Consider the following 229,045-nt stretch of genomic DNA (forward strand, 5'->3'; position numbering starts at 1 on the left):
GTAACGTTGGCGTTCTTGCAGCCTTGTCCGTCCAGCGGATTAAATCGAATCCACGCGCCCGCTTCCGTGTTGTACGTTCCGATGGTGTCCGTGATGTCGTCCGGACTTCGGCGTAACGATTCAATCAGTTGTCCGGCCGTTCTGTCCCAAAATCCCATGCTCGGCAAATATCGGCCGTTTTTCGCATGGTAGCTTTCCGACACATAGCCGACATGTTCGTCCGCCTCAAATAGCGTTTCAAGATAGGTGATTAATTGTTGCGCCGGATCCCATGTGGAAGGCTCAACCAATTCCCGCCCTTCCAGCCATTCTGTTTGAATGATTTTGTAATCTTGCGTTATTTCGGCGTCCCACGCTAGCTCGTGTACGTCTTTAGCCGCCGGTTTCCAGCCGTGTTGTTTGGCAAGCATAAACACAGTCCCCGCCGTGACGGGTGTCGCGTTACCGTTAAATCCCGCCCACTTGCGGGTGCATTCTCCTTCATGGAAACGCGCCGTATCCGCCCGGCTCCAATCTTCCCAAATATGCACGGGGTAACCTTCCAGCTTCAACGCCATGCCGACATTCAGCCAGTCTTGATAATCAAGCGCGGCGGGGTCGATGCAATCAAGCGCCTTTAATATGTCGCGATTCATGACCGAATCCCCCTAATTCTTTCCCTCACTGTGGCGCTCATCTTCCATTTGTTTTGGGCAATGAAACCAATCGCCTTTGTTGCTTGGTCTTTTGTCCAGTCGCCGACGTCTTCCATGCCGTATCGCTCCAGCGTCCGGATCTGTAACGGCGTTGCCAGTCCGGCGTCCATACGCTTAAATAAGCGATTAAGAACAACGGAGGCCGCGCCTTTACATGAAATGCCCTCCGGATCAACGCCCAATTTTCGTAATGTTTGCGCCTGTTTTTCCGTAACCGGCTCGCGTTCCCATGCAAAGTCGGGTTCATAATCAAGCAGCATGCCGCCGCCGATAGAAAATTCAAATTGCATAACATTGACGGTCTTACTCTTTTTCGTGCTGTTTTTTTCTAGCAGGTCTTTCATTGCCTGCTCGCGCTCTTTGACAATGTCGCGATCGACTTCATCGGCAAGTTCCAACAGGTCCAGCTGTTCTCCGTCCGCATCGGTAAGTTTTTGCGTGATTCGCGTCAGTTTTTCTTCTTTATCGGCGACAATGTCAGCCGGTCGGCATAGTTCCATTCGCCCTGACTGCCACAAAAAGTCCAGCAATAATAAATCTTTTTTGTTCGGCGCCGGACGCGTTCCCCGTCCCACCATTTGCACGTAAAGGCTTCGGATCTTAGTTGGCCGCAAAATGACAATGCAATCCACGGCCGGACAGTCCCAACCTTCCGTCAATAACATAGCGTTACAAAGTACGGAATATTTACCGCGTTCAAAATCACGGATAATCTCCGCACGGTCAGCCGATTCGCCGTTCACTTCCGCCGCGGCTATGCCGATATCCTGCAACGCTTTTACCATCTTTCGACTTGTTTCAATGAGTGGCAAAAACATGACTATTTTGCGGTCAGAAGAAAGCGGTTTGACTTCTCGCGCAATCTCCGACAAATACGGTTCAATCGCGTGCCCGCTATCGCCGGCCGCATAATCGCCGCCGGATCTGCCAACTTGACTGATGTCAATTTTTAGCGGTATCTGTTTCGCGATAATCGGCACGAGATAACCTTGATTAATCGCCGTAATGGTCGAATATTCAAAGGCTAACGAATCAAATATTTCACCCAGTTTCTTTTTGTCGCCGCGATCCGGTGTCGCCGTTACGCCTAAATATTTCGCTTGGAAATAGTCAATAATACGTCGATATGTGGGACTTAGCGCATGATGCGCTTCATCAATAATAACCGTGTCGAAATGGTCATGCTCAAAGGCTTGTAAACGGCTTTCTCTTGATAGAGTCTGCACGCTTGCAATAGTGATCGGCGCCATACTGTGAAGGCTCGTTTGCGTGCCTTTTTCAAGCGCCGTCATGCACCCTGTCAGCGTTTCAATCTTTTCCGCCGCTTGGTTCAATAATTCTTCACGATGCGCAAGTACCAGCACCCGCTTGCCGGCTGCTACAATGCGCCGTACAATTTCGGAAAAGATGACGGTTTTGCCCGTTCCGGTCGGGCAAACGAGCAACGTTTTCGGTCGCCCGTTCGCCCACTCCGCGAACACCGCTTTCACCGCTTGTTCTTGGTAGTCGCGTAGTTGCATAATCAGAACGGCGGGTTCGTGTTATCGGCGGCCGCCTTAACGAACGCCAATAATTCCTTGTCGTTCGGCGCGAGATAGCGGGTAATCTCATTGCGCCACCGTGTTTGTCCGTCACGGTTTGTGTATGCTTTTTTCTCTACCTTCACATAGCCGCTTTTACCAATCGCGCCGTCAAAGTCAATGCGCGCCCGTTCGTTTTCTTTCTTCATGCCGAGTGATAAAAAGAATTGCCCGATTTTCCACTCTAAATCGTTACGTAATACGAGATTATCGAAGGCGCGCACGTTGCGTTGCCCGTCGGATAATTCGAGCGTTAATTTCGCCATGTTACATGGCGGAAATTTCTCATTGCCGCGCGTCCGCGTCTTTTCGTATTCTTTGACGGTAAACATGTAAATGCCGTTTTCAAACGGATCAAAATTATTACTGTCTTGGGTGATTTCATCTCCCCAACCTAATTCACGCACTTGTTGTTCTCCGTTCGGTGTGTTGGCGAATTGTTTCCAGTTGGCTGCTTGTTCCATTTGTTATTCTCCTTTAGTTTCTTTAATGACGGACACAACGCTGTCCCAATTTTTAATCAAGTTGTTTTCTATAAATTCGGTCGGGTACATTTCCAACCGTTTTGATGCCGGATAATATCCTGCTTTTTCAACGGCCGCACGTACCTGTTTATCAGTTACATCTGCGTCGATCATCAGCTTTACCAGCCGCGGGTCGATTTCCCGCTTAAATCGGTTCGGAATAATGTTCTCCAGCGGTTCATACGAAAGCGGGAAAGACGGCGGTAAATCGTGCCGATTTTTCGCGTCATAGGCAGGTGTGTGCGTGGTATACACGGTTCGTTTCCCGCCGGTCGCTCTGTACTTTTCCGTACCGTTCACGTTGTACACTTTTGTTTCATAGTTGATGAATAAAAGCATGTCCGCCCACTCTTTGATGATCGGCGCCGTTTGTGATGCCGTCCGTTTACCTAATTTCAATTCGTAACGGTCATACGCGCCCGCTTCTCCCGGCTGCTCGAATTTACGAATTTGCGCGTGTGCCGTCAGAACTACATTCAAGCCGGCCGCGATAATCTCGTTTAACGACTTAATAAATTGCTCAAATTCTTCCCGGACATAGGTGTAGCCGGTACCGTAGCCAAACGATTCAATGTTGGTCTTATCGTGCTTTTTGCAGACGTATTCGATGCATAGCATTTCCGCCCAGTCGACGGTATCAATAACGATGGTGCCAAAGTCATCAACGGCCGGATCTTTCGGAATACGCGCAATCATTTCTTTCAGCTCTTCCCATGTTTGCGGTACGGGCAAGCGCGCGACGTCCATGTGCGCCGTGCCGCCTTCCGTGTCAATGAATAAAGGCGCGGGAAATTGCGATGCTAATGTGGATTTGCCGATGCCCTCAATACCGTAAATCACAATGCGCTGCGCCCGTTCTTGTTTGCCGCGTGTAATTTGAAATGACAAGTTGTTTTCTCCTTTCTTAAATACCTAACGCGTCTCTCATTTTTTAGTTACTCAAACACCACGCTTTTTCCCCATTTCCATAACTACATCAGTTAATACGACTATTGCCCGTTCAAGCCCGTTTATTTCTTCTACTGAGCACGATCTTCGTGCGGTTAGAAGGCTGTTATAAATTTCTGTTGCGAATGATAACCGCTCTTTTATTTTTGCTTCCGTCATTCAAACACGACCCCCTGTCGCTGCTCAAGGCTTGCGCCCGTGACCTCATCGCCGTTTTGCAAGGCTTTTTTGATCGCAATTTTGTCAATGCTCATCGTTATCTTTTCTTTGATGTATTCTTTAGGCAATAGCCGCTCATCAGTGACCACCACGCGCGGCAGAAATTTCCGACGCTTGAATGTAAATTGATCGCCTTTTGCCTTGTCTTTACCCATTGCCGTTAAAAAGTTAGCGGCTATGTTAGTTACCCGTTCTTTTGTCCGTCCTGCTCGTGCTTTCAATTTTTTAAGCCGTTCTATTTCTGTGTCGATCTTGACCTCATCGCCCTGTGCCTCAAGGAAAATCGCCGATAACGCGTCAATTTTTACGGTTATAGCGTCATTTATTGCGTCGAACGTGTCGGCGACTTCTTCCGGCGTGACCTCCTCATTTTCCAGCGCGGCTTGTAATTCTTTGTACATTTCCGTCAATTCATACATGCGCATTGTTGTCCGCCTCGCTTTCACGTTTCGCCCGCCATTGTTCGTCCTCAATCAGTCGGGAGATCATTTTTTCCATACCCTCCACGACTTTCAAGATTCCTTCGCCCTGTCCGCGAATGTATTCCAGCGACTTTTCGTCAAAGACGTCCATGTTGCCTTCGAATTCCATTAAGTGCAGACCGATCGCGCTCCACGCGGCCAATTCGCCGGCTATTGACCGACCGACCGCCTTTTGATTGATTAGTTTTTCTATGCTATAATTTTGGTGAATGCTGTTGTTTGCGTCCGTTCCCGCGGACGCATTTTTTATTTCAGTCATAATATTCTTCCTCCGCATCTTCAGAAAAAATAACGTCCCAGCTGTCAATTTCGAAGTTATCGATGTTGCCCATAATGCTATCCTCGTAGTAGTCGATTTTTCCGTCAATTTCTTCTTCATCGTCAGCCGTTACCTTAATAGTCGCCGTGACTATTGCTTTTACTTGCACCGTGTAAACCTGTGTTGTAGGTATTACGTGCCGCTCCAGCACCATCGGATTTTCGATCATCTCGTCACCTCCTCAAGATCAACGCATAGGCTCACCAGCGCGCCGCCGCCGATAATCGCGCCCCAGCTTTTCGCTAAATACTTAAGCGCCACCGAATAATCGACGTATAGCTCCACGTCAGCCGTGATTAAGTTTGCCGCACCTATTAACATAAGCGCTCCGCCGATAGCCGCCCCGATAGTCCGCCAATGCTCATGAATGAAAATCAGCGCTAATACCAGCCTTTGAACGGCGGTCAATTTTCTACGCCTTTTCATTTCTTTTCACCTCTTTCATCGCTTTTATACGCTATCCCCCGGCGCTCGCATTCGCTCTTTATTACCAGCATTACCGAAGTCACCGCGGCGATAAAAAATGCGCCGAATAGAAGCAGAATAAAAATCAGATCCAATAGCGATAATGTCATTTTTCCAACCTCTTTTTCGCCTTGAGGCTTTGCGTCGTCACAAGATAATCAATGAATGCGCCCGCATTGATAAGACGCATGCCCGGATAGCTGATGATTTTATCGTCGTATTTCCCACTTGCCTCCATCATCGCCGCATGTTCGCGGATCTTTGTGTCGCCGAGGCCTACGAATTTTTTCAGCCCGCTTGTTTTGCACCAAGTATCGCCGGCGGCAATAAGCACCGGACCATCTATCAGTTGAACATCTGCCATTTTTTTACGCCTCCTTTTTGTCGCGAATGTACCCGCCGATCTCCTCCGAAAAGTAATCAGAAAGACGGATTGTAAATCCATACAAACCGTGCTTATCATATAATCTCACTCCGTCGAACAGGGTTTGGGTGATACAATCGTTCGGGGCACTAATATCAATAATTCCCAATTCGAGCAAAAAAAGCTGATTTGCGGTCGGCGAATAGTATCGACCACGCAAAGCGTTCACACGGTCATTAAAAACATCAACGAGCGTAACCCCAGGTTCCGTACGCGCCATGTAAAACTCAATTTCTGATAACACGTTTTGTTGATCCGGTTCGAGCGACGTTTTCGCGGTTTGATATGCTTCCCATTGTTCGGCTGTTGCCGTCATTTTTTAGGCCTCCTTAACTCTTTTTCTTAAACACAATCTCAATTCCCAGCGCTGAACATATCCGCTCTACCGTGCTGATCATCGGAGAATGCATTTCCAATTCCAACTTTGAAATCATTTCTCTTGACAGCCCGCATTCTTTCGCTAACCTGTACTGCGTCCACCCTTTTTCATTTCGTGCGTTTTTCATCACATCTACAAAATGTTGACCCATATACAACCATCACCCCCTATATCTTGTGAAATATGTTTGACTATTAAACTATTTGGCGATATAATCGTCTCGGATAGGTTTACAAACAATTTTTCCAGAAAGGAGGTGTGTTTGCATGGTATATCTCATTTCCTACGACCTGAATAAATCCGGACAAAATTATGACAAACTGTACGACGCGATCAAGAAATGTAGCGCATCATGGTGGCATTACCTTGATTCCACTTGGCTCATAGACACTTCTTATTCAGCATTAGAAATACGGGAAATTATCCGAAAATGTGTTGATGCAAATGATTCTTTCATTGTTATTGAAGTAACACGCAACTATGGCGGATTGTTGCCCGAAAAAGCCTGGGACTGGATTTATAAGCACTTAGGATTTTCCGCCGCTTAACTCAAAACATTGATCTGTGTTTACGAAAAGAGTACAGTCGCATCTGTGCTCTTTTTGTATGTCAGCCGCCATTTGCACGATCTCCTTAACTTGCGATGCGCGATAAGCTGTCGCCTTGATGTGAACATTAAGCCCTTGCTTACGTTGCCTTTTGAATGGCTTTCTCTTTGGCATCTTTTCTCACTTCTTTCTTCGTCTTATATGTCTTGCGGCAAACTCTTTAACGGTTAACTCGTTCATGCTTCACCTCCTCATCTATAGAATTAAATTCTAGTTTTTGGGCAAAAAATTAATATTGTCAATCGGTATCTTATAGGCTTGCGAAATTCGTTGCTGGAACAATGCGCTTACACGCCACGGCTCTTTTTCCCACCGAATTAAAGTGTCCTTACCGATACCGATTTTTGGCGCCGCTTGCTTAATAGTAAGGCTAGCATTTACGCGCGCCGCTCGTAATGAAATTTGCACTTTTTCACCTCCGTTCCTTTATCTTGGTTATAGTATAATCTAGAATTTTGCGCTAGTCAAGACTTTTTTTCTACTTTTTTCAAAAAAATATTGACCGTTCAAGAATTTTAATCTATACTATTCATAAAAGGAGCGGATCTAGATATGTTAGAGACTGAAATTCGCGCTATTTTTAGCCGCAACTTAAAAATGTATATGGAAGTCCACGGCCTTAACAACGTAGAATTAAGCCGCATTGTTGGCGTATCTGAAAGCACCGTCGGCAAGTGGCTGCTTCAAAAGTCTTTGCCGCGCATGGGTGTTGTTGAACAACTTGCCAACTATTTCAAAATTAATAAATCGGACTTGTTGGAAGATAAGGGCAAGATGGTTTCAATACCAGACGACCCGAATGTTTTCGCGCCTAAATTAAAAAAAGTCCCCTTATTGGGAACTACTGCGGCCGGTGAACCGATATTGTCGGAAGAACATTTTGAAGGTTATGTCGGAACAACGGCAAACGCCGATTTTTGCTTACGTGTTACCGGCGACAGCATGACTGGCATCGGCATTTACGACGGCGACACGGTTTTCGTCAAGTCACAAAATGAGGCGGAATCCGGTCAAGTGGTAGTCGTGCGCATCAACGGCGACGCCGTTACTCTTAAACGTTTCTATCGTCACGCCGGAAGCGTTATTTTGCAGTCAGAAAACCCCGCCTATCCGCCTATGATATTCAACGCCAACAACTGTGACGATTTCCGTATATTGGGCCGCGCTATCATCAAGCAGAGTATTATTAAATAATTATTTTTGTGCGCATGTAAAGGGGGGCACGTAAAAATGGATACTATTTTGGAGTGGGCTGTTATTATTGGCGCGTCTTATGCGATATACAGTCAGTATCAAAAGCAAGCGCTTGCGAATAAACCACTTTATTCAAAACGCACTTACGCCTTAATAGAAACCGCCGTGGCTATTATTTTCTTTGTGTTGTTAGCCATTGCGGGGAGCTATTGGTCGTCAGCGTATGGACACCGATTCAACGCAACCGCCTTTGAGTATAGCGCGTTTTACAGGTGGCTAGCGCTAGATCTAGTAATAATTAACGCTGTTTTTACTTACTTTTATAGCCGCTCGCTTAAATGGTCAACGATCAAATCAACAATAATGGCACTGTTGACATTGTTTATATTTGGCGCACCAATATCATTTTTGATGATTATATTTTCAAAGCCGAAACAAGCACTAAATAATTAAATAAATTAAAAGCGGGACGCTACCAACGCCCCGCGGAGAGATGCGCCAACCGTGGCATTAGGAGATGCAGAAACGGCGACGCGGACAGAAACACGCCCGAAATGGGCTGTTTTCTGTATGTTTAATTATATCATAATAAGGAGGAAAAGCCATGTATGTCGAGGAGAGAAGATCTAAAAGCGGCCGGATCTCTTACCGTGCCATTGAAACGTACATTGACCGCCTAACCGGGACGCGTCGGCGCGTGTCGGTTACGATGGATAAAAAGACGAATGCGACCATGAAATGGGCAACCGCCGAATTACAAAAGAAAATCGACGAGGCTCAGGAAACAAAAGCGGCAAAGAATATCACGCTCGCGGAACTGTTAAAAGAGTATGCGGAATACCGTGCGCCTGATGTTAGACCGACAACACGGCGCGCGCATGCGGATTATATCAAGCGGCTAATTAAGATATTTCCCGATAACGTTTTAATATCGGCGCTTACTTTGCCGATTATACAAAAGGCATTTATTAAAATACGCGACTTGTCCGGCATTACTGTCGGCATGACCGCCTCATTTTTTAAGCAATCCATGAAGTACGCTAAACGAATGAAGTATATAACAGATATAAGTTTTATCCACGAGATGACCGTTTCCGGACGCGCAAAAACAGTTGACGATGTAAAACGCGCGCGGGAAAAGTTTTTGACGCGTGAAGAGTTGGCGGAAGTACTGCAGAAAGTACATGAAATAAAACCGCGTTACGCCCTTATGCTTGAATTTATCGCGCTTACCGGCTTACGCGTCGGCGAATGTTCCGCGCTCCGGTATCAAGATTTTGACGGCGAAAACATTGATATAAACGGCACGATTTCACAGGCCGTTAGGCTTTCCGCTAAAGAAATAAAAACGCCGCCGAAAACGCTATCATCATTCCGAACTGTGGCGCTCAATAGCCGCGCCATTGAAATTCTAAAACAGATCCGCATTGAAAACATGAAAGCGGCCGCATGGAATAAAGGTAAATACACAGAAAAAGGCTACTTTTTTACAACGTCGACGGGCAACCCTATCCGCTTTGCCAACATAAACCGCACGCTCCGCTCGCTTAAATTGCCGCGTCATATTTCAACGCATGTATTCCGCCATACTCATATATTTTTATTGGCGGAGTTAGGCGTTCCGCTTAAGACGATCATGGAGCGCGTCGGGCACATTAACCCAAAAACGACGCTTGCCGTTTATTCGCATGCAAGTGAAAAAATGCATCGTGAAGCCGCCGACAAGCTCGACGAAATATCAATGTAGCTGTGGGGGAACAATGGGGGAAAATTTAACGATGAAAACGAAAATGCTACGATGAAAGCGAAAACACAAAAGCCTATAACGGCGGTCTTTGCGACGGTTATAGATATTGCACGATGACAACAAAAACGGTAATAATTATATGATCTCGATCGCGGTCAAAAACGCCGACGCACGTTACCCGGTCTGCCACCGCTCGCGCCGCGCGAACCTGAAAAAACGCAGTAACTTTATCCGACCGTCGGCCGGCATGTACCGACAAAACAAAAAGCGCTTACCCAAGGGTAAGCGCTTTTTCTCAACCCGGAAAAAATTTTTTGGCCTTCATCACATGTTCCGGCTGGATATATTTATCGGCAATTTTCATTGCCCCGGCGACAACCGCCGCATCATCCAACCAGCCGATGCCGGTAATAAAATCCGGTAAGAGGTCGCCCGGCGTAATCATATACCCCAGCGCCCCCAAAATGGCAAGCCGTACAAAATTCGGTGTCCGCGAGTCACGCAGACAATAAAACAAGACAACTGCCTGACGCAAGAATCCCGCTCGTCTGCCTAACGTTCCGAAATAGCCTAAAAACTTTTTGGCCGAATACATACGGAATAAGAGTTTGAACAATCCTCCCATAGAAATGTCCCCCCTTACTTCGTTGCTTCGTGAATTTCCTGTTTTACCTTTTCCGCAGCGTCTTCGACAGTTTGTTTGGCGTCGGCATAAGCGCCTTTTGCTTTCGCGCCGTATTCGTCCGCTTTCGCTTTGGCTTTATCGGCCAATTCGCCGCCGTCCGGCTCCGCTTTTTCCGCTTCGTATCTGGCTTTGGCCGCCAGTTCTTCCGCTTTTGCTTCGGCTTTCATTTTCATGTTATCCAAGTCGCTCATCAGAGTTCCTCCCCCCGGGCCGTGCCCGTTTCAAAATAGATTCCGATTATTTCTTTGCTTTGCCTTCTGCACGCGATCTGCCGCGGCAATTATTTTTGATCTTTCTGTTCTTTTTTGATTTCTTCCGTACGAGCCTCGACTTTGTCCTTGAATGTCTCCGCCTTGTCGGCTGCTTCTTCTTTCGCTTCTGCGGCCTTCTCTTTCGCTTCCTCCGCTTTTTCCTGCACGCGGTCCTTTAATTCTTCCGCTTTATCGGCCGCATCTTCTTTCGCTTCCGCGGCTTTCTCTTTGGATTCGGCCGCTTTTTCCTGCACGCGGTCCTTTAATTCCGCCGCCTTATCGGCCGCTCCTTCTTTTACTTCGGCGGCTTTCTCTTTCGCTTTGGCCGCTTTTTCCTGAACGCGGTCTTTTAATTCCGCCACTTTATCTTCGGCTTTAGCCTGCCAATCCACGGATTTTTCTTTCACTTCATCCGCTTTTTGTTGGGCTTGATCTTTCAGTAATTCCGCACGCAATTTGGCATCGGCACTAGCTTCATTAACGCGTTCTTTAAGTTCGACCGCCAATTCTCCCGCCGTGTCTTTAGTCACTTCAAAGATGCCTTTTGCCAACGCTTTTTTATCGTCAATCTGCGCCTGCGATACACCGAAAGTCAACAGTAATTCCGTCAACGCTTTGTCGGCCGTGCCCAAGAATTTGTGTACTTTGGCCTGACCGGCATAGTCTTCCATAAAGTCTTGCGTTTCGTCGCCCAACGGCTCGTCTTTTTTGACATCGTTGGCGATTTCTTCCACTTTTTCCCGACCTTCCTGTTTCAGGTCTTCAAATTTTTCCACATACGGTTTGATATCGAGCGGCAAGCCGTCTTTAATCCACGACTGCGCCACACGACCAACACCGTAGGTGACGGAAACGGCGACCGGCAAACCGACTCCCGGAATCGGAATCATCATCGCGGCGATAGAGCCGACGACACGCGCGCCGAACGCGCCGAGAAAACTCATAATGGTACGATCCGAAAGATTGACATCGTACACTTTCGCCAGTCGGCTGATCATATATACTTCATTGGCCATCAAAGCGATTCCGCCCAAAAACGGCGTCATCGAAATGACACCCGCGCGCGCGGCGCCCCAGCGGATTAAATTTTCCGCTTCCAGGTCGCGTTCATCATGAACGACCGGCGCTTCCGGCGCCACCGGTTTCGTTTCCACTTGCGGTGCCGGGACATGCGCCCCTAATTTTTCCACGTCTTCCTGCGCTTGCGCCGTCGGACGAATGTCTTCATGCTCCGGATTCTTAATTTTTCGTTTGTCTTTTGACATATGATTCACCCCTTCGCAAAAATAATTCTTCTGTCTTTATTGTACCACAATTGCCGCTAAGTGACCCCAAAGGCCACTAAAAAAACACAGTTTAATACGATACTAATGAATGTATACCGCGTTTTTTCAAAGACCGTTTTTATGCCTGTTACTCATCCGCAAGCAACGCTCGTTCGCTGCCTTACCATGCAGTGAGACCACCGTCCACCGGAATGCCCGCGCCGGTGATGAAGGATGCGCTCGGCGACAGTAAAAAAGCAATCACTTCCGCGACTTCGTCTGCCGTCGCGATCCGTTGCAAAGGATACTGCGCCGCCATCTCCGCGCGATCCGTCGGCGTTTGCCATTGCGCTTGGGTTAACGGCGTCTCGGTATCACCGGGTAAAACCGCATTCACCCGTACCCCGTAAACCGCCATTTCGAGACTCCAAGAACGCGTAAAAGCAAGCACTGCTCCCTTAGTGGCCGCATAAAGCGAAGCGGCGATATTCCCGTTGACCGCAGCGTCGGAGGCTACCGTAACGACCGCGCCGCATGTCTCACGTAAGTAGGGAGTCGCCGCGCGGCAGCAACGAATCGTGCCGTAAACGTTCGTGGCGAAAAGTTCCTCCAGTGTGGCTTCCGTTTCCTCACTTAAAAGTGCTTCATGATAAATACCGGCGCTGGTGACCAATCCGCCGATCGGACCGTACTGCGCCGCTTGCGCAAAAATGGTTTCCGCCGCGCTCGGCTCGGCCACATCTCCCTGCAAAAATCGGGCGGCCGGAACTTGCGCCAAGGCGGCCGCGCCGCGTTCGGGATCACGTCCTACTAAAAGAGGAAGAAAGCCTGATGCAGCCAAAATTTTCGCCGTAGCAAGCCCGATGCCCGACGTCCCGCCGGTGATTACAATACTTTGCTTCATGCGCCCCAGTACCCCCATGCAAGCTTGATGATCAACGCACCGACAATCAGCAGAAACAGCAATCGCACAAAGCCGCTGCCGCGCACCATTGCCGTGCGCGCGCCGGCATATCCGCCGGCCACCATGCCCAACGCCATCGCCAAACCGTAACCGAAATGCACCTGTCCCCACAACAGGAAGAATACTAAACTGCCGCAATTGCTGGCCGCATTCAGGCAACGACTGTTACCCGCCGCCTGGACAAAATCAAAACCCATGGCGACAAACGCCATCATCATAAACGATCCGGTCCCCGGACCGATAAAGCCGTCATAAAAAGCGCAGCCCGCCGCTGTCAGCATCGCCGCCAGCCAAACATTACGACTCCGACCGCGATACGTAGATTGGCCGCCCCAGTCCTTTTTAAAAAGAACGACCAGCGCGACGATCACCAAGGCGCCGATAATCACCGGTTCAAAGGCGAACGAGGCGATTTGCATAATGACATACGAACCGAGCATCGAGCTGAGAAAAGCCAGCGGTAACAAATATACCACCAGCTTTTTTTCGACCATGCCCCGCCGCCAGAACGTGGTGCTTGAGGTCAAAACTCCCGCGATCGCGGCCAGTTTGTTCGTTCCGAGCGCCACCGTCGGCGGAAGTCCCGTCAGCAACATGACCGGCAGCGAGATCAAACCGCCGCCGCCGACCACACTGTCAATAAAGGCAGAAATAAATCCCGCTGCGATTAATGCCAGTAAAAGCAAAATATCTGTAGAAAACAGTTCCATCCGTCATCCTACCAATTGCGAAACATAGACTAGTTCAATGCCTTGCGCTTCCAGCTCCGGTACCATTTGACGCACCGCTTCCGCCGTATTCGGGCGGCAGTGTCCGATTACCAGCGCCGATCCGTCGAGTTGCGCCATGGCGGCCGCTTGCCGCAAACGTTCACAAATGGCCGCGACGCTGCTGTCATTATCGATAAATAATTCGTTTCTGCGCGTCGCGATCCCCATTTCACCCGCCAACGAACTGCCGATCGAATCGGCTGAGGTGGCGCTGTCGACATAAAAGAGGCCGCGATCTCTGAGAATTTGCAATACGGGCAACATAGCACCGCGGTCGGCGGTAAATTTTGAACCTTGGTGGTTGTTGACACCGACCGCTCCCGGTACTTGTGCCAGCGCCGCTTTGGTACGACCGGCAATATCCGTTACCGACATCGTGGTCAACAGAGTGCCCGCTTCCATACCGCTGCCGGAAACAGGCTCCATCGGCAGATGCAACATGATTTCAAAGCCCTGCTCTGCCGCTTGCGCTGCCGCCGCACTCGTATTCGCCATGTTCGGCATGATGGCCAGCGAAAACGGCCGGCCGATGGATGCGTATACCGCCTGCGCGTCCAGATTGGTACCCGCATCGTCAATCAGGATCGCCAGTTTCGCCGTCTTGCCGGCGACCGGTGTCGCCTTTGGTGTTTCCGGCGGCGCGGTGGCCTGCGGTGCTTCCGTACCGGCGGCCTGCGTTGCTTTGACCGGATACACATATAGATGCGCGATAATCATCGTAATTTCATCCTGTTTCGGACGATCTTTCAGCGTCACTTCATACCGTTCGACGGCATCTTCGTGCCAGGTATCTTCATGCGCTTCGCTGAGTGTTACTTTTCCCGCCGTATCGGGCAAGGCATCGATGAGTTTCGGTAAATCCAGCGGTCGGCTCGGTGTGACGACCAAGTTGCGCGCCGACCAGTGAATACGGCCGCCGGTTTCTTCCCATTTCACTTCTTTTTTGACCGGCGTTTCCCCTTCCACTTTCGCGCCTTCGGCTTCCAATTTCGCCACCAGACGTGTCGCCAAATTGTCGATGGCCGGACGATAATCGGCAGTGCTTTGCGTGACTTGCGGTTTCTGCGGCAACGGTTTGGCCTTTTCCTCCGCTGCCCGATTCGAGTCATGCATGCCGAAATACCACCACGCCCCGCAAGCGACGGCGATAAACAGCAATACCACCCACAGGGAAAAACCGCGGCGGCGTTGCGTAAGCGATCCCTTCGGATGACTTCGTCCCGCGGGACGCCGTCCTTTTCTTTGTTGCGCCATAGTCAGCTCCATTTCCTTGCACTAACCCTCTTTTATCTCTTCTTAGCCCTATTGTAACTGCGAAAACAAAACGCTGCAATAAAAAAAGCCCTTGCGATCGCAAAGGCTTTCCGCAAAGCGGATTTTTCCGGTTATGCTTTTAAATGTTTGCTGCCGCGTTCCGTCAACGGTGTTCCTTCTTGGCAAAGTGGGCAATCTTCCGGCGCGTACGTCTGCACGTCCAGTTTTAAAAGCGCCTGAACCTTTTCATTCGGCACGCCGAAATCTGCGCGACCGCCCGACCGATCGACCAATAAGCCTACGCCGACTATCTCCGCGCCCGCCGCCTTGACCACGTCGACGACTTCACGCACCGAGCCTCCGGTCGTCACGATATCTTCGACAATCAGCACGCGTTCCCCCGGCGCGAGCTTGAAACCGCGACGCAACGTCATCTTGCCGTTTTCGCGTTCCGTAAAAATCGCCCGCGTGCCGAGCGCCTTGCCGACTTCATGCGCGAGGAGAATACCGCCCGTCATCGGTCCCAAAACCGTATCCACTTTTTGATCCGCGAACCGCGCCGCGAGTTCTTTACACAACGCTTCCGTATACCGAGGCTGTTGCAGCACGTTAAACTTTTCGACATATAGCGGGCTGTGCAATCCCGATGTCAGTAAAAAATGTCCTTCCAAAATGGCTTTTGTTTCCACTAATAATTGACGTACTTCCTGTTCGTTCATTTGCTTTCCTCCATCTCGGCAATAATCGTTTGCGCCGCCGCTTTGGGATCATCCGCTTTCGTAATCGGTCGGCCGATGACCAGGTACGAAGAACCGGCCGCCAGGGCATCTTTCGGTGTCATAATGCGTTCCTGATCATCCAGCGACGCAAACGCGGGACGAATGCCCGGTGTCACCAACAGAAAATCCGGTCCGAGTAAAGCGCGCAAACGGGCCGCTTCCTGCGGCGAGCAGACCACCCCATCAAGCCCCGCTGCCTGCGCCAATAACGCGAGCTTTTCCACATGCGTGACGATCGGCACCGTACCGCCGATTTCCTCCCACCCGGTTTCGGAAAAACTCGTCAGGGCCGTAATGCCCACCAGACGCGGGCGTTCGATACCGAGTTCCGCCGCCGTTATTGCGGCAGAACGAGCCGCCGCCTGCATCATTTCCCGGCCGCCCTGCGTATGCACGCTTATTAAATCCGCTCCTAAGCGTGTTAACGCCGCCACCGCCTGCGCGACAGTATTCGGTATATCATGCAGTTTTAAATCCAAAAATACATGTTTTTTATGCGTTTTTAAGTAATCCAGAGGCAAGGTTCCCGCACTGTAGAAAAGTTCCATCCCGACTTTGTAAAAAGATACCGACTCGCCCAACGTATCGACAAGTGTCTTCATCTCCGCCGGTGACTTCACGTCTAAAGCGGTAATCAAACGCGATCTGCTCATCCTGCCTCCATCATATCCTAAAATAAAAAACTTCTCCCGCCGGGAGAAGTCATCCAAAACAATTTATTCTTACATTGCCGCCGCTGTCCTTTCCGGTCTCCCGTACCGGATTAAAAGACAAGTTTGGGCAAAAAAAGAGGTCGCGGTAGCGACCTGCTCGGATCAGAACTGAATACCGAAGTAATTCAGAGCCATCATAACTAAAGTTCCCATTGCGCATGTCCTTTCTTTGCTAACCATGGTACCTATCACTAGGCTCCGTTACCACTGTAAATCATTGTTGTGCAATGGCCTTTAGGATCTCTTCTAAAGGTTAGCTAAAGTATAAAACACGCAATGCGGAATTGCAAGTCTTTTTTACAAAAAACAGAGCTTTTTTTTACGCCTTTTATAAACAGTCCCTCACCATATGCCACAAGGCTCGGCAGTATTTTTCAAAAAAGGCTACCAATGGGCGCTTCAGCCCATTATAAAAAAGTTAAACACAAAGTTTTTCATAACTTCCAGTAAATTTTTTCAGGTTCGATTTTGATGTTTTTTCGGCTCGGTGACGAGCACAATATTGCGTCCGTCACGACGCGCTTCGATCGAAAAATCGACGATTTCGTCTTTGTAGTAGTCAAGCTTGACTTCCAGCAACAATTTGCCCAGACGCTCTTCGAGTTCGGGTGTCAAAAAGCCGCGGTGAAACGAGTCGGTGGTTGTCGATTGCCTTGTCGTCGCGCGAGTGTTTGCCTGTGTTTGGGACGATCTTGTCGCCGTCGTCCGTTTAGCATTGACACCCGCGGCACGCAGCATGTCCGCATCGGTTCTGTCCTTCGGAATTTTATATTTCGCCATATTACTCCTTCTTCTTCGTTGGTTGATCGTTGGCGGTCATGCCTTCGCCTTCCCGCTGCTGAGCGTAGTTGATCGTGACCTGCGAAAACGGTACCGGTTCGGTGAGTTTGGCGATGGTCGTGAAGCCGACGCCCAAGTACCCGCGCGCCAATTCAATGGCGTTTCCTTTGGAATCCACTTTCGCCGCATAAATGGCTTTACTTTGGTCGACGCCGATCAAACGATAAAAGCCCGGCGGAGAAATCGTGCGCCAGGAGCTGTCGCTGCCGTTAAATGCGTACATGATACCTTCATCGGCATCATCATAAAAGAATACGTCTTCGTCATAAAACACGCCGATCCGACCGATATTTTCCGCTTGGACATAAATGCGGCGCGTATCGTAGTTCGCGTCGGTACGGTAAATGCGGTAGCGTTCATCGGCAACCTGCATCTTCATATAAACGGCATTGGTCGCCGTCGAATACGCCATCGACGTGACTTTCGATCCGGCCGGTACATTTTCAATCGGCGTGTCCAGTTCATGATCGGGCGTTTCCGGATTGTACTGCGCGATGATAATGTCATCGGTCCCTCTCGCGTCGGGATCAAAGAGCGCCATTAAGATCAGGTTCCGATCCGGCAACCATTCAAAGAATGATACTTCGCGCTTTTTCAGATCGATCACCTGAGTATTTTGTTTATCCTGTGCATCATAGACGGTCACGGATGTCGGCGTGACCATCGCCATGTAACGACGATCATGCGAATAGTACCGGGAACCGCTGCCTTCCACTTGTCCGAACCGATCCGAATCCGGCTGCTGTTTCTCTTCGGACATGCCGCTGACGTAAAAACCGGAGTCCGGCGCGAACAGGTATTGGTCCAAATAAAGATAGACTGCTCCCTGCAGCAAAATTCCGGCGGCAAACGCCACAAGCCATGTAGTACGAAGCGATTTCACAACATTCCTCATTTCACAATAAACGCGGTCGGAATCATCCGTTCGCCCAAAAGATCGGCCGGCTTATTCACGACTTTGCCATTTAAATACAGTGTGGAGCTCGAGCCGCCGTCCAAGTTGGCGGCAATGTAGGCGCCCTGTTCATACATGATATTTTGCACGTCCGCCAGCGACGCGCCGACGGAGTAGCCGACCTGGCGACCGTCAATGACGAGAAATAAAACGGTGCCGTCGCGACGTTGACCGATAGCGGTTCGCGGACCGATGCCCCAGCCGCCGTCACCGTGCGTAATCGTTTTCTGTCCGTTAACGACCAAGGGCGGTCCGAAAGTAATACCCTCGATCACGCCGAGCCGACGAAGCTCCGCTTTATTGTACGTGCCGGCAATCAGGTTGCCGCTATCGCTAAAGCCGATAAAATCGACTTCTTCTTCATCATCGACCTTCTCGCCCAAAAGGTATTTGCCGTCATGCAAAATAAAACCGTAAGGCAAGCGTCCCGTGCCCGTGCCGTTGGGATCGTAAAAACCGCCGCCGTTGATCGCGGCCACCGCGTCATTATTGCGGGCGATATTACTGGTCGTATCGCCTTTTTCATTGATATCCGCGGCGGTAGCGACTTGGATTCGTTTCGGATTCGGGATCTCCAAAAGATACCCGACGAAACGATCCGATTCAATTTTTTGCAATTTCAGCGTTTTATCTTCACGCACTTTGAAATTGAAAATATCCTGTTCCGGCACCGCCTGGACACGTCCCAAAATGCGGTCCAGTTCCTGCTGATCAAACAGCCAGGTGATGTAGTGCGGATGGCGCGAGCGCACAATCGCGCCAACGACCGCCTGCTTCAAATTCGCAAACGGGCCGAACAAAACGACAATCGGGCTTGTGATGACGAAAAACAGCAGCGTCACCAGCAGCCACCGTATGCCGATATGATTCCACCAATGTTTCATAGAGCTCCTTATAACGAACGGTACTGATCCGTGGTCAACCGTTCTTCAAAATGTTCCAAATCCACGCGATTACCGATCCAAATCCGGCGGACGGTAAGCGGATCATCACCGACATGCACACGGCCCGGATCCATCGTCACCGCCAACGTAATGCCGTTCTCCTGTAAAATGCCAAGCAGCGTATTATTGTACAAACCGTACGGATAACAGAAGTACGTATTTTCAATGCCCAAATGCTCCGCCAACGCCTGTTGTGACAACGTGACCTCTTCCCGCTGCGTCTTGGCCGGAAGGTAAGTCGTCTGCGGATGCGAAAAAGTATGGTTCGCCACCGTCACGCCCGCAGCGTGCATTTCTTTGAGCTGTTCCCAAGTGACGCGACCGGATTTGCCGACATCATTGGTAACGACAAAAATCGTCCACGGAAAACCGAATTCTTTCATGAGCGGATACACGATTTCATAGTTATCGAGATAGCCGTCATCAAACGTAATGCAAACGGGTTTTTCCGGCAACGGCGTACCGTGACTGATATACTCATCCAATTGTTGCAATGAGATCGGATGGTAGCCGTTATCTTTTAAAAATTGCATTTGCGCTCGAAAATGATCCGGAGCCAGCACCGCGTCATTATTCGCAAGATCGGCAATCATATGGTACATCAAAACAGATACGCCGTTTTTCACCGGCTCCTCGGCCGGCGGAGCCGTTGCGGCCTTGACCGGCTCGGCGTCATGCGCCGTCGTGTTCGTAACAGGATCATGTTGGCAACCGGCCAGCAACATCATCGCCATCAGCATGGTAACGACCAGACCCCAGCGCCAAATCTTTTTTTGCATCGTATTCTCTCCCACTGCCCGCCGTGTCTATGTGCAGATAAAAGTTTACTTTTTACGGGCGAATGTAATTACTCCTTATTTTACTATACAGAGCGCCGCATTTCAAACCGCAGCGCGACAGTCTTCCTATATAACGGCACAAAAAAAGAGCGTCTTTCAAGACGCTCTTTTTTGATCAACTTTTGAGTTTGGTCGCACCGGCGACTTGCAAACGAATCAATGCACGTTGCAAAGCCAGTTCGGCACGCTCATAATCGATATTCTTATCCTTGGATTCCAAACGAGACAGCGCACGATCGCGCGCTTTGATCGCTCGTTCGATATCGATATAGTCCGCCGTTTCCGCCACTCGGGAAGTAATCGTAACCACGTTGTCTTTGACTTCCATGAAGCCGCCGAATACGGCGATTACAATTTCTTTACCGTCTTTTTTAATGCGGATCGGCCAAACCTTCAATGCCGCTACTAATGGGGCATGATCGCGCATGATCCCGAACTCACCGTCAAGTGCGCGTGCGACCACCAAATCGACGCCGTCTTCACTGAAAACAGTGCCGTCCGGCGTGATGATGTTGACGCGCATTCCCGCATCATTCGTGGCCATGGGTTATTCCCCTCTCAGCGTTTTTGCTTTTTCAATGGCTTCTTCGATGGTCCCTACCATGTAGAATGCGTTTTCCGGCAGATCGTCGTGACGACCTTCGAGAATTTCTTTGAAGCCGCGAATCGTATCCGCGAGCGCAACGTATTTACCCGGCGAGCCGGTGAATACTTCCGCTACGTGGAACGGTTGACTCAGGAAACGTTGAATTTTACGTGCCCGAGCAACGATCAGGCGGTCTTCGTCGGAAAGTTCTTCCATACCGAGAATGGCGATAATATCCTGCAATTCTTTGTAGCGCTGCAGAATTTCCTGGACGCCGCGAGCGACTTCGTAATGTTCCTGACCGATAATCAACGGATCCAAAATACGGCTGGTAGAATCCAACGGATCCACGGCCGGATAAATACCGAGCTCGGAAATCGCACGGGACAGAACCGTCGTCGCATCCAAGTGCGTAAATACGCCCGCCGGCGCCGGGTCAGTCAAGTCGTCGGCCGGTACATATACGGCCTGAACGGACGTGATCGAACCTTCTTTGGTTGACGTAATACGTTCCTGAAGTTCACCGATATCCGTTGCCAACGTCGGTTGGTAACCAACGGCGGAAGGCATACGGCCCAAGAGTGCGGATACTTCGGAACCGGCCTGAACGAAGCGGAAAATATTATCAATGAATAAGAGTACGTCCTGGTGTTCTTTATCACGGAAATACTCCGCCATTGTCAAACCGGTTAAACCGACACGCATACGTGCTCCCGGCGGTTCGTTCATCTGGCCGTAAACGAGTGCGGCCTTGCTGATAACACCGGATTCTTTCATTTCGTTCCACAAGTCGTTGCCTTCACGTGTACGTTCGCCGACGCCCGAGAAAATCGAGTAGCCGCCGTGTTCGGTCGCAACGTTGTGGATCAATTCCATGATCAATACCGTCTTGCCGACGCCTGCGCCGCCGAACAAACCGATCTTACCGCCTTTTACGTACGGCGCGATCAAGTCGACGACTTTAATGCCGGTTTCCAAAATATCGGTCGACGGGGACTGATCTTCAAATTCCGGAGCCGGTCGATGAATCGGCCAATATTCTTTAGCCTGTACTTCTTCGTCTACTTTGTCGACAGTGCGACCCAAGACGTTAAAAATACGTCCCAAGACACCCTGGCCTACCGGTACCGAAATCGGTGCACCTGTGTCCACCGCTTTCGTGCCGCGGGTCAGACCGTCAGTCGAACTCATCGCAACGCAGCGGACGACGCCGTCGCCCAAGTGTTGCATAACTTCCGCCACAATATCAACGGGCACCTGACCGTTTTCATCTTTGATTTCAATCGCGTTGTAAACGGCCGGCAACTCTTGATCAGCACGGAAGGCAATGTCGACCACGGCACCAATGACCTGGATGACTTTTCCTTCTTGTAAATTGCTCATGAAGAGGGCTCTCCTCCTTAATTCGTTGTCTATTATTCGAGTGCATTCGCGCCACCGACGATTTCCGTAATTTCATTGGTAATCGCCGCTTGCCGCGCCTTGTTGTAGTGCAATGTCAAATCATCGATGAGATCGGACGCGTTGTCCGTCGCGCTCGTCATCGCTGCCATCCGCGCGCCCAATTCACTGGCGGCGGCTTGCAGAAGCGCATTGTAGATGATTACTTCCAAATATTGCGGCAACAGTACGGAAAACACTTCTTTTGCATCCGGCAGGAATTCGTAATCAAACTCGTCTGCCGGTAAATTCTCGTCCACTTCCGGACGGGCAATCGGAAGTACCGTTTGTGCCGTCGGTTTTTGGCGCAATGCGGAGTAGAAATGCGTGTAGACGACAATCACTTCATCGACTTCGCCGTCAATAAAACGTTGCGCCATACGATGCGCCAATTCGCGTGCATGATTGTACGTCGGCCGATCCGAGAAACCTTCATACATATCGAGCAGTTCATAGCCGCGATGTGCCAGGTATGTTTTCGGGCGGCGACCTACGGTAACAATCTCATACGTTTCCGCAGCCTTGTCATGCACAATACCGGTAAATTCTTTCATCAGGTTCGAGGTGTAACCACCGGCCAGGCCTTTATCCGCACCGATTACAAGGTAAGCGGTACGTTGGACCTCACGTTCTTCCAAAAGCGGACTTTCCAAGCCTTCTTCGGTATTGGCTACAATATGTTGCAGCAGTTCCCGAATTTTATCCGCGTACGGACGGGTCCCTAACGCCTTTTCTTCGGCACGACGCAAGCGGGCGGCGGCAACCATCTTCATGGCTTTGGTGATCTGCTGAATGTTGGTTACGCTACGAATCCTACGTTTGATTTCGCGTGTGCTGGCCATTCAATCACCCCGCAACCGTATTACTGTTCCGCGCCGCCTTGAACCGTTCTTTATACTCTGCAATGGCTTGTTTCAGAGCTTCTTCTGTAGATTCTTCCAGTTTTTTCTTCGCGACGATGTCACGGCCGATATCCGCATACGTGGTACGCAGGTAGTTAACCAGACCGTGCTCGAACGGAACGACTTCATCCACTTCGAGATCATCCAGGAAGCCGTTAACCGCGGCGAAGATCACCATGACCTGTTCTTCAACCGGGTACGGTGTGTACTGCGGCTGTTTGAGAACTTCCGTCATGCGCTGACCGCGATCAATCTGCGCTTTGGTAGCAGCATCCAAGTCCGAACCGAACTGCGCGAAAGCGGCGAGTTCGCGGAACTGTGCCAAGTCCAAACGCAAGGTACCGGCGACCTGTTTCATCGCCTTAATCTGCGCGGAACCGCCGACACGAGATACCGAAAGGCCGACGTTGACCGCCGGACGAACGCCCGAGTAGAAAAGTTCCGTTTCCAGGAAAATCTGACCGTCGGTAATGGAAATGACGTTGGTCGGAATGTACGCACCGACGTCGCCTGCGAGCGTTTCAATGATCGGCAACGCGGTAATCGAACCGCCGCCCATATCATCGGAAAGCTTCGCCGCGCGTTCCAAGAGACGGGAGTGTAAGTAGAATACGTCGCCCGGATACGCTTCACGTCCCGGCGGACGACGCAGCAAGAGCGACATCGCACGGTACGCAACCGCGTGTTTGGACAAGTCATCATATACGCACAGTACGGCTTTGCCCTGGTACATGAAGTGTTCCGCCATGGCAACACCCGCGTACGGAGCAATATACTGCATCGGCGAACCTTCCGATGCGCCGGCGTGAACGATGATCGTGTAATCCATCGCACCCGCTTCCGTCAGTTTATCGACAAGACGAGCGACCGTCGAGTTCTTCTGACCGATGGAAACGTAAATACAAATAACATCCTGTCCCTTTTGGTTCAAGATGGTATCAATCGCTACCGCGGTTTTACCGGTACTGCGGTCGCCGATGATCAACTCACGCTGACCACGTCCGATCGGAACCATCGAGTCGATGGATTTAATACCGGTCTGTAACGGTTCATTAACCGACTGCCGATCAGCAATACCCGGCGCAGGAAATTCCACACGACGGTGGTCAGCAGCGGGAATCTCCCCTTTGCCGTCCAACGGTTGACCGAGCGCGTTGACAACGCGACCGATCATCGCTTCGCCTACCGGCACCTGCATAACACGACCGGTGCGTTTGACCGTGTCGCCTTCTTTAATCGTTTCGTAGTTGCCCAGCAATACGGCGCCGACGTTCGACTCTTCCAAGTTGAGCGCCATCCCGTATACGCCGTTCGGCAACTCGAGCAGCTCACCGGCCATACACTTGTCAATACCATAGATATGTGCGATACCGTCGCCCACTTCCAATACCGAGCCTACTTCATCGACATTGAGGTCTGCTGTGTAATTTTCGATTTGCTGTTTAATCACCGATGTTATTTCATCCGGTTTAATTTTCATATTGCGTTAGTCACCTCAATCCCATGTTTTTCCGATAGTAGGGTCGTCTTCATTTCGTGTAACTGTCGTTTCAAGGACCCGTCAATGCGCCGGTCGCCGATCGTCACGATCATGCCGCCCAAAATCGACGGATCGATCGTTTTTTCCAGATAAATTTCTTTTCCGGTCAATTCGGTCAACTCGCGAATCAAACGAGTTTCTTCTTCGTCAGTCAAGTCCACCGCCAAGCGCACCTGCGCTTCGGCAATGTTGCGTTCGACATGCGACAACTCCAGATAGACATCAATAATATCCGGCAGGAGCGCAATTCGGCCGCGGTCAATGACAACACCCAGAAATCGCATGACCATCGGATTCAGATGTTGCATGAAAATCCGTTCTACGACTTCTTTTTTTGCCTCGCGGGAGATCAACTGATTGCGCAAAAAGTCCGTCAATTCCGGATTTTGCTGCACAATCTCGCCGATTTGTGCGAGTTCCTGCTCAACTTCTTCCAATGTGCCGGTTTCCTTGGCTAAGGCCAAGAGCGCCGCCGCATATTTTTTGGCAAGTTCTCGGTTATTTTTCATCTTACCGACCTACTTGCTTTGTAGCCAACTTTTCGATGCAGTCATTAATCAGTTTACGATTCATATCCGCATCAAGGTTTTTGGCAATCAGCCGCTCAGCGATCGCTGTAGCGAGCTCTACCACCTCGGCACGCAAATTCTTCACAAGTTCCTCGCGTTCTTCCGCCAATTGACGGGTAGCGAGCGTTTTTTCCTGTTCGATTTGAGTGCGTACCGTATCCAGTTGCGCTTGGGCTTGTTGTTCCGCTTCCGCAACGGCTTTATTAACGATTTCCTGCGCTTGCGCGCGTGCCGATTCCAGTTGCGCCTGGTATTCCGCATGCAGTGCTTCCGCCTGTTTCCGGGCTTGTTCCGCGCCGCTTAAATCTGCAGCAATCCGAGCTTTACGTGCATCGAGAGTCCGCATCAGCGGACCGAAACCGAATTTTCCTATGATGGCAACGAGAACGAAAAAGTTGAGGATTTGGATAATCAAAGTAAGGTTAAATTCGACCAATGAAATTCCCTCCTCAAAACACTAGATGCCAAATTAGAGCAAGTCAACGAGCGGGTTGGCAAATACCAAAACGAGCGCAATAACCGACGAAATAATCGGAATCGATTCGATCAAGCCGATCGAGATCAGCAAGTTAACCATCAAACGTTGCGCCATTTCCGGCTGACGAGCCATGGCGTCCAATGCAGTCGTAGCCGCTTTCGCGTCAGAGAATGCCGCCGCAATCGAAGCGACGCAAGCGATCAAAGCTGCGCAAATCGCAGAAACAACAAGTACTAAAGCAGTAGATTCCATTATAGTTTCCTCCTAAAATAAAATTCCATTATGTACGTTTCGTACATGCTGAATTAATGGCCGCCCTCACCAATTGCACCGCCCAGGTATGCGGTCACGAGGATCGTAAAAATAAACGCCTGGATCAAACCAATGACTAACGAAACACCGATCCATAAGATAGGTACACCGACTGGCGCCAGATAGTTTAAAACTTCCAGCAAAATTTCCCCCGCCAAAATGTTGCCGAATAGACGCATTGCCAACGTAATCGGTTTTGCGATTTCTTCGATCAGGTTAATAAAAACGAACGGAGCGAAGGGTTTGAAGAAGTGTGCAAAATACTCTTTGAACCCTTTGTTTTTCACGTACAGTGCGTGCGTCGCCAGGGATGCTGCAATCGCCAGGCCCAATGTCGTATTCACGTCATTTGTGGGCGAGGTAATGAGGTGCGGCGTCGGTAACAACCCGATCTCGTTTCCGATAAAGATAAAGAAAAAGAGCGTTAACAGCATGTATACCGCTTTACGATAATCGGGCCCGAGAATGGAATGAAACTGATCGCTTAAATTCTCTACGATCATTTCCACTGCGTTTTGCACACCGGACGGTACCATTTCACGACTCCGCGTCGCCAACAATACCAAAATAAAAACCAGTGCGCCGGTCAGCCAGGTCATGTAAATCGTGTCCATGTTAACGGCCATTCCCCAAAGATATTGCACATCATGTGTACCTGTGTGTAGATGCATAGCTTCACCCCCTTCCGCCAGGACATACTCACCTTTTTTTTATATGCTTGAAGTCGCCCAAAAACGTGACAAAGTAGTACACGAGTTTCAGCGACAGTAAGCCGCAAACCGTAGCCCCGAAATGGGCTAAATGGGTTTTTAAGACCACCAGCAAAAAGATGATGGCCACAAAGAAACGCCCTGCCGCGACATTGGTTAAGCTTTTCGCCATATCCAGATCATCGCGATCGCGTCGCTTAAACGCGATCAATGCAAGGTACGAAAAATACGCTATATTAAAGGCGCCGCCTATGATCCAACCGACGGCCCAATCCCCTTTACCGAACAGGAGAACGAGGACCGCCCCCGCGGCCATCAACGCTCCTTGCCAATGCATGCAGGCAAGCAGCCAACGAAAAAGTTCCCGACCGTCTGTCATTTGCGAATCATGTCACGAACTAACGTCAACAGACCTGCCAGCGCACCCGCCACGCCTCCGGCCAGTAAACCGAATGGAGCCGTGCCGATATATTTATCGAGAAGATACCCTAAATACAGGCCGAATAAAATCGTACAAAGCAGTGTCATACCGGCACCGGTAGCGATGGCTAACGCCCGCCGCCAATTAAATTCCTGTTCTTTCACCGGAGACCTCCTTGCCGTGCACATGAGGTTATAAGGGCCTGCACATGCAGTTATTATTCTATCATAATTCATTAGCGTTGGCTATAAATTCAGGCGGTTTTTTCGCCGTTTTACCATAAGCATACAAAAGCGCCTGCACAATTCGACCGGCCGCTTTACCGTCGCCGTACGGGTTGACAGAATTCGCCATCCGACGGTACAAATCATCATCGGTTAAAAGACGTTTCGCTTCCCGGTAGACATCTTCTTCCGCCGTGCCGACCAGGCTTACCGTACCGGCCGCTACCGCCTCGGGTCGTTCCGTGGTATCGCGCAACACGAGTACCGGTTTGCCTAAGCCCGGCGCTTCTTCCTGAATACCGCCGGAATCGGTCAAAATCAGATCGCTTTGCGCCATCAATTGCGCAAACGGTTCGTAATCCAACGGTTCGATCAAATGCACGTGCGGCACATCGCCAAGTTCCGCTCGGACGACTTCGCGCACCGCCGGATTTTTATGAACAGGAAATACCAGTTCCAAGTTCGGTACATCTTCCAGTATCCTCCGTAACGCGCGATATACGTCGCGCATCGGGGCGCCCAAATTTTCGCGCCGATGGGTGGTTACCAGAAGCGTACGCCGTGACGGGTCAAGCTTCACCGGCAGCGTATTCGGATCAAAAGGACGGCCGACTGTCTGCAAAAGCGCATCGATGACCGTGTTACCTGTCACGAAAATCGATTCTTCCTCGACATTTTCTCGCAGCAGATTCGCTTTTGTTTCCGGTGTCGGCGCAAAATGGTAACGCGCCAGCCGTCCGGTCAGGCGGCGGTTCATTTCTTCGGGAAACGGCGAGTAAATATCGCCCGTCCGTAAACCCGCTTCCACGTGCCCGACAGGAATCTGCTCATAAAATGCGGCGAGCGCGCCGGCAAAAGTTGTCGTCGTGTCGCCGTGAACCAAGACTACATCAGGACGTTCCTGTTGCAGACATGTCCGCAAGCCGAGCAACGCCCGGCTGGTGACGTCATATAAAGTTTGTCCCGGCGCCATGATATCCAAATCGTAATCCGGTGTAATCGCAAACAACCGCAACACCTGGTCGAGCATTTCGCGATGCTGCGCGGTCACGGTAACGCATACGGAAAACTCCGGATGCCGTGCGAGTTCGGAAACGACGGGAGCCATTTTGATGGCTTCCGGACGGGTACCGAAAATTGTCATTACTTTAATGGTCATAAAACGTTCCTCAGTGTTTTTCCGACGCGCACTTGCCGCCTGCAATCATGCCCAAGTAGCGTGCCCACCAAAGTCCCGCCGCCGTTACCACACCGACTACGACGACACCGAAAACAACATTTAAATGTACTACCAATAGTGCGATCATCCCCAGAAAAGCGGTAATCGCATACATCAATAAAACCACCTGCTTTTGCGATAAGCCGCTATCGAGCAGACGGTGATGCAAATGCCCGCGGTCCGGCGCGAAAATCGGCATGCCCGAAAGCTTGCGCCGCACGATCGCCAGCGCCGTATCCATAATCGGCAAGCCCAGCGCTATGACCGGCACAACCAAAGCGACGGTAGCCGCTGTTTTCATCACACCCATGATCGATACCGCGGCGAGCGTGTAGCCTAAGAACATGCTGCCCGTATCGCCCATAAAAATCTTCGCGGGGTTGAAATTATACTGCAGAAAACCGATCGCCGCGCCCGCCATCGCGACCGTAATCGCCACGCTGTTCCATTGCCCCATTTGGTACGCAATCAGCGCCACGGAAACGGCGGCGATCGAACTTACGCCGGCCGCCAAGCCGTCTAAACCGTCGATCAAATTCACCATATTGGTGAATCCCACCACCCACAAAATCGTGAGCGGTACGGAAATAAATGCGCTTAAATAAATATAATCGCCAAGCGGATTTAAAATCCAGTCGACACGTACACCACACGCTACCAGCACAACCGCCGCCAAAATCTGACCGAGCAATTTTACCTTAGCGGGAATCTGACAAATATCATCCCATACGCCGACCGCAATAATCACGGCCGAGCCCATCAGTAAACCGATCACTTCGGTCGATAACGGCAAACTGTACAGCACCGATGCCAAAAATCCGATATAAATTCCCAAACCGCCCAAACGCGGTACGACTCCATGATGAACCTTGCGCGCATTGGGATTATCCATCGCTCCGACCCGACAGGCCAAACGCTTCACGGCAGGGGTAATGACATAGGTCACGATGAGCGCAATCCCGAACGCAATTACATACGCCAAGCTCTTCCGCCTCCTCTATTCTCATTCATCGTTATTGTATCATAACGCGCGTCTTAATAACATTAATTTTGTCAAGCGCGATTTTACCGTTCATTTTTGCGCTTAGAAAATATTTTTTACATTACGCTATTGACCTTATTTTTATTAGCTTATTCATTCTGTATTTGTGTCTATTTTATTCTTGATCGGAATGGAAAATCAATTGACAACTATTCCCACTATCCCCTACAATAAATCTCATCATTTTCGTCTGTCAAAATGTGCAGATAAAGTCGAGCGTTACGCGTCATTATCCTGTTTGCTGCAGGGGATGCGTCAGCGCTCCATGTAAATTAATCCTAAAGGAGTTTACCCAATGAAAAAAATTACCACTACCCTCTTGGCGGCCCTCATGCTTCTCTCCGCCACCCCCTCCGCGTACGCGCTGGAGACGCCCGCCAACGAAACCACACGTGTACAACGGGTTATGACCAAAGAAACGCGCACCGAAACAGTGACGCACACCGAAGAACGCACCAAAGAAACCCGACACGGTCACTCCGTTCGCGTGCAACCGCCGGCCGGTAAAGTGCAACTGGGTTTTGACGGTGTAGCCGAAACCGGCTTTGAAAAATGGACCAACGCCGCGATGTCGGTGTTCTCGATTTTCAAAAAATCACCGGTTAAGAAGGCTAAGCAACCGCTTTTACCCGCACTGAAAGAACAGGACCTGCCCTATTTTGAAATCTCCAAAATGCACGGACACAAGCGCACCACCGGCATCACGACGACGGTAACCAAGGAGCAGACAACTATCTATCCGGGTCTGCCCATGGATACGAAACCGCAGTCGGAAGATCCGTTCGAACGAATGATCAGAGACTTCGGTCCGGAATCCGTCAAACGCTAAACGACGGATTCTCTCCGTCGCGCCATGATGCCGTTTGATCGTATGATTATGCGATAAATAGCAAGCGGAAATACAACTTTTTTAGATGTTGTATTCGCGCAATAAAAAAAGACTCGCCGAGCGAGTCTTTTTTATGTTTAGAATTAGAAGCGGTAGTTCAAGCCGACGCCGACACCTTTACGGTTCAAGTCTTCGTCGCGATCCTGGTACGTGTAATTAACGTCCAAGTCGAAGTTCGGGTTCAGATCATACAAAGCACCGACTTTGTATTCTTTTTCTTCACTCGAAACTTTGACGCTGGCATAGCCGTCAAATTTGTCGGTCAGGTAGGTCATGCCTTCCACGCCCGCGTAGAGTTTGTTGCCGGCCACGTCGTAGTTGCGATTGCCGAGGGTCACATATACGTTATCGTTCAAACGATATTTACCGTACACATCAAATTCATTGCCCATGTTGACAAGGTCACGATATTCCGCGCCGATCACGACTTTATCGGCGATACCGTGTTCCACGTAGACCGCATGCGAACCGTCCTGCGCTCCGTTGTAACCGTAACCTACATTCGTGCCGCCTTCCGGAATATACGTCACCGGCGCTGCCATGGCGGCGCCCGCCACAAAGCATGCACACGCTGTTAAAATAGCTAATTTACGCATTTCTTTTCCCTCCTTCAAGTATCCTATCGATTAGTTTCATTATAGAGGATACGTTCGTTAATGTACAGTCAAAATTGCCGGTTAAAAAAATTTAATCCGCCGGCGACGCTTGACGTAACATTATGTAAAAGTGCATTATAGATATACTCAAATGAAAGGATCGGATATGTCATTTTTAAAAATTGAAACGCTGCGCAGTCGCTCTTTACGGACCGACTCTACCTTGCTTTTGGAAGGTGTTTTGGTCGGGTTGCTGGCGGGCGGCGCGGGTGTCATTTATCGTTTGCTGATCAGTTGGTGCGAGGACAGTGTCAGCTATTTGGCGCAACTGGCCGCCTTGGACTGGTCCCGGTTGCCGCTGATCCTGATCGCTTTTTGCATCGGCGCCATTGCACTGGGCGCGATCGTTCGTCACGAACCGTATGCGGGCGGCAGCGGTATCCCGCAGGTGACCGCAGAAATTACCGGTCGGATTCAAACGTCCCCGCTTTCGGTTTTGCTGCATAAATATTTGGGCGGAACCATCGCCGCGCTTTGCGGCTTATCCCTCGGTCGCGAAGGCCCGTCCATTCAGCTCGGCGCGATGTGCGGTAAACTCGTCGCCCGGGGTTTGAAACATAATTATATTCGGGCGCAAAATTTGATGTCATGCGGCGCGGCGGCCGGTCTTTCGGTCGCGTTTAACGCCCCGGTATCCGGCGTACTGTTTTCGCTGGAAGAAATTCATAAAACGATTACGAAGCGCTTGATCATCAGCTGCTTCGCCGCCGCCTTGACGGCGGATGTCGTCAGTCAATACGTATTCGGTCTCGCGCCGATTTTCCATTTTCCCGAGATCGGCAAGATGCCGGTCAGCATGTACCCATGGGTCGTTCTGCTCGGCATTGTTTCGGGCTGCATGGGCGCTGTATATTTTTGGGGTCTGCGCGGCTGCTACTATGTGTACGGCAAATTGAATTTATATATTTTATTGCGACCGCTGCCGGCGATTCTCTGCTCGTTCGTGCTGATGCTCTTCTTCCCGATCGTCTTGGGTGGCGGGCATCCGATCTTGGGCCAGCTGTTAAATGCGCCGCATGCGCTTTGGTGGTTATTGCTGCTGCTCGTGGTCAAAACCGCTTTTTCCTTGATTTCATTTGCCTCCGGCGTACCGGGCGGCATCTTCCTGCCGATTTTGATTCAAGGCGCGATTCTCGGCTGTCTGTTCGGTCAAATCGTCGCGCCGGAGTACGTCGTGCTTTTCATCGTGCTCGCGATGGCGGGCTATCTGACGGCGGTCGTGCGCAGCCCGCTCACGTCGCTCTTACTTTTATTTGAAATGACGCAGCGCATCTCCTACTTTTTACCGCTCGCTATTTGCTGTCTGTTGGCGTATTACACGGCGAACGCGCTCGGCACGCCGCCGATTTACGAATATTTATTGCAAAACATTTTGCGTAAAGAAAAACCGCGTCCCGATTTCGATACGACGATGATGCAGGTGACCGCGGTTGTTTCCGATCACAGCCCGCTTGCCGGCACGGCCTTGCGTGACATCGCGTTACCGCCGCACGCGTTAGTGATCGCCATTGATCGCCAGGGCGTCGCGGTGGTGCCACGCGGCGAAACGGAAATCCAGGCCCACGATCAGCTGGTCTTTGTCTTGCCGCGCAATCAGATCGGCGCGCTCGAAGCGCTGCTCGATGAAACCACCGAATACGAACAACCGTAGCTTGCTGCGGTTGTTTTTTTATTCTGACACGGCAAGCTGCCGAGCGCGGTATTTACGGGTATAATAAAAGCAAAGGAAACAGAGGAGGAATGAACATGCCAAAACTGGTAGTACTCAACCATCTGACACCGGAACGCTTGGAACGTTTGCAACGGGTCCGCCCCGATGCCACTGTCGAAGCGTACGCTAAAATGAGCGAGGCGCTGCCGCACCTGGAAGATGCCGATGCGGTGGCCTTGTGGGGTTCCATGGATCCGCTTCCCGTGCTGGAAGCCGCGCCGAAACTGCGCTGGCTGCACAGCATGAGCGCCGGGATTGAAAAACTGTTGCCGCCTCCCATGCAACAAAACGATATCGTCTTGACGCACACCGCCGCGATTCACGATGCGCCGGTCGCGGAGCGGGCGCTGGCGTTGCTGCTCGCGTTGCGTCACAAATTAAAACGCGCCGTGACGGCGCAAGCGGAAAAAAATTGGGATCCGCAGTCATTTACGTCGCTGGAAAATACGAAAGTGTTGATCGCCGGTTTCGGTGGCATCGGTAAAGAAATCGCCAAACGCTGCGCGGCCTTCGGCGCGGAAATCATCGCGGTAAAAAATCACCTTACGGAAGAGGCTTTGGCCGATCGCGTCATCACCAACGATGAATTGATGAGCGTCTTGCCGGAAGTCGACGTCGTCATGTGCGCGCTGCCCGGCACACCGGAAACGGAAGGATATTTCGGCGCCAAAGAAATCGCCGCGATGAAAAAAGGCGTTTACTTCATCAATATCGCGCGCGGCACCATCGTTGACGAAGCCGCCTTGATCGAGGCGCTGCAGTCGGGTCGCGTCGCGGGCGCGGGTCTTGACGTCACCGCGCGGGAACCGTTACCGGAGGATTCGCCGCTGTGGACGCTCGACAATGTCATTTTGACTCCGCATACCGCGGCGCGCGTCTACGGCTACATGGACAAAGTTTTAGATGTGCTGGCGGATAATTGGCAACGCTTTTTACGCGATCAGAAGTTGAAGAATGTCATTGATAAAAAACGCGGGTATTGAAAAATAAAAAAAGAACGCGATCGCGTTCTTTTTTTATTGCGAATTATTCTACCGTCGTTTCAATCAGCGCCAACACTTCGTCCCGCTTGGTTTGCATCAACTCCCGATCGCCGCGCGTTTCCAAATTGAAACGTACCAGCGGTTCGGTATTCGACTGCCGCAAATTGAATCTCCATGTGCCGAAATCCATGCTCAAGCCGTCCAAATATTTTACTTCCCGCGCCTGATCACGATACGCCGCTTCGACGACGGCTAAGGTTTCCTCCGTTGATTTTACGACGCGATTGATCTCGCCGCTGCAAGGGGACTGTGCTTCCATATCAGCAATCAGTTGCGAGAGCGGTTTGCCTGTTTCGCAAATGATTTGCGCGACTAAAAGCCAGGGGATCATGCCGCTGTCGCAATAGGAAAAGTCGCGGAAGAAATGGTGCGCGCTCATTTCCGCTCCGTACAGGCCATCCACACGCCGCATCGTTTCTTTCATAAAAGCGTGGCCGCCTTTGGATTCCACCGCGGTGGCACCGTAGCGTTCACAAATCGCCTGCGTGTTCCAGTACAGACGCGGATCGTGCACGATGGTCGCGTGCGGATCCTGCTCTAAAAAGTGTTCCGCGAGCAATCCCAAGACATAGTATCCTTCGACAAAATTACCTTTTTCATCCACTAAAAAGCAACGATCGAAATCGCCGTCCCAGGCCACGCCCAATTGCGCTTTTTCCGCTACGACCGCCCGACTCGTCACCAGCCGGTTTTCTTCGATCATCGGGTTCGGTACACCGTGAGGAAAGGTCGCGTCCGCGTCCATGTACAACTCATGCCAGGTGAACGGCAAATGCGTTTTCAAATCGTTAAACGCCAAACCCGCGCCGCCGTTGCCGGCATTGACCACGATGTGCATGGGCTTTAAATGACTCAGATCCACGTACTGCAATAAAGTTTCGATATACTCTTTCTGTACGTCGAGCGTTCGGTAAACGCCTTTTGTTGCCGGCGTGGCAAAATGGCCGGCGAAAACGCGCTCTTCGATTTCTTTTAAACCGGTATCCGCGCTAATGGGAATGCCTTCTTCACGCACCAGTTTCAGGCCGTTGTAATTGACCGGATTGTGGCTGGCCGTCACCATGACGCCGCCGTCCAAACCGTAATGAAACGTCGCGAAATACACCATCTCGGTGCCACAGACGCCGATATCATACACATCCGCGCCGCCGTCTGTCAAACCGCGCGCCAACGCCTCAGAAAGGCGCGGCGAGCTTTCGCGGATATCCCGTCCGATCGCTACTTTGCGCGCCTTGTATTGGTCCGCATACGCGCGTCCGACACGGTAACTTACTTCTTCATCCACTTCCGTCGGCACGATGCCGCGAATGTCATACGCCTTAAAGCCGTTGCGACTCTTCTCCAGTGCTTCCATTTACGTATCCTTTCCCTCTAACCGCTCCAGCATCGTTTGGTAACCGTCCGCGCCGTAACGCAACGCGCGTTTGACGCGGCTGATCGTTGCGGAACTCGCTCCCGTAAGCGATTCGATATCTTCATATTTTTGACCGCTGTGCAGCAACTGCGCCACCTGCCAGCGCATACTCAAGTCTCGCAGCTCGGAAACGGTACACAAATCTTCCAAAAGCGCATACCCTTCCTCGCGCGTTTCAAGTGCCAGCAACGCATCCAGCAGGCTGTCCATTGCCGGGCTGACCAATCTCGGATTTACGCTCATCATTTCCCCTCCTATTATTCTTTATTATAGCACATAGTAAAACAAATACGCTCGTATTACAGCGGCAAAAACAAGCTGTTCATACCGGCATAGGCGAACGTTATGGCGACTTACCAAAACGAATTCCCGCACGCAAAAAGAGATCCTGTACGGGATCTCTTTCGTCATATACGTTAAAAAATAAATTCCGGCTCGTCTTTTGTGATCAGACCGATTTTCACTTGCGCATGAAATACTTCGGTCAGGTATTTTGCCAAAAGGTCACGCCCGCGTTCCAGATCTTCACGGCGATCGGAAAATCCGTCCAAAAGGTAAAGAATATCTTTCGTTTGGGGCGTGATTTTACCGAGTTCGCTTTGCCTCCATAAAAACCGGCGCGTACGCACGGTCGTACCGGATGCGTACACAATCTCTCCGAGGTCCGGCGCTTCCGCAACCGTCTCGCCGAACGGCACGAAGGTATCGTTTTCTCGCGCGCGACGTACGCCGAGCGTGCCCTCCGCCAAAGAGTCGACGGCATGCGCGCCGATCGGCACGGACTCAAGCAATGATGCGGCATTTCCCAAATCGACCAGCGGTGTAATCGAGGTCAGCATTTTTCCTTTGGAAATACGCGTCAAGAGTGCTTCAATGGAACTCGGATATTTATTCGGATTGATACCGACCGCGCGAAACGCTTCGCGGTACGCGGCCAGTTCCGATTATTCCTTTACTTTCACGCCGCGGTATTTTTCCGCCGCTTGCGCCTGCGCTTTCGCAAACAGTTCCGCCACCGCTTGGCTTTTCCGTAACGGCTCGATGCCGGTGGCGACTACCACTCCCACCATATAGTGAGGTAATACGTCAAATACTTCTTCGCTGACAAAATATTTCATACTGCTTCTTTTACTTTACTCACGTATGCGCGCAAATGCGGATAGCAAAAAAGCAGCCTGAAAGCTGCTTTTCAGATTAAAACAAGGCACGACAAATCGCAATCACGATCGTTCCCGGGATACCGAATAAAGCGACGATAATGGCATCCCAAAAGGTCCAGGGAAGTTTCATGAGCATCGCATCGATCAGCCAATACAAGAGTCCGCCGGCAATGATATTACCGATAAACGGAGCTAATGCCCAGCCCAAGACGCGGAAAATTAAAATCGCGATGATCGCAACCACAACAAAAGTAATCAGGGTATTCAATGCTACCATTTTACTCTCCTCCTTACATACTTTGACGGTGGGCGACTGCGCCGGCTAAGGTGACGCCGTCCACAAAACCGATATCTCCACCGGCCGGTAAGCCTCGCGCGATGCGCGTGATCGTAATGCCGATGGGCTTGACCAAACCCGCGATGTAGAGAGCCGTCGCTTCCCCCTCCGCGTCCGGGTCGGTAGCCATAATAATCTCTTTCACCGTATCGTCTCGCAAACGTTCCAAAAGTTCGCGAATATGAAGCTGCTCCGGCTGAATACCGTCCAAAGGCGAAAGCGCGCCATGCAACACATGGTACACACCGTGATATTCATGGCAACGTTCCATGGCTTGCACATCCGTGGGAGATTCAACCACGCAAATCACACTGTGATCACGCCGCGAATCGGCGCAAAATTCACAGGGATCCCGGGTGGACAGATTGCCGCACACAGAGCAGTACTTGGTCTGCGCTTTCGCGGTCTTGATGGCCTCAACAAACGCGTCCACCGACTCCTGCGGCTCTTCCAAAATAAAGTACGCCAAGCGGCGGGCGGTTTTCACGCCGACGCCGGGCAGGCGACGAAATTGTTCCGTCAGCCGCTCTAACGGTTCGTTCATTAAAACATTCCCGGAGGAAGACCCATCCCGCCGGTAATGCGGTTAACTTCCTGCGAAGCCATGTCGTCAATTTTGCGTCCCGCTTCATTGACGGCCGCCGTTACCAAGTCTTCCAGCATTTCGGCGTCCTGCGCTTCCAAGACCGCCGGATCAATTTTTAATTCCGTAATTTGCTTTTCACCGTTCATCACGAGGCGGATCGCACCGCCACCCGCTGTTACTTCGGTTGTTTTTCGTTTCAGTTCCTCTTGCATTTTGGCCATGTCGTCTTGCATTTTTTTGACCTTTTTCATCATGCCGGCCATTTGCGCTTTATTACCAAACATTGATTGCCCCTCTTTCACGGTAGATAAATAGTCCAATACTGTTTTATTCTTCCCATACATATATATCACAGTCACCGGCAAACTGCAAGGCGTTCGCGAGCACCGGATCATTTTGATCCGCGGGGTCAATATCCTCCCGGCGGATCTTGCGGTACTCCCCCGGCGATGTCACCGAAGATGCGGAAACCGCTGTTTTTTCCGATGACGGTGCCGCCGCTTCGTCTCGTTGCAATGCTTCAGCACGAGCGCGCGCTTCATCCGCCTGAGTGCTTTGGGCGGCTACGGCTAAGAGCGTCAGCTCGACGCCGGTGAGTTCCTGCAAAATACCGGCCACTTCCTGTCGGTATTCCGGCCGATTCGCCGCATCGACCAGAAACGCATGCTCAATCGCGATGATGACATGAGTGCCGGCGATTAAAAGAAGTTTCGCATTGCGGTAGCAGGCCGCCTGCGCCATTTTTTTGCGGGCGAAAAGCGCCTCGACAACTTTTTGCCAAATCCCGTCATATTGCGCGGGAAGCACAAAAAAGTCAACGTTCTCCGCCGCTTTTTCCTGCTTCTTCACCGAAGATCTCGTTACCTTTGTTTGAAGTGGCGTTGCGGAAGGAGTCCGCTGCGGCGCAACAGGTTCCGTCGGTAACGGTTGCGCCGACGTTTTGGGCGACACGGCCGTTTTTTTTCGCGCTGACGGCGACGGCACACGTGCCGGTTCTGTCGGCGCAACATGCTCCTCTTCGTCAACGGGAGAAAACGGTGCCACGTTCATTTCCCATTCCGCGGCGCTGACGGCCGCGTCCTCATCATCCGGCGGAGTCGGTTCCGTGCGCCGCGCTTTTGCCGTGACGCCGCGTTGCACGGCTTCTTCCAGTGCGCTTACACGTTGCAGCAAGGCCGGCGAAACAGCCGCCTCTTTATTTTCCAACGCCGTGATGCGCTCTTCCCACTCGGCGGCATTCACTTCCCCGCCGCTGCGGCAAAGCGCCAACAAAGTAAGTTCCGTCGCCATGCGCACGGAGCCGGCAAATCGCGCTTCCCGCAAACCGTCCGCCGTGCGCGTGGCGAGCGTGGCCAAGCGGCCGGCAGGTAGCGTTTGTGCTATGTTTTGTAAGCGCGGAAACGCCTCGCCGTAGATGGCAAGTTCCGGAAAGTCGGGGTCGATTTGACACAAAAGAGCGTCGCGCAGCCATTGCAACAGCTGCTGCAATACGACGGCCGGTTCTTTGCCGGAGCCCAAAATATCCTGAAAAATTTGCAACGTGCGCGCGCTGTCACGCGCCAAAACGGCTTCCGCCAAACCCGTGATTTCTTCCTGGTCCGGCAGTCCTAAAACTGTAGTGACCACGGCTTCCGTGATGGCGCCTCCGGTGCCGGCGCATTGATCCAACAGACTTAGAGCGTCGCGCAAACCGCCTTCCGCACGTACGGCGATCAACCGCGCCGCGCCTTCGCTCAGTTCGATACCCGAACCCTGCGCGACTTTCAACAGTTGCGCGGTGATAGCGGCCACGGAAATACGCCGAAATTCATACCGCTGGCAACGCGAAATAATGGTGGCCGGCAAGCGTTCCGGTTCGGTCGTCGCCAAAATAAACACGACATGTTCCGGCGGCTCTTCCAGTGTTTTCAACAACGCGTTCGCCGCTTCCTTGGTAAGCATGTGCGCTTCATCGATGATATATACTTTGGTCCGCGCAACGGTCGGCAACTGCGCGACGGTATCCCGCAACGCGCGCATCTCGTCAATGCCGCGATTGGACGCCGCGTCAATTTCACTCACATCAAAGGCGGTGCCTTGCGTAATTTCCCGACAACGTTCGCATGCATTGCACGGTTCCGCCGTGGGTCCGTGGATGCAGTTGAGCGCTTTGGCTAAAATTTTCGCCATACTCGTCTTGCCCGTGCCGCGCGGACCGGAAAACAAATACGCATGCGCCACTTTACCGCGGGCTACCGCTTGCGCAAGCGTATGCGCGATCGGATCCTGGCCGACGACGTCGGCGAACGTCTGCGGCCGCCATTTACGATACAATGCCAAGTACGCCATGCCTTGCCCCTTTTCTTTATGAAATAAAAAACGCAGCGGAACGCTGCGATATCCGGTTACCGGCAGAAACCGTTTATGACAACCTCCCGAGTTACCTCGTGGCACATGAAAGGATTCGCTTACTGCTGCTTCCTCTCGGACCTGACAGGGTTCACGAACTTCCATTGCACAAGCCCCGAAAGGTTGCCATAAACGACCTCTGCACAGTCGCCGGTTATTTCATTATACAAAAAACGGTACGAAAGCGCAATACTTCCGTACCGTCATTTCTTACGGATGATGCCGCAACGCCGCGGTCACCGCCGCGTCCAACATAAGCGCGGTCGTTACCGAACCGATACCGCCCGGAACCGGTGTCGCCGCCTGCGCTTTCGCGAGCGCCTCCGGCGCGACATCACCGACGGTTTTGCCGTCCACGCGATGAATGCCGACATCGACGACAACCGCATCTTCACTCACCATATCCGGCGTCACCATCATCGCTTTGCCGACCGCCGCGACCAAAATATCCGCCGCGCGAGTGAAGTGTGGCAAGTCCTGCGTTTTGGAGTGGCAAATGGTAACCGTCGCATTCGCCGCCAGCAATAATTGCACAACGGGTTTACCGATGACATCGCTGCGACCGATCACGACCGCGTGTTTACCGGCGAGCGGAATGTCATAATGCCGCAATGTAGCGAGCACCGCCCGCGCGGTCGCCGGCACAAATGCGGTGCGCCCCGTCACAAGCCGGCCTACCTGCGTCGGTGTCAAACCGTCGATATCCTTGCCCGGCGCAATCGCTTCGACCAGCGAACTGCGATCCAGTCCCGGCGGCAACGGCATTAAAAGTAAAATGCCGTCAATCTGCGAATTCTGATTCAGCGCGTGAATCGTCGCCAAAGCGTCCTCTTGCGTCAGATTTTCCTCGGGCTCGACCCGTTCGACATATAATCCCGCTTGCGTTGCAGACTTCGCTAAAAAGTCGCCGTACATCTGCGCCGCCCGATCCGCGCTGAAACGCACAATGGCCAGCCCCGGAGTAACGCCCTTCGCCGCCAGCATGCGAATTTTTTTCGCCGTGGTTTCCTGCTGCGCGGCCGCTACCGGCGCCCCCTTAAGTTCTCGCATGAATCCTCCTCAAAAAAGACCGACAATGTTTCCGTCCGCCGTCACGTCGATTTTTTCCGCGGCCGGCTTTTTCGGTAATCCCGGCATCGTCATGATGTTGCCGGTAAGAGCGACGATGAAGCCTGCGCCGGCACTGATTTTAAGTTCGCGTACGTGCAGCGTAAAGCCGCTGGGACGGCCCAGTTTGTTCGGATCATCGGAGAACGAATACTGCGTCTTGGCGATGCAGACCGGCAACGCCGCATACCCGCCCGCTTCAATATCGGCCAACGTTTTTTGCGCCGCCGCTTCTAAAACAATATCGTCCGCGCCGTAAATCTCCTGCGCAATCGTACGAATTTTATCGGGAACACTCAATTCGCTCTCATACAGCGGCTGAAAATCAGCGGCGCCCTTGGCAATTTCCTCCAGCACGGCTTGCGCAAGTTCCTTACCGCCTTCTCCGCCTTTGGCAAAAACATCGGACAGCGCGACGGGTACGCCGCGTTCTTCGCAGTATGTACGAATCGCCGCCATTTCTTCCGCCGTGTCGCTGGCGAACGCATTGATCGCCACAACAGCGGGAACATTATATTTGGCAATATTTTCTAAATGTTTGCCGAGGTTTTCTAAGCCCCGCTTAAGCGCGTCGACATCCGGTTCGGTGAGTTCGTTTTTCGCGCGACCGCCGTGCATTTTGAGCGCGCGCACCGTCGCGACCAATACCGCCACTTCCGGTTTTAACTTGCCGTAGCGGCATTTAATATCAAAGAATTTTTCCGCACCCAGATCCGCGCCGAAACCGGCTTCCGTAACGACATAGTCCGCCAGGTGCAACGCGGTTTGGGTGGCCACCAGCGAGTTGCAACCGTGCGCGATATTCGCAAACGGACCGCCGTGCACCAGCGCCGGCACATGCTCAATCGTCTGCACCAGGTTGGGCGAGATCGCGTCTTTCATAAGCGCCGTCATCGCGCCCTGCGCATGCAGGTCGCCGGCCGTTACCGCCTTACCGTCGTAATCGTAGGCGACGATAATGCGGCTGAACCGTTCTTTCATATCTTTGAGATCCTGCGCGAGACACAAAATCGCCATGACTTCGGACGCAACCGTAATATCAAAACCGTCTTCACGCGGCACGCCGTTCACTTTGCCGCCCAAACCGACCACGATGTGGCGCAATGCCCGATCATTCATATCGACCACGCGTTTCCACACGATCCGACGCGGATCAATGCGCAACGTATTGCCCTGTTGCAGATGGTTATCGAGCATGGCCGCCAATAAATTGTGCGCCGCGGTAATGGCGTGCATGTCGCCGGTAAAATGCAAGTTGATATCTTCCATCGGCACCACTTGCGAATAACCGCCGCCGGCGGCACCGCCCTTGATTCCCATGCACGGCCCGAGCGACGGTTCACGCAACGCCACCATCACTTTTTTGCCGAGTTTGGCAAGTCCCTGCGCCAAACCGACCGTGGTGGTCGACTTGCCTTCACCGGCAGGCGTCGGAGAAATCGCCGTAACCAAAATCAAATGTCCGTTTTTTTCGCCGTCCAGCTTACGAATTAAATCATAGCCGATTTTGGCCTTATAGCGTCCGTACGGTGCTAAATATTGTTCTTCAATACCTGCCGCCGCGGCAATTTCCGTAATCGGTTGCAGCTTCGCTGCCTGGGCGATTTCAATATCGCTTCGCATGGGATTGCCTCCTTTATTCCGCCAATTGCACCCGGATCTGTCGGGTATCTTCCAAAGTGAGTCCGGCGAGCGGAGTTTGCGTGATAACTACGCCCTCGCCCTCCGGCACTACGCCAACCTGAGCCTGATTGGCCCATTCCAACACATCGCGCAAACGTCGTCCCGTGAAGTCCGGCACAATAATGTTGCCCTCCTCCGTTCGCGTTAACGTCAGCGGCTCGAGAGCCGCTTTTTCCGCCGTACCGGTATCCGCCACGTCCGTCACATTGGGATGAATGCCTCGATAGCGCATAATTTCTCCCATGACCTCGGCAAATACAGGCGCGGCGATCTGTCCTCCATAGTATACGCCTTCCGGATCATCGAGAACAACGAGGCAGACCGCTTCCGGCTGTTCAATCGGACCGAAACCGATAAAGGACGCGATGTAACGTCCCTCCAAGTAGCCGCCGCGTTCCGTATCCAACTTCTGCGCCGTACCGGTTTTGCCGGCGAGACGATAACCGTTGACCTGCGCTTTGACCCCGCCGCCGCCGGAAACCACCTGCTCGAGCATGGGGACCAACGTGTGATCCACTTCGGGAGTAATCGGTTGTCCGACTTCTTCCGCCTGGCTCGCCTGATACGTTGTGCCGTCGGGATTGACAATGGACGCAATGACATGCGGCTTCATCATTTTACCGCTGTTGGCCAGCGCTCCGTACGCCTGCAACATTTGTAACGGCGTGACGGCGATACTTTGCCCGATCGACATGGTCGCTATATCGCTGTCGCGCATGTCGTCCGGGTTGAACAAAATACCCTCGCCTTCGCCCGGCAGTTCGATGCCCGTCGGTTGACCGAAACCGAACCGTTTCGCATAATCTGTCAATACCGCTCCGCCGGTGCGCAGACCGACCATCGCAAAACCCGTATTGATCGAATATTTGATAATATCGACAAGGCGTACGTCACCGTAGCCTTCGCTGTTCCAGTTTTGAATGGTGTGTCCCGACGCATACACCGAGCCGGTATCATGCAATACCGTTTCCGGTGTAATCGAACCCGATGCCAGCGCCGCCGCCGCGATGATCGGTTTAAACGTGGACCCCGGTTCATACAGATCCGTCACCGCGCGATTACGAAAATCTTCTTCCGTACCTTCCGCGAACCGGTTCGGATTATATGTCGGACGATTGGCCATCGCCAAAATTTCGCCGGTACGCGGATCCATCACAATAATGGAACCGCCGGCCGCGCGTGTCGTACCCATGGCGCGATCAAGAGCGCGCTCCGCAAAAAATTGAATTTGCGCGTCAATCGTCAAGTAGACACTGCGCTCCTCATCGGGGAAAAGTTGGGAAAGCGTCGATTTCAAAATCGGCGTTCCGTAACGCGACGTGATAATGGTCTGCTGCTTGCTGTCTCCTTTAATTTCCTGATCAAGCACCATCTCGATACCGTCAAGACCTTTGTCATCGATACCGACAAAGCCCAGTACCTGTGCCAGCAAATTGCCGTTCGGGTAGTAGCGTTTACTTTCTTCCACAAAATGCAAGCCGGTAATCTTTTGCTGCCCGATCAGCGCTTTCACCTGATCGGAAACTTCTTTGTCCAACATGCGTTCCAACCACACAAAACGGTTGGTTTGGGCGAGTTTTTCCGCGAGCTTATCTTCCGGCACAGACAATAGCGGCGCCAGTATCTGCGCCAAAGCCTGCGGGTCCCGGTTCAATTCTTGCGGATCCGCGTACAGCGAAAGCGTGACGGCGCTCACCGCAAGCACTTTGCCGTTGCGGTCATAAATCGTGCCGCGCGGCGACTGTAGCGGCCGCACTTCTTCGGCTTGTCCCAAATCAAGTTCCGCATAGTACGCGCCGCGTACCACCTGTAAATAAAAGAGCCTGCCGCAGATCAGGATGCCGAACACAGCCAATGCCATAAAGAGAAACGCGACGCGCGTCCTCCCCCGCTTTTTCTGCGGTACGGTTTTACTCCTTACTCGTTCCTTCGTCATGCGCATTCCTTTCCTGCCTCAGTTGGTATCGTTCAGCAGCCAGTGTTAACGCTTCCGGCTCGTTGGCCAAAGTTCCGTCCTGCACCCGTTGGCGCAAAACTTTTAACACGGTCGCCGTGTCTTTCCCGTAACGTTGCGGTAATGATGGATCGTACCGCAGATCCCGCGTATGCACCGGCATTGTGGCAAGTTCGGCACGTACCGCGCCGCCGAATGCGCGATGACCGTCGGTAGCGCTGAGCGGCCGTCCGCAGCCGATCACATCCGCCACGCACAAGTCATTTAATTCGTCCAGCGCCTCGGTCAGTTCGCTCGTGGTGCGAAATTCTCCCGAACGCGCCAATTGGCGCAACCAACGTCGCACATTCGCATCCGCCGTATTGGCGTATTGATGGTATTTCATATGATTGGCGACTAAAAATTCGACACGGCTCACCATCGTCGCCGGATATTGCAGACGGGTCAACGCCGCTTTGGCCATTTCGGCGCTGCGCACATCGTGACCGTAATCGGTAATATCGCCTTTATGAAAGCCGCGGATACCGGGCAGGCCTTTCGCCGCGTCATGGAAAAGCGCCGCATAGCGCGCCACCAATGTAGCCGGACTGTGTTCCACAACGACCAGCGTATGCAACCACGCGTCGTAGGCGTGGAAGCGTCCTTGCGGCGTTTCGGGTAAATGGCTCAATTCCGGTAAAATCGCAACCGTTTTATCGATTCCCTGTTCGCGTACCCGGCACGTTTGCTCCGCCAATCCCGAACGAACGAAAAGATCCAAACCGCGGCCGGCATACGGCGCGACCAGCAGCCGATCGAGTTCGGCGCGCACGCGTTCCAGCGAAAGTCCCTCTACCCGAGCAAACGCCTGCGGCATCGCCGCGCACAATTCACGCGTCGGTCGAAAACCGAGCTGCGCAATAAAACGGCAGGCGCGAAACAAGCGCAAAGCGTCTTCCCGAAAGCGTTCATCGGGAGCGCCGACAGTCTGTAAACGTTTTTTCCTCAAATCTTTGCGGCCGTCGTAAGGATCGATCAATGTGCCGTCGGAACGAAACGCCATGGCGTTGACGGTAAAATCACGCCGCGCCAGGTCGTCCGCAAAATGCTTGGCGTAATACACTTTTTCCGGGCGGTGACTGTCCGCTCCATATTCTTCCCCGCGGAAAGTGGCGACCTCATAGGTTGCGCCCGCCCATTCCACCAGGGACACGCCGAACGCGCGTCCGACAGTACCGACCACTTTAAACGGCGACGCGGCAAACACCCGCTCCACTTCGTCCGGCGTGGCGGCCGTCGTGATATCCCAGTCGTGCGGCGTGCGTCCCAGCAATGTATCGCGCACGCACCCGCCCACGGCGTAAGCCTCAAAGCCCGCCTGCTCCAATGTCTGCAGTAATGTCCGAACTGCGTCCGGTAATGGATAACGGCGGGTAAAAAACGGTATCATTGCTCGCGAATCTTGCGCGCCCACACTTTGCCCGTGGGCGTTGTCGCAAGCCCTGCTTCGCTGCGTTCGCGTAATGATTTGGGCATCATGTGACCGATTTCCGCCATCGCACTGATCACTTCGTCTGCGGGGATCGCGCTTTTTACGCCGGCCAGCGCCAATTCGATCGCTACCAACGCGTGCACCGCATGAAACGCATTGCGCTTCACACACGGTACTTCAACCAAACCGCCGACCGGATCGCAAACCAGTCCCAAGACATTTTTAAGTCCCAACGCGACCGCGTGATCCATCTGCTCGGTCGTGCCGTTGCACAATTCGATACCGGCCGCGCCGGCCATGGCGATCGCCGTTCCGCATTCCGCCTGACAACCGCCGACGGCACCGGCAATCATCGCATTTTTCGCAATGACATCACCGACGCCCGCGGCCGTAAACAAGGCGCGCAAAATATCATCATCACTGCTGCCCAAACGTTCCGCCAGCGTCAGCAAGACCGCCGGCAAAATGCCGCACGAACCCGCGGTCGGACACGCCACAATGCGGCGCATTTTCGCGTTAGCTTCCGCGATGCCCATACCGAGCGTGGCCGCGCGCCAGGCGTAACCGTTTAAAAAATGCGGGGCCGCATCGCGCATGCGCAAAGCATCCCCGCCTGTCAAACCACTCGGTGAACTGCCACCGTCACTGATCCCCGTCTGCGCCGACTCACGAAACGCAGCCAGCATATCCTGCATTTTGCGCCGCACTGCCACCAAGGGCTGTTCATTGGCCGCCGCTTCCTGCGCCGCGACAAAATCACCGACACGTTGGTCGGCTGCTGTCGCTTGATCCCATAATTCCCGTAGCGAACTCATGTCGAATCCTTTCCTTACACCGGCGGAAACGTCCGCACGACTTCAATCGCCGGATGCGCCGCGATCTCCGCCAACGTCGCATTGGCGACCGGCGTATCCGTTTCAATAAACATCATTGCCAAGCGCTTGCGTTCCTGTCGAAACAGACGCATCGCCGAAATATTAATATCCTGTGCCGCTAAAATTTGGGACACAAAGGCCACGATCCCCGGACGATCATTATGCCGCGTCAAAAGCGTATGATTGGACCCGTCCAAATCGACCGAATAACCGTCAAACTCGCGCATGCGAATCCGTCCTCCGCCGGTGGATACGCCCATCAGCTCACGTGCTTTGCCGCTGCTGCCGGTCAAATGAAAACGCACCGTATTCGGATGTTCCGTTTCCGCAGCAGACGCGGTAATCGTCACTTGCAGTCCCAGCTCGGGGGCCATCGTCAACGCATCGCGCAAGCGCGGATCATCCGGCGCCCAGTTCAAGAGTCCGGCCACACAGGCGCGGTCGGTCCCGTGCCCCCGATACGTTTGCGCAAACGAACCGTAAAAAGTAATATCCGCCTTGATCGGTGATTCGCCCAGCAAGTATCGCGCCAAACGTCCCAAACGCGCCGCTCCCGCCGTATGTGAACTCGACGGACCGATCATCACCGGACCGATGATATCAAAAACTCCCACCCTGCCGCCTCCATTTTCTTATAGCCAGCGTGATAAGTCAAAATCTTCCTGGATTTCTTCTTTCAAATAAAGCTTACCGATATACATGCCCAAGAGCGTCGGCGCGGAACGGCGCAGCATACTGCTGTCCCACGCGTCGGCGAGCCGCGCCAGAACCGGTGCCACCGTCCGCAACACTTTGGTCGACGCGCGCCGTTCATACACGACAGGCCGCGATTGCATCAGTTCCGTCAATTGGTTGCGCGTGGTTTCGTCGGTAATATTAGCCGAACGGAAAAAGTCGGGCAGTTCGCCGGCATCGGTAACCGCCAATTTATAGTAGTCACCGTACGCCGAGCGCACGAGGTATTGCGCCGGTAAACGTTCGCCGGCAAGCGCGGCCGCCAATTCCTCTTTGGTGAATCCCATGTAGCTGAAAAAGTACGGGTACGATTCACGCAGCACCTGACCGAGCGGCAAATCCTTGCGCGCCATGCTGGTGCAACGCAAATATTCGAGCTGCTGATAGTAACTGTACTCCGTCGGCAAATCCTGCAGTAACGGCTGCACATATTTTTTCGCGTAACGGCGAAACGCCGCCGCGCTGATGTTATCCGCGTGACGCGAGTAATGGAATAAAAGCAGCAGCGCCAAGATGCGGTAATGTCCCTGTTCCAGATGCGTCATCGCCGCCAAGGCATCATACGCCAATAAGGTCTGCGTTTCGGTGCGTTCCCCTAAAGCGACTTCGGCAAAAGCATCCGTGACCATTTCCAAAACGGTATCATCCGGCGTCATAACATAGACGCGCTGCGCATTTTGCAATGCTTCCTGCACCATAATGTGAGCGATCATATCTTGGATCTCGCTGTCGTCCACATCGCCCAACTTGGCAAACGCCAACGCCGTCACCCGTTCCACATCGTCCGCCATATCCGGGCTGATAGTCGCATACCGCACCAGAAAATGACGTACCTGCCGGCGCAGTAACGACTGCGTGTCTTCCAATGTGTCAATAATTTCAGGCTCCGGCGCGAGTTGCCGCACCGGCTCTTTTTCACGAACCGCATTCGCCGTCGCCAGTGCCGGTTCCGGTTCCGTCGAACTTTCTACGAGTTCCTTTAAATTTTCGCGATTGACAATCTGCGTTTGCGCCAATTCGTCCCGCTCCGGTTCACTGACAGCGGTCGGAGAAAGGCGCGGCAATTCACGTGTTTCCTGCCCCGCTTTGGCGACCGCCGGCGCGGCGGCGGATTGAACCACTGTGGTATCGACCGTACTCGACGACCAGGCCGGTTCCGAATGCACCTGCAAACGCTCCGGCACCACTTTTTCGTGCGCGTGGCGGCGACGGGACGCTTGCGGCACATACGGAGCACGCCGGCGCGGCGCGGGTTTATAAAAGAAAAGACGACATACCAATAAAAAGGCCAAAGCGACCAAAAGAATTACCAAATATGAAACCATGTTGCCACTCCCTCGGGATATTCCCTGTTTTCGTTATTTTTATTATTTCATTATAGCATATATCCACCGCGCGGCCGCCTTTGCCGGCGGGATTTTCTGCATGCTTTTCCGCACCTTTTTGTAAACCGTAATCCGCTAAACGCCTGACCCCTCATTTGGGCCATTTTATAATGCGACAAATGCGCATGAACACAACGACCGATATTCACGGTCTCCCATTGCCGGGAAACGTTTCCGTCACCTGAACTCGGTACATGACTCGCATGATCCTTGCGGATATCTATAAATTACGATATAATAATCATAGGACAAGAAAAGGACACAAAAGGGTGGCCTGATTAGTATTAAGGAGGAGTTATATAATGAAAAATGCAAAATCTGTAAACCAGTATTTGGCTGACTTGGCTCTTTGGAACATTAAACTTCACAACCTGCATTTCAACGTCGAAGGAGTTCCGTTCAAAGCCATCCACGAATTCCTGGAAGAGATTTACGAGGAAGTATTTGAATACTATGATGCGGTTGCCGAACTCATGAAGCAACAGGGAGAATTCCCGGTTGTTACCGCCAAAGAATATCTGAAGATCGCCAGCCTCAAAGAAATCGAATCGAAACCGTATGCGGTGAAAGACGCTCTCGAAATCCTTTTGGGCGACTTGGAACTCATGCGCGATGAAGCATTGAAGATTCGTGAAGAAGCGGACAAAGAAGACAACTTCCTCTTGGCTAACATGATGGAAGATCATGTCGAATTCTACGCGCTGAAGATTTGGTTCACGCGCGCTTTCATGGCAAAATAATATACACCCGCATAGCGGACCCTTGCGGGTCCGCTATTTTTTTGGAAAGGAGCATGCGGCATGGCTAAACCGCTGATTGTTTATTTTTCAAAAACCGGTCATTCCAAACAACTCGCCCGTCTCGCCCAAACGTTAGTCGGCGGTGATCTTTGCGAGTTGAACTTGGTCGCCCGCTATCCGGAAAACTATATTCTGAGCGTTATGCGCTCCGGCGCGAGCCTCATCGCGGGCGAATTGCCGAAACTGCGTCAGATTCCGGATATCAGCGCCTACCGTGAAATTCTTCTTTGCTATCCGCTCTGGTGGTGGGAACTGCCCACACCGGTCATGCGCTTTCTGCACGATGTCGACACGACCGGCAAAACGATCTATCCGATTTGCTCGTGCGGCGGCGGCGGTCTCGGTAAGTCGGTGAAGCGCATTCGTAAATTAGCGCCGTATGCGGCCGTGCAAAAAGGAATTTTCATTCGCGAAGCGGATACGAACAACAAAACCGCAGCAGAGTCCCTCGCCGCGTACCTTGCGCCGCTGGGAAAATAAGATATAAAAAGAACCTCGTCTTGACGAGGTTCTTTTTTATTTTACAAGCTTGCATTTTAAAATAAATATCCCTAAAATAGAAATAAATTTATATTAAATGAGGCGATGTGATTTTGTCTATTTTCCGTACCAAAAATCTGCGCGGTTTACTCGCGGAAATTGCCGCGCAAGGCGAAGATCGTAAATTACGGCGATCGCTGACGGCGCTGGATATTACCCTGTTGGGCTTAGGTGTCATGATCGGGACGGGGATCTTCGTTTTGACGGGCATTGTTGCCGCCGAATACGCGGGCCCCGGTTTGATGCTTTCCTTTGTGCTTGCAGCCGTTGTCTGTACGTTCGTCTGTCTCGCCTACTCGGAGCTTGCGTCATTCATTCCGGTCGCTGGTTCATCGTATACGTACGCGTATGTCTCACTCGGTGAAATTTTCGGCTGGCTCGTGGGCTGGTCGCTTATCCTGGAATACACCGTCGGCGCGAGCGCCGTGGCCGGCGGCTGGTCGGCGTATTTTACAAGTATTTTGGCGGACATCGGTATCCATTTGCCGAAAGTGCTCACGACCGTTCCCGCCGAAGGCGGCCTGATGAATTTGCCCGCCATGTTGATTGTCGGCGTCGTTTTGTTTTTCCTGCTGCGCGGCATTCGTGAAAGCGCCGGCGCCAATCGCATGCTGGTCTTTGTCAAATTAGGCACGATTTTCCTTTTCCTGCTCTTGGCGGGGCCGCATATTAACCCGCAAAACTGGACGCCGTTCTTACCGTACGGTTGGTCGGGCGTATCCGCGGGTACGGCTGTGCTGTTTTTCTCGTACCTGGGATTTGATTCGCTTTCCACCGCGGCGGAAGAAGCACGCAATCCGGGACGCGACATGCCGATCGGCATTATCGCCGCACTGACGCTGACCACGCTTTTGTACATCGCCGTCAGCGCCGTCATGACCGGTGTCGTTCCGTATCCGGAACTCGACACCGCCGCTCCCGCATCCTTTGTCTTACAAAAAATCGGTCTGCGTCTCGGCTCGGCCATCATCGGTACCGGTGCGATTTGCGGCCTGTCAACCGTATTGTTGGTTATGATCTACGCGCAAACCCGCGCCTTTTACGCGATGAGCCGCGACGGTTTGATTCCCGAATCATTGTGCCGTGTTCACCCCGTGTACCGTACACCGTACCGGATTACATTGATCGTCGGGTTGGCTGTGGCATTCATCACCGGCTTCACACCGATTCATATCGTTGCCGAAATGTGCAGCGCCGGTACCATTTTCGCCTTCCTCTGCTCATGCAGCGGGCTGTTGATTTTGCGCAAACGCTATCCCGATGTAAAACGGCGTTTCGTCTGTCCCGCCGTGTGGCTGATCGCGCCGCTCGGTTTTCTCTCCTGTCTCTACATATTTTCGCAGCTCTCCGCCCACACGCTGGAACTTTTCACCGCGTGGTTTATCCTGGGCGTGATTATTTACTTCGTTTACGGTCGCAAGCACAGTCATTTAAATGCGGTTGAAAATGAATCCGCGCAATAAAAAAAGAGCTTTCAAAGCTCTTTTTTATTGCCTGTATTTTTATAATTTACGTATAAAAAATCCGGGCAATGCCCGGTTCTTGTTAAGTGGTGCGGTTGGAGAGACTCGAACTCTCACGGATTGCTCCACTGCCGCCTGAAGACAGCGCGTCTGCCAGTTCCGCCACAACCGCGTGGGTAATATGTAGTTGGTGCGGCTGGTGAGACTTGAACTCACACGGAGTTACCTCCACTACCCCCTCAAGATAGCGCGTCTGCCTGTTCCGCCACAGCCGCAAGCTGTGAAAAAATGGTGCCTCAGGGCAGAATCGAACTGCCGACACGAGGATTTTCAGTCCTCTGCTCTACCGACTGAGCTACCGAGGCAAAAAAGAAAAAATGGCGACCCGGATCGGATTTGAACCGACGATCTCCGCCGTGACAGGGCGGCATGTTAACCACTACACCACCGGGCCATAGATGGTGGGCGATGACAGGATCGAACTGCCGACATCCTGCTTGTAAGGCAGGCGCTCTCCCAGCTGAGCTAATCGCCCATATAAAATGGTGACCCGTGGGGGATTCGAACCCCCGATACCGCCGTGAAAGGGCGGTGTCTTAACCACTTGACCAACGGGCCGTGTATAAAATTGTTCCCCAAGGTTAAAATGAATATGGTGACCCGTGGGGGATTTGAACCCACCGATCCCGCCTTGAGAGGGCGGTGTCTTAACCACTTGACCAACGGGCCAGAAAAAAGTGGTGATCCATCCGCGACTCGAACGCGGGACACCCTGATTAAAAGTCAGGTGCTCTACCAACTGAGCTAATGGATCACGTGGCAGGGGTGGAAGGATTCGAACCTGCGCATGGCGGAGTCAGAGTCCGCTGCCTTACCACTTGGCTACACCCCTATGGCTCCCTGAGTAGGACTCGAACCTACGACCGATCGGTTAACAGCCGATTGCTCTACCAACTGAGCTATCAGGGAATAATGGAGCGGGAAACGAGATTCGAACTCGCGACCCTCGCCTTGGCAAGGCGATGCTCTACCACTGAGCTATTCCCGCATATCAACAGATGCCATTGTAACATACCGTTTTTTTTATGTCAATGACCAGTTAAGTTACTATATAAGAATAGCAAACGAGGATTTTTTTGTCAAGAAGGTTTTCACTTTACCGAAAATTTGTTTTACAAAAAAGTGACATAGCAGAACGTTGCTATGTCACAAAATTTCAAGGGTTTTGGCCGAAAATGTAGGGCGCCGGTACCTGCCAGCGCTGCACAGGCAACAACTGGCCGTAGTAGCCTCCCAATGTATTGGACGCAGCGAGATCATACGTCCCTGCGCCGTAGCCGACACGATCAATCACCAATTCAGACGGACGTTTTTCTACCGGTACGGCAAATGTCGCAAGCGCCGCCGCACCGGTCGGTGTAGTGAGTTCATAGTCGGGCGTTCCGGTGATCGTCGGGAAACCCTGCAACAAAAACTGTGTCGCGGGCGCGGGGACCGAAAGTTCGCCGTGTGCCGCGCGAATCGTACCCGATCCGGTGGCCACCGGGCCTGTTAATACAATATCGATGTCCAAATATTCCAAACCGAGCGCAATCGACGCGCAATCGATGATGCAATCGACCGCGCCGACTTCATGAAAATGCACGTCTTCTGGCGCAATCCCATGGGCCCTGCTTTCCGCCAGCGCCAGTGACCAGAAAATGGATACCGCGCGTTGTTTCGCGCTGCCTGACCAATCGGCGCGCGCCAAAATGGTTAAAATATCCGGTAAATGACGATGCGTGGTTGTTTCCTTCACATCAACGTTAAAATACGTCGCCGTGATGCCTCGCTTGTTGACCTTTTCAAAAATCAACTCGTAGTCGTCAAGTCCGAGTTTTTGTAACTCATTGATCAGCCAAATCTGTGGCACTCCTAAATCAAGCAACACCCCGACAAACATGTTGCCGCTGATCCCGCTCACGGGATCCAAGTACAATGCCCGTTCCATCAGAGCACTTCCTTTCGCTGCCTTCCTTTACCCGGACCGTCCTCGGCCACCGTCACACCGGCGGCGCCGAACGTCCGCATTTCATTCAACATATCGAGTGATGCGTCGAGCAGGGACAGCCCCAATGTCGAGCCGAGTCCTTGCGCCAACGTGAAATTATAATGCAACGCTTCCTGTAATCCCAACTTTTGTAATTGCAATTTGTGCAGGGGATCAGGATACGCCGCCGAGGCGAATACGTAGTCGTTTAGCCGCGGCGCGATCGCTACCGCCGCTACTGCCGCCTGTCTCCCCGCGATACCGCCTACCGCATCGGATCTTCCCGGGTGCCGAAAAATGCCGCCGCAATATCGGCCACGGCCGCGGGGTGTGCCGCATACCGGTCCGCACCGATGTCGGCCGCGTAGCGTTCATTGAGTACGGCACCGCCGACCACCACTTGCACGTCGGGAATCTCCCGTTTGAGCAAGGCGATGGTTTCCTGCATGGAGACAACCGTCGTCGTCATCAGCGCACTCAAGCCGACCAGTCGTGCATGATAGGTGCGACAGGCATCGAGGATCGCTTGGGGCGGCACGTCTTTGCCGAGGTCGATGATCCGATAGCCGTAGTTTTCCAGTACGACTTTGACAATATTTTTGCCGATATCATGCACATCGTGCCGCACCGTCGCAAGAATAATCGTGCCGCGATCGGCGGCCGTTTCTCCCTTAGCCTCCAGTACCCGTTTGACTTCGGCAAACGCAACTTGTGCGGTTTGCGAGGCCCGGATCAGTTGCGGTAAAAACAGTTCCTGCGTTTCAAAACGTCGTCCCACCTCGTTCAATGCGCCGATAAGATCCTCATTGACCACGTCAAGCGGCGCTTTACGGGCGAGCAGTTCTTTTGTCAGTCGCAGCGTTTCCGCTTCCAGTCCGTCGACAATCGCCGCCAAAATCGTCGAGACGGGCGACGGTGCCTTGGCCTCGTCTTGTACTTTACGAGCCCGGGCGATCCATTCCCGCGCCCCGTCATCGTATCCCGCCAGCACACGGTAGGCGGCCAATGTATCCGTCATACCCCGATCGCCGGGATTGGCAATCGGGGCGTCCAGTCCGTGGGCCAGTGCCATCTGTAAAAATGTCCGATTAATGATCGAGCGTTCCGGCATGCCGAAGGAAATATTGCTCACGCCGAGTGCGGTCGCCACGCCGAGTTCCCGTTTCACGAGAGCAACGGCCTCGGCGGTAATCCGTGCATTTTCCGCACCGGTGCCGAGTGTCAATGTCAGACAGTCAATGAGGATATTTTCTCGCGGGATACCCCATTCCAATGCGCGAGTAACGATTTTTTCTGCCAGTGCGAGTCGTCCTTTTGCCGTATCGGGAATCCCGTTTTCATCCAGCGTCAGTCCCAGTACGCAGGCCCCGTAGCGGCGAGCGATCGGCAATACTTGTGCCAGACTGTCCTCCCCCGCATTGACCGAGTTGAGCAGCGGTTTGCCCGCCACCGCTCGTGCCGCCGCCGCCAACGCGGTCGGTGAGGCCGTGTCAATCACGAGCGGCGTACCCGTCACCGTTTGTACGGCACGTACCGCCCGCGGCAAGAGTGTCGGTTCATCGACACCCGAGGTACCGACATTGATGTCAAGAAGCGCCGCGCCTTCCCGACGTTGGACAACAGCTTCCCGAACGACACGATCAAGTACGCCGCGACGCAGTTCTTCCTGCAACTCCCGTTTGCCCGTAGGATTGATTCGTTCTCCGATCATCAGCGGGCCTTGTCCCAAAACGACGGTTTCCGCATAAGAGGACACCCGTGTTACGGGAGTGACGGAAGGTCTCGTGCCGTGCACTTCCCCACGCAACGCATGCAAGCGTGCCATCAGTGCGGGATCGGTACCGCAGCAGCCGCCGATGATCTCCACGCCGCGCGACAGGAAATAGCGCATATGATCAAGATGCGCCTGTACATCGAATCGACTATGACCGTCGGCATCGGGAATCCCGCCGTTCGGCTGCACGATCAACGGCAGTTTCGTTGCCGCCAACAAAGCGTCCACCAGCGGTCGTGTCTCCGCCGCCCCGAAGGAGCAGTTGATCCCGACGGCTGTCACGCCGAGTCCTTCCAGTGTTGTCGCCATACTGACGACATCGGTCCCCGTAAAGGTCCGTCCCGTATGTTCAAAACTCATCGATGCCAAGACGGGAAGATCGCTGTGTTCGCGGGCCGCAAGAACGGCATATTTGAGTTCCGCCAAATCGGTTTGCGTTTCGATGATGATCAGATCGACACCGGCCGCCACCCCCGCTTCGACTTGTTCCCGATACAAATCATACGCCCGCTCGGGAGACATATCCCCCGCCGGTGCAAGCAACGCGCCGATTGGCCCAATATCCAAGGCCACGTAAATCGGTCGTGTGCCGTGATCGGCGATATAGCGTTCCCGTGCCCGCCGCGCACATCCGACGGCGGCATGAATCAAGGCGCTCGGTGTCGCATCCGTATCCGCACATTTGTAGCCGTTGGCACCAAACGTGTTTGTCGTCAGCACGTCCACGCCGCTCACGAGATAGTCATAGTGTATCGACTCGATAAGTGCAGGCTCATGCAGTACGCACATATCGGGCGCAATCCGCAGATCCGGTCGCCGCCGTTGGACTTCCGTACCCATCGCTCCGTCAATGAGTACGGTCTGCCCGGCAAGAAATGTACTAAATGGTATCATGGGGTTCCTCCTTTCGTGTGCAGCCGGTGAGAAAAATAATCGATTTTTCCGGCACCATCAGATGACCGTCCGTCACATGCACACCGATTCGCTTCGACAGTTGCAGGCATGTTGCCAATTCCTGATTGAGCGCCAGCGGTACGTCACCGTAGCCGGGACTGAAACGCATCGTCGTTGCACCGAACGTGTGCTGCAAGTACGCCGCATAGGCATCGACTAATACCGACGCCGTCGCGTCGACGACAACCCCCAGTGCAGGATCGGTCGCCATCCATTCACGAATAGTACGATACACGTCCTGACCGATGGTACAGCCGCAAACGATGACCTCGTCGCAATCGGCAAAGAGCCGTCCGAGCGAACGATACGGCAACACGGTATCTCCCCAGCAGCCGCCGGTATCCGTACTCCGCCACGGGCGTCGCTGATGCGTTTCCCGATATACGGCGGCCGCATCGACAATCTCCCGCGCCCGATCGAGCCAACGGCGATCGGACTCACTGATCCGGCGCCGTTTGTGTCGCAAAAAACGCAACACGTCGTCTTCATCATAAAAATCAGCCGGCGTTCGTTCCACGATGTTCCTCCTTGACCGTTTGCAAGGTGCGGCCGATCCCCCTTGTGACCGCCTGTACCACTTCCGGCCGATTCATCACATACAGGTGAATACCGTCCACTCCCGATGACAATAAATCAATAATCTGCTCGCACGCATACGCAATGCCCGCATCATACATCGCCTCCGGCGCATGCTCGTAGCGGTCGAGCATCCGGCGAAACTTCGGCGGCAAACTCGCCCCCGACAACGCGGTCATTCGCACAATCTGCGCCTTGTTCAGACAGGGCATGATGCCGGCGGAAATCGGCACATTGATGTCGATACTGCGGGCCGTTTCCAAAAAGCGGAAAAACGCGTCATTGTCAAAAAACAGCTGCGTCACCAAAAAGTCCGCCCCCGCATTCACCTTATCTCGCAAGCGGATCAAATCCGCCGTCAGGCTGCGAGCCTCCGTATGGCCTTCAGGATACGTCGCCGCACCGATACAAAATGCGTGCTTGGAGCGCACGTAAGCCACCAGCTCATTGGCATAACGGAATCCGTCCGCGGGCATTTCGCCGTCTTCTCTGCGATCGCCGCGAAGTAACAGCGTATTTTCAATTCCCGCCGCTTCGATCCGTGCCAAAATCTCCGCCAGTTCCGCTTGCGAATATCCCACGCAAGTCAAATGCATCAACGGCTCGATGTCCAGCTCCTTGCGGATATACTCCGCCAATTTCAACGTCAACATACCGCGTGCCGCCCCCGCCGCACCGTACGTCACCGACATATAGTCGGGATGCCATTGGGCCAACTCATGCAATGTCGCCACCATATTGCCCAAATCGCCTTCCCGTTTCGGCGGGAACACCTCAAACGAATATAACGGCCCTTCTTTTTCATACTTGTCTTTGATTTTCATACGGACCTCTTTTCCCTATAAAAAAAGCCCTCGCCCTGATTGCTCAGGGACGAGGACACTCGTGGTACCACCCTACTTCATCTGCGCTGCAGACCTCATTCATGTACGGCTCAAAGAGCGATACACCAGTGCAGTGACGGGCACACCCGGCACGACCTTGCCTTGCGGCTCAGCCGGCAGCTCCGAGGCCATTTTCCGCAACGGTTATGATCGCCCGTTTTCACCGACTCGGGCTCTCTGTCGATCGTCTGCGTTGCGTACTCTTCTCTTCATCGCTTTTCACATATGTAAATTAGAAGCATGATACCAAATCCGTCGACCGATTGTCAAACACTTCAGAAAATTATCACGTAATTCTCACCAACCACTAATCGTACCGCGTGCACGAGCGGTATCGCCGAATACGTAAGGACGCTCCTGTGTCCACGGCACCGGCTGTCGATAGCCGAGTGTCGCCTCCGTTACCGCATCACCGCAGATGCCGTAGCCGACCCGATCGGCAATCCGCTCACCCGGCATTTGTGTCGTCACCCATGTCTGCGTTAATACGGCGATCGCTCCCGTGCCGACGGATTCCGCCGCGACAACCGTCACGTCAAGATAATCCAATCCCAACGCAATGCCCGCCGCCAGCAGCCATTCGTCCGCTGTCAGCACCGCGCCGACCGTTTCCGCCTGAACGGCCAACGCGGCCAAGCGTTGCCACCCGCCCGCCGCTTCACCGTCCGTCGGCAAGGACGCACGTACCGCCGCGGCAGCGGGAGAAACGGGCAGCGTCGCCGTCACCGCGACATCACGCCCGACGATCCCGCGACAGGTGACGTCATGAACCGTCACCGTTGCGCGATCGTGGCACCACCGCCGGTATTCGGCTTGCCAATATGCCGCCGGCACGCCGCAACCGGCAAGCGCACCGAGCCAGCCCGCCGGCGAAGAAAGCACCGGCAGATACAATATCCGTTCCATCACCGCACCTCTTCTCTCTGTCGCCCCTTGCCCGGGCCGTCTTCCGCCACCGCCACACCGGCGGCGCCGAACGTCCGCATTTCATTCAACATATCGAGTGATGCATCGAGCAGGGACAGTCCCAACGTCGAGCCGAGCCCTTGCGCCAACGTGAAATCATAATGCAACGCAGCCTGTAATCCCAATTTTTGCAATTGTAATTGGTGCAGGGGATCAGGATACGCCGCCGAGGCGAATACGTAGTCTTTTACCCGCGGCGCGATCGCAGCCGCCGCTACTGCCGCCGCGCCGGTGACGCTGTTGTCAAAAACGATCGCCATATGGCGCGCGGCCGCGCCTAAAACCAGCCCCGTCAACATCGCAATCGATGCGTTTCCGTAGCGCGTGAGTACCGTTTCCGGTTCCGTTTGCGCCAACGTCCACGCCTCACTTTGCGCGGTAAAGCCCTGCGCCCGCATCGCTTCGGAGAGTTCCGGTCCTAAAAAGGCCGTCGTCACGGCAAGCGCCGCAAGCGCGCCGCGAGCGCCGATTTCACCGAGCGCCAATGCTTCGACGCCGCTATGCGCCAATTCACCGGCCAGCGCGCCGCCGAAGGCAATCGCTTCCGCGCATGCTTCCTGCGTCAGCGCGTCCCCTTTTTGCAATGACTGACTGCCGTTTTGCATTTTATGCAGCATCACGCCCGCGACATGTTCGGTGTTTTGTTCCAAGCCGACATCCGCCACATATACCGGCGCCTGCAGTTCGCGCGCCAACGCCGAAACGGGCGCCGCGCCGCCGGCAATAAGCATCAGTTCCGCCAGGCTCTTTTTTCCGTGATCCTGATTGTCCGGACTGTCGATCGACGTATCCGCGGCGGCAATGACAATGGCTTTTTGCAGGCGAGCCGGTTTTTTACGGCAGGTAATGCCGGCGATGCGAATCGCCATTTCTTCCAATTGCGCCAATGAGCCCAACGGTTTGGTAAGGTTATCGACGTACTCGCGGCATTGCTCCATCACCGAGGTGTCGAGCGGCGCGATTTGATCATTCCATGCTTCCAACATCGGCGTTACCTCCCTGCATCATTTCTTGTTTCGTCAGGCAATCATTGTAAATCGCCAACGCATGTTCAAGCATGCGCATCTGCACCGACGCACCGGACGCTTCTCCGAGCCGTAGCCCTAAATCAACGTAGGCTTCCGTCTGCAAGGCCTCAAGCGCCATGCAATGCGCCTTTTCCGCCGACAGATGCGACGCCATCACATAGTGACGACTGGCAGGAGCGATCGCTTTGGCGATATGCGCGCAGGCGGTCGTATTGAAGCCGTCGATGATGACCAGCGCATGATGCGCGGCCGCCGCTAAAATAACGCCTGAAATCACACCGAATTCGAAGCCGCCGACTTTCGCCAAGACATCGATGCCGTCCGTTTTATCCGGACGGTTCACCGTCAACGCTTTCGCAACGATTTTCTGTTTGCGCGCCAAACGTTCATCGGAAATATTCGTGCCTCGTCCCGTCACCTGCAATGCATCCCAGCCGCCGAATGCACCGATGATCGCTGCCGCCGATGTTGTATTGGAAATCCCCATTTCCCCGACGGAAAGCAATCGGTAACCGCGCGCGATGACATCACCGGCCACTTCGATCCCCGCTTCGATCGCTTGAATCGCCTGCGCCCTCGTCATCGCCGGGCCTTCACTGAAATCCTGCGTGCCGTAGGCGATTTTTCTGTCCAAGAGCCCCGGAACTCCACTCATATCCGCATTGATGCCCGCATCAATCACCGTCATGTCCGCTCCGGCGTAATGCGCCAGCGCGTTGGCTCCGGCGCCTTTACTGATGAGATAATTTTTCGTCATCTCTACCGTCGTTTCCACCGGATACGCGGACAATTGATGACGCGCCACGCCGTGATCCGCCGCGGCTAAAATCATCATTTTCTTAGGCGGCGTCGGCATGACTTCACCCACTACCGCCGCATATTGCACAACGATATCGCGCAGTTTTCCCAAGTTTCCGTTACCGAGCACCAAATCATCGGCGCGCGACGCGGCCGCTTCCGCAATGCTCGGCGATGGCACTTCAATCTGCGCCACCGTCTTTTCCCACAGACTCATAGGATCCCTCCCATCATAATGACTTCATTATAACACGGACATTTTGTCTTCTATTTCGCACAATAAAAAAGCGGTATGTCCGCTTTTTTGATTTTAAATTTGCAGGCCCAGGGCCCCGAATGTATCGCCGTGACCGAAATCATGGTACTGCATGCCGCGTCGGAACCACTCCGCGCGCTGCGCGCTGGTGCCGTGCGTAAATTCCTCCGGACGGATCTGCCCTTGCGTGATCTTCTGCAAATGGTCATCGCCGACCGTCTTGGCGGCATTGATCGCCTCTTCGATATCGCCCGCGTCAAGGTAGCCTTTTTGCTGTACATAGTACGCGAACACTCCGGCCAAATAATCCGCATGCAGTTCCAGCGCGACCGAGTATTTTTTCGCGTCCGCCTCACTCATTTGTTGCTGCAGCTTATGAACATGCATCAGCAGCCCCGATTGGTTTTGCACGTGGTGACCGACTTCGTGCGCCAACACGTAGGCCATCGCAAAATCGCCGCCCTGACCGCCGAATTTGCGTTGTAAATCGTTGGCGAACGTCACGTCCATGTAAATGGTTTTATCGACCGGACAATAAAACGGACCGGTCGATTTGCCCGCCACGCCGCAACCGGAACGTACCTGTTCTTCAAAAAACATCAGTTTCGGTTCTTCGTATCTTTCTCCGACTTCCGCGAACTTTTGGTGCCAAACATCTTCCGTGTCCGCCAAGACGACGCTCAACATATCTTCCATGTTGCGGCGCGCCGGATCGCTCGCCTGCTGTTCCACCTGTTGCGTCTGTCCGGCGCCCGCCATATTAATTACGTCGGAAACGTTACCGCCGAAAAACGAATAGATCAAGGCGAAAATAATCAAACCCAAACCGCCGATTTTCGCCGGTCCGCCACCGCGCCCCGTGTTACTGCTCATCCGTCTGCCCCGCCATTGCATTGCCGAAACCTCCTCTGCATTACGTCCGTTTTATTTTCATTTTAGCATACAAAGCGGCTAAACACACCGCTGCGGACGATAAAACTTCGCCATCGCACCTTGTTTCCTATTTTAGATGCAAGTACAATGAAACCAAACAAATCCATTGTTACGAAAGGAGTCGCCTATGAATTTTGAACGTTTATATATCAACGGGGAATGGGTATCGCCCCAAAGCACGGAACGAATTAAAGTGGAAAATCCCGCGAGCATGTATCGGTTTGCCGCCGTTCCCGTCGCCACCGATACGGAAGTCGACGCGGCCTGTCGGGCCGCCGCCGATGCCGCCTGGCGTTGGCAGGAATCGCCGCTCGCCGCGCGGCTGACGATTTGCGAAAAAATGTTGGCGCAGCTGCTGACCCGCAAAGCGGAAATCGTCGATATTGAAATCCAAGAACTCGGCGCGCCGAGTCAAATGGCCGAAACGGTTCATTTCGATTTCCAGGTGGAACGCATGCGTACCTTCATGCGCCTTGCGCAAGAAATCGAATTTCGAGAAGAGTTGGAGCATTCGACATTGTACCGTGAGCCGGTCGGTGTAGTCGCGGCCATTACGCCGTGGAACTATCCGCTCGGTCAGGTCGTGCAGAAAATTATGCCGGCCATTTTGATGGGCAATACCGTCGTGTTGAAACCGAGTCAGCACACGCCGCTTTCCGTATACTACTTGGTGGACGCGTTCCATCAGGCGGGACTGCCTAAAGGCGTTTTGAATCTCGTCACGGGTCGCGGCGGCGACGTCGGCAACGTCTTGGCTTCGCATCCGCTGGTCGACATGGTTTCCTTCACCGGTTCCACTACCGGCGGCATTGAAGTCGGTAAGCACGGTTTGGATTCGGTGAAAAAAATCCACTTGGAACTCGGCGGCAAATCGCCTTGCGTGATCCTGCCGGGCGCCGATATCGATCAGGCGATTCGGGCCTGCTTCAATTCGCTCCTCTTGAATTGCGGTCAAACGTGCTCGGCGCTGTCTCGCTTGTTGATCCTGGAAGATCAAAAAGAAGCCATTGAAGCGCGCTTGGTGGAAATTCTGCAAGAATATCCGGTCGGCGATCCTCGTGCAGAAGGCACGAAGATCGGGCCGCTGGCCAGTGAAAAACAGTTCACTAAAGTAAAAAAATATATTGAAACGGGTCTTGCCGAAGGCGCGCGCATGCTCACCGGTAGTGTGCCCACCGAACCGATCGGCGGCTACTACGTCCAACCCGTGATTTTCACCGATGTCACCAACGATATGCAAATCGCGCAGGAAGAAATTTTCGGTCCCGTGCTGTGCGTCATTACGTACAAGGACCTGCCGGATGCGTTGCACATCGCCAACGATACGATTTACGGTCTGAATGCCGCGGTGCACGGACCGTTTGATGAGGCCGTCGCGTTCGCGCGCCGCATTAAATCGGGCAATGTGTATATCAACGACAGCGCGCGCGATGTAACCGCGCCGTTCGGCGGTTACAAAATGAGCGGCATCGGCCGCGAAGGAGGAATCGAGGGTATCTTGGAATTTACCCAGAGTAAAGTCCTCTTTGATCATGACGCGTAATTTACGCCAATAAAAAAAGAACCGCAGTTGCGGTTCTTTTTTTATGTCATTTTTTATCTTTCGCCGGGCGCTTGTCAGCTTGCGGCTCTTTGTTCGCGTCTTTATTTTCCTGGTCATTGTCCGCTTCGGCATCGTTTTCCGTCACTTTTTCCCGCAGCTGCGCCATGATTTCTTTCACCGCATCGCGACGGCGGCGATCGTTGGGCGCTACCACTTCAAACTCGAATTGGCCGTCGCCTTTGATAATGTACGGCATCGTGACGCGCGTTTTGGCTTTTTCGTCCTCATCACCACCCGCCAACGTATCCGCGTCGGTCTTTTTACCCTTGTGCAAATAGTCCGGCAGCGTTTCTTTCGCCGGTTCCTGCAACTGCGCATGATGCCCCGCGGACTTTTCATCCGGTACCATGCTGACATTATCTTCCAGAATTTCCACGATCAGCTCGTTATTTTTGTCTTCCTTCTGCAGCTTGTTCAGAAAATCGCGGAAATCTTTATACTTTCGCAACCGATCAATAATTTCATCCGTCAAATTGAGTTGCTGCTTTTGGATCAGGTACGGCAACGGTACGACACCGCCGCCGCGCACTTCCAGCGTCATCGGCCCAAGCGGCTGATCGGCGGGCACCGTAAAGGCGAGCGTCTTGGAAACGACTTCGCCGCGGTACGGACGCAGTTTCACATTGACATAGATGATGTCGCCCGGGCTCACAATCCCCGGCCGCGCTTTCGCGTCGATGATTTCCGCGACTTCTTTATCTTCCGTCAGCGAAAGCGACAAGTTAATGCCGCGCAACGCGTATTTTTGAAACGGATTTTTCGCCAGCGCCTCGAGCACGTTGTACAGTTCATCCACAGAACGTTCGCTGACGCTTTTAGACGAGTAGTACATATTATCGCGCTTAAATGTCGGCAGGGACGTATCCTGCGGCAAAAATTCATAGCTGAGTTTGACCGTGCCGCGACCGCCGCGATCAATCGTTTTTTTGACAAGATCGTACGCGGTCGTCGCCGCCAAAATCGGCGTCAAATCATGATCTTCGACCATGCGCACATTCGCCGCGCGATCCGTTTGCGTATCGCGATCCGTCACGTTGACCTGCATCGCCACGGCTTTCGGCGCGCGCCCCTCGATACCGGCAATCCCCGCGCCGCGATCCTGATAAATCTTACCGATCTCGCTGCCGATGGAACCGATCTTAAACGCAGAATTCACTGACGGTACCACCGTGAAAATGTACGAATTGTGCATGAAATAATCCAATTCGCCGCGCTTTAAAAACGGATGCCCGAACGCCACGATGCGATTTTCATCGGCGTACGTAACCGTACCGATCGCGCCCAATTTCAAATCGCCGGTGACGAGCGTCACCGCGACCGCGCTGCCCGGTTGCAACGCATGCGGCGCGGCGTCATAATTTCCCGCGCCGGCTGTCGCTTGCGGCTGCAAGCCGAACGGCGCCAATTTTTGCGTCAGATATTGCAACGACTCGGGCGTAAATCCCGCCGCCATCAACGGCGTGCCCATCGGAATCAGCGGCGGCTCTACCGACGGCGCTTCATCGTGCGCCGCTTTATCCGGCAGCGCCCACAGTTTCAGCATGTCGCCGATCGGCGTCACCATGCCCACCGTGCCGTCCGCAAACCCCCAGCCGTACCCGATCGCGCCGACAAGTTTACCGTCAATATACACGGGACTGCCGCTCATGCCCTGCGCGATGCCGCCGGTTTTTTCAATCACCGGGCCGCTGACTTTGACCAAAATTAAGTCCCCTGAAGGACCGCGCTGTTGGAGTACTCCAAGCACATTGACGTCAAATTCTTCAATTGTGTCGCCCTGCACCACCGTCTTGGCCACACCGCGCATGCCTTCCCGCACATCCGACGGCGGCATGATATCGACCGCGTTGGCGAAGCCGGTTACTAATGTAAAGAGAAGCGTCAGCAACCATACCGATCGCCGACGCTTTTTGAATACGTTCATATCGCTCCTATTTGGTTTCCACGATCGCGACTTCGTCGCCTTTATTGATCGTTGCACCGACTTGCGTTTCCACTTTTGTTACTTTACCGTCTACCGTAGCCCGCGCTGCCGGCATCGAACCGGCCAACGATTCGACGGAGACAAGCGGCGTGCCTTCTTTGACGTCCGTACCTACCGGCACGACATCGGTTACTTTACCCGTTAATACGGTTGTATGAACCACAGCCTGCGCCATGACGCCGACCACGCCCAAAACAGCTAAGGCCGCGGTCAATAATAAGGACGCGCGCATGCGTTTTTTGCTTTTTTTCATAGTATCACCTCACACGCATATTATACCATATTGCCATCTGCGCTTACGCGGAGTGCGGATTTTCAAAGCCCAAAGAGTCACGCAACAAGGGCATTTCCCACAGCGCTTTGCCCGCGCCGATGGCCACCGCATAGAGCGGATCTTCGCCGAGATACACCGGCACGCCGAGAAATTGTGTTAAGTAACGATCTAACCCGCGCAAAAGCGCGCCGCCACCGACCAGCATGATGCCGTGCGACGAAATCCATTGACTGAGTTCGGGGCGTGTTTGATGTAACACTTCATGCAACGCCTGTGCGATCTGATGCGCGTAGGGAATCAGCGCCGGTCGCAACATGGCTGCCGTGATTTCCGTTTGCCGCGGTAAACCGGTTTGACTGTCTTTACCCGCGCATAGCGATGTGGCCATCGCGTTTTCATCGACATCGCAGAAACGCTGTTTCAAACGTTCACAGGTGAGGGGACCGAGCAACAATCCCGTTTCCTGTAAAACGATTTTCGCAATCGCCCGATCAATATCCATGCTGCCGAGCGGCAGCACTTCCGTATCCACCAAACCGTTCGCGTCCACCACGGCCAGATCCGTTTTGCCCGCGCCCAAATCGGCGACCAACAGTCCCGCTGTTTTGGCTTTATCCAAATCGGCGCCGTACGCCGCGGCAAGCGTTCCCGACAAGCGTACCGCTTTCCGCGCTCCGAGAGCCGCCGCCGTGCCCAACAAGGCCGCCGCAGCGACATCGCTTTGCCGTCCCGCCATCGTCATCACCAGGCGCGGACGTTTCCATAAACCCGAAACTTGTCGTCCGACAAGTTCACGCACCAAGTGCGCCGCCGCGGAAAAATCGGTGATGACACCGCGTTCCACCGGTCGCACCAAGGCAAGTTCCTGCGGTACGCGGCCGGCCAAGGCCGCCGCTTTCGTACCGAGCGCCACGACTTCACGCGTTTCCCGGTCGACTGCCAGCACCGAAGGCTCCCGTACCACGACACCCTCGCCGCGTACATACACTACCGTGTTGGCGGAGCCCAAATCGACAGCGATATCCGTCGCGCCGACACCGGCCAGCCAATCGAGCAGGGAGTGCGAGCGATGTTGCCGCGTCGCGGGCGGTGTCCGTCGCGCGCTTTTGCTCCGTACCGATTTACGTTTATTTCCGAACAATGTCTGCTCCCAAACCGCTTAATTTTTCCACAAAACGGTCATAACCGCGATCGATGTGATGCAGATGTCCGACCGACGTCATTCCGTCCGCCACCAGACCGGCCAGCACCAAGGCGGCGCCGGCGCGCAAATCGGTCGCTTCAACCGGACAACCTTCCAAACGTTCCACGCCTTCGATCACCGCGCTGCCGCCTTCAATTTTAATTTTGGCGCCCATGCGAGTCAACGCATCCACATGCATGAACCGATTTTCAAATACGGTTTCTTTGACCACGCTCGTGCCCTCGGCAATTGTCGTGAGCGCCATAAACTGCGCCTGCATATCGGTCGGAAAACCCGGATACGGCAATGTTTTCACGTCGACCGCCTGCAAGCGATCCGGACCGACTACGCGAATGCCGTTGATGTCTTCCACCACGGCCGCGCCCGCTTCTTTTAACTTCGCGACCAGCGGTTTGACGTGCTCCGCCAACGCGTTTTCCACATACACATCCCCGCCCGTCATGGCCGCCGCCACCATGAAAGTACCGGCTTCGATACGATCGGGAATGACACTATGCACGACACCATGCAGTTCTTTCACGCCTTCGATGCGGATCACATTCGTGCCCGCGCCGCGAATGTTCGCGCCCATGCTGTTCAAAAACATCACGAGATCGACAATTTCAGGCTCTTCCGCTGCATTTTCAATGACCGTGCGACCGTCGGCAAGGCATGCCGCCATCAACGCGTTTTCGGTCGCGCCGACACTCGGAAAATCGAGGTAAATCTGCGCGCCTTTTAAGCCGTTCGGTACGACGGCTTCCACGTAGCCGTGCCCCAAATTAATTTCCGCACCGAGCGCGGCGAACGCTTTCAAATGCAGATCAATCGGTCGGGTGCCGATCGCGCAACCGCCCGGCAGCGAAATTTTCGCCCGCCCCAAGCGTGCCAAAAGCGGCCCCATCACAAGGAACGAAGCCCGCATTTTGCTGACCCATTCGTACGGCGCCTCATAAGATGTCAACTGCGCCGCATCAAAGCGTAATTCATTGTCCGTTTGGGAAACGACGACGCCGAGTTGCTCCAACACCTTGCAAATGGTCGTGACATCTTCCAAATGCGGAATCTCCGGCAAAGTGCTCGGAGTAATCGGCAGCATCGTCGCCGCAATAATCGGCAATACGGCGTTTTTGGCGCTCGACACGCGCACTTTGCCGGAAAGTCGGCGACCGCCTTTGATGAATAATTGTTCCAACTGGTTCCTCCACTATCGGGGTTATATTGTATAGTAATTGGCAAAAATAAAATCGATATTTTTATCTGTATTCGAGATATTTATATAATAACAAGTATACCATGCGATTTCAATCGGCTTGAAAATGTAAAAAGAACACGGTTAACCGTGTTCTTTTTCTGTTTCCCAGTCGGAGCGCACCACATGTTCTCCGTTATCACTGAGAAAATCACCGATCATGATATACAGTCGCTGCGTGTCTATTTCCAAAGGTTGTGTCAAATCATCCGCGCCTAACGGCTGGATCAATGTAATATCCCGATACACGGAAAACAGGTACGTTTCTCCGCTGTAAAAAGACGAGTCGTACTCGTAATCCAGCACCTCACTGATCGCCGTGCGAATCGCGTCTCCCTGCGTGCGCACATCAACGGCAAACACATCGCTTAAAAGCCCCAAAGGCGAAGCAAATATATACATCGTTTCCCGCCGTCCGTCCAGCATGACCCGGCGCTTTTTATAATCCATAATCAGCACTCCAATTTGCATTCATTGTAAAATACTTTTCATAAAATTACAATCTGAATCCATGTAAATGCCTGTTTCTGAAGATCGAAAAGTAAATTTTATAGGATCAAACAAGGCCGTCGTTATCACGGTTGCCAAATTCGTATACTTTGTCGTCGAATGTTTTAACATTTTGATTGCTTTCCCGTAACACAAGCGTTTAGCATGTTGCGTTCAGCGCATGAAAGCGCTGTTGGGCGCGCGCTAAGGCCGCACGACGTAAGTTTTCTATTGCGATTTATGTCGCATAATCTTATACTAATGGACAATTGTGTTTTTATTATTTCTTTTTTAAGGATGGTGGATTATGAAAACTGCTGTAGCGTCGGAAAGACCCAAAGGAATTTTGGGCTGGATCGAGAGGGTGGGCAACCGCGTTCCCGATATCACGATTTTGTTTATCGGCGCCTTTTTGATTGTCTGCGTCATCTCCGCTCTGATGTCGCCGATCAACTTCTCGTATATTAATCCGGTCACCAAAGAACCGATTCGTATTATCAGCATGCTGGCGCCGAGTCAACTCGTCAAATTGATGACGAAGATGGTCACGAATTACTCCGGCTTCCCGCCGCTCGGCATGGTCATCGTAGCGACATTGGGCATCGCCATCGCCGACGGCTCCGGCTATATCCGCGCGGGCCTGCGCAAGTTGCTCGCCGTCACGCCGAAAGCAGCGCTCTCGCCGATTATTATTTTGGCGGGTATGTTGAGCCATATCGGTCCGGATACCGGTTACGTAATCATTATCCCGATTGCCGCCTACATGTTTTACGCGGTAGGCAAGCATCCGCTCGCCGGTATCGCCGCATCGTTCGCCGGCATCGCCGGCGCGTTTGCCGCCAACTACACGCCAAGCGCGATCGACCCCGTTATCCAGGGGTTCACGCAAAGCGCGGCGCAGATTATCGACCCTTCGTATCAAGTCAACATTTTGTGTAACTATTTCTACATGTTCGGCGCGACGTTCGTCGTCATCCCTTCCTGCTGGTACATCACCGAAAAAATCGTCGAACCGTGGCTGTGGAAAATGTATCCGCTTTCTACCGATGCTGATATTGAAGCGGAAACGAATACGCCGCTCACCGCGAAAGAAAATCGCGCGTTCTATGCCGCCAGCGCATTCCTCATTTTGTTCATGGTCGGTTTGTTCTGGGCGCTGTCCACGCCGGATTCCGTATGGCGCGCGCCGAACGGCACGATCGCAAGCTTTAAAGCGCCGGTCATGCAGTCCCTGGTTTCGTTGATCTTCGTCATCGCCGGCGGTACCGGTTTGATCTACGGCATTATGTCGGGTAAATTCAAAAGTCCGAAAGATGTCACCCGCGCGATGGAAGATATGACGCATACTCTCGTGCAATTAATCGTATTCTACTTTTTCGCGGCGCAGTTCCTGTACGCGTTCAACGCGTCGCAGATCGGCGTTCTGCTCGCCGTTTCCGGCGCGGACTTCCTGCGTTCACTGGCGATGCCGCCGCAGCTTACGATCGGCGGAATCATTATCTTCGTCGGCCTCTTGAATTTAATCATTACTTCGGCTTCGGCGAAATGGGCCATCTTGGCGCCGATCTTCGTCCCGATGCTGATGGGCGTCGGTATCGCTCCGGAACTTACGCAGGTAGCGTTCCGCGTCAGCGACTCGGCGGTCAACGTCGTCACGCCGATGTTCGCGTTTTATCCTTTGATCATTACGTACTGCCAAAAATACGTCAAAGAAGCCGGCATCGGCACGTTGAGTTCCATGATGCTTCCCTATACGATCGGCTTGCTGGTGACATTGTCCATAGTCCTCTACGTGTTCTGGGGTCTCGACCTGCCGCTCGGTCTGCAAGCTTCGTACTTATATCCGCGCCCGTAAGCGCTTAATCAAAGAGAGGAGTCCTGAAATTGGAATACATGAGTCGTGAATCTTTACTGGAACGTTTCTTGCGTTATATCTCGATCCCCAGCCAAAGCGATCCGACCGTCAGCGAAATCCCCAGCACGAAAATGCAGTGGGACATGGTACGCGAGTTGGAAACGGAATTAAAAGAACTGGGCTTGGAAGATATTCATGTGAGCGAACACGCGGTTTTGACCGCGCGTTTGGCCGCCACCTCCGACGCTCCGGAAGGCACGCCGGTCATCGGTTTTTGCACCCACGTCGATACGGTAGACGTGCAGCTTGCTCCGGAAATTTCGCCGCAAGTCGTGGAAAATTATGACGGCGGCGTCATTACGCTCAACAAAGAAAAAAATCTCGTGCTTGATCCGGAAACGGAAACCGCGTTGAAAAATTACGTCGGCGACACGATTGTGACGACGACCGGCAACTCCGTGCTCGGTTCCGATGACAAAGCGGGCGTCGCCGCGGTCATGGGCGCGATCACCGAACTGGTGAAAAGCGGCGCGCCGCACGGTGAAATTTACCTGGCATTCGTGCCGGATGAAGAAACCGGTTTGCGCGGCAGTAAAAAAATGGAGCTCGATCGTTTCCCCGTCGACTTCGCGTACACGCTTGATTGCTGCGAAATCGGCGAAGTCGTTTACGAAACGTTTAACGCCGGCAGCGCCGTGATCAACATCCAAGGTATCGCCGCGCACCCGATGTCCGCGAAAGGCAACATGGTCAATCCGGTACTGATCGCCTGCGATTTCGTGCAGTATTTTGATCGCCTGAAAACGCCGGAAAACACCGACGGTACCGACGGTTACATCTGGGTGCAGGGCATTTCGGGCAACCAGTCGAACGCGAGCGTCGAGCTCAACATCCGCGATCATCATCGTGATCGTTACCTCGGCTATAAAGATTACATCGAAAAAGCGGTCGCCTTCTTAAAAGAACGGTATCCGCGCGCGACAATCGAACTTTCGATGGAAGATGTCTACGCCAATATTAAAGACGCGAAAACACCGGCAAACGAATTCGCCGTTGATCATATTTACACCGCGATGGAACGCCTCGGCATCACGCCGAAAACGCTTTCGATGCGCGGCGGCACCGACGGTTCGTACCTGTCCTCGCAAGGCATCTTCACGCCGAACTTCTTCACCGGCGGTCACAATTTCCACTCGGTCTACGAATATTTACCGCTTAATTCCTTAGTGAAATCGTCGGAAATGGTTCGCACCATTATCGATCTCGTTCAGGAAGACGCGAAAAAATAACACAATTAAAAAGCATCGCCGCAAGGCGATGCTTTTTTATGTCGTATATTACTCTTGCCGACGAGTCGGTTTGCGCATGAGCAAATTCAACACGATCGGCGTGACAATCACGGCCGCGCCGATGGCTTCCGGAATGCCGTTGGCAATGCAAATGCCAATGATAATATTAACTACCTGATCGAGCGGAACATGACGCATTTCCGCGAATTCTTTAGCGTACAAAATATACGTCAGGCCCATGACCATGATCGTATTCATCATCGATGTCACCAATGCGGACACCGCGATTTTAACGACCTGCGCTCCCGGCATAGCGCGGTACACGAGGTACGCGATCAAACCGAGCAGCACACGCGGCAAGACCGAAATGAGCGGGTTCAAAAACACAATACTCATCAGCGTCGGCGCCACAATATTTTGGAATAAGCTGAAGCAACCGAAAATCAAACCGGTCATCATGCCGACGCGCGGTCCTTCCACAATGCCGCCGATAATCGTCGGAATATGCAGAATGGTCGCTTTCATATAAATGAGGTGAATAAAACCGTAGCCCGTCAAACCGAGCAACGCGGTAATACCGCCTAAAAGGCCGGTGATCACAAGCTGCCGCACCGTCATAAATGAACGCTTCGTCGGCGGCGCTACGCTCGGACGTTCGTCCGCGGGCCGCTCCGTTACTTGCGAATCCGCCTGCAAATCATTCACCGGTGATGTTGCTTCCGTCGCACGCGGCTTGTCCGCCGCCGGATCTTTTTGCCAATTTTCCATTTTGTTCCTCCGTTCTTATTCCTTTAGGGATATAAGTCGTTACCAGAACCGTACTATTGCGCTTGCCCATGCAAGCCGCCGCAAATCAAAAGCATTATAGAGATAATCGCCTGCCTTGTCAAGACGGAGACCTGCCGTTATAATCAAATTTATACGATACGCGTCTTTCGGCATGACAGACGTTCCTATATAGTTTACGCGCAATGCGCATGCAAATAAATGAATCACGGAAGGAGTCCGTATGGATTGGCTTTATCTTTTCATGGAAGATTACGGCTACTGGGCGCTGTTTTTAACCATGGTTGCGGAAAATATGAATATCCCGATTCCGAGCGAAGTCGTTTTAGGCTTCGCCGGTTATCTCGTACACCGCGGTATTTTCACCTACACGCTCGCCTGCGTGGTCGGCGTCGCGGCGGGGCTGGTGGGATCGCTGCTGTCGTACGCTATCGGTTACTACGGCGGCCGTCCTTTCTTACAAAAACATAAACATCTCTTTTTTCTCTCGCAAACGAAACTTTCTTCGGCGGATGATTGGTTTGCCCGCTACGGCGGCATTGCCGTTTTGACCGGCCGTCTGTTACCGGGCATACGCACATTTATTTCGCTGCCCGCCGGAATGGCTCGCTATCCGCTCAAACCGTTCATCTGGTATACCATCATAGGCACCATTCCCTGGACGATGCTGCTCGTTTGGCTCGGGTTCCAGCTGGGCGAGCATTGGGAAGATCTTCTGACCTACGATATGGAACTGTTTATCGGTTCCGTCGTCGTGGCCGCCCTCGCCTACGCCTATTACCACTACCTGCGCAAACGTCGCTCCCGAAATTCGGAAAACGCAAACCGCTCCCATGACGACAAATAAAGATTAAATTCGTCGCGCATGTTGCCGTTTGCCGCATTTTCATGCATTGACTTTGCACAAGCATAACAATCCGCGAGATTTGCGAGAAAAATAATTGCCGACCGCCCGAAACACGGTCAACTTGACGTCTCGCGCCATTCTTTTATAAAAACAGCCGTCTCTTCGGAGACGGTTTTATGATGCCGGCATCATAGATTTTTTCCCTTATAAATGATAGAATTATATAGTTAATATTACGGAGGTGCGTGATGAAGGCGGTCATTATTACCGTGAACACGCTGCAACGCGATGAGAACGGCCAGGAAGAGAGTATTGAACTGACCACAAAGGGCACGTACGAAAAACAAGGCGACGTGCAAATTTTGTGTTACGACGAATCTTCTCTGACCGGACTTACGGGAACGCGGACAACGTTACAATTGTTTCCGCATTCGCTCGTGCTGATGCGCGACGGTAAGATCACCCAGCAACAGGAATTTTTGCCGGGAACCTCGCAAAAATCACTGTATGAGACCCCCTTTGGCAACGTCACGCTGACGATGTACACGCATGAGCTGACGCATACGCTCACGAACGGCGAGGGAGAAATTGCACTCCGTTACGACGTCGCGCTGGAAGGCGTCCATGCGAATTATAACGAACTGATCATACGCTCACGAGAGGACGGAACGAACTGATGGATTTACGGACGGAAATTGGTGCGGCGCTTACCGACGCGGTCAAAGCGGCCGTCACCAAGGGAACACTTCCCGCCGGCGACTACCCCGAACCTTTTCTGGAACAGCCGCCACAAAAAGAATTCGGTGATTTCGCCACTAATATCGCCATGCAATCGGCGAAAATCGCCCGTCGCGCGCCGCGGCAAATTGCGGACGCGATTCTGGCGGAGCTCGACTCCCCGCTGATTGAACGCGCGGAAATCGCCGGCGCCGGTTTTATCAATTTATTTTTGAAAAACGACGCAGTCTACGATATTTTAAAAGAAATTTTGCGTAAGGGTAACGACTACGGCAACCTGCCGGAAAAAAGCGACGAATATATTCAAGTCGAATACGTCAGCGCCAATCCCACCGGACCGCTCCATATCGGCCACGGCCGCGGCGCGGCGTTCGGCAGCGCGCTGGTCAACCTGCTGCGCGCCGCCGGCTACCCGACACAGGCGGAATACTACATCAACGACGCGGGCAACCAAATCGACAATCTCGCGAAATCGGTCGATGCGCGTTACCGTGAACTCTTGGGTGAAACGGTTGAATTTCCGGAAGACGGTTACCACGGCCGCGACATCATCACGACCGCACAGACGATCATTGATGAGGACGGCGACAAATATTTAGCCATGCCCGCCGCCGAACGCCTCGCGATTTTCAAAGAGCGGGCGTTGAACGCAAAACTCGAACGTTTACGCAAAGATTTGGCGGATTTCCATGTGGAATTCGATCAATGGTTCAGTGAACGCACGTTGCATCCGGAAGCGATCGAGACGGCTTGCGCCGAACTGAAAGCGCGCGGCAAGCTGTATGAAAAAGAAGGCGCGCTGTGGCTGAACACCACTGCATACGGCGATGACAAAGACCGCGTCGTCATTCGCGCCAACGGCGTCGGCACGTATTTCGCCGCCGATATCGCGTACCACCGCAACAAGTACGAACGCGGTTTCACGCAGATGATCAACATCTGGGGCGCCGACCATCACGGTTACGTCGCTCGCGTTAAAGCGGCGCTCACGGCGCTCGGCTATGACGCGGATAAACTCGAAATTTTACTTTTGCAAATGGTCAATCTCTTGCGCGGCGGCGAAGTCGTCAAGATGAGCAAACGTACCGGCAAATCGATTACGCTTGCCGAACTGATCGAAGAAGTCGGCGCCGACGCGGCGCGGTATTTCTTCATCATGCGTTCGCTCGACAGTCAGCTCGACTTTGACATCGACTTGGCAAAATCGCACAGCAATGAAAATCCGGTGTACTATATCCAATACGCCTACGCGCGCATTCACAGCATTTACCGCCAGGCGGAGGAAAATCAGATCGCGTACGGCGCTTGGGAAGATACCGATTTCAGTTTGCTGACGGAACCCGCCGAACTGGATCTGATTAAACAGATGAGCGAGTATCGCGAGATGATCGCGAACGCGGCCGCCGCGCATGCGCCGCATCGTCTGGCTCGTTATCTTTATGAACTCGCCGGCCTGTTCCATTCGTTTTATAAACAGTGCCGCATTTTGGGCATTGATCAGGAACGCCAACAGGCGCGTTTGGGACTGATCACAGCGACCAAGTATATTTTATGGCACGGCTTAACCATTCTCGGTGTCAGCGCGCCGGAAAAAATGTAAAGGGGGACGCATGACTAAGTACATATTTGTCACGGGCGGTGTCGTTTCTTCGCTCGGTAAAGGTATCACCGCCGCATCGCTCGGCCGTTTACTGAAAAACCGCGGCTATCGGGTCACGATCCAAAAATTCGATCCGTATTTAAATATTGACCCGGGCACGATGAGCCCGTACCAACACGGTGAAGTTTTCGTAACCGATGACGGCGCGGAAACGGACCTCGACCTCGGTCATTACGAACGCTTTATCGATATCAACTTAAGTCAGCGTTCCAATGTGACGAGCGGTCGCATTTATCAAACCGTCATTTCGCGGGAACGTAAAGGCGATTACCTGGGCGGTACCGTGCAAGTCATTCCGCATGTAACGAACGCGATCAAAGAACAGGTGTTCCGCGTCGGCCAGGAAGTCAATGCCGATGTGGTCATCACCGAAATCGGCGGCACGGTCGGCGATATCGAAAGCCAACCGTTTTTGGAAGCGATTCGCCAGGTGAAAAAAGATATCGGCAAAGAAAACGTTCTGTATATTCACGTGACGCTCCTGCCGTACATCTCCGCTTCCGGCGAATTGAAAACGAAACCGACGCAACACAGCGTGAAAGAAATGCGCAGCATCGGTATCCAGCCGGACATCATCGTCTGCCGCAGCGAATACCCGATCTCGCAGGAGATGAAAGAAAAAATCGCGTTATTCTGCGACGTCGATGTCGACGCGATCATTGAAAACCGTACCGCGCAAAGTATTTACGAAGTACCTTTAATGATGCAGCATGAAGGTTTGGATAAAATCGTTCTGCGCAAATTACAGCTGGAAGACAAGCCCCTCGACATGAGCGATTGGGAACATATGGTCGATCGCATGCTCCACCCGCAAGGCGAACTGGAAGTGGCGCTCGTCGGCAAATACGTTTCGCTCCACGACGCGTATCTTTCCGTCGTCGAATCGCTCGATCATGCCGGCTATGCGTTTAACCGCAAAGTCAACATTCGCTGGATCGATTCGGAAGAGATTGAATCAGCCGATGATCTCGCACCGCTTTTTGCGGGTGTGGACGGTATCGTCGTCCCCGGCGGTTTCGGTTCTCGCGGCGTGGAAGGCAAGATCCGCACGATCCGTTTCGCGCGCGAACATAAAATTCCCTACCTCGGTTTATGCCTCGGCATGCAATGCGCCGTGATGGAATTCGCCCGCAATGTCTGCGGCATTCAAGATGCGATTTCGAGCGAATTTGATGCCGACGCCGAACATCCGGTCATCGACTTAATGCCCGACCAGGTCGATATCGAAGATAAAGGCGGCACCATGCGCTTGGGTCTGTATCCCTGCAAGTTGGTCGATGGCACGCATTCGCGCGAGCTTTACGGGGAAGAATTGGTGTATGAACGTCATCGTCACCGTTACGAATTCAACAACGCGTATCGTAAGCAACTGACCGACGCCGGTTTGATTCTCGCCGGTACCAGTCCCGATGAACGTCTGGTGGAAATTGTCGAAGTCAAAGACCATCCCTTCTTTGTCGCCGTGCAGTTCCATCCGGAATTCAAATCGCGTCCGAATAATCCGCATCCTCTGTTTTACGGATTCATTCAGGCGATGGAGCAAGAAGCAAAATAAAATCAAAAAACACCGGAAATCTCCGGTGTTTTTTTGCACAAAAAAAAAGAGCTGCCGCGGCAGCTCTTTTTCTTTTTTCGTTTACTCTTTCATTAACTCTGCTTTTCGTGCGCCCGCGCGCAGGAATACCACCGGAATCATAATAAGTCCGACTTGTCCCATCAGCGGATACAGAATGCCGATCAATTTACCGAAACCGATCTGCGCGCCGAAGTACGCCACAATCCCCAAGACCACCGTCACCGCAAGCATCGGCGTACGGCCAAGGCCAAAGCCCTGAATGCGGTTCAGCACGAGCCAAAACATCGGCGCCGCCGTGGAGTAAATCCCCAACAAAAGCACCACGGAGAAAATCATCGCGAGAATCGGCAGATGTTGTTCCGCCAGGAACAAGTTCGGCACTTCGTAGGTCACGATCTGATCCGGATAGCAAAGCATCGCAAAGACGATCATGATGACCGACAGCATCAGGAAAACGCCGCCCATCACGCCGCCCCAAATCGCTTCCCGGCGATTGCGCGCGCGCGTGCCGAGTCCGGCGAGAAAAGGAATTCCGCCCAAAACCATGCAAGCGGCATACAACACGCCGCTGAACCAAGCGGTATCCAACCATTCATACGCCCCGAACCACCAGCCGGCGGTCGCGCGCAAATCGAAGAGCGCCTGCACTTGCGCCCCCGTCAAATCATTGCCGTAGTACGTGCTGGTCACCGCGGTCACGATACCGATTAAAATCGTAAACACGGTGATGACCGGTCCGATCGCACCGATAATATCGACCAAACCGTTCAAACCGAGCAACACGGTCATGACGCAAAGAATCGCCATGCCGAGTTTGCCGATTTCCGCACCGACGCCGAAGTATTCGCCGGCTACGGCGCCGGATCCGGCGAACATAATGGAAACGACGCAAAAAAGGCAAATGATCGTGAAAATTTCCAAAATATAACCGATATATTTACCGCAATAGTAGCGGAAAATTTCCGTCTGTACGGTCAATTTCAATTCATGTCCTTTGACCATCAGGGCCGCGCCCATCGCGGCGAAAAGAAACATGCTGACGAGCGCGCCGATGTAACCCGCCGGTCCGTACGATGTGAAAAATTGCAACACTTCCTGGCCGGTCGCAAATCCCGAACCGATCGTAAACGCGATGTAAGCTCCCGCCAGTTTCACGACATTCCAAATGCTTACCTGCTGCTGCATGGCGCTCCCTCCACTTCTTTTTCCACGGCCGCCAAACGCGGCAGAAGTTCCGTCAAATCGCGCGGCACACGCAAACGGATATGGCGTTTACCGATCCCGTCAAAATCTTCGCCGCGTTCGGTGATAATGCCGTGCCGCAGCATCACGTCAAATAAATTAAGATCGCGTTCCGTATACAAAAGCACGATCGGCACCGTATCGCCAGTAACGGATGCCTGCAATACGGAAAGTGCCTCCAGCACGCGTGCTTTATTCGCCGCGATCTGCGTTTTGGAGCGCGTGATATGTTCGCGATCACGTAAGGCGATCGGCGTCAAACGGGCGGCGGTTTCGGTGACGACCATTTCCGCCGGCAACTTCTGCATGATCGGCATAAATGCTTGCGGCAATACCGCGTAACCAGTCCGCAGGCCGGCCAATCCGAACCCTTTCGAAAGCGTTTTGACGACGATCACATTCGGATACTTATTAACCAAGGCGACCGCCGAATTTTCCAGCGGCATAAAATCGCCGTACGCTTCATCGACGATCACCATCGTGTCCTGCGCCGCCGCTTTTTGCGCCAGCTGCTCGATGTCCGCCAGCGGAATCATTTGACCGGTCGGGTTATTCGGATTATCCAAATACACGAGCGTATGCTCCGGACGCAGCGCTTCGATAAAACGCGCGACGGAAAAACGGAACTGCTCTTCTTCCCGCAACGCGACGACGGTGAGTTGCGCGCCCATCGCGCGCATATCGGTAGTCGCGGAAGAAAACGTCGGTTCACCGACGAGAACATGCGTTCCCTCATCGATAAAGAGTCGGTTCAGATCGATCAGCATGCCCATCGATCCCGTGTGAATCGCAAGTTGTTCCGGCGCAATTTTCGCCGCCGGCGCGAGGTATTCGCAAATCGCCGCGCGCAGTTCACGGTACGGATAGCTCGGATACGGCGAGATGCCGCTGAATGTCTCCCGATACAACTCCTCCGTCAGTTGCGGCGTGTAGCCGAACGGATTAATCCCGAGCGAACAATCGATCGCGTCATCGGTAATTGTGTCACCGTGCACGTAACTTTGCACCTTATAATCTGCCAAACTGTGTCGAATTCTGTATTTCATACTGCCCCTCCTACCATGCTGCGACTTTGTCGATTAATTCTTATTATTATAATATGATCCCCGCTGTTACGCAATGCGCGATGTTTTCAGTAACTGTACGTCAAGCGCAGATACAGGCTGACCGCAACGCCCGCCGTCAGCAGCGCCATTACCAAGTAATCGCGCTGTTGTGGCGTCACGGCGCGGGTAAAGCGCGTGGTGCCGGCACCGAAGCCGCGAAGCTCCAGCGAAAGCGCCATCGTTTCCGAACGCGCGAGCGATTTCAAAACGAGGGGCTGTACCACGCCGAGATACGCTTTGCTGCGGCGCAGATAGTGTCCGTTCTGCGGCACGCCGCGGCAAGCCTGCGCCTCGAGTACCGCTTTATTTTCCGCCAGAAAATCCGGCACGAAACGCAGCGCCGCCGTGAACATGAACGCGTATTCATACGGGATGTGCAACTGCGTCACGACCGCGGCCGTCAGATCCTGCAAGCGCGTCGTCGTCAACACCAAGAGGAAAACGCCCGCCAACGCCAACATCCGTAAACTCGCGACATACGCGGACTGCAACGTACCGCCGCCAAGGTATTGAATGACGCCCAAAAGGATCGCGAAGAAAATAAATGCCAATAACGCTTTGCGATTTTGTTGCAACACGCCGGCGGCGATAAAAATGACGATTTCCGCGAGAAACAGCGCAAAGAGCGCCGGCGGACTTTGCAAAAACAAAACGGCGAGCGACACCGCGACAATCATGAAAATTTTTGTTAAAGGAACCAAGCGCGTCATTTTGCACCTCCGTCATCGGTATAATGGGAAACGTCCCGCCCACCGCGATACATGCTTGCTAAAAATTTTTGCGGCTCGCCGTTATAAACGACGCGACCGTCGGCGAGCATCACGACGTGTTGCGCGTACCGTCTTACCACATCGGGCGCGTGCGTGACCAAAATAATTCCCAATCCCGCGGCCGTCAATTTTGTTAAAATCTGCATCAGCTGTCGGATATCCGCCGGCGAAATACCGCTCGTCGGTTCATCAAGGATGAGAAATTCCGCTCCGAGCGCTACCGCCGAAGCCAATGCGACGCGTTGCTTTTTCGCCCGCGGAAGAAGCGGCGGGTACGCGTCCCGTTCTTCTTCCAGTCCGCATAACTTCAGCGCCGCCTCCGCTTTCTCGCGAGTCTCTACCTTGTCGCGTCCCTGCTCGAGCGGGCCGAATGCGATTTCATCGTACACCGTGGTACAAAAAAGTTGTCGATCCGCCTGTTGAAATACGTAGCCCAAAACACGACTGCGTTCACTCGCGGATAATCTCGTCAGTTCCCGACCGTTCAGCTCGATGCGTCCGGAGGTCGGCCGTTCCAGTCCCATCAAAAGTCGTGTCAATGTCGTTTTACCGCTGCCGTTTTTGCCGACTAAAGCGGTGATTTCACCGGCCGCAAACGCCAGCGAAAGATCATGAATCACTTCGTGACCGTCGGCGTACGCAAAACACAGATGCGCCGTTTTCAGCATGTCACCCTCCCCGCGACGACTGCCGATGCCGTCGCTTCCTGATACCGATCGGGCAACAAATCACGGAACGTGGCGTCCGCCTGCATGCGGCCGACCACTTCATCGAATGCACCCACCATGACCAAACGTCCTTCATCCAACAGCGCGGCGCGCTTGGCGTACGGCGCGACTTCCGCCAACTGCGACTCGGTAACGACAACGGTCAGACCGTCTCGCCGATTCAACATGCCGAGCAATTCGTAAAACGCTTGCGTGCCTTCCGGATCGAGCGCCGAGGTCGGCTCATCGATGACCAATATTTGCGGTTCCGTCGCGAGCACCGACGCGATGACCAAGCGCTGACGCTGACCGCCGGAAAGCGTCGCCACATTGCGTTCCTCCAAGCCGCTCAACTCGACTTTCGCCAACGCCTCCGCGCTGCGGCGCGTAATTTCCGCGGCAGCGTAACCGCGATTTTCCAACGCGAATTCCATTTCTTCAGCGACGGTTAACGTCACCAGCTGCGCATCGTAATCCGGTAAAATCGTGCCGACTTTGGTCGCGATCTCCGCGATGCTGTGCTGCGTGATCGCCAGATCTTCCACAAAAACCATGCCGCGCATGACGCCGCCGTAGTAATGCGGAACCGCTCCGCAGAGCGCGGACATCAGCGTCGTTTTACCGGCTCCCGCCGCGCCCGCCAACACCAGAAAGTCGCCGTGTTCGACCGTCAGATTGATATCCTGCAACGCGTCCGCTGTCGTCTGCGGATAGCGATAACTCAAATGCTCGATAGAAAACGCCGCATCCTGTTGCGGCCGTAAAGCAAGTCCCGCGTGCGACACGGTGGCGACTTCCGCTTGCGTCGCCAGCGAAGCATGCAGCAGCCGTTGCGCCGGCGCGTACAGGACCGGCGTGATAATACCGTTAATGACCGCGACCAAGCCGACCGCCGGGAGCATCGCATACAAATATACATTGGTCGCAATCCCGAGCATGTATGTCATCAGCGATACAAAAACGAAACCGCTGATCAATGTGGCGACGCCGCCGCAGATCGCGCTCAGGATGCTTTTTTGCCGAACGTGCGGCAAAATCATGTGCGCGAAACACGCAGCCGTCATCGCGCCCAACGGTTCGCTGATCAGATTGCCGTAGGGAAAGCCCGATTTCGAAGTCAGAATTTCGATGCAGGCCGCCACCATGCCGATGCCGAAACATTGACGATACGTCGGTTTCGTCAGTAAAATCGCCACGCAATACGTCGCGATCATCCAATTCGGCGTGAACCCCGCGATGGAGGGGGACGCGATATGTAAAATCGTCCCGATGGAAAGTAACAAAGTCGAAACGGTCAACCAGCGAAATTGCCCGCCGCGTGTTTTTTGAAATACCAATGTTTGTGTTTGCATGTTATCTCCTTTCCGATGCGGACAATAAAAAAGCCTCCCGTCCACATCCATATCCAAATGATATGGGGACGAAAGGTATCCTTCCGCGGTGCCACCCCGCTTGACTGGTATCAGTCCGGCTTACTACGTACGGCGATTTGCGATACGCGCTTCGGGATAGCGGCCGAAGATGCCGTCGACGCCTACCCCGCGCAGCGGATCGGGTCGTATCTCCCGGGCCCATTCGCGTCGTCCTCCCGCGCCGATCTTCCACTGTCATCGGCTCGCTTTAGCGTTTGTTACGACGGTACTCTTCCCGTTCATCGATGATTTCATTTAATTACAGGTAGAATAGCACAAAAAAATAACACTGTCAATTTTTCTCCAAAATATTTTTAACTTGCATCATGACTGTCACAACGAATCCGCGTGAGCACGGTTTCCCGATGTTATAATAAAAAAAGAATGGATTGTCTGTAGTATATAGGAGGCAATGTGAGCTCATTTACCGTGTGGCATTGGGGCGGAATTTTTCTCGCCTTCGCCGCCGTCTTTATCGCGATTTTTGCGACAGCGCAAAAATCATCCTTAGAAAACTTCAGTGTCGGCGGTCGCGCGTCCGGTCCGTGGCTTGTCGCCGGCGCGCTTGTCGGCACGATCGTCGGCGGCTCGGCCACCGTCGGTACCGCCCAAGGCGCCGTGAGCGCCGGTTTTTCCGCCTGGTGGTTTACTTTCGGCTCAACGCTCGGCTTTATTCTGTTGGGTAAAGTATACGCCGGACCGTTGCGCGCAAGCGGCTTAAAAACCATCGCCGAGTATATGGCGGCGCGCTACGGCAAAATGGCAGGCGTAGCGACTTCCATCGTGTCCGTTTTGGGAATTTTCTTTTCGCTCGTCGCGAGCGGCTTGGCCGGCATTCATTTCATGCAAATTTTATTTCCCGTCTCGGAACTGACGGGCACTGTATTGCTGCTCGTCATTGTCGTGTTGTACGTTTTGGCCGGCGGCATTCGCGGCACGGCGGTATCCGGCATCGTCAAAACGGTGTTGCTCTACAGCACGTTGATTATCGCGGGCGTTTACGCCTGGCGCGGCTTGGCGCAACTTCCCGCGACCACGGTGTGGCACGCCGACTGGCTTTGGCCGCAGGGCGGCAACAGCTGGCGCATGTTCGCCACGAACTGTCTTTCCGTCATTATCGGTGTCGCCGTGACGCAATCGTATGCGCAGGCGCTGTACAGCGCGCGTGACGCCGAAACCGCGGCGCGCGGCAGTTACTTGGCGGCCGCGCTTTGCATGCCGGTCGGTTTGCCGCTGATTTTAATCGGCATCCATACGCATTTTATGACGCCGTCGATCGACGCCGTCACCGCATTGCCGATGTTTATGCAGATGCACTTGCCGGCGCTTTTGGCGGGGTTGGGAGTCGGCGCGATTTTACTTTCCATCATCGGATCGATCGCCGGACTGTCGTTGGGCGCCGCCACCTCGATCGCCGTCGACATCTTCGAGTCGGGCTTCGGCGTAAAGGGACAAAAGCGGCTGCTCTTCATTTTGCAGGCGGCGCTGATTATGCTTGTGCTCGCCGCTTTTTCGGTTTCGTTATACCGCTACCACTCCCAGATTCTCTACTGGAATTTCCTTTCCTTTTCGCTGCGCGGCGCGGGCGTTTTCTTACCCTTTTTACTCGCCATTTACGCCAAAGGACCGACCTCGGAAAAAAGCACGACGGCGAATATTCTTTTCTCCACTCTGATCGCCGTGCTTTCCATCGGTAACGATACCTTCACGCTCAATCCTCTCTACGTGGGCATCGGCACCTCCGCCTGCTGGCTGCTCGTGGAAACGATTTGGCGGCGCATTGATCGTCACTAAGTTGCCGGATTTCATCATCGCAATGCTATAATAAAATCAATTCGAATTCGGTTATATGTTCAGAAACGGTTATTCATTATGAAAAAACACAATCTTCGTTGGTTCGCGCGCGTCAGTCTGCTCGCGGCCATTGCCGCCGTATTGATGCTGTGGCAATTTCCGCTGCCGCTGATGCCCGCTTTTTTAACGCTGGATATCAGCGATGTGCCTGTCGTCGTCGGCGCGCTTTTATTCGGCTGGCCCGCCGGCGCCGCCATCGCCATCTTAAAAAATCTATTGCATCTGCCCGTGTCATCCACTTTCGGTATCGGTGAAATCGCCAACGCGACGTTGGCGCTCACTTATATTACCGTTGCAACGCTGCTGCGCCGTTGGGGATGGCTCGCATATGTGGCGGCCACCTGCGCCATTGCCGGTGTCGCCGTATTTCTCAACTTTACGTTGCTGCTGCCGCTCTATCAATCCGCATTCGGCATCTCGACCGCGCAACTTTTGGCCATGTCCGCGCGCGCCGGTTCCCAACTCATCACCGTCTGGGATTTCATGTGGTGGGTGATCGTGCCTTTCAATCTCATCAAAGGCGGCTTGATCACACTCCTTGCCCTGCCGATTTACCGCCGTCTGCGTACGATGCCGCGGCAATAAAAAAGTCCTCGCCAAGCGAGGACTTTTTTATTGACTTTCGTAAATTTATAATTACAAAAATCTTTTGTTTAGCTACATTATATTCCTTATATATATTTTTGCAATGTTTTTTCTCACATCTTTTTTGTCTATTCTTTTTACAGTTTTCAACAAAAAACTTCCAAGATTATTACAATCCCAGAAGTTATCCCCTATATTTTTACTTATTCTAATTATTTAACGTCGTAGTCAAATTCATTGATCGATCTTTTGCTGTCTATGTTTTGTTCTTTAAGAAATTCCATTTCTTTCAATCCTTTAGATTTTGCGACAACTGATTTAGGAAACGACACGATTTCTTGATTTATTATGCTGATATTGTTATTGACGATTCTTTTCGCAGCTGCTAATTGTTCATTTTCGTCGCTGATTTCATCTTGTAAATTGATGAATTCTTGTGATGATTTAAGGTCCGGGTAGCTTTCAGCAAGTGCAAATATTTTGCTGATTTCTTTGTCTTGGTTTTGTATTGTGGCGTTGAATTCTTTGATATTTGCATTTTGGCGAAGTTGAATTACATCTGAAAAAGTTGAGGCTTCATGTTTTGCGTATGATTTGGCTACTTTTATCATTTCACAAATTGTGTCGTATCTTTTAGCTAGTGCAATGTCCACGTTTTTCTTGGATTCGTCTATTACGACTTTGTATCGGTTAAATCTATTCGATGTTTTTACCCACCAAATTAATACTATTAAAATGATTAATGCAATTATTCCAATTGCTGTGAATTCCGAATTTAAAAATCTGTCCATAATTTCTCCTTATAATTTTTCACCTATTATATCTATTAGAGAGTAAAATCCAGATAATTTTTCTCTAACTTTTTCGTATTCTGTTGAAAGCGACAATTCATCAACTTGTTTTTTCGTTTGTGGTAAAGCAAATAAAAATGCATTTGATTCAAATGATACGGAGATGTATTGTTCATTCATGTATAAGCACACTCTCATTTTTTCTTTCCAATCGTTCAATAACTCTATAATTTTAGGATCTAAAATTAGTCTTGTGTAGAAATCATCTGTTGAATATATTGCGTATGAGTTGTTAAATTCAATGGATTCCGTCTCAATTTCTTTTTCTATTTTGGTTTTCTTTCCGTAGCTTCCATGATTTCTTACCCCAAGTACTTTACCTTTTTTTATGGGAACTACTCTTATGTGTCCATTTATTTTAGTGTCAAATTTCGCCATCAAAACCTGTCCACAAAAATCAATAGTTTGTCGTGTGTGTCCTTCACTATCTTCAGTTTCTGTGTATGCTTGCATATTAGAAAACTCTGTTTTGTAATCATCACCAAATACTATGTGGCAGTTTCCAAAATAATACTGAGAATCAGGAACCAACCTTTTCATTGCTTTCAAATCAATTTTCTTAGAATAATCAATTGTTGTATCAGGCAAGATTTCATTCAACACTGGTAATAGGAAATTATCAATGTAGGATTTTGCAAGATCATTTCTTCGTTGTTTTCTTCGTTGTTCTGAATATTTTTCCCCAAAATACACTATAGCAGCCATTACAAGAAGCGAATAAATATCTAGCATCGCGCGCATCGCGCTTAATGCAATAAATCCGAACATGGCACCTATAACTAATACAAATGGATTAATAATGTTGTTCTTCATTCCATTTTTTACTAAAAGTAGTTTTGATTGCATTTGTGGAGAATTTTCTATTTGTTCAATTCGTTTTACGATTTCGGGATTGGTAAATTTATCCCTGTATTTTTTCCTCACTTTTTTTCCTTTCAATCACTTTAATTGCACTTCTTTCATTTATAATTATACCCGTATAATTATACCCGATTATTCGCGAAAAATAAGCTATTTATACGAATTTTCGATATTTTTACAAATATTTTACATGTATTTATTTACGAAAAAAATCGTGATGACAGAAGTATCATTTACTTCTACCAACACGATTTATTATAGACCCTTTTTTTATTTGTGTAAACCGTAGCGAATAATCAATCGGCTGATTTCGTATAAAAGCAAAATGGGAATGGCCAGCAGCGTTTGCGAAACCAGGTCGGTCGTCGGTGTAATAAGCGCCGCCGCGATAAACGCCAGCAAGATGACAAAGCGGCGTTGCGCTTTGAGCCATGCGGACGACACCACATCCATTTCAGCAAGCGCCAAAAGAACCAGCGGCAAATTAAACACGAACCCGAACGGCAGGATCAGCATCAACGCGAAATCCAAATAACTTTCCATGGAGATCAGCGGTTGCACCGTGCTGTCGCCGAAGGAAAGAAAAAAATGCAGCCCCTGCGGCAAGACAACGAAAAAGCCGAACGCCGTTCCCGCTAAAAAAAGCAGTAGCGAACCGGGAACCAACAGCGCCAGAATCGCGTGTTCTTTTTGCGTAAACGCCGGCACCAAAAACGCCCAGAATTCATAAAACAACACCGGCGCGGCAAAGACAATACCCGCCACCATCGCCACTTTAACATAAATAAAAAATGCTTCCGCCGGTCGCAGATAATACAGTTGGCCCGCAGGCGCCGTGATGAACGCCACAATGAAATCGATGAAACAGCCGCTCACCGCCATGCCGACCACGGCCGCCAGAATGGCGCGGATCAGCCGCCGTCGCAACTCCCCGAGATGATCGATCAGCGTCATCTCCTGCGGATCGGCGAAGCAGGCCGCGGAGGTCGCGCTTTTCATTCTTTCGGCGGTAACGACGAAGCGACGGTAACGTCTTTATGCGCTTCTGCGGTCGTTTCATTGCCGTTGATCGCGTCTTTAAATTCGTGCATGCTTTTGCCCATCGCTTTACCGATTTCCGGCAGTTTACCCGGTCCGAACAACACCAGGCCGATCACCAAAATTAAGATAAGTTCAGGAATGCCCAAGCCGAACATAGTAAACCCTCCTTTGATTTATGGTACTTGGTTTCCTTCTGAGGATACAGAGTCAATATCGTTTTACGGTGAAAAAATCTTTTAAAATTTGTAAAATTCAGTTTCAAAGAGCGATTTCCGTAATTTTGCGTATTTTTACCGAAACCCAAACAAATTATAAATAAACCTCCTTTATAGTTACGTTTATCTATGGACGAATCCATACAGGGTAACAAAGGAGGAATTACTATGTCTACCGAAGAAATGCACGCAACGCCCGCGACAATGTCGCGCCGCGGCTTTTTGAAATTGGCCGCCGGCTCCGCATTGGGCGCGGCCATGCTCTCCATGCCGTCCTTTGCATTGGCGCGCGAGCTGGAAGTGAAATCGCGTCAGCTGAAACCGGTCATGTACGACGCGATTCCGCAAAACGCCATCGCATGCGGCCAACAGGCGCCGCTGATCGAAGGTTGCTACCGTTCGATCCTGGGTTACGCGGAAAAAATTCGTGATGCGGGACTGCGGCGCGAAGTCACCGACCTCATCCAAAATCCGGCGCTGCGTTTCTTGCAGGAATACAGTTCACCGGCGGCGCGTCATCGCATCTACACGCAGCTGGCCAACCAAGGCTTGGTCGATACCGCAAAAACCGACGAGGCGCATTTCTTCCCCGTCTCCGACGGCAAAATTCAGGAATTCCGCACGGCGCCGGGCAGCGGTTACGGCAGTCACCATCCGTACCCTGGCGGCTTGGCTACGCACGTCAACGCCAACATGCACATCACGGAAGCCGTCTGCAATACATACCGGGATGTTTTCATGTATAACGTCAATCGCGACATCGCATTCGGCGCGGAACTTCTGCACGATATCGCGAAGCCGTTCGTTTTCGCCTGGCAGAAAAACGGCCGTTCGCTGCAGGAATATACGATTGCGGGCACCGGCGCTCACCATATTTTCTCCATCGCGGAAATTATTTACCGCGGTTTCCCTGCGGATTTCGTCGTCGCCCAGGCTTGCGCACATGAAGCGCCGAACTCGGCGAAAGGTAATGAAACCGTCGCCGGCTGGCTGAAAGCCGGCGCAATGATCGCCGGTAAAGATCCCTTCGCGTACGGTTTGTTGAACAAAACCGGTGACGGCATTCGTGACCCGCACCGTCAGGAAGGCTACATCGTTCACTTGGGCGACCATGACTGGGTGCTCTCTTCGCCGGCCGCGCAAAAGAGCGTGGCGATTCTGAAAGAAATCGCCAAACGCGATTACGGCATGAGCGCTGCCGATCTCGAAGGCGCGCGTTTCAACCACTTCCGCAACTATATCGGCTCGCAACTTTCCTACATGTTCCTCAACATGCTCGCCGCGGAACCGAACGGTGAAAAACTTATCGCGGCCCAGGTCCACAAAGTCATTTTGAAATAATGGAAAAGCGTCGCGACGCTTACCTTCACTTGGTAGAGGACGGTAAATATGCTATAATATGTACCGTCAAGCGGGTGTAGTTCATCGGTAGAACGTCAGCTTCCCAAGCTGAATGTAGAGGGTTCGATTCCCTTCACCCGCTCCAATTTTATATTGATTCCGATGACGTTCAAAGCTCCCGATTCCGGGAGCTTTTTTGTTGCGCAAACGTGCCATGTTTCTTTTGCGGCGCCAGGAAAGGCTTCCTTCCCGATACATTCGCGCCGTTCATCCGGCAGAACGCGCCGTCAGTGGTATAATAACGGTAAGAATTATTTGTTTTAATTGGCGCGTAAAGGATTCGGCAAAGGCGGTACCATATTGACTACATTAAAATTTTTCAGTTGGCTGAGGCAACCGCGCAATACCATTTGGTGGCAACCCGCCAAAGGCGCACTGTTTGTTATCGTATATGTCATCGCGGTGCTCGTCAGCACACGGTATCTGCCGACCAACTTGTTTCCCGATATTCCGTCGCGCACGATCGATGGCCTGTTGACCATTTTGGCGTCAAGCATGCTGGCGGTCACCACGTTTTCTCTTTCCATTATGGAGAATGCGTTTTCTTCCGCGTCACGCGGTGCGACCCCGCGTTCCGTCGAACTCGTCATGGCGGACGACAGCACCCGACTCGCCATCGCCAGTTTCATTTCGACATTTATTTATGCCATTATCACAAAGATCGCCTTAGGAAGCGGTTCCTTCGCGCAAAACGGCCGCTTCCTCTTTTTCCTCAGCACGATTGTCGTCATCGCCTACCTGATTGTTGTACTGATCCGCTGGGTGCAGGTACTATCAACACTCGGACACTTGGGCGACACGATGGGTAAGGTATATGCCAAAGCGGCAGAGACCATGCGCCGTTATCGCAGTCTGCCTAACCTCGGCGCCACATGGGTGCCGGCTAAAGACGCGCTGCCGGACGCGCATTTTATTTGCGCCGAGACCGGTCAGTTCGCGCAGCTTCATTTGGACCTTTTACAGGAGTGGGCGAAAAAACATGACGCGCATGTTTTCATTCGCTTGAATCCGGGTGACTTTCTGTATCGAGGCGAACCGCTGGCGGATATTTACCTGAATGACGGTTCGAACTCGTTGACGGAAGAAGATCTGTCGCTTTTACGCAGTTTCTTTATCGTTAAGCCGACGCGCAGTTATGAACAGGATCCTCGTTTCGGTTTTATCGTCTTAAAAGAAATCGCGCAACGCTCAATTTCCCCCTCGATGAACGATCCCGGTTCGGTGATAGCGGTGATGAATCTGATGGCGAAATTGCTGCTGGACGCTACCGCGCCGCGCGACAACATGACCGTATACGATCGCATCGGCATACAACCTCTGCAGGAAGCGGATTTCATCTATCGTTCCTTTGACGGCATCATTCGCGACAGCGACCAAAATGCTGGTATATCCATGCAGGCGTTGCACATTATGTATGCGGTTTCGCGCCATGCTCCCGAGGAAACGATTCGCAAAGCGGCGCGTATTCAGGCGCGCTTGATTTTAGAACACGCACGCCGAACATTCAGCGCCCGTCAGGATTTGTTTCGCGTGGAAAGCGCCTATGTCCGATATTTTCCGGATGATACGCCGATCGAAGCCTCCTCGTATTTTCCCGATGACGAAGCGGCGGAACGTCAAAAATCATTAGCGGATGCCGACCTGACGGCTCTTTTTGAAGAGCCGCGTGACGAAAACGATCGGACGAAAACGATCGACAGTAAAGTAAAACAAAGGAAATAATATGAACCGAACTTCTTCTCACTTATCTTGGTGGCGTCGCTACGGCGGCTGGTTGCTGCTTGGCGCTGCGTTTATCTACATGTTCGCTCTGAACAACTGGACGCCTTGGCACCGCGATGATTATGAGTACGCGCTGATTTGGCAAACGCTGGTGCCGATCGAAAGTTTTCATGACGTCATGACATCCCTCGCGCGTCACTACCAAATGCACGGCGGACGCATGGTCGCTTTTTTTGTGTTGGATAATTTTTTGCGCTGGCCCAAGATTTGGTTCAATATTGCCAACGCGCTTTGCTTCATTTTGATGGCGCTCGGTCTCAGCTGGCATAGCGCGGGACGTATTGAAAAATCACCCGCGCCGGTGCGCATAGCCGCCGTACTGCTCGCGCTTTGGTATACGCTGCCGCACTTTGGTGAGGTGGCAGTGTGGATGTGCGGTTCGACCGTATATTTGTGGACGATGACTATCATGGTCTGGTTTCTTTTGCCGTACCATTTTTCTCTGCGTCCGACACGAACGCTTGCCAACAGTTATTGGGCGGCAGGCGCTATGTTTTTACTCGGCATTCTCGCCGGTTGGGGCGAAGAAAACGCTTCGCTTGCGACCATCGTCGCGGCGACCGCGGTGACGCTGTACAGTTGGCGTAAAGGTCAGCGGTATCGCTGGCAGATCGCCGGCGTCGTCGGCAGCGTACTCGGTTTTATCGCGCTGGTCGTCGCGCCCGGTAATTTTGTCCGCGTGGCGGAGGTGTCCGCTTCCATCGGCCGAAGGATCGGCAATCAGTTCGCGGGAAACGGCGAGATGATGCTCTATATTTTGCCGCTGATTTTCATGTGGATGTTAGCCTATCGACAAATCGCGATATCGCGTTACGGGCGCAACGCGACAACGCCATCCGGCTCGAAGCGTCCGCTGTATATCGCCGGCGCTCTCGCGGCGGTACTCGCGGTGTCATATGCTACCGACGGTTTTGTCGGGCGTTGGTTTGGCGACGGCTTAATCGCAATCGTTCACGCGCTCGGTTTGCTCAAGCCGAAAACGGTGCACCTTCTGCAAAATCTCGGTTCCGGCGTCGAGGAGATGGGGCTTTACCTCTTACTTATTTGGCTCGTGTATCGTCTTTTGCGCCGCCGCCTCATGCTCACACCGGCGGTAACGAAAACCGCCGGCTGGCGGCTGACATTCCGCACGCTTTGGAATCAATATCCCCCCGTGCGCTTTTTATTGATTACCGCAGCGCTTGCCGCCGTCAGCAATCTCGCGATGCTCGGCGCGCCGACTTTTCCCGCTCGTGCATCGATGTTCGCCGTGCTGTGCCTGATCGCCGGCACGGTCGGTTTGTATGACGTGCCCGTGGTTCGCCGCGCATTCGCGCGGGAACAACGTTTCGTTGTCGGTATCGTTTTGTTGATTACGCTGCCGTTTTTGCTCGGCACATTGTATTTCACCGTGAGAATTTACGAAATCGATCAGGCGCGCATGGCCTATATCCGCGACGCGCGAGCGCAAGGCTATACCTCCGTCGAGCTCGAGGCGCTTCCCTTTACGCAGCGCATGCTGCGACATATCTTCTATGTGGAACTCGATAACGGCGTTTCCCAATACGGTTTGAAACGCTACTACGGTTTGGAGGAGTTAACGATCCGCAAATAAAAAGAAAAACAGCATGCTATAATGGAAAAAAATGATTCTTTATTTCGAAAGGAGTGGACTCATGTTTCCTGCATTTCGTAAATATACCGCGGCGTTCCTCGCCGCGTGTTTCTTAACGATGCCGCTGGCGGCGCCGGTGGAGGCTTCGTGGGGCGGTATCGGCGCCTCCGTACTCAAAGGCGCGGTAGAAATGGGCATGATTCGCGAGCAATTGCGCGAACTTGACGAAAACGGCCAGGAAGAAGTTCTCGCCAACGCCAAAGAGCAAAGCGGTTACTATGATAATGCCGCCTATCAGGAGCGCGCCCAACGCATTTTGGATTCCCTTGTGAAAAGCGGCGTGCCCAAGCGGAAGTATGTCATTTTTGTGAACCCCTCCGATGATATCAATGCGTACTGCACGCTCGCTGCCGTGCTTTCCGTCAACAAAGGCACGCTGGACGTGCTGGACGATCAACAGCTGGCGTTTGTCCTCGCCCATGAAGTCAGCCACGGCGAAAATCGCGACATCGTCAACGGCGTAACCAAAAAGCTCAGTCTTGCCGTCGCCGGTTCCACCGTTCTTTCCGGCGGTGATTCATCTGCCGTCCAAACGCTGCTGATGAATTTAGGTCTGAACTATATCAACAACGAAGTATTCACGATGGGTCAGGAAAAAGCTGCGGATGACCTTGGTTTTACCATTCTGGAAAAAACGGATTACAATCTCGGCGGCGCTCCCGCCGCGATGCGCGCGTTATTGAAAAAATACGGTCCCGGTTTCAATGACGGTATCACTCGCGTTATTGCGCCGAACTCGCATCCGCGCAACGAATCGCGCGTTACGGAAGCGGTCAACCGCATGCAGGCGTATTCCGGTAACCGCGTCACCGTCAAAGGCGCCGATGTGATCGTCAACGACAAGACCGTATTGACACCGATCAAAGTCGGAAATTATGATGCCGAAACACGCGCGTACTACGTTGCGGGTCGCCTGGCGCGTCTTTTCCATGATCATAAAATGCAACCGGCGCGATTGGACGGCGGCTCGATTTACGTGGGCAACCAATCGCTGTACACCCTTTCCTCCGGTGAAGACGGCAACGCAATCGTCAATCGTTTGAACGCGGCCGTTACCCCCGAAGCGAAAACCAAAGAAGAAAAAATTGACAAAACATCCGAGAAAATGAAAAAGCCAGACGCAACCAAACCGGCGCAAGACGTTAAAAAGGCCGCGCCGAAAAAAGCTTCGGAAGGCAACATTAAAGATCGCGTCAACGCGATTCTCGGCCGCAAAAATTAAATACCAAAAAAGCGCTTACCGCGGTAAGCGCTTTTTGTTTGCTCTCATTCGTCTGCCGTCCATTTTTTTACCGTCGCTTGCAACGCGCCGCGAAGTACCAAGCCGTTGCCTGCGTTGCTTTTCTGCGCTTGCGTTTCACGCAGTGCGAATTCAATGAATCGCGCCGACGTCTTCACCGCCTGCGCGAGCGACTCACCGCGCAGCAACACCGCGAGCAGTACCGCATTGAAATAATCGCCGCTGCCGCTGAAATTCGGTGCCAGGCGCGCAAAATCGACAGCGCCCGTGTGACCGTCCGCCGACCGATAATAAGCGGTTCCGACGTTCGCGTCAAGATTTCCCACGCCCGTGATGACGCAGGCTCTTGCTCCCAACGCGCATAAACGTTTGAGCCATTGCGGCGCGACGCGTTGCTCACACGCGGGATCTTCCCCCAAAAGCAACGCCGCTTCCGTCCAGTTCGGCGTAATGATATCCGCCACCGGCAAAAGCGTGCGCATTTCCGTGACGAGTTCCCGCGGCAATGTGGGATACAAGGCGCCGTTATCCCCCATCACGGGATCCACCAGAATAAACGAACCTTGCGCGCGCCATTTCGGTAACGCTTGTCGCAGCAACGCAAATTGTTCCAAACTGCCGAGGCTGTCGATAAAACCGGTCGCCACCGCGGCAAACGTGAAACCCTGTTTCTCCCAAAGCGGCAAGGTCCGCCGCAGATGTTCCGTCAGCGGAAAATAGTCATAGTCTCCGTACTCGAAACTGTGGCTCATTACCGCCGTCAGCAATCCCGACACGGGATAACCGAGAGCGCGCAAAATCGGCTCCAGCACATTCATATTCGACGTACCATGCTCGATATAGTCATTGATTAAAAGAACGGGCCATGGCGTCATTTTTCTTCCTTCGCATTCGCATTGAGCGCGTCCAAGGTCAGCATGAAGCTCGGCGCAAAGATCGCGAGAAAATCATGCACTTCCGGTACGGGCGACTGTTCCAATTTTTTACGAATCGTCGCGTACGCTTCATCAAACTCCGGATTGCCCGCGGTGCGTTCCTCAACGCATTTTAAATAGGCGCTGAGCGTATCCGCCGCCTTCGCCAATTCCCACAGGGGATCTTCTTCCGGCGTCAAAATACACGCCCGATACGCGTCGCGCAGGTCAGCGGGCAACGTGGCGAACAATTTTTCCACGGCCGCCTGCTCGATCGTGCCGTACATCGCACGAATATCTTCATTAAAATATTTGACCGGCGTCGGCATATCGCCGGTGAACACTTCGCTGACATCATGGTACATACCGAGAACGGCCGCCCGTTCCGGATCGACATGACCGCCGTAACGGACATTGCGAAGTACCGCCAGCATATGCGCGATCATCGCCGTCTGCAAACTGTGTTCCTGAATATTTTCCGGCATCGTGTTTTTCATCAGGCCCCAGCGCTTGATGAATTTCATCCGTGCCAAATAGGCAAAAAAGTGACTGTGCAATTTATTTCTCCCACAATGACGGCGTCAAATACGCCACCAACTTTGATTTTTTGCCGCGGCGCAAATCGATGACCGCGACGCTGCTTTGTTTGAAGGAAAGGCTGACCCCGGTCAGTCCGTACAACCACGCTTCCAAAAACGGTTGATGACTAACGAAGAAGACATGCTCGGGACCGCCGGAGGCCGTCAGATTGATCAGATGATTATCAAGCGGCTCCCAATTGTCACGCGCCAACGCATACAACGTCCCGCTCGTCACATCGGCAGCCGCGCGACCGTCGCGCAAAGTCCGCGCCAAAATCTCGCCGGTCTGTTGCGTGCGCACCAGCGGACTCAAATAAATTCCGACCGCCTGATCCGGCAGCATTTCCTTCAGGTGGCGTCCCATTTTTTCCGTTTCCGCGATGCCGGTATCCGTCAGCGGACGATGAAAATTGTCCAACGCCGCCCGTTCTTTGACGGCATGACCATGGCGCATCAAATACAGCCGCATGGCTACTCCTCTCCCCGATGCGCGGCATGGTTGAGGCCCTGCTCAAGCAAGTGCACCACGTGCGCGTCATCCAAAAAATAGCAGGCATTTTTACCGATTTTACGAAAATCCACCAAGTGCGCCTGGCGAAGAATGCGCAGCTGGTGACTGACCGCGGACGCTTCCATATCAATTGCTTCCGCCAGCTCGTTCACGCAACACTCGCCTTGCCAAAGCACACGCAAAATTTTCAGCCGCGTCGGCTCGCCGAGCACTTTAAAAATATCCGCCAACCGTAGTAACAGCCGGCGTTTTTCTTCCGTATCCAACGTGCCCGCCAACCAAGCCGCGGCTTCATGCGACAATGCGTCCGTACTTGTATTCACTTTCACGCTTTCTTTGCTCCTTCTGTTGTAGGGATAATTTCAACGGTCGCCGGCGCCGCGCTCGTCTGATACCAACCGGAAAGCGGATGTCCGTCCACATACACTTCCGTGATCACGCCGTGACCGTCCGCCAATTTAAATTCCGCGATGATTTGATGCCGCGGCACGGAAATCGGTTCAGCGACGGCTTTATGTCGGGCAATTTCCGCGCGCATATCCGCCGCTTCCGGTGATGCTTCCGCGCGCGCCAGCTCCGCTTCTTTTTGCTCCACCTGTTCCGGTGTCAACGGATCAAACGCCATGAATTCATCCCATGGCAGGTCCTGTAATTGGTAACCGGGTAAATAGAAACGCATGAACGGAATGGGGAAGGATACCACGCCATTATCGACGCCCCAAGCGATTGTTTTAATATAATCGCCTTGCGCCGGTTTTTTCAGATCCGCGCCCTTCACCATCAGCATACCGTTTTTATCGTGCGCCACGGCGACGTAAATCGTTTCTCGATTCTCCGGTAAGTTTTCACCGAGCCATTTGGCTCTGCTTAAAGGTTCCGCCACAAAGGGGTCGATATTTTCCCGTAAACGGATACGGACATAATCATCGCGCGTACCGGCGATCATCGCGGGCGATTGGTACGTGATCCCGTTGTTCAATACTTCTTCAAATTGACTGCGCTCGCTGAAGATGACCCCCAACTGCACCAGCGCGAGGACGAGAAACGCGAGCAGGTATTTCCATTTGGTCGCCATTTATTTATCCTCCTCTTGCGTATCGCTGTGCCAAGTCGGTCGCGGCGGTAATGACGGCATTTGCGGCGGGCGACGCGGCGGCAACTCCGCGCGCGAAGTCCGCTCTTTCGTTGTCGTCTGTTCGTTAACTGTCGGCGACGTCATCGAGCCGCGCACGCGCGGCGGCCGCACCGATGCTGCCGAATGATCCTGCGCAGGCGCGCTGCGTCGAGCCGCTTCCTGCCGACGAGCGCGACGTACGCGTTGGTTCGTGTGTTCCCGTTGCTTGCGTTGCCATGTGGCCATCGCCAAATGCCCCGCCAAAATCAACACGCCCATCACGATGAATGCCGTGCCGCGCTGCAGCAAGGTGAACGACTCATCACTGAGCCGCACCACAATAAAGAGCGCTAGCAAAAGCAGCGCGCCGTCCGTCAGCCAAAGCGAACTGCGGCGCAAACCGTTGATCAGTAACGCGATAACCCCGCCCAAGTAGTAAATCATAAAGACAATGGCCAAAAATGTGTAGCCGTAACCGAGTGCCGCAATAAAGGTCGCCAGCGTCACGCACAAAGGCACGGCCGCGACCGTCACCAGCATATACTCGCGACGTAACATCAGGCGCCAGCAAAGCACGCCGGTGGCAAATAGCAGCAATACCAACACAACGATGGGCAACACCTGCGGTATCGCGCGGGATATGCCCACCCACAGCGAGCGTTGCGTAGCCAACAGCACGCATACCGCCAGCGCGCCGCCGCCCAATATGCGAAACGGCATGCCCCAGCGGATTTGTTTGCCGACCATCGCCCCGACGAGAAACGTAAACGCGGCAATGATCGTGGCGAGCGCCAAACTGACAACCGCGACATCCGCCAACGCCACCAGCGCGGCGTAGAAAATCGTCAACGCATAAATCCAGCTGAAAATCAGCAGCGAAAGTTCCCGGAAACCGTCACGATACAAAATGTAAAAATACGGTGCGGCGAGCGCCAGCCAAATCCATACCTGCTGCGCGCCGAGCCACGCGTTCCTGACGCCGAAAGAGCTCACAAACATGCCCGTCAAAATCAGATAGATCGACGCCAATGCCGTCGAGCGCACAATGTACACCGCGGGCAAGAGCAGCGCAAGCGACCAAATCGTCCACGCGATCTGATTCCACTCCGATAGTTGATAAATATCGCCCGCGAGCTGTAGCGCTCCGGGAATCGCAATCCCCAAAAACGCGCCGGCCGCCTCACGCCAAGCGATCGACTTCGGCTCGAGTAGCAACACGGCCGCCACCGCCAACTGCGCCGCCACCGCCAGCGCGACTACCCAGTTAAAGCGCACGCCGTGCGCCAGCGAGTACCATTGATTGGATAAAATCAACAGCGCGCCGAACGCGACCAATACCGCCGCGAGCACCAGCCAAATAATCCGGCCCCAGCGCAGACCCGGCGCCGCCACTTCACCGTAGCGGGCGCGCAAACGGTCGGCCGCCTCCGGCGTCAAAATCCCTTCGCTTACCCATTTGGGAAGCTCTTCATATAGCCAGCGAATACGTTGCTCCATAGGATCCCCCAAGTATTCTTTCTACTAAAAAAACGGACGGTTGCCCGTCCGCTTTCTTATTTTACAATCAAAACCGGGCATTTCGCGTGGCTGACGATGTAACTCGAAACCGAGCCCATGAAAATGCCTTTCAGCGGCCCTAAGCCGCGGCTTCCCATGACGATCAAGTCCACGTTGTATTTTTCGGCGATCGCGGACAAAGTCGGTCCGGGAGAACCTACTTCAAAAATGGTCTTGACCGGAATATCCGCCGGCACCATACGAACCAATTTTTCCAGAATCTCTTTCCCTTTTTCTTCCAGATCCTCGGCCATCTGCTCGCTGACATAGCCGGAGCCGCTGGGAATTTGATCAAACCCCGAAATCACCGATACCACATTCGCCACATGGCAAATCAAGAGTGTTCCGCCGGACAATTTCACCAGCTCGATGGCATGCTGTAACGCGCGCACGCCGTTTTCCGAGCCGTCGGCCGGTAACAGCACTTCATTAAAATGGATCACAGTCCGCACCCCTTCCACCGTTTCATGTGTTGATTAGTTTTACTCATTATAACACAGCTCACGGTGGCCGGCGTTTATTTTACTACCAAAACGGGACGCGTGGCATGCTGCAATACGTATTGCGATGCCGCTCCCAAAACCAAACCTTTGACAGAACCCAAACCGCGACTGCCGATCACGATCAAATCCGCATTCAGTTCATCCGCCACCGTTAGAATCGTTTCCCGTACATCGCCGACGGCGAAAAACATGCGCAGCGGAACATCTTGCGGGAGCGTTGCCGCTTCGCGGCGTAGCCCCTCACGAACCTGCGCCATTTGATGCTCCGGCAAACCCGAGTCGACGCGTTCTTCCGCATCCGGCGTACGGCTTACTTCGACCACGCCCGAATACAAACGCTCCCCGGCGCCCCGGCCGATCAGATTTCCCGCATACAACCGATCTTCCAACACGGTCAACAATTGCAGCTCCGCGCCGAATTTCATCGCCAGCTGCGCAGCTTCATGAAGTGCCCGACGGGCGTTTTCAGAACCGTCCGTTGGCACAAGAATACGTTGCCAAGAACTTTTCATTGTCATCCCTCCGTCACTGTTTGATAACCAATACCGGCACTTCCGCGTGTTGCACCACGTAGGACGAAACCGAGCCGACCAACATGCTCGCTAATGTTCCCATGCCGCGACTGCCCATAACGATCAGATCCGCCTTATATGTGTCCGCCATTTTGAGAAGATCTTCCCGCGGCGAGCCGACCGTATACGCGATTTCATAATCGATTCCCGCCGGTACATGATCTTTCGCCGTCGCCAAAATCCGGCGACCGAATTCTCTCTGGTAATCCGTCGTTTCTTTCAATTTGGCTTCCGTATCCGGCTTGTAGTCAACACGATCATCCGCTTCGCTCCGCGTGCGCGGCGGTTCAAACCAAGCCGTTGTGAAGTACTGGATATCCATAATATGAGTAAGAATCAACCGGCTGCCGAATTTCTCCGCCAAGGTCACTGCGGCCTCCAATGCAAGCTGGGCATGATCCGAACCGTCCAGTGCCACCAGAATCGTCTGATATCTCATTGCTATCCCTCCTTCATATAAATTTAATAACCTTTCTCTTTTCATCATATAGCGGTCCGGGTGGAACGTCAAGCCGAGCCAACGCGGGCAGGCATCGGCTCGTTGTGCAAAAAGTATCGTTTTTATTTTATCTGCATGTAAAATTTTTCTTTACTTTGACACAAATCCGTTTGGAAATTGACAACATCGCTCTATGCTTAGAGCGTGAAACAAAAGGAGGAATATCAGAAACATGATGAAACGTACTTTTTTGTGGAGCGCGGTTGCGCTCAGCCTGCTTGCCGGAAGCGTTGCGTTTGCCGCGCCGACGCCCGCCATTGATCGTTATACCGTAGAACTGCCCGCTCACGAATATCTCACCGCGCCGGGTCAAACGAAACATGCCATCCCCCTCGGCTATGGTTCGGCCTTGACCTACAAAGGAACGACTCCTGACGGCGCGATTGAATTTTACGGCGTCACGGATCGCGGCCCGAATTTAGACAGCGTCCAATATCATGACGGCGATCAAAAGCTCAGCAGTAAAATTTTCCCCGTTCCCGATTACGCGCCGCGCATCGGCGTCATTCGCGTCAAAGACGGGAAAGCGACGGTCGTTTCATCATTTTCTTTGAAAAATAAAGCAGGCCAAGATATCAGCGGTCGTCCGATACCGCAAGGCGCTCTTGGTAATACCGGCGAAATCGGCTTGGATCTGCAGTTCCGGCCGCTCGCCTATGACAAAAACGGTTTGGATCCGGAAGGACTTGCCGTCGATGCGCAAGGTCACTTCTGGCTGACCGATGAATACGGCCCGTTCCTTATCGAATACGACAGACAAGGTCGCGAACTTCGCCGCTTTGCTCCGGGCCAAGGCTTACCGAAAATTTTACAGGAACGTCAACCCAACCGCGGCGCGGAAGGTTTGGCGATCACTCCCGCCGGCAAATTAATGGTGATGGTACAAAGCACGCTCAACGTCGGCGGCAAAACGAAAAACGTCGCCAACTTTACCCGTCTCGTTCTCGTCGATCCGAAATCGGGCGACGTCAAAACATACGCTTACCCGATCACGCCAGGCTCTTATAAAAAGAACTCCGCGATGAAACTCGGCGACATCGCCGCCATCAATGATCACCAATTCCTGGTCATTGAGCAGGGTAAAGACGCGCAGGGAACGATGCAAAACCGCATCTACAAAATCGATATCGCGAAAGCGACCGATATTACCGACATGACGTCCGGTCAGAACGCGCTGGAAGCGGATCAAGACGCGCTCGGCAAACTTTTCCAACCGGTGCAAAAAGATCTTTTCCTCGATCTCCGTCAGCATGGCTGGACGGTGGAAAAAGCGGAAGGTATCGTGCTTTTACCGGATAAAAAGACGCTCGCCATTGCAAATGACAATGACTTCGGCATCGCTCTCAAAATCGAAGGCGCCGCTGCCGGTCAAGATGATATTACGGAATATACTTACGATGCCAACCAACAAATCCTCCGCGGCGCCGACGGCACGCCGACCCGTATTCGGGCGACGATGTCCGAAGGCCCCGACCCCTCGGTGTTGTGGCTGATCCACCTGCCGCAACCGCTTTGATAACCAGGTACCCCCTTGTAGGCCCGGCCGTGCAGAATCGACACCGCGCGGCCGGATTGCTATGTACGCGCATTCCCCTTTCTTTCTCCTTTTCTAAAGAAAATACATCGCAAATGCGGTGTATTTTCTTTTAGGGAATATTCGTGTGCGTTCACTCCGCAATTTCGTCCGATGACGCTTGATTTTCACATTTGACATATTGCAGCATTTCCTCTACACGACAACAAGGAGCTGATTTTGGCGTTTTGGTCTCGTCTCCGTGGCAACTCAGATTGCAGGAACGAGTTATCCACGTTAAATATCGGCTCTGTTTTTATTGTCTGTGAATCTTTTCAAATCATACATCTTCACATTTGACACTTTGCAGCATTTCCTCTACACTACGAGCATAAGAAGCTGCTATCGATGAGGTATCAGTTACGGCGGAGCGATCCTCCCCGGCTGGTTTAAGCCCGGTAGCGGCTTCTATTTTTGTTACCTGCCAATTTTTTCAAACTATATTTCCCGTAAGTTCCTACCGCCTTGCATCGTCATTGTATACGCCCGAAAACGCGCAAATGCTCCGCGCACTTTCTTTCCATATCGTTTTTACGCAAGCAAAAAGCCCCGTTATAACGGGGTTTTTTATTTTTATCGGTTGCCGATCATGGACGCGAGAAACGCCTGCGTGCGTTCACTCCGCGGGGCAGTGAAAATTTGCTCGGGCGTACCTTCTTCTTCCACTACGCCGTCAACCATAAATAAAATCTGGTCGGCGACCGAACGGGCAAAAGCCATCTCGTGCGTCACGAGAATCATCGTGAGTTTTTCTTCCGCGAGCCGCTGAATAGTTTTTAAGACTTCACCGGTAAGTTCCGGATCCAGCGCGGACGTCGGTTCATCAAAGAGCATGATTTGCGGCTCCATCGCCAAGGCGCGGGCAATGGCGACACGCTGCTTCTGCCCGCCGGAGAGTTGGCTCGGATACACATCTTTTTTCGTGTAAAGACCGACGCGTTCGAGTTGCGCTTCCGCCATCGGCAAAATGTCCTGTTTTTTCATGCCCTTGACAATTTGCGGCGCGATCATAATGTTATCCAATACCGTCATGTGCGGGAAAAGATTAAACTGCTGAAAGACCATGCCCATTTTACGGCAAATCTTTTGAATTTCTTCCGGTTTGGCATATACGCTGCCGGCTTCGCTGTCGGTCGCGAGCGCTTTACCGTCGACCAAAATCGTGCCTCGGTCAATGGTTTCCAAGTGGCACAGACAACGCAGAAATGTGCTTTTGCCGCTGCCGGACGGACCGATGACCGAGGTCACGCCGCCGCGCTCGCGCAGCAACGTGCAGCCGCGCAAGACTTCTGTCGTACCGAATTTTTTGTGGATATTTTCCATTTCAATAAAAGCCATACGTGCCTCCTAATCTTCGTACACAGCGAAGTGTTTTTCCAGTCGCGTTAAAATTTTCGTCAGGAAGAACGTACAGATGAGGTAAATCACGCCCGCCACGAAAAACGCGGTCGTATCGAAATCGCGCTGCACGACGCTGCGTGTCAGTCGCATCAAATCGTCCATCGCGAGTACATAGACCAAGGACGTATCTTTCAAGAGAGTAATGGTTTCGTTACCGACCGGAGCGAGAACCCGTTTGACGACCTGCGGCAAAATGATGTAACGCATCGTTTGCGGGTACGTGAAGCCGAGCACCTTGGCCCCTTCATACTGACCGCGGCTGATGTTTTGGATGCCGCCGCGGAAAATTTCCGCAAAGTACGCCGCATAGTTGGCGACGAACGCGATCAGGGCCGCCGTAAAGTCCCCGAACTGGATGGAAACGCCGGGAATGAGCGGCAATCCGTAATAGATGAACAGGATCTGCAGCATCAGCGGCGTACCGCGCATAACGTAAATATAGGCCGCCACGAGTTCGCGGATCGGTTTCCAGCTGCGCACGCGGAAAATCGCCAGCAAAACGCCAAGCGGTAACGATAAGACGATCGTCAGGAAAAAAATTTCCGCCGTCACCTTTAAGCCCGACAACAACGTCGGTAAAATTGAAACAATGTAATCCATTTTCTATCCTCTCTCAGCAAACAGGCCGGTCATCCCGGCCTGTTTTTACTTGGTTATGCGCTTTCCTTCGCTCAGTTCATGACATCTTTGCCGAACCATTTTTTGGAGATCTTCTCTCCCGTTCCATCGGCTTTGATTTCACCGATCGCCCGATCAATCGCCTTTTTGAGTTCGGCGGAATCTTTACGCATGCCCACGCCGTATACTTCGGTCGCCAAGACCTTCGGCAATTCATAGAAAGTATCCGGTTTCTTCGTCATGTAGTAACGTCCGACAACGCCGTCCACCAACACCGCATCAATACGGCCGATTTCCAAGTCCATCAACGCATCCGTATAGACCGCATACAGGCGTAATTCTTTAAAGGAATTTTTCAAATCCGGCAATTTCGCCAGCGCGTCAATTCCCGTGCCGCCTTCCTGCGTGCCGACAATTTTACCAGCCAGCGAATCTATATCCTTCAAATCCGCGCGGGATTTCAATGTAACGATAATCTGATCATTGTGCATGTAAGGTTCGGAGAAATCGATTTTTTCTTTACGTTGATCCGTAATCGTCAGCCCGTTCCAAAGAAGGTCAACGCGTTTGGCGGTAAGTTCCGCTTCCTTGCTCGCCCAATCAATCGGTTTGAATTCCATTTGTATGCCGGTACGTTTACCGACTTCTTTCGCCAGCTCGATATCAAAGCCTGTCAATTCGCCTTTTTCATCGCGGAAGCCCATCGGCGGGAAATTATCGTCTAAGCCGACAACGACTTTCGTCGGTAATTTTGTGTCCGCTGCGGCCGGTTTCGCATCGTTACCGCAACCTGCCAACACGCCGACTACACCGAGACCGATTAATGCTGTGACTGTCATTTTTTTCCAGTTCATGAGAATACCTCCTATACGTGACTTTTCTGTCATAAATAATTTTGCATTTTATTTTTATATCATTTCGCGGGTCGCATGATGTCGCGCACCACCCGCCGTTTCCAACGCTCGCTCGAGCGCTACTACCGTGCCTGAAAAACGATTCAAGGCAATCCGCCATCGCATGTGACCACACTCCTTTATCTGATGATATGACTATAATACTTTACTTTGATAAAAAAGTAAAGAGATAAATTAATTTTTCTAAAAATTTTTTTGTATTTAAATTTTTTGCACAAAAAAAGAATGCCCTACGGCATTCTTTTAATGGATCGTCGCGCCTGTCTGCGCAACAATGGCGATGAAAACCACCGTCGTTAAAACAAAAAGTGAAATCACCACTTTGAGTCCCGTCCCGATCAGTTGCGCTATCGCGGCGCTGATCGCTACCGATTTCGCGGCCTGCTGATCTTTATGCTCATAATAAACGGCCGCATAGGTGGCGACAAACACGCCGATGACGACGCCGATCAGCGAGCCGACAATCGGCAAGATGCCGCTGCCTATGATGCCGCCCAAAATACCGCCGCCCACGGCGATCATTTGCGTTTTCCAGCCGCGCCGCTTACGCCGCACACCGATCATGCCCGCAAGGAATTCGATGACTTCCCCCAAGACGAGCGCGCCGACCAGCAACGCGACCGCCGTCACGGAAAATAAACGAAAACCGTCCAGCAGACCGAAGCCCACCAGCACCAGCATCATAGCGTAGTTGCCCGGCAACCCCGCCGCCGTCGCCGCGATGCAGCAAATCAGGAGAAAGACGAGGATAAATACCAAGATTGTGTTCACAGTTCGTCCCTCCCGTCACGCGCACTTATTTTTGCGTACGCAATAATTCTTTATCGGCAATATCCGTACGAAATTGCATGCCGTCAAATTCAATTTTCGAAAGAGCCTGATAGGCGGCTTCTTTCGCTTCCGCCAACCCGGGGCGTACGGCGACAACGTCCAAGACTCGACCGCCGTCGGTAAAATACGAGTCATCGATATGACGCGTTCCCGCGTGAAAGACGAGCGCATCCTGCGCGGCCGCCTCGGCAAGCCCCGTGATGCGATCACCGCGGTACGTTTTGCGCGGATAGCCGAACGATGCCGCCACTACGCACACCGCATGCGCGTTCAGCCAACGCAAACGCACCTGATCAATATGTCCCGTGCAAATTTTTTCCATGATATCCGCAAGATCACTGTCCAAAAGCGGCAACAATACCTGCGTTTCCGGATCGCCGAAACGGCAGTTAAATTCCACCACTTTCGGCCCGTCCGCCGTGATCATCAACCCCGCGTATAATACGCCGCGGAACGGTGATCCTTCCGCCACGAGAGCGGCCGCCGTCGGTTTCAAAATTTGTTCCACCGCGGCTTCGTACACCGCGTCCGTCACCACCGCGGCCGGCGCGAACGCGCCCATGCCGCCGGTATTCGGACCGCGATCATCGGTCAACAAACGTTTATGATCCTGCGCGGGAATCATGGGGATGACCGTTTCCCCGTCGACGAATGCCAACAGGCTCGCTTCTTCGCCGACCATGAATTCTTCAATAATAATTTTTTCACCGGCGCTGCCGAACGCGTCACCGGTCAACATGGAGTGAATCGCCTCCACCGCGTCTTCATACGTCTCCGCAATGACAACGCCCTTACCGGCCGCCAGACCGTCCGCTTTGATTACATACGGCGCCTGCATTTCATCCAAAAAGGCAATGGCTTTATCGGCATCGGTAAAACTGCCGTACGCCGCCGTCGGAATGTGGTAACGAGCGAAAAGATCTTTGGCGAACACCTTGGAACTTTCAATGCGCGCCGCCGCCTGCGTCGGGCCGAAAACGAGAATTTCCCGTTTTGTGAGCACATCGACGATACCGTCGGCCAACGGTCCTTCACTGCCGACCACGACGAGATCCGGCGCCTGCATCGTAATAATATCCGCCAGTTCCGCCGTGCTGTTCCAATCCAACGGCAAATATTCCGCCACTTCATGCATGCCGTAACGACCGGGAACGGCCACGATTTCGCTGACGCGTTCACTCTGCGCAAGCTTCCAGGCGAGTGCGTGTTCACGACCGCCGTTACCTACCAAGACGATTTTCATACCATTGCTCCTTATATTTGTGTTCGTATCAGCCGTGTCGGAAATGCCGCGTACCCGTGCAAACCATTGCGATACCAGCAGCATCCGCCGCCGCAATAGATTCCTGATCGCGAATGGATCCGCCCGGTTGAATGATCGCCGTGATGCCGGCTTGCGCCGCCGTTTCCACGGTATCACCGAACGGGAAAAACGCATCGGAAGCAAGCACCGCGCCTTTTGCCTTCGCGCCTGCCTGTTCCAAGGCGATCTTCGCCGCGCCGACACGATTCATCTGTCCCGCGCCAATCCCGAGCGTCGCTTTCGCGTCGGTCACGACAATCGCATTCGATTTGACATGACGCACGACCGCCCAAGCGAGACGCAGGGCTTGCATTTCTTCCGCCGTCGGTTGCCGCTTGGTAACGACCTGCCATGTCGCTTCGTCGTCCTGACGGTCATCGGCGTCTTGCAACAAAAGGCCGCCGGAAATGTGTTTCAGCTGCCAATCGCCTTCCTGCGGAGCATCGGCTTCCAATAAGCGAATATTTTTCTTTTCCGATAACAATGCCAACGCGTCGGGGCTGAACTTCGGCGCGATGACGACTTCAAAAAAGATCGGACGCATTTTTTCCGCGGCCGCCAGATCCACTTCACGATTGCAAGCGACAATGCCGCCGTACGCGGAAACATCATCCGCGGCAAACGCCCGCGTAAAGGCTTCGGCCATATCTTCGCCGACGGCAAAACCGCACGGATTCGTATGTTTTATAATAGCACAACTCGGCGTTGTAAGGGAACACGCAAGCTGCCAAGCCGCTTCCGTATCGACCAAGTTATTATAGGAAAGTTCTTTGCCGTGAAGCTGCTTGGCGTTGGCTACGCCGCCTTTGCTGCCGGGCGTCCGGTAAAACGCCGCCTGCTGATGCGGATTTTCACCGTAACGCAGATCCATGACCTTTTCCATATGCAGCTCAAATTGCTGCGGAAATGCCGATTCTGACGTTTTTGCCGGCGTCTCGGTCGATTCTTCGTCCGGTGACTGCGCCGCCAAATATTGCGCGATTTTCGCATCGTACGCCGCGGTATGCGCAAACGCGGCCTGCGCCAATCCGAACCGATAGTGATCACTGACCGTACCTTCACTGACATGTTCCGCCAGATCCTCGTACTGCGCGGGGCTGGTGACGACAAGCACATCGCGCCAGTTTTTGGCCGCCGCGCGAATCATCGACGGCCCGCCGATATCGATCTGTTCGATCGCGTCCGCCAATGTCACGCCGGGCTTGGCGATCGTTTCCGCAAACGGATACAAATTGACGACGACAATATCGATCGGCGTAATGCCGTGCTGCGCCAGCGCCTCCATATGATCCGGATGATCGCGCCGCGCCAGGATCCCGGCATGCACCATGGGGTGCAGCGTTTTGACGCGACCGTCGAGCATTTCGGGAAATTGCGTGACCGTTTCGACCGGAGTCACTTCCACTCCCGCCTTTTGCAACGCGGCCAATGTTCCTCCCGTGGAAATTAATTCATACCCCGCCCCTGAAAGTTGCTGCGCAAGTTTCACAATCCCCGTTTTATCGGAGACACTCAGTAAAGCCCGTCTGGCCATAGTCACTCCTCCCCCGACGCCATACGCCGTACCACTTTCCGTTTCACTATGCAAAGTTCATCACGGCATAACGCCGCCATCGCCTCTACATAGGTCGGATGTTCTACTGTTAAAATACGTTCGGCAAGCGATGTTTCGTCATCACTTGCAAATACCGGTACCACCGTCTGCATAATAATCGGACCGCTGTCCATGCCCGCGTCGACAAAATGCACGGTGCAACCGCTCACTTTAACGCCGGCATCAATCGCCTGACGTTGCGCATGCAATCCGGGGAATGACGGTAAAAGCGCCGGATGAATATTGACGATCCGCCCCTCGTACACCGCTAAAATCGGCGCGCCGACAATCCGCATATAGCCCGCCAGGCAAATATAATCGGGCGCATACGGGCGCAGCATTTCCACGACCGCGTTTTCGTAAGCGGCTTTATCCGCAAATTCCCGCGGCGCAAACGCGTGGCAATCGACGCCCGCCGCCCGCGCCATCGCAAGCGCGGGGGCGTCGGGGTGATCGCTGAACAAAACGACCGGCCGCGCCTCGATCAAACCGCTGCGGCACGCGTCGATCAGCGCCCGGGCATTCGAGCCGCGCCCGGACGCGAAGATAGCTAACTTTTTCATACTACACACCGCTGACGACGACTTCGCCGTCCGTTGTGACTTCCCCTACGCGATACGCGGTTTCGCCGCGATCCGCCAAGTTTTGCAAGGTTTTTTCCGCGTCTTCGGGCGCGACGATGACGAGCATGCCGAGGCCCATGTTAAACGTGCGGTACATCTCATGCTGCGAGACATTGCCCCAGGACGCAAGCGAGCTGAAAACCGGCGGCACCGGATAACTCGTGCCGTCAATATGCGCGCCCAAACCTTTCGGCAACACGCGCGGAATATTATCGTAAAATCCGCCGCCGGTAATATGCACCATGCCTTTGACATCGACCGCGTCCAAAAGCGGCAAAATCGCTTTCGGATACAAGCGCGTCGGCGTGAGCAATTCCTCACCGAGCGAACGTTCCAAACCCGGATAGACTTGGTCCAATTGGAGCTCTTCACGTGAAATAATGCGCCGCACGAGCGAATAACCGTTCGAATGCACGCCGCTCGACGGCAAACCGATAATAACATCGCCCGCCGCAATGCGTTCACCGGTGATGATTTTTTCACGATCGACGAGACCGACGGCGAATCCCGCCAGGTCATAATCGCCCGGCGCGTAGAAGCCGGCCATTTCTGCCGTTTCCCCACCCAAAAGCGCGCAGCCGGATTCCTGACAGGCCGCCGCGACACCTTTCACAATGGTTGCGATCTGTTCGGGAACGAGTTCACCGGTCGCAATATAGTCGAGGAAGAAAAGCGGACGCGCGCCCTGCACGAGCACGTCATTCACGCACATCGCCACGCAGTCCTGCCCGATCGTGGTATGTTCGCCGCGATCAATGGCTAACCGCAACTTGGTGCCGACACCATCCGTACCGGCCACCAGCACCGGTTCTTTCATGGCAATCGCCCCCAGCGAAAAAAGTCCGCCGAAACCGCCGACATCACCCAACACTCCATCGGTATAGGTCGCCTTCACGGCATCTTTCATCAGTTCCACCGCCCGATTTCCGGCGTCAATATTGACGCCGGCGGCGGCATACGTCAGTGCTTCCCGTTCGTTTACGGACATACTTCCTCCTGTTCCGGGATCGGTCCCCGATAATCGCCGTCAAAGCAGGCAAAGCAAAGATCCTCTTTACGCAAACCCGCAATCGCTTTGGCCAAACCTTCCTGCGACAGGAAATGCAATCGGTCGGCGCCGATATGTTCGCGAATTTCTTCCACCGTATGCGTGACCGCGATCAGCTGGTTCCGCTCCGAAGTATCGATGCCGAAATAGCAAGGATATTCCACCGTCGGTGAAGAAACGCAAAGCGCGATTTCTTTGGCGCCCGCGTTGCGCAGTAAATTAATAATAATCCCGCTCGTCGTGCCGCGCACAATCGAGTCGTCGATTAAAACGACGCGTTTGCCGGCGACGTTATTGATGACCGGGTTAAGTTTCATTTTGACGGAACGTTCCCGCATGGCCTGCGTCGGCTGAATAAAGGTGCGTCCCATGTAGCGGTTTTTAATCAGGCCTTCCGCGTAGGGAATGCCTGACGCGCGCGCATAGCCGATCGCCGCGACGTTGCCGGAGTCCGGCACGCTCATGACGATATCGCCCGTGAAGCCGCATTCTTCCCATAACCGGGCCCCCATGTTGAGGCGCGCATCGTACACGCTTTCCCCGTCCAAAACCGAATCGGGGCGCGCGAAATACACGTATTCAAACGAGCAGCGCGCTTGCCGGCGCTTGCTTTGCGGCGTGACAAGAGAGCTGAAATGCGGACCGTCGGCGGCGATACGCACGATTTGTCCCGGCGCGATGTCGCGGACGAATTTCGCGCCGACCGAATCCAGCGCGCAAGTTTCGGACGCCAAGACCCAGCCGGTATCCGTAGCCCCGAGGCACAACGGACGATAGCCTTGCGGATCGCGTACGCCGTACAGTTCCGTCGCCGTCGCGACCACTAAGCAGTACGCGCCGTCGATTTGCTGACACACATCTTGCAAACGTTCCGTGACATCTTTGCCCACGGAGCGCGCGAGTAAATTGACAATGACTTCCGTGTCCATCGTCGTGCGAAATGTCGTGCCGAGTTTAATTTGTTTTTCCCGCAACAAGCGCGCGTTCACAAGGTTGCCGTTATGCGCGATCGCAACCGGACCGAGGTCCGTTTCCACCTGCAACGGCTGCACGTTTTCTTTAATGCTGGCGCCGGTCGTGGAGTAACGCACATGACCGATCGCGATTTTGCCGTTATCCGCCGGCAAATCCCGGAACACTTCCGTGACCAGACCCATGCCCGCCTGCGTCGTCATCGTTTGGCCGTCGGCGACCGTGATCCCGGCACTTTCCTGACCGCGATGCTGCAACGCAAACAAACCGTAGTAGGCGGACAGGGGCACCGAGGTGTCGGGGTCATAGATCCCGAACACCCCGCACTCTTCCTCAATGCGGTCCCAGATAGAGTCGTACGCCATCAGTTTTCTTTTCCTGTCAAGCGGCGCAGCATTTCATGATACGCCTCTTCCACATTACCGAGATCGCGACGGAAACGATCTTTGTCGAGTTTTTCCAAGGTGTTGGCATCCCAGAAACGGCAGGTGTCCGGAGAGATTTCATCGCCGAGCAGAATGTTGCCTTTCGTGTCTTTGCCGAATTCCAATTTGAAGTCGACCAAAATAACTTCCTTTTCCGCCAGGAATTTTTTCAGAACATCATTGACTTTGAACGCGAGTTTCGTGATGGTGTCCAAGTCTTCCTGCGACGCGATGTTGAGCGCGCGAATGTGGTACGTGTTGATCAGCGGATCGTCGAGATCATCATCTTTCAGGCAGAATTCAATCGTCGGGAAAGCGAGTTCTTCGCCTTCTTCGCGGCCGTAACGTTTCGCCATCGAGCCGGCGCAGCGGTTGCGGATAATGACTTCCAACGGAACGATCGAAAGTTTTTTGACGCGCTGTTCACGATCATCCAAGCGTTCGATAAAATGCGTCGGCACACCGTTTTTCGCCAAAAGATCAAAGAAAAAAGTCGTAATCTTATTATTTAATACGCCTTTGTCGGTAATGGTGCCTTTTTTCGCGCCGTTGAATGCCGTCGCGTCGTCTTTATAACGAACGATAACTTCGTCGTCGCGATCCGTTTTGAATACCTGTTTCGCTTTGCCTTCGTACATCATTTCCAATTTTTCCATCATGACCCTCTTTCTCCGTCGTTCGGCGGAATCAATAAATGACCGTTCTGATTATAATTCAGCTTGCAGTTTCTGATCTTTCTTTTCCACTTTTTCGGCCTGTTCTTTGCGATAATCGGCAAATTGCCGCGCGAGTTTTTCATCGCTTGCCGCGCCGATTTGGATCGCGAGCAGCGCCGCGTTTTTCGCGCCGCCGATGGCCACCGTCGCTACCGGCATGCCGCTCGGCATCTGCACAATGGCCAGCAACGCATCAAGCCCGCCTAAGCTGGCCGCCAACGGTACGCCGATCACGGGGCGGCAGGTCAAGCTTGCCACTACCCCCGGTAAATGCGCGGCCGCGCCCGCGCCCGCGATAAAGCAGGTCGCACCGGCCGCTTCTTCATCATGCACAAATTGCGCCAATTTTTCCGGCGTGCGATGCGCCGACGCAATCGCTACACGATGTTCGACACCGAATTCTTTCAGGATGTTGACAGCGCCCTGCATAACTTTCCAATCGGAGTCGCTGCCCATAACTACCGCTACTCTCATAGATCCTCCTTATTCGCTTAAAAAGACATAGCGAGCTACAATGAGCACCGCCAAGACATAGACGATCGGATGAACTTCCCGCGCTTTGCCCGTCACTATTTTCATCAACGGATAGGCGACCAGACCGGCCGAAATACCGTTGGCAATGCTGTACGTAAACGGCATCATGACAATGGTCAAAAACGCCGGGAATACTTCCGTAAAATCGGAAAAATCAATTTGCTGCACGCCTTCGAGCATCAATGCGCCGACCAAAATCAGCGCCGGACTCGTCGCTACATCCGGAATCAAAAGCATGACCGGTGTTAAGAATAAACTGATAATAAATAAAATGCCGCAAGTGACCGCGGTCAGACCAGTGCGTCCGCCCGCGCCGACGCCGGCCGCGCTTTCGACGAACGCCGTGACCGTGCTCGCGCCCAAAAGCGAACCGAGCGATACGCCGCACGCATCGACAAATAACGCCTTGCCCATGCCGGGGAAGCGTCCCGTTTTCGGATCGACGAGACCCGCTTTCGTCGCCGTGCCGATCATCGTGCCCATCGAGTCAAACAGTTCCACAAAGGTAAACGTAAAGATGATCGTAATCAGACCCATGTGAACCGCGCCTAAAATATCCAACTGGAAGACCGCGTTATTGCTGAAATCCGGCAACATGAACGGCGTGAAGTTCGGCGGCAACTGCGCCACTCCCGTCGCGTACGCGACTACCGTCGTCGTCAAAATGCCGATCAAAATCGAACCGTTAATCCCGCGGCCCATTAAAAGCGCGGTAAACAAAAGTCCGAACACCGTCACCAAGTGGCGCGGATTATCCAGCGCGCCCAGTGTAAATAATGTATCATTCGTCGTCGCGACCGTATGTCCGGCGCCGGCCACCGCCGCCGCCAGCGTATCCGGTGAAAGCGATAAGACGACTGTCATCAGGCCGCTCATTTTCAAACCGATAATCGTGATGAAAAGACCGATCCCGACGGTAATCGCCGCTTTCAAACCGTTGGGGATGCCTTCAATAATCATTTGCCGCACATGCGTGAGCGTCAATACCAAGAAGACGAGTCCGGAAATAAAAACGGCGCCCAATGCGGTTTGCCAAGGCACGCCCATGCCCAGCACCACGGTAAACGCATAAAAGGCGATCAAGCCGACGCCCGGCGCCAAACAAATCGGGTAATTTACGAACAATCCCATCGCGATCGTAATGATGCCCGACGCGAGACAAGTCGCGATCAGCACCGCGTTTTTATCCATCCCCGCCGCACCCATGACGCTCGGTGCCACAAAGAGGATGTACGCCATAGTGATGAACGTCGTAATCCCCGCCATGATCTCCGTCTTGACATCCGTATTGCGCTCTGTCAGCGCAAACAATTTCTCCAGCATAATTCCCTGCTTTCCGCCGCATTCACAGCTATAATTTCGAGGCTAAATCCTTACTTTATTGTACAAAGCCGAGCGAATAATGTCAACGAAAAATCAGAATGTGAACTTAGATTTTCTATTTATCGTTCTCTATGTTCCGAACATTTTTATTATTTTTCCATTGTGCCGCGATCGTTTCCAAATCATCGCTGATGGTTAAAATAGATTGTTCATCCGCCGGCAAAAAGCCCGACTGCAGCACGCGCTCGAAAAGTTGCGCCGCGCCGTCGTAAAAACCGCCGACATTGTACATGGAAACGCTGCCGTCAACCAGCGCCAAATGTCGCCACGAAAGCACTTCATAAATTTCTTCCAGCGTGCCGACACCGCCGGGCAGCGCCACAAAATGATCCCCGAGCTCGATCATGCGCGCTTTGCGCTCGTGCATCGTGGAAACGATTTCAAGCCGATCCAAGCCGCGATGCGCCTGCTCTTTATCGACCAGAAAACGCGGCATGATGCCCCAGGTTTTGCCGCCCGCCGCCATGACGCTGTCGGCGACAACGCCCATCAGGCCGATTTTGCCGCCGCCAAAAACGAGCGTCGCGCCGAGCTCGCCGATGCGCGTTCCCAAAGCGACCGCCGCGTCACGGTACATGGCCTCATTACCGAAGCGCGAACCGCAATACACAACAATTTTCAAAGTGTTTTTCAGATCTGCCGCGGTCATTGGGCGCCCTCATCATACGCGATGACATCGACAACGACGGCGCCGCCTTTCGGCAGTGCGGAAACTTCCACGCAAGTGCGCGCCGGCTTGGTCGCTCCGAAAAATTCCGCGTACGCTTCGTTGAGCGTTTGAAACCCGCCCATGTCGGTAATATAAAGCGTTACTTTGACAATATCTTCTTTTGAAAGTCCGGCCGCCTCCAAAATCGCCGCCGCATTGGTAAGCGCCTGCACGAGTTGCGCGACCGCATCGTTTGGCAGTTCGCCCGTGGCGGGATCCAATCCCAACTGACCCGACACATAGCACCAGCCGTTCGCCGTTTTCCCCTGTACATACGGGCCGACTGCCGCCGGCGCCTGATCGGTAATAATATTCGCCATATTGATTTCCTCCTTAATGTTCATCTGAGTATGTTTCTATTCGTATCATAGCGGAAACGCCGACGAGCTGCAAACGCGCTTGACAGCCTTCCGACCGTCGGCTATAATTTTTTTGCTTTATCCGTCGAAAGTTGCAGTAAGATTAACGCTTTGCTAAAATACATGTAAACAAATGATCGTTATAAACGCTGATTTTTCACTGCATTTCATTTTCTCATTTCGTTGTTCATGAGTTACGGCCAGTTGATTTTTTACGGACAGCCGTGTGAGGAGACGTATTATGAATCGCAAATTAACAGGCAAAGGCTTACGAGTTCGCGACCGTATGATCCAGGAGACCGCGCGCATTATCCGCGAACAGGGCTTTAAGCAAGCGACCGTCCGCGCCATTTCCGAACGCGCCGGCGTGAATATCGCTTCGATCCGCTACTATTTCGGTTCGAAAGATGAATTAATCGGCGCGGCCATTGACTATTTGATGGACAATTTCGAAAATATTGTTCACTACTTGGAAAAAGGGGACGTCGCTCCGGAAGATCGATTATTTTCGTTTATGCGCAATTACTTCCGCTTAGCGAATATTCACCCGGCGCTGTACCGCTCGATTTCGTATTCGCCGACCGAAGACCATCAGAATACGTATTTCATCTACACCAACTTACTGCATGACCGTTGCTGGGATCCGATTCTGCGGACGATTTCCGAATACACCGGCGTGCGTGATCAAGCGCTTTTGCAAATCAAAACGCTCCAGCTTTTCGCGTCCCTCGAGTATCCGCTGATCCTCCATTCCAATCGATCCGAAGGACCGGGCCTCGCCTACATTTACCCGAACCATTTGGATGATTACATTCGCGTACTGATCGCCTCTCTGAAAACGGTTCAAAACATTTCGGCGGGCAAAAAATAAAACACAATCAACCGGCAAAAAACACCTCGCTTGGCGAGGTGTTTTTTATTTATTCCTGAACGGATTCTTCGGCAAGCACGCGAGCGCAACGCGCGCATACGGTCGGATGCTCCGCCGAGTCCCCGACGGTTTCGCTGTGGATCCAGCAACGTTCACATTTCGGGGCCGTTGATTTTTGAATTTCACAAATAAGATCCGGCGTCGTTTCGGCTTTCATGCCGGCAGCGCCTGCCGTGCCTTCAACGACTTCGACTTCCGAAACGATGGCGAGTGCCGCGAGGTCGTCGACGATCCGCATCAGTTCGTCATACGTTTCGCCGGCGGCGTGCAGGACGACTTTGGCATCGAGCGGATGACCGATGACTTTATCTTGGCGCGCCGCTTCCAGCGCTTTTAAGATATCCGTGCGCAAGGTGAGACGTTTTTCCCAGCGTTGACCGAGTTCGGCATCGCGATGTTCCGCCGCCGCTTCCGGCCAATCGGTCAGGTGCACGCTTTCCGCTTTAGCGTCGACCGCCGGCATCGCCTGCCAAATTTCTTCGGCGGTGAAGCTCAGTACCGGCGCGATCAGGCGCACGAGCGTTTGCAGGATTTGATAAAGCACTGTCTGCGCGGCGCGACGCGTCACGGAGGTCGCCGTTTCCGCGTACAGACGATCTTTGACGATGTCGAGATACATCGCGGAGAGATCGACCGTGCAATAGTTATGAATGACGTGGTACATCACATGGAATTCATAGTTCTCATACGCCTGCGTCACTTTTTCACGCACTTCTTCCAAACGCAAAAGCGCCCAGCGATCGATTTCTTCCAGTTGTTCATACGCCACGTCGTCGACACCCGGTCGGAAATCGCTCAGGTTACCGAGCAGGAAACGGAACGTGTTACGGATTTTGCGATACACATCGCTCATCTGCTTGACGATTTTCGGCGACAAGCGCACATCGCTCTGGTAGTCCGCGCTGGATACCCAAAGACGCATCACGTCCGCGCCGAATTGGTTGATGATTTCCTGCGGCGCCACCGTATTGCCGAGCGACTTACTCATCTTGCGGCCTTCGCCGTCCATCGTAAAGCCGTGCGTCAAGACTGTTTTATACGGCGCGTGTCCGTTGACGGCGACCGACGTCAGCAAAGACGACTGGAACCAGCCGCGATGCTGGTCACTGCCTTCAAGGTACATCGAGGCCGGGTACAACTCCGAATCCTCCTGTTCGAGCACGCCGCTCCAAGTCGATCCGGAATCGAACCACACGTCCATGATGTTCGATTCTTTGGTAAACTCATGACCGCCGCAATGCGGACAGGCAAAATTTTCCGGCAACAGATCTTTCGCCTCGTATTTCCACCAGGCGTCTGTGCCTTCTTCCCGCACTTTGGCGCGAACGGTCGCCATCGTTTCATCGGTGATGACGGCTTCATGGCAATCGTTGCAATAGAAAATCGGAATCGGCACGCCCCAAACGCGTTGGCGCGAGATGCACCAGTCCTGGCGATCGGCGACCATGTTGTAGAGGCGTTCCCGGCCCCAGCTCGGGATAAATTCCGTATCGTTGACGGCTTTTAACGCGTCGTCGCGGAAATCATCGACAGAGGCGAACCATTGTTCCGTCGCCCGATAGATCACCGGATTTTTACTGCGCCAGCAGTGGGCGAATTGGTGATGCAACGTGCTCTTGCCGAGAAGCTTGCCGGCATGCGCGAGTTTTTTGATGACCGCCACATCGGCGCCGTCCAAAACATTTAAGCCGGCGAGATCTTCGCCCGCCTCGGCGGTAAGGTTGCCCTTGTCGTCAACCGGCGAGAGAATGTCCAAGCCGTACTTTTTGCCGACTTCAAAGTCTTCGACACCGTGGCCCGGCGCGGTGTGGACGCAACCCGTGCCGGCGTCAAGCGTGACGTGCTCACCCAAGATCACGGACGACGTGCGTTCGAGGAACGGATGATGGAAGACCATGCCTTCCAGTTCCTGTCCCTTCTTCGGTTCGCTGACCACTTCGTAGTCGGCGATTTTGCACGCACCCAGCGCGGATTCCACCAGATCCTGCGCCATCAGGTAGTACTCTTCTCCCGCCTTGATCCAGACGTAGTCAATTTCCGGATGCATGGCGATCGCCATATTGGCCGGCAAGGTCCACGGCGTCGTCGTCCAAATGACGCAGAACGCATTGTCTTCGTTCGCGCCTTCCGGCAGGAATCCGCGCGCGTCGATCAGCGGGAATTTGACGAAGATCGAAAACGATTTTTTATCCGCGTATTCGATTTCCGCTTCCGCCAGCGCCGTTTCACACACCGGACACCAGTACACGGTTTTGCGGCCTTTATAAATGTAACCTTTTTTCGCCATCTCACCGAATACGGCGAGTTCACGATCTTCCAATTTCGGATCGAACGTCAAATACGGACGATCCCAATCGCCCATGACGCCGAAACGAATGAAGTCTTTCTTTTGAATTTCGATAAATTCTTTCGCGTAGGCGAGACATTTAGCGCGCAATTCCAACGGCGACATTTCCGCGCGATTGAGACCCGTGTTTTTGATGACGGCGTGTTCAATCGGCAAGCCGTGCGTATCCCAGCCCGGACGATACGGCGTGTAGTAGCCGCGCATCGTTTTGTATTTCATGATGATATCTTTCAGCGTTTTATTCATCGCGTGACCGATGTGCAGGTAGCCGTTGGCGTACGGCGGGCCGTCATGCAACACGAATGACTCCGCGCCTTCCCGTTGCGCTAACCGTTTTTTATAAATATCATGTTCCTGCCAAAAATCCAGCCATTGCGGTTCCCGTTTCGGCAAGTTGCCACGCATCGGAAATTCCGTTTGCGGCAAATGTAATGTTTTCCCGTAATCCATAGCGTCCTCCCTGTAATAAAAAAACGCCTCATCCCTAAGGGACGAGAACGTTGTTTCCCGCGGTACCACCCTACTGGTCATTGCTGACCGCTCAAGCGCGATAACGGTGCGACCGGCGAACACTTGCGGCATTCGCGACTCCCGAGTGATCCGCACCTATCGCATCCGCTCGGCTTCCACCGCCCCGAGCTCTCTATGGTCTGCTGATATATGCCGTCTCGTTCATTGTCTTCTGTCAAAAATAGGTTTAAACCATTATACGCAAAAAAAAGAACAGCGTCAAGAAATTCCCCAGCCGCGCAAAATAAAAAGCGACCTCACAAGAGGCCGCTTTTTTCATTCCTTATTTACCGTAATTTTTATCGGCTTTGACTTCGATGCGGAATGCGTTTTCTCCCAGGGATACGCGATCGACATCATATACATCTTCGCCGTATTTCTGATCGAGGTAGTATTCCACCGCGTTTTCCGCCTGATCGGAAAGCGAATCGGGGGTCGCGCCATACGTGTATTTACCGAGAATTTCCGTGATCGCCGCGCGGTCTTCCGCCGGCAACGCTTTCGTGTAATCCATCAGTTCCAGGACCGTATGATCTTTGACGGCGGCCGGTTGTTCCGCCGCTACCTGCCGTTCGATAAAACTCGAACCCATGCGAATTTCCATCCGATACGCATTCGTTTCCAAACGATTAACGGCGGCTTTGTACGTTTCCTCACCGTACGTTTGGTTCAAATAGTGTTGCACTTCATTGCGAGCTTTTTCCACAAGGTTAGCCGCCGTGTCGCCGGCGACATACTGATTCAGGATATGCGTAATGTTATTACGGTCAGTGTCGGTCATTTGGCTCGTGAAGTCCGTCAATTCATATACGAATGCGGCGGCCGGCGCGGTCGGTTGCGCCGGAGCGACTGCCGCGCCCGGCGATTTATAATGATCGTCAGCTTTGATCTGTACATCATATGCGCCGTTTTCCAGTTTCTTCACGTCGACATCATAGAAGTCGTTGCCGTATTTCTGATCCAGGTAATGCTCAACGGCATCTTCCGCACGTTTCGCCAAATTAGCGGCGCTGTCACCGTACGTATAGTTGCCGAGAATCGCCGTGATCTGTTCACGATCAGCCGCGGCCATTTCCTTCGTGAAGTCCGTCAGCTGCAAAACGATGCTCGCCGTGGCCGGTGCTACGTTCGATTGCGCCGGAGCGACTGCCGCGCCCGGCGATTTATAATGATCGTCAGCTTTGATCTGAACGTCGTAAGCGCCGTCTTCCAGTTTCTTCACGTCGACATCATAGAAGTCTTCGCCGTATTTCTGACCCAAGTAATGTTCAACGGCGTCTTCCGCACGTTCCGCCAAGTTAGCGGCGCTGTCACCGTACGTATAGTTGCCGAGAATCGCCGTGATCTGTTCACGATCGGCCGCGGCCATTTCCTTCGTGAAGTCCGTCAACTGCAAGACGATACCGCCGTCAGCCAATACGGTCGACGCGGGCACTGCAGCCGGTTCCGTCGGAGCGGGCGCTACGGTCGGTTGTGCCGGAGCCGGTTGAGCCGGAACCTGGTTAGCATCTTTGGTAACGTAAATATTCATGTGGTGGTCACTCACATCTTTATCCGTATAAACAAAGTATTGACCTTCCCCATATTTTTGGTTCAAGAAATTCTGAATATCAGCTACCGCCTGATCCACCGCGCCTTCACTGACGCCGCGTCCCAAGTAGGGTACCGCAAGATCACCGGTGTGTTGCTTATCTTCTACGGTCAGCGTCTTGCTCTGGTCACGGAGATAATACATATCAACATCGTAATAGTTCGTCGCCATGGCGCTTGCGCCTATGGCCGCCAATACGGTTAATGCTAACGCTGTTTTTCTCATCTTCCAGCCTCCTTTGGCAATGTCTGTCACTGTAATATAAAACTTTCAGCTGATCGCAGGGACGATCAATTGCAAACAACGGACAGACTTCTGCTGCTCACATTAATACATTGTATACTTTTATTATACATTTTTGTACAAAAATCGTCAAATATTCACTCTTGTTGAGCTATTTTTGACTCAAAAATAAATTAAAGAAAATTTGCGCAGACGAGTTTTCCGATATCCGACGCGCCAGTCGGAACACTCCCGGAATATCATTTTGACCGGAAGCATTGGCGTAAAAATGTTTTACTTTTAGCCGAGGACCTGATCTATTTTTACAGATAAACAAGTCGCAAAATGCGGCACAAAAAAACAGCTCCTTGCGGAGCCGTTTTTTATTTGTTATTGCTGTTCTTTCGCAGCCTTTGTATTCAGACGATGCTTCAAGTAGTTACGCCCGACCATCACCCGATACTGAGCCTTGCCGTTATCCGACGTGACGAATACGACTTCAAATACATGCTCGCCGTATTTCTGCGCCAAATATTTCGCCGCCGCTTCACAAGCCTCTTGCGGCCGGTAGCCTTCAAAATAGCCACGCAACTCTTTCTGATCCTGCGCGCTCAGACGTTTCGTGCAGTCCACGAACACGCCGCGCGAATCGGGTTGCGGCGGTACAATTTGCGCGTCGTAAGCGCCGTTAAAATAGTTGGCATCGGCTTGCATGTACTGGCCCATGCGCACGCCGTACTCATTGTAGTAGGCGCGACCGTCGGTGTAACCGTTCGGCGTTTCACCGGCTTGGCGCGGCGGTACGCCTTTCGCCGCCGGAATTACTTGTTTTTTTCGGAGTTCTCCTGCTTTTTTTCCGGCGCTACCTGCGGCGGCATGTTCGGATACATATCTTTGTTTTCCGCCATCTTGTCCGTCATCGGGCGGGCGTCCGGATCGAAGTAACGAGCGTCCGCCTGCATGTATTGGCCCATGCGTACGCCGTGTTCATTGTAATACGCCTGACCGTCGGTATAACCGTTCATGGTTTGACCGGGGGCATACGGCTGTACGCCTTTTGCCATCGGTTTTACTTCCGGTTTTACTTCCTCTTTAACGTTCTTGTCTTGTTTTTCTTGCGGCGCTACCTGCGGCGGCACGTTCGGATAAAGATCTTTGTTTTCCGCCATCTTGTCCGTCATCGGTCTGGCATCCGGATCAAAGTAACGAGCGTCCGCCTGCATGTACTGGCCCATGCGTACGCCGTGTTCATTGTAATACGCCTGACCGTCGGTATAACCGTTCATGGTTTGCCCTGCGGCATACGGTTGTACGCCTTGCGCCGCCGGCGTAACCTGTGCCGGAGCGTTGTCCGCGGCCAATACGCTGCCGCTGATTGCTGCCAATGCAGCCATTGCGAGTAATGTCTTTTTCATCTTGCTGCCTCCTTTGTTCGTCTGTCGCTGGAATAAAATTCTTTCGACTGATCGCCAATGCGATCCATTTTCCAAGAACCGGACAGACCTTCTACTTCTTTCATTAATCGAACTAACGAGCGTTCGCCTGCATGTATTGGCCCATGCGCACGCAGTGTTCATTGTAATACGCCTGACCGTCGGTGTAACCGTGCATGTATTTACCCATGCGCACGCAGTGTTCATTGTAATACGCCTGACCGTCGGTATAACCGTTGATGGTCTGACCCGCGGCACACGGGTGTACCCCTTGCGCGACCGGCGTAGCCGGTACCTGAGCGTTGGCCGCGGCCAATACGCTGCCGCTGATTGCTGCCAATGCAGCCATTGCGAGTAATGTCTTTTTCATCTTGCTGCCTCCTTTGTACGTCTGTCAGTGGAATAAAATTTCGTTTCGGCGGACCGCCAACGCGATCCATTTTCCAACAACTGGACAGACCTCCTGCTACTTTCATTATACGTTTCGTACCAAAAAGCGTCAAATATTCCTTCCGTTAAAAGCAAACATATCGTTTTCAAGCGACCGCTTAGCACCGGCCTTTTTCCGTTCAGTCGTCCGCGCGACCGCGTCCCGGCCATCCGTCGACGCCTTCCAGGATATCCCAAATGATTCGACCGACACCGTCTTCCAACCATTCCGGGCGACGGTCGTCCGCACGATCACTTGCGATTTCGATGCGATAGACATGCGCATTCACGCGTTCGTAACTGACGTCGTAGGCCCGATAGCCGTACGCACGTTCCAAGTAACGTTCCACATCGGCCGCCGCGTGCTGCGCCAGCCGCTCCGCATCCCGACCTGTCGCGTAGCTGTCCAAGATGCGACGAATTTCACTGCGATCGCGATTTGTCAAATCCGACGTGCGATCGCGCAATTCAAAAATGACATCGACTTTCTGCCGATCGCCTTGTTTGGCTTTCACATCAATACGGAATTCGAAGCGATTTTTATGCCCGGTCTGCACGCGCACCACATCGACATCGAAACGATCGCGGCCGTACGTTTGGTCCAGGTATTCTGCGACGGCCTGTTTAGCCGCTGCGGCATAACGGCGCGCGAAGCGGTCTTCATTGGCGCCCGTCCTCAGACCGTCGGTCGCGTCCTGAATACGTTCCGCGATGAGCCATTGATCGCGGTGCGTCAATTGGCCGGAGAAATCACGCAAATTATAGTTGGCAGAGAAGTAATATTCCCGCTGCGTGTCTTGGTAGTTTTTGTCGCCCCGCACGATGACCCGATACGCATTGCTCGAGAGCCACTTCGTTTCCACGCGGTAGTGGCGGCTGCCATAAGCGCGATCCAAATAATGCTGGACGGATTGACGCGCCTGTTCCGCAAGTTTTGCGGTCGTGTCGCCGGCCGTGTAGCGACCGAGCAAACCGCGAATGTCGGAACGCTGCGTTTCCGTCAGCGAATTCGTTTCATCTTCAAATTCAAGAATCATGTACGCGGGCGCGTTCTGATCTTTCGCATGCGCACGCCGGTTATCATCGTAACGTACATACAGATCCAATCGACCCGAGCGCGTCCGATCCGCCGCAGCGACGTCATACACATCGCGACCGTAAGCGGAATCCAGATACCTTTCGAGCTCGTCTTCCAAACGATTCATATCGCGTTCGGAAATGCGACCGCCCGCATACGGACGCGCCGCGCGGTTCAAGTGCACGCGGTCACGGACCGACAGGCTGCCCGTCTGATCGACTACGGAAAACGCACGGACATCATAGTAATCCGCGGCAAACGCGCTGCCCGCGACGCAAAGAAGCGTCAACATCGATACTAATGTTTTTTTCGTTCGTTTCATCAAAGTCCCTCCTCACCGGGAATACGGTCTCACAGGATCGTCACCATTGGGAAACGTACTTGTACTTGTCTTTGTCTATATTTTAGCACTCTTTGGTAAAAACCTCGCAAAGACGCGCCATTTTTGAGCCTTTTCTAATGTTTAAAACGCACTTCATCCTTTTGTTTCCAGACTTCTTTGTCATGTCAGGCGCCGACAACTTGACGGACTTTTTTTATTTTGTGATAATTTAAATTAATATCCTGTCACGTGTAGTCAGCACGCGTCACCAACGTAGCGAAAAGAGGTCAGCATGAACCAGTTAGAAACAAAAATTCAAACCGAAGGGCGCATCATTGATAACCGCATTTTGAAGGTCGACAGCTTCATCAATCAGCAACTCGATCCCGATATCTATCGGGAAATCGGCGTGCGCATGGCGGCGCAGTTCGCGCAAAGCAATATCACGCGCATTTTGACGATCGAAGCCAGCGGCATCGCGGTGGCGCTCGCGACCGCGTACGAATTGCATTGTCCCGTCGTCTTCGCCAGAAAGCAAAAGCAAAGCGCGTTCAGCGATGAACTCTATGTGACGAAAATTCATTCGTACACGAAAAACACCGATTACCATGTGACCGTCTCCAAAGAATTTTTACCCGCCGGAGAATCGGTGCTGATTGTCGATGATTTTCTCGCGCGCGGGGAAGCGAGCTTCGGCCTGGCGCGCCTGGTCGAGTCCTCCGGCTCCAAGGTCGCCGGCATCGGCATCGTAATCGAAAAAAGCTTTCAGCCGGGCGGCCGACTGCTGCGCGAGGCCGGTTACGATTTACATTCGCTCGTAAAAATTAAAGCCTTTACGAATAACCAAGTCGTTTTTGACGAGTAACGATGGTGCCGACAGCGCCTCGCTGGCGGCAGCATATACCTTCGGAAGGCACAGTTTTTGGCGGAGGTTTCCATGACACGTGAACTTCGCGCGGAAATCGGTAATATTGTCACTCATGCGCTCGGCATCATCATAAGTATTATCGCGCTCGGACTCGGCGTTTGGTCGCTTTGGCAGTTCCACGCCGCACCGCTTGCGCACGCCGCACTTTGGGTGTACGGTCTGTGCGCGATCCTGTTGTACACCGCCAGCACCGTGTATCACAGTTTATTCGCCGCGCCGTTGGCTCGCAAAGTGGCACGACGCTTTGACCATGCCGCGATTTATCTGATGATCGCCGGCTCGTACACGCCGTTTTTGTGGATCGCGCTGCATAACCGCGGCGGTTTTACCTGGAGTATTGTCATTTGGGGGATCGCCATCGTCGGGATCGTTTTCAAAGTCTTTTACGCGGGGCGTTTCAAAACGATCTCCACGCTTTTATACCTGGCGATGGGCTGGCTCGCCGTCGTCATGTGGCCGGATCTGACCGCGACCCTGCCGCCCGCCGCGATTCATTTATTGCTCGCCGGCGGCGTCGTCTATACATTGGGAAGTATTTTTTATCTCTGGCAAAAGCTTCCTTACCAGCACGTTATCTGGCACGTCTGCGTGTTGGCGGGAAGCATCCTGCAGTGGCTTGCCATTCAGTTGTATGTACTGCCTTTGGGAGGACTGCTTTGAGCGACGAACAGTTTATGCGTCAAGCGCTGGCGCTCGCGGATCGCGCCGCCGCCGTCGGAGAAATCCCCATCGGCGCGATTGTCGTGTGTGACGGCAAGGTGGTCGGCAGCGGTTACAACTTGCGCGAATCCATTCCCGACGCCACCGCGCACGCGGAAATGATCGCGCTGCGGGAAGCTTGCAAAAACTTGCAACGCTGGCGGCTTTCCGACTGCACGCTCTACGTCACGATTGAACCGTGTCCGATGTGCGCCGGCGCGATCGTCAACAGCCGCATCAAGCGGCTTGTCTACGGCGCCGCCGACAGCAAAGCGGGCGGTGTTGAAAGCATCTTTCGCATTGCGGATCATGACGCGCTTAACCACCAAGTCGAAATTCGCGCCGGCGTGTTGGAAGATGAATGCCGGCAAAAAATGAAAGATTTCTTCCGCGCCCGCCGCGCCGCCAAAAGCGCTGACGCCAAATGAAAGCGCGGCCGTATTACGCTGCCATGAAACAAAAATTGACTTGATTCTTACCGTTATGGTAAAATATTTTTATCGTTTGGTGCAGATGTGCCGAACGATAGGGAGAGGTGTCCGAGCTGGCCGAAGGAGCCTGACTCGAAATCAGGTAGGCGGCAACCCCGTCTCGTGGGTTCAAATCCCACCCTCTCCGCCATGAAGATACGCGCGACGATGTCGCGCTTTTTTCATTTATAAAAATGAGCACACAAAAACGCACGGCCGCGGCCGTGCGTTTTTCAGGGGGGGTACTGCTGAGCAAATTATAAGCCCTTTCCTTTAGGGCAAAAAGTCTTTTAACTTGTTCAAAGTCTCGTTGTTACCGAGTGCGGCGCCAAGTTGCTGTCCCGATGTGATAACCATTTGCGTCATTTCCTGCGTCTGTTCTTCCGTGAGCGGCGCGCCGGTTACTTTCGCGCCGACCGTTTCAACCAGGGAACGAACTTGCGCTTCGTAATCCGCCTGATTGATTTCGCCGGCTTTAAAACGGCGATACAGGTCCTGTACCTTTTCCATATCGATTTGCTCGGTCAGTTGACGCAACATTTCCATTTTCTCCATACGTTTCACTCCTTTGTGTGAACCGCCGCCACCGGCGCCGCGTCCGGGCGACAAATAATACAGATCACGCGGCTTCACTTGTATTATACCACCGGCAGACAGCTCGCACCGGAACTTGCCGTTTCATACGGGTAAGGTTACAATAAAGAAAAAGCAAATTTTCATAGCCAAAAAGGAGATATTATGCGTCATTTTTCAAAATGGACGGGCGTAGTGCTGGCGGCGCTGCTTTGGGTCGGTGCAAGCGCGCAAGCGGCAAATGAGCCCTGGCAGGGAAATCCCGAATATCCTTTCGTTGTTGCCCATGATAACGTGGTCGTCTATCAGGACAACGCGTCACTGAAATTTTTGCAATTCACGCCGGAAGGCGTGATGTGGCGCATCGACCTGGTGACGGTTTTACCGGTGACCGATCCGAACTCGATTGCGCGTGTCGATCGGATTTGGTATCGCAAAATGAATAATGAGCCGCTGGATCGCGTCTACGTCAAACTCAAAGAAGATGCCCCTTGGGGCCGACTCGATCTCGCCAATACCGACGCGTACAATTTATTGCTGCGCGAAGGTTTTCTTGCCAGCTGGGATTTGGTGTACGGCTATCCGTATCCGATTCCGCGCGCCGTGTTGGACAATAAATAAAGGGGAACGCATTACCAAGTCAGAGTAAAAAATTATCTTTTCAGATAATAAAAAAGCACCTCGCGCGAGGTGCTTTTTGCATGCCTGTTTTTTTATTTGTCTGCCGACGTCAAGGCCCGCCAAATGGTTTCCAAAACCTGCGCCGGTGCATAGGTCGTACCGTCTTCCACCACAATGTGATCGACGGTCGAGGTTTCACCGTTCGCCATAACTTGCGCCTGTTCGGCCGCCGGATACAAGACGATTTCCACGACCTTAGCATCACGCGTCACACTGATAGTGCGCGTTGCATCATTCCAACCGATGTCGGCGCCCGCTTGCGTCAACGCGTCGCGCAAGGCATACACTTGCGTGCCGTCAGCGAGTGTTTTCGCCGTGCCGAGATCGATTTTGTCTGCGTCCGCTTTGGCCGTGTCCGCGGAGTCGGCCGGCGTCTCCATCGTGACTCTGCCGAAGATCCAAACCTTTTCCGGATTCGTCTGCGGAGGAAGGCTCAACGTCGCTGTCGTGTAAAGCGCAAGCAGCGGATTTCCTAATACATACTTGGTCGAAACCGCCTGCCCCGTAAGATCGGTCACTTTGTCCGGTACGCTGAGGAGTACCAAACGTTCATGAGCGCCGCTGCCGTTTTTCGCAAAATAATCCAAATCTACCGCGTACTTGCTGTCCGGATGCGCAACCAGCAAGGCCGGCTTCTCAGCCGCCTCTTTTTTGTCCGCAGCTCGCGTGAAAAATTGGATATCGTCCCCCTTTTTCCACGCGACTTTATCGGCCGCGACGAATTCGCCCGTCGCGGCATCCATGACGCGAATACCTTGCGTCGGAACTTGCGCTTTTTCCTTTTCACCTTGTACCGTCAGCACGCCGCCGTCTTTCACTTCAACGATCTGCGCGCGCTGCATTATGTAGCCGAGAGCTTGCGCCTGCGCTACCGCCGGCATGGCGAACGCCACCAGCAAGGCCATGACTAACCAACCGATTCGTTTCATAGTATCCTCCTTTTGCGATCTCATCGCTTTATGTCATCGTACCACACGCGTTTCATAAAGCGTTTAAGAGGACGTTAAAAATGTTTTTCAGATACGTGTCGTCGCGGCGGCGCTTTTTTGCATTTTACTGCGATCGCGAATCAGCGCCTGTGTCAATTCCGGCAAAGCGCGGCGCACGGCGGGATACAAAACGGCCAACAGAATAAATGTCGCCGGCGCGCACAGGAGGCTGGCAATGAATACGTTACCGGCGGAACCGACCGCCATCGGGAACGGATAGCCCAGCACAAAATATTTGAATGTCGAGCGAATCAACGGCTCAACCACCGCGAAAATCGTGAACGCCACCGCCGAAACCGTCAGCGCCATCCATTTCGTTTCCCCGTAGCGCGCTCGCCACCAATCCGCACCCGCGCCGGCCAGGTATCCGAGCACCGCAAACGACAGAAACGTCGGCAACGCGCTCGTTATATAACCCGCCAGCAGATCTGCCATCGTCAGTCCGACGGCGCCGGCGAGCGCGCCGTACCAACGACCGGTGAGTAACGCTCCGATCAAAATAAAGGTATAGCCGAAATAGACTTTACCGGTCAGGCCGAAGGCCATCGGCACCTCAATGCGCAGGTACACAAAACAAATCAATGCGGCGGCCGCCATCAGCGCCGCCACGGTCATACGTCGATGCATAAATACTACCCCTTTTCGTAAAAATTTACCGTTTCTTTACTCAACTATACGGGGTAAACTGACCGCCGACAAGGACAGACAGCACACGCTTTTCATGACAGATTTTATTCTCCTGTGCTTTTTACCGCAAATAAAATAAATGAACCAATAAAAAAGACCGCCGCAGCGGTCTTTTTTTGTTTCTTATTCTTCTTTTTCTGCCGTGTACGCGTCGATGATTTCCTGCGCTTCTTGGAACGGCACCTGTTCGTACTGGTAAAATTCCATGTTGAACGTGCCGCGCCCCTGCGTTTGCGAACGCAGTTCCGTCACGTAGGAGAACATTTTGCCCAACGCGACCTGCGCGCGCACCACGGATTCGCCGCCGCGCTCGCCCGGTTCCATGCCGAGGATCCGGCCGCCTTTCGCGGAAAGATCGCCGACGATCGCGCCCATGTATTCATCGGGCACGAATACGTTCACGTTGTACACCGGCTGCAACAATATCGGTTGCGCCTGCGGAATAATCTTGCGCAGCGCCAGCGAGGCCGCTACTTTGAACGCCATTTCCGACGAGTCGACCGAGTGATACGAGCCGTCGTAGAGCGTGACGCGCACGCCGATCATCGGATAGCCCGCGATCATGCCTTTCGCCAAGGTTTCCCGCGTGCCTTTTTCGACCGCCGGAATATATTGACGCGGTACGGCGCCGCCAAAAATGTCATCAACGAATTCAAAGTCTTCCGTCGTCGGTTCGACGCGCAGGAAGACGTGACCGTATTGACCATGACCGCCGCTTTGTTTCTTGTGTTTACCTTCGCCTTCCGCCTTGCCCAGGATCGTTTCCCGATACGGTACTTTCGGCTCGACAACGCGCGCTTTAGTGCCGTACTTGCGTTCAAGTTTGCCGAGATTATGCTGCAGATGAATTTCACCCATTGAATACACCAAAGTCTGCCGCGTTTCCGGATCTTTTTGCGTGACAAAGGTGGGGTCTTCTTCCGCCAACCGGAGCAAGCCGGCGGCGAGTTTTTCTTCATCGCCTTTGCTTTCCGGTTCGACCGCTACGATGTACAACGATTTCGGGAAACGCACCGGTTCATATACAACCGGGAAGCCCGCGTCGGAGAAAGTATCGCCCGTTTTCGCTTCGAGTTTGGGAATCGCGATGATGTCGCCCGCCGTCGCCTGCGCTAACGGAATCTGCTGTTTGCCGACGGTCGTGTACATTTTCGTAAATCGTTCCGTCAAATCCTGCGTCTGGTTGATCAGCTTGTCGCCTTCCCGCAACGTGCCCGAGATAATCCGAATATAGGATAATTTACCGGCAAACGGATCGATGACGGTCTTGAAGACAAACGCGCTGAACGGATTGTCCGCATGCACCGTGACGCTTGTTTCCGTCTTGGGATTCGTGCCTTCCATCGTGCGCGCGGAAGCGTCCGGCATGTAGCGGATAATGCGATCCAGCATTTTATCCAAGCCGATTTTCGCCAGCGCCGAGCCGATCATGACCGGCACAACGCGACCGCTCTTCATGCCTTCGCGCAAACCGAGGCGAATTTCTTCGACCGTCAGTTCGCCGCCATCCAAATATTTTTCCAGTAGAATGTCGTCGCCTTCCGCGGCCGCTTCAATCGCCATGTCGCGTACTTCCGACGCGCGCGCCTGCCATTCTTCCGGAATGTCGATTTCCGTTTCCTGACCGTTTTCCCAAACGGTCGCTTTCATTTTCACGATATCAATGATGCCGTGGAAATCTTTGCCTTCCCCCAGCGGCAAGTGCAACGGCATGACGCTTTTACCGAAACGTTCGCGCATTTCGGCAAGGGTCTTGTCGTAATTCGCCTGTTCGGCGTCCATTTTATTGATAAAAATCATCCGCGGCAGCGCCAGTTCGTCACCGTAATCCCACGCGCGCTGCGTGTCCACTTCGACGCCCGATTCGGCGGAAACGATGATGAGGATGCCGTCGCACGCGCGCAAGGCCGCCCGCACTTCACCGGAAAATTCACCGTAGCCCGGAGTATCGATGAAATTCAGCTTGTAACCTTTCCATTCGCAGGGCGCGATCCCCAATTGAATCGTGACATTTCGTTTGATTTCTTCGGGCTCAAAATCGAGAACATGTTTATTATCGGCACCTGTGCCGACACCTTCGATCGCTCCGGTCGTTGCGAGCAAATTTTCGACCACGGCTGTTTTACCTGCCCCGTCGTGCGACAGGACCGCCACATTACGAATCTGAGAACCTGCATAATCTTTCACGATACCGCCTCCTCAAAGCATTCTGTTAGTGACTTATTTCGCCGTTCGCTGCGCTTTTCCTTTATTTCTTAGAAAAAGTCGCCGTAACGGTTTTTATAATGTTCGCTCATTTCGCGATCATTGCGATAGGTACGGAATGTCTGTTCCTCCGCATCCTGATAGCGAATGCGGTACAGCGTCTCGGGTGCAAACCCGTCCACACGCAAGCGATACAGCTTATCTTCGCCCGGCACCGGCAACGGCGCGGAAATAATTTTTACGTTATCGCTGATGTGGAAATTCCGCTGCGCGAGCGCGACGGCATCCGGCTGTGTCATGTCCGCGGGAAGCGGTTTCGCCATGCGGACTTCGACCGTCATGAAGTCGACCGCCATGACCCAACGGATCTGATTATCCGCCTGCACCGCAGCCGCTTCGGCAGACGGCGTCGCGACCGCTTCCGGCGCGACCACGACCACCGGCGCGTAGGCCTCTGCATGTTGTTGCGGCAACGGCGGTAACGGCGGCAAGAGTTTATGGTTGCTCGGCCCCGCCTGCGCGAACGCGGCGGCAACGGCAAAGGTCAATCCCAATGTCAAAACGGGTAATTTTCGCATCAATAATGCCTCCTTTTCTGTATTATACCAAAGACCTGAAAACATCGCTTTTACGTGCTTTATGCGCGAATATGACTCCGTTATAAACAGCGCCCGGGAAAATTTCCGGACAACAAAAAACGCACCGCAGTGCGTTTTTTATTTATTCTTGCGGACGAAAGCCGCGGAACAAGCGCAGAACGATCGCAATCACCATCGCGACGACCGTCGCCAACGCCATTCCCTTCAAGTGGAACGGACCGAAGTTCAACACCGCGCCGGAAAGGCCGGTAATCAGCGTGACCGCGGTTAAAATCAGATTTTCCGGTTGCGTATAATCCACTTTCTGTTCGATCAGCATGCGCAAACCGGTGGTGGCGATGATACCGAAGAGAAGGATGCAGACGCCGCCCATGACCGGGGTCGGTATGCCGTGAATGACCGCGGAAATTTTGCCGATGAAAGAGCAGAGAATGGCGATGATGGCCGCGCCGCGAATGACCCACACGCTGTAGACGCGCGTGATCGCCATGACGCCGATGTTTTCACCGTACGTCGTATTCGGCGTCGCCCCTACGATACCGGAGAGAATATTCGCGAGACCGTCGCCCAAAAGCGAACGCGACAATCCCGGATCCGTCATCAAATCGCGGCCGACGACATGACTCGTCACCACAAGGTGGCCGATATGTTCGGCGAAAACGACAAAAACCGCGGGCAAAATAATGATGATGGCCTGCCAGTTCCATTCCGGCATATACAGCGTCGGCACGGCAAACCACGGCGCCGCCGTGATCGCGTCCACATTCACGATACCGAGAAAGAGTGAAAGGATGTACCCCGCGACCACCCCCATCAGCACGGGAATGACGCCCAAAAAACCGCGACCGAATAAAGATACCAAAATGGTCACGACCAAAGTGAAAATCGAAACGATCACGGCCAGTTGCGGATCCACCCCCGGAACGGGGTCGCCGACCAGTCCCGCCATATTCATCGCGCTCGGCGCTAATTCCAAACCGATGATCGCAACGATGGCGCCCATCGCCGCCGGCGGGAACAAAGTATCAATCCAGCCGACACCGACCTTTTTCACTAAAAAGGACAGCAAGACGAAACACAGACCGAAAACGATGAAGCCGCTCTGCGCGGCGCCGTAACCGAGTCCCATGGAAACGATCAGGGTGACCGGCGAGATAAACGCAAAACTCGAACCGAGGTACGCGGGTAAGCGCCCCTTACAGATCGCCATGTACAAAAGCGTGCCGATCCCGTTCATCAAAAGCGCGATCGAAGGATCGACCTTCAATAAAAACGGTACGAGCACCGTCGCGCCGAACATGGCGAACAAATGCTGAATGCTCAGAGGCAACGTTTCCCAAATCGGTAATTTCTCGTCTACGTCCACATATTTTTTCATTGGTCTCCCCGTTTCATGAAAAAAGCTCTCTGTGCACAGAGAGCTTCGGATGTTGCGCCGGACCTGCTCCGACTCACAGGACTGAATAAGAGATACTACGCATCAGTATAGCAAGTTTTAAAAAGCTTGCCAAATACTTTTAACGCGGCGGCTGCCAGCGCCGATTCGGCGCGATTCCTTCCGAAAGCGCGCGAACTTTGGCCCAATGCGCTTCCCGCTCCTCCAGCTCACGGGTTTTGCGTTCCACGCCCAAAATCATGCCGACGGAAATCAAATTCACGACCATCGCGGAACCGCCGTAACTGATAAAGGGCAGCGGCACACCCGTGACGGGTAAGACGCCGAGCGTCATCGCGGTATTGTACAACCCTTGCCCGACCAGCAACGTCACCAGTCCGTAGACCAAGTACGAACTGTAGTGGTCGCGCGCGCGGCCGGCGATTTTAAAGCCGGTAAATAAAAGCGCGAGAAAAGCGAGCGGAACAAAGACCGCCAGCCAAAATCCGGCTTCCTGCGCGAAGACCGCATACGCGAAGTCCGTGTGTTGCTCCGGCAGGTACGCGAATTTACTCAAGCCCTGCCCGAAACCTTGTCCCAAAAATCCGCCGGAACCGACGGCAATAATACTTTGCACGACCTGGTATCCGAGATCACGCGCGTAGCTGAACGGATCATACCAGGCGATAAGACGTTGCATGCGATACGGCGCGGCGATAACGCCCGCGACGAACAAGATCGCGGCCGCGATCAACGTACCGACAATTTCCAGCTGCGGCAAGCCCGCCAAAAAATACAGCAGAAGCGGCACGCCCAAGACCAAAATCACGGTGCCGAAGTCCGGCTGCAGAAAGATGAGCGCGCCGAACACCAACGGCCAAAACAGCGGTTGCCATTCCGCAAGAAAGATCTTCATTCGTTTCCACTGCCGTTTTCCGGCGGCCCCCAACGCGCCACCCAGTGATTGCCAAAGCCGCACCGGCTCGCCGCGCTCGACACGCAGCGCGAGACCGGAGGCGGTGCACATAATGCCGACGAGCTTCGCCACTTCCGACGGTTGGAACGTAAATCCGCCCAGCGCGATCCACCGGCGCGCTCCGTTGACGGTCAGTCCCGCCACCTGCACGAGGAGCAACATCAGCACTGTGATCCCGATCCACAGCGTCATGCTCTTGCGCAGGTTCTGATAATTAAATCGGTAGACCAAAGCGCCGCAAATTGCGCCGAGCGCTAAAAACAACGCATGGCGAAACAGATCGGAGGCGATCCCCGCGGAACTGCGCAAATTCATATAAAAAGTGGAACTGAAAACATTCACCGTGCCTACGATCAGCAAAAACAGCACCACGACGAAAAACCAATCGCCGTAGCCGAACTTGCGCAGATGAAGTCGGTGGCCGAGCGCGCCCCAAAAGCTCCGTCGGCTCTGCTTACGCGTTCTCTTCGTCATGGCCTTTCCTCTCCGGAACTACCGCTACCAAACGATAAATCGGTTGCCCTTTAGCGGAAAATTTCTGTTCGTATTCCGTGCGGACATTTTCCGCCGGTTCATTTTGATGCAAATCGTCCGTCACATCGCGCAGCGTCCAACCGAGCGCTTGAAACTCTTCGATGGAAAAGTAAAATAAATCGTGATTGTCCGTCTTGAAATGGATTTCACCCTGCGGCGCCAAGAGCGTCGCATATTTTTCGAGAAAGCCGCGGTGGGTAAGCCGCCGTTTGGCATGCCGCGCTTTCGGCCACGGATCACAAAAATTAAGATAAAAACGATCCACTTCGCCCGGCGCGAACACGTCTAACAGTTCGCTGATATCACCTTCAACCAGGCGCACATTGGCAAGCTCCGCCGCCGCTACCTTCTGTCCGGCATAGTATAGTACGCCGCGCTGCAACTCGATACCGATGATGTTCACATCTTCGTGCCGCGCCGCCAAGCCGGCAATAAATTGTCCTTTGCCGGTGCCGAGCTCGACCCACAGCGGGCGTTCACCGCGCGCGAAAATGTCTTGCCAGCGTCCGCGGCAATTTTCCGGCCAGCCGATCGACAAAAAATCGGCGTACTCGAGAATCGCTTCATCGATCCAGGGTTTTCTTCGTAAACGCATGTTGACTCCTTTCGCTAGTCCTCCTGCGGCGCCGCCGCAAGTTGGTACTGCGTTCGCGACGGCCGTTGGTGCGTCGCGATGATAAATTCTTTATGAAAGCGGGCCTGCCATTGCGCCGCCAGATTTTCCTCCCGCAAATGCTCCGCGACCGTCGGATGCACCTGCACCAGTACGCGATCGGCCAATCCTTGCCGCGCCTTTTGCCGCAGCTCTTCGGTGATTTGTTCCACGATCGCGGCGGCCGTCATCACGTACCCCGTACCCGCGCATTCCGGACAACGCATATAGCGACTTTCCTGCAGCGTGGGTCCGGTCTTGTGACGCGTCATCTCGACCAGTCCGAGCGCCGTCATTTCCACGACCGTCGTGCGCACGCGATCTTCTTTGACCGCCGCGCGCAATGCTGTGAGCACGAGTTCGCGATCTTCTTTGCGCTGCATATCAATAAAATCAACGATGATAATGCCGCCGATATTGCGCAAGCGAATCTGTCGCGCCACTTCCTGCGCCGCGGCGAGATTGACGCGCAACGCCAAATCGTCCCGCCCGTGTCCGCTTCGAAATGTTCCGGAATTGACATCGATCGCGGTCAGCGCTTCGGTCGGATCAATCACGATGTACGCGCCGCCCGCCACCTCCACGCGGCGTTCGAGCAACGGAGCGATCGCGTCCTGAATGCCGTGCTGCGTCAGCAAATCATTCGCCGCGACATAGGACACTTCCACTTGCGGCTGTTCGGAAACCAAATCGACAAGCCGTTCATACGCGGCGCGATCGTTCGTGATAATCTGTTCGGTCGACGGCGTCACGTAATCGCGCGCGGCGCGCAACACAATATCCGCCTCCCGATAAAGGCACGCCGGCGCGGATGCGATCTTCGCCCGCCGCCGGATACTTTCCCATGTGCGCCGCAGGAACGCGAGGTCATGCGTTAATTCCGCCGCATCCACACCTTGTGCTGCTGTCCGCAGAATAAAACCGCACGCCTCGTCTCCCAAGCCTAATTGGGCGCCGACGAGTCCGCGCAAGCGTTCCCGTTCCGCCGCCTCCTGTATTTGTTTCGAAACGCCGACGTAACGGCCTTTGGTTAAAAGCACCGCATACCGTCCCGCCAGCGAGGGTTTAGTCGTAAGCATCGGGCCTTTCGTGCCGCGCGCTTCTTTCGTCACCTGCACGAGCACGCGCGCGCCGACGCTGATTTTATGTCCTTCGAGATCGCGCGATTTGCCGCCGAGAAGCGGCAAGTAACCGTTTTCGCCGGTACCGATGTCGACAAAAGCTGCATCGAGCGCCGCGACCACATTTTTGACGACTCCTTTATAAATGCGATGCAAAAGTGGTTCCCCGTCGGTCGGTTGAATCACCAGATCCGTCAGATCATTTCCCTGCGTCACCGCGATAATCGTCTCCCGCGGAGTCGTATTCACCAGTAAGCGGCTCATAATTTTTCCTGCGCCGCCGCATCGAGCGGCAAAATATACGTGCCGTCTTCTGTACGGCGCGCCACCTTCACGCGCGACACTAGGCACTGTCCCGCGGCAACGGGCAAGGCGAAATCGTTCGCCAAAATCTCCCAGAGTTCCGTCGGTTTGATACTGCCGGCAAGCGTGCGCCAAAGGCCGACCGTAATGGTTACAAAATCGTCTTCGATCCGGCCGCTCAACGGTTCGGGCACAATGTTGCGCACATCGAGTTGCCGCGTTTTCTTCGGCGTGACTTTCGTATAGGGAATCGTCGTCGCCGTGTTAAAGCGCGTCAAAACGTCCTGCAACTGCGCATCGGTAAACGCCGCTGTGAGCGGACCGGTCACTCTGTATTGCTCATAATTAATCAACGCCATCAGTTTCGGCGCGCGCTGTTCGATATACGCGCCCGCCGTCAACCGCACGCCCGGCGCCAATGCGGCCGCCAACGCGCGCGCCGCGTCTTCATCCGGCACGTCTTCGCTCAATTCAACATCCATGTACAGCGGATCGGCCGTCACTCCGACCGCGAGCGCGGAATCGTAGCTGACTTTCATATGCGCATGGAAGCCTTCCGAGTACGCGATCGGCAAATCGGAGCGGCGCAACGCGCGTTCCATCGAGCGCATGAAATCAAGATGCCCTAAAAAACGCAACGGCTCATCTTTCGCGATAGATAAACGTAGTCTTGGCACGATTTCCCTCCATTCCGTCGAGTACGCTGACGCCGAGCTGCGGGCAGACGCCGCAACCCGCGCAGGAGAGGCGACGGCAATCGTGTGTCAGCGCGGCGTTCACGCCCTGTCGCCATTCGCGGTGCAGAAAATCTTTCGTCACGCCGCAATCGATATGCTCCCAGGGCAACGGCTCATTGAAATCACGTTGCCGCTCCGCATAGTAACGCGGATCGATACCGGTCTCCTGAAATGCTTTGTCCCAGTATTCCGGCTTGAACCAATCCGTCCAACCGTCAAATTTCGCGCCTTGCTTCCACGCCGCGTAAATGACTTGCGCGACGCGCCGATCACCGCGCGCCAAGACCGCTTCCAGCAAACTGGTCGGCGCATCGTGGTAGCGGTAGTGAATATTGCGGCTTTTGATTTGACTTTTCAAATACAGTTGCCGCCGTTCGATTTCCGTTTTCGGAATTTGCCCGAACCATTGGAACGGCGTGAACGGCTTCGGCACGAAACTCGACACGCTGATCGTCACATGCGCGTTCATGCGCCCCGTGATCGATCGGTAAAGATCGCTCACGCGATAACCGAGTTCCGCGATGCCCGCTAAATCTTCATCGGTTTCCGTCGGCAAGCCCAGCATGAAGTAAAGTTTCACGCGATTCCAGCCGGACGTAAACGCGTTGGTGCAGGCTTGCATTAAATCTTCTTCCGTCACGCCTTTATTGATCACATCGCGCAAGCGCTGCGTGCCCGCCTCCGGAGCGAGCGTCAGACCGCTTTTGCGCACCTGCTGCACTTTTTTCGCGATATCGACGGAAAAACTGTCGATGCGCAGTGACGGCAAGCTGATGCTCACGCCGCGATCGGCGAATTCCGCGAACAACGCGTCGACCAGCGAGGCGAGCTGCGAATAGTCGGCCGAGGAAAGCGACATCAGCGAAATTTCATCATAGCCGCTGTTTTTAATCAGTTCGCGCGCGATCGCAAGCAACTGCTCCTGCGTTTTTTCTCGCACCGGACGATAAATCATGCCCGCCTGACAAAACCGACAGCCGCGCGTGCAGCCGCGAAACAATTCGAGCACGGCACGATCGTGCACGGACTCGATATGCGGCAAAATCGGGTGCAAGGGCACGGGCAGCGCGTCCACATTTTCCACCACGCGTTTTCGCACCTTGGCCGGCGCCGCCTCCGTATTCGGCACGAGCCGCACGAAATTCCCCGCGCGATCGTAATGCGCATCATAAAACGCGGGCACATAATTACCCGAAATTTGCGCCATGCGTTCCAAAAGGCCGCGCCGTCCGTCGGGACGACCCGCCGCTTTCCATGCTTTGACGGCATCGACCAGCTCGACAACCGACTCTTCCGATTCACCGACAAAAAAGACATCGATAAACGGCGCGAGCGGTTCCGGATTGTAGACGCAGGGTCCACCCGCGATCACGAGCGGCATATCGTCCGTACGTTCTTCGCTCCAAATCGGCAATCCCGCCAAATCGAGCATATTCAACACATTCGTGCAGGACATTTCATACTGCAAGGTAAAACCGAAAACGTCGTATTCTTTCACCGGCGTTTTGGTTTCCAACGTATAGAGCGGCAACCCGTTTTGACGCATGGCCGCTTCCATATCCGGCCACGGCGCATAGACGCGCTCGGCGACCGCATCTTCTTCTCGATTAATCACTTCATATAAAATTTTCAAACCGACATGGCTCATCGCCACCTCATACACATCGGGAAACGCGAGCGCCACCGACACCGCCATCTGACGGTGATCTTTGACGATGCTGTTGTATTCGCCGCCGATGTAACGCGCGGGTTTTTGCACGGTATTGAGCAAAAACGGCGAGACGCTGACTGTAGACATCCTGACCCCTATCTAAGCGGACGCATCAAACAAAACGGTTTTGCGCCGCAGGTAAATATTTAATAACAACGCGACGCTGCACAAATTAAGCGTCAACGAACTGACTCCGTAACTTAAAAACGGAAGCGGGATACCGGTGACCGGCATGATGCCGATCGTCATCCCGACATTAATGAAAATCTGAAATAACCACATCGCCACGATCCCGGTCGCGATATAGCGCCCGAACCGATCGGCGGCCGTGCTGGCAATCCAAATGCCGCGATACAGCAGCACGAAGTACAGCAGCAACAGCAATAACGCGCCGACCAGCCCCGTTTCCTCACCGACCACCGCGAAAATAAAGTCCGTGTGGTTTTCCGGCAAAAAATTCAACTGGCTCTGCGTGCCGGCAAACAAGCCTTTACCGATCAGACCGCCCGAGCCGATCGCGATTTTCGACTGGATCACGTGGTACCCGGTATTGAACGGATCGCGTTCCGGATCAAACAGCACGAGAATACGATTCTTCTGGTACTCTTTGAGCAGGAAAAACCACGCCAGCGGCAAGACCGCAAGCCCCGCCAGGCAAACTTTGCGAATGTAGTCCATGCGCACGCCCGCAATATACAAACCGCCGAGCGTAATCGCGCCGAACACCAAACTCGTGCCCAAGTCCGGCTGCAGCAAAACCAGCGCAAACGGCGGCAGCAGAAAAAGCGCCGTGTAAAAAAGTCCGCTCCATTTTTTTAAATCCAGCGACGGCCGACACAAAAACCGCGCCAAACAGACGATATAAATGATTTTGGCAAATTCTGACGGCTGAATACTGATCGGTCCGATCGTGATCCAACGTTGCGCGCCGAGCGCGCTCGTACCCACCACCATAACCGCTATCAAAACGATTAAATTGGCCCCATATAAAGCCGGTGCGTAGCGGTAGAGTTTCCTGTAGTCAAAGCGTAACAAGTACACGAAAATGGCGATATCGGCCACCAAAAACGCCGCCTGCTTCGCCAAGTAATCCGAAACATGAAGCCCCGCCTGATTAATATGAGACGCCGATCCGATGAAGAGCAGTCCGAGCAGCGTCAACGCCAGCGTGACCAACACCAGCGCCCGATCCGTCGAGCGCCACCAACGTTCGATACCCATACTAGCCTCGGCGCCGGCGCCATGCCGCGCTTTGCGATTGACGACGGGCGATGCGCGAGCGGTTGCCTTCCCCCGCGCGGTAGTGTCGATCGATAAACCGTGACCACTCTTTGACGCTGCGTTCCCGTCCCGCTAAAAAGTCATCCACCATTTGCGTCATCGCTTTGCCGAACGCGCCCAACTGCGCCACGTTCATGACGTTCCCCGCCTGGGACTGCGCCACGACTTCCGGCGCATGCGGCAAGATGCCGCCGAGATGTTCCGGCTGCATCTGATCGGCCATTTCTTCCGCCGTCAAATACCCCGGCGTCTGCGCATTATGAAAATTATTGAAAATCACCGCGTAATGAAACATCCGATCTTCATGCATATAGTGCATGACGCGGTCGGTATCTCGCAACGACACCCAGGTCGGTTCCACGACGAGAAAAATCCGATCCGCCATCGCAAGCGTGTACATGAGCCCTTTACCGATGCCCGCCGGACTGTCGACCAAGAGGTAATCATAGCGGTCGCGCAAATCTTCCAACACGGTCAGTACCGCATCGCCTTCGAGCTCTTCCCAGCGATAGCGTTGGCTGGCCGGCATGAAATCGAGATTCGGCGCGATATGTAAAATCGCATCTTCTTCAAAGCAACGTCCCGTTGCGACATCAAAGATATCAAACAGCACGCGGTCTTCGACGCCCAACACCAGATCGAGATCGCGCAGCCCCATGTCGCCGTCCAACAGCAACACGCGTTGGCCGCGTTCCGCCAGTGCCGCGCCGAATGTCGCGGTGACTACGGTCTTACCGACACCGCCCTTGCCGGATGCCAGTGTGATGATTTGCCCCATTTATCCGTTTCCTTTCTATGGTTTCGCTGTCGGAATGTGAAAATACGCATCCAACATTTGTTTGACAATCGGCGCCGCCGACTCAATCCCGTAGCCGGCGTGTTCCACCAATACCACAATTACAATTTGCGGATGGTCGTACGGCGCAAATGCCGCAAACCACGCGTGATCCGGACCGTCGCCCGTTTCCGCCGTCGCGGTTTTGCCGCCGACTTCAATCGGATAACCGTGAAACAAAGCGCCCGCGGTGCCGCCTTCCTGCGTGACCGCCCACATGGAACGTTTCACGGTATCGAGTACCGATTTCGGAACGACAAGCCGTCCCGCCACTTGCGGCTGATGGATTTGGTACGGCGAGCCGTCCAAATGATTGATGCGACTCACGAGGTACGGTTTGTACCGCGTGCCGCCGTTGGCAATCTGACTGACGACGGAGGCCATTTGCAGCGGCGTCGCCAAGTTAAAACTTTGACCGATCGCGGCGTCAAATGTTTCGCCTAAATACCAGTCGTCATGAAACACTTCTTTTTTATACTGTTCGGTCGCTACCAGTCCGGACGCTTCTCCGTATAAATCAATGCCGGTCGCTTCGCCCAAACCGAACGCGCGCGCCATCTCGGAAATCCGGTCGATGCCCAGACGGTTGCCCAATTCGTAGAAGTAAACGTTATCCGATTTGGCCATGGCCTCCTGGAAATTAATCCAGCCGAACGCTTCGCCTGCCGCATTGCGTTTATCAATCAGCCAGTGCCGACCGTTATCGTAAATCCGTTCTTCCGGCGTGACGACTTTCGCGTTGAGCGCCGCGGTGCCGGTGATTACCTTAAAGATGGAGCCCGGCGGATAGGTACCCGAGACCACGCGATCATCAAACGGACGCAAACTGTTTTCATTGAGATCTTGCCATTCTTTCGCCGAGATGCCGACCGCAAACGAATTCGGATTAAACGACGGCCAGTTGGCCATCGCCAATACCGCGCCCGTATTCGGATCGAGCGCGACGGCCGCTACCCCTGTCGGCCAAATATGCGACTTCGCAAGCTCGGACAGATGCTCTGAAATCGCCGCTTCCGTCGCCCTCTGCAACGGTAAATCTAAGGTCAGACGTAAATTATGACCGGGCGTAATCGGCGCTTCCTCAATATTTTTGACCGGCCGCCCCGTGGCGTCGACTTCCACCTGCCGACCGCCGGTTTCCCCCTGCAGCAGATCGTTGTAATATAATTCCAAGCCGGCGCGACCGACAATCGTTCCGGGCGCAAATTCGCTGCCGTCGGGTTTGCGATCTTCCTGACCGGCTTCACCGACGTAACCGATGACGTTCGCCGCCAACGATCCGTACGGATAGTAACGCAACGGTTGTACCTCGATCGTCACGCCGGGATACTCGGCGCGGTACTCTTCAATTTTCGCCACGATATCGGGACCGATATCCACTTTAATCGGAACCGGTCCGAACGACGTGCCGTGGTCTTTGATTTTCTTTTGAATGTCCGCCGGCGTCATTTGCAACACATTTGCCAAGCGCGCTTCCAGCGCCGCATCCATCGGTTTTTGCTGCGGCGTATACGAAACGATATAGACCGGCCGCGAGCCGACGATAATTTCGCCGTTGCGATCGAGCAAGACGCCGCGCGTCGCCTGAATGGTCATTTGCCGAATGCGGTTGCCATCCGCGAGCTCTCGGTAATGCTCCCCGTCGATCAGCTGCAACACGAACAGGCGCAGCACGAGCAACATAAAAAGACCCGCGATGACGTAAATAAACGAATTGTACCGACGATCGGTAACTTTCTTATATAAACTTTCCAGCATGTCAATCTCCTTGGCGGCGCGGCCGCAAAAGCGGATGCAGCGCCAGGGCCAACAGCGCGTTCAAAAGCGCCTGCGGCAACGCTACGCCGAGGAAGCTTCGCGTAATATTAATCGGTATGCCCCCCAGCCACCAAATGCAATAGTATACAAGCGCCGCGAAAAGACTTGCCACAAGCACCGCGAGAAACGACATTTCCCAACGGATCTGAAAGCGCGACCAGGCGAGCCACAGCGGTAAAACGAGCAGCAAGTATCCCGCCAGATGCGGACCGAAAAAATTGGCGGCCAGCACATCGGCGATCACTCCCGCCAAGGCAGCGACCCAAATACCGTGCCGCGGTCCGTAAAAAAGCGTAATCAGGGCAACCGCTACCAGCCAAAGATCGGGGCGTACTTCCGCCTGCCACCAAAACGGCAGCACGACCGTCTGCAGGAAAAAAATAAGCAGCGCGCTTACCCACCAGCGGGTCGTCGTCATCCCTTGACTCCTTCCTGCGGCGCGTCAGGAACCAAATTCGGCATCTGCTCAAGCGGCACGGCCGCGGTAGAGGCATTCAAAATTACCAGAACTTCTTCCAATTTGGTGAAATCAACGGCCGGGGTCAAGACAGCGCGTTTTACGACACCCGAAGGATCCGGCACGATTTCTTTCACCGTACCGATCAAAAGTCCCTTGGGATACAATCCGCCGTAACCCGATGTCACAACCGCATCGCCCACCACGATATCGCCCTCTTTGACGATATCAATCATTTCCGGATGCGCCACGTCGTTACCGTTGCCGGAGACGAGCGCCGCTACGCGCGACTGCGGGCGCTGCACGATGCCGCCCACCGCGGTGCGGGGATCTAAAATAAATTGGATCCGCGCCGAATGCGGATACACATCGCTGACAAATCCGACCACGCCTTGCGGTAACATCACCGCCATATATTTCGTCAAACCTTCCGCTTGGCCGCGGTCGATTACCGCGCTTTGCGTCCAGCCGCCGTCATCACGAGTAATCACGCGCGCGGCCAGCACCTGGTATTGCGGATAGGTCGCTTCAAATTGCAACAGACCGCGCAGGCGCTCATTTTCCGCGATCATTTCACGGTGCGCCGTCAATGCGCCGCGCAACGCGTCATTTTCCGCCCGCAGCTGATGCAACTCCGCATAACCTGTTACCGCTCCGCGCAAGATGGTCGCGCCGGCAAGCACCTCCTGCGCCACACGCGCCGTTCCGTATTCAAACGGCGTCGCAGCCGCGACCAGCGGTTGCGTGACAAAAGGCACCGCCTCACGGTGCCGCCATGCCCAACCGACCAAACCGATCAAAAGCAAGATGGCAACCGCCCAAATCAGCGTGCGTCGTTCCATTCCCCGCACTATTCATTCCTCCCCACGTTGCCACCGACTAATAAATACGGCCATTCCGCACGCCGATTCAGCGCCAACATACTGCCTCGCGCCACGGTGCCGAACGGCTCTTTCGCGACCTGCACGGGAATGCCGATCGTTTCCGAAAGCGCCAAATCAAATCCTTTAAGCAAGGCCGAGCCGCCGGTCAGGCGTACGCCGTTTTCTAAAAGATCCGCCTGCGCCTGCGCGGAAAGTCCGCGCACCAAACGGCGGAAACGTTGCAACCAGACATTTGTCACCTCACGCACGAGCGGCAATAACTCCGTCGAGGTCACGGTAAACTCTGTCAATGTGCCGTCAGCCAACAATCGTCCCGTGCATTCCTGCTGCGTTTCACCGACGCTCGGCACGCAGACCGCCACTTCACGCACGAGGGTTTGAATCGTAGCGGGCTCCACCATCACTCCGTAGGTTTCGCGCAAGTACGCCCGCAGCGCCGCGCTCAAAGCACGACCGCCGGCCGGCAAATAGTCGTTAGCGAGATAGCCGCCGCCGGAAAGCGCGGTCAGCGTAAATCCTGCGCCGCAATCCGCCGCAACGACCGCTTCCGCCCGTAACGGATCCCAACCGGTACCTATCGCCGTCGCCGCACCGCGATCCACCAGCAGCGTTTCCAATACGCCCGCTTTGCGCGTCGTGTGCAGCCATGCCCGGGCCGCCACCTGCGATGCCAGCGAGGGTACCGCAAGACACACGGTCGGCCGCGTCACGGCGCCGCGTTGCACTTTATCCAAAATCGATTGTAACAGTAATTGCGCGGCGGCCTGTTGCGCCACGACGCCGCCCGCGAACGGTCGCACCGCGACAAGACCGCGCGGCTCCGCGCGCAAGCGAATCGCCGCTTCCGTTCCGACAGCGACGACCTCGCCCTGCGTGGTTACCGCCGCCAGCGACGGCTCGGATATTTCCTGCTGAGCATCCGCCACCACCACACGTGTATATAACGAGCCCGGGTCGATCCCGACCAGCAGACTGCGCATTGAAATTCGTTTCATCTCTTCACTCCGTCACGATTATTATTTTCTTAATCGCCTATCTTGTTATTTTAACATATTTCCTATAGTAGCGCGCACCGGAAAACGCACGCCGGCAATGCTTTTACCAATGCTTAATCTCTTTTTGCGTGCGCTTAATACAGTTTATGCTAAAATGAAACTGATCTGTTTTATTTCTGTTTTGTTTTTAAGGAGGTTTCATGGATAAAAAGAAAAAGCGCTGGGTGATCGGCGCCATCATCCTTTTATGTATTGTATTTGCTGTTTTTTTACAACCTTCACGTCCTGCCAAAAAGGCGGTCAGCACCGGTGACGGTTACGTGGCTGTGATCCGCGTCGAAGGTCCGATCGTCGGCGCGGCCGATATACCGTCCAACCTTTTCAGCGGCGGCACAACGGCCTCCTCGGGCCGACTCATGAAAGAAATTCGCCAAGCGGCCGCGGACCCCGCCGCCAAAGCGGTCTTGCTGCGTATTAACAGCCCCGGCGGTTCGGCCACCGCGTCGCAGGAAATCGGCGACGAAATCGATCGGCTGAAAGCAAGCGGTAAACCGGTGGTCGTTTCGATGGGCGACATGTGCGCGTCGGGCGGGTACTGGCTCGCCGCGAAAGGCGATCGGGTGTTTGCCAACCCGTCCTCGATGACAGGCAGTATCGGCGTGTACATCGGCTATACAAATTATGAAGAATTGATGGGTAAACTCGGTATCAACAATGATAAAATCAAATCCGGCGCGCACAAAGATATTCTCTCGCCGGACCGTCCGATGACGCCGGAAGAACGCGCCCTCGTGCAAGGCATGGTCGATGACATTTATGAACAATTCGTAGACGTCGTCGCCACCGGCCGGCAGATGGATCCGCAACAGGTTCGCGAACTGGCCGACGGACGTATTTTCACGGGCCGTCAGGCGCAGGCCGCCGGTCTCGTGGACGCGATGGGCAATTACTATGACGCGCTCGATTATACGGCCAACCTCGTCGGCTTGCCCGCGACGGACGTGCCCACGCACGAATACGACGACGCTTCGGTTTCCTGGCAACGTCTCTTCGGCGCGGAGCTCCGCAGCGCGTTTCGTGAAAGCATCGGAAGCTTAGCTCGTCGCGAAGGCGGAAGTGCTCGCACCGAATGGGAGGCGCCCCATGCTCAGTAACGCGTTGGAACTTCTCTATGATGTGATCACTCGGCCGCAATGGGCGTTTTATCGTATCACCCATACCGATGCCCGAGGCGAAGCCGTCATCGTGTTTATTCTGAGCACGCTGATCACTTCGCTCGCTTCGGTCGGGCTGATGCCGAACGCCTTGGGCGCCGCGTTTGCCGTCTCGCTCATCGGCGGGATATTGTACTTTGCGCTCGGCGGCGCTCTCATGCATTTCTGCGCGTCTCTTTTGGGAGGCGTTGGGACTGTGCAAGGGCTCTTGCAGGCCTTGCCGTTTGCGTTGTTTCCCAATGCCCTGACGGCCTTGGGCGTGATCCTTAATTTCTTGCCGGCGGCCGTCAATGCACCGCTGTTTGACGCGCTCACGTTGGTGGTGACGTGCTGGACGATCTTCCTATTGGTCACGGCGCTGCAAAAAAATTACGGAATCAGTCTCGGGCGTGCCGTCTGCACCTTACTGTTTCCGTTTATCGGCTTTTTACTTTTGGTCACCTTCCTGATCGTTGCTTTCTTCTGGTTATTTCTCGCGAATATGCCGATGTGGTCGGGGGCGCTGGAAGAGCTCGGCCGCTTTTAGCGAGACCTGCTATTTTCGCACATCCATATTTACGCAATAAAAAACTGCCATATGGCAGTTTTTTATTTTTTACTCATTTTGCGCATTATTTTTATCATCTGACTCCGCGCCGGAAAACGTATCGCTTTCCTGCAGTACTCGTTTTAAAATTTTTCCCGTACTGTTTTTCGGGAGCGCATCCAAAACGACGTATTTGCGCGGCAATTTGAACGCGGCAAGACGTTGCGCCAAATATTTGCGCAAGGCCTGCGTATCGAGTTCCGCGTCTTCGTGCAACACGATGTACGCGCACACGAATTGTCCGCGCAAGCCGTCGGGATGACCGACCACCGCGACTTCCGCCACGCCCGGGTACCGATAGATTTCGTCTTCCACTTCGCGCGGGTACACATTTTCCCCGTTGACGATAATCATATCTTTGGAGCGGTCGACGATGTAGATATACTCGTCTTCATCCATATAGGCGAGATCACCCGTATGCAACCAGCCGTCCTGCAAGGCTTCCGCCGTCGCTTCGGGTAAATGCCAATATCCCTGCATGACGTTGGCGCCCTGCACTAAAAGTTCACCGATCGTGCCCGGCTCATACGTCGTCGCGTCATACCCGTTAATTTTAACGCGCACGCCCGGAAGCGCCGGACCGATCGAATAGTATTTATGTTTTTCTTCCGGATTGACCGCAACGACCGGCGATGCTTCCGAAAGCCCATAGCCTTCGATAATCGGCCGACCGTAAATTTCTTCGAATTTTTTCGCGACCGGTTCGGGCAAGCTGGCTCCACCCGAGACGAAAAGACGGACCGATTTCAACCGTTCGGGCGTGGCCAGGCGCACCAGCAGATGGTACAACGGCGGCACTAAGAACGATACCGTTACCGCGTACGTTTCGATCGCCTGCAAGATTTCGCCCGGACGGAACGTGTTGACGGGAACGACGCTGCCCCCTCGGATAAGCGGATTCATGACGCAAGTCGTCCAACCGAAACAATGGTACATCGGCAACACGCAAAGAACGTGATCCTCCGGCTCGTGCGGTAAAACCGCATTGAACTGCTTGACGTTTTCCGCCAGATTACGATGCGTGAGCATCGCGCCCTTGGGTCGACCGGTCGTGCCCGACGTGTAAATGAACGTAGTCACATCCGTGTCTTCCCGTTGCGTTTCCGCGGGAACGCATTCCGCTGCGGCGATGCCCTGCGCTTCTTCGACAAACGTCGCCACCAAAAGCAACGGCGCCGCCGTGTGCAATTCTTTGTGCGCGACCAACAACACCAAGCCCGCGTCTTTGGCGATATAGTCCACTTCCGCTTCGGTCAACATGCAGTTGATCGGGACGACGATCGCGCCCAGACTGACGATCGCGAAGTAAATGTAAATAAACGCGGGGCTGTTCTGTTCATACAAACCGACACGATCGCCTCGCTTCACGCCCTTTTTGTGCAGGACGGTGCGATACCGCGCGATGTGTTCTTTCAATTGGCCATACGTGACATTTTCGGGACCGCGAATGGCGATACTCTCCGGATTATGACCGGTGATCAGTTCATCCAGTAACATGGTTTCCTCCTTGGCCGAAATCTCGGCAGCTCATTTCTTATATTCTACATGAAATTTTTAATTATGGGCAAAAAAAAAGACACCGTCGTGTCGAATAAATAAACTGGCGGAGCGGGTGGGATTCGAACCCACGCACGGGGTAAACCGTCTAACGATTTAGCAAACCGTCCTCTTCAGCCTCTTGAGTACCGCTCCGAGTAAAAGCTTCCACTATTTTACGTAAAATTCGTCTTTTTGTCAAGGAAAATTGACGTCATGACATCTTTATCGTCTGTAGGAAAGCCGCGCGACAAACGGAATTTTACGCAATAAAAAAGAGACGCACGGTCTCTTTTTCAAATGGTGGGCGATGACAGGATCGAACTGCCGACATCCTGCTTGTAAGGCAGGCGCTCTCCCAGCTGAGCTAATCGCCCAGATTGGTGACCCGTGGGGGATTCGAACCCCCGATACCGCCGTGAAAGGGCGGTGTCTTAACCACTTGACCAACGGGCCTTCTGGCTCCCTGAGTAGGACTCGAACCTACGACCGATCGGTTAACAGCCGATTGCTCTACCAACTGAGCTATCAGGGAATATAACAAGAGTTATTATAGCCGATGAAATAAAAAAAAGCAAGCGCGGTTTTGCGCTTGCTTTTTTTGCGTCTCGGTATCCGCTGTGACGCGTTACGCGGACACGCGCGGTCGATGCGTCGGTATGCGCTGATAAGGAAATTTCGCCAGCACGCGGTCCGTCATTTCTTTAACCACCGCTCGCGGTGTATTCAAAACGGATTCTTCCGCCGTGTCGCTGTACCTGCTTTGCCACAACTGAAACTCATCGTTCGGTCGGTAATACGCATACACGCGCAACTCACCGAACGTGGTAGTCCACCAGTCGCCGTTCCAATCCGTGCGTGTAAATTGCGCCAAACGCACCAACTCCGAACCGATGACGATATCCGCATCGTAAGTCTCGGCGACGGCGGCAAAGTCGTGGCGCGTAAACGGCATTGTCGTTTGCGGCCCATTCGTTATTTCATAGTACGGATAGCGAAACGGTTCCGCCAAACGTCGTTCCACATAGGTGCCGAGTTCCGCATGTCGTTCCGCCGTTGCCGTCGGCAGAATAACGACTTTCTCCGCCGCAATCGGTTCGGCGGCAAACACCGACAGCACGCCGATGAAAACGCAAATTACAAGCAAGTACCACTGCCGTTTGTTTCCCATATTGCGCCTCCCTATTCCCCCGCGGGCAGCGCCCGTGCGCTATCCAGTGACCGCGTGACCAGCGCCGCCTCCGGTAAAACCTCCGCGCTGATTTTATGAAAGCGGAAATGCCGAATACTGATGATTTCGTCCGCGCCTTTGCTGCCGAGCCGCGTCAAATCGCCGCGACCGTCTTTTGTCTGCGGCGGTAAGTACAAGGTATCGCCGCGAATCACGGCCGGCAACGGTTCCACTTCGGCGATGCGCACCGCCGGGTCACGGTACACTACGCCGAATTCGCAGCGCACCGCAAATTCGCGTGCATTCAGTCGTTGATACGGCGCGAGCGCCATCGTGCAAACGTAACGTTCCCCGCTTTGCGGTTCGACCCCCGTCGCCTGCCAGGTGCCGTACCATGTTTGCGCGGTTCGTTCCGCATACCACAGGAACCCGTGCCAGCCCGCCCAAACCAAAAGCGACACCAACGTCACCGCCAGCAGCGTCCGCCGTTTTTGCGCTCCGTTCAACCGAATAATTTTCGCTTCAGCTCCCGCCAGTACAAAATGATTCCCGTCACAACCGGCGTCAGCACCGGCAAAATATTCATCACATAATTGCCGAAATTGGCGATATGCGCTTCATACATGCCCAGCAGGCAAAACGGACATGCTTCCGCCGTGCGGCAACTCAGCAGTAATATGAGCGCCGCAAGCATTGTAATTTTTTGTGCGCGTCGCATGGTATCTTTCGTTATCTCCCTGTGAAATAATCTACACCGGCCTGGAAAATTTTCTGTTTTTTCTGTCCGATAATATTTTTCGCTACATACGGACCACAGCGTTCGCTGTGACCCATCTTGCCCAAAATTCGTCCGTTCGGACTGAGCAGGCCTTCAATCGCCGCGACCGATCCGTTCGGGTTCGCCGGCATCGTTTCGTGGACGCTGCCCCATTCATCGCAATATTGCGTCGCGATCTGACCGTTCGCCGCCAAGGCCTGTACAACGTCCGGCGCCGCGTATAAACGTCCTTCACCGTGACTGAACGGAATGCGATGGAGTTCGCCCGGTTCAAAATACATGAGCCACGGGGATTTCGTCGAGACGATCTTCGTCATCGCGTAGTGCGAAATGTGACGCCCGATGGTATTGTAGGTGAGCGTCGGCGCGCTCGGCGCCAATTCGCGGATTTCTCCATACGGCAGCAGGCCGAGTTTGATCAACGCCTGGAAACCGTTGCAGATGCCCAAAATCAAACCGTCACGATGCGTCAGAAGATCGTTCACCGCTTCAGCCAATGCCGGATGACGGAACAGCGCGGCGATAAATTTACCCGAACCGTCCGGTTCATCGCCGGCGGAAAATCCGCCCGGAAATGCCAAAATTTGTGTCGTTTCCACCGCTTTGACAAGCGCTTCCACCGATTCATTCAGCGCCTGCGGCGTCAGGTTGCGCACGACGACGGTCGACACATTGGCGCCCGCATGTTCAAACGCGCGGGCCGTATCCACTTCGCAGTTCGTACCCGGCATCACCGGAATGACGACCTGCGGCGTGCCGATAGTAATCTGCGCGCGGCGTGTCGGATTGCCCGCCACCGGCGAAACGGGATACAGCGGTGCCGGTTGAAGCGTTTTCGTCGGGAATACTTTTTCCAGCGGCTCTTCCCAGCGCGCCTGCAATTCATCGAGCGATAAAGTAACGCCGGCAAGAGAAATGCTGTCACCGGCGGTTGCGCCGATGATCGTAATATGCTCGTCAAGCGCCCATTGTTCCGCGACCTCTCTGTCCAATTCGACCAGCCATGAACCCGGCCGCGCCGCGAACCATTCTGTCGGAGTGAGAGCATCACTCAACCTTGCGCCGATATGGTTACCGAACGCCGCTTTCGCGCACGCGGCCGCAAGACCGCCCGCATCAACCGCCTGCGCGCTTTTCAGCAAACCTTTCTCCGCCGCCGCGAACAATCGATCCGCGTGATCGATAAAGACCTCAAAGTCCGGCATGGCGTATTCATCCACCGGCGTTTCGAGCAAGACCAACGCGTGCTCGCGTCCCTTCCATTCGGGACTGACAATATGCGTCGCATCGCCCGGCGCCACCGCGAACGAAATCAGCGTCGGCGGCACATGCAAATCAAGGAAGCTGCCGCTCATCGAATCTTTGCCGCCGATCGCGCCGACTTCCAGTTCCGACTGCGCGACAAACGCGCCCAACAGCGCCGCGACCGGTTTACCCCAGGAGGTCGTGTCGCCTAATTTTTCAAAATATTCCTGCAAGGATAAATAGGCACGTTTCCAGTTGCCGCCCAGTGCCGCGATTTTCGCCAGCGACTGCAGCACGGCGAACAGACCGCCGTGGAACGGACTCCACGACGCCAAGTACGGATCAAACGCGTGGGTCATGATGCTCACGGTTGACGTTTCCCCGTGACGCAGCGGAATTTTTGCGACCATGCCGTCGACCGGCGTGCACATGCGCGCGCCTCCGTACGGCATCAACACCGTGCCCGCGCCGATCGTCCCGTCAAATCGTTCGCCCAAACCGCGCTGCGAAGCGACATTCAAATCACCGAGCGTTTGCGCCCAAGCGGCGCGCACATCCGTCACCGGTTGCGGCGTAAAATAATTTTCTTCGGCCGGCGCCGTGATGACGGCGGCGCTGGCTCGACTGGCGCCGTTGGTGTCGAGGAACGAGCGCTCCAAATTGACGATGGTTTCACCGCGCCACTGCATCATCAGGCGACGCTCTTTCGTGACGACCGCAATCGGCGTCGCTTCCAGATTTTCTTCATCCGCATAGCGACAGAACTCATCCGCATCGTCCGCGGCGACGACCACTGCCATACGTTCCTGCGATTCGGACAGCGCTAATTCCGTGCCGTCCAATCCTTCATATTTTTTCGGTACGGCATCCAAATTAATCGTCAAGCCGTCCGCCAATTCGCCGACGGCGACCGCCACGCCGCCCGCGCCGAAATCGTTGCAGCGGCGAATCAGGCGCGAGGCCTCCGGACGCCGGAATAGGCATTGTAATTTACGTTCCGTCGGCGCGTTACCTTTTTGCACTTCCGCGCCCGCTGTGGTTAATGAACTTTCCGTATGTTCTTTGGAAGAACCGGTCGCACCGCCGATGCCGTCACGACCGGTACGGCCGCCAACCAGCAACACGATATCGCCCGGTTCCGGCACGCGACGAACGACCTGATCCGCCGGCACCGCGCCGACGACCGCGCCGACTTCCATGCGTTTGGCGACGTAACCGGGGTGGTAGTATTCACGTACCTGACCGGTCGCGAGACCGATCTGGTTGCCGTAGGAACTGTAACCGGCCGCCGCTTGCGTCGTAATCGTGCGCTGCGGCAATTTCCCGGTAAGCGTTTCCGAAAACGGCGTGCGCGGATCTCCGCTGCCCGTCACGCGCATCGCCTGGTAAACGTACGCGCGCCCGCTCAAGGGATCGCGAATGCAGCCGCCCAAACAGGTGGCCGCCCCGCCGAACGGTTCAATTTCCGTCGGGTGGTTGTGCGTTTCGTTCTTAAAGAGCAGCAGCCATTCTTCCGTGCCCTTTTGGGTTTTGACCGGAATCTTGATCGTGCAGGCGTTGATTTCTTCCGACTCGTCCAACTCCTGCAAAAGTCCCTGCGCGCGCAATGACTTCACGGCAATCGTCGCCAGATCCATCAGCGATTGCGGCCGCGGGTTTTCGCTGTACAAGCCGCTGTGCACTTCACTGTACCAGTCGTACGCTTCGACGATCGGCTCGGTAAAGTGACCCGCCTCGATATCGACATGCGTCAGTTCCGTTCCGAAGGTCGTATGGCGACAATGATCGGACCAGTACGTATCCAAGACGCGCAATTCGGTCAGCGTCGGATCGCGATCTACCTGATCGCGAAAATATTCCTGCACGACCGCCAGATCCGCTTCATCCATGGCCAAACCGTACCGTGTAAGCATTGCTAAAAGTTCCGGCCGCGTCGCGGAAATAAATCCCTCCAATACCGGTACCGGTTGCGGTTGATGCGCCGGCGCGATGAGTTCCCGCGGCATTTCCCAAGCCGCTTCGCGCGCTTCGATCGGGTTGATCACGTATTCTTTCAATTTAACGATGTCGACCGGTCGATCAATACCAGTGACGACATATACCGTCGCATACGCTACGCGCGCATCGACGCTCGGATCCAGCAAGCGCAGACATTGCTCCGCCGAATCGGCGCGCTGGTCATATTGACCGGGCAATAACTCGACGGCAAAGGCCGTTTCCTGCGGACCGATTTGCAAATGTTCCGTCCATGTATCCACGGGAGGTTCCGCAAAAATCGTCGTCATCGCGCGAGCAAACAGTTCCTCACTGACACCTTCCACGGTGTATCGGTGCCAAACCTGCACACCGGTTAACGACGTCAGCCCCAGTTGCTCGCGCCATTCCCGTAAAAGACGTTGCGCCGTGTCGGCCAGCGCCGCTTTTTTGGCGACAAAAACTCGTTGTAACATAGGTTCCTCCCTCATAATACCGCGCGCCGAGCGGCGCGGATTATCCGCAATTGACTGAGTTTATTCTACCATTACAGGCCGGATTTTTCCATATTTATAGCGTACGAAAACATCTTTATTTAGAAAAGAATTCGCCGCGTATCGTATTTATATTTGAACATAAATTCAATCGTTCGGATTTTATCCGGCATTTTTTTGCTAAATAAAAAAAAGATGCGCATTCACGCATCTTTTTTCGTCTCGTTTGCTTTTGCCGCTGCCGTCGCCTTGTTTTCATTTCGCAGCGCGTGCACGCGGACGCGACGAACGCCGCGATACGCGGGCATTTCTCCGGGCAGCCGTTCCCAATAGCCGCGCGGGCGTCGACGCCACAAGCGATGCCGCTGCTTGCGCAAGGGCCGATGCCATGCGCTGTACGCCGCCGCAAGCAATCGACGCAAACGCAACGGCAAATAAACGGCGCCGAAACGTTCGTATTCCCACGAAAACTGCTCTTCAATCGGATCGACCTGGTAATGATGCCGATGACCGTACATCGCGCTCTCCAAACCGCGCGGCGAAAATTCCAGCATCGCGCTTGTCCAAGGCGAACGTCCCGGGTTCTCCGCGATCCACGCCTTCCAAAGTTCGCGCACCGCCGTGTCGGCCGCCGCCATTTGCAACCACAGATCTTCTTCCGAGCCGCCCGTCCGCCAAACGGAATCCGTCCAGTAGACATACTCCGCGCGCGTTTTCGGGCGGTAATAAAAATAATGAAGCGGCTCAGTCGCCATGAGCGTTCGCCAAACGACGCGTCCCCACGGCTCTTTAATCAGCGCCGTTATCGCCTGCATTACGTCGGCGTACGCCGCCTGCATTTGTTCGTTCACGCTGCTTCCTTTCTCAGCGGTGATCCCGCCATGGTGTCATATATCGTTGCCACTGCGCCAACAACGCCTGGACAATTAATCCCGCTACACACAACACAAAGATGCACGCCAGCAGCGGCGCGGTCAGCATCAGATCCCCGAAATGCAAAATCAGCGCGCCGATGCCCGTCTGCGCCGCGATCATTTCCGCCGCGACCACGAGCACGAGCGCCGTGCCGCAACCGAGTTGCAAGCCTGCGAACAATTCCGGCAGCACCGCCGGCAACGCGACGGTACGCAAATATCGCCCGCGGCTCACGGGATACATCGCGGCGACTTCGCGGTAAAGGCGCGGCAAACGCACCAATCCCGCCATCGTGTTGATAAATACCGGGAAAAAGACACCGAGCGCAATCAGCACATATTTCGGCAATTCACCGATGCCGAGCCAGAGCACGAAAAGCGGCAAAATGGCAATTTTCGGCAAGGGATAAAAGAAATAAATATACGGTTCGATCAAGCGTCGAAACGTCAGCGAAAGTTCGCCCGCGAGCGCCAACAACAACGCCGCAAGACCGCCCGCGATCACGCCGACCAGCCAGCGTAGCGCGCTCGCTGCCAGCGCCGGTCCCAACGTGCCGTTTTGCACCAACGCCGCCAATGCGCTCGCGATTTGCGACGGCGCGGGGAGATATACCGGTGAAATCCACCCCTGACGCACGCTCCACTCCCACAGACCGAGCAGCAGCAACACGCCCGCCAGCGCCCACCAGCGTGCGAAACCGCTGTCTCTTGGCGCCAAACGGTACCGTACTTCGCGTTCAGTCGTCATGGCGACCTCCCTGCGTCAACGCCGCCGTGGCGCCCGCTTTAATTTCCTGCCAAATGGTTTCTTCCAACGCCGCCAACTGCGTCCGCGCGCTGAGCTGATGCCGTTCCTTGCGCGGTATATCCACCGTCAAACATTCCACAATGCGGCCGGGGCGCGGCGAAAACACCCAAATCACATCGGCGAGCCGCACCGCCTCGGCGATGTTGTGCGTGACATACAAGGTTGCCGGACGCAATTCTTCCCAGTATTGCACCAAATCATCTTCCAACAGCCGACGCGTCTGCGCGTCGAGCGCGGAAAACGGTTCATCCATTAATAATAAATCCGGCTCGGTCACCAGTGCGCGCGCGATCCCGACGCGTTGCCGCATGCCGCCCGAAAGCGAACCCGGATACGCATCCGCGAATTCGCTCAACTGCATGCGCGCCAACTTTTGCGCTACCCGTTCGGTAATCTCCTGCTGAGAAAACTCGCGATCCTGCAAACTGAACGCCACATTGTCCGCGACGGTCAGCCAGGGAAACAAACCGCCCTGCTGAAACACCATCGCCGTCTGCGGTTGCTTTTCCGCGCCGCGCCAGTACAAACGTCCCGATGTCGGCAACAACAATCCCGCCGCCAAGTATAAAAGCGTCGATTTGCCGCAACCGGAAGGGCCGATCAGCGCCACGAATTCTCCCGGCGCGACCGTTTTGGTAAGCGGCGCCAGCGCTTGGATCTGCACGCCGTTTTTCTCCGTATAGGTCTTCGTGACCGCGTCCAAACAAAATTCCATATTATTCAAACAGGGCGGTCTGCTCGTAGTGCTGCTGCGCGTTTTTCTCCGCGCCGAACACCCGCTCCATGGCACTTTGCGTGATGAGTACCGTGCCTTCCGATTTACGGGTTTCCGTCGCCGTAAAAATCGGCTCCACCAACGTTCCGTCCGGCCTGCGATAGCCGCCCGCATAGTGGCGCAACGTGGATGCGGGCACTTCCCAACGCACCGCCGCCTCCATCAAAGTCATAACTTCCGTCAACGCATCCTGCATATCCGCCCTCCTTTCTGTTCGGTCTCATTATAGCACGGCGCCGCCGTCGTCTTGCCACGCGATCGCCTCATGCAAAGCCAGTGAATAAATGATTTTTTTCACGACCGGCCGCTGCCAAATGCGCGTGGCCGCATGGGCGTATAAATCGAGTTGGCGATGGTAGCGCTCATAGAGTACATTGGCCGTATCCACGCGATCGGTTTTATAATCCAAAATCGCAAGATCGCCGCTGGCCGTCGCGTACAGGCAGTCGATCACGCCCTGTAAAAACACTTCATCATCGCCCGCCGGCACGCCGAGCGCCACCGATGCCGGCAACAACATCCCGAACGGACATTCTCGCAACACAAACGATGATTGGCGAATCTCAGCCGCCGTGTCGCAGGTTAACCACAAGTCGAGATCACGACGATGGGCCAACTTCGCTTCGGCCGGCGTTATTTTTTGCGCCTGCTGAAGTTGGTCGAGATACGCCTGCGCCGTCGTGGTACCGTCGCCCGCGCCGATTTCGGCCAAAATGCGATGCATGAGCGTTCCGTAACGCGCCCCGCCGTCCGGCCGCATGTCCGGCGTGACAAATTGCGGCGGACGCACCCAAGCGTCATTTATTATTTCGCTTTCCGCCGCGGCATCTTCCTCGGTCGCTACTAAACGCACCGCTTTTGTCGCGGCCATCTCATCTGCCATCTGCGCCGGTTGCACCGTCAATATCGGCAACGGATAATCCGTCGCCGGTCGTTCCGTTTTTGGCAACGGCGGCAAGGCCGCCGTGATTTCACCCAAATGATGCGTTACTTCCGTCACGGTGACTTTCGCGGGGATCTGCGTGGCAAGCAGTTTGTCATATTGCCAAGAGAGACGTTCCGAGATTTCCGTCGGCAGCGGCGTGCCTGTCAATGTGCCTTGCCGCACGTTTTCCAAACGCGGATCCACCACCGTTGTGACCGCTTCGTTCCATGTCGGTGTCACCGTCTGCACATCCCAGCGTGGTAACGTCTCGTTTTCCAGATGCGGCCACAACCAGTCCAGGTAGGAACGCGCCGCTTCCGGAGCCACATGCGCGCCGGTCGGTGACGGTCCCGCGTAAAGATACAGTTTATCCCGCGCGCGCGTCATGGCCACGTACAAAAGCCGCTGCTCTTCCGCCAGCGTTTCCCGCCGCAAAATTTCACGCAACAAATGCCAGCGCACCGTCGGGTACGTCAGACGACGCTTCGCATCGTAGCGGGACAACCCGATCCCGTAACGACGATGCAATAAAAGACGCGCCTGCGTATCTTTCCGGTTAAACTCTTTGTCGATATTCGCCAAAAACACAACCGGAAATTCCAGCCCCTTGCTTTTGTGGATCGTCATAATGCGTACCGCGTCTTCGTTTTCGCCCATGGTCGACGGTACCGACAAATCCTGCTTCTGCCGCTGCAATTCTTCCAAATATTCCAAAAAGCGCGAGATCCCGCCGCCGGCCCCGTCATCAAACTCAACCGCGCGCGCGTACAAGGCTTCCAAGTTCGCGCGCCGTAACGATCCCGACGGCAAACCGCCGACGTACGCATGATACCCGCTTTCTTCGTAGATGCGCCGCACCAGCTGACCGATGCCGGCTTGACGCGCCAACAACTGCCAACCGATAAGCAAGGCGTAAAACGCTCCGACACGGCCGCGCTTTTCCTCATCGGTGAGGCGCGCAAGCCATGTGGGCAAAACATCCCACAGCGCCGGCGCTTCCTCATTGCGCAGCAGCGCCATTTCCGCCAGATCGCGTTCATCGCAACCGACGAGCGGCGAGCGCAACACGGCCGCCGCCTCCAAATCGCGTCGGGAATTATCGAGCCAACGCAAAAGCGAAAGCATGGTCTGCACTTCGGTCGCCGCAAAATAACCGCCGGCCTGCTCCGCGTACACGGGAATCCCCGCCGAACGCAACACTTCGACAAAAACATCAATCCTAGACGCGACCGAACGCATCAAAATCACCGCATCGCGCCAGCGGAACGGACGAAACGCGCCGTCGTTTTCCTGCACGACGGCCGTCTCGTGCAAATGCAACAACTCATCCGCGATCGCCTGCGCCTGCGCTTCCATCGCCGATAACGGCTCTTCCTCCGCGTCATCGTCGGCGGGCGGAATATCCGCCGCGTCCATGGTCGTTGCGTCATCGGAAGGCGTGACAAAGCGCACGCTGACGGAACCGCCGACCCAGTTTTCCGGCGCGTCGGTGATCGTCCGCCCGGGAATGAACGCCGCGTTTTCATCGTAAGAAAATTCGGCGGCGGGCGGTTGCATAATTCGGGCAAATACTTCATTCACCGCGTCCAACACGGTGCGATCGCTGCGAAAGTTTTCCCGTAAATCAATGCGGCGCGAAGGCGCCTGCGCGTCTCGTGAAAAACGTTCGTACTGACCGAGGAAAATAGTCGGATCCGCCAGCCGAAAACGATAAATACTTTGTTTGACGTCGCCCACCATGAACCGATTATCCGCGCGCGCGATCAGGCTTGCGATCAGTTCCTGCACGCCGTTCGTGTCCTGGTACTCGTCGACCATGATTTCATCGTACTCGCGGGCGAGTTCCCGCGCGATGTCCGACGGCAACAGCGCGTCCGGCGTAGATTCCGGCGCGAGCAACAGCGTGAGCGCGTAATGTTCCAAATCGCTGAAATCGATCAAACGCTCCGATTTTTTCCACGTCGCGTACGCGGCCGCGAACGTTTCCGTCACCTTGACGAGCGCCGCGACAAGCGGCGCGGTCGCTTGCAAATCTTCCCGCCAGGTCGCGGGCGCGGCGGCTAAAATACCTTCCGTCCAGCTTTTCAACCATGCTTTCCCGGCGTCGCGAATCTCTTTGGCCGCCGTCTTGGCCGCTTTCGCCGCCTCATCCTTCAGCTTGCCGCCCGGCCAACGCATCGGCGCGTAGGCCTGCGCCGCGTCATAAATCGCGTCCCAGTCTGCCCCGTCGCAAAGCGCCGTCGCGGTCGCGTAATCCGCCGCCAAAACCTCCCGCGCATTTTGCAGTTGCGGGTACAACGCCAATTCATCCAACGCGTCCTGTAATTGCGTTCGCCATTGCGTGACGCCCGCGCGCCACTCCTCCCAAAGCGGCGTCAGATCCGCCAAGTCCGCTTCGGCATACGGCGCGGCGAGCGCCTCTAACCACGCTTCGGGAAACGGCATGCTGCGGCTGTAGTCGTACAGTCGCAACACCGCGGCGCGCAGCTGCGCGTCATTCGTTTTTGTGCGGAAAAAATCCGCCAATTGCAAAAATTCCGGCGACGCCTCTTCATAGGCTTCAAACAACGTCTGCTCCAAGGCTTCCAGCCGCCCGAGCGCCAACTCCTGCTCGCCGCCCTGACGAAAGCCCGCGTCCAAATCCAAACGGTAAAAATATTGGCGAATGATTTGCTGGCAAAACGCGTGGATCGTTGAAATTTGCGCCGACCCCAGCAGCGCCAATTGCCGATCGATGTGCGCCGAAGGCGTCGTCGCGGCGGCCGCGGCGAGCGCCGTGCCGATGCGCGTACGCATCTCCTGCGCCGCCGCCCGCGTAAACGTCATGACGAGAATACGGGTGATGTCCGCGGGATCGTGCGGATCCAAAAGCCGTCGGATGATGCGTTCGACGAGCACCGCCGTTTTACCCGAACCTGCCGCGGCGGCGACCAAAAGATTTTGGCGACGACTCGTAATCGCCGCTTCCTGTTCAGTTGTCCATTGCATCGCCGGTCTCCTTTGCGACTGTCGCGGTCATTTTTTCCAGAGCTTCTTCATCATTCAAACTCGGCAAGTAGCGGTAGCGGTTGCCGGCAAGCGCCGGGTCAAACCCGCAAACCGCGCGGTACGGGCAGTACTTGCAGGCCACGGTGTTGCCTTGGCGATAGGGCATCACATCGATCCGTCCCGCTAAAATTTGCGCGCTGATTTGCGGCAAAAGCGTCGCTATATACGCGACAATCAACCGCATCGCGGCCGCGTTTTCCGCCTTGGCGTCTTTGCGCAGGCTGCCGTCTTTATTAATACGAATCGGCAAAAAGGAAATTTCCCCGCCGACTTCGCTGTCGATTTTTTCTAAAATTTCGCGTTCCGAAAGGAAATAACCCTGCGTCTGCAATTGCTGCTTGAGCGCTTTGCGGATCGTCGCGTCATCGCGCGGCGGCGCCTTCAAATCGGCGCGCTCATCCTGCACATACACATACATAATGCCCGCCGGCAGCGCTTCGCCGTCATCCCGCCGCAACGCCGCGTACAAGTACGTCGCCAGCTGCAAACGCAGACCGTAGTACAAATCGCCGAGCGAAATCTTCGTATCGCCCGTTTTATAATCGATGATCAGGTAGTACGTCTTTCCCGTTTCGGGATCGCGATAATAATCCAGTCGGTCGATCGTGCCGATCAACGTGAATTCCGTGTCGCCGATACTGCCGACCGGCAACATGAACATTTCTTCCAAGCCGGCGGTTTGGAACGCGCCGCGCTGCGACCATTCCGCCAGACGCGTCAACGTTTCCCGCAAAGTTCGATCCAGCTGTGTGCGGATGTACGAGTAAAACGGATTCGTCGCGAAGCGGTCATTTTGTACGCGCGGCGCGATAAGTTCCGCAATGGCCCGACTGCGATCGGTGATTTCCGCCGAATCGGCATCGCGAAATTCACGCGTCTCCGTCAGCAGTTCCGCGCCGAATTGGTGCAACGCCGCGTGCATGTACGAACCGTAATCCGCCGGGGTCAATTCGCCGCGCGCGGGTTCGTCCAAATGCAAACCGTAGCGCGCGAAAAAGCGGAACGGACAGGCGCGATACATTTCAAACGCGGTGACCGAGGCGTGAAACGTGCCTTGCGGCGCGTAGAGCTTACGGCTGAGCGCGGGACCTAACACCGCCGCCCGATTCGTGTAGAACAGACTGCGCGTCCACGCGTACGCCGCGCCTTCATGCGCCGGCTGTTGCATTGCCCAGTCGTACAGGCCGAACCATTCTTCCGCGGGCGATTCTTCGCGCAACGCCTGCGGCAATCCCGCCAAACTTTGGCGCGGTCGTACCCAGCCATCCCCCGGACAGGAGCTGACGGCCGGCTGAATGGAACCCGTCCAACCGAGCGCGACCAGGCGTCGCAGTAAAAAGGCCGGTTCCAACGCGGTGCCGTCTTCATCGGCGCGCGCGTAACTCAGATACAATTTTTCCTCGGCGCGTGTCCACGCCAAATATTGCCATTGCCGCTCCTGCAAAGCAAGCGTGACCGAGTCCGTACCGAAGGCCAGGTCCAGTTGCGCCAGTTCCGTACGATCACGATCCGACCACAGACTCAACGGTTGCGGACGCGCGGGAAAGACGCCTTCATTTTGGCCGAGCACAAACACCGCGCGCGCGTTGAGCGGATAGCCGCGGTCAATCGTCGTAAAAGTGACGTGATCGAGCGTCGGCGGAATCAACGCGTAACTCAACTCCGCGAGCAAATCCGTCCAAATGCGCGCCACATCTCGAGCCGGCCATACTTCTTCGCCGCCGACTTCGACCCATTCATCCAAAAGCGCGTAAATGCGTTGCAAGACCTGCTGGCGACTGCGATAAATTTCTTCCGTCAGATTTTCGCCCTGCGTTAATAATTCCGCTTCGAGCGGCAAGCGAGCCAGCAGATCATACATGACCAGCGCCACTTCACGTACGGTCGCCTTCGTTTTAAATACTTGCGCCAACGGCGCCAGCCATTCTTTAAGCGTCGCGCGTACGCCGTTGACCCGATCCCAGCGCGCCTGCTCGCGTTCCGTCACCGGCTCCGGCGCTTCCAGACGGCGAATGCGGCGATGCTGCCAAGGTTCCTCTTTGGTCCAGTCGCCGCGGCCGATCGCAAACTCGCGGCAATACATTTCAAGTTCTTCCACGTCGCGTGTCGCCACCGGCAGCAGTCCGGTTTTCAGCAAACGCAGCACCTGCGGCGTGGTGTAACCTTGCGCCGCCAAGGTCAGCGCCGCGCTTACAAAGACCGCCAGCGCGTCGTGGCGCATCGCCTGTCGACGATCCGTAAAATACGGAATCTCGTAGCGCTCAAACGTGCGGCGCAAGCGCTCCGTATACGCGTCATGATGCCGCAGCAAAACAATGATATCGCGGTAGCGGTACCCCTCTTCCCGCACAAGCCGCTGGATCTCGGTCGCCACGGCCGCCGTCTCTTCGTCACGACTCGCCGCTTCGGTGACGCGCAAGCCGGCGACGGGCGCATCGCTTGCTTCGCCGCGGGTCACTTTTTCGGCCGCCAAACCCAGCTGCGAATGCGGCCAACGCGGTGTGTCCGTCAAACCGATTTCGGTAATCTTCGCAAAGGCGTGATGCGCCGCTTCGTAAATTTTCCAGGAGCTGTGCCAAAGCGATGTCGGCGCCGTCGCCTGCAACGGATCTTCCGGCGGCAAAAGCAAGGTCATGACGGCGCGTTTCGCCCGCTTCATGACCGCCTCGACAATGGTCCAGTCGCGCGGCAGAAATTCGAGGAAGCCGTCCACCCAAATGGATGCTTCGGCAAGGTATTGCGACATTTCAATATCGCGCAACAGATTTTCCGTTTGCGCTTCATAATCGGGAAAATGCTCCGCGAGATATTCCTGATAGGCTTGCGCCAACAACGCCGTGTCCCGCAGTTTATTACCGAGCGCTGGCGTTGCTTCGGTCGCCGCCCGGCGCAAATCGTCCGGCTCTAATTGGTAATGACCCAATTCCTGCAGCTGGTGATCAAACACTTCGGTGAAATGCGGTTGCCGCGCCGCGCGGGCAAGCGTCGTAAACTTATCGCCGTGCGCAAGCAGTAAACGTCGCAAAATAATTTGGCGCCCGAGCACGGACAAGCCTTTGCCGCCCTGCGTGCCCTGCTCATCAAAAATGCGATACGCGAGCCGCGCGAAACCGAGCACTTCGATATTGCCGAAACCCTGCCCCGGTAAATACGCGGCGAGTTCCCGCTCCACCGTGTACGTCGCCGCGTCGGGCACCAGCAAAATGCAGCGTTCGAGCGGGTGCACCGCCGCATGTTCCGCAAGCGCTTTGAAACACCGCGTCGTCTTACCGCTGCCGGCCCGTCCGAGCCATAATTCGATTGCGTCTGCCATAGCTCCTCCTCTTTGTTTTATTATAGCAAAGGACGCGAGCCGCTTTATTTTTTTGCATGAAAAAACCGGAGATCTCTCCGGTTTAAAAATATTTCTGGATATATTTTTCGGACAATTGCGTATACACCATGGCCGTAATCAGGAAAAAGGCGAGTGCGGTCGACCAAAAGACCGAGCTCAAGCCCAACGTCATCGCCAGGTAGCCGGACACCATCGGTCCGAATACGTTGCCCATCAAGGAAAAACTGGACGTGACGCCGAACGCGATACCGCGTTTTTCATCCGGCACGGAGCGCGCGATGATCGCATTCGCGCTGGGCATCAAACAACCGATCGCCGCGCCGTTGAAGAAACGGAACAACCCGAGCCACCAGACATTCGGCGCGAAATACTGCGCGATGAAAAAGAGTCCCGCCAGAAACGAGCCGATCAGCAACACTTCGCGATGACTCAACCATTGGATGATGCGTCCCATGTTGAGCGATGTCGTCGCGCTGGCGACGCCGCCGATGGCCAAAATGATTCCGGAAATGCTCGCGAGCACCGCGGTATCGCCCACCATGCCTTTCACATACAGCGGCAAAATCGGCCCCAAGCCGGTCAATGCGAAATTGACGAAAAATTGAATCAGCATCATCAAGCGTACAATCGGCAGAGAGAAAAAGTAACCCACATTTTTAATGATGGATTCTTTTGCCTTTTGCGGTTTCGGCTGAAAATCTTCGTGAATAAATCGGCGCGTCACGAGGTAGCCCAACGCGAGCAGCGCCGCGAAACAAAGAAACGTTTCACGGTAGCCGATGACATCCGCGAGAATCCCGCCGAACACCGGCCCGATCGTCGCCCCGAGGACGATTCCCGTCTGGTACGTGCCGAGCGCGTACGTCGAATATTTTTCCGGCGTGATGATCGCCACCATCGCCAAACCCGCTGCGATAAAGCCGCCCACGCAGCCTTGAATCGCGCGCAGAAGCAACAGCTGAAACGGTGTCTGAACCAATGACATCAGCGTCAGCACCACCGTAAGCGCCGCTAAAATTTGCAGTAAAATTCGTTTGTGACCTTTACGATCACCGTACGCGCCCCAATACGGATTGGCCAGCGCCGCCGTAAAACTCGTCACACCCGTAATCAGACCGGCCCACATGCCGGCCGCGCCGGGATCCGTCACCCCGAGTTCGTGTACAAATAACGGCACAAAGGAAATCAAGCCGATAATCGATGTCCCCGCTAAAATCTGCACCGCGACCAAATAATATAAGTTTTTGCGCCATAATTCCATCGTATTCCTTCTTTCTTCTGTGACTCTATTCATTCGTAACGACTCATTCGTTTCGTTGTATTTAGACGCATTTTATTGTAACAACACAGATTTTTATTATATCACAAAAAACTGCTTCGAAAAACTTTTATTTTCGAAGCAGTTTTCTTTGTGCAGATTCATACTTTTATTTCGCGGGTGTGTCCGGATTCTTCGCCGCCTCTTTTTGACCTTCGGCAGCTTCTTTGGCGGCGGCGGCGAGCTTATCCATATAAGCCGCCATACCTTGCGCGGTCTTTTTCGCTTCGCGCATCGCCAGCACCACGGTCGCCGGACGATGTACGATATCGCCTGCCGCAAATACGCCCGGCAGATTCGTCGCGCCGTAATACGGCTCTTTTCGCACACGGATATAGCCTGCTTGATCATTTTCAAGATCCGGCAGACTCGCTCGCAACAATGTGCTCGGCACGTGCCCGACCGCGATAATCACTTTATCCGCGATAATTTCCTCGCGCTTGCCCGTACCGTGCAACTCGCCCAAATCATTGATCGCTTGCTCTTCGTAGATAAAGGCGCCGACTTTTTCATGACCCGACACGCCGACGGGCGCCGCCAAAAAACGGAACTCGACGCCTTCCGCCGCCGCCGCTTCATATTCCGACGGCAGACAGGCCATAAATTCCTGCGTGCGCCGATACGCGACCGTGACTTTCCGCGCGCCCGCACGCAACGCTGTACGCGCCGCATCCATCGCGACATTGCCCGCGCCGATCACCACTACACGATCCTCGCGCTGAATGACAAATTCTTCTTTCGTCAGTTGATGATCCGCCAGCGCCTGTGCCGCATGCAGCACGTCCATCGCCTGCAACACGCCCGGAAGATCATCATTTTGCAAGGGCAAATCTCGCGGTTGCGTCGTGCCGACGCCGAGAAAAACGGCCTGATAGCCATCTGCCTCTAAATCCGCCAGCGTAAAATCCTTGCCGAATGTTTGGCCGCAAAGAAATTTCACGCCCATGGCGGCGAGCCGTTCCGTTTCAAAGCGCACGACCGCTTTATTGATCCGAAACGAAGGAATCCCGTGCAACAACACGCCGCCCGGTTCGGCCGCGCTGTCGTACACGTCGATATTGTAACCGAGTTGGCGCAAATCGTTCGCCACCGTTAGCCCGGCCGGTCCGGAGCCGATGACCGCCACCTTTTCTTTTTTGCGCGGCAGTCGGCGTGGCGTATTGAGCATCATGGCGTTCGCCACATCGCCGATAACGCTTTCAATCAGACCGATTTTGACCGGCTGATGACGTCGATTTAAAATGCAATGCCCCTGGCATTGATTTTCGTGCGGGCACACGCGTCCGCAAACGGACGGCAAATTACTGCGTTCGTTGATGATCCGAATCGCCGCGCCGATATTACCGACGGCCAGTTCAGCGATAAATTGAGGGATTTCATTACCGATCGGGCAACCGGTTCGGCAGGTCGGCCGCGGGCAATGCAAACAGCGTTGCGCCTCCACAATCGCCTGCGCCAAATCTTCCATGGTCACACGAACCCGATCCGTCGCCAACGGAAATACCGTAGGTTTCATAATGCCTCCCAAAATGATTGGTGCGCCCAAGATGATTCGAACATCCGACACGCGGTTTAGGAAACCGCTGCTCTATCCCCTGAGCTATGGGCGCATGCTAAATATCACTGCAGCCGCCGCCCCGCGAACCATGTCGCGGACGGCGCAGCCAATTTTTACTTATACGTTAAACCGGAAATACGTGACGTCGCCGTCGCGCATGATGTAATCCTTGCCCTCGAGTCGCAGCACGCCTTCTTCACGCGCTTTGGTCATCGAACCGGCCGCGATCAAATCATCGTAAGAAACGATTTCCGCGCGAATGAAACCGCGTTCGATATCCGTGTGAATTTTGCCCGCGGCCTGCGGCGCTTTCGTGCCTTCGACAATAGTCCAGGCGCGGCATTCGTCGCTGCCGGCGGTGAAAAAGTTGATTAAGCCGAGCAGCGAGTACGCGGCTTTGATCAAACGATCCAGACCCGCTTCCTCTTCGCCCAAATCCTCCAGGAAAACTTTCGCTTCCTCCGGACTGAGCTCGGCAATTTCCGCTTCGATCGCGGCGGAAATCGTGACCCATTGCGCGCCTTCCGACTCCGCCAATTCTTTAACGCGCACGACGTGCGGATTCGCCAGCGGATCGGAAATTTCATCTTCGCCGATGTTGGCGACATACAGTACCGGTTTGCGCGTGAGCAAATTCAATTCGCGAATCAGCGCTTCCTCTTCCGGCGTCAGTTCCACCAGACGCGCGGGCTTGCCTTCGCTCAAACACGCTTCGACTTTAAGCAACACATCGAGTTCCGCTTTCGCTTCTTTGTTGCCGGATTTCGCGACTTTTTCAATTCGCTGGCGGCGTTTCGCCACCGCGTCCAAGTCGGCAAGGCCCAGCTCCGTCATAATAATTTCAATATCGCGCAGCGGATCGATCGAACCTTCCACATGCGTGACATTTTCATTTTCAAAGCAGCGCACGACTTGCGCGATCGCGTCCGTTTCACGAATATGCGCGAGAAATTGGTTGCCGAGCCCTTCGCCTTTCGACGCGCCCGCCACCAGACCCGCGATATCGACGAAACGCATGACGGCGGGAATACGCCGTTCCGGCTGAAACATTTCCGTCAGCACATCGAGTCGCGCGTCGGGAAGTTCCACGATGCCCACGTTCGGTTCGATCGTGCAGAACGGATAGTTCGCCGCTTCCGCGCCCGCTTTGGTAATCGCGTTAAATAACGTCGATTTACCGACATTCGGTAAACCGACAATGCCTACCTGTAAATTTGTACTCATACCTACCTCACTCTATTCTTTATGCCTGCGTTAAGCGCAGTTGCGCAAAGGTTTCTCCCGCGCCGCCGTACACTTCGCCCGCCACGAGTTCCGTCGCGGCAAAGGCTTCGTGCTTCGGCAGATCCTGCGCCGCCAGCCACAAATACGGTAACGTCGGTTCGCCCCAATAGGGAATCCCGCTTGCCGTAAGCTCGTCGCGAACGGTTTTCTGGCGCGCGGCATACGCTTCCAAAATCGCGCTCCACTCCGTTTGCCCCGCGTCACTCAACCACGCGTGCAATCCCGCGAGCAACAACGGCGACACATCGGGCGCGCCGAGATATTTGCGCACAACATCCGCCGCCGGATACGCATGTTGATCCGAGCGGTCGGCCACGAATTCATCCGGCACGACGACCGCCGTTAAACCAGGCAAGCCGAGCGCGGCGAAATCATACACGGTCAACACGCATGCCGCGGCTCCGTCGATCGCGTAAAATGACTGCGCCTCACGTAAATACGGCGCAAAACTGGCGTCGGCAATCAGCGTCAGACCCGACTGCTCGGCGTAACGCACCCAACGCAACTGATCGCGCGCGGTCAGCGCGACCCCCGTCGCGAGTGACGGCTGCGCGATATACAACAATCCGGGTTCATGCGCCGGTAAACCGATGCGCCAATCGATTTCGTCAAAACCGCTGATATATTCCACGCCGCGATAGTAACCCGAATCCCAGTCGCCGGTATGACCTTCCGCCACCTGGCGATCAAAAACGGTCAGCTCGTCCGGCTCGGTGACGGCGAAAATATGACCCGCCTCCCAAAGCGTCGCCAATTCCTCTTTACGAATGCCGAAGCGAATCGCGGCGGGCGTAACGGCTGCGCCGTGCCGTTGTAAATACGCGGCAAAGGCTTCCTGCAGCGCGGTAAGCGAGGGCGCCGGCGCGCCTTGGATCGTTTGCGAGAGCGCGCCCGTTACCGTTTTTGTTGTCGGCAGTCGCCAAACGGGCGGCCTGTCATAACCGCCTTGCGCGCGTAATCGCCATATCGTTTTCTTTAACTGCACCCGCTCACCCCGTCATCCCATCCCGCGCCGCAAAGGCACCCGTCAAAATAGTTTCGCACTGTAATGATACTTTATCTATTTTACCATATGCGCTGACCTGTCGTGCGAACGTCGCCCACATTTTCTTATTTTGTGATATTCTAACAATAATAAGGGAGTCAACGATGGAAATTATTCATATCTTAGTGTACAACATGTTGCCGCTGATTGGGATCGCCGCGCTTGGCTATTGGCTGGACAGCATGTTTCCGATTGATGTCAAATCATTAACCAAATTAACGTTTTATATTATCCTGCCTTCGTTTATTTTCCGCAGTATTTTCCTGATGCCGTTCGATACCGGCATGATGGTTCTGTTTGCGGCTGGCGCGTTGCTTTTTCTGCTCCACAGTCTGTTCGCCACCGGCATTGCTAAGCTGCGCGGCTATGACAGCGGCATGCGGGAGGCGTTTCGCGTCGGCACGATGTTCAGCAACTGCGGTAACGTAGGCGTCTCGATGATCACGTTGATCTATTCCAATCCGCCGTTTATCAAGGGTCCGGAAGCCCCGTATCATGATGCCGCGATGGCGGCCATCACCGTGCTTTTAATTTTGATGAACGTTTCCGTCAACACCATCGGCCTGTACTTGGCCGGCAAGGGTCGCATGACGGCGCGCGACGCGATGTTGATGGTACTGCATATGCCTACATTGTACGTCATTTTCGGCGTCGTGTTTTGCAAATGGCTGGCGCTTCCGGTAGACACTTGGTTCGTTTGGCCGATGCTTTCCATGGCGGCGAAATCATTGCCGTTCATCGCGATGGTGACGCTGGGCATTCAGCTGCACCGCACGACATTGACCTGGTTCAACCCCGATGTGTGGCTCGCGATTTTTACCCGCCTGATCCTCGGTCCGCTCTTTGCGCTCGCGATTATTTACGCGTACGGTCGTTTCGATCCGCTGACCTCGCAGGTGTTTTTGATTTTCTCCGCCGTGCCGAGCGCCGTCAACAGCGTCATGTTCGCCGTCGACTTCGACAACTATCCCGGCTATGCCACGCAAGTCGTCATGCTCGGGTTCGTCATGAGTTGTTTCACGCTGACGACAGTGATTTATCTGGCGCGCTTTCTCTTTCCCATACCGATGTGGTAAGACGCATCAAAAAAAGACCGTTTCACGTGAAACGGTCTTTTTTAGTTCAGCCTCCGAGGTACGCCGCGCGTACGGCTTCGCTCTGCATCAGTTCCTGACCCGGTCCTTCCAACGTAATCTTACCGGTTTCCAGAACGTATGCGTAATCGGCGATCGACATCGCCATATGCGCATTTTGCTCGACGAGCAAAATCGTGGTGCCCTGCTCATTGATATGCTGAATGATATCGAAAATTTCTTTGACGAATAACGGCGAAAGCCCCATGGACGGTTCGTCCAAAAGCAGCAGTCGCGGCCGGCTCATCAACGCACGCCCCATCGCGAGCATTTGTTGTTCACCGCCGGAAAGTGTACCCGCCAACTGTTTTTTACGTTCCGCCAGACGCGGAAAGCGTTTGAAAACCAATTCCATGTCGTGAGCGACGCCGTCTTTATCTTTGCGTGTGAACGCGCCGAGTTCGAGATTTTCCAGAACGGTAAGCGGCGCGAAAATGCGGCGCCCTTCCGGCACTTGGCTGATCCCGCTGCGGACAATCGACTGCACGTTTTTCTTCGTGATGCTTTCGCCTTCGAATGTGATGTCACCGACCTTAGGCCGCAGCAGGCCCGAAATCGTTCGAAGCGTCGTGGATTTGCCGGCGCCGTTGGCCCCGATGAGAGCGACGATCTGTCCTTCCTTCACGGATAGGCTCACGCCTTTCAAGGCATGGATGGCACCGTAGTACACGTGAATGTCATTGACTTCGAGCATCTTATGCCTCCGCTCCCAAATACGCCTTGATAACGTCCGGATTGTGGCGAATTTCATCCGGCACGCCATGCGCTAAAATTTTACCGTAGTCCAGTACATAAATCCGTTCGCAAAGCTGCATGACCAAACCCATATCGTGTTCGATCAAAAGAATGGCCAGGGAAAATTCATCACGCAGGCGCCGAATTAATTGCGTCAGCTCCGCCGTTTCCTGCGGATTCATCCCCGCCGCGGGCTCATCCAAAAGCAGCAAACGCGGTTTGGTCGCCAACGCGCGCGCGATTTCGAGACGGCGCTGTTCACCGTACGGCAAGTTGCGCGCCAGTTCGTCGCGTTTGGCGTCAAGATTGAAAAGTTGCAATAATTGTAACGCCCGCGCTTCGATCGCTTCTTCTTCACGACCGTAGCGGCCGACGCGCAATACGCTTTCCAAAAGTGTATAACGCGCGTGCAAGTTGCAGGCGATTTTGACATTTTCCAGTACGGAAAGATCGCCGAAAAGACGAATGTTTTGAAACGTTCGCGCGATCCCCGCCGCGGTAATCTGGTACGGTTTTTTACCGACCAGCGACTGTCCGTCAAAGCGAATCTCGCCCATGCTCGGACGATACACGCCGGTCAAGAGATTAAACGCCGTCGTTTTACCGGCGCCGTTCGGACCGATCAGGCCGATCAATTCGCCCGCATCAATATGTATCGTAAAATCCTGCACGGCTTTGATGCCGCCGAAAATTTTAGCGACACTAGTCGTTTCTAAGAGCGCCATGACGGTCACCTCCCTTGCCCCACTTCGGCAGGAACGAGGTCAGCTCCTGGTTGCCGAACAGGCCCCGCGGCCGGAACATCATCAAGAGAATGAGCATCAGCGCGTAAATGATCATGCGGAATTCCGGATAATCCGAAAGCGCCGCCGTGAGAAATGTCAGCATCACCGCGCCGACCACCGAGCCCGTCATACTGCCGAGACCGCCCAGCACGACCATGGTGAGATAGTCGTACGATTTCAGGAACGTAAAACTCGACGGGTGCGCGATGGAAAAGTAATGCGAGAAAAGTCCGCCCGCAAGTCCGGCAAACAGCGCGCCGATCGTAAACGCGAGCACCTTGTAGCGCGTCGTGTGGATTCCCATCGCTTCCGCGGCGATCGCATTTTCACGCACGGAGATGCAGCCGCGACCGTAGGTCGAGTTAATCATATTTTTCAGCACGTACAACGTGACCAACATCATCAGGAACACCCATGAAAAAGTGGTTTCTTTCGGAATTCCCGTCATGCCGGACGCGCCGCCGATCGCTTCGATATTTAAAATGCAAACGCGGATAATTTCTCCCATGCCGAGCGTCGCAATCGCCAGGTAGTCCCCGTCCAACCGCAACGTCGGAATACCGATCAGAAAACCGATCGCCGCTGCGGCGAGACCGCCCGCCAACAGACTCAAGGCAAACGGCCAGTCATAAAAGACGGTGCCGACGGCGGAGACATACGCGCCCACCGCCATAAAGCCCGCATGACCGAGCGAAAACTGGCCGGTGATGCCGTTAATCAGGTTCAGGCTCGCCGCCATAATAATGTTGATCGCAATCACGACCACCTGCAGCCGCCAGAAATTCGGCAAAACTTTTTCTTCGACGAGGAAGTAGAAAACGGCGTAAAGAGCGAGCGCCAACACCCACCAAAGGGCGTCGTATTTGCGTTTTTTGGCTATCATCATTACACCTTTTCCCCTTCCACTTTGCCCAGTAAGCCGGTCGGCTTAATCAGCAAAATTAAGATGAGGATACCGAACGCCGCCGCATCACGGAATGTCGAAGAAATAAAACCGCTCACAAGCGCTTCCACGACACCGAGGATCAAGCCGCCGAACATCGCGCCCGGCACGATGCCGATACCGCCCAAAACGGCGGCGACGAAAGCTTTCAGACCGGGCATGATGCCCATCAGCGGATCAATCGAGTTGTAGTAGACGCCGACGAGCACGCCCGCCGCGCCGGCGAGACCCGAACCCAACGCGAACGTAAACGAAATGACGCGATCGACATGGATGCCCATCAGCTGTGCCGCTTCCGTATCAAACGAAACGGCGCGCATGGCTTTGCCCATCGTCGTGTATTGCACAATGTAGGTCAATAACGCCATCAGCACCAGCGCGGACACCAAGATGACGATTTGCTGCAGACTGACCACGATCGGTCCGAGATTGTATGTCGTATTCTCAAACACCGGCGGAAACGTCCGCGGTTGCGGTGTCAGGAAAAACATCGTCGTATATTCGATCAGCAAACTGACGCCGATCGCCGTAATCAACAGCGCGATTTTCGGGCTGTTCCGCATCGGCCGATAAGCGATTTTCTCCACGACTACGCCAACAATAGCCATGACCACCATCGCGGTGATCAACGCGGGAAAAAATGACATTTGCCCCGCTGTCGTCGCAAAAAAGCCGACGTAGGCCCCCAGCATGTAGATATCGCCGTGGGCAAAGTTGATGAGGCGCATGACACCGTACACCATCGTATAGCCTAACGCTATCAGCGCATAAATACTGCCCAGCGAAACGCCGTTAATCATCTGCTGAATCGCCTGTACCCACCAAGCGGACTCCATTCCTTCCCCTCCTTACTGCTACTACGAGGCAGCGCGCAGCGATGAACGCTGCGCGTTACGTTTTCTTGCTTACGGTTCTACCTTCGACAGGAACTTCAGAGCGCCGTCTTTGTAGGTCATAATATACGCGCCTTTGATCGTGTCATGGCGTTCGTCAATGTGCATCTTACCGGAAACCCCTTCAAAGTTTTCCGTTTTGGCCATCGCATCTTTAATTTTTTCCGGTTCTACCGAATTTGCGCGAGTAATCGCATCCGCGATCATGTACATCGCATCGTAAGCGAGCGCCGCGTACGCATCCGGTTTCACACCGTAGGCTTTTTCATAGGCCGCCACAAAATCCATCGCTTTTTTATTGTTTTCATCAACGGCATAGTGGTTACTGAAATACGTATTGTTCAAGTTTTGCGCGCCGGCGATTTCCGCCAACTTCGCGCTGTCCCAACCGTCCGAGCCCAAAATCGGTTTCGTGTAACCCATTTCGCGCGCCTGTTTGATGATCAGGCCGACTTCCTGGTAGTACGCCGGTACAAAAATCGCATCCGGATCGCTGGCAATAATTTTCGTCAGCGTCGCTTTAAAATCGGTATCTTTCTGCAGGAAACCTTCGGTACCGGTAACCGTGCCGCCGGCGGCCGTGAATGCTTCCTCGAAGAATTTAGCCAACCCCTTGGAGTAATCGCTTGAGTTATCGACAAGAATCGCTACCTTTTGCGCATTCAACTGTTTCAACGCAAAGCTCGTCATGACTTTGCCCTGGAACGAGTCGACAAAGGTGGAACGGAACATGAAATCGCGTACTTTATTCGCTTTATCATCCCAGGTCACGCGCGGATTCGAACCCGTCGGGCTGATCCCGAGAACTTTGGCGGAGGAATTGATCGCGGACGCCGCAATCGCGTTCGAGCTGGTATCCGGAGCAATCGTGGCAATCGCACCGTCATCAATCAATTTTTGCATTTGCGTCGTGGCTTCGGCCGCTTCCGAGCGGTTGTCACCGACTTGCAGGCTGACCTGCTTACCCATGAGGCCACCCTTTTTGTTGATTTCATCCACCGCCAGTTTAATCGCGTTCGCGGAGCTTTGACCGAAGGAAGCCTGGTTACCGGTCATTTCCAAGTTCGCGCCGATTTTGATCGTATCGGCCGCTGCTTTTTTGTCACCGCCGCCGCACCCGGCAATCAATCCGATTGTGGCCATTGCCATGACCGCCGTCGCTACTTTCTTTTGCCATTGTTTCATGTTCTTACCCCCTTGTTTGCTTACTTTTATCTATTGACTCAACTGAATTCGCTTCAGGAAACGTCGTTCGCCGTCCACCAACTGAATGACCACACCGCTCGAAACGGTATTGTGATCGGCATCGATGGAAATTTTACCGCTGATCGCTTTGAAATCCTGCATCTGCGTCAGTTCCTGTTGAATCTTATGCGGATCGGTCGACTGCGCCTGCCGGATGGCTTCAAGCAAGAGTCGTGTCGCATCGTACCCGAGCACCGCGTAGGAATCCGGTGTTGCAACAGTTCATAACGTGTGATGAACTGTTGCAACACCGGATCCGTATCATTTGGCGAGTAATGGTTGGTGTAGTAGGTATTGTTCAGATTTTTAGCGCCCGCAATTTCCACGAGTTTATCCGAATCCCAACCGTCACCGCCGACGATCGGCACATTCCAGCCGATCTCACGCGCCTGCCGAACAATCATGCCCACTTCCTGGTAGTAGCCCGGCACAAACAAAACGTCCGGGTGTTGCGCTTTCAACTTTGTCAACGTGACTTTGAAATCCACGTCTTTTTGCAGGTACGCTTCTTTGGCGATGACCGTACCGCCCGCAGCCGTAAAGCTCTTGGTAAAGAAATCCGCCAAGCCGATCGCATATTCACTCGCGTTATCGACCAGAATTGCCGCTTTGCGTGCTCCCAAGTCGCCGTAAGCGAACTCGGCGGCGATGTGCCCCTGGTAAGAATCAATGAAAGTCGCGCGGAACACATACTCTCGCACCTTGCCCGTCGCCGGATCGATCGTAACCGCCGGATGCGTCGCCTTCGGACTGATCAACGGAATTTTATTCTCCGCCACCATCGGCGCCACCGCAATCACGTTCGAGCTTGTATCCGGACCGATGATGCCGACCACGCCCGCATCCAACAGCTTAAACATCGCATCACTCGAGCCGGCGACATCACTGCGGTTATCAAGCGCGATCAGCTGAATTTGCTTGCCGAGAATTCCGTCCGCACTGTTCACTTCATCGATCGCCATTTGCATGGCATTGACCGTCGATGTGCCGAAGCTGGCGTTCGAACCGGTCATTTCCAAATTACTGCCGATCGTCACTAAATGATCATTCTTCGGACTTCGATTCGGCTGACAGCCGGTCATACCGACCAACGCAATCGTACCGACGAGCGCGCTGATAATCAGCGCCCGCCACTTTGTTTGCATGGGCATCCTCCTACCTTTCCCAATCATGATTAAAAGGTATACTTCTTATGCGATTTATTATATTATCCGTAAATACCTCGGTCAACACCTAATTTACAAGCATTTTGCAGGGTTTTGGTATTTTGTATACAGAAAAACAACGGCGTATTTTAGAATTTTTTGCAAAACTCCCGCCGTTAGGGAGATCATTGCTGTTTCCTGAAAAATGATGCAAAAATAAAATACAAAAACAGCTTGCTTTCATCGCAATATCGTGTACACGATTTTAAAATTAGCATAGCCTATTCAATTTTTCGTATACTCTTTTTTCTGGCATCTCGAAAAAACGCTCTCCTTTTTGCCGTCACTTTTTTCAGCAGCATACGGTTTCACATCGCTGCCGTAAAATGCGCAAAATTTGCATTTATTTTCCCTTTTTGTCTGTTTTGTATCTTCTGCTATTCAAATTTTATTTTCTTTCCTTATTTTGCCTTTCATTTTTGCAGCCATGTGTCGGTTTCACGAAAATTTTCGTCGGCTGTTTGGCGCGCGTCATAAAAACTTTTTAATTCATTTCCTTGAAGTATACAAATTTTTAAAATAAAAATTTTATGTCGGCACCTTTTAAAAAAATTTCGTCGACCGGAAATAAAAACAGAAAATTTTTCCGCAATATTTTTGACCAATAAAAAAGACCGCAAAGCGGTCTTTACTTTTTTGTCGGTAAAAACAACATCGGATCAACCGGCACGCCATCAACACGTACCTCGTAATGAACGTGACTGCCGGTGCTGCGCCCGGTGCTGCCCATGAATGAAATTACGGTACCCGTCTGCACCTTGTCGCCGACTTCGGCGATAATCAGCGAGTTATGTCCGTAACGCGTGACGATGCCGCCCGGGTGCGTGATTTCCACCATATAACCGTAGCCGCCGGCCCAACCCGCCGCGGTGACAGTCCCGTTCGCGGTGGCCTGTATCGGAGAGCCGTAATCGCCGGCGATATCTACCCCTTCATGAAAACCTATGCCGTCGCCGAACGGATCGTTTCGCCAACCGAAACTGCTGGAAACATATCCCTGCGCCGGCCAAATCGAGGGCGTATCACTGGTCGCGCCGTCATTCGGTATAGGGTGATATACGGGCGTAAGGTCAATTCCTTCCGCCAACGATTGCCGTAACATCACAAGCGAGTTGAAGCGCTGCTCGGCATGCGTGGAAAGCGCGGTAATGCGTTCCAACAGCGCCCCCGGCGTTACCGCCTGCGTCGCTGCCGGCTCACGTGCCACAGTACCGCCGTCACCTTGCGGCGCGGTTCCCGCCTGCGAGCCTTGGATCATTTGACGTACTTCCGCATCCAACGCATCTAAACGCTGCATTTTAGTTTGCAGCTCGGTCAGTTTTTGGTTGGCGATTTCTACCTGCCGCTGATGCAGCTCATTTTCCTCGCGCAACCGATCCACTTCCCAATGCTGGTAGTATCCCCAACCGATCATCGTTAACGCGGCAAGCAACACGATGATTTCCGCCACCACCAAAGTATAAAACCATTTTTTGCGCATGGTCCACGTGACGGTGTCGGACGTTTGGAATGATTTCATACCGTTCCTTTCTCCGGTCCGCCGCCCCGTTCAAGCGCACGTGCCAAGCTGTCTTCTTCTTCTCTGCTGGGACGGGATAAATAGCGGCCGGCGCGAACTTCCTTCGCGTAGACGCGCGTTTCTTCCGAGCCGCTGATCGCGGACACCGTGACCCCGTTACCCCGTCCGTCAAGCATGGTCAGGGAAAAGCTGTCCTGCTGACCGTTGGCGGCAAAGGCATTGTACTGAACAAAACCGATTTGCTGTAATGCGGCATGTTGTACACGCGAAAGATTTTCCTGCGCCGCGCCCATCGCGCTGATGGATGCGCCCAGTTCGCGCAATTCACGAACTTCCGTCGCAAGTTTACGTTCCAGAGTGTTACCGTCTTCGCCGCGCATGAAAAGATTATATTTTTGTCGTAATTGACGCATTTGCGTATATAAAACGAGTACATAAACTAATATTATAACGAGCAGGGCAATTAATACGCCGAGCATAATCGTACCCGTCGTCTCCGTCAACCAAGCCATACTTCCTCCTGTTTCACGTGAAACATTATTTCAATAAGGTTAAAAGCCGCTCCAGCTCATCCCAGTTCGCATACGGAATGCGAATTTCACCATGCGTCTTGCTGCCGCTGCCCTGCGCGGTAATATCTACTTTCGTCCCGAGCAATAAGGTCAGCTCTTCACTTTCCGCATCGAGATAAGCCTCGACGTTCGCATCTGCTTTTTTGGTTTTTTTCTGTTTCTGGGATTTCGCGGCCGGCGTTTTGGCTTTCGCAAGTAACGCTTCTACCTGGCGCGCGCTTAAACCTTCCGCGGCAATTTTTTGCGCCCAGCGCACCTGCGCATCCGGATCCTCTACCACCAATAAAGGCCGCACTTGTCCGACAGTGAGTTCGCGACGCGCCAACAGCTCGCGTACAAAATCCGGCAATTGGAGAAGCCGCATCATATTGGTAATATACGGACGGCTGCGGCCGACTTTAGTCGCAATCTGCGCCTGCGTCAGAGAAAATTCATCGCGCAGACGATAGTATGCCGCCGCTTCTTCAATCGGATTTAAATCTTCACGTTGCAAATTTTCGATTAACGCGACCGCGGCCAGCGCTGTATCGTCGTAATCACGAATGATTGCCGGCACGGTGCGAAGTTTGGCAATTTTAGCGGCGCGCAAACGCCGTTCTCCCGCGACCAGTTGGTAGCCGTCCTCGGCCTTCATCACAATGAGCGGCTGAATAATGCCGTACTCTTTAATCGACGCGGCCAAGTCGTTCAGTTCATTTTCGGCAAATTTCTGACGGGGTTGCTGCGGATTCGGCACAATCTCCGTGAGCGAAATTTCCTGCACCGCGTTTTGCGCCACCGACTCGCTACCAGGAAGCAACGAATCCAGGCCACGGCCCAGCTTCATGCCTTTTTTAGCCACGCCGCAACACCTCCTGCGCCAATTCGCGATACACTTCCGCACCTTTGGATTTGCCGTCATAAAGAATGATCGGCTCGCCGTAGCTCGGCGCTTCACTCAATCGCACATTGCGCGGAATCAGCGTGCGGTAGACTTTTTCGCCGAAATGTTTTTTGACTTCATCGGCCACCTGTAAAGACAAATTGGTGCGACCGTCAAACATCGTCAATACAACGCCTTCCAAATGCAAGCTCGGATTCCAGTTGCCCGAAACCGAACGGATCGTCTGCAAAAGCTGCGCTACCCCTTCCAATGCGTAGTATTCGCACTGAATGGGCACCAGTACCGATCCCGCCGCGACTAACGCATTCACCGTCAAAAGTCCCAGCGAAGGCGGGCAGTCGATCAAGATATAATCGAATTTCTTTTTTAATTTACCTAAGGCGTCACGCAATTTTGTTTCACGTGAAACCATGTTGACCAATTCGACTTCCGCGCCGGCCAATGCGATCGTCGCGGGCAAAACGGACAATCCCTCCACGGCGGTCTTCACGCATGCTTTTTTGGCGGCCGCGCCTTCGATCAGCACTTCATACCCGGAACTTTCGATTCGGTCTTTGTCGATCCCCAGGCCGCTGGTCGCATTTCCCTGCGCGTCCATATCCACTAACAGTACGGCTTGACCGGCTTCCGCCAGGCAGGCCGCCAGGTTTACGGCGGTCGTCGTTTTGCCCACGCCGCCTTTCTGATTCATGATGGCAATAATTTTGCCCACCGTGGCACCTCCATTTCTATTCGTACTTTATAGTATATCACACTGATCGACAGTGCTTTGTCAAAAGTCGATTTGTTTTTTCTTCCGCCCGCATAAAAAAAGACCGTCCGCGGACGGTCTTTTTTATCCGAATAAATCTTCCAGGGTCATGTTTTTGTCTTTCGCCAAGACTTTTTGCCAGTGCTCCAAATGTTCCTTTTCCGCGCCGGATAGTGCCGGGAATTGCGGATCTAATTGTTTCAACAGCTGTAAAGTCGCCTGCGCCGCCAAGTAACGTGTGTACCATTTCTTATCCGCCGGCAAGATATACCAGGGCGCATACTTCGTTGACGTAGCCTGAATCATATCCGCATACACATGCTGATAATTGTTCCAATACTTGCGTTCATTGATATCGGCCATGGAAAATTTCCAATTTTTTTCCGGCCGTTTGATTCGATCAATCAGCCGCTCCGCCTGCTCTTCTTTCGAAACGTGTAAGAAAAATTTCAGCATAAAGTAGCCGTTTTCATGCAAGTAACGCTCCCAATCATTGATTTGGCGAAAGCGTTCCTGCCAAAACTCCTTGTCGATTTCGACATCGCTGCCCGGAAAGTTTTGATCTTTCAATAAATTATGAACGCGCGTAACGATGACGTCTTCATAATGGGAGCGATTGAAAATGCCGATTTCGCCGCGCCGCGGTAAAGCCCGATTGACGCGCCAGAGATAGTCGCGATCCAACTCTTCGCTCGACGGCTGTTTAAAGGTGGCGACCCGTACGCCTTGCGGATTAAGAACGGTGTAGACATGCTTGATGAGACCGTCTTTACCCGCCGCATCCATCGCTTGCAAAACGACGATAATGCCATGTTTATTTTCTGCATAAAGCCGTTCCTGGTAAACCTTCAGTTTTTCCAACACTTCCGGAAACAGTTCTTCTTTTACCGTCTGTTTATCCGCTTCTTTCGGGGGAGCCGTCGGAATATTTTTCAAATCCAACTTGTCTTTATGATGCACGAGATACCGTTTGACGTCCATGGGCCTTCCTCCTCACTCTAATCTCAATTATTGTCACTTATATTATAAAGGTTGCTTCGCTGCTTTGCCCGGCGCGCGCGGAAAACGTTTCGGCGTTGCCTGTACTTTTTGAATAATGCAGAGCACGCGCTCATCAAACCATTCGCCACGCTGCAGTTTGCGCACTTCGCACAACGTACCGCCAAGCTCCCGAATGGCACGTTGCGCAGCGCTCGCTTCCTCCGCGCCCTTCGGCCCTTTCCAGGCCAAAAAATAGCCGCCTCGGGCGACAAAAGGCAACGCCCATTCGCAGAGCACGCGCAAATCGGCGACGGCCCGCGACGTCACCACCGCAAACTGTTCGCGATATTCTTTCGCCTGCCCGGCAAATTCGGCGCGCTCATGGAGAATCTGCACATTCACAAGGTCGATTGTTTGCGCGGCGTCAGCGACAAAGCGCAGCTTCTTGCCGACGGAATCAAGCAGCGTCCACTCGACATCCGGCGTAAGAATCGCCAGCGGGATGCCCGGAAAGCCGCCGCCCGTACCGAGGTCAAGCGCGCGTGAGCGCGCCGGAAAATACGCGGGATCATAGCCCAGCCACGAATCAATATAATGCTTCGCCAAAAATTCCTGCGGTTCGGTGATAGAAGTCAAGTTCATCACACGATTTTGCTCGATTACCGCCGTATAATACGCCGCATATGCCTGACTTTGTTCCGGCGTCAAGGCGATTCCCAGCGACTTTGCCGCCGCTGCTATTTGTTCCGAGCTGAGCGTTGCCGTTTCAAGCATCATAGTTGACTCCCTGGCGCCGTTGTTGCTCCAAATAAATCATCAACACGGTAATATCCGCCGGCGAAACGCCGGAAACACGCGAAGCCTGACCTAATGTGGCCGGCTTGATCTGCTGCAACTTTTGCCGCGCTTCGATCGAAATGCCGCGCAACGTATCGTACGGCAAATCGTCCGCGAGTTGCGTTGTTTCCATTTTCTGTTGGCGGCGAATGCGTTCCTGCTGTTTTGTAATATAACCTTCGTACTTGGTCGAAACAGACAGCTCTTCCCGTACATCAATGCCCGGATCGTCCCACCCGAGTAAATGCGCGATATCCCTGTACGAAATCTCCGGTCGCCGCAATAATTGCGCGGCGGTCGTGCCGGTTTTCAGCGCGGCGCTTCCCAAACTCGTGAGATAGGCATTCGTTTCCGCTGTCGGTGTAAGCATCGTTTCGCTCAACTTTCGATGCCCTTCTTCCACTGCGGCGCGTTTCGCTTCATACCGCGCCCAACGCTCGTCACTTACTAAACCGAGTGTACGCCCGAGCGGCGTTAAACGCAAATCCGCATTGTCTTGTCGCAATAACAGACGATATTCACTGCGGCTCGTCATCATGCGATACGGTTCATTCGTACCCTTCGTCACCAAGTCGTCAATCAGCGTGCCGATGTAGGCTTGCGCGCGCGTCAGCGTAAACGGTTCTTTACCGAGTACATAATGCGCCGCGTTAATGCCGGCGATGAAACCCTGCGCCGCGGCTTCTTCATAACCCGATGTTCCGTTGGCCTGGCCGGCGGAAAAAAGTCCGTCGCATTTTTTATAACGCAAGCCCGCCGTCAGCTGCAACGGGTCCAGGCATTCATATTCAATCGCGTACGCCGGACGCATGATTTCGACATGCTCCAAGCCGGGAATCGTACGCAAAAAAGCATACTGCACGTCCATCGGCAGCGATGTCGACATGCCCTGGACATACATTTCGTTCGTTTCCAAACCTTCCGGCTCGATGAAAAGTTGATGCCGTTCTTTATCCGCAAAGCGCACCACTTTATCTTCAATCGAAGGACAATAGCGCGCGCCGACGCCGTGCACCAGCCCCGCATATAAAGGAGCTCGCTCTAAGTTGGCGCGAATAATCGCATGCGTTTCCGCATTGGTATAAGTCAACCAGCAACAAGTCGCGTTGCGGTCTTTGCGTTCGGATAAAAAGGAAAATGTGTGAAAATCCCTGTCGCCGTCCTGACGTTCCATGCGTTCAAGTGACAGCGTACGCAGATCGACTCGGCTCGGCGTGCCCGTTTTGAAACGACGCAGTTCGACGCCATGCTCTCGCAATGAATCGGCAAGTTGCAAACTCGCGCGGTAGCCGTTCGGACCGCCGCTGTACTTATGCGTTCCGATCAGGATTTCACCTTGTAAATACGTCCCTGTCGCCAAGACAACCGCTTTTGCGCGATACGCTTCATCCAGCTCCGTTTTAATGCCGGTTACGCGACCGTCCTCCACCAGAAGATCTGTTACCATTAATTGCTTGACGTCCAGACGCGGTTCGTTTTCAACGATTTGTTTCATGCGGCGATGGTACGCGTTTTTATCATTTTGCGCGCGCAATGCATGGACGGCCGGACCTTTGCCCCGGTTGAGCATGCGCATCTGAATCGCCGTTTCATCGGCGACTATCCCCATCTGTCCGCCCAACGCGTCCAGCTCCCGTACGAGCTGGCTCTTACCCGGACCGCCGATCGCCGGATTGCACGGCATCATCGCGATATTTTCCAAACTGATCGTGCACAATAATGTGCGCGCGCCCAAACGCGCCGCGGCAAGGCCCGCTTCACAGCCCGCATGGCCGGCGCCGATTACGATCACGTCGTAACTTGCTACTTCGTACATGTTCTTCCCCTTACTTGCCGACGCAAAAACGTCGGAAAATTTCATCGGTAATACTTGCCTCCGGGTTCCGCCCGACGATCGCGCCCAACGCGTCCCAGGCCGCCCGTAAATCTTCCGTAATCAAATCTTCCATCAAACCTTCATGCAGACCCTGCTGCGCGGAACGCAAGGAAGCGAGCGCCCGACGCGCTAAATCCTCCTGGCGCACGTTCGTCAAAAGGACACTGTCCGCGCCGGCTTGCAGCCGGTGTTGCTCGACATAGGTCGCCAACGCGTTGCCGAGCTCGTCCATACCGGTGCCCGTACGCGCCGCGATCGCTACCTGCGGGATAGCGCCGGTGAGCGCCTTCACCTCGGCAAGATCCGCCCGCAAAGGCAAATCCGTTTTATTTAAAAGTAAAATCGCCGCTTTGTTTTGCAAGGTCGCAAGCCATGCGCGCGTTTCCGCCGTCAGCGGCTGCGATGCATCCAGCACGGCGAGAATCAAATCCGCCTGCGCGAGTTCGCGGTGCGTACGCGCAATTCCCATTTGTTCAATTTGGTCGCTCGCTTCACGAATGCCCGCCGTGTCCACAAGCACCAGCGGAATGCCGTGAATCAGTGCCGATTCCGTAATCGTGTCGCGTGTCGTGCCGGGAATATCCGTCACAATCGCGCGCTCTTCCGCCAGCAATTGATTCAAAAGGCTTGATTTGCCCGCATTGGGTAAACCCGCGATAACGGTTTTTAAGCCCTCTTTCCAAACTTTTCCCGCCGCCGCGCGGGCGATCATCGCTTCCAATTCGATGATGATCGCGGTCAGCTTCGTATCAATTTCTGCCGGCGTCAGTTCCGCCAAATCCTCTTCAGGATAATCAATGACCGCTTCCAACGAAGCCACGAGTTCGGTCACCGCCGCGCCGGTCGCTTCCACCCAGCGGGAAAGCTTCCCCGTCAGTTGGCCGACCGCCACGCCTAAGCCGACTTCGCTCTTCGCGGTAATAATATCATCCACCGCTTCCGCCTGCGTCAAATCAATACGCCCGTTCAAAAAGGCGCGTTCGGTAAATTCACCGCGTTCCGCCAAGCGCGCGCCCGCTTGGAGACAAAGCTGCAAGCTGCGCTGCAACACCAACATCCCGCCGTGCAGTTGCAACTCCACGACATCTTCACCCGTATACGAACGCGGCGCGCGCATGACGAGCAAAATGCCTTCGTCCATCGTTTGTCCGTCCGCTACGATATGACCGTAATGCGCCCGAAAACCGCGCGCCTGACTCCAGTCGAGCGGCGTGTACGGCCGAAAAACGCGCGCGGCGAGCGCCAGCGCCTCCGGCCCGCTGATCCGGATAATACCGATTCCGCCCGTGCCGAACGGCGTTGCGATCGCGGCAATGGTATCTTCGTTATACATAATTCTCCTTAGAAAAAGAAAGACCGGGATCGCCCCGGTCTGTAATGCGTTTACTGCTTGTAGTGAATCACCAAGTGGCGATTATCCAGTTCGCCCTCACTCTTCGTGTAGACGTCCGGATCGTCCTGCAATGTCAGATGAATGATTTTGCGTTCATACGCATTCATCGGCTCCAACACCAAGGGGCGTTGGCTGCGTTTGACGCGGTTCGCCATGCGAATGGCCAGCGATTCCAGAGTCGCCTGCCGACGTTCGCGGTAATCTTCCACGTCGAGCATGACGAAATACCGACCGCGACCGCTCTGATTGGCCGCTAAATTGGTCAGATACTGCAACGAGTCCAACGTTTTGCCGTGTTTACCGATCAAAACGCCTAACCCGCGGCCGTGTAATTGTAATAAAATCCGTTCCGTCGTAAGACGTTTTTCGATCATCACATCGAGGCCCATCGCATCGGTGACGGATTGTAAAAAGGCTTTAGCGCGCTGCGCCGTTTCCGCCTGTTCATCCGCCGAAAATGCGCTTTGAGGGCGATGATTTGTCACCGCCTCGGCGGCCGCATCGTCGTTCTCCGCTGCATCCGCTCCGGCTTTCTCTTCCGCTGCTTGCGGCTCCTCTGCGACGGTCGCCGACGTTTCGATGACCGGCTCTTCGTTTTGCACTTCGATACCCGTGGCGGCTTCGAGACCTGCGGACATTTGAGCCTGACGCTCCGACGCTTCCGTCAATTCTTCGCGCGGTACGATATAATCCGCTTTCGCGATCTCTTCATCGACTTCCGATTCCGTCAGCTCACCATACAATTTGGTAACCAGGATGCGCGCCTCTTTAGCGCCGATACCGAAGATACCCTTTGACCCCTCCGACAGTACATCTACATTCACTTCACCGCGCGCGACTTGCAGCTCTGCTAACGCTTTCGCGGTAGCTTCTTCCACGGTTTTGCCCGTAAACTCGATTGGATGGCTCATTTGGCACCTGCTCCCTTCGGCTTTTCACGAAACATGATAAACTGTTGCGCCATCTGGAATAAGTTGGAAACGACCCAATAAATAACCAGACCGCTCGGAAAACTCAAACTGATGTAGCCGATGAAAAGCGGCATAAAGACCAGCATGATTTTTTGTTGCTGCGCCGCCATAGAACCCGCCGGATTGTTGCTGCTCATCGTTTGCTTTTGCATGATGAACGTCGACAGCGCGGACAAAACCGGTAAAATATAGAACGGATCGGTCGCGCCCAGGCTCGGCAGCCATAAAAAGCTGATATGTTCGGGATCGTATTGGTAACTGCGCAACGCGTAGAAAATCGAAATCAAAAACGGCATCTGAATCAGCATCGGCAGGCACCCCGACAACGGATTGACGCCCAGCTCCTGATACATCTTCGTCATTTCCATTTGAATCCGTTGCGGATCCCCTTTATATTTCTTTTGAATCTCCTGAATGCGCGGCTGCATTTCCTGCATGCTCTTCATCGAGCGGATCTGCTTAATCGCCAGCGGCAAAAGCAGCACGCGAATCAGAATCGTCATTACAATAATTGCGATCCCGTAACTCGGGAATCCCGCCATCTGCGTCAATTCGTAGCAAAACGATAAAAAATGTTGCATAATCGACGCTAAGAAATCAATGGCGTCACTGAATATACTCACTCGGTTCCTCCTTTAAGGATGCGCGGGCAGGCGGCACGGGATCATAGCCTCCCGGATGCAAGGGATGACACTTCAGCAGGCGTCGCAACGCCAGCCAACTTCCCCGCCGGGGTCCGAAGCGCAGTATCGCTTCGCGGGCATAACTGCTGCACGTCGGATAAAACCGACATGTCGGCGGTTTCAACGGTGAAAGAAAGCGACGGTAAAAGTCGATCATACCGATTAAGATACGCGTCAACATTGCAAAAGTTTCGCCCTTCTGAGCACATATAATAAATCCCGCTCCGCTTCCGCGTATGACGCTTGCGCCAACCGCTTGCGTCCCACCAAAACCAAGTGATAACCCGGCTTCAGCTGCGGCCGATGCAGGCGATACGCTTCACGAAGCAAACGGCGCGCACGGTTTCGGGCGACCGCATTGCCTACCTTTTTGCCGGTGACAAAGCCGACCCGTGTGGGTTCGCCCTGTCGCGGCAGCACATACAGTACCAGACGATTGGCAATCACGGCACGACCGTGCTGATAGACACGCCGGTACTCATAGCCCTGCGTAATTCGATCTGCTTTTTTCAATTCGTGCATGACAACCGTCCCTTATGTATACAAAGAACTTGGCCGAGGCCAAGTTCTTTGTATCGCCTCTCGCTTAGGCGGATAATTTTTTTCTGCCTTTCAATCTTCTTCTTTTCAAGACCATGCGGCCGCCTTTAGTTTTCATACGTTCCCGAAAACCGTGGGTACGTTTGCGCCAAAGCACATTCGGTTGATACGTCCGTTTCATGTCTGCACCTCCTTCTAGCATTAGGTGAATCAGTTCATACCATAACAAAGTAATTATATTGAAAAAGTTTGTCGCTGTCAATCAAAAGGCTTGTCATTGTCAAAAAATGCTTTGTTTTTCAATGTATATAAAAAGGTTTTTCAGTAAAATTTTTATTTTTCTTTATTTTCTGCTTGAAGTGTTGTCAGCCTGTGTTATAATTAGTGAAATATCTTTTAAGGGGTGATGAAAAATGCGAGGACGGACTATTTCTCGTTCTGCCTATGTATCCATAGGCCTCATGTTATTTGCATTATTTTTCGGAGCGGGAAACTTGATTTTCCCGGCCTCTCTGGGACAAAATGCCGGTTTGAATTTTCCGGAAGCGATTTTGGGCTTTTTGTTTACCGGCGTCGGTCTGCCCCTGTTGGGCGTCATGGCTATCGGCTACTCCGGCAGTCGTGACCTGCAGGAGCTCGCATCGCGTGTCCATCCGATTTTCGGTCTTTTATTTACGATTTTATTGTACCTGACGATCGGACCGTTTTTCGCCATCCCGCGTACGGGAACGGTGTCGTATGAAATCGGCATTAAACCGTTTTTGGGCGCCGCCACGGGCAATTTGGAATTGTCGATTTTTCTCGCCGTGTTCTTCGGTCTTTCGTGGTGGTTCTCCATTTCACCGGCCAAACTCGTTTCGCGTATCGGTAAAGTATTGACGCCGCTCTTACTTTTATTCCTCGGCATACTGATCGTGAAATCTCTGATTTCGCCGATCGGGCCGATGCAGGCTCCGACGAAGCTGTACGCGACCTCCGGTCTGGCGTTTGCGCAGGGCTTCTTGGACGGTTACAACACGATGGATGCGTTGGCATCCTTAGTCTTCGGCATCATCATCGTTAAATCCGTCAAACAGTACGGCGCGGAATTTGAACGCGATATCGCGGCGGCTACGTTTAAAGCCGGCTTGATTGCCGCAATCTGCCTGGGCGTTGTCTACGTCTTTATCGGCAACATCGGGGCGACCAGCGTCACCGGCATCGGCATGCAGGAAACAGGCGCGCCGGTCCTCTCGCTTTCGACGCAATTTTACTTTGGCGATCCGGGCGCATTCATTTTGGCTATCATCGTCGTCTTGGCGTGTCTGACGACAAGCATCGGTTTGATTACGTCCTGCTCGACGTATTTCAACGAATTGGTACCGGCGCTTTCGTATCGTGTGTGGGTATGTATTTTCTCCGTATTCTCCGCGGTCATCGGTATGTTCGGTTTGTCGACGATCATTTCCGCCGCGATTCCGGTGCTGATGTTCCTGTATCCGCTGACAATGGTCATGATGGCGCTGACGTTTTTGGCACCGCTTTTTGACAATCGTCAGGCGGGCTACCTCATTACGCAACTCTTTACATTGGTTCCCGCGCTCTATGACGGGTTGCGTACCGCAGGTTTTGAAATGCCGGCCCTTACGAACTGGATGGCAACGAATTTACCGTTATTTGATTACGGTTTGGGCTGGGTATCATTTGCGGTCATCGGTTTCATTCTGGCGCTCTGCTATGTGAAATTCGTGAAAAAAACACCGACAACTGTCTAGTCGATAAAAAACCGGTCGGAAACTTTCCGGCCGGTTTTTGTGTGCGCTATTTTAAAATCGGTGGATATCTGCTAAAATAAAGACACATTTACACGGAGTTGTCCACCAACTTATCCTCATTGTCCACAGTGTTGAACCCTTGTTTTATAATACTTTTCCTTTTATTTCCACCATTTTCACCAATTTCACGGAGAATGTTATGACCGATATTTTTGATTTTTGGGAAACCGTACTTGCCCGGCTCGGCGAACGGATTTCCCCGGAGATGCTGAACTGGCTCATGTCGCATGTCTTGCCTCTGACATTAACGGAAGACACATTGACGGCACAGGTGAGTAAACCGTTTTTAAAAATTTGGCTGGAACAAAATCTCTTGAGCGATTTGCAGGCGACTGTCAACGAAGTGGCGGCGCGGCCGCTCACATTGCAAATCACCTTGCCCCAAGCGACGGACGTACCGACATCGCCGTTGCCGTCGACAAATTCCACGGAAACTTCTACATTGCCCGAACCTCCGGTGCCGATTTTCACCCGACCGACACCGTCCGTCGAGCAGACCACTTTACCGATCGCTGCTTCGACCGCTGCCACACAAGACACACAAGTAGCCGCCGTGTCGGAAAATGAACGTAACTTCGGCAAGCGTTCGATTCCCATCGATCCCTCTTGCACCTTTGACAATTTCATCGTTTCCAATTCCAATACCTTGGCGCGCAGCGCGGCATTCGCCGTCGCGCAACAGCCGGCGCAGTACCAAAACCCGTTGTTCATCTACGGTCCCTCGGGCCTCGGCAAGACGCACTTAATGCACGCCATTTGCAACTATGTCCGCGCCCACACGCCGGAAAAGAAATTTTTATTTCTCACAAGCGAAGATTTTACCAATGATTTTATTTCCGCGCTGACGCAAAAAGGCGTGGAACATAACCGCGCCTTCCGGGAAAAATACCGTTCCGTTGATTATCTGCTCATTGATGACGTGCAATTTTTCGGCAAAAAAGACGGCACGCAGTTGGAATTTTTTCATACGTTCAACGAACTGCTGAACAGCAAGAAACAAATCGTCATGACCTGCGACCGGCTGCCGGAAAATATGGAAAAAGTCGAGCAGCGACTGATCTCGCGTTTCCGCATGGGTCTGGTCGTCGAAATTCAACCGCCGGACTTTGAAATCCGCAGCGCCTATTTACAGAAAAAAGCGGCCGCGGCGGACATTTCGATTCCGACCGAAGTCGTATCCTTTCTCGCGGAAAATTTTACCGAAGACTTTCGGGAACTGGGGGGCGTGTTTAATCGCATCGCCACATTACAGTCACTGTCGCCGGAGCCGATTACCGTCGAGTGGGCCCAGCAGCAGCTGGCCGATATCCTGCCCGCGGAACGACGCATTATTTTAAATCCGGATGTCATCATCAACGAAGTCGCGAGCTTTTATAAAATTCGCCGCGATAAACTGGTCGGCAAAACACGTCCGAAAAATATCGTTTTCCCGCGGCAAATTGCCATGTTTCTCTGCCGTGAAATGTTGGATTTATCCTTCAAAGAAATCGCGGCGGCGTTCAACAAAAATGATCACACAACCGTCATGCACGCCTATGACAAAATTTATAAAGAACTGCAGACCAATATCAAACTGCAGGAAGATATGCAACAGATCCGGCAATTTCTGACCGGCGGATAACCAGCGGATGAAGGGCGAAGAGGATGTGGATAACCATTGATGTTATCCACTTAACGGACATACATAAGGGATAAGGAGCGAAATTTTTGCTTTTATCCACCACTTTATTCACATGGATGCGAATAAGATTTATAAGATCTGTCCATCTTATCCACTTTTCCACCGCGTCTACTACTACTGCTATTATTTAACTGTAAACAATCAAAACATCGCCATCGTAAGGAGGCCATCATGCAATTATCGTTACCCACACAAGCTTTACAAACGGCATTGGATCAAGTAAGCCGTGCCGCTGCACCGAAAGTCGGTAACAATGCGTACGCGGGAATTTTATTGAGCGCTGCCGACAATATCTTGGAAATACAGGCGACGGATTACCAGGTCAGTGTGCGGGTCCGCACGCCAGCGACAGTCACTGAGCCCGGTGAAACGGTCGTATTGGCCGCGTATTTGCCGGAATTGATTAAAAAACTGCCGGCGGGTACGGTGGAAATCCAAAGTCAAACCGGCGCATCCACATTATTGATTCGCGCGGGACGCAGTGAAAATGAAATGGTAACCGGCGTCGCCGGCGAATTTCCTCATTTGGATGAATTGGATCATCCGCAACAATTCACGTTGCCGAGCGACCAGCTGCGCGATATGTACAGTCTGACGCAATTTGCTGTGGCGGGCGACAATCAACGTCCGATTTTCAGCGGTATTTTGCTGGAGGCGGGGGAGCGGGCGGCGCGCATGGTCGCTACCGATACGCATCGTTTGGCATTGCGGGAAGTAGCGCTGGCGGATGCGTTGGCGCAGCCGGTCCGGCTGGTGATCCCGGAACGCGTGCTCGCCGATGTGGTGCGTTTGTTACCGACAAATGAACCGGTCGATGTGGCGATTTCCTGGCACCGTGATTATGTCGCGTTCGAATTTGCGGGCGTATACTTTATGTCTAATTTGATTGCGGGTGAATTCCCGGATTATGAACGCGTATTCCCGGCACGTTTTGATGCGAAGGCGGTTATCGATCGGCGCGAATTTACCGCGGCATTGGAACGCGCGGCGTTAATTTCGCGCAACATGGCGTATAAAACCGTCACTTTAAAATGGGGCGACGACAGTGTGGAAATCAGCGCGACGAGCGCCGAAGTGGGAAGCACGGAAGAAACATTATCGGTGAACTATGAGGGAGAAGCATTGGAAATCGTGTTCAACTGTTTCTACCTGCTCGACATTTTAAAACGTTCGACCGGCGATAAAATTACCCTACATATCCTGCAAAACGGACCGATGCTTGTGGAACAGGAAAACGATCCGGATTACCGGTATGTGGTCACGCCGATGCGAGGGCATTAAGATGCGGGAAATTACGATTCATACGCCTTTCATTGCGTTAAATGAACTGTTGAAGCTGGCCGGAGTGGTCGGTTCGGGGGCGGAGGCGAAACTATTGATCCGCAGCGGTGAAGTTTGGGTCAATGGCGAATCTTGCACCGTAGTTCGCAAAAAAATTACCGTCAATGATCGCGTCGATGTGCCCGATCAAGGCAGCTTTACGGTTGTGTCCGAAGCATGAAAATCGCCACCGTTGCGGTGACGGATTTTCGCAGCTATGCGGAATATTCGCTGACGCTTGCCGCTCCGACGACATTGCTTTACGGCCCGAACGGTTGCGGCAAAACGAATCTTTTGGAAGCGATGTACTTGGCTTCCGTGGGAAAATCGCCGCGCACGAGTCATGATCGGCTGATGATTCGCCACAGCGCGGAGAGCGCCGCCGTTCGGGTCGATTTTACGCGCCATGAAGTAGCGCAAAAAATCCAAATCAATCTATATAAAAATAAACGCAAAGAAATGTGGATCAACGCGACGCCGGTTCGCCAAAAAGAATTGGTCGGAACATTGCACACCGTTTATTTCGGACCGGATGATTTACAACTGATTAAAGGCAGTCCGCAGGGACGCCGTCGTTTTTTGGATTTGAGTTTGGCGCGGGCGAGCTCGCTCTATTATGATGCCTTACTGCGCTATAATCGGATTTTAGCGCAACGCAATCAACTGCTGAAAGCGCAGCGGGCGGCGGATTTGACACCGTGGGATGAGCAGCTGGCAACGCAGGCCGTCTATATTACCCGCGCGAGAATGCAGGCGCTGGAGGAGTGGAACAGGCTGGTCGAACCGACTTCGCAAACCTGGTCGGCCGGGGATCTGAACGTGCATTTGGAATACTCGCGTTCGTATACAAAAGGCGAGGAAATTTCCAAAGCGGCATATTTGCATTTATATAAAGAAACGCTGGAACGTGATTTGCGAAGCGGTTTTACCTCCATCGGACCGCATCGCGCCGATGTGGTGTTTTACCATGACGATAAAAATCTCGCCGCGTACGGATCGCAAGGCGAGCAGCGGCTCGCCATTTTGGCGTTAAAATTATCCGAGACCACGTATTTAAAAGAACATGTTGGCGAATTACCCGTATTGTTGCTGGATGATGTTCTCAGCGAACTCGATGAGGAACGGCAACAGGAATTGTTACGCTGGACCGCCGACCGTCAGTTGCAATTGATTATGACCGCCGCGTATCGGCCGAATCGTTTACCGGAACCGGTCGATATACGGTGTTTGGAGAAATCCCATGGCGCATAATTTAAGTCCTTTACAACAGGCGCTCGCCGCCTGGACGGAGCAATGGAAAGAGCAACCGCAAATGCGGTTGTACCGATTGCAGGAAAGCTGGTCCGAAGTCGTCGGCAAAATACTGGCCAAAAAATCATTTATCGGGCAGTATGAGGGCGCGACGGTCACGGTGCTCGCGGATAATTCCGTCTGGCTGAATGAGCTTTTTATCCAGCGGGAAAAAATTGTCAAAAAATTGGCCGCCCGTTTTCCCGAATACACCATCACGGATCTGAAATTTCGCACCGGCCGCCGCGCGCAACAGACGCCAAAGAAAGCGGCGGAAAAACGGGAGCAGGAGCATATTCCCGCATTGACCGCGGCGCAGAAAGAAGAAGTAGCTGCGTTTTTTGCGGCGGTATCGGATCCGACCTTGCAACAATCGCTGATTCATTTGCGCGAACGGCAGCTGGCGTTGGAATTGGCGCGACGGGAAGCGGGTTTTGTACCGTGCACGATCTGCCAACAGTTGACGGATGCCGTCGACGGTATTTGTGAAATGTGTAAGTTGCGCGCGCAAGCGCAAGAACGTCATGCCGTCACCCGCTATCTGAAAAAACATCCGGCCGCGTCGTATCGGGATGTCATCGCGGCGGTGGGGACGAGTGAGAGCATGTATGCGCAGGCGCGGCAATACTTAATCTATCGCACGCTCGATCATATCTATCATCGTGTGGAAACGGCGGCGGAGCAGGTCATGCTCGCGAGTTTACTCACCGGTATCGAACCACGGGAACTGACGGAAGATCATGTCCATAATCTCTTGGCGAAGTTTGCGCGTAAAGCGGAAGATAAATGACGTAAAATAAAAAATAAGCGGATTTTATTCGTATTGACACTTACCCCATATAAAAATCAAAATAAGCCCATAATGGGCTTATTTTGATAAAATAAGTGTATTTTTCAAATTATTTATAGTATACTGTATATATTAGAATAAATTTTTGAAAAGAGGAAACTATGGCAGCAAATACTCGTAAAGCCGGCTACGGCGCGCAGGATATTCAAGTCCTGGAAGGGTTGGAGGCCGTTCGCAAACGTCCGGGGATGTACATCGGTGATACTTCGTCGCGCGGTCTGCACCATTTGGTGTATGAAGTGGTAGATAACTCCATCGACGAAGCGTTGGCCGGTTTCTGTACTCATATTGAAGTCACGATTCATCCGGATAACAGCGTGACCGTGGTCGATGACGGCCGCGGCATTCCTGTCGACATGCATAAAACCGGTCGTCCCGCGATCGAAGTCGTGTTGACGGTGCTCCACGCCGGCGGTAAATTCGGCGGCGGCGGCTACACGATCTCCGGCGGTTTGCACGGCGTCGGCGTATCTGTCGTCAACGCCTTGTCCGAAAAAATGGACGTACAAGTGCAGCGTGACGGTAAAATACATGAAATCGTTTTCGCCCGCGGTCATATCAGCGAACCGTTGCGTTCTTACGGAAATGTCGAAACCACCGGTACCAAAGTTACTTTTTTGCCGGACAAAGAAATTTTCAAAGAAGGCGTGGAATTTTCATTCGACACGCTCGCGTCGCGTTTCCGCGAACTCGCGTTCTTAAATAAAGGATTGCGCATTACGTTAACGGACGAACGCGACGATGAAAAGTATTCCGAAAGCTACCATTACGAAGGCGGTCTGAAATCCTTCGTCAAATATTTAAATACGAATAAATCGACGATTCATCCGAATGTGATTGACTTTGAAGGGGATCGCGACGGCATTTTTATCGAAATCGCCATGCAGTACAATGACGGTTTCAGTGAAAATGTCTACTCGTTCGCCAATAATATTAATACTATTGAAGGCGGTACGCATTTATCCGGCTTTCGCGCCGCGTTGACGCGCACCATTAACGATTATGCGCGGCGTTCGGGTCTGATTAAAGAAAATGAAGAAAATCTTTCCGGTGACGATGTGCGCGAAGGGTTAACCGCCGTTATCAGCGTGAAAGTCCCCAATCCGCAGTTCGAAGGGCAGACGAAAACGAAGCTCGGCAACAGCGAAGTTAAAGGGATTGCCGATACGTTGATTTCGGAAGGCCTGCGCGTTTACCTGGAAGAACATCCCGCCGACGGCAAAAAAATTATTGAAAAGGCGCTGCTGGCCAGCCGCGCTCGCGAGGCGGCCCGCAAAGCACGCGAATTGACGCGCCGTAAAAACGCGCTCGAAGTTTCAAGCTTGCCAGGTAAACTTGCCGACTGCTCCGAACGCAATCCGGAAATGACGGAAATTTACCTCGTCGAAGGTGACAGCGCGGGCGGCTCTGCGAAATCCGGCCGTGATCGTCGTTTCCAAGCGATTTTGCCCTTGCGCGGTAAAATTTTGAACGTCGAAAAAGCGCGCCTGGATCGCATTTTGAATAATGAAGAAATCCGCTCGATGATCACCGCGTTCGGTACCGGTATCGGACCGGAATTTGATCTCAGTAAATTGCGTTACTATAAAATTATCATCATGACGGATGCCGATGTCGACGGCGCGCATATTCGTACCTTGCTGTTGACATTCTTCTACCGCTACCTTACCCCGTTACTGGAAGAGGGGCACATTTATATCGCGCAGCCGCCGCTGTATCAATTGCGCAAAGGACGCAGCAAATGGTACATGTACAGTGACGAAGAATTGGCGCAAAAACTGGATGAGGTCGGCCGGGAAAATATCACCGTGCAGCGTTACAAAGGTCTCGGTGAAATGGACTCCGAACAACTTTGGGATACGACGATGAATCCGCAGTATCGCACGCTGTTGCAGGTCGGTATGGATGATGCCATGGCGGCGGATCGGATTTTCACCGTACTGATGGGCGACAAAGTGGAACCGCGCCGTCGTTTCATTCAGGAAAACGCTAAAAATGTTACCAACCTCGATCTGTAAAAAACGGCTTCGGCCGTTTTTTTATGCGATTTTTCAGGTAAACTTGCGCGCGTGATTCAGATGGATTCATTGATATATGACAAAATATCCTCGCCGCAAGAGAAATAAAAGCGATTAAAAATGGATTAGTACCATATATAGACATAAAAAGCACGATAATAAGAAACGACTACCATATACGTATATTACGTCATTAAACTCCTGTCAAAATCGATGGAAACAAGAGAAAAAACACTGAACTGCAGAGAAAAATAATAACCAAAAGGAATCTTTACGGAAAAAAAGTATTTTGGCTTGCATTTTCAGACTCTAATGCTATAATTGACCTAATAAAAAAATGAAAAGAAGGTGATGACAGATGGCGGAACCTCATTTGACAGACGGCTATCTTCCGGGAGAAGAGAATGCACCGAAATTGAAACGCAGTCTGAAAGCACGTCATATGAACATGATCGCCATTGGCGGCGCCATCGGTACCGGTCTCTTCGTGGCCGGCGGGGAATCAGTTTCCCAAGCGGGTCCGGGCGGTGCGCTGCTCGCATATTCACTCATCGGTATCATGGTGTATTTCTTGATGACGAGCTTGGGGGAAATGGCGACTTACATGCCGGTTTCCGGTTCATTCGGAACATACGCCGCACGGTTTGTGGATGAAGCATTCGGATTTGCGCTCGGTTGGAACTACTGGTTCAACTGGGCCATTACATTGGCGGCGGAACTGGTCGCCAGTGCCCTGATTATGAAATATTGGTTTCCCGATACACCGTCCATTGTCTGGAGCGCGTTATTTTTTGTCCTGATCTTCGGCTTAAACTATATGTCGACGCGCTTATTCGGTGAAAGTGAATTTATTTTTGCCGGCGTGAAAGTCATGACCGTTATCGTCTTTCTCTTTGTCGGTGCATTGTTGATTTTCGGCATCGGCGCCGAATCGCCCGGATTTACGAACTGGACGGTCGGAGAGGCGCCGTTTGTCGGCGGCTGGGCGGCCGTTCTCGGGATTTTCATGATCGCCGGTTTTTCGTTCCAGGGCACGGAAATGATCGGTGTCGCGGCGGGCGAATCGGAAAATCCGAAAGAAAACGTACCGAAAGCGGTCAACAATATTTTTTGGCGTATTTTGCTGTTTTATCTCGGTTCGTTTACGGTCATCGGTTTTCTGATTCCGTACACGGATCCCAACCTTTTAAACAGTTCGGTAGAAAATATTTCCATCAGTCCGTTTACGCTCGTCTTTGAACGTTTCGGTTTACCGGCTGCGGCAGGTATTTTAAATGCGGTTATTTTGACAGCGGTACTTTCGGCAGGCAACTCGGGCGTGTATGTATCGACCCGTATGTTGTACGCTTTGGCCGCGGAAGGTAAAGCGCCGAAAATGTTCCTGAAAGTCAATCAGCGCGGTATTCCGACCAATGCATTGTTTGCGACGGCCGCGTTCGGTATTGTGGCATTCCTGACGAGCTTCATCGGTGACGGTGTAACGTACAATTGGCTGATCAATATTAGCGGTATGGCGGGCTTCATCACCTGGGTCGGTATCGCGATTTGCCACTATCGTTTCCGCCGCGCGTATATTCGCCAGGGTTACGATTTGAATGATTTACCGTATAAAGCATCGCTGTATCCGTTCGGCCCGATCTTCGCGCTGGTCTTGTGCCTGGTTGTTATGGCGGGGCAAAACTATAGCGCTTTTACCGGTCCGAAAATTGACTGGTACGGCGCCAGTGTCGCGTACGTCGGCATTCCGGTATTCCTCGCCGTGCATTTTTGGTACAAAATGAAATACAAAACGAAATTAATCCCGCTGGAAGAGGTTAATTTGGATCCGCATGACGACGAATTGCTCGCGCAAAGCGGCGAAGAAGTTGACGATTGAATGAAAATAGAAGCGATCCCGAGAGGGGTCGTTTTTATTTTATAAAAAATTAAACAATAAAAGCGAAAGAGATAATAATTAGCCATTTACAGGGCTGGTTGATATAATATATCTAAACAAAAAATCGCCGTGGAAAAAAGACGATAGATGGAGGCAGCATAATGAAGCATTGGTGGCAATGGTTAATGTTGACGGTATTATGTTTGGCGGTGTGGGGATGCGGCAAAAGTTCGACAGCCGAAGTGCAGCCGCCATTGGTCAAAACGATGGTTATCGGCGCGACGGAAACCGCGGCGGAAAATTCGTTCTCCGGCACGGTGCACGGTCGTACGGAATCTCCTTTAGGATTTCAAATCCCGGGGAAAATCGTGCATAAATTCGTGCAGTCCGGCGATCGTGTCCAAACGGGCGATCCCTTATTTTCGTTAGACGCGAATGATGTGGAAGCGCAAGTCGACGCGGCGCAGGGACAGGTCGACGCCGCCGCCGCGCAATTGGAACTCGCGAATAAAACACTCGCGCGTATGGAAACTCTCTATGCGCAAGACGCGATTTCGGCGTTGAAAATTGACGAAGTTCGCAGCAAACAGCAATTGGCACAAGCGCAGCACGATCAGGCGCAGGCTGCTTTATATCGGGCGCAAAATCAGGCGTCGTTTGCCACTTTGCGGGCGGATCGTGACGGTGTTGTCGGCATGATCATGGCGGAAATCGGTCAGGTCGTCAGCGCGGGTATGCCGGTCGTGGCGATCGTCGATAACAGCAGTTTGGATGTGCAAATTTCCCTTACGGAAAAAAATATTTCCGATTATCCGGTGGGCAGCTCCGCCGAAGTGACATTCTGGGCGTTGCCGGACCAAAAATCGACGGCGGTGATGCGCGAAGTTTCACCGGCGCCGAATCCGAAAACGGGAACCTATGATGCGAAATTGACGCTCAGCGATCCGCCGGCGCAATTGGCGCTCGGCAGCACCGCCGAAGTGCATTTCACGGGCGCGTCCGGCGAGCAGATACTGGTACCTTTGAGCGCGCTTGCGCCGCAATCCAAAACGCCGGCCGTTTGGGTCGTGCGGGATGAGAAAGTCACTCTTGTCAACGTAACGACAGGGGCGTACCGAGGCGATCAGGTGGAAATTACCTCCGGCCTCAATAAAGGGGATCGGGTCGTTGTGGCCGGTGCGCAAAATCTGACGGAAGGGCAAGCGGTCCGGATATGAAATCATTTAACTTAGCGCGATGGGCGGTCAAACACCGCCCCATCGTTTACTTTTTTATCGTTTCGATCTTAATCGCCGGCATCGTGAGTTTCTTTGACTTGGGTCGGCGGGAAGATCCCGATTTTTCGATTCGTTCGATGACGATCGCCGCGGCTTGGCCGGGCGCGACCGCCGAGCAGATGAACGAACAGGTCACCGATAAGATCGAGCAGAAATTGCAGGATACCCCGGGGCTGGACTATATTAAAAGCTTCACCAACGGAGATACTACGGTCATTTACGTTTGGTTGCGCGAAGATCTTCCCAAAGAAAGCGTGCGGCCGACCTGGACCGATGTGCGCAATCTCACCAATGACGTTTGGCGTGAGCTCCCGAAAGGTGTCGTCGGTCCGTTCATGAATGATCGGTTTGATGATGTTTACGGCTCGATTTACGCGCTCACCGGGGATGATTTTTCCTACGAGGAGAAACGGGAATACGCGGAAACTTTGCGCCGTCAGCTATTGACCATTCCCGAAGTGCAAAAAGTAAAACTGATCGGTGTCCAAGAACAGACGATTTATATCGAAATGGAAGAAGCGAAACTCGCGCAGCTCGGTATTGATCCGCGCATGGTTTTCCAAATGTTGCAGCAGCAGGGCACATTGTTGCCGGCCGGTTCTGTGCGCACCGGTTCGCATAATGTCGCTTTGCGCATTACGGGACTTTTGGATTCCGCGGAAGCCATTCAAAATTTGTCCATTCACATGGGCGAGCGTTCCATTCGTCTCGGTGATATCGCGACCGTCAAGCAGGCATATGCCGATCCGCAAAATCCGGTCATGATGTTCAACGGCAAAGAGTCTGTCGGGATTGCGATTTCCATGGCGCCGGGCGGCAACGTTTTGAATCTCGGCGATGAGCTGACGGAGACGATTGCGCAGTATAAAAATGATTTGCCGGTAGGCTTGGAGATCGGTCAGGTCACCAACCAGCCGGAAGTCGTCACCGGCGCGATCAATGAATTTACACGGGCGCTTGCCGAGGCGATCGTGATTGTGTTGGTGGTCAGCTTCCTCGCGTTGGGATGGCGCTCCGGCGCGGTCGTAGCGCTGTGTATTCCGGTCGTTGTCGCGGCTACTTTCATCGTCATGCATTACTTTGCGATCGATTTGCAGGTCGTATCCTTAGGCGCGCTGATCATTTCTCTCGGTCTGTTGGTCGATGACGCGATCATCGTCGTGGAAATGATGCAGCGCAAATTGGAAGAAGGCGTGGATCGGTTGCACGCGGCGACTGCGGCCTATGAAATCACGGCGTTTCCGATGCTTTCCGGTACGCTGATTACCGCCGCCGCGTTTATCCCGATCGGTCTTGCCAAAGGGATTGTCGCCGAATACACGGCGAGTCTCTTTTCTGTCACCGCGATCGCGCTTTTAATTTCCTGGTTCGCCTCCGTACTCGTCAGCCCCGTACTGGGCTACCGAATGATTAAGGTGACACCGCCGGAAGAACAAAAGGAAACCCGTTGGAACGCGTTCCAGAAGAAGTTATTGAACGGATTTAAAAATTCGCTGGAAACCGTTTTGCGCTATCGTAAGACGGTTGTGCTCGCGACGATTGCCGCGTTTCTGATCGCGGCGATTTCCTATCCGTTGTTGAAAAAAGAATTTTTCCCCGCGTCTGTTCGACCGGAACTGATTGTCGAAACAGAACTTCCGCTCGGTGCGACGCAAGCAGCGACGAAAAAAATGACCAACGAGTTTACGGCGCATTTTTACGGGGACAATCGCGTTTCGTCCATTACCAGTTATATCGGCGAAAGCGCGCCGCGCTTTATTTTGCCGTTTGAACCGGTGCCGCCGCGCGCCAACTACGCGCAGACGGTCATTGTCGCGACAGACGCCGACGCGCGTCGCTCATTGCAAACCGATGTCGAGCGAACGTTAGCGGATCATTTTCCCGATGTCCGCAGCAATATTCGCTTGATTCAAACCGGTCCGCCGGCGCCGTATCCGATCATGTATCGTCTGTCCGGTCCGGATACAGAGCAACTGCAGAAGTACGCCAATGAAGTCGTGCAATTGATGCAGAAAGATAAAGAAATCAGTCTGGTCAATATGGATTGGCCGCAGATGACGCCATCCGTCGAAGTCAAAATCGATCAGGACCGGATTCGTCAACTCGGCGCGGATAATTACGCCGTCGCCGCCGATCTTTACACCAAATTGTCCGGCTACCAGGTATCATCGGCGTATCTCGGCGATCAACTCGTACCGGTCAAATTCCGTTTGCCGCCGGGACGTCAGCAATTGGGCGATTTGGCGAACCTTGCCGTGCATGTCGGCGGCGGCCGTTACGTGCCGCTCGGTCAATTTGCGACGCTCACGCCGACCACGGAAAATACGATGATTTGGCGGCGTAACTTAATGCCGACCATTACCATTCGCGCCAATGTCGCCGATGATACGCCGGCCGATACCGTTTCGGAGCGGATCTACACGAAAACGCTTGCGCATTTCCGCGAAAATCTGCCGACCGGATATTCTCTCGAATATGACGGCAGTGTCGAACGCAGTCACACGTCCGTACACTCCATTGTCGTCGTCATGCCGGTCATGATCTTCGTGATTCTCATGGTCCTCATGTTCCAGCTCGGCAAAATTCGGCTCATGCTCATGGCGGCCGTCACCGCGCCGCTCGGTCTGATCGGCTCCATCATCGCCTTGCAATTGACGCGTAAACCGCTCGGTTTCGTCGCCATTCTCGGGATCATTGCGCTGTCGGGCATGATCATTCGTAACTCGATCATTCTGCTCGATCAGATCGAAACGCACCGCGCGGATGGGGAACCTCTCCACGAGGCCGTCGTCAACGCCGCCATGATGCGTTTCCGACCGATCATGCTTACCGCGCTCGCCGCGATTTTGGGCATGATTCCGCTGATGCGTTCGTACTTCTGGGGACCGATGGCCTTCGCTTTCTCCGGCGGCCTGCTCATCGCGACGCTGCTTACGCTTTTCTTCCTGCCCGCGATTTACACATGGGTCTATCGGAAAGAAGAGTAAATAAAAAGATCCCATCCTCTATATAGAGGATGGGATCTTTTTTTGTAAGCGTACGTACGCCTGAAAGTCTACATTTCGTCGGAGTGGTGAAGTGCAGTTACATGTTGTCAGCCTGTTATACGAATAGGGCAATAAATGAAATAAAGTTATTAAAATAAACCGAAAAAATGGTATAATATGAAATAATTGGATTTATAAATCTTTTAGTCTATGGGAGATTTGCTGACCGTATTCTAAAGAGGCGAAAACAATCATATGTCGGATACATCCTTGGAATGGATAGCATCCGATTCCAAAGATGTATGAAAGGGAATGAAGTTCTCCCTTGGGTAACCTAAACCGTTTATTAAGCTGATGACTTCTACAATTACTTTTAGTTGCAGAAGGCATCAGCTTTTTGCGTTTAAGGGGGAATTTTTCATGTTAACATCATTATCACTTGTTTTTCTTCTTGGCTTAGCCATGGGGGCTATTTGTCAACGACTCAAACTTCCTAAAATCATCGGCATGTTAATGACCGGCATGGTATTGGGGCCGTTTGTTTTTGATTTTTTAGATCCTGCATTACTTTCTATTTCCGCAGATTTGAAAAAAATGGCGTTCATCATCATTTTACTCAAAGCGGGATTATCTTTGGACTTAGCCGATCTGAAGAAAGTGGGGAGGCCGGCTGTTTTACTCTCCTTTATACCGGCTACCTTCGAGATTATCGGGTATATTTTGCTTGCGCCTGTTATGCTTGGGATAACAAGAATGGACGCGGCGGTTATGGGTGCCGTTTTAGGCGCTGCTTCGCCGGCGGTTGTCATGCCCCAAATGGTACATTTCATGGAAAATAAATATGGAACAAAAAAAGCAATCCCACAGATGATTATGGCCGGTATTTCTTGTGACGGTATTTTTGTAATTGTATTATTTACCACATTTCTAGGCATGGCGCAAGGTGGGAGCGCCGGTATTACAGACTTTTTCAACGTGCCGATTTCGATCATTCTTGGTGCTGTTTTAGGAGCATTGGTCGGCTATTTGTTGTGTCTGTTTTTTGAAACCGCTTATGCGCATAAGTATTACGTAAGAAACAGCATGAAAGTAATCATCGTCCTCGGTTTTTCCTTTTTTCTGATTGCTATTGAAACTTGGTTGGAAGGTATCGTGGCGGTATCAGGCTTATTGGCGGTTGTCAGCATGGCATGTGTTTTGAAAATGAAAAGTACCGTTTTTGTATCGAAACGATTATCTGAAAAATTTGGAAAACTGTGGCTTGCGGCGGAAGTAATGCTGTTTGTTTTAGTGGGTGCAGCAGTAGATATCCGCTATACATTAGAGGCAGGAATTATGGCCGTATTGATGATTCTGACGGCACTACTTTTTAGATCTTGTGGCGTTTTACTATGCATGACAAAAACGATGTTGACATGGCAAGAAAGATTATTTTGCGTGATTGCGTATCTTCCGAAGGCTACCGTACAGGCGGCGGTCGGTTCGGTGCCGCTGGCGGCGGGACTTGAATGCGGAAACATTGTTTTGTCAGTAGCGGTGATGGCCATTGTGGTGACGGCTCCATTGGGAGCATGGGGAATGGATTCTACATATAAGAAATTATTAGATAGAGATTCAGTTGACTGATATTCTGATAAATTTATTTGTCTGATTAATATGTCAACCGGAATGCGAAAAGAAAATAATGGCAGCGGCGGCCGGCATGCAAAAAAGCGACTCGAGGAGCAAGGCTCCGGTCGGGTCGCTTTTTTATTTACTTCATTTGTAAAGGGGAAGGGTGTACCGCTTGCAGTTATGATTATCCGTGAACGTTATTCTTTATCCGTTTCACCGATTTTTTGCAATCAAAAACCGCCGCTCGGAAAAGGCTGCGTCTTCCTACGATTCGAAATCACTGACCGATAGTCGATTACGTTCCGTACCGAAAAGAATCTTGCTATAGATACGAGCGGCGGTTACTGCCTTTATCTACCGTCATTATAAAACGTGCGGGGAAATTACGCAACTAGCTTTCTTTGATTTCCCCGTCGGGGCCTTGCGCCTTTTTGGTGACGAGGATTTTATCGACTCGGTAGTTGTCGTTATCCATGACCTCAAACTGCATGTTGCGATACGAGATGATCTCGGTTTCTTTGGGGAGATACCCGAAGAGATAGATAACGAAACCGCCGAGCGTTTTGTAAAAATCTTCGCCCTCTTTGGGAAGCGCTTCGGTGATTTGAAAATATTCTTTAAATTCTTCGATCGGCAACAGTCCGTCGACGAGCCATGAGTTCGGCGTGCGTTTGACGATACGGTTGCGCTCCTCGATACGTTCGGCGACGCTGCCGGGCATGGCGCCCAAAATTTCTTCCAAAATATCGTGCAGTGTGACCATGCCTTCCGGCGAACCGTATTCGTCTAAAATGATGGCTTCGTGCGCATTTTTCGCGCGAAAGAGGTCGAGCGTTTTATTGAGGGTGAGCGTTTCGGGAATATACAGAGGCGTCGTGACGCAATGCGCGATGAGCGCGTGCCAGCGCATCTCGGGGCGGCGCAGACGCAATAACAAGAGATCGCGCAATTGGACAATGCCGCGAAAATCGTCCAGCGATTCATAGCCGACGGGCAGGCGCGTGTGCGTGGAGCGCAACAGTTGCGCGCCGAGTTCTTCTTCACTTTCGGCTAGATCGAGCCATTCCAGCTGCGGTCGCGCCGTCATGATGTATTCGGCGGGGATATCGTTTAAGCGAAAGACGCGATCAATGAGTTCGGGTTCGTCGGCGTCAAACGTGCCGAGACGGGCGCCCTGGCGAAGCAGAAAACGAATTTCTTCTTCCGTAACCGGTTGCTCCGCTTTGATTTTAATGCCGAGGAGCTTCAACGCGGCCGAGGTGGAAAATGTCAGAAACCAGACTAAAGGCAGGTTGATGCGCGCGAAAAGATTCATCGGGCGCGCGACCCAACTGGCTACGCTTTCCGGAGAGTTGATGGCGATGCGTTTAGGTACGAGCTCGCCGATCAACAGCGTCAAGAACGTGACGACGGCCATGATCAAAAAGAGGCTGATGGCTTGCGCGTATTGTCCCAGAGCCGGCGTGAGCGCGGCGGCCAACGGTTCCGATAAAGTCGACGCGCCGAGCATACCGGTGATGACGCCGATTGCGGTGATGCCGATTTGAATGGTCGAAAATAATTGGTTCGGGTCCTGCGCGATTTTAAGAGCCGCTTTCGCGCCGCTGTCACCTTGGCTCGCGCGTTGGGCAAGACGCGGTTTCTTGGCGCTGACGATGGCGAGTTCCGTAGCGGAAAAAACGCCGTTCGCAATGATTAAAATTAACAGTAATGCGATTTGCCATCCGGGATGGTCGCTGTCCATATTTATTCTCCTTGTCGAAAAAATACTATATTTACATATTTATAGTATAGTAAAAGTATAGCACAGAGAAAAATAGGAAGTGCAAAAAGGAATCTGCCGTCGCGCGACGAATACGTTAGTAAGGCAATGGCCAAAGGAGGAAGCTATGACACAGCGCAGAGATGTAGACACATACCGTTTGACATTAAGTGAATTATTGCACGAAGTGTGTGTCGAACTTTTGGACGGGCAGGATATGCTCGAAGATCTTTCCGCCCAACGTCGTGAGCATCAGGAAATGGATCAGACGGAGGATGGTCCCAATGCACCGGCGGTATATGAATTCGCCGAAGAGCAGATTCGCTTGCGGTTGAAACGGTACCGGGAACTCGGGGATCGGATTGATGAAATCATCACTCTGTATAACGAATTAGCCGATGAAGCGCTCGCGGAAGATGACGATGACGAAAGCGACGGAACGTTTTCCTATACGGGGGATGCGGATTGGCTGGAATGGGAAGAAGCCAAGCGCAATATGGACGAAGACGGTGGAGAAGACGATGCCGAAGATCCTGGCGAATATGAAGACGATGCTGACGATGATGACGATGATAACAATTACGAAACGGACGACGATCCCGATGACGAAAGCGACCGCGTTCAGGAATGGGCGCTGAAGAAAAAGAAAAAAGATAAAAAGAAAGACAAAAAGGAAAAGAAGAATAAAAAAGACAAGAAAGAAAAAAAGCACAAAGACAAAGAGTCTAAAAATAAAAGTGAAGTCGACGCGAAACAACTGAAAAAAGCAGAGGAAAGCTCGCAAGCAACGGTCACGACGGTCGTGGAAAACCGAGCCGTGAAGGAAGAGCCGACGAGAAAAACGGCAGCGAAACGTTCTGCCGCGACGACAAAAGCAAAGAGAAAAACCGCGGTAAAACCCGCGGCGAAACCGAAAGTCGCGTCGAAAAAATGAGCAAGTAAAAGATTCACCCGTCGAGCGGCGGGTGAATCTTTTTAGAAAGGAGATACGATGCGCAGACGCTGGATCATGCATGTGGATATGGACGCGTTTTACGCTTCCGTCGAGCAACGCGACCACCCGCAATGGCGAGGACTGCCCGTAATTGTCGGCGCCTCGGAACGGCGCGGCGTGGTGGCGACCGCCTCCTACGAAGCGCGCGCGTACGGCGTGCATTCGGCATTGGCGGGGAGCATTGCGCGCCAACGCTGTCCGCAGGGAATTTTTGTGCGTCCGCGCATGCATGTGTATCGTGAAGTATCCGCGTTGATTCATGAAGTGTTATATCGATACGCGCCCGAAATCGAGCCGCTGTCGCTCGATGAAGCGTTTTTGGATATCTCCGGCATGGGGACGCAGTTTCCGACGCTCAAAGCGCTCGGCCGCAGCGTGCAACGTGATATTTACGATGCGGTCGGTTTGTCGGCGTCGGTCGGCATCGGCGGCAATAAATTTTTAGCGAAGCTTGCGAGCGATTTGGAAAAGCCGCACGGTTTGGTCATTATTCCTTATGAACAGGCGCAGAAAATGATCGCGCCGTTGCCGGTGCGTCGTCTTTGGGGCGTGGGCCCGAAGCTGGAAGCGGAGCTGGAAACGCTCGGCTATGTCACGATCGCCGATGTGGCGGCGGCCGATCCGGATCAATTGGTGCGGCAGATCGGCCAGCAGGGCAAAACGCTTTGGGAATTGGCGCACGCTCGCGATGATCGTCCGATTGTCGCGCACGCGCCGCGCAAATCGATCGGGGAAGAGGAAACATTCGCGGAGGATCTCCACGCGGATGCGGATATTCGCCGTTACCTTTTGCGGGCGAGTGATACCGTCGCGCGCCGTTTACGCCAAAAAGGACTGGTCGCCCGCACGGTCACGCTGAAATTGCGTTACGGTTCGTACAAGACACTCACGCGCTCCGTGACGCTCGCCGATCCGATTGATTTACCGCAGGCGTTGTCGGCGGCGGTTTTCTCGTTGTATAATAAACTTAAACTCACAGAAGGTATACGACTCCTGGGCGTGACCGTATCGGGACTGTTGCCGGCGGGAACGGAGCCGATGTCGCTCTTCGCGGACGGCACGGCGCGCGAGCGCAAGGCGCAGGAAACGATCGACAAACTCCAGGACAAATATGGCCCGACGGCTATTCGCAGAGGATTTTGGTGGGACAGTGAGACAACCACCGGTGACGAAAGGGGAAAGAAACGATGAATGTTAATAAAGAACGCATGTTGAACGAATTTTACGAATTGATTCGCATCCCTTGCTCGACAGGTGATGAACGGGAAGTCGCCGATTTACTAAAAAAACGCCTGAAAAAACTGGGCGCGCAAGATGTTAAAGAAGATGATGCGGGCAGCAAAATTAACGGCAATGCCGGCAATATTATCGCCACTTTCGGCGCGACGATGGAAGGCTTGCCGACGGTCGCTTTCACGGCGCATATGGATTGCGTCGAACCCTGCGCGGGGATCGAACCGGTCTTGAAAGACGGCGTGATTACGTCAAAAGGCGATACGATTTTGGGCGGCGATGACAAATCCGGTGTGGCCGCGATTTTGGAAGGCTTGCGCCTGATGAAAGAAAACGCTCTGCCGCACGGCAAGATCGTTGTCATCTTCTGCGTGGCGGAAGAAGGCGGCTTACGCGGCTCGCGCAATATCGACACGAAACTTACGCAAGGCATCGATTTCGGTTACGTTATGGATTCGTCCGGCGCGCCGGGTAAAATCATTAACCAGGCACCGGGTCAAAACGCGATTCGCGTCACCATGCACGGCAAACGCTCGCACGCGGGCCTGGCGCCGGAAGACGGCGTGAATGCCATCGTCATGATGGGCACGGCGCTGGCGCGTCTGCCGTACGGTCGTATTGATGAAGAAACCACCGCGAACGTCGGTTTCATCGACGGCGGCATCGCGACGAATATCGTGGCGGATAAATGCAACGTCAAAGCCGAAGCGCGCAGCCGTGATTTGGCCAAATTGAAACAGCAGACGGCCGCGATGAAAGAAGCGTTCATGTCCGTGGAAAAAGATTTTCCGGGCGGCAAAGCGGAAGTCGAAGTGGAAGAAATTTATCAACCGTACCTGGTCGATGAAAACAGCCTCTGCATCGAAGTCGCCAAACGCGCGGCGAAAGAAGCGGGTCTGGAACCGAATGTCGGCGCGACCGGCGGCGGCAGCGACGCGAACAACTTCAATAAACACAGCTTCCCGGCAGTCGTACTTGCGACCGGCATGACCAAAGTTCACACGCCGGAAGAATGCCTGTTGGAAGAACACCTGTACCAAACCGGTGAATGGGTATATCGCATTATTGAACAGTTGCCGCACGCGCAGCACTGAAACGCAAATAATATTGTCGTTTAAGCATTAAAAAAAGAGCCCTCGCGGCTCTTTTTTTGTGGAACAAGCGGAATAAAAAGAAGTAAAAATATTTTCGTCGTCAAAATCAAATTTGTGGAAAGCATGTGGATAAGTGTAAATAATGGTGGCTTATCCACGTGCTTGTTCACGTTTATCCACGTGTCCATGGTAAAAGCACAATTAATTTAATGAGAATTCCGTAAACTAGCAGTTTTTGCAAACAATACACTGTCAGTAGACAGCAATCTATGTGGAAAACTTTTTCACTTTCTTAATAATAACTGCCGACACAGAAATGAAAATGCTTGTAAAGAAAAGGTTAAGACACTGGTTTAAAAATAAAATAAAGAAATAAAATGGCGTGGATAACTTGAAAAGTTCGGTGGATAAATAATTTCTGTGCACAGCAAAAAGCAATTTAAAGTGAGAAAAACGTGTAAAATCGGCGCTGTTAAATGTTCGGCTTAGGTAAAAATGTATTTTCCGAGAAGGTTTTCCACCGTTTGCTGCGTTTCGCGGCGATGTCGTGGACAAGTTGCCAACGCAGCGCGTTAGCGTAGACGAATACGCTTATATAGACACTCGATATGGATGAATCCGCTCATTTTTGCGGTCGAGCCTATTCTTTTGCGAAAACGGGTCGTGTCATTGCGAAGATAATGAAATGTGCGATGCGGCTTTTATTTGGCTTCGATGTATTTGCATTTTGCCGCATTGCTATCGCTACAAAACGGCATAAAACGATAAAAATCTTGCTTCGCGCGGCGGTATCTGTTACCATAGGCTAATTATTATAACGAGGAGGAGACGCCAATGAATAAGCATTTTCGCCGCGGTTTGGCGAAAGGAGTGCCGATTGCCATCGGCTATATGCCGATCGCGATCGCGTACGGTGTCTTATCCTCCGTGTACGGCATGCCCGCGTGGTTCGTGCTGGCGTCATCCGCGATCGTCTACGCCGGTTCCGCGCAGTTTATGGCGGCGAACTTGATGATTACCGGCACGGGCGTGTGGGAAATTATTTTAACCACGCTGGTGGTGAATTCCCGCAACCTGCTTTTGGCGGCGGGGCTCGCGCATAATTTGGAAGCGGGGGCGACGAAGTCGGAGCGTTTGGCGGTCGGTTCGTTGACGACCGATGAATTATTTTCCGTCGCGCTCCTAGAAAAACATCAGGCCTTGCCGCCGGCGTATGTCATCGGGATCGGTCTGTCGGGATATCTCTCCTGGGTAGTCGGTACGGCATTCGGCATCGGACTGACCGATTTATTGCCGCCCGCGCTCGCAAGTTCCATGGGCATCGGTTTATACGCGATGTTTCTCGGCTTGCTGGTGCCGGCGTTGCGGGAACAGCCGCAGGCGCGTTTGGTGACGCTGATCGCGGTCACGATGAATTTGCTGTTGTACGCGTTGGCGACATTGCTCGGCATCGGCCACGGTTTGACGATTTTCATCGCGACAGTCAGCGCGGTCGCATTGGTCACGGCGGCAAAGAAGCGATTACAATGGTAAATCAAAGCGATGCCTTTTATATTCTTTTGCTGATCGGCATGTGGTTCGTTACTTTGGTGCCGCGCATTGCGCCGCCGTTCTTTTGGCGAGCGGATAAAGTGCCGCCGAAACTTTCCTTTGCGCTTGCTCTGATCCCTTTCGCCGTGTTGGGCGCGTTGATCGTGCCCGGCGTATTTGTCAGCATGGAGGAGACGCCATTGCTCGCCACGACGGTGTCGTTGCTGGTTGCGATCGGGCTCGCGTTTTACCGCGCGAATTTAGTGCTCATCGTCCTCGCGAGCATTTTGGTGCATTACGGTCTGAGCGTACTGGTCGCCGCGTAAGCAAAGAAAATAAAAAGAACGGACAGGAATGTCCGTTCTTTTTGTTTACTCTTTTTTCTCATGAGGATCCGTCAATAGCAGCGGGACGGTTGTCACGATCACGTCAAATCGATTTAAAAGCTGCCAGCGCAGCTGCAAACCTTGTTGGTTATGCAACAGACGCTCCCAGCCCGAGCCGACCTCAAATTCCGGAATTAATACCGCAATCGACGCGTCGGGGTGGCGGTCGCGAAATGCTTTGATGTAATCCAACAAAGGCTCGGAGAAATCCCGATACGGCGACGGTATTACCTCAATTGAAATCTCAGGCAAAAGTCGGTGCCATTTTTGGCGGACACGTTCGCCGGCCTCCGCGTCAATGGCGATATGGAGCGCGTGAATGTGCGCATCGTCGGTAATGTCGCGCGCGTAACGCAAGGCGCGCGCGACGGCGCGCGTGGGACTTGCGACCGGCAACAACACGTGGTGCTCGTTGACCGGTTGCGCCAGAATATTCGTCAGCTCTTCCGAGGAAAGTGTCAACGCTTCCCGTACCTTTTCGTAGTGCGTGTGAATCGCCTTAAATATGCGCATTAAAATCGGCAGGAAGATTAAAATGATCCAGGCGCCGTGAATGAATTTGGTGACTAAAATGATGCCCACGACGGCCGCCGTGACCAGCGCGCCGAAGCCGTTCAGCAAGAGTCGTCCGTACGGGCGCGGCTGTTGGCGGAGCCAATGCACGCAAAGACCCGCCTGGGCCAATGTGAAGGAAAGAAATACGCCCACTGCGTACAGCGAAATCAAATGCTCCACACTGCCGTGGAACGCGACGATCAGTCCGCCGGCGCAAAGCGACAGTAAAACGATGCCGTTGGCAAAGGAAAGGCGCGAACCGCGCTGCGCGAGGTAGCGCGGCAGGTAGCCGTCTTGCGCCAAAATGGACATCAGCGGCGGCAAACCGTTGTACGCGGTATTGGCGGCTAAATATAAAATCACCATGGTCAGCAGCTGGAAGATGAAATAACCGGTTCCGCGTCCCCACACGGTTTCCGCCAAGAGGGAGAGCAAGGTGCGGTCCGCGCTCGGCAGCAAGCCGAAATGCACGATGAGAAAACCCGTGGAGATCAGCAGCGTCGACAGGATAATCGCCATTACGGCAATTGTTCTTTTCGCGTTTTGCGCTACCGGTTCCCGGAATGCTCCCGCGCCGTTAGCAATCGCCTCCACGCCGGTCATCGAAGAACAACCGTTGGCGAATGCCAACAACAGTAAAAAGCAAAGGGTGCCCGGCGGGAGCATGGTCGTCGCCTGCGGCAGAATGACCGGTGGTCGACCGAGCACAAAAATTTGGTAGATCCCCGATCCGGCGATCATCAGTGCCGTGATCAAAAAAGCATACGTCGGCCACACAAAGGCGTTGGACGCCTCGCGCAAACCGCGTAAATTGATCAGCATCAATATCGCAAACACCGCGAAGAGATCAATGGAAATTTGGTACGGTATGAGCTCCGGCCACGCGGAAATCAACGCTGCCGTGCCGGACGATACCGATACGGCGACCGTCAGCACGTAGTCCGCGCATAAACTCGCCGCCGCGAGCAGCGCCGGATATTCACCGAGATACTCCTTGGCGATCGAATAGGCACCGCCGCCTTGGGGATGCACCTTGATGACCTGCGCGTAGGAAATCGTAATGATGAAAAGCAGCGCTACGATCGCGGCGATAATCCACGGAAAGTAGTCGTATAAAATCAGCCCCGGCAATACCAAAACCAGCGCGATTTGTTCCGGGCCGTAACCGATGGAGGAAAGCGCGTCAGACGAAAAGATCGGCAACGCTTTCCACTTCGGCAGCCGTTCGTGGCTGAGTTCCGTACTCTTGAGCGGACGTCCTAAAAGCAATTGAGAAAATGAAGAAAATGTAAATTTGCGCATTAAAAATAGACCTCCCGGTCCCATGGGACCTTACTTTTTGCCTACGAGGTTAGCTGTCGGGTTAGAAGCATAAGGTTGTCTTCCTCTTTCGATTCACCCCAAGATTTGGTTCCCCCGTTTTCGTCAGAAAATTCGGCATTTCATTTTACTTCCACATTATAGCGCCGCGGAAATGTCTTGTAAATAGGAAAAAACAGCGGCTGGCGACGTAACATAAATCCGTCGGCAAAACGGACTTCGTCGCCGCTAAAAAGTTCATAAATGCTCTTTTATGACTGTTTTATGGCGTTAAATCGTGCTATACTGAAATTACAGATAGCATTGCGGCAAGGAGGTGTGCCCATGCAAAAGGGAACGAAAGCAACTGAACAGGAGTTGCGCGTGATGACGTCTCCGTCCGAGATTCCGGCGAAGAAGCTGAGTGTATTGTACATCTTGACGATACTGCGCCGCTTTTCCGATCCCGAACATCCGCTGTCGCAGCAGCAGATTCTGACGCACCTGCAAGAAGACTATGGAATGGTCTTAGATCGTAAAGCCGTCAAACGCAACCTGGTCAATCTCTTGGAAGCGGGCTATCCGCTCGGTTACAAACCGTGGCAACGCAAGAGCGCGAGCCGCGAAAAAGTGGAAAATGTCTACGGTTCGTGGTATTACGAGCATGAATTCGCGCCGGTGGAACTGACCACGCTCATTGACGGCCTGTTGTTTTCGCATTTACCGGCCCGGCAGGTCGAGGATATGATCCAAAAACTGTTGCGGTTGCAAAGTCGGTATTATACGAATCCCACGTTGGGAGTTCACAACATTCCGAATGAAAACTGGCTCAACTGGCAACAGGAAAGTCCCGCCAACGCGCAGATGCTGTATTCGTTGGACGTCTTGAATGAAGCGATTGAAACGCAGCAACCGGTCGTGTTCCATTACCTGCAATACGGTCCGGATAAGCAGCAGCGGCCGCGCGTTCGCCGGCATCGCAAGCGTCCGCATCGCTACCGGGTGAGCCCGTACGCGGTGGTCGCGACGAACGGTCGTTTCTACCTGATCGGTAATACCGAAGGGCATGATGATATTTCGCATTACCGCGTCGATCGGATGCAGGATGTGCGAATCGAAAAAAAACGTGAGGTTCGTCCGTTGCGCGAAGTGACGCAGTCGGGTGATGACGAATTGCATTTACCGAAGCATTTGGCGGAGCATGTCAACATGTTCGCCGGACCGGCGGTACCGTGTTTATTCCGCTGTGATCGCGAGATCTTGGACGCCGTCATGGACGATTTCGGAACCTCCTGCACGATCAGCGAAGTTACGGACAAAACCGTGGTCGTCGGAGTCACCGTGAACGCTACCGCGCTCTTCCACTGGTCGTTGCAATTCGGTCCGGCCGTGAAAGTGCTGGCGCCGGCATCACTGGTGCACGATCTGCAACGGGCGGCCATCGCCATGGCGGACGCGTATCGCCATGAAGAACCGTTATATTTTGATCATGTTGAGATGAGGTGACGTCGATGAAACGAGGCTATATCCAGGTCTATACGGGAGACGGTAAAGGCAAAACCACCGCCGCGATCGGGCTTGCGATTCGCGCCGTCGGCGCCGGTCTGAAAGTCTGGCTGCTGCAGTTCATGAAGTCGGAATACTACAGCGAGCAGAAAATTTTGGACGGAATTTCACCGCTTCTCTATCGGGAGTCGCTGGGTAAGCCGTATTTCATCGCGCCGGAAGGAACGCTCACCGAAGAAACTAAAAAAGCGCTTACCGATGTCGTCGTGTTTCCGCCGGGAAATCCGCCCGCCGAATACGTCGAAGCGTGCCGCAACGGCGTGGAGATCGCCGCGCGAACGCTGGCGAAAGGCGAGTACGATGTCGTGATCTTGGATGAAATCAATGTCGCGTTGCATTTCGGTTTGGTTACGCGCGAGGATTGCGAAGCGTTGATCGCCGCCAAGCCCGCCGGCACCGAACTTATTTTCACCGGTCGCAAAGCGCCGCAATGGTTAGTTGACCGCGCGGATCTGGTGACCGAAATGCGCAACGTGAAACATTACTATGACGCGGGTGTCGCGAATCGTCGCGGCATCGAAGACTGAAGGAGTGGGGAAAGATGGAAATAGTGACCACGATCCTTTGGGCGTTGCTTGCACTGATTATCCTCATTCTTGTCGTGTTGCTGATTTTTTTGTGGCAGCGCGTTCATTATGAATTCGCCGTGCAGAAATATGAGGGCATGGCGACCCGCGTCAAAATCGATTGGGCGTGGGAGCTTTTAGCGGCGCAGGCGCGATATGACAGCGGCGCCGGACTTTTCTGGGAAGTGAAATGGCCGTTCGGCGGCATGAATTCGCACCCGGAATCTAAAGCGGAAGGCATCGAAGCGCGGGCCAAACAAATGGAAGAACAGGCCAAAGAAGGTAAACAACGGCGCAAAAAAGCAAACGAAGACGCGGAAGCGATTCGTCAAAAGGCGGCGGAGCGCGCCGAAGCCGCCAAAGCCGATGCCGATTACTACGCGGAAGAAGAACGGCTGCGTAAAAAAACGGATTCCGACGACGCCGCCGAATGGGATAGTCTGGAGCGTGAAGCCAAACGCCATCGCGAACGGCAGGAAGCGCGTGACGAGGACGACAAAGCAAAGCCGCAACCGGGCGTAAAAGACTATCTCGGATTAGTCCGTTACGCCTTGGCGCAAGATATTTTACAACCGCTGGCAACGTATCTTTCCCGTTTATGGGGACGAGCCAAACCGCGTTATGCGGAAGGCGAAGCGACGGTCGGGTTGGCGGATCCGTACACGCAAGGTCTTTTGATGGGCGCGATGTATGCATCGTTGCCCGCGCTGGCGTCGCGTACCGGATTTGTCTTCAACGAGGAAGTGATCGAAGGTCGCTTTCGCACCGGCGGCGGCATTCGACCGCTGGCTGTTGTTTGGGATTCACTGCGACTTGTCTGTGCGGCACCGGTCCGCAAGACCGCATGGTACTACTGGCGTCACGTCATCAATAAGGAGGAATGACAATGGAAACGAAGAAAACGAACGAACCGACGGTAACCTATACGAGTGACAAAATTGAGGCGCTGTTCCAGAGCTTCAAACACATGATTTCGGTGGAAACCGTCGTTGGCGAAGCGGTACATATCGGAGACACCACGCTCGTGCCTTTTGTGGACGTGGCATTCGGTTTCGGTACCGGCGGCGCCGGAACGAAAGGCGACGGCGCTGGTGGCGGCGGCAAAATGACGCCGACCGCGATTTTGGTCATCAAAGGTGACCGCGTGGAACTTTTCTCCGTGAAAGACGGCAACAAGAGCGGCGCCTTTGAAAAATTGCTAAACATGGTGCCGGAAATTATCGACAAAATGCGCAAAGACAAATTTATTTACATTAAGGAAGACGAAGAACTCCATCCTTGAGTTCTCACGCGCCCCTAATTTGCGCGCTGTATCTCGATACGCTACACTATACGCAAGGCATAATGCCAAAAGGAGGCACGAATGAAACAAAAAATGATAGCGCTCGCGCTCACCGGAGTGTTCGCATGCGGCACGATGCTGACCGCGGCGGCAGCCGGTATCGGCTACGTGAATCAGCAGGCTCTGATGCAGGCGCATCCGCGCATGATGAAAGCCCAGTTGACGCTGAAAGCGGAAACGCAAAAACAGCAGCAGAAGTTTGACAAAGAAGTTGTCAAACTGAAAGACGATAACGCGAAACGCGATCTCTACATGAAATTGCAGAGAGAATTATCGGAAAAAGAACAGGAACTGATAGGACCGATTATGCGGGATGTTCAAAAAGCGATCGAAAAAACCCGTCAGGAAAAAGGCTTGGACGCCATTCTGGATCGTGACGCGGTAGTGGCCGGCGGCCAAGACGTGACCGTGGACGTGCAGAAAAAATTTTAAGCCGTAACATAAAAAACACCTCATGCGAGGTGTTTTTTTGTGCCGCGAAAGGTTTACGGCAAGCGGCAACCTTTTCGCAACATAAAGAGTGATTGTCAGTCGGCGATGGGAAATTACCGCACGACGTGCGGATTCGGAAAAAATTTCTACACGCGTCGCTGTCAACTTGCGCGCGAGGAGTGGTAGAAAAATTTGGAGAAATTATAAGGTCGCAACAAAAAATTCGCGCATGGATTTCGCATCCGACTTTACATAAAAATGATCTGTGCTATACTGAACAACGGAGATAGTATTCGCTTGAAACTATACTCATTTTGACCCGTAGTTCATGCCCTTCGTAAGTAGTCATGGGCGCTTTTCGAGCGCGCATGATTTTTTTATTGCAAGGGGGGAACCAATGACGATTTCCATGTTACAGGGAAAAATCCACCGGGCCACCGTAACCCAGGCGGAATTAGATTATGTAGGAAGCATTACGGTAGACAGTGCATTATTAGAAGCCGCCGGTATTCAAGAATACCAGGCAGTGCAGATCGTGGACGTGAATAACGGCCAACGTTTCAGCACGTATACCATTGCCGGTGAAGCCGGCAGCGGCGTGATTTGCTTAAACGGCGCAGCCGCCCGCTGCGTCAGCGTCGGGGATAAGATCATTATCATGGCGTACGCCGACCTCACACCCGAAGAGGCGTCACAGCACCGACCGACCGTCGTATTTGTAGAGGAAGACAACCGTATTCATCGCGTAACCGATTATGAACAGCACGGCAGGTTAAGCGACCAGGCATAGGACTGCGGGGTCAAAAGAGGCTATCTTCCAATCTACTGAAAAGGACGGATATCCATGCAAATTTGTACTACCGTTGCCGAGGTGCGCGCCTTAGTCGACGCCTGGCACAAAGAGGGAAAAACCGTCGGTCTCGTGCCGACGATGGGCTTTCTGCATGAAGGCCATGAAAGTTTGATTCAAAAAGCGGTCGCGGAAAATGACTGCGTAGTCGTTTCCGATTTTGTCAATCCGACGCAGTTCGGACCGCAGGAAGATTTGGAAGCGTATCCGCGCGATTTCGCGCAGGATAAAGCGCGTTGTGAAAAAAATGGCGCCGCGGCGATTTTTCATCCGACGCCGGAAGAGATGTACCACGATCCGGCGGCGTATGTCAATATCGAGGGATTGTCGTCGACATTGTGCGGCAAGTCGCGCCCGATTCATTTTCGCGGCGTGTGCACGGTCGTCAGCAAATTATTTAATATTGTCCGGCCGGAGCGGGCGTACTTTGGCGAGAAAGACGCCCAGCAATTAGCGATTATTCGCAAGATGGTCACGGATTTGAATTTTCCGGTGACGATTGTCGGTTGCCCGATCGTGCGCGAAGCGGACGGTTTGGCGAAATCGTCCCGCAACACGTATTTGAGCGCGGCGGAACGTCGCGCCGCGTTGTGCCTGTCGCAAGCGGTGAAAAAAGGTCAGCAAACGATCGCGCCGAAGATGACGGCGGCCGATGTATTGCAGCCGATGCGTGAGATTTTGGACAATGAACCGCTCGCCCGTGTGGATTATTTGGAAATGGTGGACGCGCAAACCATGCAGCCTGCAGATCGCGTTGACAGGGCTGTTTTGGTCGCGATGGCCGTGTATATCGGCAAAACGCGTCTCATTGATAATTTCTCGTTCGATCCGGCAGGTGCGCGATGAAAACGATCGTGAAGATCACCGGCGCGCTCACGCGCTACATCGGCGCCATCATCATCATTTTCACGGCGTGGGCCTTTTGGCAACCGGAATTATTCGGTTGGGCGGTACAGTATACCGCTTGGTTTTTAGGCGCGGCGATGTTCGGCATGGGGCTTTCCATTCACGCCGAAGATTTCGCCGTTGTGTTCGCCCGTCCGCGGGAAGTGCTTTTGGGCGTGGCGTTGCAGTATACGGTGATGCCGGTCGCCGCGTGGGCGTTGGCGGCCGGCTTGGGATTGCCGACGGACTTGGCGCTCGGCGTCATTTTGGTCGGTTGCTGCCCGGGCGGCACGGCGAGTAACGTCATTACGTACATCGCCGGCGGCGACGTCGCGCTTTCGGTCGGCATGACGATCGTCTCGACGCTTTTGGCGCCGCTGGCCACGCCGTTCTTGGTGTTCGGTCTCGCCGGTGCGTGGGTCAATGTTTCGCTTTGGGCGATGATTATTTCCGTCGTCAAAGTGGTCTTGATTCCGGTCCTGCTCGGTCTTTTGCTGCACACGCTGTTCCGTTCCAAAATCAAACCGGTACAGGATGTTTTCCCGTTGGTTTCGGTCGCGGCGATCGTTTTCATCATCGCCGGTATCGTGGCGGTGAACCGCGAAAAAGTGTTGACGAGCGGTCTGATTGTGATCGGTTTAGTGGCGATTCACAACATGGTCGGTCTCGGCCTCGGCTACTTGGCCGCGCGGCAAGCGAAAGCGTCGTACGCCAAAACAACGGCGATCGCGATCGAAGTCGGCATGCAAAACAGCGGTCTTGCGATTGCGCTGGCGACGGCGAACTTCGCCGCCAATCCGTTGGCGACTTTGCCCGGCGCGATCTTCAGCGTTTGGCACAACATTTCCGGCTCGCTCTTTGCCAGCTATCGTCGTCGGGAAGAACCGGATACAGCAAAGGATTCGGTCGAACAGTTGCCCTGGGAAACAGAGTAAGCATATAAAAAAAGACTCTCCGCGGAGAGTCTTTTTTGTTGCGTCAAATTCAGATAAACATCGGATACACGAAAATTTGAATCAAGCGCGCGATGCCGACGTAGATTGCGAACGCGGCGGCAATGTGCAGCACGTGAAATTTTTTATTTTGCGGCTGCGGGCGATCCGGCAGCCAAATCAGAAAAATCGCGTACGCGAGCGACAGAATCGGCACGAGCATGATGTACACGTATTCCACCGGCCGACCGACGCGACTGAGACGCATGCCGACGGCGAAGAAAAGAATTGCCACGCCGATGTTGCCGATGAGATTTAGGGGGAAGGATGTGGGGATAAGATCCATGAGCGTCATTGCGCCCATTACGACACCTGTGATAAGACCGCAGATATATGTCGTGCGGCCAAAGCCGTTTTGATAATCCGATTGGGTAGCCATATATACCTCTTTTCAAAATATCAGCGAGCGTCTTCGCCCACTTTGGTAAAATGCAACGCATGGTAGCCGCACAACGCGAGCAACAAGCACGCGCCGATAAAATACGACAGCAGCGGCGGCCAGCTTCCGTACATGCCGTACAACGCGCCCACGCCGACCGGTCCGATCGCCGCTAAAAGATACGCGATTGCCTGACCGACGCCGGAAAGGCGCGACGCGATCAGAGGGTTCGCGGCGCGTACCGCGAAGGCGAGCATGCACAGACTGAACGTGGCGCCGGCGGCCAGCGCGATCCAAGTGATCGCCGCCGTCAGATATAACGGCGTTTGCGCGGCAAATACGAAATAAAAACCCGTAAGATATATCAGACCCGCCGCCGCGCCGTAGTGACGGCGATAGCGCCCCTGCGCCAAAAGCGGCGTCAAAAGGGAAGCGGGCAAACTGATCAGCTGAAACAGAAACGAATAGTAACCGCCGAGCGCCATATCGTAACCTTTCGCGACGACCCAATACGGCAACCACGTGACCAGCGAAAAATAGACCAGAGATTGCAAACCCATAAACAACGCGACCCACCACGCTGCATAGTGGGAAAAGACCGCGCGAATGGAAAGCTCTTTATGCGCACGCGCCGTCGGTCGCCGATTCGGTAATGAAAACCACAGTCCCGCGCCCACCACCGCCGTCGCCGCCCAGGAGGCGCACACGAGTTGCCAGCCGTAATGCGCGGCGAGCGGAATCACAATCGCATTGCTGACGGCATTCATACCGTTCATCGCGACGACAAAAATACCGGTCGCCAGCGCCGTATGCTCGGGATACCAAACTTTGGTGAGCGTCGGTAAAAGCACATTGCCGATCGCGACGCCCGCCGAAAGCAGCACGGTTCCGGCGAAGAGACCGGTGATGCCCGCGTACGAACGCAGGACAGCGCCTGCCGCCAACAACACCATCGCGCCGCCGAACAGTCGCGTCATGCCGCAACGGGGAATCCAGTTGCCGACAAAAGGCGATACCGCCGCAAATACCAGCAGCGGCAGTGTCGTCAGCATCCCGATCGTCGCGTGCGACAGACCGAAGTGCGCCTGCAACACCAGCAACAACGGCGTCAGCATCAAAAACGAAGCGCGTAAATGCAGCGTGCTCCAACCCAATACCACGCCATGTTGTAAATTCATTTTACACCCCTTAATCGATACCTCTATCGTATAAAAGCGCGGGCATTCTGTCAAACATAGTGAAAGTCTCGCGATACAAGAATAAAAACTTGAATTTCCGTGGAATTTTTGCAAAATTTTCACATAGTTAAAAAATAGAAATAAATACGTTTAATAAAAATATTTTTTCCTCACAAATGTGCTATAATCAACATATATTCAATTTTTAGCGAGAAAGGGGTTTATATGGCAACAGAATGGCAACACGGCGCCATCGTACCCGTGGATATTGAAGAACAAATGCGCACCAGCTACATCGATTACGCGATGAGCGTTATCGTGATGCGCGCGCTGCCGGATGTCCGCGACGGTTTTAAACCGGTACACCGGCGCATTCTTTACGCGATGCATGAAGGCGGTCTCACCGCCAATAAACCGTATCGTAAATCCGCGCGTGTCGTCGGTGACGTCTTAGGTAAATACCACCCGCACAGCGACTCGGCCGTTTACGATGCGACGGTGCGTTTGGCGCAGGATTTCTCGACGCGGTATCCGCTGGTTGACGGCCACGGCAACTTCGGTTCCGTCGACGGCGACTCACCGGCGGCGATGCGTTACACGGAAGTCCGCCTGGCCAAAATCGCGCAGGAAATGCTCGAAGATTTGGAAAAAAATACCGTCGACTTCATGCCGAACTACGACGAATCCTTGCAGGAACCGGTCGTTTTACCGTCGAAGATTCCGAACCTTTTGGTCAACGGTTCGTACGGTATCGCCGTCGGCATGGCGACGAACATTCCGCCGCACAACTTGGGGGAAGTGGTTGACGGTCTCTGCCTTTTGATCGACGATCCGAATACGCCGATCGAAACCTTGATGAAACACATCAAGGGACCGGACTTTCCGACCGGCGGTCTGATTCAGGGCCGCGAAGGCATTAAAAAAGCGTATACCACCGGCCGCGGCGCGATTAAAGTGCGCGCGCGCGTCGAAATCGAGGAGATGGCGAAAGGGAAAAACCGGATCGTCGTCACCGAAATTCCGTACCAGGTCAACAAAGCGCGCGTCGTCGAAACGATCGCGAAACTCTCGCGCGACAAGATCTTGGACGGCATCACTGCTTTGCGCGATGAATCCGACCGCAACGGCATGCGCATCGTCATTGAACTGCGCAGCGACATCGACCCGCAGATCATGCTGAACAACCTGTACAAACATACGCAGCTGCAGGAAACATTCGGCGTGATTATGCTCGCTTTGGTCGACGGTCACCCGCGCGTCTTGACTTTGAAACAAATGCTCGAGTACTATCTCCTGCATCAAAAAGAAGTCATCACCCGTCGCAGTCAGTACGAACTCGACCGCGCCCGCGCTCGCGAGCATATCGTTGAAGGCTTGTTGATCGCGCTCGATCATATCGACGCCATCATCAAAACGATCCGCGCGTCCGAAACCGATGAGATCGCGAAAAACGCGTTGATGGAAAACTTCGGACTGTCTGAAAAACAATCGCTTGCGATTCTCGACATGCGCTTGCGTCGTTTGACCGGACTCGAACGTGAAAAACTCGAAGCGGAATATCAGGACTTGAAAGAACGGATTGAATACCTGCTCGGCCTTTTGGGTGACGAAGCCAAAGTCATGCAGGTCGTCAAAGAAGAACTGCTCGACGTCAAACAGCGATTCACGGACGAACGTCGCAGTGAAATTGTCCGCGATGAATCCGGTTTGGACGATTTGGATCTGATCCCCGACGAACCGATGATCATCACGCTCACGCAGCAGGGTTATATTAAACGCATGCATGCGAATACCTACCGCACGCAGCGCAAAGGCGGCGCCGGCATCACGGGCATCAAGACAAAAGATGACGATTTTGTCACTAAAGTGCTCACGACATCGACGCACAACACGCTGCTCTTCTTTACCACCGCCGGTCGCGTTTACAAACTGGTCGCCAACGACATTCCGAAAGCGTCCACGCGTACCGCTCGCGGCACGCACCTCGTCAACTGCATTCCGGCGTTGGAGAAAGGGGAACAGGTCACCGAAATTTACGACATCTCGTCGTTCGCGAATTACGAATACCTGCTTATGGTCACTCGCCAAGGATTTGTCAAAAAGACGCTCCTTTCCGAATACACCAACGTGCGGCAGAGTGGCCTGATCGCCATCAACCTGCGCGACGGCGACGAACTCATCAAAGTCGTCACCACCACCGGCGATGATCACATCATCATCGGCACCAAGACCGGCATGGCCATTGTCTTCTCCGAAGCCGATGTCAATCCGACCGGTCGCGCTTCGCTCGGCGTCATCGGCGTCCGCTTCAAACAGGGCAGCCAAGATGAAGTCGTCGGCGCCGACGTCTTGACTTCAACTGATGAAGTCCTCACGCTCAGCAGTGACGCCTACGCCAAACGCAACAAAGCCACCGCGTACAGCGTACAGCAACGCGGCGGCCAAGGCGCGCGCAACTTCAAGAAAGGCAGCACCGTTGTCGGACTTCTGACCGTCAAAGGCAACGAGGAAATGCTCGTCATCACCGAAAGCGGCATCGTCATCCGCGTTCCGGTCGACTCCATCAGTCTGAAAAAAGGCAAGAACACCATCGGCGTCAAAGTCCAGCGCTTGGACGAAACCGATCGCATCGCCTCCGTCGCTCTCGCTCCCATGGAAGAAACGGAAGAAGACTGAAAATAAATATGCAATAAAAAAGCCCCCGCGGGGGCTTTTTTATTTTAGCAAACTTTTGCCGAATCTAAAAAATAACTTTACAATCTTAAATATATATCTTTCTAAAAGTCTATAATTCTAACATTCTATCATTCTTAAATGTTAGAATGTTAAGGTATTTAAGCAAACAAAAAAGGACGGGCATCCGTCCTTTTAAAATGCGTTTTTATTCAAAAAGATGTTGATACTGTTTCATCTCTGAATTACTAAGTTTTTTATAAGTATATTCAACACTCGCCCCACTGAAAGAACGAGCTGTTCTGGTTATTGAGGTATAGTCTTTATTAAAAAATAAATCCGGAGGAGTTATTTTGTCCTGTTCTAAAGCTTTTTTTTCAATATTTAATACTACCCGGCCTGCCCAATCTTTTTCCATTTTTGTTCGTTCTCGATTACTTATAAAAAGTGAACAATCATATGCATTATCACCAACACTTTTTAAAACTATTGCTCCAGCTGGTTGATTATTATCATCTAAACCTAAATACGTTCCCGACACATCCGGCGTACTGCTGCATCCGGCAATAAAGAAGGCCATACACAATACCGTTAAAAATCCTACCATTTTTTTGATCATAATGTCCTCCTAAGTTTTTTAGATGTTAAAATAGTAAGCTTCTAACATCTTAACATTTATTATGTTTTAATTATATCATCTTAAAAGGAAGATGCAATTTTATAAAAAATTAACTCGCAGTATTTATTTCGCGCAGCAAAAAAGCGCGACAGGGTCGCGCTCTGTTTGTTGGTTAAAAATGGCGGAGAGGGTGGGATTCGAACCCACGGCCCCTTGCGGGATCACCGGTTTTCAAGACCGGCTCCTTAAACCACTCGGACACCTCTCCAAGGTTGTGACTTCTCTATTTTACCGAAATCGCTGCCCAAAAGAAAGAAAATTATAAATAATGACGTCGCCAGAGAATGAGCAGGGCGACCACCGTCGATACAAAAGCGATGCCGAGGACACCCCAGAAACCGATCATCTGACCTTCCCACGGAACGCCCGTGTTGATTCCCCACAGGCTGAATACCGCCGTCGGCACGGCGAGCAAAATCGTCACCGAGGTGAGCAGCTTCATGACCTGGCTCAAGTTGTTGCTGATGATGGAGGCGAACGTGTCCATCATGCTGTTCGAGTTTTGCGAATACATTTGAACCATTTCGATCGCCTGCTTGTTTTCGATGATGACGTCTTCGAGCAGATCTTCGTCTTCCTCGTACATCTTCAAAAGCGGGCGCGGCTGCACGTTGTTGCGCAGACGCAGGAGGCGTTCCATCACGACGCCGTTCGCTTTGAGCGCGCTGGTGAAATACGTGAGTGATTTCGAAAGTTCGAGCAGTTGGAAAAATTCTTTATTTTCCGCCGTTTCCCGCAAGCGAGCTTCGATGACGTCGGTACGCTTGTTAATTTTCCCTAAGGCTTGCAAAAAGAGCGTCGCTGTCCGGTTCATCAGTTGAAACAGAAAGCGCGTTTTCTTGTATGTGCGGAACGTGTTGTACGTATTGCCGCGAAACGGCGCGAGCACGGCACTTTCTTCAAGGCAGACCGTGATGAAATGCTTTTCGGTAATAAAAATACCGAGCGGCAACGCGTCATAGCTGTCTTCCGTTTCCCGCACGACCGGCGTATTGATGACGACGAAAATGTAATCGTCTTCCAATTCCACGTGGGAACGTTCTTCCGGGTCCAATGCCGAACGGAAATCTTCAATCGGAATCGGCGTAATCTTGGCCAGACGGACCAATTCCTCTTCCGTCGGATTCACGACGTTAAGCCAGGAGCCTTTTTCCGCCGCTTCCGGCACGACCTCCTGCAGGATTTGATCTTCGTCATGTTTGTACGCGATGAGCACCGTTCCACATCCTTTCATTTCCGTCTTGTCATGAACGCTCCGCGGGCGAAAATATCCCCGCACAGACATGCTTATTATACAATACGAAGGCGCAAAACAAAAGTGCCGCGCCGAAAGAAAACTTGTAAAGTAAAAATAAATACGTTATAATATATAAGCTGTGTATCGAAAGATACCGCTCCTAGCCCTTTGTACGAAAGGGCCATATGTCCAAAAGAGGAGGTGTCCAAATGAACAAAAACTATGAAGTCATGTTCATCATCAATGCCGGACTGGACGAAGAGGCGGCTGACGCGATTGTTAAACGCGTCGAAGACCTCATCACCAAAAATGGCGGCACGGTGAACAACATTGACCGCATGGGCAAACGTCGTCTTGCTTACGAAGTCAAAAAGCAGACCGACGGCAACTATGTGCTCATCGAATTTGCCATTGATCCGGCGCAGATCAAAGAAATCGACCGCGTCATCAAGATCAATGAAAAAATCATTCGTCATTTGATTGTCAAACAGGACAAATAAGTCCGGAGGTAGACTATGAATTCCGTACAAATCATCGGCAACCTCACTCGGGATCCTGAAGTTCGTTACACGAAAACAGGAAAACCTGTCGCATCGTTCACCGTTGCGGTCAACCGCAGCTGGGTCAGCGTGCAGGGGGAAAAACGAGAAAGTACAGATTTTATTCCGGTCGTTGCGTGGGGCAAACTTGCCGAGCTCGTCGGCAACCGCCTGAAAAAAGGCACCCGCACATTCGTCGAAGGTCGCTTCCAAACCCGCTCGTATGAGACGCAGGAAGGCGAGAAACGCTACATCACCGAAGTCGTAGCGAACCTTGTCGCGCCGAACGTCGATTACGACAAGCAGCCGTCCGCTGCGCCGGAACCACGCGCTGACTACAGTCAGTTCGGGGCCCAGCCGCAAGCCGGCGGTAACTTTGGTAACCAGCCGAGCGGACAAGTGTTCGGCGGTAGTGGCAACGACGACGATATCCCGTTCTAACGCAAGACCGATAGGGAGGCAAATTATGAGAAGAGATCGTCAACGTCGACCGCGCCGGAAAGTTTGCGCCATTTGCGCCGACAAAATCCAGCACGTCGATTATAAAGATATCAATTTACTGCGTCGGTTCATTTCTGAACGCGGCAAAATTCTGCCGCGCCGTGTGACCGGTGCTTGCGCGAAAGATCAGCGCAAAGTCAATCTGGCGATTAAACAGGCTCGCGCGATTGCGCTCTTGCCGTTTTCGGTAGATTAATCAAAACCGCCTTCGGGCGGTTTTTTTGTATGTGAAAAGCCATCGACATTACCAACATGCCGGTAATGTCGATTGGCTTTTTTAGAAAAACGGTATTTACGGAAGGTTTGATGACAGAGGAGTCAATTAACGGTCCATATTCGATGCGATTTATTTCAGCGGCCGAGCAAAGGATCCATGACGGCGGTAAAGTAGCCGGCGATTTCTTCAGGCGTTTGACGCATGTCATTTTCAATCCACCAGTGAATGGTCTCGACAAAAGTGCAGGCGAAATGGTTGCGCAAAAAATCAGCGGGGACGGCGGGCCGTTCGCCTTCTTCGTGATTGAGCCAATATTCGCCGAGTTGCAATTTCAGATGCTCTTTGAGATAACGCAAAAAGATATCGCGACTGTCGGAACGCAAGAGCCGCATAAAAGCTTCGCGCTGATTGCTGATGTGGTAGAGAATGTGCGTGGTGTACGCGCGGTAGCCGTTGCTTTGCGGCGTGAATTCGGGAATGGGGCAATGCACGCCGACGCCGGCTAAAACATGGCCGAAGAGTTCGGTCAAAAGGGCTTCCATGAGCGCCTCTTTCGTGGGAAAGTGGGAGTAAAATGTACTGCGCCCGATATTGGCGGCATCGATGATTTGTTGGACGGTGATTTGCGCGTAACGGCGGCGGGTTAAAAGTTCGGTGAACGCCTGAAAAATGGCGTTGCGCGTTTTGATTTGACGGCGATCCATACTATTTCCTTTCCGCGCCGACGCAAAAAATTGAGCGCGACAGCGATTATTTTATTGAACAAATGCAAGATTCTATTCAGTAACGAACGATTCCTCTTGTTTGCGTCTGGTCAAGGCGCTGAATATTTTTTACAATGAAAGCAAATAAGAAACAATGTGTTCATTAAATACTTACATTGTAACGATACAGAGTGGATTTGACAAGGAGGAACTATGTGGGATCGCTGGTGGGAGTGGGCGCTTAGACCGCGCATGATGGTACTGATGACCGTGTTGCTGCTCGTGAGCGCGTACGGTCATTTGACGAGTAACGCTTTTTTGCAAATGTATGATCCCGGTTGGGGCGTGCTTTTGTTGACGGGCATACCGCTGTTGTTCGGCGGGATCGAATATCTCGTGAAAGATAAAGAATTAACGTCGTGGCTCTTGGTCGGGATCGCGCTGGTCGCCTGCGTCGCGTTGGGCGAAGTGTTCGCGGCGACGGAAGTGGCGTGGATCATGGCGTTCGGGGAATGGCTGGAAGGGCGCACGGTGCAACGCGCGCGCCGCGGCTTGGAGCAAATTTTGGCGCAGACGCCGGCGCAGGGGCGGCGGATCAATGACGCGGGCGAAACGGAAATGGTAGCGGCGGAAGAGATCCGCGTCGGTGATCGCCTGAGCGTGCATCCGGGCGAAACGATTCCGGCGGACGGCGTGGTGCTGACGGGCGCGACGGCGGTCGATGAAGCGATGCTCACGGGCGAATCGCTGCCGGTGGATAAACGTGACGGCTCGGAAGTGTTCGGCGGCACGGTGAACGGTTTCGGCGCGATTGAAATGCGCGCGACGAAAGTCGGCGCGGATGCTTCGATGCAACGGCTGGTGCGCTTGGTGCGCGAGGCGGAAAACGAGCAGGCGCCGGTGCAACGCACGGTGGATCGGTGGGTGCGCTACCTCGTGCCGACGGCGATTGCCCTGTCGCTTATCGTCTTTGCGCTTAATTTTTGGTGGGGCACGCCGCTCACGGAAACGATTTATCGGACCGTGACGGTGCTGATCGTCTTTTGTCCGTGCGCGCTCGCGCTTTCCACGCCGACGGCGATTGTGGCGGCGATCGGGCAGGCGACTAAAGCCGGCGTGATTATCAAATCGGGGGCGGCGCTCGAAGTGATGGGGCGCATCGATACGCTCGCGTTGGATAAAACGGGCACGATTACGACCGGCGAACT

At 53.4% G+C, this 229,045-nt stretch carries 225 protein-coding genes, 19 tRNA genes, 1 other RNA gene, 1 pseudogene, 2 riboswitches and 2 other annotated features (1 of these 250 cut by a window edge); of the genes and pseudogenes, 63 read left to right on the forward strand and 183 right to left on the reverse strand.

The genetic code is table 11. The features are described 5' to 3' along the window. From HNR45_RS03265 to HNR45_RS07400, 12 genes are all read right to left on the reverse strand, one after another. Positions 1–635: PriCT-2 domain-containing protein (locus HNR45_RS03265; RefSeq protein WP_184327540.1), on the reverse strand; the 635-nt coding region annotated here is incomplete at its 3' end. Further along, a complete protein-coding gene (locus tag HNR45_RS03270) occupies positions 632–2,215 on the reverse strand; it encodes a DEAD/DEAH box helicase (RefSeq protein WP_159822564.1) in 1,584 nt (527 codons plus the stop codon). The genes HNR45_RS03270 and HNR45_RS03265, both read right to left, overlap by 4 nt. 2 nt (positions 2,216–2,217) lie before the next feature. Continuing rightward, a complete protein-coding gene (locus HNR45_RS03275) occupies positions 2,218–2,739 on the reverse strand; it encodes a DUF669 domain-containing protein (protein ID WP_159822566.1) in 522 nt (173 codons plus the stop codon). 3 nt (positions 2,740–2,742) lie between these two features. Further along, the gene (locus HNR45_RS03280) at positions 2,743–3,687 is read right to left on the reverse strand and encodes an ATP-binding protein (protein WP_159822568.1); all 945 of its coding nucleotides are present in this window, start codon (positions 3,685–3,687) and stop codon (positions 2,743–2,745) included. Between the two features lie 51 nt (positions 3,688–3,738). Further along, entirely contained in the window at positions 3,739–3,906 is a 168-nt protein-coding gene (locus HNR45_RS03285; RefSeq protein WP_159822570.1) for a hypothetical protein, read from the reverse strand. Beyond that, the gene (locus HNR45_RS03290; protein ID WP_159822572.1) at positions 3,903–4,391 is read right to left on the reverse strand and encodes a siphovirus Gp157 family protein; all 489 of its coding nucleotides are present in this window, start codon (positions 4,389–4,391) and stop codon (positions 3,903–3,905) included. The genes HNR45_RS03285 and HNR45_RS03290 overlap by 4 nt, the downstream gene beginning before the upstream one ends. Next, complete coding sequence (locus tag HNR45_RS03295) at positions 4,378–4,707, reverse strand: hypothetical protein (RefSeq protein ID WP_159822574.1); 330 nt, start codon at positions 4,705–4,707, stop codon at positions 4,378–4,380. Before HNR45_RS03295 ends, HNR45_RS03290 begins: the two co-directional genes overlap by 14 nt. Further along, positions 4,700–4,936: a hypothetical protein gene (locus HNR45_RS03300; RefSeq protein WP_159822576.1), complete on the reverse strand. Its 237-nt coding sequence runs from the start codon at positions 4,934–4,936 to the stop codon at positions 4,700–4,702. Before HNR45_RS03300 ends, HNR45_RS03295 begins: the two co-directional genes overlap by 8 nt. Continuing rightward, on the reverse strand, positions 4,933–5,193 hold the full coding sequence (locus HNR45_RS03305) for a hypothetical protein (RefSeq protein ID WP_159822578.1): 261 nt from the start codon (positions 5,191–5,193) through the stop codon (positions 4,933–4,935). The genes HNR45_RS03300 and HNR45_RS03305 overlap by 4 nt, the downstream gene beginning before the upstream one ends. A 145-nt stretch (positions 5,194–5,338) precedes the next feature. Further along, positions 5,339–5,596 (reverse strand): hypothetical protein, encoded by a 258-nt coding sequence (locus HNR45_RS03310; RefSeq protein ID WP_159822580.1) that lies wholly within the window; start codon positions 5,594–5,596, stop codon positions 5,339–5,341. A gap of 4 nt (positions 5,597–5,600) precedes the next feature. Further along, the gene (locus HNR45_RS03315) at positions 5,601–5,972 is read right to left on the reverse strand and encodes a hypothetical protein (RefSeq protein ID WP_159822582.1); all 372 of its coding nucleotides are present in this window, start codon (positions 5,970–5,972) and stop codon (positions 5,601–5,603) included. 13 nt (positions 5,973–5,985) lie between these two features. Continuing rightward, complete coding sequence (locus HNR45_RS07400) at positions 5,986–6,186, reverse strand: helix-turn-helix domain-containing protein (protein ID WP_159822584.1); 201 nt, start codon at positions 6,184–6,186, stop codon at positions 5,986–5,988. 115 nt (positions 6,187–6,301) lie between these two features. Here HNR45_RS07400 and HNR45_RS03325 point away from each other — a divergent pair, with 115 nt between their 5' ends. Continuing rightward, positions 6,302–6,583, forward strand: coding sequence for a hypothetical protein (locus HNR45_RS03325; protein ID WP_159822586.1), 282 nt, complete (start codon positions 6,302–6,304; stop codon positions 6,581–6,583). A 270-nt stretch (positions 6,584–6,853) separates the two neighbouring features. On the opposite strand, the gene HNR45_RS07405 is transcribed toward HNR45_RS03325, so the two are convergent. Then, complete coding sequence (locus HNR45_RS07405) at positions 6,854–7,051, reverse strand: helix-turn-helix domain-containing protein (RefSeq protein ID WP_371712914.1); 198 nt, start codon at positions 7,049–7,051, stop codon at positions 6,854–6,856. Between the two features lie 144 nt (positions 7,052–7,195). On the opposite strand from HNR45_RS07405, the gene HNR45_RS03330 reads away from it, so the two are divergent. The 3 genes from HNR45_RS03330 to HNR45_RS03340 all read left to right on the forward strand — a co-directional run bounded on the left by HNR45_RS03330 (position 7,196) and on the right by HNR45_RS03340 (position 9,584). Further along, complete coding sequence (locus HNR45_RS03330) at positions 7,196–7,837, forward strand: LexA family protein (RefSeq protein WP_159822588.1); 642 nt, start codon at positions 7,196–7,198, stop codon at positions 7,835–7,837. Between the two features lie 36 nt (positions 7,838–7,873). Beyond that, on the forward strand, positions 7,874–8,290 hold the full coding sequence (locus HNR45_RS03335) for a hypothetical protein (protein ID WP_159822590.1): 417 nt from the start codon (positions 7,874–7,876) through the stop codon (positions 8,288–8,290). 151 nt (positions 8,291–8,441) lie between these two features. Next, entirely contained in the window at positions 8,442–9,584 is a 1,143-nt protein-coding gene (locus HNR45_RS03340; protein WP_159822592.1) for a tyrosine-type recombinase/integrase, read from the forward strand. 295 nt (positions 9,585–9,879) lie between these two features. On the opposite strand, the gene HNR45_RS03345 is transcribed toward HNR45_RS03340, so the two are convergent. From HNR45_RS03345 to HNR45_RS03460, 24 genes are all read right to left on the reverse strand, one after another. Beyond that, complete coding sequence (locus HNR45_RS03345) at positions 9,880–10,209, reverse strand: YkvA family protein (protein ID WP_024047921.1); 330 nt, start codon at positions 10,207–10,209, stop codon at positions 9,880–9,882. A 14-nt stretch (positions 10,210–10,223) separates the two neighbouring features. Continuing rightward, the gene (locus HNR45_RS03350; RefSeq protein WP_159822594.1) at positions 10,224–10,460 is read right to left on the reverse strand and encodes a CsbD family protein; all 237 of its coding nucleotides are present in this window, start codon (positions 10,458–10,460) and stop codon (positions 10,224–10,226) included. Positions 10,461–10,549: 89 nt separating this feature from the next. Beyond that, positions 10,550–11,785 (reverse strand): hypothetical protein, encoded by a 1,236-nt coding sequence (locus HNR45_RS03355; protein ID WP_159822596.1) that lies wholly within the window; start codon positions 11,783–11,785, stop codon positions 10,550–10,552. Positions 11,786–11,966: 181 nt separating this feature from the next. Then, a complete protein-coding gene (locus HNR45_RS03360; protein WP_159822597.1) occupies positions 11,967–12,689 on the reverse strand; it encodes an SDR family NAD(P)-dependent oxidoreductase in 723 nt (240 codons plus the stop codon). Then, the gene (locus tag HNR45_RS03365; protein ID WP_159822599.1) at positions 12,686–13,459 is read right to left on the reverse strand and encodes a sulfite exporter TauE/SafE family protein; all 774 of its coding nucleotides are present in this window, start codon (positions 13,457–13,459) and stop codon (positions 12,686–12,688) included. The genes HNR45_RS03360 and HNR45_RS03365 overlap by 4 nt, the downstream gene beginning before the upstream one ends. 3 nt (positions 13,460–13,462) lie before the next feature. Continuing rightward, complete coding sequence (locus HNR45_RS03370; protein ID WP_159822601.1) at positions 13,463–14,773, reverse strand: divergent polysaccharide deacetylase family protein; 1,311 nt, start codon at positions 14,771–14,773, stop codon at positions 13,463–13,465. Between the two features lie 131 nt (positions 14,774–14,904). Then, positions 14,905–15,492, reverse strand: coding sequence for an orotate phosphoribosyltransferase (pyrE, locus tag HNR45_RS03375; protein WP_024049086.1), 588 nt, complete (start codon positions 15,490–15,492; stop codon positions 14,905–14,907). Continuing rightward, positions 15,489–16,205 (reverse strand): orotidine-5'-phosphate decarboxylase, encoded by a 717-nt coding sequence (pyrF, locus tag HNR45_RS03380; protein WP_024049085.1) that lies wholly within the window; start codon positions 16,203–16,205, stop codon positions 15,489–15,491. Before pyrF ends, pyrE begins: the two co-directional genes overlap by 4 nt. Positions 16,206–16,721: 516 nt before the next feature. Continuing rightward, positions 16,722–17,045 (reverse strand): hypothetical protein, encoded by a 324-nt coding sequence (locus tag HNR45_RS03385; protein WP_159822603.1) that lies wholly within the window; start codon positions 17,043–17,045, stop codon positions 16,722–16,724. Position 17,046: 1 nt separating this feature from the next. Continuing rightward, positions 17,047–17,988 (reverse strand): hypothetical protein, encoded by a 942-nt coding sequence (locus tag HNR45_RS03390; protein ID WP_235020598.1) that lies wholly within the window; start codon positions 17,986–17,988, stop codon positions 17,047–17,049. 8 nt (positions 17,989–17,996) lie between these two features. Next, a complete protein-coding gene (locus HNR45_RS03395) occupies positions 17,997–18,944 on the reverse strand; it encodes a phosphodiester glycosidase family protein (RefSeq protein WP_075939146.1) in 948 nt (315 codons plus the stop codon). A gap of 8 nt (positions 18,945–18,952) precedes the next feature. Beyond that, positions 18,953–19,783: a polysaccharide deacetylase family protein gene (locus HNR45_RS03400; protein ID WP_024049081.1), complete on the reverse strand. Its 831-nt coding sequence runs from the start codon at positions 19,781–19,783 to the stop codon at positions 18,953–18,955. Between the two features lie 175 nt (positions 19,784–19,958). Next, entirely contained in the window at positions 19,959–20,387 is a 429-nt protein-coding gene (locus HNR45_RS03405) for a F0F1 ATP synthase subunit epsilon (RefSeq protein WP_024049080.1), read from the reverse strand. A gap of 3 nt (positions 20,388–20,390) precedes the next feature. Then, the gene (atpD, locus tag HNR45_RS03410) at positions 20,391–21,812 is read right to left on the reverse strand and encodes a F0F1 ATP synthase subunit beta (protein WP_024049079.1); all 1,422 of its coding nucleotides are present in this window, start codon (positions 21,810–21,812) and stop codon (positions 20,391–20,393) included. Positions 21,813–21,844: 32 nt separating this feature from the next. Further along, positions 21,845–22,711, reverse strand: coding sequence for an ATP synthase F1 subunit gamma (gene atpG, locus HNR45_RS03415; protein ID WP_024049078.1), 867 nt, complete (start codon positions 22,709–22,711; stop codon positions 21,845–21,847). Between the two features lie 4 nt (positions 22,712–22,715). Further along, the gene (atpA, locus tag HNR45_RS03420) at positions 22,716–24,251 is read right to left on the reverse strand and encodes a F0F1 ATP synthase subunit alpha (protein WP_024049077.1); all 1,536 of its coding nucleotides are present in this window, start codon (positions 24,249–24,251) and stop codon (positions 22,716–22,718) included. Continuing rightward, positions 24,248–24,820 carry a F0F1 ATP synthase subunit delta gene (locus HNR45_RS03425; RefSeq protein ID WP_024049076.1) on the reverse strand — a complete coding sequence of 191 codons (573 nt, stop codon included), beginning with the start codon at positions 24,818–24,820 and terminating at the stop codon, positions 24,248–24,250. Before HNR45_RS03425 ends, atpA begins: the two co-directional genes overlap by 4 nt. 1 nt (position 24,821) lies before the next feature. Beyond that, entirely contained in the window at positions 24,822–25,316 is a 495-nt protein-coding gene (gene atpF / locus HNR45_RS03430) for a F0F1 ATP synthase subunit B (RefSeq protein WP_024049075.1), read from the reverse strand. A gap of 33 nt (positions 25,317–25,349) precedes the next feature. Next, positions 25,350–25,610: an ATP synthase F0 subunit C gene (gene atpE, locus HNR45_RS03435; protein WP_024049074.1), complete on the reverse strand. Its 261-nt coding sequence runs from the start codon at positions 25,608–25,610 to the stop codon at positions 25,350–25,352. 53 nt (positions 25,611–25,663) lie between these two features. Continuing rightward, the gene (gene atpB, locus HNR45_RS03440; RefSeq protein ID WP_024049073.1) at positions 25,664–26,341 is read right to left on the reverse strand and encodes a F0F1 ATP synthase subunit A; all 678 of its coding nucleotides are present in this window, start codon (positions 26,339–26,341) and stop codon (positions 25,664–25,666) included. Between the two features lie 28 nt (positions 26,342–26,369). Beyond that, entirely contained in the window at positions 26,370–26,759 is a 390-nt protein-coding gene (locus HNR45_RS03445; protein ID WP_036467535.1) for an ATP synthase subunit I, read from the reverse strand. Beyond that, positions 26,756–26,965 carry an AtpZ/AtpI family protein gene (locus tag HNR45_RS03450; protein ID WP_024049071.1) on the reverse strand — a complete coding sequence of 70 codons (210 nt, stop codon included), beginning with the start codon at positions 26,963–26,965 and terminating at the stop codon, positions 26,756–26,758. Before HNR45_RS03450 ends, HNR45_RS03445 begins: the two co-directional genes overlap by 4 nt. A gap of 61 nt (positions 26,966–27,026) precedes the next feature. Continuing rightward, positions 27,027–28,184: a non-hydrolyzing UDP-N-acetylglucosamine 2-epimerase gene (gene wecB, locus HNR45_RS03455; protein ID WP_159822605.1), complete on the reverse strand. Its 1,158-nt coding sequence runs from the start codon at positions 28,182–28,184 to the stop codon at positions 27,027–27,029. A 10-nt stretch (positions 28,185–28,194) separates the two neighbouring features. Continuing rightward, entirely contained in the window at positions 28,195–29,226 is a 1,032-nt protein-coding gene (locus tag HNR45_RS03460) for a glycosyltransferase family 4 protein (protein WP_235020600.1), read from the reverse strand. Between the two features lie 355 nt (positions 29,227–29,581). Here HNR45_RS03460 and HNR45_RS03465 point away from each other — a divergent pair, with 355 nt between their 5' ends. Then, positions 29,582–30,115 carry a hypothetical protein gene (locus HNR45_RS03465; protein ID WP_159822607.1) on the forward strand — a complete coding sequence of 178 codons (534 nt, stop codon included), beginning with the start codon at positions 29,582–29,584 and terminating at the stop codon, positions 30,113–30,115. 143 nt (positions 30,116–30,258) lie between these two features. On the opposite strand, the gene HNR45_RS03470 is transcribed toward HNR45_RS03465, so the two are convergent. Beyond that, complete coding sequence (locus HNR45_RS03470) at positions 30,259–30,771, reverse strand: porin family protein (RefSeq protein ID WP_159822609.1); 513 nt, start codon at positions 30,769–30,771, stop codon at positions 30,259–30,261. A 166-nt stretch (positions 30,772–30,937) separates the two neighbouring features. Here HNR45_RS03470 and HNR45_RS03475 point away from each other — a divergent pair, with 166 nt between their 5' ends. Both HNR45_RS03475 and HNR45_RS03480 read left to right on the forward strand, forming a co-directional pair. Beyond that, positions 30,938–32,482, forward strand: a complete 1,545-nt coding sequence (locus HNR45_RS03475) for a ClC family H(+)/Cl(-) exchange transporter (protein ID WP_024049066.1) — start codon at positions 30,938–30,940, stop codon at positions 32,480–32,482. A 95-nt stretch (positions 32,483–32,577) separates the two neighbouring features. Next, positions 32,578–33,525 carry a D-2-hydroxyacid dehydrogenase gene (locus HNR45_RS03480; protein WP_159822611.1) on the forward strand — a complete coding sequence of 316 codons (948 nt, stop codon included), beginning with the start codon at positions 32,578–32,580 and terminating at the stop codon, positions 33,523–33,525. Positions 33,526–33,568: 43 nt separating this feature from the next. Here the strand turns inward: HNR45_RS03480 and HNR45_RS03485 are convergent, their stop codons facing one another. The 16 genes and pseudogenes from HNR45_RS03485 to HNR45_RS03560 form a co-directional block, all read right to left on the reverse strand. Further along, positions 33,569–34,939: a phosphohexomutase domain-containing protein gene (locus tag HNR45_RS03485; protein WP_184327544.1), complete on the reverse strand. Its 1,371-nt coding sequence runs from the start codon at positions 34,937–34,939 to the stop codon at positions 33,569–33,571. Then, positions 34,940–35,242 (reverse strand): YerC/YecD family TrpR-related protein, encoded by a 303-nt coding sequence (locus tag HNR45_RS03490; protein WP_034436924.1) that lies wholly within the window; start codon positions 35,240–35,242, stop codon positions 34,940–34,942. A gap of 173 nt (positions 35,243–35,415) precedes the next feature. Beyond that, positions 35,416–35,937 carry a B3/B4 domain-containing protein gene (locus HNR45_RS03495; protein WP_159822905.1) on the reverse strand — a complete coding sequence of 174 codons (522 nt, stop codon included), beginning with the start codon at positions 35,935–35,937 and terminating at the stop codon, positions 35,416–35,418. A gap of 6 nt (positions 35,938–35,943) precedes the next feature. Beyond that, entirely contained in the window at positions 35,944–36,117 is a 174-nt protein-coding gene (locus tag HNR45_RS03500; RefSeq protein WP_159822613.1) for a hypothetical protein, read from the reverse strand. 76 nt (positions 36,118–36,193) lie between these two features. Beyond that, a complete protein-coding gene (locus HNR45_RS03505) occupies positions 36,194–36,436 on the reverse strand; it encodes a hypothetical protein (RefSeq protein WP_024049061.1) in 243 nt (80 codons plus the stop codon). Positions 36,437–36,449: 13 nt separating this feature from the next. Next, entirely contained in the window at positions 36,450–37,040 is a 591-nt protein-coding gene (gene recR, locus HNR45_RS03510) for a recombination mediator RecR (protein ID WP_159822615.1), read from the reverse strand. Beyond that, a complete protein-coding gene (locus HNR45_RS03515) occupies positions 37,040–37,366 on the reverse strand; it encodes a YbaB/EbfC family nucleoid-associated protein (protein ID WP_024049298.1) in 327 nt (108 codons plus the stop codon). Before HNR45_RS03515 ends, recR begins: the two co-directional genes overlap by 1 nt. A gap of 43 nt (positions 37,367–37,409) precedes the next feature. Next, positions 37,410–39,410, reverse strand: a complete 2,001-nt coding sequence (gene dnaX, locus HNR45_RS03520; protein WP_159822617.1) for a DNA polymerase III subunit gamma/tau — start codon at positions 39,408–39,410, stop codon at positions 37,410–37,412. A gap of 41 nt (positions 39,411–39,451) precedes the next feature. After that, positions 39,452–39,700: signal recognition particle sRNA large type (ffs, locus tag HNR45_RS03525), an RNA gene on the reverse strand. A 49-nt stretch (positions 39,701–39,749) separates the two neighbouring features. Then, positions 39,750–40,520 (reverse strand): annotated as a pseudogene (locus HNR45_RS03530) (bifunctional 5,10-methylenetetrahydrofolate dehydrogenase/5,10-methenyltetrahydrofolate cyclohydrolase); the annotation flags it as partial. A gap of 9 nt (positions 40,521–40,529) precedes the next feature. Continuing rightward, the gene (locus HNR45_RS03535) at positions 40,530–42,200 is read right to left on the reverse strand and encodes a formate--tetrahydrofolate ligase (RefSeq protein WP_159822621.1); all 1,671 of its coding nucleotides are present in this window, start codon (positions 42,198–42,200) and stop codon (positions 40,530–40,532) included. 13 nt (positions 42,201–42,213) lie between these two features. Next, entirely contained in the window at positions 42,214–44,196 is a 1,983-nt protein-coding gene (locus HNR45_RS03540; protein WP_159822623.1) for a penicillin-binding transpeptidase domain-containing protein, read from the reverse strand. Next, positions 44,171–45,643 (reverse strand): CCA tRNA nucleotidyltransferase, encoded by a 1,473-nt coding sequence (locus tag HNR45_RS03545; RefSeq protein ID WP_159822625.1) that lies wholly within the window; start codon positions 45,641–45,643, stop codon positions 44,171–44,173. Before HNR45_RS03545 ends, HNR45_RS03540 begins: the two co-directional genes overlap by 26 nt. After that, positions 45,640–46,500, reverse strand: coding sequence for an L-serine ammonia-lyase, iron-sulfur-dependent, subunit alpha (sdaAA, locus tag HNR45_RS03550; RefSeq protein WP_024049292.1), 861 nt, complete (start codon positions 46,498–46,500; stop codon positions 45,640–45,642). Before sdaAA ends, HNR45_RS03545 begins: the two co-directional genes overlap by 4 nt. A 14-nt stretch (positions 46,501–46,514) precedes the next feature. Beyond that, positions 46,515–47,174, reverse strand: a complete 660-nt coding sequence (gene sdaAB / locus HNR45_RS03555) for an L-serine ammonia-lyase, iron-sulfur-dependent subunit beta (RefSeq protein WP_034436941.1) — start codon at positions 47,172–47,174, stop codon at positions 46,515–46,517. 18 nt (positions 47,175–47,192) lie between these two features. Further along, entirely contained in the window at positions 47,193–48,620 is a 1,428-nt protein-coding gene (locus HNR45_RS03560; RefSeq protein WP_159822627.1) for an LPO_1073/Vpar_1526 family protein, read from the reverse strand. Between the two features lie 362 nt (positions 48,621–48,982). Between HNR45_RS03560 and HNR45_RS03565 the strand changes: the two genes are divergently transcribed. From HNR45_RS03565 to HNR45_RS03575, 3 genes are all read left to right on the forward strand, one after another. Next, positions 48,983–49,420 (forward strand): Dps family protein, encoded by a 438-nt coding sequence (locus HNR45_RS03565; RefSeq protein WP_024048695.1) that lies wholly within the window; start codon positions 48,983–48,985, stop codon positions 49,418–49,420. Positions 49,421–49,480: 60 nt separating this feature from the next. Further along, positions 49,481–49,960 carry a flavodoxin gene (locus HNR45_RS03570; protein ID WP_024048694.1) on the forward strand — a complete coding sequence of 160 codons (480 nt, stop codon included), beginning with the start codon at positions 49,481–49,483 and terminating at the stop codon, positions 49,958–49,960. Positions 49,961–50,073: 113 nt separating this feature from the next. Beyond that, the gene (locus tag HNR45_RS03575) at positions 50,074–51,483 is read left to right on the forward strand and encodes an amino acid permease (RefSeq protein ID WP_159822629.1); all 1,410 of its coding nucleotides are present in this window, start codon (positions 50,074–50,076) and stop codon (positions 51,481–51,483) included. Positions 51,484–51,570: 87 nt separating this feature from the next. On the opposite strand, the gene HNR45_RS03580 is transcribed toward HNR45_RS03575, so the two are convergent. The 20 genes from HNR45_RS03580 to ypfJ form a co-directional block, all read right to left on the reverse strand. Further along, positions 51,571–51,655: transfer RNA gene (locus HNR45_RS03580), tRNA-Leu, on the reverse strand. Positions 51,656–51,671: 16 nt separating this feature from the next. Next, a tRNA-Leu gene (locus tag HNR45_RS03585) sits at positions 51,672–51,758 on the reverse strand. A 14-nt stretch (positions 51,759–51,772) separates the two neighbouring features. Next, positions 51,773–51,848 (reverse strand) — tRNA-Phe (locus HNR45_RS03590). 13 nt (positions 51,849–51,861) lie between these two features. Next, positions 51,862–51,937: transfer RNA gene (locus tag HNR45_RS03595), tRNA-Asp, on the reverse strand. Between the two features lie 5 nt (positions 51,938–51,942). Then, a tRNA-Val gene (locus tag HNR45_RS03600) sits at positions 51,943–52,018 on the reverse strand. 8 nt (positions 52,019–52,026) lie between these two features. Further along, positions 52,027–52,101: transfer RNA gene (locus tag HNR45_RS03605), tRNA-Glu, on the reverse strand. A 35-nt stretch (positions 52,102–52,136) separates the two neighbouring features. Further along, positions 52,137–52,212 (reverse strand) — tRNA-Glu (locus HNR45_RS03610). A 9-nt stretch (positions 52,213–52,221) separates the two neighbouring features. Beyond that, positions 52,222–52,297, reverse strand: a tRNA-Lys gene (locus HNR45_RS03615). Between the two features lie 3 nt (positions 52,298–52,300). Beyond that, positions 52,301–52,375: transfer RNA gene (locus tag HNR45_RS03620), tRNA-Gln, on the reverse strand. A gap of 1 nt (position 52,376) precedes the next feature. Continuing rightward, positions 52,377–52,452, reverse strand: a tRNA-Asn gene (locus HNR45_RS03625). Between the two features lie 4 nt (positions 52,453–52,456). Then, positions 52,457–52,531: transfer RNA gene (locus HNR45_RS03630), tRNA-Gly, on the reverse strand. Positions 52,532–52,699: 168 nt separating this feature from the next. Beyond that, a complete protein-coding gene (larC, locus tag HNR45_RS03635) occupies positions 52,700–53,473 on the reverse strand; it encodes a nickel pincer cofactor biosynthesis protein LarC (RefSeq protein ID WP_159822631.1) in 774 nt (257 codons plus the stop codon). Continuing rightward, a complete protein-coding gene (locus tag HNR45_RS03640) occupies positions 53,473–53,811 on the reverse strand; it encodes a nicotinate-nucleotide--dimethylbenzimidazole phosphoribosyltransferase (RefSeq protein WP_159822906.1) in 339 nt (112 codons plus the stop codon). Before HNR45_RS03640 ends, larC begins: the two co-directional genes overlap by 1 nt. Next, positions 53,778–56,180: a homocysteine S-methyltransferase family protein gene (locus HNR45_RS03645; protein WP_159822633.1), complete on the reverse strand. Its 2,403-nt coding sequence runs from the start codon at positions 56,178–56,180 to the stop codon at positions 53,778–53,780. Before HNR45_RS03645 ends, HNR45_RS03640 begins: the two co-directional genes overlap by 34 nt. Beyond that, positions 56,167–56,757 (reverse strand): hypothetical protein, encoded by a 591-nt coding sequence (locus HNR45_RS03650; protein ID WP_159822635.1) that lies wholly within the window; start codon positions 56,755–56,757, stop codon positions 56,167–56,169. The genes HNR45_RS03645 and HNR45_RS03650 overlap by 14 nt, the downstream gene beginning before the upstream one ends. Beyond that, positions 56,738–57,640 carry a methylenetetrahydrofolate reductase [NAD(P)H] gene (gene metF / locus HNR45_RS03655; RefSeq protein ID WP_159822637.1) on the reverse strand — a complete coding sequence of 301 codons (903 nt, stop codon included), beginning with the start codon at positions 57,638–57,640 and terminating at the stop codon, positions 56,738–56,740. The genes HNR45_RS03650 and metF overlap by 20 nt, the downstream gene beginning before the upstream one ends. Before the next feature lie 42 nt (positions 57,641–57,682). After that, positions 57,683–57,922 (reverse strand) — a binding site (T-box leader). Positions 57,923–57,997: 75 nt separating this feature from the next. Further along, entirely contained in the window at positions 57,998–58,606 is a 609-nt protein-coding gene (locus HNR45_RS03660) for a hypothetical protein (RefSeq protein ID WP_034436991.1), read from the reverse strand. Further along, positions 58,606–59,652, reverse strand: coding sequence for a nicotinate-nucleotide--dimethylbenzimidazole phosphoribosyltransferase (locus tag HNR45_RS03665; RefSeq protein ID WP_159822639.1), 1,047 nt, complete (start codon positions 59,650–59,652; stop codon positions 58,606–58,608). The genes HNR45_RS03660 and HNR45_RS03665 overlap by 1 nt, the downstream gene beginning before the upstream one ends. Further along, positions 59,633–60,709, reverse strand: a complete 1,077-nt coding sequence (gene cobT, locus HNR45_RS03670; protein WP_034436993.1) for a nicotinate-nucleotide--dimethylbenzimidazole phosphoribosyltransferase — start codon at positions 60,707–60,709, stop codon at positions 59,633–59,635. Before cobT ends, HNR45_RS03665 begins: the two co-directional genes overlap by 20 nt. Positions 60,710–60,802: 93 nt before the next feature. Beyond that, a complete protein-coding gene (gene ypfJ / locus HNR45_RS03675; RefSeq protein WP_024065388.1) occupies positions 60,803–61,642 on the reverse strand; it encodes a KPN_02809 family neutral zinc metallopeptidase in 840 nt (279 codons plus the stop codon). A gap of 166 nt (positions 61,643–61,808) precedes the next feature. Here ypfJ and HNR45_RS03680 point away from each other — a divergent pair, with 166 nt between their 5' ends. Then, positions 61,809–63,224 (forward strand): aldehyde dehydrogenase family protein, encoded by a 1,416-nt coding sequence (locus HNR45_RS03680; protein ID WP_159822641.1) that lies wholly within the window; start codon positions 61,809–61,811, stop codon positions 63,222–63,224. A 46-nt stretch (positions 63,225–63,270) separates the two neighbouring features. Here the strand turns inward: HNR45_RS03680 and HNR45_RS03685 are convergent, their stop codons facing one another. From HNR45_RS03685 to HNR45_RS03705, 5 genes are all read right to left on the reverse strand, one after another. Further along, positions 63,271–65,208: a SpoIVB peptidase S55 domain-containing protein gene (locus tag HNR45_RS03685; RefSeq protein WP_159822643.1), complete on the reverse strand. Its 1,938-nt coding sequence runs from the start codon at positions 65,206–65,208 to the stop codon at positions 63,271–63,273. 7 nt (positions 65,209–65,215) lie between these two features. Continuing rightward, a complete protein-coding gene (locus HNR45_RS03690; protein ID WP_235020602.1) occupies positions 65,216–65,521 on the reverse strand; it encodes a biotin/lipoyl attachment domain-containing protein in 306 nt (101 codons plus the stop codon). Positions 65,522–65,564: 43 nt separating this feature from the next. Continuing rightward, positions 65,565–66,683 carry a rod shape-determining protein gene (locus HNR45_RS03695; protein WP_159822645.1) on the reverse strand — a complete coding sequence of 373 codons (1,119 nt, stop codon included), beginning with the start codon at positions 66,681–66,683 and terminating at the stop codon, positions 65,565–65,567. Further along, positions 66,670–67,920: a UDP-N-acetylglucosamine 1-carboxyvinyltransferase gene (gene murA / locus HNR45_RS03700; RefSeq protein WP_159822647.1), complete on the reverse strand. Its 1,251-nt coding sequence runs from the start codon at positions 67,918–67,920 to the stop codon at positions 66,670–66,672. The genes HNR45_RS03695 and murA overlap by 14 nt, the downstream gene beginning before the upstream one ends. Positions 67,921–68,061: 141 nt before the next feature. Continuing rightward, on the reverse strand, positions 68,062–68,427 hold the full coding sequence (locus HNR45_RS03705) for a hypothetical protein (protein ID WP_159822649.1): 366 nt from the start codon (positions 68,425–68,427) through the stop codon (positions 68,062–68,064). A gap of 346 nt (positions 68,428–68,773) precedes the next feature. Between HNR45_RS03705 and HNR45_RS03710 the strand changes: the two genes are divergently transcribed. Together HNR45_RS03710 and pepT are read left to right on the forward strand one after the other, a co-directional pair. Further along, positions 68,774–70,321 carry an AbgT family transporter gene (locus HNR45_RS03710; protein ID WP_159822651.1) on the forward strand — a complete coding sequence of 516 codons (1,548 nt, stop codon included), beginning with the start codon at positions 68,774–68,776 and terminating at the stop codon, positions 70,319–70,321. A gap of 38 nt (positions 70,322–70,359) precedes the next feature. Further along, complete coding sequence (gene pepT / locus HNR45_RS03715; RefSeq protein WP_159822908.1) at positions 70,360–71,610, forward strand: peptidase T; 1,251 nt, start codon at positions 70,360–70,362, stop codon at positions 71,608–71,610. A 48-nt stretch (positions 71,611–71,658) separates the two neighbouring features. Here the strand turns inward: pepT and HNR45_RS03720 are convergent, their stop codons facing one another. Beyond that, positions 71,659–72,378, reverse strand: a complete 720-nt coding sequence (locus HNR45_RS03720; RefSeq protein ID WP_235020605.1) for an ECF transporter S component — start codon at positions 72,376–72,378, stop codon at positions 71,659–71,661. Positions 72,379–72,619: 241 nt separating this feature from the next. Here HNR45_RS03720 and HNR45_RS03725 point away from each other — a divergent pair, with 241 nt between their 5' ends. The 4 genes from HNR45_RS03725 to HNR45_RS03740 all read left to right on the forward strand — a co-directional run bounded on the left by HNR45_RS03725 (position 72,620) and on the right by HNR45_RS03740 (position 77,196). After that, positions 72,620–73,243: a DedA family protein gene (locus HNR45_RS03725; protein WP_159822653.1), complete on the forward strand. Its 624-nt coding sequence runs from the start codon at positions 72,620–72,622 to the stop codon at positions 73,241–73,243. 248 nt (positions 73,244–73,491) lie between these two features. Then, on the forward strand, positions 73,492–73,920 hold the full coding sequence (locus tag HNR45_RS03730; RefSeq protein ID WP_159822655.1) for a YwiB family protein: 429 nt from the start codon (positions 73,492–73,494) through the stop codon (positions 73,918–73,920). Beyond that, entirely contained in the window at positions 73,920–75,581 is a 1,662-nt protein-coding gene (argS, locus tag HNR45_RS03735) for an arginine--tRNA ligase (RefSeq protein ID WP_159822657.1), read from the forward strand. Before HNR45_RS03730 ends, argS begins: the two co-directional genes overlap by 1 nt. A gap of 10 nt (positions 75,582–75,591) precedes the next feature. Further along, a complete protein-coding gene (locus HNR45_RS03740) occupies positions 75,592–77,196 on the forward strand; it encodes a CTP synthase (RefSeq protein ID WP_159822659.1) in 1,605 nt (534 codons plus the stop codon). An 81-nt stretch (positions 77,197–77,277) separates the two neighbouring features. On the opposite strand, the gene HNR45_RS03745 is transcribed toward HNR45_RS03740, so the two are convergent. The 5 genes from HNR45_RS03745 to HNR45_RS03765 form a co-directional block, all read right to left on the reverse strand. Then, positions 77,278–78,402 carry a YkvI family membrane protein gene (locus HNR45_RS03745; protein ID WP_159822661.1) on the reverse strand — a complete coding sequence of 375 codons (1,125 nt, stop codon included), beginning with the start codon at positions 78,400–78,402 and terminating at the stop codon, positions 77,278–77,280. Next, entirely contained in the window at positions 78,387–79,505 is a 1,119-nt protein-coding gene (locus HNR45_RS03750) for a pyridoxal phosphate-dependent aminotransferase (protein ID WP_159822663.1), read from the reverse strand. The genes HNR45_RS03745 and HNR45_RS03750 overlap by 16 nt, the downstream gene beginning before the upstream one ends. An 86-nt stretch (positions 79,506–79,591) precedes the next feature. Further along, a complete protein-coding gene (locus HNR45_RS03755; RefSeq protein ID WP_159822665.1) occupies positions 79,592–80,275 on the reverse strand; it encodes an energy-coupling factor transporter transmembrane component T family protein in 684 nt (227 codons plus the stop codon). Next, positions 80,272–81,003 carry an energy-coupling factor ABC transporter ATP-binding protein gene (locus HNR45_RS03760; protein WP_159822667.1) on the reverse strand — a complete coding sequence of 244 codons (732 nt, stop codon included), beginning with the start codon at positions 81,001–81,003 and terminating at the stop codon, positions 80,272–80,274. The genes HNR45_RS03755 and HNR45_RS03760 overlap by 4 nt, the downstream gene beginning before the upstream one ends. Next, positions 80,997–82,394 carry an energy-coupling factor ABC transporter ATP-binding protein gene (locus tag HNR45_RS03765; protein ID WP_159822669.1) on the reverse strand — a complete coding sequence of 466 codons (1,398 nt, stop codon included), beginning with the start codon at positions 82,392–82,394 and terminating at the stop codon, positions 80,997–80,999. The genes HNR45_RS03760 and HNR45_RS03765 overlap by 7 nt, the downstream gene beginning before the upstream one ends. A 61-nt stretch (positions 82,395–82,455) precedes the next feature. Continuing rightward, positions 82,456–82,706: a binding site (T-box leader), on the reverse strand. Between the two features lie 162 nt (positions 82,707–82,868). Here HNR45_RS03765 and HNR45_RS03770 point away from each other — a divergent pair. Both HNR45_RS03770 and HNR45_RS03775 read left to right on the forward strand, forming a co-directional pair. Further along, positions 82,869–84,248, forward strand: a complete 1,380-nt coding sequence (locus tag HNR45_RS03770; protein ID WP_159822671.1) for a sodium:solute symporter family protein — start codon at positions 82,869–82,871, stop codon at positions 84,246–84,248. 78 nt (positions 84,249–84,326) lie between these two features. Further along, positions 84,327–84,893 carry an ECF transporter S component gene (locus HNR45_RS03775; protein ID WP_159822673.1) on the forward strand — a complete coding sequence of 189 codons (567 nt, stop codon included), beginning with the start codon at positions 84,327–84,329 and terminating at the stop codon, positions 84,891–84,893. 212 nt (positions 84,894–85,105) lie between these two features. On the opposite strand, the gene HNR45_RS03780 is transcribed toward HNR45_RS03775, so the two are convergent. The 4 genes from HNR45_RS03780 to HNR45_RS03795 form a co-directional block, all read right to left on the reverse strand. Next, on the reverse strand, positions 85,106–85,684 hold the full coding sequence (locus HNR45_RS03780) for a LemA family protein (protein WP_159822675.1): 579 nt from the start codon (positions 85,682–85,684) through the stop codon (positions 85,106–85,108). Between the two features lie 9 nt (positions 85,685–85,693). Beyond that, positions 85,694–86,668, reverse strand: coding sequence for a DUF3137 domain-containing protein (locus tag HNR45_RS07370; RefSeq protein WP_221417799.1), 975 nt, complete (start codon positions 86,666–86,668; stop codon positions 85,694–85,696). A gap of 207 nt (positions 86,669–86,875) precedes the next feature. Continuing rightward, entirely contained in the window at positions 86,876–87,604 is a 729-nt protein-coding gene (tatC, locus tag HNR45_RS03790) for a twin-arginine translocase subunit TatC (RefSeq protein WP_200841493.1), read from the reverse strand. Then, complete coding sequence (locus HNR45_RS03795; RefSeq protein ID WP_024048106.1) at positions 87,601–87,801, reverse strand: Sec-independent protein translocase subunit TatA/TatB; 201 nt, start codon at positions 87,799–87,801, stop codon at positions 87,601–87,603. Before HNR45_RS03795 ends, tatC begins: the two co-directional genes overlap by 4 nt. Positions 87,802–88,029: 228 nt before the next feature. On the opposite strand from HNR45_RS03795, the gene HNR45_RS03800 reads away from it, so the two are divergent. The 5 genes from HNR45_RS03800 to HNR45_RS03820 all read left to right on the forward strand — a co-directional run bounded on the left by HNR45_RS03800 (position 88,030) and on the right by HNR45_RS03820 (position 93,920). Beyond that, positions 88,030–89,202 carry a hypothetical protein gene (locus tag HNR45_RS03800; RefSeq protein ID WP_024048107.1) on the forward strand — a complete coding sequence of 391 codons (1,173 nt, stop codon included), beginning with the start codon at positions 88,030–88,032 and terminating at the stop codon, positions 89,200–89,202. 70 nt (positions 89,203–89,272) lie between these two features. After that, positions 89,273–89,347, forward strand: a tRNA-Gly gene (locus tag HNR45_RS03805). A 215-nt stretch (positions 89,348–89,562) separates the two neighbouring features. Then, on the forward strand, positions 89,563–90,984 hold the full coding sequence (locus HNR45_RS03810; RefSeq protein WP_159822679.1) for a DUF2254 domain-containing protein: 1,422 nt from the start codon (positions 89,563–89,565) through the stop codon (positions 90,982–90,984). A 1-nt stretch (position 90,985) separates the two neighbouring features. Continuing rightward, entirely contained in the window at positions 90,986–92,638 is a 1,653-nt protein-coding gene (locus HNR45_RS03815) for a DUF3329 domain-containing protein (protein WP_159822681.1), read from the forward strand. A 61-nt stretch (positions 92,639–92,699) separates the two neighbouring features. Beyond that, positions 92,700–93,920, forward strand: coding sequence for a M48 family metallopeptidase (locus HNR45_RS03820; protein WP_159822683.1), 1,221 nt, complete (start codon positions 92,700–92,702; stop codon positions 93,918–93,920). Positions 93,921–93,964: 44 nt separating this feature from the next. On the opposite strand, the gene HNR45_RS03825 is transcribed toward HNR45_RS03820, so the two are convergent. From HNR45_RS03825 to HNR45_RS03865, 9 genes are all read right to left on the reverse strand, one after another. After that, the gene (locus HNR45_RS03825) at positions 93,965–94,813 is read right to left on the reverse strand and encodes a PfkB family carbohydrate kinase (protein WP_159822685.1); all 849 of its coding nucleotides are present in this window, start codon (positions 94,811–94,813) and stop codon (positions 93,965–93,967) included. Next, positions 94,810–95,409, reverse strand: a complete 600-nt coding sequence (gene yfbR / locus HNR45_RS03830; protein WP_159822687.1) for a 5'-deoxynucleotidase — start codon at positions 95,407–95,409, stop codon at positions 94,810–94,812. Before yfbR ends, HNR45_RS03825 begins: the two co-directional genes overlap by 4 nt. 1 nt (position 95,410) lies before the next feature. Then, the gene (locus HNR45_RS03835; RefSeq protein ID WP_159822689.1) at positions 95,411–95,902 is read right to left on the reverse strand and encodes a SixA phosphatase family protein; all 492 of its coding nucleotides are present in this window, start codon (positions 95,900–95,902) and stop codon (positions 95,411–95,413) included. A gap of 2 nt (positions 95,903–95,904) precedes the next feature. Further along, entirely contained in the window at positions 95,905–96,273 is a 369-nt protein-coding gene (locus tag HNR45_RS03840) for an ArsR/SmtB family transcription factor (protein WP_371712915.1), read from the reverse strand. After that, positions 96,270–97,019: a hypothetical protein gene (locus HNR45_RS03845; protein ID WP_159822691.1), complete on the reverse strand. Its 750-nt coding sequence runs from the start codon at positions 97,017–97,019 to the stop codon at positions 96,270–96,272. Before HNR45_RS03845 ends, HNR45_RS03840 begins: the two co-directional genes overlap by 4 nt. Further along, positions 97,020–98,555: a DUF2157 domain-containing protein gene (locus HNR45_RS03850; protein ID WP_159822693.1), complete on the reverse strand. Its 1,536-nt coding sequence runs from the start codon at positions 98,553–98,555 to the stop codon at positions 97,020–97,022. It abuts the gene before it with no gap. A gap of 56 nt (positions 98,556–98,611) precedes the next feature. Continuing rightward, positions 98,612–99,058 carry a universal stress protein gene (locus HNR45_RS03855; protein WP_024048181.1) on the reverse strand — a complete coding sequence of 149 codons (447 nt, stop codon included), beginning with the start codon at positions 99,056–99,058 and terminating at the stop codon, positions 98,612–98,614. A gap of 74 nt (positions 99,059–99,132) precedes the next feature. Beyond that, on the reverse strand, positions 99,133–99,630 hold the full coding sequence (locus tag HNR45_RS03860; RefSeq protein ID WP_159822695.1) for a universal stress protein: 498 nt from the start codon (positions 99,628–99,630) through the stop codon (positions 99,133–99,135). Positions 99,631–99,643: 13 nt separating this feature from the next. Continuing rightward, the gene (locus tag HNR45_RS03865) at positions 99,644–100,129 is read right to left on the reverse strand and encodes a universal stress protein (RefSeq protein WP_159822697.1); all 486 of its coding nucleotides are present in this window, start codon (positions 100,127–100,129) and stop codon (positions 99,644–99,646) included. Between the two features lie 232 nt (positions 100,130–100,361). Here HNR45_RS03865 and HNR45_RS03870 point away from each other — a divergent pair, with 232 nt between their 5' ends. Next, complete coding sequence (locus HNR45_RS03870) at positions 100,362–101,705, forward strand: esterase-like activity of phytase family protein (RefSeq protein ID WP_159822699.1); 1,344 nt, start codon at positions 100,362–100,364, stop codon at positions 101,703–101,705. A 630-nt stretch (positions 101,706–102,335) separates the two neighbouring features. On the opposite strand, the gene HNR45_RS03875 is transcribed toward HNR45_RS03870, so the two are convergent. The 14 genes from HNR45_RS03875 to HNR45_RS03940 all read right to left on the reverse strand — a co-directional run bounded on the left by HNR45_RS03875 (position 102,336) and on the right by HNR45_RS03940 (position 115,153). Then, complete coding sequence (locus tag HNR45_RS03875; RefSeq protein ID WP_159822701.1) at positions 102,336–103,100, reverse strand: amino acid ABC transporter ATP-binding protein; 765 nt, start codon at positions 103,098–103,100, stop codon at positions 102,336–102,338. 9 nt (positions 103,101–103,109) lie between these two features. Beyond that, entirely contained in the window at positions 103,110–103,763 is a 654-nt protein-coding gene (locus HNR45_RS03880; protein ID WP_159822703.1) for an amino acid ABC transporter permease, read from the reverse strand. A 71-nt stretch (positions 103,764–103,834) separates the two neighbouring features. After that, positions 103,835–104,635 carry an amino acid ABC transporter substrate-binding protein gene (locus HNR45_RS03885; protein WP_159822705.1) on the reverse strand — a complete coding sequence of 267 codons (801 nt, stop codon included), beginning with the start codon at positions 104,633–104,635 and terminating at the stop codon, positions 103,835–103,837. Between the two features lie 303 nt (positions 104,636–104,938). Continuing rightward, positions 104,939–105,466, reverse strand: a complete 528-nt coding sequence (locus tag HNR45_RS03890; RefSeq protein ID WP_159822706.1) for a DUF456 family protein — start codon at positions 105,464–105,466, stop codon at positions 104,939–104,941. A gap of 25 nt (positions 105,467–105,491) precedes the next feature. Next, positions 105,492–106,769 carry a phosphoribosylamine--glycine ligase gene (gene purD / locus HNR45_RS03895; protein ID WP_034437032.1) on the reverse strand — a complete coding sequence of 426 codons (1,278 nt, stop codon included), beginning with the start codon at positions 106,767–106,769 and terminating at the stop codon, positions 105,492–105,494. Between the two features lie 28 nt (positions 106,770–106,797). Next, entirely contained in the window at positions 106,798–108,363 is a 1,566-nt protein-coding gene (gene purH / locus HNR45_RS03900) for a bifunctional phosphoribosylaminoimidazolecarboxamide formyltransferase/IMP cyclohydrolase (RefSeq protein ID WP_159822708.1), read from the reverse strand. Between the two features lie 2 nt (positions 108,364–108,365). Continuing rightward, on the reverse strand, positions 108,366–108,986 hold the full coding sequence (gene purN / locus HNR45_RS03905; protein WP_159822710.1) for a phosphoribosylglycinamide formyltransferase: 621 nt from the start codon (positions 108,984–108,986) through the stop codon (positions 108,366–108,368). Position 108,987: 1 nt separating this feature from the next. Continuing rightward, positions 108,988–110,034 (reverse strand): phosphoribosylformylglycinamidine cyclo-ligase, encoded by a 1,047-nt coding sequence (purM, locus tag HNR45_RS03910; RefSeq protein WP_159822712.1) that lies wholly within the window; start codon positions 110,032–110,034, stop codon positions 108,988–108,990. Beyond that, on the reverse strand, positions 110,025–111,431 hold the full coding sequence (gene purF / locus HNR45_RS03915; protein WP_159822714.1) for an amidophosphoribosyltransferase: 1,407 nt from the start codon (positions 111,429–111,431) through the stop codon (positions 110,025–110,027). The genes purM and purF overlap by 10 nt, the downstream gene beginning before the upstream one ends. After that, complete coding sequence (gene purC, locus HNR45_RS03920) at positions 111,431–112,150, reverse strand: phosphoribosylaminoimidazolesuccinocarboxamide synthase (RefSeq protein WP_024048058.1); 720 nt, start codon at positions 112,148–112,150, stop codon at positions 111,431–111,433. Before purC ends, purF begins: the two co-directional genes overlap by 1 nt. Positions 112,151–112,198: 48 nt before the next feature. Beyond that, positions 112,199–112,681: a 5-(carboxyamino)imidazole ribonucleotide mutase gene (gene purE / locus HNR45_RS03925; protein WP_075939216.1), complete on the reverse strand. Its 483-nt coding sequence runs from the start codon at positions 112,679–112,681 to the stop codon at positions 112,199–112,201. Between the two features lie 9 nt (positions 112,682–112,690). Continuing rightward, positions 112,691–114,064: an NCS2 family permease gene (locus HNR45_RS03930; RefSeq protein ID WP_159822716.1), complete on the reverse strand. Its 1,374-nt coding sequence runs from the start codon at positions 114,062–114,064 to the stop codon at positions 112,691–112,693. A gap of 115 nt (positions 114,065–114,179) precedes the next feature. Further along, positions 114,180–114,773: an LOG family protein gene (locus HNR45_RS03935; protein ID WP_200841494.1), complete on the reverse strand. Its 594-nt coding sequence runs from the start codon at positions 114,771–114,773 to the stop codon at positions 114,180–114,182. After that, entirely contained in the window at positions 114,770–115,153 is a 384-nt protein-coding gene (locus tag HNR45_RS03940) for a Rid family detoxifying hydrolase (RefSeq protein WP_024048054.1), read from the reverse strand. The genes HNR45_RS03935 and HNR45_RS03940 overlap by 4 nt, the downstream gene beginning before the upstream one ends. Before the next feature lie 280 nt (positions 115,154–115,433). On the opposite strand from HNR45_RS03940, the gene HNR45_RS03945 reads away from it, so the two are divergent. Continuing rightward, positions 115,434–116,063 carry a TetR/AcrR family transcriptional regulator gene (locus HNR45_RS03945; RefSeq protein WP_024048053.1) on the forward strand — a complete coding sequence of 210 codons (630 nt, stop codon included), beginning with the start codon at positions 115,434–115,436 and terminating at the stop codon, positions 116,061–116,063. Between the two features lie 49 nt (positions 116,064–116,112). Here the strand turns inward: HNR45_RS03945 and ileS are convergent, their stop codons facing one another. The 6 genes from ileS to HNR45_RS03975 form a co-directional block, all read right to left on the reverse strand. Beyond that, entirely contained in the window at positions 116,113–118,920 is a 2,808-nt protein-coding gene (gene ileS / locus HNR45_RS03950; RefSeq protein WP_159822718.1) for an isoleucine--tRNA ligase, read from the reverse strand. Positions 118,921–119,263: 343 nt separating this feature from the next. Beyond that, a complete protein-coding gene (locus HNR45_RS03955; RefSeq protein WP_159822720.1) occupies positions 119,264–120,796 on the reverse strand; it encodes a hypothetical protein in 1,533 nt (510 codons plus the stop codon). Positions 120,797–121,183: 387 nt separating this feature from the next. Continuing rightward, positions 121,184–121,525: a hypothetical protein gene (locus HNR45_RS03960; RefSeq protein ID WP_159822722.1), complete on the reverse strand. Its 342-nt coding sequence runs from the start codon at positions 121,523–121,525 to the stop codon at positions 121,184–121,186. A gap of 89 nt (positions 121,526–121,614) precedes the next feature. Then, positions 121,615–122,208, reverse strand: a complete 594-nt coding sequence (locus HNR45_RS03965; RefSeq protein ID WP_159822724.1) for a hypothetical protein — start codon at positions 122,206–122,208, stop codon at positions 121,615–121,617. Between the two features lie 112 nt (positions 122,209–122,320). Next, on the reverse strand, positions 122,321–122,596 hold the full coding sequence (locus HNR45_RS03970) for a hypothetical protein (protein ID WP_034437050.1): 276 nt from the start codon (positions 122,594–122,596) through the stop codon (positions 122,321–122,323). A 199-nt stretch (positions 122,597–122,795) separates the two neighbouring features. Beyond that, positions 122,796–124,055, reverse strand: coding sequence for a hypothetical protein (locus HNR45_RS03975; protein ID WP_159822725.1), 1,260 nt, complete (start codon positions 124,053–124,055; stop codon positions 122,796–122,798). A gap of 292 nt (positions 124,056–124,347) precedes the next feature. Here HNR45_RS03975 and HNR45_RS03980 point away from each other — a divergent pair, with 292 nt between their 5' ends. The 4 genes from HNR45_RS03980 (at position 124,348) to HNR45_RS03995 (ending at position 126,303) form a co-directional block, all read left to right on the forward strand. Next, positions 124,348–124,920, forward strand: a complete 573-nt coding sequence (locus HNR45_RS03980) for a xanthine phosphoribosyltransferase (RefSeq protein WP_159822726.1) — start codon at positions 124,348–124,350, stop codon at positions 124,918–124,920. A 72-nt stretch (positions 124,921–124,992) separates the two neighbouring features. Next, positions 124,993–125,643: a PAQR family membrane homeostasis protein TrhA gene (trhA, locus tag HNR45_RS03985; RefSeq protein ID WP_159822727.1), complete on the forward strand. Its 651-nt coding sequence runs from the start codon at positions 124,993–124,995 to the stop codon at positions 125,641–125,643. Beyond that, positions 125,640–126,110, forward strand: coding sequence for a tRNA adenosine(34) deaminase TadA (tadA, locus tag HNR45_RS03990; protein WP_159822728.1), 471 nt, complete (start codon positions 125,640–125,642; stop codon positions 126,108–126,110). Before trhA ends, tadA begins: the two co-directional genes overlap by 4 nt. A 101-nt stretch (positions 126,111–126,211) precedes the next feature. Further along, positions 126,212–126,303, forward strand: a tRNA-Ser gene (locus HNR45_RS03995). A 122-nt stretch (positions 126,304–126,425) separates the two neighbouring features. Here HNR45_RS03995 and HNR45_RS04000 read toward each other — a convergent pair. After that, complete coding sequence (locus tag HNR45_RS04000) at positions 126,426–126,707, reverse strand: stage VI sporulation protein F (RefSeq protein ID WP_024048287.1); 282 nt, start codon at positions 126,705–126,707, stop codon at positions 126,426–126,428. Positions 126,708–126,890: 183 nt separating this feature from the next. Between HNR45_RS04000 and HNR45_RS04005 the strand changes: the two genes are divergently transcribed. Then, a complete protein-coding gene (locus HNR45_RS04005) occupies positions 126,891–127,346 on the forward strand; it encodes a hypothetical protein (protein WP_024048286.1) in 456 nt (151 codons plus the stop codon). Positions 127,347–127,438: 92 nt separating this feature from the next. On the opposite strand, the gene HNR45_RS04010 is transcribed toward HNR45_RS04005, so the two are convergent. The 16 genes from HNR45_RS04010 to HNR45_RS04085 all read right to left on the reverse strand — a co-directional run bounded on the left by HNR45_RS04010 (position 127,439) and on the right by HNR45_RS04085 (position 145,565). Then, the gene (locus HNR45_RS04010; RefSeq protein WP_034437058.1) at positions 127,439–128,335 is read right to left on the reverse strand and encodes a stalk domain-containing protein; all 897 of its coding nucleotides are present in this window, start codon (positions 128,333–128,335) and stop codon (positions 127,439–127,441) included. Positions 128,336–128,422: 87 nt separating this feature from the next. Then, positions 128,423–129,022, reverse strand: a complete 600-nt coding sequence (locus tag HNR45_RS04015) for an ECF transporter S component (protein WP_024048283.1) — start codon at positions 129,020–129,022, stop codon at positions 128,423–128,425. Positions 129,023–129,205: 183 nt separating this feature from the next. Then, entirely contained in the window at positions 129,206–131,269 is a 2,064-nt protein-coding gene (fusA, locus tag HNR45_RS04020; protein WP_159822729.1) for an elongation factor G, read from the reverse strand. A 68-nt stretch (positions 131,270–131,337) separates the two neighbouring features. Next, complete coding sequence (locus HNR45_RS04025; protein WP_159822730.1) at positions 131,338–131,865, reverse strand: hypothetical protein; 528 nt, start codon at positions 131,863–131,865, stop codon at positions 131,338–131,340. A gap of 142 nt (positions 131,866–132,007) precedes the next feature. Then, entirely contained in the window at positions 132,008–133,264 is a 1,257-nt protein-coding gene (gene uraA / locus HNR45_RS04030; protein ID WP_159822731.1) for a uracil permease, read from the reverse strand. A 139-nt stretch (positions 133,265–133,403) separates the two neighbouring features. Next, positions 133,404–134,711 carry an FtsW/RodA/SpoVE family cell cycle protein gene (locus HNR45_RS04035; protein WP_159822732.1) on the reverse strand — a complete coding sequence of 436 codons (1,308 nt, stop codon included), beginning with the start codon at positions 134,709–134,711 and terminating at the stop codon, positions 133,404–133,406. Further along, the gene (gene trmB, locus HNR45_RS04040) at positions 134,692–135,366 is read right to left on the reverse strand and encodes a tRNA (guanosine(46)-N7)-methyltransferase TrmB (protein WP_159822733.1); all 675 of its coding nucleotides are present in this window, start codon (positions 135,364–135,366) and stop codon (positions 134,692–134,694) included. The genes HNR45_RS04035 and trmB overlap by 20 nt, the downstream gene beginning before the upstream one ends. 14 nt (positions 135,367–135,380) lie before the next feature. Continuing rightward, positions 135,381–136,808: an Rne/Rng family ribonuclease gene (locus HNR45_RS04045; RefSeq protein ID WP_159822734.1), complete on the reverse strand. Its 1,428-nt coding sequence runs from the start codon at positions 136,806–136,808 to the stop codon at positions 135,381–135,383. Beyond that, the gene (locus HNR45_RS04050) at positions 136,805–137,524 is read right to left on the reverse strand and encodes a TIGR03936 family radical SAM-associated protein (protein WP_159822735.1); all 720 of its coding nucleotides are present in this window, start codon (positions 137,522–137,524) and stop codon (positions 136,805–136,807) included. The genes HNR45_RS04045 and HNR45_RS04050 overlap by 4 nt, the downstream gene beginning before the upstream one ends. Beyond that, complete coding sequence (locus HNR45_RS04055) at positions 137,490–139,382, reverse strand: TIGR03960 family B12-binding radical SAM protein (protein WP_159822736.1); 1,893 nt, start codon at positions 139,380–139,382, stop codon at positions 137,490–137,492. Before HNR45_RS04055 ends, HNR45_RS04050 begins: the two co-directional genes overlap by 35 nt. Positions 139,383–139,394: 12 nt before the next feature. After that, positions 139,395–140,516, reverse strand: a complete 1,122-nt coding sequence (gene rodA, locus HNR45_RS04060) for a rod shape-determining protein RodA (protein WP_159822737.1) — start codon at positions 140,514–140,516, stop codon at positions 139,395–139,397. 1 nt (position 140,517) lies between these two features. Beyond that, entirely contained in the window at positions 140,518–141,354 is an 837-nt protein-coding gene (locus tag HNR45_RS04065; protein ID WP_159822738.1) for an AAA family ATPase, read from the reverse strand. 15 nt (positions 141,355–141,369) lie between these two features. Continuing rightward, positions 141,370–143,169 (reverse strand): penicillin-binding protein 2, encoded by a 1,800-nt coding sequence (gene mrdA, locus HNR45_RS04070; protein ID WP_024048231.1) that lies wholly within the window; start codon positions 143,167–143,169, stop codon positions 141,370–141,372. Position 143,170: 1 nt separating this feature from the next. After that, positions 143,171–143,647, reverse strand: a complete 477-nt coding sequence (gene mreD / locus HNR45_RS04075; RefSeq protein WP_024048232.1) for a rod shape-determining protein MreD — start codon at positions 143,645–143,647, stop codon at positions 143,171–143,173. Continuing rightward, positions 143,644–144,528, reverse strand: a complete 885-nt coding sequence (mreC, locus tag HNR45_RS04080; RefSeq protein WP_235020617.1) for a rod shape-determining protein MreC — start codon at positions 144,526–144,528, stop codon at positions 143,644–143,646. The genes mreD and mreC overlap by 4 nt, the downstream gene beginning before the upstream one ends. A gap of 8 nt (positions 144,529–144,536) precedes the next feature. Then, positions 144,537–145,565 (reverse strand): rod shape-determining protein, encoded by a 1,029-nt coding sequence (locus HNR45_RS04085; RefSeq protein WP_159822740.1) that lies wholly within the window; start codon positions 145,563–145,565, stop codon positions 144,537–144,539. Positions 145,566–145,765: 200 nt separating this feature from the next. Here HNR45_RS04085 and sppA point away from each other — a divergent pair, with 200 nt between their 5' ends. Both sppA and HNR45_RS04095 read left to right on the forward strand, forming a co-directional pair. After that, positions 145,766–146,719, forward strand: coding sequence for a signal peptide peptidase SppA (sppA, locus tag HNR45_RS04090; protein WP_159822741.1), 954 nt, complete (start codon positions 145,766–145,768; stop codon positions 146,717–146,719). Next, positions 146,709–147,305, forward strand: a complete 597-nt coding sequence (locus tag HNR45_RS04095) for a YIP1 family protein (RefSeq protein ID WP_159822742.1) — start codon at positions 146,709–146,711, stop codon at positions 147,303–147,305. The genes sppA and HNR45_RS04095 overlap by 11 nt, the downstream gene beginning before the upstream one ends. Positions 147,306–147,374: 69 nt before the next feature. Here HNR45_RS04095 and HNR45_RS04100 read toward each other — a convergent pair whose 3' ends face one another. From HNR45_RS04100 to HNR45_RS04195, 20 genes are all read right to left on the reverse strand, one after another. Beyond that, positions 147,375–148,862, reverse strand: coding sequence for a class I adenylate-forming enzyme family protein (locus HNR45_RS04100; protein WP_159822743.1), 1,488 nt, complete (start codon positions 148,860–148,862; stop codon positions 147,375–147,377). A gap of 104 nt (positions 148,863–148,966) precedes the next feature. Further along, positions 148,967–149,057: transfer RNA gene (locus HNR45_RS04105), tRNA-Ser, on the reverse strand. A gap of 145 nt (positions 149,058–149,202) precedes the next feature. Beyond that, positions 149,203–149,278 (reverse strand) — tRNA-Val (locus HNR45_RS04110). Between the two features lie 4 nt (positions 149,279–149,282). After that, a tRNA-Glu gene (locus HNR45_RS04115) sits at positions 149,283–149,357 on the reverse strand. 3 nt (positions 149,358–149,360) lie between these two features. Then, positions 149,361–149,436 (reverse strand) — tRNA-Asn (locus tag HNR45_RS04120). Positions 149,437–149,529: 93 nt separating this feature from the next. Beyond that, complete coding sequence (locus HNR45_RS04125) at positions 149,530–150,072, reverse strand: hypothetical protein (RefSeq protein WP_159822744.1); 543 nt, start codon at positions 150,070–150,072, stop codon at positions 149,530–149,532. 11 nt (positions 150,073–150,083) lie between these two features. Beyond that, positions 150,084–150,578 (reverse strand): hypothetical protein, encoded by a 495-nt coding sequence (locus tag HNR45_RS04130; protein ID WP_159822745.1) that lies wholly within the window; start codon positions 150,576–150,578, stop codon positions 150,084–150,086. Next, a complete protein-coding gene (locus tag HNR45_RS04135; protein WP_034437140.1) occupies positions 150,575–150,790 on the reverse strand; it encodes a hypothetical protein in 216 nt (71 codons plus the stop codon). The genes HNR45_RS04130 and HNR45_RS04135 overlap by 4 nt, the downstream gene beginning before the upstream one ends. A gap of 11 nt (positions 150,791–150,801) precedes the next feature. After that, entirely contained in the window at positions 150,802–154,545 is a 3,744-nt protein-coding gene (locus HNR45_RS04140; protein ID WP_235020609.1) for a phosphoribosylformylglycinamidine synthase, read from the reverse strand. Positions 154,546–154,766: 221 nt separating this feature from the next. Beyond that, positions 154,767–155,414 (reverse strand): immunity protein YezG family protein, encoded by a 648-nt coding sequence (locus HNR45_RS04145; protein WP_159822747.1) that lies wholly within the window; start codon positions 155,412–155,414, stop codon positions 154,767–154,769. A gap of 13 nt (positions 155,415–155,427) precedes the next feature. Beyond that, positions 155,428–156,225, reverse strand: a complete 798-nt coding sequence (locus tag HNR45_RS04150; RefSeq protein WP_024048443.1) for an ABC transporter permease — start codon at positions 156,223–156,225, stop codon at positions 155,428–155,430. Then, positions 156,215–157,000 carry an ABC transporter ATP-binding protein gene (locus HNR45_RS04155; protein ID WP_159822916.1) on the reverse strand — a complete coding sequence of 262 codons (786 nt, stop codon included), beginning with the start codon at positions 156,998–157,000 and terminating at the stop codon, positions 156,215–156,217. Before HNR45_RS04155 ends, HNR45_RS04150 begins: the two co-directional genes overlap by 11 nt. Before the next feature lies 1 nt (position 157,001). Beyond that, positions 157,002–157,256 (reverse strand): helix-turn-helix domain-containing protein, encoded by a 255-nt coding sequence (locus HNR45_RS04160; RefSeq protein WP_024048441.1) that lies wholly within the window; start codon positions 157,254–157,256, stop codon positions 157,002–157,004. Positions 157,257–157,283: 27 nt separating this feature from the next. Then, a complete protein-coding gene (addA, locus tag HNR45_RS04165; RefSeq protein ID WP_159822748.1) occupies positions 157,284–160,973 on the reverse strand; it encodes a helicase-exonuclease AddAB subunit AddA in 3,690 nt (1,229 codons plus the stop codon). Next, positions 160,957–164,346: a PD-(D/E)XK nuclease family protein gene (locus tag HNR45_RS04170; RefSeq protein WP_159822749.1), complete on the reverse strand. Its 3,390-nt coding sequence runs from the start codon at positions 164,344–164,346 to the stop codon at positions 160,957–160,959. The genes addA and HNR45_RS04170 overlap by 17 nt, the downstream gene beginning before the upstream one ends. 82 nt (positions 164,347–164,428) lie before the next feature. Then, positions 164,429–165,661 (reverse strand): MFS transporter, encoded by a 1,233-nt coding sequence (locus HNR45_RS04175; protein WP_184327548.1) that lies wholly within the window; start codon positions 165,659–165,661, stop codon positions 164,429–164,431. Between the two features lie 133 nt (positions 165,662–165,794). After that, complete coding sequence (locus HNR45_RS04180) at positions 165,795–167,201, reverse strand: FAD-dependent oxidoreductase (protein ID WP_159822751.1); 1,407 nt, start codon at positions 167,199–167,201, stop codon at positions 165,795–165,797. An 18-nt stretch (positions 167,202–167,219) separates the two neighbouring features. Further along, a tRNA-Arg gene (locus HNR45_RS04185) sits at positions 167,220–167,295 on the reverse strand. A 65-nt stretch (positions 167,296–167,360) separates the two neighbouring features. Further along, on the reverse strand, positions 167,361–168,467 hold the full coding sequence (gene ychF / locus HNR45_RS04190) for a redox-regulated ATPase YchF (RefSeq protein ID WP_159822752.1): 1,107 nt from the start codon (positions 168,465–168,467) through the stop codon (positions 167,361–167,363). Between the two features lie 19 nt (positions 168,468–168,486). Beyond that, positions 168,487–169,512 (reverse strand): aminotransferase class I/II-fold pyridoxal phosphate-dependent enzyme, encoded by a 1,026-nt coding sequence (locus tag HNR45_RS04195; RefSeq protein ID WP_159822753.1) that lies wholly within the window; start codon positions 169,510–169,512, stop codon positions 168,487–168,489. A gap of 164 nt (positions 169,513–169,676) precedes the next feature. Between HNR45_RS04195 and HNR45_RS04200 the strand changes: the two genes are divergently transcribed. Further along, the gene (locus HNR45_RS04200) at positions 169,677–170,648 is read left to right on the forward strand and encodes an AEC family transporter (RefSeq protein ID WP_159822754.1); all 972 of its coding nucleotides are present in this window, start codon (positions 169,677–169,679) and stop codon (positions 170,646–170,648) included. Between the two features lie 46 nt (positions 170,649–170,694). Here the strand turns inward: HNR45_RS04200 and HNR45_RS04205 are convergent, their stop codons facing one another. The 20 genes from HNR45_RS04205 to rpmH form a co-directional block, all read right to left on the reverse strand. Then, positions 170,695–171,399 (reverse strand): ABC transporter ATP-binding protein, encoded by a 705-nt coding sequence (locus tag HNR45_RS04205; protein WP_034437149.1) that lies wholly within the window; start codon positions 171,397–171,399, stop codon positions 170,695–170,697. A gap of 1 nt (position 171,400) precedes the next feature. After that, on the reverse strand, positions 171,401–172,165 hold the full coding sequence (locus HNR45_RS04210; protein ID WP_024048070.1) for an ABC transporter ATP-binding protein: 765 nt from the start codon (positions 172,163–172,165) through the stop codon (positions 171,401–171,403). Then, positions 172,143–173,111 (reverse strand): branched-chain amino acid ABC transporter permease, encoded by a 969-nt coding sequence (locus tag HNR45_RS04215; RefSeq protein WP_235020610.1) that lies wholly within the window; start codon positions 173,109–173,111, stop codon positions 172,143–172,145. Before HNR45_RS04215 ends, HNR45_RS04210 begins: the two co-directional genes overlap by 23 nt. Continuing rightward, on the reverse strand, positions 173,111–174,004 hold the full coding sequence (locus HNR45_RS04220) for a branched-chain amino acid ABC transporter permease (RefSeq protein ID WP_159822755.1): 894 nt from the start codon (positions 174,002–174,004) through the stop codon (positions 173,111–173,113). Before HNR45_RS04220 ends, HNR45_RS04215 begins: the two co-directional genes overlap by 1 nt. 69 nt (positions 174,005–174,073) lie before the next feature. After that, positions 174,074–175,246 carry an ABC transporter substrate-binding protein gene (locus tag HNR45_RS04225; RefSeq protein ID WP_159822756.1) on the reverse strand — a complete coding sequence of 391 codons (1,173 nt, stop codon included), beginning with the start codon at positions 175,244–175,246 and terminating at the stop codon, positions 174,074–174,076. 30 nt (positions 175,247–175,276) lie between these two features. Next, positions 175,277–175,474 carry a hypothetical protein gene (locus HNR45_RS07240; protein WP_260399128.1) on the reverse strand — a complete coding sequence of 66 codons (198 nt, stop codon included), beginning with the start codon at positions 175,472–175,474 and terminating at the stop codon, positions 175,277–175,279. Continuing rightward, the gene (locus tag HNR45_RS04230; RefSeq protein ID WP_200841497.1) at positions 175,414–176,451 is read right to left on the reverse strand and encodes an ABC transporter substrate-binding protein; all 1,038 of its coding nucleotides are present in this window, start codon (positions 176,449–176,451) and stop codon (positions 175,414–175,416) included. The genes HNR45_RS07240 and HNR45_RS04230 overlap by 61 nt, the downstream gene beginning before the upstream one ends. Before the next feature lie 688 nt (positions 176,452–177,139). Further along, a complete protein-coding gene (locus HNR45_RS04235) occupies positions 177,140–178,030 on the reverse strand; it encodes a M23 family metallopeptidase (protein WP_159822757.1) in 891 nt (296 codons plus the stop codon). Next, positions 178,027–178,542: a DUF4446 family protein gene (locus HNR45_RS04240; protein ID WP_159822758.1), complete on the reverse strand. Its 516-nt coding sequence runs from the start codon at positions 178,540–178,542 to the stop codon at positions 178,027–178,029. Before HNR45_RS04240 ends, HNR45_RS04235 begins: the two co-directional genes overlap by 4 nt. A gap of 25 nt (positions 178,543–178,567) precedes the next feature. Continuing rightward, positions 178,568–179,443, reverse strand: a complete 876-nt coding sequence (locus HNR45_RS04245) for a ParB/RepB/Spo0J family partition protein (RefSeq protein ID WP_235020611.1) — start codon at positions 179,441–179,443, stop codon at positions 178,568–178,570. Next, positions 179,436–180,197 carry a ParA family protein gene (locus HNR45_RS04250; protein ID WP_159822760.1) on the reverse strand — a complete coding sequence of 254 codons (762 nt, stop codon included), beginning with the start codon at positions 180,195–180,197 and terminating at the stop codon, positions 179,436–179,438. The genes HNR45_RS04245 and HNR45_RS04250 overlap by 8 nt, the downstream gene beginning before the upstream one ends. A gap of 123 nt (positions 180,198–180,320) precedes the next feature. Continuing rightward, the gene (locus HNR45_RS04255) at positions 180,321–181,217 is read right to left on the reverse strand and encodes a PPK2 family polyphosphate kinase (protein WP_159822762.1); all 897 of its coding nucleotides are present in this window, start codon (positions 181,215–181,217) and stop codon (positions 180,321–180,323) included. Positions 181,218–181,259: 42 nt separating this feature from the next. Further along, positions 181,260–181,994, reverse strand: coding sequence for a 16S rRNA (guanine(527)-N(7))-methyltransferase RsmG (gene rsmG, locus HNR45_RS04260; protein WP_159822764.1), 735 nt, complete (start codon positions 181,992–181,994; stop codon positions 181,260–181,262). Next, positions 181,984–183,870, reverse strand: a complete 1,887-nt coding sequence (gene mnmG, locus HNR45_RS04265; RefSeq protein ID WP_159822766.1) for a tRNA uridine-5-carboxymethylaminomethyl(34) synthesis enzyme MnmG — start codon at positions 183,868–183,870, stop codon at positions 181,984–181,986. Before mnmG ends, rsmG begins: the two co-directional genes overlap by 11 nt. A 10-nt stretch (positions 183,871–183,880) precedes the next feature. Then, a complete protein-coding gene (gene mnmE / locus HNR45_RS04270) occupies positions 183,881–185,263 on the reverse strand; it encodes a tRNA uridine-5-carboxymethylaminomethyl(34) synthesis GTPase MnmE (protein ID WP_159822768.1) in 1,383 nt (460 codons plus the stop codon). A gap of 50 nt (positions 185,264–185,313) precedes the next feature. Further along, complete coding sequence (gene jag / locus HNR45_RS04275) at positions 185,314–186,234, reverse strand: RNA-binding cell elongation regulator Jag/EloR (RefSeq protein ID WP_159822770.1); 921 nt, start codon at positions 186,232–186,234, stop codon at positions 185,314–185,316. After that, entirely contained in the window at positions 186,231–186,875 is a 645-nt protein-coding gene (locus tag HNR45_RS04280) for a YidC/Oxa1 family membrane protein insertase (protein ID WP_081944116.1), read from the reverse strand. The genes jag and HNR45_RS04280 overlap by 4 nt, the downstream gene beginning before the upstream one ends. A 25-nt stretch (positions 186,876–186,900) precedes the next feature. Next, the gene (yidD, locus tag HNR45_RS04285) at positions 186,901–187,158 is read right to left on the reverse strand and encodes a membrane protein insertion efficiency factor YidD (protein WP_200841498.1); all 258 of its coding nucleotides are present in this window, start codon (positions 187,156–187,158) and stop codon (positions 186,901–186,903) included. Further along, positions 187,152–187,499, reverse strand: coding sequence for a ribonuclease P protein component (rnpA, locus tag HNR45_RS04290; RefSeq protein WP_024048374.1), 348 nt, complete (start codon positions 187,497–187,499; stop codon positions 187,152–187,154). The genes yidD and rnpA overlap by 7 nt, the downstream gene beginning before the upstream one ends. Before the next feature lie 64 nt (positions 187,500–187,563). Next, a complete protein-coding gene (rpmH, locus tag HNR45_RS04295; protein ID WP_034437160.1) occupies positions 187,564–187,698 on the reverse strand; it encodes a 50S ribosomal protein L34 in 135 nt (44 codons plus the stop codon). Between the two features lie 232 nt (positions 187,699–187,930). Between rpmH and brnQ the strand changes: the two genes are divergently transcribed. The 11 genes from brnQ to HNR45_RS04350 all read left to right on the forward strand — a co-directional run bounded on the left by brnQ (position 187,931) and on the right by HNR45_RS04350 (position 204,256). Continuing rightward, positions 187,931–189,271 (forward strand): branched-chain amino acid transport system II carrier protein, encoded by a 1,341-nt coding sequence (gene brnQ / locus HNR45_RS04300; protein ID WP_159822772.1) that lies wholly within the window; start codon positions 187,931–187,933, stop codon positions 189,269–189,271. Positions 189,272–189,470: 199 nt separating this feature from the next. Next, complete coding sequence (gene dnaA / locus HNR45_RS04305; RefSeq protein ID WP_159822774.1) at positions 189,471–190,952, forward strand: chromosomal replication initiator protein DnaA; 1,482 nt, start codon at positions 189,471–189,473, stop codon at positions 190,950–190,952. Positions 190,953–191,183: 231 nt separating this feature from the next. Then, positions 191,184–192,293, forward strand: coding sequence for a DNA polymerase III subunit beta (gene dnaN / locus HNR45_RS04310; RefSeq protein WP_159822776.1), 1,110 nt, complete (start codon positions 191,184–191,186; stop codon positions 192,291–192,293). A gap of 1 nt (position 192,294) precedes the next feature. After that, positions 192,295–192,513: an RNA-binding S4 domain-containing protein gene (locus HNR45_RS04315; protein WP_159822778.1), complete on the forward strand. Its 219-nt coding sequence runs from the start codon at positions 192,295–192,297 to the stop codon at positions 192,511–192,513. Continuing rightward, a complete protein-coding gene (gene recF / locus HNR45_RS04320) occupies positions 192,510–193,583 on the forward strand; it encodes a DNA replication/repair protein RecF (protein WP_159822780.1) in 1,074 nt (357 codons plus the stop codon). The genes HNR45_RS04315 and recF overlap by 4 nt, the downstream gene beginning before the upstream one ends. Beyond that, entirely contained in the window at positions 193,573–194,412 is an 840-nt protein-coding gene (locus HNR45_RS04325) for a DciA family protein (RefSeq protein ID WP_159822782.1), read from the forward strand. The genes recF and HNR45_RS04325 overlap by 11 nt, the downstream gene beginning before the upstream one ends. Positions 194,413–194,573: 161 nt before the next feature. Beyond that, the gene (gene gyrB / locus HNR45_RS04330) at positions 194,574–196,490 is read left to right on the forward strand and encodes a DNA topoisomerase (ATP-hydrolyzing) subunit B (protein ID WP_034437162.1); all 1,917 of its coding nucleotides are present in this window, start codon (positions 194,574–194,576) and stop codon (positions 196,488–196,490) included. Positions 196,491–196,848: 358 nt separating this feature from the next. Next, positions 196,849–198,366, forward strand: a complete 1,518-nt coding sequence (locus tag HNR45_RS04335) for an amino acid permease (RefSeq protein WP_159822784.1) — start codon at positions 196,849–196,851, stop codon at positions 198,364–198,366. Between the two features lie 161 nt (positions 198,367–198,527). Then, positions 198,528–199,583, forward strand: coding sequence for an efflux RND transporter periplasmic adaptor subunit (locus tag HNR45_RS04340; protein WP_159822786.1), 1,056 nt, complete (start codon positions 198,528–198,530; stop codon positions 199,581–199,583). Continuing rightward, a complete protein-coding gene (locus HNR45_RS04345; RefSeq protein ID WP_159822788.1) occupies positions 199,580–202,630 on the forward strand; it encodes an efflux RND transporter permease subunit in 3,051 nt (1,016 codons plus the stop codon). Before HNR45_RS04340 ends, HNR45_RS04345 begins: the two co-directional genes overlap by 4 nt. A gap of 299 nt (positions 202,631–202,929) precedes the next feature. Continuing rightward, a riboswitch (Fluoride riboswitch) is annotated at positions 202,930–203,001 on the forward strand. A gap of 49 nt (positions 203,002–203,050) precedes the next feature. Next, entirely contained in the window at positions 203,051–204,256 is a 1,206-nt protein-coding gene (locus HNR45_RS04350) for a cation:proton antiporter (protein WP_159822790.1), read from the forward strand. A 379-nt stretch (positions 204,257–204,635) separates the two neighbouring features. Here HNR45_RS04350 and HNR45_RS04355 read toward each other — a convergent pair whose 3' ends face one another. Next, a complete protein-coding gene (locus tag HNR45_RS04355) occupies positions 204,636–205,988 on the reverse strand; it encodes a hemolysin family protein (RefSeq protein WP_159822792.1) in 1,353 nt (450 codons plus the stop codon). Between the two features lie 145 nt (positions 205,989–206,133). Here HNR45_RS04355 and HNR45_RS04360 point away from each other — a divergent pair, with 145 nt between their 5' ends. The 5 genes from HNR45_RS04360 to HNR45_RS04380 all read left to right on the forward strand — a co-directional run bounded on the left by HNR45_RS04360 (position 206,134) and on the right by HNR45_RS04380 (position 211,183). Continuing rightward, on the forward strand, positions 206,134–206,940 hold the full coding sequence (locus tag HNR45_RS04360; RefSeq protein ID WP_159822794.1) for a hypothetical protein: 807 nt from the start codon (positions 206,134–206,136) through the stop codon (positions 206,938–206,940). A 57-nt stretch (positions 206,941–206,997) separates the two neighbouring features. After that, entirely contained in the window at positions 206,998–208,191 is a 1,194-nt protein-coding gene (locus tag HNR45_RS04365) for a DNA polymerase IV (RefSeq protein WP_159822796.1), read from the forward strand. Continuing rightward, positions 208,188–209,327 (forward strand): M20/M25/M40 family metallo-hydrolase, encoded by a 1,140-nt coding sequence (locus HNR45_RS04370; RefSeq protein ID WP_159822798.1) that lies wholly within the window; start codon positions 208,188–208,190, stop codon positions 209,325–209,327. The genes HNR45_RS04365 and HNR45_RS04370 overlap by 4 nt, the downstream gene beginning before the upstream one ends. Positions 209,328–210,161: 834 nt before the next feature. Further along, complete coding sequence (locus tag HNR45_RS04375) at positions 210,162–210,860, forward strand: AzlC family ABC transporter permease (protein ID WP_159822799.1); 699 nt, start codon at positions 210,162–210,164, stop codon at positions 210,858–210,860. Continuing rightward, the gene (locus tag HNR45_RS04380; protein ID WP_024048356.1) at positions 210,854–211,183 is read left to right on the forward strand and encodes an AzlD domain-containing protein; all 330 of its coding nucleotides are present in this window, start codon (positions 210,854–210,856) and stop codon (positions 211,181–211,183) included. Before HNR45_RS04375 ends, HNR45_RS04380 begins: the two co-directional genes overlap by 7 nt. 45 nt (positions 211,184–211,228) lie before the next feature. Here HNR45_RS04380 and HNR45_RS04385 read toward each other — a convergent pair whose 3' ends face one another. Beyond that, positions 211,229–213,100: an APC family permease gene (locus HNR45_RS04385; protein ID WP_159822801.1), complete on the reverse strand. Its 1,872-nt coding sequence runs from the start codon at positions 213,098–213,100 to the stop codon at positions 211,229–211,231. Between the two features lie 24 nt (positions 213,101–213,124). Continuing rightward, a riboswitch (cyclic di-AMP (ydaO/yuaA leader) is annotated at positions 213,125–213,248 on the reverse strand. Between the two features lie 194 nt (positions 213,249–213,442). Here HNR45_RS04385 and HNR45_RS04390 point away from each other — a divergent pair. The 8 genes from HNR45_RS04390 (at position 213,443) to HNR45_RS04425 (ending at position 219,673) form a co-directional block, all read left to right on the forward strand. Next, positions 213,443–214,603: a helix-turn-helix transcriptional regulator gene (locus HNR45_RS04390; protein WP_159822803.1), complete on the forward strand. Its 1,161-nt coding sequence runs from the start codon at positions 213,443–213,445 to the stop codon at positions 214,601–214,603. 5 nt (positions 214,604–214,608) lie between these two features. Then, a complete protein-coding gene (locus HNR45_RS04395) occupies positions 214,609–215,190 on the forward strand; it encodes a cob(I)yrinic acid a,c-diamide adenosyltransferase (RefSeq protein WP_159822805.1) in 582 nt (193 codons plus the stop codon). Positions 215,191–215,204: 14 nt separating this feature from the next. After that, positions 215,205–216,113 carry a hypothetical protein gene (locus HNR45_RS04400; protein ID WP_159822807.1) on the forward strand — a complete coding sequence of 303 codons (909 nt, stop codon included), beginning with the start codon at positions 215,205–215,207 and terminating at the stop codon, positions 216,111–216,113. A 2-nt stretch (positions 216,114–216,115) separates the two neighbouring features. Continuing rightward, entirely contained in the window at positions 216,116–216,511 is a 396-nt protein-coding gene (locus tag HNR45_RS04405; protein ID WP_159822809.1) for a GerW family sporulation protein, read from the forward strand. Between the two features lie 81 nt (positions 216,512–216,592). Beyond that, entirely contained in the window at positions 216,593–217,003 is a 411-nt protein-coding gene (locus HNR45_RS04410; protein ID WP_034437176.1) for an OmpH/Skp family outer membrane protein, read from the forward strand. 397 nt (positions 217,004–217,400) lie between these two features. After that, complete coding sequence (gene panD / locus HNR45_RS04415) at positions 217,401–217,793, forward strand: aspartate 1-decarboxylase (RefSeq protein WP_159822811.1); 393 nt, start codon at positions 217,401–217,403, stop codon at positions 217,791–217,793. A gap of 54 nt (positions 217,794–217,847) precedes the next feature. Continuing rightward, positions 217,848–218,699, forward strand: a complete 852-nt coding sequence (gene panC / locus HNR45_RS04420; RefSeq protein WP_159822813.1) for a pantoate--beta-alanine ligase — start codon at positions 217,848–217,850, stop codon at positions 218,697–218,699. Beyond that, on the forward strand, positions 218,696–219,673 hold the full coding sequence (locus HNR45_RS04425) for a bile acid:sodium symporter family protein (RefSeq protein WP_159822815.1): 978 nt from the start codon (positions 218,696–218,698) through the stop codon (positions 219,671–219,673). The genes panC and HNR45_RS04425 overlap by 4 nt, the downstream gene beginning before the upstream one ends. 49 nt (positions 219,674–219,722) lie before the next feature. Here HNR45_RS04425 and HNR45_RS04430 read toward each other — a convergent pair whose 3' ends face one another. After that, positions 219,723–220,109 (reverse strand): hypothetical protein, encoded by a 387-nt coding sequence (locus HNR45_RS04430; RefSeq protein WP_159822817.1) that lies wholly within the window; start codon positions 220,107–220,109, stop codon positions 219,723–219,725. Positions 220,110–220,129: 20 nt separating this feature from the next. Beyond that, complete coding sequence (locus tag HNR45_RS04435) at positions 220,130–221,287, reverse strand: MFS transporter (protein ID WP_159822819.1); 1,158 nt, start codon at positions 221,285–221,287, stop codon at positions 220,130–220,132. Positions 221,288–221,512: 225 nt separating this feature from the next. On the opposite strand from HNR45_RS04435, the gene gyrA reads away from it, so the two are divergent. Then, complete coding sequence (gene gyrA, locus HNR45_RS04440; RefSeq protein ID WP_159822821.1) at positions 221,513–223,963, forward strand: DNA gyrase subunit A; 2,451 nt, start codon at positions 221,513–221,515, stop codon at positions 223,961–223,963. Positions 223,964–224,168: 205 nt separating this feature from the next. On the opposite strand, the gene HNR45_RS04445 is transcribed toward gyrA, so the two are convergent. The 3 genes from HNR45_RS04445 to HNR45_RS04455 all read right to left on the reverse strand — a co-directional run bounded on the left by HNR45_RS04445 (position 224,169) and on the right by HNR45_RS04455 (position 225,855). After that, entirely contained in the window at positions 224,169–224,579 is a 411-nt protein-coding gene (locus tag HNR45_RS04445; RefSeq protein ID WP_159822823.1) for a hypothetical protein, read from the reverse strand. A 179-nt stretch (positions 224,580–224,758) separates the two neighbouring features. Next, positions 224,759–224,847 (reverse strand) — tRNA-Ser (locus tag HNR45_RS04450). Positions 224,848–224,898: 51 nt separating this feature from the next. Beyond that, the gene (locus HNR45_RS04455) at positions 224,899–225,855 is read right to left on the reverse strand and encodes a magnesium transporter CorA family protein (protein WP_184327552.1); all 957 of its coding nucleotides are present in this window, start codon (positions 225,853–225,855) and stop codon (positions 224,899–224,901) included. A 230-nt stretch (positions 225,856–226,085) separates the two neighbouring features. Here HNR45_RS04455 and rpsF point away from each other — a divergent pair, with 230 nt between their 5' ends. From rpsF to rpsR, 3 genes are read left to right on the forward strand one after another with little or no spacing between them, the layout of a single operon-like run. Beyond that, on the forward strand, positions 226,086–226,376 hold the full coding sequence (gene rpsF / locus HNR45_RS04460) for a 30S ribosomal protein S6 (protein ID WP_159822827.1): 291 nt from the start codon (positions 226,086–226,088) through the stop codon (positions 226,374–226,376). 15 nt (positions 226,377–226,391) lie between these two features. Continuing rightward, the gene (locus tag HNR45_RS04465; protein WP_159822829.1) at positions 226,392–226,856 is read left to right on the forward strand and encodes a single-stranded DNA-binding protein; all 465 of its coding nucleotides are present in this window, start codon (positions 226,392–226,394) and stop codon (positions 226,854–226,856) included. A 25-nt stretch (positions 226,857–226,881) separates the two neighbouring features. After that, positions 226,882–227,112, forward strand: coding sequence for a 30S ribosomal protein S18 (gene rpsR / locus HNR45_RS04470; RefSeq protein ID WP_159822831.1), 231 nt, complete (start codon positions 226,882–226,884; stop codon positions 227,110–227,112). A 155-nt stretch (positions 227,113–227,267) separates the two neighbouring features. On the opposite strand, the gene HNR45_RS04475 is transcribed toward rpsR, so the two are convergent. Next, positions 227,268–227,837, reverse strand: a complete 570-nt coding sequence (locus HNR45_RS04475) for a TetR/AcrR family transcriptional regulator (protein WP_159822833.1) — start codon at positions 227,835–227,837, stop codon at positions 227,268–227,270. 213 nt (positions 227,838–228,050) lie between these two features. Between HNR45_RS04475 and HNR45_RS04480 the strand changes: the two genes are divergently transcribed. After that, positions 228,051–229,045: the 5' portion of a heavy metal translocating P-type ATPase gene (locus tag HNR45_RS04480; RefSeq protein WP_159822835.1), read on the forward strand. The gene runs 967 nt beyond the window's last position; only the first 995 of its 1,962 coding nucleotides appear in the window; its start codon is at positions 228,051–228,053; its stop codon lies beyond the right edge, outside the window.

Source organism: Negativicoccus succinicivorans (genome assembly GCF_014207605.1).
In the GTDB taxonomy this organism is placed as follows: domain Bacteria; phylum Bacillota; class Negativicutes; order Veillonellales; family Negativicoccaceae; genus Negativicoccus; species Negativicoccus succinicivorans.

Bases quoted from the DNA above. Each gene is read 5' to 3' on its own strand.
- HNR45_RS03270 (WP_159822564.1), bottom strand. From the start codon at position 2,215: ATGCAACTACGCGACTACCAAGAACAAGCGGTGAAAGCGGTGTTCGCG.
- HNR45_RS03275 (WP_159822566.1), bottom strand. From the start codon at position 2,739: ATGGAACAAGCAGCCAACTGGAAACAATTCGCCAACACACCGAACGGA.
- HNR45_RS03285 (WP_159822570.1), bottom strand. From the start codon at position 3,906: ATGACGGAAGCAAAAATAAAAGAGCGGTTATCATTCGCAACAGAAATT.
- HNR45_RS03290 (WP_159822572.1), bottom strand. From the start codon at position 4,391: ATGCGCATGTATGAATTGACGGAAATGTACAAAGAATTACAAGCCGCG.
- HNR45_RS03295 (WP_159822574.1), bottom strand. From the start codon at position 4,707: ATGACTGAAATAAAAAATGCGTCCGCGGGAACGGACGCAAACAACAGC.
- HNR45_RS03300 (WP_159822576.1), bottom strand. From the start codon at position 4,936: ATGATCGAAAATCCGATGGTGCTGGAGCGGCACGTAATACCTACAACA.
- HNR45_RS03305 (WP_159822578.1), bottom strand. From the start codon at position 5,193: ATGAAAAGGCGTAGAAAATTGACCGCCGTTCAAAGGCTGGTATTAGCG.
- HNR45_RS03310 (WP_159822580.1), bottom strand. From the start codon at position 5,596: ATGGCAGATGTTCAACTGATAGATGGTCCGGTGCTTATTGCCGCCGGC.
- HNR45_RS03315 (WP_159822582.1), bottom strand. From the start codon at position 5,972: ATGACGGCAACAGCCGAACAATGGGAAGCATATCAAACCGCGAAAACG.
- HNR45_RS07400 (WP_159822584.1), bottom strand. From the start codon at position 6,186: ATGGGTCAACATTTTGTAGATGTGATGAAAAACGCACGAAATGAAAAA.
- HNR45_RS03325 (WP_159822586.1), top strand. From the start codon at position 6,302: ATGGTATATCTCATTTCCTACGACCTGAATAAATCCGGACAAAATTAT.
- HNR45_RS03330 (WP_159822588.1), top strand. From the start codon at position 7,196: ATGTTAGAGACTGAAATTCGCGCTATTTTTAGCCGCAACTTAAAAATG.
- HNR45_RS03335 (WP_159822590.1), top strand. From the start codon at position 7,874: ATGGATACTATTTTGGAGTGGGCTGTTATTATTGGCGCGTCTTATGCG.
- HNR45_RS03340 (WP_159822592.1), top strand. From the start codon at position 8,442: ATGTATGTCGAGGAGAGAAGATCTAAAAGCGGCCGGATCTCTTACCGT.
- HNR45_RS03345 (WP_024047921.1), bottom strand. From the start codon at position 10,209: ATGGGAGGATTGTTCAAACTCTTATTCCGTATGTATTCGGCCAAAAAG.
- HNR45_RS03350 (WP_159822594.1), bottom strand. From the start codon at position 10,460: ATGAGCGACTTGGATAACATGAAAATGAAAGCCGAAGCAAAAGCGGAA.
- HNR45_RS03355 (WP_159822596.1), bottom strand. From the start codon at position 11,785: ATGTCAAAAGACAAACGAAAAATTAAGAATCCGGAGCATGAAGACATT.
- HNR45_RS03360 (WP_159822597.1), bottom strand. From the start codon at position 12,689: ATGAAGCAAAGTATTGTAATCACCGGCGGGACGTCGGGCATCGGGCTT.
- HNR45_RS03365 (WP_159822599.1), bottom strand. From the start codon at position 13,459: ATGGAACTGTTTTCTACAGATATTTTGCTTTTACTGGCATTAATCGCA.
- HNR45_RS03370 (WP_159822601.1), bottom strand. From the start codon at position 14,773: ATGGCGCAACAAAGAAAAGGACGGCGTCCCGCGGGACGAAGTCATCCG.
- pyrE (WP_024049086.1), bottom strand. From the start codon at position 15,492: ATGAACGAACAGGAAGTACGTCAATTATTAGTGGAAACAAAAGCCATT.
- pyrF (WP_024049085.1), bottom strand. From the start codon at position 16,205: ATGAGCAGATCGCGTTTGATTACCGCTTTAGACGTGAAGTCACCGGCG.
- HNR45_RS03385 (WP_159822603.1), bottom strand. From the start codon at position 17,045: ATGGCGAAATATAAAATTCCGAAGGACAGAACCGATGCGGACATGCTG.
- HNR45_RS03395 (WP_075939146.1), bottom strand. From the start codon at position 18,944: ATGAAACATTGGTGGAATCATATCGGCATACGGTGGCTGCTGGTGACG.
- HNR45_RS03400 (WP_024049081.1), bottom strand. From the start codon at position 19,783: ATGCAAAAAAAGATTTGGCGCTGGGGTCTGGTCGTTACCATGCTGATG.
- HNR45_RS03405 (WP_024049080.1), bottom strand. From the start codon at position 20,387: ATGGCCACGAATGATGCGGGAATGCGCGTCAACATCATCACGCCGGAC.
- atpD (WP_024049079.1), bottom strand. From the start codon at position 21,812: ATGAGCAATTTACAAGAAGGAAAAGTCATCCAGGTCATTGGTGCCGTG.
- atpG (WP_024049078.1), bottom strand. From the start codon at position 22,711: ATGGCCAGCACACGCGAAATCAAACGTAGGATTCGTAGCGTAACCAAC.
- atpA (WP_024049077.1), bottom strand. From the start codon at position 24,251: ATGAAAATTAAACCGGATGAAATAACATCGGTGATTAAACAGCAAATC.
- HNR45_RS03425 (WP_024049076.1), bottom strand. From the start codon at position 24,820: ATGAAAAATAACCGAGAACTTGCCAAAAAATATGCGGCGGCGCTCTTG.
- atpE (WP_024049074.1), bottom strand. From the start codon at position 25,610: ATGGAATCTACTGCTTTAGTACTTGTTGTTTCTGCGATTTGCGCAGCT.
- atpB (WP_024049073.1), bottom strand. From the start codon at position 26,341: ATGCATCTACACACAGGTACACATGATGTGCAATATCTTTGGGGAATG.
- HNR45_RS03445 (WP_036467535.1), bottom strand. From the start codon at position 26,759: ATGACAGACGGTCGGGAACTTTTTCGTTGGCTGCTTGCCTGCATGCAT.
- wecB (WP_159822605.1), bottom strand. From the start codon at position 28,184: ATGACCATTAAAGTAATGACAATTTTCGGTACCCGTCCGGAAGCCATC.
- HNR45_RS03465 (WP_159822607.1), top strand. From the start codon at position 29,582: ATGAAAAAAATTACCACTACCCTCTTGGCGGCCCTCATGCTTCTCTCC.
- HNR45_RS03470 (WP_159822609.1), bottom strand. From the start codon at position 30,771: ATGCGTAAATTAGCTATTTTAACAGCGTGTGCATGCTTTGTGGCGGGC.
- HNR45_RS03475 (WP_024049066.1), top strand. From the start codon at position 30,938: ATGTCATTTTTAAAAATTGAAACGCTGCGCAGTCGCTCTTTACGGACC.
- HNR45_RS03480 (WP_159822611.1), top strand. From the start codon at position 32,578: ATGCCAAAACTGGTAGTACTCAACCATCTGACACCGGAACGCTTGGAA.
- HNR45_RS03485 (WP_184327544.1), bottom strand. From the start codon at position 34,939: ATGGAAGCACTGGAGAAGAGTCGCAACGGCTTTAAGGCGTATGACATT.
- HNR45_RS03490 (WP_034436924.1), bottom strand. From the start codon at position 35,242: ATGAGCGTAAATCCGAGATTGGTCAGCCCGGCAATGGACAGCCTGCTG.
- HNR45_RS03500 (WP_159822613.1), bottom strand. From the start codon at position 36,117: ATGAAATATTTTGTCAGCGAAGAAGTATTTGACGTATTACCTCACTAT.
- HNR45_RS03505 (WP_024049061.1), bottom strand. From the start codon at position 36,436: ATGGTAGCATTGAATACCCTGATTACTTTTGTTGTGGTTGCGATCATC.
- recR (WP_159822615.1), bottom strand. From the start codon at position 37,040: ATGAACGAACCGTTAGAGCGGCTGACGGAACAATTTCGTCGCCTGCCC.
- HNR45_RS03515 (WP_024049298.1), bottom strand. From the start codon at position 37,366: ATGTTTGGTAATAAAGCGCAAATGGCCGGCATGATGAAAAAGGTCAAA.
- dnaX (WP_159822617.1), bottom strand. From the start codon at position 39,410: ATGGCGTACTTGGCATTGTATCGTAAATGGCGGCCGCAGACGTTCGCC.
- HNR45_RS03535 (WP_159822621.1), bottom strand. From the start codon at position 42,200: ATGCGAAGCGATATTGAAATCGCCCAGGCAGCGAAGCTGCAACCGATT.
- HNR45_RS03540 (WP_159822623.1), bottom strand. From the start codon at position 44,196: ATGACGAAGGAACGAGTAAGGAGTAAAACCGTACCGCAGAAAAAGCGG.
- HNR45_RS03545 (WP_159822625.1), bottom strand. From the start codon at position 45,643: ATGATACCGTTTTTTACCCGCCGTTATCCATTACCGGACGCAGTTCGG.
- sdaAA (WP_024049292.1), bottom strand. From the start codon at position 46,500: ATGAGTTCGCTACGGGAATTATGGGATCAAGCGACAGCAGCCGACCAA.
- HNR45_RS03560 (WP_159822627.1), bottom strand. From the start codon at position 48,620: ATGGTTTCATATTTGGTAATTCTTTTGGTCGCTTTGGCCTTTTTATTG.
- HNR45_RS03565 (WP_024048695.1), top strand. From the start codon at position 48,983: ATGAAAAATGCAAAATCTGTAAACCAGTATTTGGCTGACTTGGCTCTT.
- HNR45_RS03570 (WP_024048694.1), top strand. From the start codon at position 49,481: ATGGCTAAACCGCTGATTGTTTATTTTTCAAAAACCGGTCATTCCAAA.
- larC (WP_159822631.1), bottom strand. From the start codon at position 53,473: ATGGAACGGGCATTGTACTTGGATCCCGTGAGCGGGATCAGCGGCAAC.
- HNR45_RS03645 (WP_159822633.1), bottom strand. From the start codon at position 56,180: ATGATACCATTTAGTACATTTCTTGCCGGGCAGACCGTACTCATTGAC.
- metF (WP_159822637.1), bottom strand. From the start codon at position 57,640: ATGAAAATCAAAGACAAGTATGAAAAAGAAGGGCCGTTATATTCGTTT.
- HNR45_RS03660 (WP_034436991.1), bottom strand. From the start codon at position 58,606: ATGGAACGGATATTGTATCTGCCGGTGCTTTCTTCGCCGGCGGGCTGG.
- HNR45_RS03665 (WP_159822639.1), bottom strand. From the start codon at position 59,652: ATGTTGGAAGCATGGAATGATCAAATCGCGCCGCTCGACACCTCGGTG.
- cobT (WP_034436993.1), bottom strand. From the start codon at position 60,709: ATGAGTCTGTGGGAAAAGACGGTGGCGCAGATTGAAGTGCCATCGCCG.
- ypfJ (WP_024065388.1), bottom strand. From the start codon at position 61,642: ATGCAATGGCGGGGCAGACGGATGAGCAGTAACACGGGGCGCGGTGGC.
- HNR45_RS03680 (WP_159822641.1), top strand. From the start codon at position 61,809: ATGAATTTTGAACGTTTATATATCAACGGGGAATGGGTATCGCCCCAA.
- HNR45_RS03685 (WP_159822643.1), bottom strand. From the start codon at position 65,208: ATGAACGTATTCAAAAAGCGTCGGCGATCGGTATGGTTGCTGACGCTT.
- HNR45_RS03690 (WP_235020602.1), bottom strand. From the start codon at position 65,521: ATGAAAAAAAGCAAAAAACGCATGCGCGCGTCCTTATTATTGACCGCG.
- HNR45_RS03705 (WP_159822649.1), bottom strand. From the start codon at position 68,427: ATGGATTATAAAAAGCGCCGGGTCATGCTGGACGGACGGCGGGAAACG.
- HNR45_RS03710 (WP_159822651.1), top strand. From the start codon at position 68,774: ATGAAAACTGCTGTAGCGTCGGAAAGACCCAAAGGAATTTTGGGCTGG.
- pepT (WP_159822908.1), top strand. From the start codon at position 70,360: ATGAGTCGTGAATCTTTACTGGAACGTTTCTTGCGTTATATCTCGATC.
- HNR45_RS03720 (WP_235020605.1), bottom strand. From the start codon at position 72,378: ATGGAAAATTGGCAAAAAGATCCGGCGGCGGACAAGCCGCGTGCGACG.
- HNR45_RS03725 (WP_159822653.1), top strand. From the start codon at position 72,620: ATGGATTGGCTTTATCTTTTCATGGAAGATTACGGCTACTGGGCGCTG.
- HNR45_RS03730 (WP_159822655.1), top strand. From the start codon at position 73,492: ATGAAGGCGGTCATTATTACCGTGAACACGCTGCAACGCGATGAGAAC.
- argS (WP_159822657.1), top strand. From the start codon at position 73,920: ATGGATTTACGGACGGAAATTGGTGCGGCGCTTACCGACGCGGTCAAA.
- HNR45_RS03740 (WP_159822659.1), top strand. From the start codon at position 75,592: ATGACTAAGTACATATTTGTCACGGGCGGTGTCGTTTCTTCGCTCGGT.
- HNR45_RS03745 (WP_159822661.1), bottom strand. From the start codon at position 78,402: ATGCAGCAGCAGGTAAGCATTTGGAATGTCGTGAAACTGGCGGGAGCT.
- HNR45_RS03750 (WP_159822663.1), bottom strand. From the start codon at position 79,505: ATGAAATACAGAATTCGACACAGTTTGGCAGATTATAAGGTGCAAAGT.
- HNR45_RS03755 (WP_159822665.1), bottom strand. From the start codon at position 80,275: ATGACGCGCTTGGTTCCTTTAACAAAAATTTTCATGATTGTCGCGGTG.
- HNR45_RS03760 (WP_159822667.1), bottom strand. From the start codon at position 81,003: ATGCTGAAAACGGCGCATCTGTGTTTTGCGTACGCCGACGGTCACGAA.
- HNR45_RS03765 (WP_159822669.1), bottom strand. From the start codon at position 82,394: ATGCAAACACAAACATTGGTATTTCAAAAAACACGCGGCGGGCAATTT.
- HNR45_RS03775 (WP_159822673.1), top strand. From the start codon at position 84,327: ATGAAAAAACACAATCTTCGTTGGTTCGCGCGCGTCAGTCTGCTCGCG.
- HNR45_RS03780 (WP_159822675.1), bottom strand. From the start codon at position 85,684: ATGGACAGATTTTTAAATTCGGAATTCACAGCAATTGGAATAATTGCA.
- tatC (WP_200841493.1), bottom strand. From the start codon at position 87,604: ATGAAAAGCGCGACCTCCGCGGCCTGCTTCGCCGATCCGCAGGAGATG.
- HNR45_RS03795 (WP_024048106.1), bottom strand. From the start codon at position 87,801: ATGTTCGGCTTGGGCATTCCTGAACTTATCTTAATTTTGGTGATCGGC.
- HNR45_RS03800 (WP_024048107.1), top strand. From the start codon at position 88,030: ATGTCTACCGAAGAAATGCACGCAACGCCCGCGACAATGTCGCGCCGC.
- HNR45_RS03815 (WP_159822681.1), top strand. From the start codon at position 90,986: ATGAACCGAACTTCTTCTCACTTATCTTGGTGGCGTCGCTACGGCGGC.
- HNR45_RS03820 (WP_159822683.1), top strand. From the start codon at position 92,700: ATGTTTCCTGCATTTCGTAAATATACCGCGGCGTTCCTCGCCGCGTGT.
- HNR45_RS03825 (WP_159822685.1), bottom strand. From the start codon at position 94,813: ATGACGCCATGGCCCGTTCTTTTAATCAATGACTATATCGAGCATGGT.
- HNR45_RS03835 (WP_159822689.1), bottom strand. From the start codon at position 95,902: ATGCGGCTGTATTTGATGCGCCATGGTCATGCCGTCAAAGAACGGGCG.
- HNR45_RS03845 (WP_159822691.1), bottom strand. From the start codon at position 97,019: ATGGCGACCAAATGGAAATACCTGCTCGCGTTTCTCGTCCTCGCGCTG.
- HNR45_RS03850 (WP_159822693.1), bottom strand. From the start codon at position 98,555: ATGGAGCAACGTATTCGCTGGCTATATGAAGAGCTTCCCAAATGGGTA.
- HNR45_RS03860 (WP_159822695.1), bottom strand. From the start codon at position 99,630: ATGAAAAGTTCTTGGCAACGTATTCTTGTGCCAACGGACGGTTCTGAA.
- HNR45_RS03865 (WP_159822697.1), bottom strand. From the start codon at position 100,129: ATGAGATATCAGACGATTCTGGTGGCACTGGACGGTTCGGATCATGCC.
- HNR45_RS03870 (WP_159822699.1), top strand. From the start codon at position 100,362: ATGATGAAACGTACTTTTTTGTGGAGCGCGGTTGCGCTCAGCCTGCTT.
- HNR45_RS03875 (WP_159822701.1), bottom strand. From the start codon at position 103,100: ATGGCTTTTATTGAAATGGAAAATATCCACAAAAAATTCGGTACGACA.
- HNR45_RS03880 (WP_159822703.1), bottom strand. From the start codon at position 103,763: ATGGATTACATTGTTTCAATTTTACCGACGTTGTTGTCGGGCTTAAAG.
- HNR45_RS03885 (WP_159822705.1), bottom strand. From the start codon at position 104,635: ATGAACTGGAAAAAAATGACAGTCACAGCATTAATCGGTCTCGGTGTA.
- purD (WP_034437032.1), bottom strand. From the start codon at position 106,769: ATGAAAATCGTCTTGGTAGGTAACGGCGGTCGTGAACACGCACTCGCC.
- purH (WP_159822708.1), bottom strand. From the start codon at position 108,363: ATGGCCAGACGGGCTTTACTGAGTGTCTCCGATAAAACGGGGATTGTG.
- purN (WP_159822710.1), bottom strand. From the start codon at position 108,986: ATGAAAAAGTTAGCTATCTTCGCGTCCGGGCGCGGCTCGAATGCCCGG.
- purM (WP_159822712.1), bottom strand. From the start codon at position 110,034: ATGTCCGTAAACGAACGGGAAGCACTGACGTATGCCGCCGCCGGCGTC.
- purF (WP_159822714.1), bottom strand. From the start codon at position 111,431: ATGGCGTACGACTCTATCTGGGACCGCATTGAGGAAGAGTGCGGGGTG.
- purC (WP_024048058.1), bottom strand. From the start codon at position 112,150: ATGATGGAAAAATTGGAAATGATGTACGAAGGCAAAGCGAAACAGGTA.
- purE (WP_075939216.1), bottom strand. From the start codon at position 112,681: ATGAGAGTAGCGGTAGTTATGGGCAGCGACTCCGATTGGAAAGTTATG.
- HNR45_RS03930 (WP_159822716.1), bottom strand. From the start codon at position 114,064: ATGCTGGAGAAATTGTTTGCGCTGACAGAGCGCAATACGGATGTCAAG.
- HNR45_RS03935 (WP_200841494.1), bottom strand. From the start codon at position 114,773: ATGACCGCGGCAGATCTGAAAAACACTTTGAAAATTGTTGTGTATTGC.
- HNR45_RS03940 (WP_024048054.1), bottom strand. From the start codon at position 115,153: ATGGCGAATATTATTACCGATCAGGCGCCGGCGGCAGTCGGCCCGTAT.
- HNR45_RS03945 (WP_024048053.1), top strand. From the start codon at position 115,434: ATGAATCGCAAATTAACAGGCAAAGGCTTACGAGTTCGCGACCGTATG.
- ileS (WP_159822718.1), bottom strand. From the start codon at position 118,920: ATGGATTACGGGAAAACATTACATTTGCCGCAAACGGAATTTCCGATG.
- HNR45_RS03955 (WP_159822720.1), bottom strand. From the start codon at position 120,796: ATGAGAAAAACAGCGTTAGCATTAACCGTATTGGCGGCCATAGGCGCA.
- HNR45_RS03965 (WP_159822724.1), bottom strand. From the start codon at position 122,208: ATGAAAAAGACATTACTCGCAATGGCTGCATTGGCAGCAATCAGCGGC.
- HNR45_RS03970 (WP_034437050.1), bottom strand. From the start codon at position 122,596: ATGAAAAAGACATTACTCGCAATGGCTGCATTGGCAGCAATCAGCGGC.
- HNR45_RS03975 (WP_159822725.1), bottom strand. From the start codon at position 124,055: ATGAAACGAACGAAAAAAACATTAGTATCGATGTTGACGCTTCTTTGC.
- HNR45_RS03980 (WP_159822726.1), top strand. From the start codon at position 124,348: ATGAACCAGTTAGAAACAAAAATTCAAACCGAAGGGCGCATCATTGAT.
- trhA (WP_159822727.1), top strand. From the start codon at position 124,993: ATGACACGTGAACTTCGCGCGGAAATCGGTAATATTGTCACTCATGCG.
- HNR45_RS04000 (WP_024048287.1), bottom strand. From the start codon at position 126,707: ATGGAGAAAATGGAAATGTTGCGTCAACTGACCGAGCAAATCGATATG.
- HNR45_RS04005 (WP_024048286.1), top strand. From the start codon at position 126,891: ATGCGTCATTTTTCAAAATGGACGGGCGTAGTGCTGGCGGCGCTGCTT.
- HNR45_RS04010 (WP_034437058.1), bottom strand. From the start codon at position 128,335: ATGAAACGAATCGGTTGGTTAGTCATGGCCTTGCTGGTGGCGTTCGCC.
- HNR45_RS04015 (WP_024048283.1), bottom strand. From the start codon at position 129,022: ATGCATCGACGTATGACCGTGGCGGCGCTGATGGCGGCCGCCGCATTG.
- HNR45_RS04025 (WP_159822730.1), bottom strand. From the start codon at position 131,865: ATGCGAAAATTACCCGTTTTGACATTGGGATTGACCTTTGCCGTTGCC.
- uraA (WP_159822731.1), bottom strand. From the start codon at position 133,264: ATGAAAAAATATGTGGACGTAGACGAGAAATTACCGATTTGGGAAACG.
- HNR45_RS04035 (WP_159822732.1), bottom strand. From the start codon at position 134,711: ATGACGAAGAGAACGCGTAAGCAGAGCCGACGGAGCTTTTGGGGCGCG.
- trmB (WP_159822733.1), bottom strand. From the start codon at position 135,366: ATGCGTTTACGAAGAAAACCCTGGATCGATGAAGCGATTCTCGAGTAC.
- HNR45_RS04045 (WP_159822734.1), bottom strand. From the start codon at position 136,808: ATGAGCCGCTTACTGGTGAATACGACTCCGCGGGAGACGATTATCGCG.
- HNR45_RS04055 (WP_159822736.1), bottom strand. From the start codon at position 139,382: ATGTCTACAGTCAGCGTCTCGCCGTTTTTGCTCAATACCGTGCAAAAA.
- rodA (WP_159822737.1), bottom strand. From the start codon at position 140,516: ATGGGTATCGAACGTTGGTGGCGCTCGACGGATCGGGCGCTGGTGTTG.
- HNR45_RS04065 (WP_159822738.1), bottom strand. From the start codon at position 141,354: ATGGGGCAAATCATCACACTGGCATCCGGCAAGGGCGGTGTCGGTAAG.
- mrdA (WP_024048231.1), bottom strand. From the start codon at position 143,169: ATGCTGGAAAGTTTATATAAGAAAGTTACCGATCGTCGGTACAATTCG.
- mreD (WP_024048232.1), bottom strand. From the start codon at position 143,647: ATGACGACGACCCGCTGGTGGGTAAGCGCGCTGCTTATTTTTTTCCTG.
- mreC (WP_235020617.1), bottom strand. From the start codon at position 144,528: ATGGAACGACGCACGCTGATTTGGGCGGTTGCCATCTTGCTTTTGATC.
- HNR45_RS04085 (WP_159822740.1), bottom strand. From the start codon at position 145,565: ATGAAACGAATTTCAATGCGCAGTCTGCTGGTCGGGATCGACCCGGGC.
- sppA (WP_159822741.1), top strand. From the start codon at position 145,766: ATGGATAAAAAGAAAAAGCGCTGGGTGATCGGCGCCATCATCCTTTTA.
- HNR45_RS04095 (WP_159822742.1), top strand. From the start codon at position 146,709: ATGCTCAGTAACGCGTTGGAACTTCTCTATGATGTGATCACTCGGCCG.
- HNR45_RS04100 (WP_159822743.1), bottom strand. From the start codon at position 148,862: ATGTTACTGGATGAACTGATCACCGGTCATAATCCGGAGAGTATCGCC.
- HNR45_RS04125 (WP_159822744.1), bottom strand. From the start codon at position 150,072: ATGGGAAACAAACGGCAGTGGTACTTGCTTGTAATTTGCGTTTTCATC.
- HNR45_RS04135 (WP_034437140.1), bottom strand. From the start codon at position 150,790: ATGCGACGCGCACAAAAAATTACAATGCTTGCGGCGCTCATATTACTG.
- HNR45_RS04140 (WP_235020609.1), bottom strand. From the start codon at position 154,545: ATGTTACAACGAGTTTTTGTCGCCAAAAAAGCGGCGCTGGCCGACACG.
- HNR45_RS04150 (WP_024048443.1), bottom strand. From the start codon at position 156,225: ATGACGACTGAACGCGAAGTACGGTACCGTTTGGCGCCAAGAGACAGC.
- HNR45_RS04155 (WP_159822916.1), bottom strand. From the start codon at position 157,000: ATGGAATTTTGTTTGGACGCGGTCACGAAGACCTATACGGAGAAAAAC.
- HNR45_RS04160 (WP_024048441.1), bottom strand. From the start codon at position 157,256: ATGCAGGATGCGTTGACGGAAGTTATGACTTTGATGGAGGCGGCGGTG.
- addA (WP_159822748.1), bottom strand. From the start codon at position 160,973: ATGCAATGGACAACTGAACAGGAAGCGGCGATTACGAGTCGTCGCCAA.
- HNR45_RS04170 (WP_159822749.1), bottom strand. From the start codon at position 164,346: ATGGCAGACGCAATCGAATTATGGCTCGGACGGGCCGGCAGCGGTAAG.
- HNR45_RS04175 (WP_184327548.1), bottom strand. From the start codon at position 165,661: ATGAATAGAGTCACAGAAGAAAGAAGGAATACGATGGAATTATGGCGC.
- HNR45_RS04180 (WP_159822751.1), bottom strand. From the start codon at position 167,201: ATGAAACCTACGGTATTTCCGTTGGCGACGGATCGGGTTCGTGTGACC.
- ychF (WP_159822752.1), bottom strand. From the start codon at position 168,467: ATGAGTACAAATTTACAGGTAGGCATTGTCGGTTTACCGAATGTCGGT.
- HNR45_RS04200 (WP_159822754.1), top strand. From the start codon at position 169,677: ATGGAAATTATTCATATCTTAGTGTACAACATGTTGCCGCTGATTGGG.
- HNR45_RS04205 (WP_034437149.1), bottom strand. From the start codon at position 171,399: ATGCTCGAAGTCAATGACATTCACGTGTACTACGGTGCCATCCATGCC.
- HNR45_RS04210 (WP_024048070.1), bottom strand. From the start codon at position 172,165: ATGGCGCTCTTAGAAACGACTAGTGTCGCTAAAATTTTCGGCGGCATC.
- HNR45_RS04215 (WP_235020610.1), bottom strand. From the start codon at position 173,111: ATGATGATAGCCAAAAAACGCAAATACGACGCCCTTTGGTGGGTGTTG.
- HNR45_RS04220 (WP_159822755.1), bottom strand. From the start codon at position 174,004: ATGGAGTCCGCTTGGTGGGTACAGGCGATTCAGCAGATGATTAACGGC.
- HNR45_RS04225 (WP_159822756.1), bottom strand. From the start codon at position 175,246: ATGAAACAATGGCAAAAGAAAGTAGCGACGGCGGTCATGGCAATGGCC.
- HNR45_RS04230 (WP_200841497.1), bottom strand. From the start codon at position 176,451: ATGCAAACAAAGTGGCGGGCGCTGATTATCAGCGCGCTCGTCGGTACG.
- HNR45_RS04235 (WP_159822757.1), bottom strand. From the start codon at position 178,030: ATGAAATCATTCCAAACGTCCGACACCGTCACGTGGACCATGCGCAAA.
- HNR45_RS04240 (WP_159822758.1), bottom strand. From the start codon at position 178,542: ATGGCTTGGTTGACGGAGACGACGGGTACGATTATGCTCGGCGTATTA.
- HNR45_RS04255 (WP_159822762.1), bottom strand. From the start codon at position 181,217: ATGGACGTCAAACGGTATCTCGTGCATCATAAAGACAAGTTGGATTTG.
- rsmG (WP_159822764.1), bottom strand. From the start codon at position 181,994: ATGATGCTTGAAACGGCAACGCTCAGCTCGGAACAAATAGCAGCGGCG.
- mnmG (WP_159822766.1), bottom strand. From the start codon at position 183,870: ATGTACGAAGTAGCAAGTTACGACGTGATCGTAATCGGCGCCGGCCAT.
- mnmE (WP_159822768.1), bottom strand. From the start codon at position 185,263: ATGTATAACGAAGATACCATTGCCGCGATCGCAACGCCGTTCGGCACG.
- jag (WP_159822770.1), bottom strand. From the start codon at position 186,234: ATGAGCCATCCAATCGAGTTTACGGGCAAAACCGTGGAAGAAGCTACC.
- HNR45_RS04280 (WP_081944116.1), bottom strand. From the start codon at position 186,875: ATGCAACATTTTTTATCGTTTTGCTACGAATTGACGCAGATGGCGGGA.
- yidD (WP_200841498.1), bottom strand. From the start codon at position 187,158: ATGTTGACGCGTATCTTAATCGGTATGATCGACTTTTACCGTCGCTTT.
- rnpA (WP_024048374.1), bottom strand. From the start codon at position 187,499: ATGCACGAATTGAAAAAAGCAGATCGAATTACGCAGGGCTATGAGTAC.
- rpmH (WP_034437160.1), bottom strand. From the start codon at position 187,698: ATGAAACGGACGTATCAACCGAATGTGCTTTGGCGCAAACGTACCCAC.
- brnQ (WP_159822772.1), top strand. From the start codon at position 187,931: ATGCGAGGACGGACTATTTCTCGTTCTGCCTATGTATCCATAGGCCTC.
- dnaA (WP_159822774.1), top strand. From the start codon at position 189,471: ATGACCGATATTTTTGATTTTTGGGAAACCGTACTTGCCCGGCTCGGC.
- dnaN (WP_159822776.1), top strand. From the start codon at position 191,184: ATGCAATTATCGTTACCCACACAAGCTTTACAAACGGCATTGGATCAA.
- HNR45_RS04315 (WP_159822778.1), top strand. From the start codon at position 192,295: ATGCGGGAAATTACGATTCATACGCCTTTCATTGCGTTAAATGAACTG.
- recF (WP_159822780.1), top strand. From the start codon at position 192,510: ATGAAAATCGCCACCGTTGCGGTGACGGATTTTCGCAGCTATGCGGAA.
- HNR45_RS04325 (WP_159822782.1), top strand. From the start codon at position 193,573: ATGGCGCATAATTTAAGTCCTTTACAACAGGCGCTCGCCGCCTGGACG.
- gyrB (WP_034437162.1), top strand. From the start codon at position 194,574: ATGGCAGCAAATACTCGTAAAGCCGGCTACGGCGCGCAGGATATTCAA.
- HNR45_RS04335 (WP_159822784.1), top strand. From the start codon at position 196,849: ATGGCGGAACCTCATTTGACAGACGGCTATCTTCCGGGAGAAGAGAAT.
- HNR45_RS04340 (WP_159822786.1), top strand. From the start codon at position 198,528: ATGAAGCATTGGTGGCAATGGTTAATGTTGACGGTATTATGTTTGGCG.
- HNR45_RS04345 (WP_159822788.1), top strand. From the start codon at position 199,580: ATGAAATCATTTAACTTAGCGCGATGGGCGGTCAAACACCGCCCCATC.
- HNR45_RS04350 (WP_159822790.1), top strand. From the start codon at position 203,051: ATGTTAACATCATTATCACTTGTTTTTCTTCTTGGCTTAGCCATGGGG.
- HNR45_RS04355 (WP_159822792.1), bottom strand. From the start codon at position 205,988: ATGGACAGCGACCATCCCGGATGGCAAATCGCATTACTGTTAATTTTA.
- HNR45_RS04360 (WP_159822794.1), top strand. From the start codon at position 206,134: ATGACACAGCGCAGAGATGTAGACACATACCGTTTGACATTAAGTGAA.
- HNR45_RS04365 (WP_159822796.1), top strand. From the start codon at position 206,998: ATGCGCAGACGCTGGATCATGCATGTGGATATGGACGCGTTTTACGCT.
- HNR45_RS04370 (WP_159822798.1), top strand. From the start codon at position 208,188: ATGAATGTTAATAAAGAACGCATGTTGAACGAATTTTACGAATTGATT.
- HNR45_RS04375 (WP_159822799.1), top strand. From the start codon at position 210,162: ATGAATAAGCATTTTCGCCGCGGTTTGGCGAAAGGAGTGCCGATTGCC.
- HNR45_RS04380 (WP_024048356.1), top strand. From the start codon at position 210,854: ATGGTAAATCAAAGCGATGCCTTTTATATTCTTTTGCTGATCGGCATG.
- HNR45_RS04385 (WP_159822801.1), bottom strand. From the start codon at position 213,100: ATGCGCAAATTTACATTTTCTTCATTTTCTCAATTGCTTTTAGGACGT.
- HNR45_RS04390 (WP_159822803.1), top strand. From the start codon at position 213,443: ATGCAAAAGGGAACGAAAGCAACTGAACAGGAGTTGCGCGTGATGACG.
- HNR45_RS04395 (WP_159822805.1), top strand. From the start codon at position 214,609: ATGAAACGAGGCTATATCCAGGTCTATACGGGAGACGGTAAAGGCAAA.
- HNR45_RS04400 (WP_159822807.1), top strand. From the start codon at position 215,205: ATGGAAATAGTGACCACGATCCTTTGGGCGTTGCTTGCACTGATTATC.
- HNR45_RS04405 (WP_159822809.1), top strand. From the start codon at position 216,116: ATGGAAACGAAGAAAACGAACGAACCGACGGTAACCTATACGAGTGAC.
- HNR45_RS04410 (WP_034437176.1), top strand. From the start codon at position 216,593: ATGAAACAAAAAATGATAGCGCTCGCGCTCACCGGAGTGTTCGCATGC.
- panD (WP_159822811.1), top strand. From the start codon at position 217,401: ATGACGATTTCCATGTTACAGGGAAAAATCCACCGGGCCACCGTAACC.
- panC (WP_159822813.1), top strand. From the start codon at position 217,848: ATGCAAATTTGTACTACCGTTGCCGAGGTGCGCGCCTTAGTCGACGCC.
- HNR45_RS04425 (WP_159822815.1), top strand. From the start codon at position 218,696: ATGAAAACGATCGTGAAGATCACCGGCGCGCTCACGCGCTACATCGGC.
- HNR45_RS04430 (WP_159822817.1), bottom strand. From the start codon at position 220,109: ATGGCTACCCAATCGGATTATCAAAACGGCTTTGGCCGCACGACATAT.
- HNR45_RS04435 (WP_159822819.1), bottom strand. From the start codon at position 221,287: ATGAATTTACAACATGGCGTGGTATTGGGTTGGAGCACGCTGCATTTA.
- gyrA (WP_159822821.1), top strand. From the start codon at position 221,513: ATGGCAACAGAATGGCAACACGGCGCCATCGTACCCGTGGATATTGAA.
- HNR45_RS04445 (WP_159822823.1), bottom strand. From the start codon at position 224,579: ATGATCAAAAAAATGGTAGGATTTTTAACGGTATTGTGTATGGCCTTC.
- rpsF (WP_159822827.1), top strand. From the start codon at position 226,086: ATGAACAAAAACTATGAAGTCATGTTCATCATCAATGCCGGACTGGAC.
- HNR45_RS04465 (WP_159822829.1), top strand. From the start codon at position 226,392: ATGAATTCCGTACAAATCATCGGCAACCTCACTCGGGATCCTGAAGTT.
- rpsR (WP_159822831.1), top strand. From the start codon at position 226,882: ATGAGAAGAGATCGTCAACGTCGACCGCGCCGGAAAGTTTGCGCCATT.
- HNR45_RS04475 (WP_159822833.1), bottom strand. From the start codon at position 227,837: ATGGATCGCCGTCAAATCAAAACGCGCAACGCCATTTTTCAGGCGTTC.